Origin of the sequence: Treponema lecithinolyticum ATCC 700332 (assembly GCA_000468055.1) — a bacterium.
In the GTDB taxonomy this organism is placed as follows: domain Bacteria; phylum Spirochaetota; class Spirochaetia; order Treponematales; family Treponemataceae; genus Treponema_C; species Treponema_C lecithinolyticum.
On the sequence record KI260561.1, the window covers coordinates 1 to 230,686 of the forward strand.

The 230,686-nt window shown below is 44.1% G+C and carries 206 protein-coding genes, 3 tRNA genes and 3 pseudogenes (1 of these 212 cut by a window edge); 115 read left to right on the plus strand and 97 right to left on the minus strand.

Going from position 1 to position 230,686, the window contains the following annotated elements; all coding sequences use genetic code 11:
• Positions 1–488: 488 nt before the first annotated feature.
• Entirely contained in the window at positions 489–1,352 is an 864-nt protein-coding gene (locus tag HMPREF9193_RS02765; RefSeq protein ID WP_021686538.1) for a leucine-rich repeat domain-containing protein, read from the minus strand.
• A gap of 298 nt (positions 1,353–1,650) precedes the next feature.
• Between HMPREF9193_RS02765 and HMPREF9193_RS02770 the strand changes: the two genes are divergently transcribed.
• From HMPREF9193_RS02770 to HMPREF9193_RS02785, 4 genes are read left to right on the plus strand one after another with little or no spacing between them, the layout of a single operon-like run.
• Positions 1,651–2,115 (plus strand): Fur family transcriptional regulator, encoded by a 465-nt coding sequence (locus HMPREF9193_RS02770; RefSeq protein WP_040847496.1) that lies wholly within the window; start codon positions 1,651–1,653, stop codon positions 2,113–2,115.
• 2 nt (positions 2,116–2,117) lie between these two features.
• Positions 2,118–3,158 carry a metal ABC transporter substrate-binding protein gene (locus HMPREF9193_RS02775; protein ID WP_021686541.1) on the plus strand — a complete coding sequence of 347 codons (1,041 nt, stop codon included), beginning with the start codon at positions 2,118–2,120 and terminating at the stop codon, positions 3,156–3,158.
• A 23-nt stretch (positions 3,159–3,181) separates the two neighbouring features.
• Positions 3,182–3,883, plus strand: a complete 702-nt coding sequence (locus HMPREF9193_RS02780; RefSeq protein WP_021686542.1) for a metal ABC transporter ATP-binding protein — start codon at positions 3,182–3,184, stop codon at positions 3,881–3,883.
• Positions 3,880–4,701, plus strand: a complete 822-nt coding sequence (locus HMPREF9193_RS02785; RefSeq protein WP_021686543.1) for a metal ABC transporter permease — start codon at positions 3,880–3,882, stop codon at positions 4,699–4,701. The genes HMPREF9193_RS02780 and HMPREF9193_RS02785 overlap by 4 nt, the downstream gene beginning before the upstream one ends.
• Here the strand turns inward: HMPREF9193_RS02785 and HMPREF9193_RS02790 are convergent, their stop codons facing one another.
• The gene (locus tag HMPREF9193_RS02790; protein ID WP_021686544.1) at positions 4,702–5,622 is read right to left on the minus strand and encodes a ParB/RepB/Spo0J family partition protein; all 921 of its coding nucleotides are present in this window, start codon (positions 5,620–5,622) and stop codon (positions 4,702–4,704) included.
• Positions 5,615–6,370 (minus strand): ParA family protein, encoded by a 756-nt coding sequence (locus HMPREF9193_RS02795; RefSeq protein WP_021686545.1) that lies wholly within the window; start codon positions 6,368–6,370, stop codon positions 5,615–5,617. Before HMPREF9193_RS02795 ends, HMPREF9193_RS02790 begins: the two co-directional genes overlap by 8 nt.
• A gap of 57 nt (positions 6,371–6,427) precedes the next feature.
• On the opposite strand from HMPREF9193_RS02795, the gene HMPREF9193_RS02800 reads away from it, so the two are divergent.
• Both HMPREF9193_RS02800 and HMPREF9193_RS02805 read left to right on the plus strand, forming a co-directional pair.
• On the plus strand, positions 6,428–6,970 hold the full coding sequence (locus tag HMPREF9193_RS02800; protein WP_021686546.1) for a gamma carbonic anhydrase family protein: 543 nt from the start codon (positions 6,428–6,430) through the stop codon (positions 6,968–6,970).
• The gene (locus tag HMPREF9193_RS02805; protein ID WP_021686547.1) at positions 6,967–8,292 is read left to right on the plus strand and encodes a class I SAM-dependent methyltransferase; all 1,326 of its coding nucleotides are present in this window, start codon (positions 6,967–6,969) and stop codon (positions 8,290–8,292) included. Before HMPREF9193_RS02800 ends, HMPREF9193_RS02805 begins: the two co-directional genes overlap by 4 nt.
• 14 nt (positions 8,293–8,306) lie before the next feature.
• Here the strand turns inward: HMPREF9193_RS02805 and HMPREF9193_RS02810 are convergent, their stop codons facing one another.
• The 5 genes from HMPREF9193_RS02810 to HMPREF9193_RS02835 all read right to left on the minus strand — a co-directional run bounded on the left by HMPREF9193_RS02810 (position 8,307) and on the right by HMPREF9193_RS02835 (position 12,622).
• Entirely contained in the window at positions 8,307–9,443 is a 1,137-nt protein-coding gene (locus tag HMPREF9193_RS02810) for a bifunctional biotin--[acetyl-CoA-carboxylase] ligase/biotin operon repressor (protein ID WP_021686548.1), read from the minus strand.
• Between the two features lie 8 nt (positions 9,444–9,451).
• Positions 9,452–10,063, minus strand: a complete 612-nt coding sequence (locus HMPREF9193_RS10685; RefSeq protein WP_021686549.1) for a P-II family nitrogen regulator — start codon at positions 10,061–10,063, stop codon at positions 9,452–9,454.
• Positions 10,064–10,065: 2 nt separating this feature from the next.
• A complete protein-coding gene (locus HMPREF9193_RS02820; protein ID WP_051305983.1) occupies positions 10,066–10,614 on the minus strand; it encodes an S-ribosylhomocysteine lyase in 549 nt (182 codons plus the stop codon).
• A gap of 16 nt (positions 10,615–10,630) precedes the next feature.
• The gene (locus HMPREF9193_RS02825; protein WP_021686551.1) at positions 10,631–11,332 is read right to left on the minus strand and encodes a 5'-methylthioadenosine/adenosylhomocysteine nucleosidase; all 702 of its coding nucleotides are present in this window, start codon (positions 11,330–11,332) and stop codon (positions 10,631–10,633) included.
• A gap of 240 nt (positions 11,333–11,572) precedes the next feature.
• Positions 11,573–12,622 carry an alpha/beta hydrolase gene (locus tag HMPREF9193_RS02835; protein ID WP_021686553.1) on the minus strand — a complete coding sequence of 350 codons (1,050 nt, stop codon included), beginning with the start codon at positions 12,620–12,622 and terminating at the stop codon, positions 11,573–11,575.
• A 125-nt stretch (positions 12,623–12,747) separates the two neighbouring features.
• On the opposite strand from HMPREF9193_RS02835, the gene HMPREF9193_RS02840 reads away from it, so the two are divergent.
• Together HMPREF9193_RS02840 and HMPREF9193_RS02845 are read left to right on the plus strand one after the other, a co-directional pair.
• A complete protein-coding gene (locus tag HMPREF9193_RS02840) occupies positions 12,748–13,929 on the plus strand; it encodes a THUMP domain-containing class I SAM-dependent RNA methyltransferase (protein ID WP_021686554.1) in 1,182 nt (393 codons plus the stop codon).
• Positions 13,907–14,506: a TetR/AcrR family transcriptional regulator gene (locus tag HMPREF9193_RS02845; protein ID WP_021686555.1), complete on the plus strand. Its 600-nt coding sequence runs from the start codon at positions 13,907–13,909 to the stop codon at positions 14,504–14,506. Before HMPREF9193_RS02840 ends, HMPREF9193_RS02845 begins: the two co-directional genes overlap by 23 nt.
• 7 nt (positions 14,507–14,513) lie before the next feature.
• Here the strand turns inward: HMPREF9193_RS02845 and HMPREF9193_RS02850 are convergent, their stop codons facing one another.
• From HMPREF9193_RS02850 to glgX, 5 genes are all read right to left on the minus strand, one after another.
• Entirely contained in the window at positions 14,514–15,089 is a 576-nt protein-coding gene (locus HMPREF9193_RS02850; protein WP_021686556.1) for a hypothetical protein, read from the minus strand.
• Positions 15,079–15,720 (minus strand): hypothetical protein, encoded by a 642-nt coding sequence (locus HMPREF9193_RS02855; RefSeq protein ID WP_021686557.1) that lies wholly within the window; start codon positions 15,718–15,720, stop codon positions 15,079–15,081. The genes HMPREF9193_RS02850 and HMPREF9193_RS02855 overlap by 11 nt, the downstream gene beginning before the upstream one ends.
• A gap of 1 nt (position 15,721) precedes the next feature.
• Positions 15,722–17,569 carry a S1C family serine protease gene (locus tag HMPREF9193_RS10690; RefSeq protein WP_021686558.1) on the minus strand — a complete coding sequence of 616 codons (1,848 nt, stop codon included), beginning with the start codon at positions 17,567–17,569 and terminating at the stop codon, positions 15,722–15,724.
• 74 nt (positions 17,570–17,643) lie between these two features.
• Positions 17,644–20,085 (minus strand): glycogen/starch/alpha-glucan phosphorylase, encoded by a 2,442-nt coding sequence (locus HMPREF9193_RS02865; RefSeq protein ID WP_040847505.1) that lies wholly within the window; start codon positions 20,083–20,085, stop codon positions 17,644–17,646.
• 181 nt (positions 20,086–20,266) lie between these two features.
• Positions 20,267–22,306, minus strand: coding sequence for a glycogen debranching protein GlgX (glgX, locus tag HMPREF9193_RS02870; protein WP_051305994.1), 2,040 nt, complete (start codon positions 22,304–22,306; stop codon positions 20,267–20,269).
• Between the two features lie 87 nt (positions 22,307–22,393).
• On the opposite strand from glgX, the gene glpK reads away from it, so the two are divergent.
• Positions 22,394–23,902: a glycerol kinase GlpK gene (gene glpK / locus HMPREF9193_RS02875; RefSeq protein WP_021686561.1), complete on the plus strand. Its 1,509-nt coding sequence runs from the start codon at positions 22,394–22,396 to the stop codon at positions 23,900–23,902.
• 20 nt (positions 23,903–23,922) lie between these two features.
• On the opposite strand, the gene pheS is transcribed toward glpK, so the two are convergent.
• From pheS to HMPREF9193_RS02905, 6 genes are all read right to left on the minus strand, one after another.
• Entirely contained in the window at positions 23,923–25,536 is a 1,614-nt protein-coding gene (gene pheS, locus HMPREF9193_RS02880; protein ID WP_021686562.1) for a phenylalanine--tRNA ligase subunit alpha, read from the minus strand.
• Between the two features lie 7 nt (positions 25,537–25,543).
• Positions 25,544–25,939, minus strand: a complete 396-nt coding sequence (locus tag HMPREF9193_RS02885) for a hypothetical protein (RefSeq protein ID WP_021686563.1) — start codon at positions 25,937–25,939, stop codon at positions 25,544–25,546.
• Positions 25,940–26,020: 81 nt separating this feature from the next.
• Positions 26,021–26,731: a hypothetical protein gene (locus tag HMPREF9193_RS02890; protein ID WP_051305984.1), complete on the minus strand. Its 711-nt coding sequence runs from the start codon at positions 26,729–26,731 to the stop codon at positions 26,021–26,023.
• 7 nt (positions 26,732–26,738) lie between these two features.
• Positions 26,739–28,325 (minus strand): DUF5312 family protein, encoded by a 1,587-nt coding sequence (locus HMPREF9193_RS02895; protein WP_021686565.1) that lies wholly within the window; start codon positions 28,323–28,325, stop codon positions 26,739–26,741.
• A 66-nt stretch (positions 28,326–28,391) separates the two neighbouring features.
• Positions 28,392–29,381: a tRNA dihydrouridine synthase DusB gene (dusB, locus tag HMPREF9193_RS02900; protein WP_021686566.1), complete on the minus strand. Its 990-nt coding sequence runs from the start codon at positions 29,379–29,381 to the stop codon at positions 28,392–28,394.
• Positions 29,382–29,393: 12 nt separating this feature from the next.
• Positions 29,394–30,167 carry a TatD family hydrolase gene (locus tag HMPREF9193_RS02905; protein WP_021686567.1) on the minus strand — a complete coding sequence of 258 codons (774 nt, stop codon included), beginning with the start codon at positions 30,165–30,167 and terminating at the stop codon, positions 29,394–29,396.
• Positions 30,168–30,366: 199 nt separating this feature from the next.
• On the opposite strand from HMPREF9193_RS02905, the gene HMPREF9193_RS02910 reads away from it, so the two are divergent.
• The 4 genes from HMPREF9193_RS02910 to HMPREF9193_RS02925 are packed head-to-tail and all read left to right on the plus strand — an operon-like array spanning position 30,367 to position 33,313.
• Positions 30,367–31,386, plus strand: a complete 1,020-nt coding sequence (locus tag HMPREF9193_RS02910) for a M23 family metallopeptidase (protein ID WP_040847421.1) — start codon at positions 30,367–30,369, stop codon at positions 31,384–31,386.
• Between the two features lie 23 nt (positions 31,387–31,409).
• Positions 31,410–31,838: a bactofilin family protein gene (locus tag HMPREF9193_RS02915; protein ID WP_021686569.1), complete on the plus strand. Its 429-nt coding sequence runs from the start codon at positions 31,410–31,412 to the stop codon at positions 31,836–31,838.
• Positions 31,838–32,368: a YaaR family protein gene (locus HMPREF9193_RS02920; protein WP_021686570.1), complete on the plus strand. Its 531-nt coding sequence runs from the start codon at positions 31,838–31,840 to the stop codon at positions 32,366–32,368. The genes HMPREF9193_RS02915 and HMPREF9193_RS02920 overlap by 1 nt, the downstream gene beginning before the upstream one ends.
• A 12-nt stretch (positions 32,369–32,380) precedes the next feature.
• The gene (locus HMPREF9193_RS02925) at positions 32,381–33,313 is read left to right on the plus strand and encodes a PSP1 domain-containing protein (protein WP_021686571.1); all 933 of its coding nucleotides are present in this window, start codon (positions 32,381–32,383) and stop codon (positions 33,311–33,313) included.
• 101 nt (positions 33,314–33,414) lie between these two features.
• Here the strand turns inward: HMPREF9193_RS02925 and HMPREF9193_RS02930 are convergent, their stop codons facing one another.
• Both HMPREF9193_RS02930 and gdhA read right to left on the minus strand, forming a co-directional pair.
• Positions 33,415–34,362, minus strand: a complete 948-nt coding sequence (locus HMPREF9193_RS02930) for a 1-acyl-sn-glycerol-3-phosphate acyltransferase (protein ID WP_021686572.1) — start codon at positions 34,360–34,362, stop codon at positions 33,415–33,417.
• 15 nt (positions 34,363–34,377) lie between these two features.
• Positions 34,378–35,724, minus strand: a complete 1,347-nt coding sequence (gene gdhA, locus HMPREF9193_RS02935) for an NADP-specific glutamate dehydrogenase (RefSeq protein ID WP_084604359.1) — start codon at positions 35,722–35,724, stop codon at positions 34,378–34,380.
• Positions 35,725–35,974: 250 nt separating this feature from the next.
• Here gdhA and adhE point away from each other — a divergent pair, with 250 nt between their 5' ends.
• From adhE to HMPREF9193_RS02960, 5 genes are all read left to right on the plus strand, one after another.
• On the plus strand, positions 35,975–38,626 hold the full coding sequence (gene adhE, locus HMPREF9193_RS02940; protein WP_021686574.1) for a bifunctional acetaldehyde-CoA/alcohol dehydrogenase: 2,652 nt from the start codon (positions 35,975–35,977) through the stop codon (positions 38,624–38,626).
• Between the two features lie 104 nt (positions 38,627–38,730).
• A complete protein-coding gene (ptsP, locus tag HMPREF9193_RS02945; protein ID WP_021686575.1) occupies positions 38,731–40,482 on the plus strand; it encodes a phosphoenolpyruvate--protein phosphotransferase in 1,752 nt (583 codons plus the stop codon).
• A 27-nt stretch (positions 40,483–40,509) separates the two neighbouring features.
• Positions 40,510–41,901 carry a ribosome biogenesis GTPase Der gene (gene der / locus HMPREF9193_RS02950; RefSeq protein WP_021686576.1) on the plus strand — a complete coding sequence of 464 codons (1,392 nt, stop codon included), beginning with the start codon at positions 40,510–40,512 and terminating at the stop codon, positions 41,899–41,901.
• Positions 41,877–42,254, plus strand: a complete 378-nt coding sequence (locus HMPREF9193_RS02955) for a MerR family transcriptional regulator (protein ID WP_245565488.1) — start codon at positions 41,877–41,879, stop codon at positions 42,252–42,254. Before der ends, HMPREF9193_RS02955 begins: the two co-directional genes overlap by 25 nt.
• Positions 42,251–43,564 (plus strand): small ribosomal subunit Rsm22 family protein, encoded by a 1,314-nt coding sequence (locus tag HMPREF9193_RS02960; RefSeq protein ID WP_021686578.1) that lies wholly within the window; start codon positions 42,251–42,253, stop codon positions 43,562–43,564. The genes HMPREF9193_RS02955 and HMPREF9193_RS02960 overlap by 4 nt, the downstream gene beginning before the upstream one ends.
• A 26-nt stretch (positions 43,565–43,590) precedes the next feature.
• On the opposite strand, the gene HMPREF9193_RS02965 is transcribed toward HMPREF9193_RS02960, so the two are convergent.
• From HMPREF9193_RS02965 to HMPREF9193_RS03035, 15 genes are all read right to left on the minus strand, one after another.
• Positions 43,591–44,025: a hypothetical protein gene (locus HMPREF9193_RS02965; protein WP_021686579.1), complete on the minus strand. Its 435-nt coding sequence runs from the start codon at positions 44,023–44,025 to the stop codon at positions 43,591–43,593.
• A gap of 136 nt (positions 44,026–44,161) precedes the next feature.
• On the minus strand, positions 44,162–44,803 hold the full coding sequence (locus HMPREF9193_RS02970) for a hypothetical protein (protein WP_021686580.1): 642 nt from the start codon (positions 44,801–44,803) through the stop codon (positions 44,162–44,164).
• Between the two features lie 17 nt (positions 44,804–44,820).
• Positions 44,821–45,822 carry a calycin-like domain-containing protein gene (locus HMPREF9193_RS02975; protein WP_021686581.1) on the minus strand — a complete coding sequence of 334 codons (1,002 nt, stop codon included), beginning with the start codon at positions 45,820–45,822 and terminating at the stop codon, positions 44,821–44,823.
• 8 nt (positions 45,823–45,830) lie between these two features.
• Complete coding sequence (locus tag HMPREF9193_RS02980; protein WP_245565489.1) at positions 45,831–47,873, minus strand: TonB-dependent receptor plug domain-containing protein; 2,043 nt, start codon at positions 47,871–47,873, stop codon at positions 45,831–45,833.
• Between the two features lie 123 nt (positions 47,874–47,996).
• Complete coding sequence (locus HMPREF9193_RS02985) at positions 47,997–48,662, minus strand: energy transducer TonB (RefSeq protein ID WP_021686583.1); 666 nt, start codon at positions 48,660–48,662, stop codon at positions 47,997–47,999.
• The gene (locus tag HMPREF9193_RS02990; protein WP_021686584.1) at positions 48,646–49,050 is read right to left on the minus strand and encodes an ExbD/TolR family protein; all 405 of its coding nucleotides are present in this window, start codon (positions 49,048–49,050) and stop codon (positions 48,646–48,648) included. The genes HMPREF9193_RS02985 and HMPREF9193_RS02990 overlap by 17 nt, the downstream gene beginning before the upstream one ends.
• A complete protein-coding gene (locus HMPREF9193_RS10695) occupies positions 49,050–49,598 on the minus strand; it encodes a MotA/TolQ/ExbB proton channel family protein (RefSeq protein WP_051305986.1) in 549 nt (182 codons plus the stop codon). Before HMPREF9193_RS10695 ends, HMPREF9193_RS02990 begins: the two co-directional genes overlap by 1 nt.
• Before the next feature lie 101 nt (positions 49,599–49,699).
• On the minus strand, positions 49,700–51,607 hold the full coding sequence (locus HMPREF9193_RS03000; RefSeq protein ID WP_021686586.1) for an AMP-dependent synthetase/ligase: 1,908 nt from the start codon (positions 51,605–51,607) through the stop codon (positions 49,700–49,702).
• Positions 51,608–51,691: 84 nt separating this feature from the next.
• Positions 51,692–52,195 carry a hypothetical protein gene (locus HMPREF9193_RS03005; protein ID WP_021686587.1) on the minus strand — a complete coding sequence of 168 codons (504 nt, stop codon included), beginning with the start codon at positions 52,193–52,195 and terminating at the stop codon, positions 51,692–51,694.
• 20 nt (positions 52,196–52,215) lie between these two features.
• A complete protein-coding gene (locus HMPREF9193_RS03010) occupies positions 52,216–54,216 on the minus strand; it encodes an MFS transporter (protein ID WP_021686588.1) in 2,001 nt (666 codons plus the stop codon).
• A gap of 109 nt (positions 54,217–54,325) precedes the next feature.
• Positions 54,326–55,363 (minus strand): LacI family DNA-binding transcriptional regulator, encoded by a 1,038-nt coding sequence (locus HMPREF9193_RS03015; RefSeq protein ID WP_021686589.1) that lies wholly within the window; start codon positions 55,361–55,363, stop codon positions 54,326–54,328.
• A gap of 58 nt (positions 55,364–55,421) precedes the next feature.
• Positions 55,422–56,603: a multiple monosaccharide ABC transporter permease gene (gene mmsB / locus HMPREF9193_RS03020; RefSeq protein WP_021686590.1), complete on the minus strand. Its 1,182-nt coding sequence runs from the start codon at positions 56,601–56,603 to the stop codon at positions 55,422–55,424.
• Complete coding sequence (mmsA, locus tag HMPREF9193_RS03025) at positions 56,596–58,146, minus strand: multiple monosaccharide ABC transporter ATP-binding protein (RefSeq protein ID WP_051305987.1); 1,551 nt, start codon at positions 58,144–58,146, stop codon at positions 56,596–56,598. The genes mmsB and mmsA overlap by 8 nt, the downstream gene beginning before the upstream one ends.
• Before the next feature lie 127 nt (positions 58,147–58,273).
• On the minus strand, positions 58,274–59,350 hold the full coding sequence (chvE, locus tag HMPREF9193_RS03030; RefSeq protein ID WP_040847426.1) for a multiple monosaccharide ABC transporter substrate-binding protein: 1,077 nt from the start codon (positions 59,348–59,350) through the stop codon (positions 58,274–58,276).
• A gap of 160 nt (positions 59,351–59,510) precedes the next feature.
• Positions 59,511–61,154: a transglutaminase domain-containing protein gene (locus HMPREF9193_RS03035; RefSeq protein WP_021686593.1), complete on the minus strand. Its 1,644-nt coding sequence runs from the start codon at positions 61,152–61,154 to the stop codon at positions 59,511–59,513.
• A gap of 152 nt (positions 61,155–61,306) precedes the next feature.
• On the opposite strand from HMPREF9193_RS03035, the gene HMPREF9193_RS03040 reads away from it, so the two are divergent.
• The 13 genes from HMPREF9193_RS03040 to rpsG all read left to right on the plus strand — a co-directional run bounded on the left by HMPREF9193_RS03040 (position 61,307) and on the right by rpsG (position 73,724).
• Positions 61,307–61,379, plus strand: a tRNA-Thr gene (locus HMPREF9193_RS03040).
• A 33-nt stretch (positions 61,380–61,412) separates the two neighbouring features.
• Positions 61,413–61,589, plus strand: coding sequence for a 50S ribosomal protein L33 (rpmG, locus tag HMPREF9193_RS03045; protein WP_021686594.1), 177 nt, complete (start codon positions 61,413–61,415; stop codon positions 61,587–61,589).
• A 35-nt stretch (positions 61,590–61,624) separates the two neighbouring features.
• Positions 61,625–61,697, plus strand: a tRNA-Trp gene (locus HMPREF9193_RS03050).
• A 27-nt stretch (positions 61,698–61,724) separates the two neighbouring features.
• Positions 61,725–61,901: a preprotein translocase subunit SecE gene (secE, locus tag HMPREF9193_RS03055; protein WP_021686595.1), complete on the plus strand. Its 177-nt coding sequence runs from the start codon at positions 61,725–61,727 to the stop codon at positions 61,899–61,901.
• An 8-nt stretch (positions 61,902–61,909) separates the two neighbouring features.
• Positions 61,910–62,467 carry a transcription termination/antitermination protein NusG gene (gene nusG / locus HMPREF9193_RS03060; protein WP_021686596.1) on the plus strand — a complete coding sequence of 186 codons (558 nt, stop codon included), beginning with the start codon at positions 61,910–61,912 and terminating at the stop codon, positions 62,465–62,467.
• Positions 62,468–62,593: 126 nt separating this feature from the next.
• Positions 62,594–63,025: a 50S ribosomal protein L11 gene (rplK, locus tag HMPREF9193_RS03065; protein WP_021686597.1), complete on the plus strand. Its 432-nt coding sequence runs from the start codon at positions 62,594–62,596 to the stop codon at positions 63,023–63,025.
• A gap of 1 nt (position 63,026) precedes the next feature.
• Complete coding sequence (gene rplA, locus HMPREF9193_RS03070) at positions 63,027–63,707, plus strand: 50S ribosomal protein L1 (RefSeq protein WP_021686598.1); 681 nt, start codon at positions 63,027–63,029, stop codon at positions 63,705–63,707.
• The gene (gene rplJ, locus HMPREF9193_RS03075; protein WP_021686599.1) at positions 63,707–64,375 is read left to right on the plus strand and encodes a 50S ribosomal protein L10; all 669 of its coding nucleotides are present in this window, start codon (positions 63,707–63,709) and stop codon (positions 64,373–64,375) included. Before rplA ends, rplJ begins: the two co-directional genes overlap by 1 nt.
• A gap of 77 nt (positions 64,376–64,452) precedes the next feature.
• Positions 64,453–64,842, plus strand: a complete 390-nt coding sequence (gene rplL, locus HMPREF9193_RS03080; protein WP_040847428.1) for a 50S ribosomal protein L7/L12 — start codon at positions 64,453–64,455, stop codon at positions 64,840–64,842.
• A gap of 126 nt (positions 64,843–64,968) precedes the next feature.
• On the plus strand, positions 64,969–68,478 hold the full coding sequence (gene rpoB / locus HMPREF9193_RS03085) for a DNA-directed RNA polymerase subunit beta (protein WP_021686602.1): 3,510 nt from the start codon (positions 64,969–64,971) through the stop codon (positions 68,476–68,478).
• A 14-nt stretch (positions 68,479–68,492) separates the two neighbouring features.
• Positions 68,493–72,737: a DNA-directed RNA polymerase subunit beta' gene (rpoC, locus tag HMPREF9193_RS03090; RefSeq protein ID WP_021686603.1), complete on the plus strand. Its 4,245-nt coding sequence runs from the start codon at positions 68,493–68,495 to the stop codon at positions 72,735–72,737.
• 130 nt (positions 72,738–72,867) lie between these two features.
• Positions 72,868–73,242: a 30S ribosomal protein S12 gene (gene rpsL, locus HMPREF9193_RS03095; RefSeq protein WP_021686604.1), complete on the plus strand. Its 375-nt coding sequence runs from the start codon at positions 72,868–72,870 to the stop codon at positions 73,240–73,242.
• Positions 73,243–73,253: 11 nt separating this feature from the next.
• Entirely contained in the window at positions 73,254–73,724 is a 471-nt protein-coding gene (gene rpsG, locus HMPREF9193_RS03100; RefSeq protein ID WP_040847430.1) for a 30S ribosomal protein S7, read from the plus strand.
• Positions 73,725–73,801: 77 nt separating this feature from the next.
• Here rpsG and HMPREF9193_RS03105 read toward each other — a convergent pair whose 3' ends face one another.
• The 3 genes from HMPREF9193_RS03105 to HMPREF9193_RS03115 all read right to left on the minus strand — a co-directional run bounded on the left by HMPREF9193_RS03105 (position 73,802) and on the right by HMPREF9193_RS03115 (position 79,144).
• Positions 73,802–74,728, minus strand: coding sequence for an META domain-containing protein (locus HMPREF9193_RS03105; RefSeq protein WP_021686606.1), 927 nt, complete (start codon positions 74,726–74,728; stop codon positions 73,802–73,804).
• A gap of 76 nt (positions 74,729–74,804) precedes the next feature.
• Positions 74,805–77,933 carry a glycoside hydrolase family 2 TIM barrel-domain containing protein gene (locus HMPREF9193_RS03110; protein WP_021686607.1) on the minus strand — a complete coding sequence of 1,043 codons (3,129 nt, stop codon included), beginning with the start codon at positions 77,931–77,933 and terminating at the stop codon, positions 74,805–74,807.
• 140 nt (positions 77,934–78,073) lie between these two features.
• Complete coding sequence (locus HMPREF9193_RS03115; protein ID WP_021686608.1) at positions 78,074–79,144, minus strand: phospho-N-acetylmuramoyl-pentapeptide-transferase; 1,071 nt, start codon at positions 79,142–79,144, stop codon at positions 78,074–78,076.
• 124 nt (positions 79,145–79,268) lie between these two features.
• On the opposite strand from HMPREF9193_RS03115, the gene HMPREF9193_RS03120 reads away from it, so the two are divergent.
• From HMPREF9193_RS03120 to ispF, 6 genes and pseudogenes are all read left to right on the plus strand, one after another.
• The gene (locus HMPREF9193_RS03120; RefSeq protein WP_169720446.1) at positions 79,269–80,009 is read left to right on the plus strand and encodes a tetratricopeptide repeat protein; all 741 of its coding nucleotides are present in this window, start codon (positions 79,269–79,271) and stop codon (positions 80,007–80,009) included.
• Between the two features lie 26 nt (positions 80,010–80,035).
• Complete coding sequence (locus HMPREF9193_RS03125; RefSeq protein WP_245565490.1) at positions 80,036–81,178, plus strand: glycosyltransferase family 2 protein; 1,143 nt, start codon at positions 80,036–80,038, stop codon at positions 81,176–81,178.
• Complete coding sequence (locus tag HMPREF9193_RS03130) at positions 81,178–81,933, plus strand: lysophospholipid acyltransferase family protein (RefSeq protein ID WP_021686611.1); 756 nt, start codon at positions 81,178–81,180, stop codon at positions 81,931–81,933. The genes HMPREF9193_RS03125 and HMPREF9193_RS03130 overlap by 1 nt, the downstream gene beginning before the upstream one ends.
• A 100-nt stretch (positions 81,934–82,033) precedes the next feature.
• On the plus strand, positions 82,034–82,666 hold the full coding sequence (locus tag HMPREF9193_RS03135; protein WP_021686612.1) for a CarD family transcriptional regulator: 633 nt from the start codon (positions 82,034–82,036) through the stop codon (positions 82,664–82,666).
• A gap of 9 nt (positions 82,667–82,675) precedes the next feature.
• Positions 82,676–83,458 (plus strand): annotated as a pseudogene (locus HMPREF9193_RS11455) (IspD/TarI family cytidylyltransferase); the annotation flags it as partial.
• A gap of 63 nt (positions 83,459–83,521) precedes the next feature.
• Positions 83,522–83,983 carry a 2-C-methyl-D-erythritol 2,4-cyclodiphosphate synthase gene (gene ispF, locus HMPREF9193_RS11460; RefSeq protein ID WP_306698967.1) on the plus strand — a complete coding sequence of 154 codons (462 nt, stop codon included), beginning with the start codon at positions 83,522–83,524 and terminating at the stop codon, positions 83,981–83,983.
• Between the two features lie 53 nt (positions 83,984–84,036).
• Here the strand turns inward: ispF and HMPREF9193_RS03145 are convergent, their stop codons facing one another.
• Positions 84,037–84,876 (minus strand): sigma-70 family RNA polymerase sigma factor, encoded by an 840-nt coding sequence (locus HMPREF9193_RS03145; protein ID WP_021686614.1) that lies wholly within the window; start codon positions 84,874–84,876, stop codon positions 84,037–84,039.
• Positions 84,877–85,258: 382 nt separating this feature from the next.
• Between HMPREF9193_RS03145 and HMPREF9193_RS03155 the strand changes: the two genes are divergently transcribed.
• From HMPREF9193_RS03155 to HMPREF9193_RS03165, 3 genes are all read left to right on the plus strand, one after another.
• Positions 85,259–85,483: a YdbC family protein gene (locus tag HMPREF9193_RS03155; protein WP_021686616.1), complete on the plus strand. Its 225-nt coding sequence runs from the start codon at positions 85,259–85,261 to the stop codon at positions 85,481–85,483.
• A gap of 247 nt (positions 85,484–85,730) precedes the next feature.
• Entirely contained in the window at positions 85,731–86,432 is a 702-nt protein-coding gene (locus HMPREF9193_RS03160; RefSeq protein WP_021686618.1) for a queuosine precursor transporter, read from the plus strand.
• 46 nt (positions 86,433–86,478) lie between these two features.
• Positions 86,479–87,384 (plus strand): Mrp/NBP35 family ATP-binding protein, encoded by a 906-nt coding sequence (locus tag HMPREF9193_RS03165; protein ID WP_021686619.1) that lies wholly within the window; start codon positions 86,479–86,481, stop codon positions 87,382–87,384.
• On the opposite strand, the gene HMPREF9193_RS03170 is transcribed toward HMPREF9193_RS03165, so the two are convergent.
• Both HMPREF9193_RS03170 and HMPREF9193_RS03175 read right to left on the minus strand, forming a co-directional pair.
• The gene (locus HMPREF9193_RS03170; protein WP_021686620.1) at positions 87,365–88,006 is read right to left on the minus strand and encodes a DUF1007 family protein; all 642 of its coding nucleotides are present in this window, start codon (positions 88,004–88,006) and stop codon (positions 87,365–87,367) included. The two genes, HMPREF9193_RS03165 and HMPREF9193_RS03170, sit on opposite strands and share 20 nt — an antisense overlap.
• Positions 88,007–88,079: 73 nt before the next feature.
• Positions 88,080–88,796 carry a YoaK family protein gene (locus HMPREF9193_RS03175; protein ID WP_021686621.1) on the minus strand — a complete coding sequence of 239 codons (717 nt, stop codon included), beginning with the start codon at positions 88,794–88,796 and terminating at the stop codon, positions 88,080–88,082.
• 170 nt (positions 88,797–88,966) lie between these two features.
• On the opposite strand from HMPREF9193_RS03175, the gene HMPREF9193_RS03180 reads away from it, so the two are divergent.
• The 21 genes from HMPREF9193_RS03180 (at position 88,967) to rpsD (ending at position 108,910) form a co-directional block, all read left to right on the plus strand.
• Positions 88,967–90,571 (plus strand): BglG family transcription antiterminator, encoded by a 1,605-nt coding sequence (locus tag HMPREF9193_RS03180; RefSeq protein WP_040847432.1) that lies wholly within the window; start codon positions 88,967–88,969, stop codon positions 90,569–90,571.
• Positions 90,564–91,016: a PTS sugar transporter subunit IIA gene (locus tag HMPREF9193_RS03185; RefSeq protein ID WP_040847521.1), complete on the plus strand. Its 453-nt coding sequence runs from the start codon at positions 90,564–90,566 to the stop codon at positions 91,014–91,016. The genes HMPREF9193_RS03180 and HMPREF9193_RS03185 overlap by 8 nt, the downstream gene beginning before the upstream one ends.
• A complete protein-coding gene (locus tag HMPREF9193_RS03190; RefSeq protein WP_021686624.1) occupies positions 91,016–91,276 on the plus strand; it encodes an HPr family phosphocarrier protein in 261 nt (86 codons plus the stop codon). Before HMPREF9193_RS03185 ends, HMPREF9193_RS03190 begins: the two co-directional genes overlap by 1 nt.
• Before the next feature lie 8 nt (positions 91,277–91,284).
• A complete protein-coding gene (ptsP, locus tag HMPREF9193_RS03195; protein ID WP_021686625.1) occupies positions 91,285–93,003 on the plus strand; it encodes a phosphoenolpyruvate--protein phosphotransferase in 1,719 nt (572 codons plus the stop codon).
• Positions 92,996–93,358 (plus strand): PRD domain-containing protein, encoded by a 363-nt coding sequence (locus HMPREF9193_RS03200; RefSeq protein WP_021686626.1) that lies wholly within the window; start codon positions 92,996–92,998, stop codon positions 93,356–93,358. Before ptsP (HMPREF9193_RS03195) ends, HMPREF9193_RS03200 begins: the two co-directional genes overlap by 8 nt.
• A 46-nt stretch (positions 93,359–93,404) precedes the next feature.
• Positions 93,405–93,782 carry a DUF2620 family protein gene (locus HMPREF9193_RS03205; protein ID WP_021686627.1) on the plus strand — a complete coding sequence of 126 codons (378 nt, stop codon included), beginning with the start codon at positions 93,405–93,407 and terminating at the stop codon, positions 93,780–93,782.
• The gene (locus HMPREF9193_RS03210) at positions 93,779–95,101 is read left to right on the plus strand and encodes a YhfT family protein (protein WP_021686628.1); all 1,323 of its coding nucleotides are present in this window, start codon (positions 93,779–93,781) and stop codon (positions 95,099–95,101) included. Before HMPREF9193_RS03205 ends, HMPREF9193_RS03210 begins: the two co-directional genes overlap by 4 nt.
• 13 nt (positions 95,102–95,114) lie before the next feature.
• Positions 95,115–95,993: a phosphotriesterase family protein gene (locus tag HMPREF9193_RS03215; RefSeq protein WP_021686629.1), complete on the plus strand. Its 879-nt coding sequence runs from the start codon at positions 95,115–95,117 to the stop codon at positions 95,991–95,993.
• Between the two features lie 5 nt (positions 95,994–95,998).
• Positions 95,999–97,114: an aminotransferase class V-fold PLP-dependent enzyme gene (locus HMPREF9193_RS03220; RefSeq protein ID WP_021686630.1), complete on the plus strand. Its 1,116-nt coding sequence runs from the start codon at positions 95,999–96,001 to the stop codon at positions 97,112–97,114.
• A 2-nt stretch (positions 97,115–97,116) separates the two neighbouring features.
• Positions 97,117–98,280, plus strand: coding sequence for an alanine racemase (locus tag HMPREF9193_RS03225; RefSeq protein ID WP_021686631.1), 1,164 nt, complete (start codon positions 97,117–97,119; stop codon positions 98,278–98,280).
• Between the two features lies 1 nt (position 98,281).
• Positions 98,282–99,490 (plus strand): phosphopentomutase, encoded by a 1,209-nt coding sequence (locus tag HMPREF9193_RS03230; protein ID WP_021686632.1) that lies wholly within the window; start codon positions 98,282–98,284, stop codon positions 99,488–99,490.
• Between the two features lie 74 nt (positions 99,491–99,564).
• Complete coding sequence (locus tag HMPREF9193_RS03235; RefSeq protein ID WP_021686633.1) at positions 99,565–99,849, plus strand: PTS sugar transporter subunit IIB; 285 nt, start codon at positions 99,565–99,567, stop codon at positions 99,847–99,849.
• 64 nt (positions 99,850–99,913) lie between these two features.
• The gene (ulaA, locus tag HMPREF9193_RS03240) at positions 99,914–101,182 is read left to right on the plus strand and encodes a PTS ascorbate transporter subunit IIC (RefSeq protein WP_021686634.1); all 1,269 of its coding nucleotides are present in this window, start codon (positions 99,914–99,916) and stop codon (positions 101,180–101,182) included.
• Between the two features lie 92 nt (positions 101,183–101,274).
• Positions 101,275–102,111 (plus strand): transketolase, encoded by an 837-nt coding sequence (locus HMPREF9193_RS03245; protein ID WP_040847433.1) that lies wholly within the window; start codon positions 101,275–101,277, stop codon positions 102,109–102,111.
• Positions 102,108–103,040: a transketolase family protein gene (locus HMPREF9193_RS03250; RefSeq protein ID WP_021686636.1), complete on the plus strand. Its 933-nt coding sequence runs from the start codon at positions 102,108–102,110 to the stop codon at positions 103,038–103,040. Before HMPREF9193_RS03245 ends, HMPREF9193_RS03250 begins: the two co-directional genes overlap by 4 nt.
• 63 nt (positions 103,041–103,103) lie before the next feature.
• Positions 103,104–103,949 (plus strand): SAM hydrolase/SAM-dependent halogenase family protein, encoded by an 846-nt coding sequence (locus tag HMPREF9193_RS03255; protein WP_021686637.1) that lies wholly within the window; start codon positions 103,104–103,106, stop codon positions 103,947–103,949.
• 4 nt (positions 103,950–103,953) lie between these two features.
• A complete protein-coding gene (locus tag HMPREF9193_RS03260; RefSeq protein ID WP_021686638.1) occupies positions 103,954–105,702 on the plus strand; it encodes an ABC transporter ATP-binding protein in 1,749 nt (582 codons plus the stop codon).
• Positions 105,683–106,516 (plus strand): energy-coupling factor transporter transmembrane component T family protein, encoded by an 834-nt coding sequence (locus HMPREF9193_RS03265; RefSeq protein WP_021686639.1) that lies wholly within the window; start codon positions 105,683–105,685, stop codon positions 106,514–106,516. Before HMPREF9193_RS03260 ends, HMPREF9193_RS03265 begins: the two co-directional genes overlap by 20 nt.
• 37 nt (positions 106,517–106,553) lie before the next feature.
• Positions 106,554–107,405, plus strand: coding sequence for an SAM hydrolase/SAM-dependent halogenase family protein (locus HMPREF9193_RS03270; protein ID WP_021686640.1), 852 nt, complete (start codon positions 106,554–106,556; stop codon positions 107,403–107,405).
• Between the two features lie 130 nt (positions 107,406–107,535).
• Entirely contained in the window at positions 107,536–108,096 is a 561-nt protein-coding gene (locus HMPREF9193_RS03275) for an ECF-type riboflavin transporter substrate-binding protein (RefSeq protein ID WP_021686642.1), read from the plus strand.
• A 199-nt stretch (positions 108,097–108,295) separates the two neighbouring features.
• Complete coding sequence (rpsD, locus tag HMPREF9193_RS03280) at positions 108,296–108,910, plus strand: 30S ribosomal protein S4 (protein ID WP_021686643.1); 615 nt, start codon at positions 108,296–108,298, stop codon at positions 108,908–108,910.
• 79 nt (positions 108,911–108,989) lie between these two features.
• On the opposite strand, the gene gpmA is transcribed toward rpsD, so the two are convergent.
• Positions 108,990–109,736: a 2,3-diphosphoglycerate-dependent phosphoglycerate mutase gene (gpmA, locus tag HMPREF9193_RS03285; RefSeq protein WP_021686644.1), complete on the minus strand. Its 747-nt coding sequence runs from the start codon at positions 109,734–109,736 to the stop codon at positions 108,990–108,992.
• Positions 109,737–109,957: 221 nt separating this feature from the next.
• On the opposite strand from gpmA, the gene HMPREF9193_RS03290 reads away from it, so the two are divergent.
• From HMPREF9193_RS03290 to HMPREF9193_RS03305, 4 genes are all read left to right on the plus strand, one after another.
• Positions 109,958–110,029 (plus strand) — tRNA-Val (locus HMPREF9193_RS03290).
• Between the two features lie 124 nt (positions 110,030–110,153).
• The gene (locus HMPREF9193_RS03295) at positions 110,154–111,179 is read left to right on the plus strand and encodes a thiamine ABC transporter substrate-binding protein (RefSeq protein ID WP_040847434.1); all 1,026 of its coding nucleotides are present in this window, start codon (positions 110,154–110,156) and stop codon (positions 111,177–111,179) included.
• A 2-nt stretch (positions 111,180–111,181) separates the two neighbouring features.
• Entirely contained in the window at positions 111,182–112,795 is a 1,614-nt protein-coding gene (locus tag HMPREF9193_RS03300) for an ABC transporter permease (RefSeq protein ID WP_021686646.1), read from the plus strand.
• Positions 112,792–113,499: an ABC transporter ATP-binding protein gene (locus HMPREF9193_RS03305; RefSeq protein ID WP_021686647.1), complete on the plus strand. Its 708-nt coding sequence runs from the start codon at positions 112,792–112,794 to the stop codon at positions 113,497–113,499. Before HMPREF9193_RS03300 ends, HMPREF9193_RS03305 begins: the two co-directional genes overlap by 4 nt.
• A gap of 19 nt (positions 113,500–113,518) precedes the next feature.
• On the opposite strand, the gene HMPREF9193_RS03310 is transcribed toward HMPREF9193_RS03305, so the two are convergent.
• Positions 113,519–114,307 carry an AraC family transcriptional regulator gene (locus tag HMPREF9193_RS03310; RefSeq protein WP_021686648.1) on the minus strand — a complete coding sequence of 263 codons (789 nt, stop codon included), beginning with the start codon at positions 114,305–114,307 and terminating at the stop codon, positions 113,519–113,521.
• A gap of 155 nt (positions 114,308–114,462) precedes the next feature.
• Between HMPREF9193_RS03310 and HMPREF9193_RS03315 the strand changes: the two genes are divergently transcribed.
• Genes HMPREF9193_RS03315 through HMPREF9193_RS03330 form a run of 4 tightly spaced genes read left to right on the plus strand, consistent with a single transcriptional unit; the run spans position 114,463 to position 118,892 of the window.
• Positions 114,463–115,785 (plus strand): alpha-glucosidase/alpha-galactosidase, encoded by a 1,323-nt coding sequence (locus HMPREF9193_RS03315; RefSeq protein ID WP_021686649.1) that lies wholly within the window; start codon positions 114,463–114,465, stop codon positions 115,783–115,785.
• A 58-nt stretch (positions 115,786–115,843) separates the two neighbouring features.
• The gene (locus HMPREF9193_RS03320) at positions 115,844–117,115 is read left to right on the plus strand and encodes an ABC transporter substrate-binding protein (RefSeq protein ID WP_040847435.1); all 1,272 of its coding nucleotides are present in this window, start codon (positions 115,844–115,846) and stop codon (positions 117,113–117,115) included.
• Between the two features lie 47 nt (positions 117,116–117,162).
• Complete coding sequence (locus HMPREF9193_RS03325) at positions 117,163–118,065, plus strand: carbohydrate ABC transporter permease (RefSeq protein WP_021686651.1); 903 nt, start codon at positions 117,163–117,165, stop codon at positions 118,063–118,065.
• Positions 118,062–118,892, plus strand: a complete 831-nt coding sequence (locus HMPREF9193_RS03330; protein ID WP_016524512.1) for a carbohydrate ABC transporter permease — start codon at positions 118,062–118,064, stop codon at positions 118,890–118,892. Before HMPREF9193_RS03325 ends, HMPREF9193_RS03330 begins: the two co-directional genes overlap by 4 nt.
• 32 nt (positions 118,893–118,924) lie before the next feature.
• On the opposite strand, the gene HMPREF9193_RS03335 is transcribed toward HMPREF9193_RS03330, so the two are convergent.
• A complete protein-coding gene (locus tag HMPREF9193_RS03335) occupies positions 118,925–120,397 on the minus strand; it encodes a DNA repair protein RadA (protein WP_040847437.1) in 1,473 nt (490 codons plus the stop codon).
• A gap of 307 nt (positions 120,398–120,704) precedes the next feature.
• Between HMPREF9193_RS03335 and HMPREF9193_RS03340 the strand changes: the two genes are divergently transcribed.
• Positions 120,705–121,385: a TDE1717 family outer membrane beta-barrel protein gene (locus tag HMPREF9193_RS03340; protein WP_040847439.1), complete on the plus strand. Its 681-nt coding sequence runs from the start codon at positions 120,705–120,707 to the stop codon at positions 121,383–121,385.
• Between the two features lie 149 nt (positions 121,386–121,534).
• Here HMPREF9193_RS03340 and deoC read toward each other — a convergent pair whose 3' ends face one another.
• The 3 genes from deoC to HMPREF9193_RS03355 form a co-directional block, all read right to left on the minus strand.
• Positions 121,535–122,176: a deoxyribose-phosphate aldolase gene (deoC, locus tag HMPREF9193_RS03345; protein WP_040847525.1), complete on the minus strand. Its 642-nt coding sequence runs from the start codon at positions 122,174–122,176 to the stop codon at positions 121,535–121,537.
• Positions 122,173–123,024 carry a 5'-nucleotidase, lipoprotein e(P4) family gene (locus HMPREF9193_RS03350; RefSeq protein ID WP_021686657.1) on the minus strand — a complete coding sequence of 284 codons (852 nt, stop codon included), beginning with the start codon at positions 123,022–123,024 and terminating at the stop codon, positions 122,173–122,175. The genes deoC and HMPREF9193_RS03350 overlap by 4 nt, the downstream gene beginning before the upstream one ends.
• A 151-nt stretch (positions 123,025–123,175) precedes the next feature.
• The gene (locus HMPREF9193_RS03355) at positions 123,176–124,303 is read right to left on the minus strand and encodes a hypothetical protein (RefSeq protein WP_021686658.1); all 1,128 of its coding nucleotides are present in this window, start codon (positions 124,301–124,303) and stop codon (positions 123,176–123,178) included.
• Positions 124,304–124,460: 157 nt separating this feature from the next.
• Between HMPREF9193_RS03355 and HMPREF9193_RS03360 the strand changes: the two genes are divergently transcribed.
• From HMPREF9193_RS03360 to HMPREF9193_RS03370, 3 genes are read left to right on the plus strand one after another with little or no spacing between them, the layout of a single operon-like run.
• Positions 124,461–125,519: a methionine ABC transporter ATP-binding protein gene (locus HMPREF9193_RS03360; RefSeq protein WP_021686659.1), complete on the plus strand. Its 1,059-nt coding sequence runs from the start codon at positions 124,461–124,463 to the stop codon at positions 125,517–125,519.
• Positions 125,516–126,181 (plus strand): methionine ABC transporter permease, encoded by a 666-nt coding sequence (locus tag HMPREF9193_RS03365; protein WP_021686660.1) that lies wholly within the window; start codon positions 125,516–125,518, stop codon positions 126,179–126,181. The genes HMPREF9193_RS03360 and HMPREF9193_RS03365 overlap by 4 nt, the downstream gene beginning before the upstream one ends.
• Before the next feature lie 13 nt (positions 126,182–126,194).
• A complete protein-coding gene (locus HMPREF9193_RS03370; RefSeq protein WP_021686661.1) occupies positions 126,195–127,055 on the plus strand; it encodes a MetQ/NlpA family ABC transporter substrate-binding protein in 861 nt (286 codons plus the stop codon).
• A gap of 86 nt (positions 127,056–127,141) precedes the next feature.
• Here HMPREF9193_RS03370 and HMPREF9193_RS03375 read toward each other — a convergent pair whose 3' ends face one another.
• The gene (locus tag HMPREF9193_RS03375; RefSeq protein ID WP_040847527.1) at positions 127,142–128,866 is read right to left on the minus strand and encodes a cation:proton antiporter domain-containing protein; all 1,725 of its coding nucleotides are present in this window, start codon (positions 128,864–128,866) and stop codon (positions 127,142–127,144) included.
• 205 nt (positions 128,867–129,071) lie between these two features.
• Here HMPREF9193_RS03375 and fucU point away from each other — a divergent pair, with 205 nt between their 5' ends.
• From fucU to HMPREF9193_RS03405, 6 genes are all read left to right on the plus strand, one after another.
• Positions 129,072–129,518 carry an L-fucose mutarotase gene (fucU, locus tag HMPREF9193_RS03380; protein ID WP_040847441.1) on the plus strand — a complete coding sequence of 149 codons (447 nt, stop codon included), beginning with the start codon at positions 129,072–129,074 and terminating at the stop codon, positions 129,516–129,518.
• Positions 129,519–129,541: 23 nt separating this feature from the next.
• Entirely contained in the window at positions 129,542–130,624 is a 1,083-nt protein-coding gene (locus HMPREF9193_RS03385; RefSeq protein WP_021686664.1) for a substrate-binding domain-containing protein, read from the plus strand.
• Between the two features lie 79 nt (positions 130,625–130,703).
• A complete protein-coding gene (locus HMPREF9193_RS03390) occupies positions 130,704–132,230 on the plus strand; it encodes a sugar ABC transporter ATP-binding protein (protein WP_021686665.1) in 1,527 nt (508 codons plus the stop codon).
• 16 nt (positions 132,231–132,246) lie between these two features.
• Entirely contained in the window at positions 132,247–133,242 is a 996-nt protein-coding gene (locus HMPREF9193_RS03395; protein WP_021686666.1) for an ABC transporter permease, read from the plus strand.
• Positions 133,243–133,348: 106 nt separating this feature from the next.
• Positions 133,349–134,329: a LacI family DNA-binding transcriptional regulator gene (locus HMPREF9193_RS03400; RefSeq protein ID WP_169720447.1), complete on the plus strand. Its 981-nt coding sequence runs from the start codon at positions 133,349–133,351 to the stop codon at positions 134,327–134,329.
• 49 nt (positions 134,330–134,378) lie between these two features.
• The gene (locus HMPREF9193_RS03405) at positions 134,379–136,178 is read left to right on the plus strand and encodes an L-fucose isomerase (protein WP_021686668.1); all 1,800 of its coding nucleotides are present in this window, start codon (positions 134,379–134,381) and stop codon (positions 136,176–136,178) included.
• A gap of 130 nt (positions 136,179–136,308) precedes the next feature.
• Here HMPREF9193_RS03405 and HMPREF9193_RS03410 read toward each other — a convergent pair whose 3' ends face one another.
• Positions 136,309–137,472 carry an anaerobic sulfatase maturase gene (locus HMPREF9193_RS03410; protein WP_051305989.1) on the minus strand — a complete coding sequence of 388 codons (1,164 nt, stop codon included), beginning with the start codon at positions 137,470–137,472 and terminating at the stop codon, positions 136,309–136,311.
• Positions 137,473–137,540: 68 nt separating this feature from the next.
• Between HMPREF9193_RS03410 and HMPREF9193_RS03415 the strand changes: the two genes are divergently transcribed.
• Positions 137,541–138,308 carry a TrmH family RNA methyltransferase gene (locus HMPREF9193_RS03415; RefSeq protein ID WP_021686670.1) on the plus strand — a complete coding sequence of 256 codons (768 nt, stop codon included), beginning with the start codon at positions 137,541–137,543 and terminating at the stop codon, positions 138,306–138,308.
• On the opposite strand, the gene HMPREF9193_RS10700 is transcribed toward HMPREF9193_RS03415, so the two are convergent.
• Positions 138,271–139,203 (minus strand): aldose epimerase family protein, encoded by a 933-nt coding sequence (locus HMPREF9193_RS10700; RefSeq protein WP_051305990.1) that lies wholly within the window; start codon positions 139,201–139,203, stop codon positions 138,271–138,273. The genes HMPREF9193_RS03415 and HMPREF9193_RS10700 overlap by 38 nt on opposite strands.
• A gap of 23 nt (positions 139,204–139,226) precedes the next feature.
• Complete coding sequence (gene dnaE / locus HMPREF9193_RS03425; protein WP_084604353.1) at positions 139,227–142,742, minus strand: DNA polymerase III subunit alpha; 3,516 nt, start codon at positions 142,740–142,742, stop codon at positions 139,227–139,229.
• An 84-nt stretch (positions 142,743–142,826) separates the two neighbouring features.
• On the opposite strand from dnaE, the gene HMPREF9193_RS03430 reads away from it, so the two are divergent.
• Positions 142,827–143,249 (plus strand): acyl-CoA thioesterase, encoded by a 423-nt coding sequence (locus HMPREF9193_RS03430; RefSeq protein ID WP_021686673.1) that lies wholly within the window; start codon positions 142,827–142,829, stop codon positions 143,247–143,249.
• Entirely contained in the window at positions 143,246–143,638 is a 393-nt protein-coding gene (locus tag HMPREF9193_RS03435) for a DUF1622 domain-containing protein (RefSeq protein ID WP_021686674.1), read from the plus strand. The genes HMPREF9193_RS03430 and HMPREF9193_RS03435 overlap by 4 nt, the downstream gene beginning before the upstream one ends.
• A 12-nt stretch (positions 143,639–143,650) precedes the next feature.
• Here HMPREF9193_RS03435 and HMPREF9193_RS03440 read toward each other — a convergent pair whose 3' ends face one another.
• The 11 genes from HMPREF9193_RS03440 to HMPREF9193_RS11005 all read right to left on the minus strand — a co-directional run bounded on the left by HMPREF9193_RS03440 (position 143,651) and on the right by HMPREF9193_RS11005 (position 156,521).
• Positions 143,651–144,334 (minus strand): HAD family hydrolase, encoded by a 684-nt coding sequence (locus HMPREF9193_RS03440; RefSeq protein WP_021686675.1) that lies wholly within the window; start codon positions 144,332–144,334, stop codon positions 143,651–143,653.
• Positions 144,335–144,349: 15 nt separating this feature from the next.
• Entirely contained in the window at positions 144,350–146,548 is a 2,199-nt protein-coding gene (locus HMPREF9193_RS03445; protein WP_021686676.1) for a hypothetical protein, read from the minus strand.
• Positions 146,545–148,353, minus strand: a complete 1,809-nt coding sequence (locus HMPREF9193_RS03450; RefSeq protein WP_021686677.1) for a DNA repair helicase XPB — start codon at positions 148,351–148,353, stop codon at positions 146,545–146,547. Before HMPREF9193_RS03450 ends, HMPREF9193_RS03445 begins: the two co-directional genes overlap by 4 nt.
• A gap of 11 nt (positions 148,354–148,364) precedes the next feature.
• The gene (locus HMPREF9193_RS03455) at positions 148,365–149,072 is read right to left on the minus strand and encodes an MgtC/SapB family protein (RefSeq protein ID WP_021686678.1); all 708 of its coding nucleotides are present in this window, start codon (positions 149,070–149,072) and stop codon (positions 148,365–148,367) included.
• Positions 149,073–149,082: 10 nt separating this feature from the next.
• Positions 149,083–149,796 carry a hypothetical protein gene (locus tag HMPREF9193_RS03460; protein ID WP_021686679.1) on the minus strand — a complete coding sequence of 238 codons (714 nt, stop codon included), beginning with the start codon at positions 149,794–149,796 and terminating at the stop codon, positions 149,083–149,085.
• 89 nt (positions 149,797–149,885) lie between these two features.
• Positions 149,886–150,398: a ferritin gene (locus HMPREF9193_RS03465; protein ID WP_021686680.1), complete on the minus strand. Its 513-nt coding sequence runs from the start codon at positions 150,396–150,398 to the stop codon at positions 149,886–149,888.
• A 54-nt stretch (positions 150,399–150,452) separates the two neighbouring features.
• Positions 150,453–151,664 (minus strand): MFS transporter, encoded by a 1,212-nt coding sequence (locus HMPREF9193_RS03470; RefSeq protein WP_021686681.1) that lies wholly within the window; start codon positions 151,662–151,664, stop codon positions 150,453–150,455.
• A gap of 6 nt (positions 151,665–151,670) precedes the next feature.
• On the minus strand, positions 151,671–152,393 hold the full coding sequence (pflA, locus tag HMPREF9193_RS03475; protein WP_021686682.1) for a pyruvate formate-lyase-activating protein: 723 nt from the start codon (positions 152,391–152,393) through the stop codon (positions 151,671–151,673).
• 10 nt (positions 152,394–152,403) lie between these two features.
• Complete coding sequence (gene pflB, locus HMPREF9193_RS03480; RefSeq protein ID WP_040847445.1) at positions 152,404–154,644, minus strand: formate C-acetyltransferase; 2,241 nt, start codon at positions 154,642–154,644, stop codon at positions 152,404–152,406.
• A gap of 360 nt (positions 154,645–155,004) precedes the next feature.
• Positions 155,005–155,637 carry a leucine-rich repeat domain-containing protein gene (locus HMPREF9193_RS03485; RefSeq protein WP_021686685.1) on the minus strand — a complete coding sequence of 211 codons (633 nt, stop codon included), beginning with the start codon at positions 155,635–155,637 and terminating at the stop codon, positions 155,005–155,007.
• 11 nt (positions 155,638–155,648) lie between these two features.
• Entirely contained in the window at positions 155,649–156,521 is an 873-nt protein-coding gene (locus tag HMPREF9193_RS11005) for a phage tail protein (protein WP_021686686.1), read from the minus strand.
• A 215-nt stretch (positions 156,522–156,736) separates the two neighbouring features.
• Here HMPREF9193_RS11005 and rpmB point away from each other — a divergent pair, with 215 nt between their 5' ends.
• Positions 156,737–156,928 (plus strand): 50S ribosomal protein L28, encoded by a 192-nt coding sequence (rpmB, locus tag HMPREF9193_RS03495; RefSeq protein WP_021686687.1) that lies wholly within the window; start codon positions 156,737–156,739, stop codon positions 156,926–156,928.
• A gap of 6 nt (positions 156,929–156,934) precedes the next feature.
• On the opposite strand, the gene HMPREF9193_RS03500 is transcribed toward rpmB, so the two are convergent.
• The 11 genes from HMPREF9193_RS03500 to rpoN all read right to left on the minus strand — a co-directional run bounded on the left by HMPREF9193_RS03500 (position 156,935) and on the right by rpoN (position 167,291).
• Complete coding sequence (locus HMPREF9193_RS03500; protein WP_245565491.1) at positions 156,935–157,414, minus strand: Fur family transcriptional regulator; 480 nt, start codon at positions 157,412–157,414, stop codon at positions 156,935–156,937.
• A 112-nt stretch (positions 157,415–157,526) separates the two neighbouring features.
• Positions 157,527–158,654, minus strand: coding sequence for an MBL fold metallo-hydrolase (locus tag HMPREF9193_RS03505; protein ID WP_021686689.1), 1,128 nt, complete (start codon positions 158,652–158,654; stop codon positions 157,527–157,529).
• Positions 158,655–158,665: 11 nt separating this feature from the next.
• Positions 158,666–159,166: a deoxycytidylate deaminase gene (locus HMPREF9193_RS03510; RefSeq protein ID WP_021686690.1), complete on the minus strand. Its 501-nt coding sequence runs from the start codon at positions 159,164–159,166 to the stop codon at positions 158,666–158,668.
• 13 nt (positions 159,167–159,179) lie between these two features.
• Complete coding sequence (uvrB, locus tag HMPREF9193_RS03515) at positions 159,180–161,168, minus strand: excinuclease ABC subunit UvrB (protein WP_021686691.1); 1,989 nt, start codon at positions 161,166–161,168, stop codon at positions 159,180–159,182.
• Entirely contained in the window at positions 161,168–162,457 is a 1,290-nt protein-coding gene (locus HMPREF9193_RS03520; RefSeq protein WP_021686692.1) for a S1C family serine protease, read from the minus strand. Before HMPREF9193_RS03520 ends, uvrB begins: the two co-directional genes overlap by 1 nt.
• A 53-nt stretch (positions 162,458–162,510) precedes the next feature.
• Entirely contained in the window at positions 162,511–163,530 is a 1,020-nt protein-coding gene (gene holA, locus HMPREF9193_RS03525; RefSeq protein ID WP_021686693.1) for a DNA polymerase III subunit delta, read from the minus strand.
• The gene (lexA, locus tag HMPREF9193_RS03530) at positions 163,527–164,138 is read right to left on the minus strand and encodes a transcriptional repressor LexA (protein ID WP_021686694.1); all 612 of its coding nucleotides are present in this window, start codon (positions 164,136–164,138) and stop codon (positions 163,527–163,529) included. The genes holA and lexA overlap by 4 nt, the downstream gene beginning before the upstream one ends.
• A gap of 8 nt (positions 164,139–164,146) precedes the next feature.
• Positions 164,147–164,413 carry an HPr family phosphocarrier protein gene (locus HMPREF9193_RS03535; RefSeq protein WP_021686695.1) on the minus strand — a complete coding sequence of 89 codons (267 nt, stop codon included), beginning with the start codon at positions 164,411–164,413 and terminating at the stop codon, positions 164,147–164,149.
• Between the two features lie 59 nt (positions 164,414–164,472).
• Positions 164,473–165,462, minus strand: a complete 990-nt coding sequence (gene hprK, locus HMPREF9193_RS03540; protein WP_021686696.1) for an HPr(Ser) kinase/phosphatase — start codon at positions 165,460–165,462, stop codon at positions 164,473–164,475.
• Positions 165,463–165,511: 49 nt separating this feature from the next.
• Positions 165,512–165,802 (minus strand): HPF/RaiA family ribosome-associated protein, encoded by a 291-nt coding sequence (locus HMPREF9193_RS03545; RefSeq protein WP_021686697.1) that lies wholly within the window; start codon positions 165,800–165,802, stop codon positions 165,512–165,514.
• A gap of 34 nt (positions 165,803–165,836) precedes the next feature.
• Positions 165,837–167,291, minus strand: coding sequence for an RNA polymerase factor sigma-54 (rpoN, locus tag HMPREF9193_RS03550; protein WP_040847447.1), 1,455 nt, complete (start codon positions 167,289–167,291; stop codon positions 165,837–165,839).
• 57 nt (positions 167,292–167,348) lie between these two features.
• Between rpoN and HMPREF9193_RS03555 the strand changes: the two genes are divergently transcribed.
• Positions 167,349–168,803, plus strand: a complete 1,455-nt coding sequence (locus tag HMPREF9193_RS03555) for a DUF1015 domain-containing protein (RefSeq protein ID WP_021686699.1) — start codon at positions 167,349–167,351, stop codon at positions 168,801–168,803.
• 21 nt (positions 168,804–168,824) lie between these two features.
• On the opposite strand, the gene HMPREF9193_RS03560 is transcribed toward HMPREF9193_RS03555, so the two are convergent.
• Positions 168,825–169,868: an NAD(P)-dependent alcohol dehydrogenase gene (locus tag HMPREF9193_RS03560; RefSeq protein ID WP_021686700.1), complete on the minus strand. Its 1,044-nt coding sequence runs from the start codon at positions 169,866–169,868 to the stop codon at positions 168,825–168,827.
• Positions 169,869–170,123: 255 nt separating this feature from the next.
• Between HMPREF9193_RS03560 and HMPREF9193_RS03570 the strand changes: the two genes are divergently transcribed.
• The 6 genes from HMPREF9193_RS03570 to rfbB all read left to right on the plus strand — a co-directional run bounded on the left by HMPREF9193_RS03570 (position 170,124) and on the right by rfbB (position 176,838).
• On the plus strand, positions 170,124–171,086 hold the full coding sequence (locus HMPREF9193_RS03570; RefSeq protein ID WP_021686701.1) for a sugar ABC transporter substrate-binding protein: 963 nt from the start codon (positions 170,124–170,126) through the stop codon (positions 171,084–171,086).
• A 97-nt stretch (positions 171,087–171,183) separates the two neighbouring features.
• Positions 171,184–172,680 (plus strand): sugar ABC transporter ATP-binding protein, encoded by a 1,497-nt coding sequence (locus tag HMPREF9193_RS03575; protein WP_021686702.1) that lies wholly within the window; start codon positions 171,184–171,186, stop codon positions 172,678–172,680.
• A 6-nt stretch (positions 172,681–172,686) separates the two neighbouring features.
• Positions 172,687–173,670 (plus strand): ABC transporter permease, encoded by a 984-nt coding sequence (locus HMPREF9193_RS03580; protein WP_021686703.1) that lies wholly within the window; start codon positions 172,687–172,689, stop codon positions 173,668–173,670.
• 42 nt (positions 173,671–173,712) lie between these two features.
• The gene (locus HMPREF9193_RS03585) at positions 173,713–174,696 is read left to right on the plus strand and encodes a LacI family DNA-binding transcriptional regulator (RefSeq protein ID WP_040847451.1); all 984 of its coding nucleotides are present in this window, start codon (positions 173,713–173,715) and stop codon (positions 174,694–174,696) included.
• A gap of 1 nt (position 174,697) precedes the next feature.
• Positions 174,698–175,558 carry an AraC family transcriptional regulator gene (locus HMPREF9193_RS10705; protein WP_021686705.1) on the plus strand — a complete coding sequence of 287 codons (861 nt, stop codon included), beginning with the start codon at positions 174,698–174,700 and terminating at the stop codon, positions 175,556–175,558.
• 155 nt (positions 175,559–175,713) lie between these two features.
• Positions 175,714–176,838, plus strand: coding sequence for a dTDP-glucose 4,6-dehydratase (gene rfbB, locus HMPREF9193_RS03595; RefSeq protein WP_021686706.1), 1,125 nt, complete (start codon positions 175,714–175,716; stop codon positions 176,836–176,838).
• A 7-nt stretch (positions 176,839–176,845) separates the two neighbouring features.
• On the opposite strand, the gene HMPREF9193_RS03600 is transcribed toward rfbB, so the two are convergent.
• Entirely contained in the window at positions 176,846–177,292 is a 447-nt protein-coding gene (locus HMPREF9193_RS03600; protein ID WP_021686707.1) for a GNAT family N-acetyltransferase, read from the minus strand.
• Between the two features lie 223 nt (positions 177,293–177,515).
• Here HMPREF9193_RS03600 and HMPREF9193_RS03605 point away from each other — a divergent pair, with 223 nt between their 5' ends.
• Positions 177,516–178,019: a hypothetical protein gene (locus tag HMPREF9193_RS03605; protein WP_021686709.1), complete on the plus strand. Its 504-nt coding sequence runs from the start codon at positions 177,516–177,518 to the stop codon at positions 178,017–178,019.
• A 101-nt stretch (positions 178,020–178,120) separates the two neighbouring features.
• Here HMPREF9193_RS03605 and HMPREF9193_RS03610 read toward each other — a convergent pair whose 3' ends face one another.
• Positions 178,121–180,151, minus strand: coding sequence for a S1 family peptidase (locus tag HMPREF9193_RS03610; protein WP_021686710.1), 2,031 nt, complete (start codon positions 180,149–180,151; stop codon positions 178,121–178,123).
• Between the two features lie 89 nt (positions 180,152–180,240).
• Here HMPREF9193_RS03610 and HMPREF9193_RS03615 point away from each other — a divergent pair, with 89 nt between their 5' ends.
• The 4 genes from HMPREF9193_RS03615 (at position 180,241) to HMPREF9193_RS10710 (ending at position 184,642) form a co-directional block, all read left to right on the plus strand.
• A complete protein-coding gene (locus HMPREF9193_RS03615) occupies positions 180,241–181,761 on the plus strand; it encodes a S41 family peptidase (RefSeq protein WP_021686711.1) in 1,521 nt (506 codons plus the stop codon).
• 72 nt (positions 181,762–181,833) lie between these two features.
• Positions 181,834–182,784 (plus strand): RsmE family RNA methyltransferase, encoded by a 951-nt coding sequence (locus HMPREF9193_RS03620; RefSeq protein ID WP_021686712.1) that lies wholly within the window; start codon positions 181,834–181,836, stop codon positions 182,782–182,784.
• Positions 182,766–183,509 (plus strand): WecB/TagA/CpsF family glycosyltransferase, encoded by a 744-nt coding sequence (locus HMPREF9193_RS03625; RefSeq protein WP_021686713.1) that lies wholly within the window; start codon positions 182,766–182,768, stop codon positions 183,507–183,509. The genes HMPREF9193_RS03620 and HMPREF9193_RS03625 overlap by 19 nt, the downstream gene beginning before the upstream one ends.
• A complete protein-coding gene (locus HMPREF9193_RS10710; RefSeq protein WP_021686714.1) occupies positions 183,506–184,642 on the plus strand; it encodes a sigma 54-interacting transcriptional regulator in 1,137 nt (378 codons plus the stop codon). Before HMPREF9193_RS03625 ends, HMPREF9193_RS10710 begins: the two co-directional genes overlap by 4 nt.
• On the opposite strand, the gene HMPREF9193_RS03635 is transcribed toward HMPREF9193_RS10710, so the two are convergent.
• Complete coding sequence (locus tag HMPREF9193_RS03635; RefSeq protein ID WP_040847452.1) at positions 184,613–185,353, minus strand: RNA methyltransferase; 741 nt, start codon at positions 185,351–185,353, stop codon at positions 184,613–184,615. The two genes, HMPREF9193_RS10710 and HMPREF9193_RS03635, sit on opposite strands and share 30 nt — an antisense overlap.
• Positions 185,354–185,556: 203 nt before the next feature.
• Between HMPREF9193_RS03635 and HMPREF9193_RS03640 the strand changes: the two genes are divergently transcribed.
• The 4 genes from HMPREF9193_RS03640 to HMPREF9193_RS03655 all read left to right on the plus strand — a co-directional run bounded on the left by HMPREF9193_RS03640 (position 185,557) and on the right by HMPREF9193_RS03655 (position 189,947).
• Positions 185,557–186,297, plus strand: coding sequence for an SDR family NAD(P)-dependent oxidoreductase (locus HMPREF9193_RS03640; protein ID WP_021686716.1), 741 nt, complete (start codon positions 185,557–185,559; stop codon positions 186,295–186,297).
• 91 nt (positions 186,298–186,388) lie between these two features.
• The gene (locus tag HMPREF9193_RS03645; RefSeq protein WP_021686717.1) at positions 186,389–186,940 is read left to right on the plus strand and encodes an STAS domain-containing protein; all 552 of its coding nucleotides are present in this window, start codon (positions 186,389–186,391) and stop codon (positions 186,938–186,940) included.
• Between the two features lie 401 nt (positions 186,941–187,341).
• Complete coding sequence (locus tag HMPREF9193_RS03650) at positions 187,342–188,133, plus strand: hypothetical protein (protein WP_021686718.1); 792 nt, start codon at positions 187,342–187,344, stop codon at positions 188,131–188,133.
• Complete coding sequence (locus tag HMPREF9193_RS03655; RefSeq protein WP_021686719.1) at positions 188,130–189,947, plus strand: hypothetical protein; 1,818 nt, start codon at positions 188,130–188,132, stop codon at positions 189,945–189,947. Before HMPREF9193_RS03650 ends, HMPREF9193_RS03655 begins: the two co-directional genes overlap by 4 nt.
• Positions 189,948–190,081: 134 nt before the next feature.
• Here the strand turns inward: HMPREF9193_RS03655 and murA are convergent, their stop codons facing one another.
• The 4 genes from murA to HMPREF9193_RS03675 all read right to left on the minus strand — a co-directional run bounded on the left by murA (position 190,082) and on the right by HMPREF9193_RS03675 (position 196,652).
• Positions 190,082–191,365, minus strand: coding sequence for a UDP-N-acetylglucosamine 1-carboxyvinyltransferase (gene murA, locus HMPREF9193_RS03660; protein ID WP_040847456.1), 1,284 nt, complete (start codon positions 191,363–191,365; stop codon positions 190,082–190,084).
• Positions 191,362–192,621, minus strand: coding sequence for a peptidase T (pepT, locus tag HMPREF9193_RS03665; protein WP_040847544.1), 1,260 nt, complete (start codon positions 192,619–192,621; stop codon positions 191,362–191,364). Before pepT ends, murA begins: the two co-directional genes overlap by 4 nt.
• Before the next feature lie 141 nt (positions 192,622–192,762).
• Positions 192,763–194,490 carry an SUMF1/EgtB/PvdO family nonheme iron enzyme gene (locus HMPREF9193_RS10715; RefSeq protein ID WP_021686722.1) on the minus strand — a complete coding sequence of 576 codons (1,728 nt, stop codon included), beginning with the start codon at positions 194,488–194,490 and terminating at the stop codon, positions 192,763–192,765.
• A gap of 14 nt (positions 194,491–194,504) precedes the next feature.
• On the minus strand, positions 194,505–196,652 hold the full coding sequence (locus HMPREF9193_RS03675; RefSeq protein ID WP_021686723.1) for a hypothetical protein: 2,148 nt from the start codon (positions 196,650–196,652) through the stop codon (positions 194,505–194,507).
• A 173-nt stretch (positions 196,653–196,825) separates the two neighbouring features.
• Here HMPREF9193_RS03675 and HMPREF9193_RS03680 point away from each other — a divergent pair, with 173 nt between their 5' ends.
• Together HMPREF9193_RS03680 and HMPREF9193_RS03685 are read left to right on the plus strand one after the other, a co-directional pair.
• Positions 196,826–197,353, plus strand: a complete 528-nt coding sequence (locus HMPREF9193_RS03680; RefSeq protein WP_040847458.1) for an OmpA family protein — start codon at positions 196,826–196,828, stop codon at positions 197,351–197,353.
• A gap of 30 nt (positions 197,354–197,383) precedes the next feature.
• Positions 197,384–198,562 carry an OmpL47-type beta-barrel domain-containing protein gene (locus HMPREF9193_RS03685; protein ID WP_021686726.1) on the plus strand — a complete coding sequence of 393 codons (1,179 nt, stop codon included), beginning with the start codon at positions 197,384–197,386 and terminating at the stop codon, positions 198,560–198,562.
• 106 nt (positions 198,563–198,668) lie between these two features.
• On the opposite strand, the gene HMPREF9193_RS03690 is transcribed toward HMPREF9193_RS03685, so the two are convergent.
• The 5 genes and pseudogenes from HMPREF9193_RS03690 to HMPREF9193_RS11540 all read right to left on the minus strand — a co-directional run.
• Positions 198,669–200,789 (minus strand): methyl-accepting chemotaxis protein, encoded by a 2,121-nt coding sequence (locus tag HMPREF9193_RS03690; protein ID WP_021686727.1) that lies wholly within the window; start codon positions 200,787–200,789, stop codon positions 198,669–198,671.
• Positions 200,790–200,807: 18 nt separating this feature from the next.
• Positions 200,808–202,124, minus strand: a complete 1,317-nt coding sequence (locus HMPREF9193_RS03695; protein WP_021686728.1) for an ABC transporter substrate-binding protein — start codon at positions 202,122–202,124, stop codon at positions 200,808–200,810.
• 139 nt (positions 202,125–202,263) lie between these two features.
• On the minus strand, positions 202,264–204,534 hold the full coding sequence (locus HMPREF9193_RS03700; protein WP_021686729.1) for a flagellar assembly lytic transglycosylase: 2,271 nt from the start codon (positions 204,532–204,534) through the stop codon (positions 202,264–202,266).
• Positions 204,535–204,540: 6 nt separating this feature from the next.
• Positions 204,541–204,699, minus strand: a pseudogene (locus tag HMPREF9193_RS11535) (LysM peptidoglycan-binding domain-containing protein); the annotation flags it as partial.
• Positions 204,700–205,776: 1,077 nt separating this feature from the next.
• Positions 205,777–206,094, minus strand: a pseudogene (locus HMPREF9193_RS11540) (Hsp70 family protein); the annotation flags it as partial.
• A 153-nt stretch (positions 206,095–206,247) separates the two neighbouring features.
• On the opposite strand from HMPREF9193_RS11540, the gene HMPREF9193_RS03710 reads away from it, so the two are divergent.
• Entirely contained in the window at positions 206,248–207,597 is a 1,350-nt protein-coding gene (locus tag HMPREF9193_RS03710; RefSeq protein ID WP_040847459.1) for a tetratricopeptide repeat protein, read from the plus strand.
• Between the two features lie 31 nt (positions 207,598–207,628).
• Here HMPREF9193_RS03710 and rsmG read toward each other — a convergent pair whose 3' ends face one another.
• The 4 genes from rsmG to HMPREF9193_RS03730 all read right to left on the minus strand — a co-directional run bounded on the left by rsmG (position 207,629) and on the right by HMPREF9193_RS03730 (position 210,903).
• A complete protein-coding gene (gene rsmG, locus HMPREF9193_RS03715; protein ID WP_021686732.1) occupies positions 207,629–208,378 on the minus strand; it encodes a 16S rRNA (guanine(527)-N(7))-methyltransferase RsmG in 750 nt (249 codons plus the stop codon).
• A complete protein-coding gene (locus HMPREF9193_RS03720; protein WP_211227769.1) occupies positions 208,375–209,235 on the minus strand; it encodes a hypothetical protein in 861 nt (286 codons plus the stop codon). Before HMPREF9193_RS03720 ends, rsmG begins: the two co-directional genes overlap by 4 nt.
• 64 nt (positions 209,236–209,299) lie before the next feature.
• Positions 209,300–210,109, minus strand: a complete 810-nt coding sequence (locus HMPREF9193_RS03725) for a hypothetical protein (protein WP_021686734.1) — start codon at positions 210,107–210,109, stop codon at positions 209,300–209,302.
• Positions 210,106–210,903: a 16S rRNA (uracil(1498)-N(3))-methyltransferase gene (locus HMPREF9193_RS03730; protein ID WP_021686735.1), complete on the minus strand. Its 798-nt coding sequence runs from the start codon at positions 210,901–210,903 to the stop codon at positions 210,106–210,108. Before HMPREF9193_RS03730 ends, HMPREF9193_RS03725 begins: the two co-directional genes overlap by 4 nt.
• A 151-nt stretch (positions 210,904–211,054) precedes the next feature.
• Between HMPREF9193_RS03730 and HMPREF9193_RS03735 the strand changes: the two genes are divergently transcribed.
• From HMPREF9193_RS03735 to nagB, 4 genes are read left to right on the plus strand one after another with little or no spacing between them, the layout of a single operon-like run.
• Positions 211,055–211,507, plus strand: a complete 453-nt coding sequence (locus HMPREF9193_RS03735; protein ID WP_021686736.1) for a magnesium transporter — start codon at positions 211,055–211,057, stop codon at positions 211,505–211,507.
• 24 nt (positions 211,508–211,531) lie between these two features.
• Positions 211,532–212,002 carry a hypothetical protein gene (locus HMPREF9193_RS03740; protein ID WP_021686737.1) on the plus strand — a complete coding sequence of 157 codons (471 nt, stop codon included), beginning with the start codon at positions 211,532–211,534 and terminating at the stop codon, positions 212,000–212,002.
• Between the two features lie 59 nt (positions 212,003–212,061).
• The gene (gene nagA / locus HMPREF9193_RS03745; protein ID WP_040847460.1) at positions 212,062–213,234 is read left to right on the plus strand and encodes an N-acetylglucosamine-6-phosphate deacetylase; all 1,173 of its coding nucleotides are present in this window, start codon (positions 212,062–212,064) and stop codon (positions 213,232–213,234) included.
• A 23-nt stretch (positions 213,235–213,257) separates the two neighbouring features.
• On the plus strand, positions 213,258–214,058 hold the full coding sequence (gene nagB / locus HMPREF9193_RS03750; protein WP_021686739.1) for a glucosamine-6-phosphate deaminase: 801 nt from the start codon (positions 213,258–213,260) through the stop codon (positions 214,056–214,058).
• A 94-nt stretch (positions 214,059–214,152) separates the two neighbouring features.
• Here the strand turns inward: nagB and HMPREF9193_RS10720 are convergent, their stop codons facing one another.
• From HMPREF9193_RS10720 to HMPREF9193_RS03765, 3 genes are all read right to left on the minus strand, one after another.
• A complete protein-coding gene (locus HMPREF9193_RS10720; RefSeq protein WP_021686740.1) occupies positions 214,153–214,863 on the minus strand; it encodes a FecR domain-containing protein in 711 nt (236 codons plus the stop codon).
• Between the two features lie 115 nt (positions 214,864–214,978).
• Entirely contained in the window at positions 214,979–216,139 is a 1,161-nt protein-coding gene (locus HMPREF9193_RS03760; RefSeq protein WP_021686741.1) for a hypothetical protein, read from the minus strand.
• Positions 216,136–216,606: a hypothetical protein gene (locus HMPREF9193_RS03765; protein ID WP_021686742.1), complete on the minus strand. Its 471-nt coding sequence runs from the start codon at positions 216,604–216,606 to the stop codon at positions 216,136–216,138. The genes HMPREF9193_RS03760 and HMPREF9193_RS03765 overlap by 4 nt, the downstream gene beginning before the upstream one ends.
• Before the next feature lie 44 nt (positions 216,607–216,650).
• Here HMPREF9193_RS03765 and HMPREF9193_RS03770 point away from each other — a divergent pair, with 44 nt between their 5' ends.
• Positions 216,651–219,446, plus strand: a complete 2,796-nt coding sequence (locus HMPREF9193_RS03770; RefSeq protein WP_021686743.1) for a CHASE2 domain-containing protein — start codon at positions 216,651–216,653, stop codon at positions 219,444–219,446.
• An 88-nt stretch (positions 219,447–219,534) separates the two neighbouring features.
• Here HMPREF9193_RS03770 and HMPREF9193_RS03775 read toward each other — a convergent pair whose 3' ends face one another.
• Positions 219,535–220,002 (minus strand): arginine repressor, encoded by a 468-nt coding sequence (locus tag HMPREF9193_RS03775; protein WP_021686744.1) that lies wholly within the window; start codon positions 220,000–220,002, stop codon positions 219,535–219,537.
• A gap of 123 nt (positions 220,003–220,125) precedes the next feature.
• Here HMPREF9193_RS03775 and HMPREF9193_RS03780 point away from each other — a divergent pair, with 123 nt between their 5' ends.
• From HMPREF9193_RS03780 to HMPREF9193_RS03815, 8 genes are all read left to right on the plus strand, one after another.
• Positions 220,126–220,389 (plus strand): hypothetical protein, encoded by a 264-nt coding sequence (locus HMPREF9193_RS03780; RefSeq protein WP_021686745.1) that lies wholly within the window; start codon positions 220,126–220,128, stop codon positions 220,387–220,389.
• Positions 220,390–220,508: 119 nt separating this feature from the next.
• Positions 220,509–221,417: an ROK family transcriptional regulator gene (locus HMPREF9193_RS03785; protein ID WP_021686746.1), complete on the plus strand. Its 909-nt coding sequence runs from the start codon at positions 220,509–220,511 to the stop codon at positions 221,415–221,417.
• Between the two features lie 80 nt (positions 221,418–221,497).
• The gene (locus tag HMPREF9193_RS03790; protein WP_021686747.1) at positions 221,498–222,787 is read left to right on the plus strand and encodes a citrate transporter; all 1,290 of its coding nucleotides are present in this window, start codon (positions 221,498–221,500) and stop codon (positions 222,785–222,787) included.
• A 2-nt stretch (positions 222,788–222,789) separates the two neighbouring features.
• Entirely contained in the window at positions 222,790–224,967 is a 2,178-nt protein-coding gene (locus HMPREF9193_RS03795; protein WP_021686748.1) for a hydantoinase/oxoprolinase family protein, read from the plus strand.
• Between the two features lie 82 nt (positions 224,968–225,049).
• A complete protein-coding gene (locus tag HMPREF9193_RS03800) occupies positions 225,050–225,739 on the plus strand; it encodes a hypothetical protein (protein ID WP_021686749.1) in 690 nt (229 codons plus the stop codon).
• 4 nt (positions 225,740–225,743) lie between these two features.
• Positions 225,744–227,222, plus strand: coding sequence for a DUF4127 family protein (locus HMPREF9193_RS03805; RefSeq protein WP_021686750.1), 1,479 nt, complete (start codon positions 225,744–225,746; stop codon positions 227,220–227,222).
• Positions 227,219–228,595 carry an FAD-dependent oxidoreductase gene (locus tag HMPREF9193_RS03810; protein ID WP_021686751.1) on the plus strand — a complete coding sequence of 459 codons (1,377 nt, stop codon included), beginning with the start codon at positions 227,219–227,221 and terminating at the stop codon, positions 228,593–228,595. Before HMPREF9193_RS03805 ends, HMPREF9193_RS03810 begins: the two co-directional genes overlap by 4 nt.
• Positions 228,573–229,142, plus strand: coding sequence for a hypothetical protein (locus HMPREF9193_RS03815; protein WP_021686752.1), 570 nt, complete (start codon positions 228,573–228,575; stop codon positions 229,140–229,142). Before HMPREF9193_RS03810 ends, HMPREF9193_RS03815 begins: the two co-directional genes overlap by 23 nt.
• On the opposite strand, the gene HMPREF9193_RS03820 is transcribed toward HMPREF9193_RS03815, so the two are convergent.
• Positions 229,106–230,563, minus strand: a complete 1,458-nt coding sequence (locus tag HMPREF9193_RS03820) for a RecQ family ATP-dependent DNA helicase (protein WP_021686753.1) — start codon at positions 230,561–230,563, stop codon at positions 229,106–229,108. The genes HMPREF9193_RS03815 and HMPREF9193_RS03820 overlap by 37 nt on opposite strands.
• 7 nt (positions 230,564–230,570) lie before the next feature.
• On the minus strand, positions 230,571–230,686 hold the 3' end of the coding sequence (locus HMPREF9193_RS03825; protein WP_021686754.1) for an IMP dehydrogenase. 1,390 nt of this gene lie beyond the right edge of the window; the window shows 116 of its 1,506 coding nt (coding positions 1,391–1,506); its start codon lies beyond the right edge, outside the window; the stop codon is at positions 230,571–230,573.

Consider the following 230,686-nt stretch of genomic DNA (forward strand, 5'->3'; position numbering starts at 1 on the left):
TCTTCAGGCTTTGCCGCCTGCGTGCAGCCGGTAAACAGCAGTGCGACGAGCAGCACAAAAGCCGCTCCCCAAAAGGTTTTTGCCTTAGTTTTTGAATTAGTTGTTTTCATTTTGAAAATCTCCTTACAATATGTTTACTTTTTAATTTTAATCAAATTGTCCAATTACCCAATTAATAATTATCTATTATAATATTACAATTTTAGTATCTTACCCATTAAAAAAGCGTCTTTGAAAACGGAACAAGCGTCCCGTTTTCAAAGCTTTGCCGGCAATTATTGGATTTCTGCCCAACCAGTATTACTGGGGGTAAAATGTTTCATACTCCAGTTTTTTTCATTCTTTGCCTTATTAAAGGCATCTTTGAGAGCCTGAGGGGCACTCGTTGAAGTAAAATCTGTGACGTTACCCTCATTACCGTCAACGGTTCTGTAAAGTTTGATTGTTCCTTTGACATCCGCTGCGCGCATTGGTAAGTCGTTAAAGATTTATATAAACGCAGCGGCGTTAAGCTTGTTGTGGCTGCAGTTCAGATCATTTAACTGGGGGCAGTTTGTTATGGTAAGGCTGGTAAGGCTACTGTCGTTGCAGCCAAGCGTTATCAAATTCGGTGCGTTTTCTACCTTAAGGCTGGTAAGAGTCGACGTTTCCCCACAGTAAAGATTGACCAAAGCTGTGTCTTTTACCTCAAGCTGGGTAAACCCATTGCCGCCGCAGCTAAGGGTTTGCACGTTGTAGCTTTTTAGGTCAAAGTTTGTAAAATTATTGTGACCACAATACAGCTTTTCCAAAGAGGTGCACCCTTTTACATCAAGCTCGGTAAGCTTATTTTTAGCGACATCCAGAGACCACAAGGCGGTGCAGCCTTTTACGTTAAGCTTTGTAATCTCATTTCTATTGGCGTCAACATCCCTCAAAGCGGTCAATCCTTGCACGTTAAGCTCGGTAAGCTTATTTAGCGGGCAGACTAACACCTTTAAAGCGGGGCAGCCCTTTACGTCAATGGCGGTAAGCTGATTGTCCTCGCAGTCAAGCTCGGTGATGTTTCCTTTAAGGATAACTTTTTGCCCTGTAGCAGTCAGTGCTGTTTTTTGACCGTTTTTAAGGGTTTTTTGGTGGCAGCCTTCCACCGCGATGTCAGAACCGTCAGCCGTTTTCGCCTTAACCTGTATGGGGTTTTTGGTGCCTATGGTAAGCACGATATACCTAACCGGTGGTGCAGGCGGCTCCGGTGTTTCCGGCTGTTTGCAGCCTAAAAACATCAGTGCCAGCGTTAAAGTTGCGGCTGTGATGAGCGCCGCGGCTCTCGTCGTTTTTAAGGCTTTTGCCTTAGCTTTTGAATTTGATTTCATGTAATCTCCTTAAAATTATTTTTACATATTTATTATACCGTTTCATCCGCCAAAAAACAGTTTATACGGATAAAAAGAACCAAAGTTACTAAAAAAGAACTTTGGTTACCTGATGAAAACCGTCTGTGTGCTGTTTTGTCAAACACAAACCGCCGGTCTTTCCGAAGCGGAAATTAAAAAGCTGTAAAATACATGCGCCCGGCAGCTTTGCCTATATCAATAAGCAAGAAAAGCTGCAGTGTTAACGGGCGTTCCTCTTGACTTTATATATGAGAATGATTATCATTTTCATATAGATATGGTTATAAAAGATACATACCGCACAAAACAGCGCGAATACATAGTGAAATTTTTAAAAAGCAAAGCGGACGAGCACTTTAGTGCCGATGAGCTTTTTTATGCGCTTGCTTCCGATTTAAAAACAGCGGACCATACGGATACTTGTAAAAAAACGCCGGCACTTGCAACTGTATACCGCACGCTGGATAAATTAGTAAAAGACGGTACGCTGCGGAAATTTACAAGCGAAGCCGGCGAAAAAGCGTGTTATCAATATATAAGCGAAAAATCGAATTGTGCTAAACACTATCATTTAAAATGCACGCAATGCGGAAGCCTTATTCATCTTTCCTGCTCGCAAATTCAAAAACTGGCTTCCCATATACAAAAAAATCATCAGTTCACTTTGGACACAAGCCGGACGGTGCTTTACGGTTTGTGCGCACAGTGCAGTAAAACAACTCATACAACAGGAGAAAAATAAGTATGAAAAAAACTTTGATTGCGCTTATGAGCGCAGTTTTATTGTCCGTTTGTGTATTTGCAAGCGGTTCTAAGGATTCTATGGCTTCCGGCTCAAACGATATGCCCTCGGTTGTAACAACTGTTTTTCCGGTATACGATTTTGCCCGGGCGGTTATGTTCGGTTCGGTGGATATGAATACCGGTAAAACAACGGCAGCCGTTTCCGGCAAAAACTTAAAACTATTGGTAAAACCGGGAATGGAAATCCATTCGTACGATCCTTCTCCCGCAGACATTGCAGCAATACAAAAAGCCGACATATTTATTTACATCGGCGGCGACAGCGATGAATGGGTGCGCGATGTATTAGCTTCTATGGATACTTCGCACAAAACGGTTATACGGCTTATGGACTGTGTGGAAACGGTTGAAGAAGAAATCGTTGAAGGTATGGAGCACAGCCATGAAGGACACGAATTTTGCGACGGCAGCTGCGAGCACGAAGAAGACGAACACATTTGGACGTCTCCCGCTTATGCACAAAAAATTGTAGACCTTATAGCCGATGCTTTAATACAAGCAGATAAAAATGCCGGCGCTGTCAATGCCGTACGTTTTGCCGAAAATGCTCAAGCGTATAAAACCGCCATTCAAAATGTAGACAGCGAAATTCGTACTGTTATAGACGGCGCACAAAACAAATATATTTTAATGGGCGACCGTTTTCCCCTGCGTTATTTTGCGGATTACTACGGTTTAACGTACAGCGCAGCTTTTACCGGATGCAGCACTGCAGTGGAAGCAAATCCTGCAACCATTGCTTTTTTAATAGATAAAGCTGCCGAAAAACAAGTTCCTGCCGTTTTTGCTATAGAGTTAAGCAATCAAAAAATTGCCCGCACGATTGCCGAAGGAGCGATGCAAAAAAATAGTGAAGCTCATCCTGCCGTGCTGGAATTGCATACCGTTCACAACGTAACAAAAGACGATTTTAAAGCAGGCGAAACATGGGTGTCGCTTATGAAACGTAATGTTGAAACTTTAAAAAAAGGAATGCGGTAAATTTAGACTTCCGCGCAAAAAAAATGGTTGTACTTTCCGCCGAAAACATCAGCGTATATTATGGAAATTATAAAGCCGTCGACAACGTATCGGTAAGTCTTGCAAAAGGAGACTACTTATGCGTAGTCGGCGCAAACGGTTCGGGAAAGTCGACTTTAATTAAAACACTGCTGGGCCTTATTCAGCCGAAAAGCGGCACGGTAAAGCACAATGACTGTGCCGTCGGCTATTTAAGCCAGCAAAACACCGTTCAAAGAGATTTTCCGGCTTCGGTACGGGAAATCGTTTTATCCGGATGTTTGCGTACAAAAGGGTATAAGCCGTTTTATTCAAAAAGCGAGCGCCAAGCGGCGGATTTTCAGCTTGAGCGGTTGGGAATAGCGCATTTGGCGCATAGCGCGTACCGCAATTTATCCGGCGGTCAGCAACAGCGCGTACTTTTAGCGCGCTCCCTTTGCGCCGGAAGCGATGTTTTGGTTTTGGACGAACCGGTTGCCGGTTTGGACCCTGAAGTAACCGATGAACTGTACTCGCTTATCCGTACGTTAAACCGCAACGAGAAAACGGCAATTTTAATGGTTTCGCACGATGTGCGCCGCGCCGTTGCAAATGCTTCACATATTTTACATATAAACAAACAGGTTTTGTTTTACGGAAGTGCCGCCGACTACCAAAAAACACAGCTGTATCATAAAATGACTGCAATGGAGATATGCTGCCGATGATTGACTTGCTTAAAACGCTTTTTTCTTACACGTTTATTATACGCGCGGTAGTCGGCGGCACCTTGATTGCGTTATGCGCGGCGCTGCTGGGGGTAAACCTTGTTTTAAAACGTTTTTCTATGATAGGAGATGGTTTATCGCACGTGGGTTTCGGTACGCTTGCCGCCGCTATGGCGCTTAACCTTTCGCCTTTGGCAGTATCCGTTCCCGTAGCAATCGGTGCGGCGTTTTTGCTGCTCCATATCGGGAACCATTCAGACATTAAAGGGGATGCGGCAATCGCGCTTATTTCCAGCAGTGCTTTGGCGCTGGGTATTTTAATTACGTCGATGACATCCGGATTGAATACCGATGTTACCGCCTATATGTTCGGCAGTATTTTAGCGATGAGCAAAAGCGATGTATACATCAGTTTGGGCTTGGGCATTACGGTTTTATCGCTGTACGTATTTTTTTACAATAAAATTTTTGCCGTTACCTTTGACGAAACTTTTGCGCGTGTTGCAGGCATCCGCACCCGCCGATATAATTCGCTCGTTGCGGTTTTAACTGCTCTTACCGTTGTTGCCGGTATGCGTTTAGTCGGCGTTATGATGATTTCCAGTTTGATTATATTTCCCGCACTGAGCGCTATGCGCGTTTTTAAAACATACAAGCCCGTTGTTGTTTGTGCTGCTCTTTTGTCTATTGTTTGCTTTTTTGCCGGTATTATCGCCAGCTTTGTGTGGTCGGCGCCTGCCGGGGCAAGCATTGTTACGGCAAATTTGTGCGCGTTCGGTATATGCGCGCTTATCGGCAGAATTAACGGAATCGGCTAATTAATTACCTGTAAACAAATTATACAACCTGTCCAAATCGTCGCGGGAAAAATATTCTACGGTTATAGTTCCGCGGTCAAAATTTCCTTTAAGTGCCACTTTTGTTCCTAATTTTTCTATTAACTGCTGTTCAAGAAAAATATAATCCGGTTCGCGTTTGTCTTGTTTTTTTGCCGCTTTGTTTTTTACTGCCGGTTCTTTTTCGCCGTTTAAGAAGGACGCTTCTTCTTCGGCTTCACGAACGGAAAGAGAAGCGCTGCGGATTTTTTCAAACAAAGTGCGCCGGTTCAAAGGGTTTATCACCGACAATACGGCGCGCGCGTGCCCTGCTGTAAGACTTCCGTCTTCAAGAGATGCTTGCATATCTTCGGGAAGTTTTAAAAGCCGCAGTGCATTTGCCACTGTGGAACGCTGTTTTCCGACGCGGCGCGCTGCTTCTTCTTGGTTTAAGTTTGCAAGCTCCATAAGTTTATGGTATGCTTTAGCTTCTTCAAGCGGGTTTAAATTTTCGCGCTGGATATTTTCTATAAGCGCTACTTCCAGTTTTTTTGCTTCGGAAAATTTTTGTATGCGCACGGGAACATGCGTAAGACCTGCAAGGCGTGCCGCACGCGTGCGCCGTTCTCCGGCAATAATATAATACGTGCCGTTGCCCGCTTCTTCTGCCAATATGGGCTGAAGAATACCGTTTTCTTTAATGGAGTCGGCAAGTTCTTGCAGCGCTTTTTCATCAAAACTGAGGCGCGGTTGGTGCGGGTTCGGTTTAAGCAAGTCGATTGCTAAATTGATTTCGCCCGTTTCGCCGGCAACTCCGGTTTTGCCGGTTTTACTTCCGCCGGAAAGCGCTTCCGAAGCGGAATGTTCCGCTTCGACTATAAGCGCGTCCAAGCCTCTTCCTAAAGCCCGTTTCGGTTTAGCCACGGAGAATTACCTCTTCTGCAAGTTTTTCATAACTGCGCGCACCCGCACACAAGGGATCGTACAAACAAATAGGCTGCCCGTGCGACGGCGCTTCGGAAAGCCGCACATTGCGCGGAACGATGGTTTTAAATACCGCATCTTTAAAATATGCTTTTACTTGCGATACTACATCGTTGGCAAGGCGGGTGCGTGAATCGTACATTGTAAAAAAAATACCGCCGATTTCCAAACCTGCGTTTATCGACTTTTGCACTTTTTTAACCGTTTGCAGCAAAAGCGAAATACCTTCAAGTGCAAAATATTCGCACTGCATGGGGATTAAAACCGAATTTGCTGCGGCAAGTCCGTTAAGCGTTAAAATTCCCAAAGAGGGCGGACAATCTATTAAAATGTAATCGTAACGGGGCAAAAGCGGTTCCAGTGCTTTTTTAAGAAAAAATTCGCGCTCCGACTGGTCTACCAATTCTATTGCGGCTCCCGATAAATCTATTGAAGCGGCAACGGCATCCAAACCGGTAACTTGGGTATGACGGACGGTTTGTTCGGCGGAAGCGTTCCCTGCTAAAAGTTCGTATACGGTCGGTTTGTCTTTGGAAATCCCGACGCCGGAAGACATATTGCCCTGAGAGTCGAAGTCAACCAAAAGTACTTTTTTGCCCGCCGCCGCCATATATGCACCGATGTTAATTGCGGAAGTTGTTTTTCCGACGCCGCCTTTTTGGTTTACAAAAACATAGACCTTTGCCATAATAGAAGTATATCATTTTCCGTAAAAAAAGTATATATTAAGCGCAGGAGATTTTTTATGATACATTCATGCGGAAAAACAAAGCCTAAAACGGCACATTCCGTTTTTATTGCGTGGAATGCGGAAGTGTGCGGAGATGCCGAATTGGCGGAAAACGCTTCCGTGTGGTTTTCGGCAACGGTACGCGCCGATATAGCACCTATCCGGATCGGAAAAGGCAGCAATATTCAAGATAACGCGGTCGTTCATGTAGACGAAAACCTGCCCTGCACTATCGGAGAAAACGTAACGGTAGGGCACAACGCAATCCTTCATTCCTGTACTGTCAGAGACGGTTGTACTATCGGTATGGGCGCTATCGTATTAAACAACGCCGACATCGGTGAAAATTCGATGGTAGGAGCCGGAGCTTTGGTAACGCAGGGAAAAAGCTTTCCTGCAGGCAGTTTGATTTTAGGCAGCCCTGCAAAATTAATACGCAGTTTAACGGCGGAAGAAATAGAAGCGATGAAAAAAAACTGCGAAAACTATATCCGTCACGCACAAGAAGCGCTGCGCGACGGGGCGCATTGCGGTCCCGGCGAAAAAATCGAACAATGAGTTTACCGACTGCAGCGGATAAAAAAACAAAAAAGCTTTCGCTTTCACACGTAATAGAGTGCGCCGCCGGCGATTTTGTGTGCGCGGTTTTTGCAAAACCTTCAAAAAACAAAAATACTGAAGCAAAAGCTATACAAAATTGCATAAAAATTAAAATTACGCGCGCATCGGAAAACCGTTTTTATGCCGAATATTTTACTGCAACGCAAGCATTTCAGCGTACACTAAATGCCGAACAACTGCTTAGCGTTTTAAAGCAGCTTCCGTACACCCCCGAAGCTTTGTGGCACCATATTTCGGTTACAACGCACAACGAATTGTATAGTGTGCTTACAAATAAAAAAGCGCATACAACGGTAACGCAAAAACGCTTACAGCTGCCGCGGCAAGGCGGAAATGATGCCGAAAGCGTGCACAGTTCAAACTGTACGCCGCCGCCGGTTTTCGACGATGAAAAAAACGTCAGCCCCAACCGGCGAAAAAACTATATTTTGCAAGAAGGTATACCCGTTCCCTTTTTAATAGAGCTGGGAGTTATGAATGAAAGCGGCAAAGTGCTTGCACCTAAATACGATAAATTCCGGCAAATAAACCGTTTTTTGGAATACATTGCCGACGTTTTGGGTACGTTAACGGAAAATGGAGCGGGAACGCAGCATTTTTTGCATATAATCGACTTTGGCTGTGGAAAATCCTATTTAACTTTTGCTCTGTATTATTTTTTAAGCGAAATAAAAAAACTAAAAGTAAAAATTACCGGCTTGGATTTAAAAAAAGAAGTAATACAAAACTGTTCAGCTTTGGCAAAACGCTGGAACTATAAGGATTTGTGTTTTCAAACGGGCAATATACAAGAGTATGCGTACGAAGGCACTCCAATTGATATGGTTATCAGCCTTCACGCGTGCGATACGGCAACCGATTATGCCCTTGCCTTTGCGGTACAGAATCGGGTCCGCATTATTTTATCCGTCCCCTGCTGTCAGCATGAACTGAATTCGGCTTTAAAAAAACACTGTTCAAATAAAGCATTTGACCTTTTTTTAAAATACGGCATTGTAAAAGAGCGTTTTGCTTCTTTGGCGACAGATACTATGCGGGCGGCGCTGTTGGAAAGCAAGGGATACGCGGTACAGCTTTTGGAATTTATCGATATGGCGCATACACCCAAAAACATTCTTATCCGTGCCGTACAAAAAACGTTTGCCGCTACCGGCACCGGCAACACAGAGTTTGCCGGTGCAAACGGTTCAAGTGCATACGAACAGCTGCGTGCCGCACTTGGCTGCGCCCCCGTTTTGGAAAGTCTTTTAGTACAATAAAATAGAGGCTTGTTTTAAATTACTATGCGCACTTCGCCGGAAAGTAATTCTTTTTGTTCTTTGTTTTCGGTTTCGACGATTAAATGAGCTTCATCGGTTATATCGACGGCTAAAGCCGTATATTCGCCCTGCTCGGAAGCGACGCAAATTTTTTTACCCAATATCAAAGAGCGCTTTTTATATTCTTGCATAAGCGTAACAAAGGGTGTATTCCCCGAAAAAGCGCTGAGCAGTTCGCTGATAACGGCGGCTGCAAGTTCGTTTCTGTCGATGACTAAAGCCGCGTTTGCGGCTGCAGCAGGAGCTGACGGCAAAGTTTTTTTATCTTGCTCCGGTATAAGACTTCCGGCAATATGGCGCAACTCTTCGGGAAATCCGTCTTTGCCGGTTTTTACGTTTATGCCGATGCCGACAACAACGGCGTCTACCGTACGCCGTTCCATATTTACAATACCTTCGGTAAGAATGCCGCACACTTTTTTACCGCGCACAAAAATATCGTTTACCCATTTTATTTGACTTTGTACGCCGAAACAATCAAGTGCGCGGCATACGGCACTTGCGGCAAGCGCAGTTAAAAGCGAAGTGTCGGGCGCTTGAGCGCGGGCGCTTTGAGCAGCTCCGGTTGTGCCGTCTTTACCGTTTTCCGGTTCCGGCGGCGGATTTTGCGTGTACGCATCGCTTTTGCCGTCATCCGGCACATAGACGATACTAAGATAAATACCGGAACGTTCGGGCGAATAAAAACTTCTTCCCATGCGCCCGCGCCCTGCGCTTTGGTGTTCGGCAATAAAAACCGCTCCGTGAAGCGCTTGCCGGTCGGCATCGGCACAGGAAAGTTTGCGCTTTGCTTCGGTGTTGGTAGAATCTATTGTTTTAAAAACCTTTATTTTTCCGCTGCACAGAGAAAAAGCAAGGGGGCTGAGTAAAGACGTAATGCGTGCAGCGTTTAAAAAATCGTGACCGTCTTTGAATACATAACCTTTATTGGTGCTTCCGGTAACGGGGTAGCCGTTTTTACGCAAACTTTCTACGGCTTTCCACACGGCTGTGCGCGACACTCCTATTTTTTCGGCGGCTTCGGTTCCCGACAGCGGCAGACCGTTTTGTTCGGCAAAAAGTTCCAGCAGTTTTTCTTTAGTAGAGCTCATCTTTTTTTTTACGCACACGGCGTTCCCAAATGGAAACAATCGGACGCAGGCAGCGTACATATAAAAGTCGAAGCCGGTTTAGTAAAACAAGGTAATTTTTTTACTGCTTCGGTTATAGCCGGAACAAAAGCGTTTTCGGCGACAATCAGCACAATTTCTTTTTCCCGCGCTACCGGTATACCGAAAAAGTTCAAATCCTGTTCGGTTCCGGTTCCTTTAGCGTCGACAATCGTTCCGCCGGGCGCACCGGCTTTACGCGCAGCTTGCATAGCTTGTTCGGCGCAGCCGGCATTTACCACAATACAAATAAGCTCATATTTTGTTTTTTCCGTCATGTTTTTACGCTCCGTTAAAATGCTGCACGCTATACCGATACAGTCTTTGTGCGCCGCCGCCCGGTGTTTCCATAAAACGGCGGTTTCTGCAAATACTTTTTCCGGTGCTAAAAAGCACAGTGCCGTTTTTTTTCCTGCGCCTAATCCTAAACGCTGTAGTAAAACTTTTTCTGCGGTTCCCCTGCCCGAAAAACAAACGATGTTTCCCGAACCGCTTCTTTTTGCATCCTCACAAAAAAAAGCGGCGTATTGTTCGGGGACGACGGCAAACACCAACGTATTCATTATTAACCGCCGTTTGTTTTATTTTCGAGGTTTGAATTTTTGCTTTCATCGTTTGGCGTTTTTTCCGGTTCGCTGCGGCGGCATTGCCATCCTTTTGTCTTTATGCCGTTTACCCAGCGGCTTGCCCAACTGCGTGCAGCATATAAATCGTGTTCGCGGTAATTGGCGCATTCATGCATACCTGTTCCGGGTACGGGTTTATCGACAGGCCATTCCGCTATAGTTTGAAAAATAATAAGCATTTTTTTTGCAATTTCTTCTTCGGTTTTATCTCCAAAAAGGGTTAAATTAAAACCGGTTCTGCAGCCCATGGGAGAAAAATCGATCAAGCCGCTTAAAATATTTTGACCTATTTCCGCCGTTAAATGTTCCAGCGTGTGAATTCCTGCCATCGGTATAAACTCTTCGTTCGGCTGGGTAAACAGGATGTCGAATTTGCTTACGATGTCTCCCGACGGTCCTTCTTTACGCATAGCAAGGCGGACGTAAGGTGCGCAAACTTTACTGTAATCAAAATCGCTGCAAAATGCTTCGTGGTTTTTTTGTTCCATAACACTCCTGTCGATTTTAACTTTGTTTTGCTGCAAGTTCTATCATGTGCGTAACCAAAAAAGCACTTATTTGTGCCGCTTTTTCTTCATGATACACTTCTTGCGCGTTTTCAGCCATATCCGATATGCAGCGTATAATAACAAACGGAACAGCGCTTAAGTAACACACTTGCGCTACGCCGGCGCCTTCCATTTCTACACACGCAGGGTCGCATAAATCTTGAATCGCTTCTTTTTGCTGCGCTGAATTGACAAAGATATCTCCCGAAGCTATACGTCCTTCCGTTAGTTTTGAAGAAAAATTTCCTTTTTCCCACGCACGCCGCGCGCATTCTATAAGAAAGGGGTTCGCAGGGAATTCTATCCGTTTTATACCCGGAAGTTCACAAGGCTTGTAACCGAAAGCGCTGACGTTTACATCATGGTGTACGGCGTCGGTTGAAACGACAACATCAAAAAGGTGTAAATCCTTGCGCACAGCGCCTGCAACGCCGGTGTTTATAACGTGTGTTACACCGAAGTATGAAATTAATAAAGCGGTACACAAAGCAGCGTTTACTTTGCCTACTCCGCATTGCACAACCACAACTTGTGTTCCGTTAAGCATTCCTTCATAAAAAGACAAACCGCTTTTTTTTACCGGTTCAGCTTTTTTAAGAAGCCGTTGTAAATGCTCAACTTCGACAGACATTGCGCCTATAATACCTATTTTTACCATAAACCGCACCCCTTTCGCAGTGTTTGCAAAATATTGCAAAAAACCGCAACAAATACAAAAAAAGTGTTGACATTTTTTTTGTATTTTTGTATATTATGCACAGCAGCAACAATCATAAAAAGGGTCGCTTTTCCTCCTCCTTTAGCGGCCCTTTTTTCATTTTAAAACAAAAAGTTTGTTTACACAAGAGTTTAAAAACTATTGACAGAGTTTAAAAAACTGCGACGTTAAACTGCTACATTAAACGGCGGCACTTTCAAAAGCGCCGAGTATTTCATTCATATATTGGTCTTTTGCAAAAAAATAGCTTTCGGCATGGGCTGCGTTTTCCGTTACTATCAACTTTTTTGGTTCCGGGGCAAAAGCGTACAAACTGTGAGCAGCTTTAAGCGGAACAAAGGTGTCGGCTTTACCGTGAAATAAAAGCAGTGTGCAGTGTCCGGTTTTATGCGTGCCGTCATTTGTGCGGCTAAATCGCTGCAAACAAGTTCCCGGGCAATTTGCAAAAAAAGTAAAACCGTTTATTATAAAGTTAATACACGAAGCCGCCGCTGCAGCACAGCTGAACAAAAGCCGCTGTACAAAAGCTTTCGGCATACATAAAAATAAAAGGTGGCGTACCGATTCGGAAAAGCGGAAAAAACTGCTGTCGGCAACAACCAGTTTTACACTGTTTTTTTCTTTGTTAAAATCCGTGCCTTCAGCTAAAATACCGTATGCGCACTGAATAACGGCAGCCGCCCCTGTAGAAATGCCGTGCAAAACAATGCGTATGTCGGTTCCGAAACGGTCGACCAAACAACGCAGCCACAAACATAAGTCCGCCGCATCCGTTTTTACATAGCCTAAGCCTGCATAAGTTCCGCCGCTTTTACCGTGCGCACGTAAATCTACATTTAAAACGGAAAAGCCTCTTTTATAATAATCTTTTGCAAATGCTTTTGTTTGCACATCGGAATCTGATAATGCATGAACAAGAACGGCAATATTGTGAGGTTTTTGCGCCCGGGTACTGTTGGGGTGGTTGTACAAATCGGCGCATAACACGATTTTTCTTTTCGGAAATAAAAAAAAGCGGCGCCGGCACGTTGCAAAAAGCGTCAGTGTTTCGGCTTTATCGGTGATGCCGGTTTCGATTTTTGCAGTTGAATACAGTTTTTTGCGCGATTGCGCATACTTTTCGTACGCTGTTCGGACGCATAAAAAGCGGAACAGTATAAAACCTGCTGCAAAACAAAAAAATACAAATCCTATACCTAAAAGCAGTACAGTATAAGTTAAAAATATCATTATTTTCTCTATTCTTGCGTATTATAAACTATTTTATCCGAGCGTTCAAGAGCGATTTTGTGTGATTGTATGTAATTATGCAGCCGATAATTGCAGAATTTACAAATATAAGGTATACTGTATAAATGGTAACTCTTGCGGCATTGTGCGCTATCGGAGCGGAAAAAGTACTTGCAAACGAAATAAAAAAACTCGGCTACACGACATGCGGAAACGCTGTCGGCAGGGTTTTGTTTAACTGCCGCGAAACCGAGTTGTTTAAACCCAATTTATGCTTGCGCACAGCAGACCGGGTGTATTTGCAAGCCGCTTCGTTTTATGCAGCCGACTTTGATGCTCTGTTTGACGGATCTTATGCGGTATGCTGGCAGGATTATTTTAAAAAAGACGTAAAGCTGCACATAGATAAAGTGCGCATTAAAAACAGTAAACTTTCATCCGAGCACGGTGTACAAAGTGTGGTTCACAAAGCTTTGTGCAAAAAACTGGGTACCGTTTGGAATATGGAAACGCTTCCGGAAAGCGGCAGCCGTTCGGATATTCGGGTTTATATAGAAAACGATACCGTTTTTTTACTGCTCGATTTATCGGGAGACCCCTTAAACCGCAGAGGCTACCGTACGGACGGCGGACAAGCGCCGCTTCGGGAAACGACGGCTGCTGCGCTTTTACAGCTTATGTGCTGGAAACGCAAAATTCCTTTACACGATCCTTTTTGCGGGTCGGGCACGATTGCAATAGAAGCCGCTTTGTACGCTTATAATATTGCCCCCGGCTTCGGAAGACACTTTGCACTGGAAAACCTTGCTTTTTTTGATGCCGCTCGTGCACTGGAAATCCGCAAACAAGAAGCGGCAAAAATCCGCACCGATGTGCTTGCCCGCATTACGGGAACGGACAAAGATCCTGAAGCGGTAAAGCGCGCGCGTAAAAATGCCGAACATGCGTGCGTTGCGGCAGGCAGAGCTTTGCAGCTTATCGGCAGCGACAATAAAATACCGCGTCCCGATTTTGACTGTGCCGATTTTAAAGAATTAAAAGCTCCTTACGAAACAGGCGTGTTGTTGAGTAACCCGCCTTACGGAGAGCGGCTGGGGAATGAAAAAGAAACTGCGGCTTTGTATGCCGATATGAGCTGTTTGTTTACCGATTTTAACGGCTGGAACATAGGCTTTATAAGCGCGTTTACCGATTTTGAACAAACAATCGGAAAAAAAGCGCAATCAAAAAAGCTTTTAAAAAGCGGTAATTTGGATACTTGTTTTTACATATACGGAGGATACAATGGGCATAGTGGTAGATCATGAAAAACGTAAACAAGGAATTTTAAAAAAAGCGCTTGATGTTTTTGTGGAAGAAGGGTATGAGGACGCTACGTTCCAAAAAATAGCCGACCGCTGCGGCATTACACGCACAACTTTGTATATTTATTTTAATAACAAGCGCGAAATTTTTTTGTGGAGTATAAAGCAGCTTACCGAAAGTTTGGAAAAATCTTTGCAGCTTATCATTACCGATTACAGTAAAAACTGCAAACAAAGGCTTTTAGCTATGCTGGAAAGCATTGTGCACGCTTGTGTAGAAAACCGGCAGCTGTTTCGCGTTATATTGGCATACCTCATTCAAATTCAAAAAGCGGGTAAAAACCCCGGAGATAGAGTGCGCCGGCGCATTGTGCGCTTACGCCATTTGCTTTCCACTATTCTTATTGAAGGCAAAAAAAACGGCGACTTTAAACCGATAAACGTTAAAGCCGCCAACGAAATGTTTTATTCTTTGATTGAGTCGGCAATTTTCCGCCTTGCCATACTCGATCAAACAACTATAGACGAAATGATTTCTTCCTTATATTTGGCGGTGGAAGGAATCAGCGTTTCTTGTTAACTTACGCTTATTCTTTTTGCTCTGTGAGTACGGCGCGTACAAGCTGAACTTTTTTCCCCAATTTGCGGTTAAGCAGCTCTTGCGCTTCGTCAAAGTCGTCGGTTTTAACAACGTCGTCTACCATAAAATTATCCCCGGCAAACGAATATGTGTAATTGCCTAAATACAGGTATTGTGCGTTGTCTTGCTTGTGTACGTCCATTCCGAACGGAAGCAGCAACCAAGCTTTTTTTTCTCCAAATAAACAGACTTTAAAACTGTCTATTGAAAAACGCCCGGATTCCGGTACTGTCAGCAACATAAAAAAATAATCACCTAAAACCGGAGGGGTGCCCTGTGCGCTTTCTTTTCGCATAAAGTCGGCAACCGTCAAATCATATTCATGCTTTTTTGCATTGAGATCGGAAATATTTAAAGTTTGTTTATAAAATTCTGTATCTATATTCTTTGCAAAAGAAACTTTTCCGACAAGCATAATTTGTCTTGAAAGCGAAGGTTCGGTCAATTCTCCGCCTTCGGCACAGGCAAAAGATGCTGCAAACAAAACGATAGCGCATACGGTTAAAAATCTTTTATTTAGCATTTTTTAACTCCTCTCTTCTTGCTTTTAAAAGCGGTTCCCATGCCGTTCCCCGATAATAAGACAGTGCAACTTCTACCGCCGTCAATTCGTCTTTGGGATTTTCTCGTGTTTCTTTTCGTTCTCCCGTATAAAAATCGATTTTATGAGCCCCGCAATAATAGAGTCCGGGAGTTTGAGGAACAATAAAATCATAGTCCGTTGAACCTTGTACGCCGAAATACCAAGTGTATGATATTTGATTATATGCATACGAAGATGCTTGCTGGCTTCGTAATTCCATAGTGTACAATTTATACCGACCTCCGGGCGCAAGCGGCTTGGTAACTTGTACCGGCTTTTTCCCTACACCTTCAAATCCTCTTTGGACTAAAAAAAACGGGTGTACAAAACACGGTGCATACGCCGTATTCGCTTGAAAAAATTTAAGTGTAACGGTGGTATTAAATCCGCCGTCAAAACAACCGTAAACCAAAACGGAATCTTCCGGTGTTCCGAGATTTGGGGTTCCTAAAATACTGTTTCCTCTTGCAGATGTATCGTCCAGCATATACATGGATGCACAGCCGCTGAACAAAACAAAAGACAATAGTAAAAAACTAAAGGTACTTATAACCTGCTTTTTTATCCTCATTTTACAGTTCCTCTAAAACTAAAATTGCAGAAATTGAAATTGCATTCTTTCCTAAATTCTCGCCGATAAGGTTTTTATTCACTTGATTTACATATTTATACGACAAACCGAGCAAAACATTTACCGGCATACCAAAATCGTATCCGAGTTGAAAACCTCCTTCAAAAACCCAGGCAAAACTGGGGAAACCTTTGTCGGTTTTATTTGAAAAAAGATTGACAAATCTTCCCCAATCCATACCGACACCACCTTTTATAAAGGGTGAAATATAAATTTCTTGTATAATAAAGGGTGCTTGTAAAGTTACCTCCGGACCGATAATTATACGCGTAGACGTTTTGCTGTATGTAGGCTTTGAATATCTGTCCCAGCCGTCGGATTTCCATGTCGCCGTTGCCGAATCAATATTAAAAAACAAACCGGCTCCGAAAAATCTTATTTTTTCTCCAAAAAAATATGAAACGTCCGCATTTGCGGCACCGGAAATATTCGGCGTTAAAGAAATATCGTATCCTGCTTGAAAGCTCGCATAGTACGGACTTCCGAAACTAAAAGCTTTTGCCTTTTTCTTTGTATCGTTATCTTCACCGGTTTCGGTTTTACTATTATCTGTATTCTTTATTTTGCTTCTTTTTTTCCTGATCTGTACTTCTTCTTCTTTTATTTTTTCAGTACAGCCTTCCATGCGCCATAATCCGTGCTCTTTTATCCAGCGTGTTTCTTCTTCTTTTTCTCCGGTTAACATAACCGTATAAAGAGAAGTTTCGCTTAGTTCTTCGTTTTCTATCGAAAAAGGTTTTTCATTGTACAAAGATTTCCACAGTTGCCATGCAAGCGCATAACGCATACCCTCCAACGGAGAATAGTTATAAAAATGCGCAACTATAACGGAACGTACGGCGGACGGTGCGCTGTCGAGCGCTTTAACAAAGCTGTTTTTACCCTCGGAAGCAACATAACTATACGAAATGTATTTTACAATATCGGTAAATTCTCCGTTTTTATCGGAAACAGCTTCTATAAATTTTTGCACACGCTTTGTTAATTGTGTTTTTTCGTCCGACATGCTTTCAGGCGAGAGTACTTTTTTTATATAAGCTTGAACCGCTGCTGCTGGAATGGAATAGTTTGTATCCTGACGGCGGGCATGCTTCCACGTATTAACACCGATAACGGCATAGCCTGCTTCGGCACTTTTATCGGTTATTAAAAGCGGACCGCCGGAATTACCGCCGTCGATTTGAGCTGAGTGTTGAATAAGAGAAGTAATTTCCGGGTCTATCAAATCTTTTATGCGTGCATTCGCATTGGTAACGGTACCCTTACCCAATTGCCATAACGGAGTGTTGCCCAAACCGGGAAAACCTGCCGTCCAAACATCAAGTCCGTCGTAGGCTTTGCTTGAACTAAAAGTTAAGCCTTTTTTAAAAGGTTTAACCCCTTTGGGAAAAACCAATAAAGCTAAATCTATCTCTTCGTCTGCATTTAGAACTTTTAAATCGTCGTATTTGGTTATACTGCCGTCCGCATTTTCAAATTCAACCGATACGCTTTCGGCTTGCGACACTACGTGGCGGTTGGTAATTATATAGTTGGTGCCGTCGCCGGTAACATATACAAAGCCCGAACCGAAACCGCCTTCAAGGTAGGCATCAATCGACTTGGCGTACGACGTATAACCTTTGGCATGTAAATTATCACGATATTTTTCCAACATGGAAACACTGTCAGGATAATATTTTTCTCGTACAATGCCGACATAGTTTTTAACTTGAGCAAATGCTACAATCGGCAGTAAAAAAGCAAACACGCATAAAAATCGAGTTTTTTGTAATATAAATTTATGCATATATTCCTCCGGTTGAACATTCTAAATAATTTTTAGATTTTTAGCAAGATAAAAAATTTATGACTTGAGCGGTTTTACCTTATTTTTTTTAGTTTCCAAATGTCGCGCACGTAATCTTCAATTGTGCGGTCGGAAGAAAATTTGCCGCAGCGGGCTATATTCAACAGCGCCTTTTGTGCCCACAGCCTTTGGTCGGCATAAGCGCGTGCAATCCGCTCTTGCGCTTCGCAATATGAATCGAAGTCGGCAAGCACATAGTATACGTCGGGGCGCTGACCTTCAACTCCGAACACCAGCGAATCGTACAATTCGTTAAACAATTGGCGGCTCGGATCAAAGGTTCCGTCGACAAGCCGCTCAAGCGCTTTTGCCAAAGCGCTTGAGCGTTCTATATACGTTTGCGGATTGTAGAGGTGTTCTTTTTCCATTGTAAGGATTTCGGAGCTTTTTAAGCCGAATATAAAAACGTTTTCTTCGCCGGCTTCTTCAACTATTTCAATATTTGCGCCGTCAAGTGTTCCCAGCGTTAACGCTCCGTTTAACATAAACTTCATGTTCCCCGTGCCTGAAGCTTCTTTCCCGGCGGTGGAAATCTGTTCGGATACGTCTGCAGCGGGAAAGATTTTTTCGGCGGCGGTAACGCGGTAGTTTTCAACAAACACAACACGAATTTTGCCCTTTACAAGCTTGTCGTTGTTTACGCGTTCGGCGACGGCGTTTATCAATTTTATAATGCTTTTTGCACGCCGGTAGCCGGAGGCGGCTTTTGCTCCGAAAATAAAAGTCCGTGCGGGAGGGTCAAAATTCGGATCTTCTAAAATCTTATTATACAAATAAATAATATGTAAAATGTTTAAAAGCTGCCGTTTGTATTCGTGCAGCCTTTTTATTTGCACATCAAAAATCGAAGCAGGGTCTAAAAATTCGTTTTGCGTTTTTTCCAGCCAAATAGCCAGATCTTTTTTGTTTTTTTGTTTAATTTCAATAAGCTTATCCAACACAGCGTTGTCGTTTGCGTATTTTTCCAAGTTTTTCAAAACGGACAAATCGGTTTCCCAACCGCTTCCCGCATATTCGCTTATAAAAGCTGCCAAACGCGGATTTGCATGCAAAAGCCAGCGGCGCTGTGTAACGCCGTTTGTTTTATTGTTGAATTTTTCAGGATATAAATCCGCCCAATCTTTTAATTCTTGCGTGCGTAAAATTTCGGTGTGCAACGCGGCAACTCCGTTTACGCTAAAGCACGCATGAATGGCAAGGTATGCCATATAGATAGTTCCGTTTCGAATAAGACTCATGCGGTTTTGCTTGTCGTAATCGTCGGGAAAATGCTTGCGCAATTCCGCTAAAAACCGGCGGTTTATTTCTTCAACTATTTGATAAATACGCGGAAGCAGCGATTGAAAAATATCTATAGACCATTTTTCCAAAGCTTCGGCAAGGATGGTATGGTTTGTATATGCAAAAGTTTTGCACACGATTGCCCATGCTTCATCCCATCCCAAAAGATGTTCGTCCATTAAAAGGCGCATCAGCTCAGGAATTGCGACTACCGGATGCGTATCGTTAAGCTGAATAACGTAAACGTCGGCAAAATGGCTGAAATCATTACCGTGTTCTCTTTGGTACGAGCGGATAAGGTCTTGTAAACTTGCCGAACAAAAAAAGTATTGTTGTTTTAAACGCAGTGCTTTGCCTGACGGTCCGTTGTCGTTCGGGTACAGTACGCGCGATATGTTTTCTGCCGAATTTTGGCGTTCAACCGCCCGGTTGTAGTGCATGTCGTTAAAAAGCTGTAAGTCAAACCCGTTGGGCGAAGAAGCTTGCCACAAGCGCAGGGTGTTAACCGTGTTGGTGTTGTAGCCGATGATGGGAGTGTCAAAGGGGGTTGCCGTTACCAGTTCCGCATTTTCTACGGAAAAATAATCGCGTCCGTCGGCGCCGTGTTTTACTGTTACGTTTCCACCGAAACGCACTTCAACCGCTAAATCGCTGCGTTTGATTTCCCACGGGTCGCGGTGTTTTAGCCAATTGTCGGGGTATTCCACTTGAAAACCGTTTTCGATATGCTGTTCAAACATTCCGTATTCGTAACGGATGCCGTACCCGCATGCAGGGTAGTTGAGCGTTGCAAGCGAATCCAAAAAACACGCGGCAAGGCGTCCCAACCCCCCGTTACCTAAAGCGGCGTCCGGTTCTTCATCTTCTATGGAATTGTAATCAAAACCCATTTCTTCAAGTACTTGTACGACGTGCGGTTTTATAAGGGTGTTTATAATATTGTTGCCCAGCGCGCGTCCCATAAGGAATTCGGCTGAAAAATAGCATACTTGGCGCATGTGTTCTTTTTCGTACAGCTGTCTGGTTTTCATCCAGTTTTCCATAACCGATTCCAATACGGCGGCGGCAAGCGCATCGTACAAATCGTGTTTGTTTGCTTGACTGATATTTTTACCGTACTGTCTTTTTAAGCGGTTTGTTATTGCGGATTTAAATGCTTGCGGATCAAAATGCATATAGTCCAAAACCTCGTATTTGTTTATCCTAAACGCTTCAAAAAAAAACGTCAAGTAAGCAAGCAACAGGTAAGCGGACAAACCGTGAGCAAGCGGTAAGCACAGGTCAAGCAGACGGACCAATCATAGGCAAACGGACAAACCGCAAACAATCGCTCGAGGTGCTAAACTGAAGCTGTCTTTATTTTGCTTGCAGTATAATCATTGAGCGTGCTGACGTGCGGTATACACCGGAACAGGGCTGAAGTGTTTCGTTTTCGTTTGCAAAGTCCTCGGGAAAGGGGAGGGCGGTATCGGCAAGGCGGTACCAGTTTTTTTCTTTGGACGGCGGCGGAAGCCGGGCTTCAATGCCGGTATCGGATGCATTACACATCAGATAAAAAATGCCGTCTATACGGCAGGCAATAAAGTGATTTTGTTTTGCCCAATCGGGTGTGTGAGCGTGTTCATCAAACCAGTTTATGTCGGATATATCATTTGCCGAAAGGTTAACTCCGGAAAAAAAATCGCTTCGGCGGAATTCGCTGTGGCGCAAACGGAATGCTACGGCTTTTTTGGTGAATTCGAAAATTTCTTTGTGTGTTGTTTTAAGATGCCAGTCGATCCACGAAATTTCGTTGTCTTGGCAATATGCGTTGTTGTTGCCGTTTTGAGTTCTGCGAAACTCATCTCCTGCAAGCAGCAGGGGAGTTCCCTGCGACACAAGCAAAGTTAAAAGCATGTTTTTTATGTGACGAGCCCTTAAGCGTTCCGTTTGACTGTCGGCAGGTCCTTCGGTTCCGTAATTACAGCTAAAATTGGCGTCGCTTCCGTCTGCATTGCCTTCGCCGTTGGTTTCGTTGTGTTTGCGTTCGTAGCTTACCTCGTCATTTAAGGTGAAACCGTCGTGACTTGTTATATAGTTTACCGAATGGTAGGGTTTTCGCCCGCTTGCTGCGTACAAATCGGAACTGCCGGCAAGGCGCGTTGCAAAAGCGTTTGCAGTAAAATCATCTGCTTTCCAAAAACGGCGCACATCGTTACGGAAACGGTCGTTCCACTCCGCCCAGCGCCTGCCATAGACGGAAAAACTTCCCACTTGATAGGCGCCTGCACAATCCCACGCTTCTGCAATAATCTTTGTGTTGCGTAAAAGCGCATCTTCTGCTATCCATGCGGGTAAAACGGCGCTTTCGCTGATCTGCCCGTTTTGATCGCGCGTTAAAACGGAAGCTAAATCAAAGCGGAAGCCGTCCACGTGCATTTCGCTTACCCAGTAATGAAGGCAGTCTAAAATAAAGGAAAAAACAATCGGGTGATTGCAGTTAAGCGTGTTGCCGCAGCCTGAAAAATTTGCATACGTACTTTTGTCTTTTCCGTTTGCAAGGTAGTATACCGAATTTTCAAAACCGCGGAAATTCAGCGTGGTGCCGTTTTCGTTTCCTTCGGCGCTATGGTTAAAAACAACATCCAAAATAACTTCCAAACCGTTTTTATGCATTTCCCGTACCATTTTTTTAAATTCAGTAACGCATGCGCCGGGCTTTTTATCGTAAGCATAAGAAGCTTTCGGTGCAAAAAAAGCTAAAGTGCTGTACCCCCAAAAGTTTTTTAAAGTTTCGTTTGTTTTAGGATTACGGTTTTTATTTTCGTTTTCATCGAATTCCTGAAGCGGCAAAAACTCTACGGCAGTTATGCCCAATTCTTTTAAATATGGAATTTTTTCGATAAATGCACGGTAAGTTCCGCCGAAAGCCGTATTTGCACTGTTGTGCCGGGTAAAGCCTTTTAAATGCGTTTCATATATAACTGTGTTTTGAATCGGTCGGTTAAGAGGGCGGTCGCCCTGCCAATCAAAATCATCATCGTCTACGACAACGCATTTAGGCTGCTGCCCTAAAAACACCGAAGCGTTTGTCAGCGCTTTTGCGTACGGGTCAAGCAAACGACGGTTTTTATCAAAACGCTGTCCTTTGTCCGTTTTAAACGGTCCGTCGGCGCGGTATGTGTACAAAGCACCCTTTCCGATTCCTTCAATAAATACATGCCACAAATCTCCGCTTCGGTTGCGCTCACTGTCCAAACAAACGCTAAAGCAAGGCGTTTCGTCGGTTTCGTTTTCAAAAAGTTCAAGCGTTATCGAATAAGCGCTGTGCGAAAACACGCAAAAATTAACACCGTTGTTCCTTATGCTCGCTCCAAGCGGAAAAGCTTTGCCGTCCTGTACCGTATATTTGTGCATAGGCATAACTATAACACAGCGCATTTTCCGGTACAAGGGTAAAATCATACAGCTTGCAAAAGACAGGATATGTGATACAATAAAACTATGGCAGCTTATATTTTAGCTTTCGATCAGGGTACAACCAGTTCCCGCACGATTTTATACGATTCGCATGCCCGAGCGCTTATCAGTTTTAGCAAAGAATTTACGCAATATTATCCCAAACCCGGCTGGGTTGAACACGATGCCGAAGAAATATTCCGTTGTCAGCTGGAAGTTACGCAAACGGTTTTGCAGCGTGCTCAAAAAGAGCTTGGCATACAGCCGTCGGACATTGCAGCGGCAGGTATTACCAACCAAAGAGAAAGCGTAGTATTATGGAAAAAAGACAGCGGAAAACCGGTATACCGGGCTATCGTGTGGCAGTGCCGCAGAACCGCACCTTTGTGCGAAAGGCTGTACGCTCAAGGCTTAAACGATATTATCCGCGAAAAGACAGGCTTATTGCTTGATGCATATTTTTCCGCAACAAAAATAAAGTGGATTTTAGACAATGTTCCCGGAGTGCGCGAGCGCGCGCAAAAAGGTGAAATTCTTGCAGGTACTATTGATTCGTGGCTTATTTGGAAATTCAGCGGCGGAAAGTGTCACGTAACGGATGTTACAAACGCAAGCCGTACTATGCTGTACAATATTTATGCCGGTTTGTGGGATCCCGATCTTTTAAAACTGATGGACATTCCTTTGTGTATGATGCCGCAAGTGCGCAATTCAAGCGAAGTATATTGTGTGTCCGATGCATCCGTGTGCGGTTTTTCCGTACCCATTGCCGCGGCCGTAGGTGATCAGCAAGCCGCACTGTTCGGGCAAGGCTGTTTTCATGAAGGAGACGTTAAAAACACATACGGTACCGGCTGTTTTATGCTTATGAATACCGGCAGTATTCCCGTTGTTTCAAAAAACCGCTTGCTGACGACGATTGCGCTCGGTATAAACGATGAGGTACAGTACGCCTTGGAAGGCAGTATTTTTATGGGCGGAGCGACCATAAAATGGCTGCGCGATGAATTGGAGCTTATTTCTTCGGCTCCCGAAGTTGACCGGCTGGCAGAATCGGTTGAAGATACAAATGGTGTATACCTTGTGCCCGCTTTTACGGGGCTGGGGACGCCGTATTGGGATATGTATGCGCGAGGTACTATTACCGGTCTTACACGCGGAACAAAAAAAGCCCATATTTGCCGCGCCGTTTTGGAAGCGATTTGCTACCAAGTAAAAGATGTTATAGATTGTATGAGCGAGGATGCAGGACAGCCGGTTACTTTGCTTAAAGTGGACGGCGGCGCCAGCGTAAGCAATATTATGCTTCAATTCCAAGCGGACATAATGAATACGAGCGTGTGCCGTCCGCAAAACGTGGAAACGACGGCTTTGGGCGCCGCTTTTTTAGCAGGGCTTGCAGTCGGTTTTTGGAAAGATAAAGACGAAATACTTGAGCATTGGAAATGCGACAAACAATTCGAAGCGCACATGGACGAGGCGAAACGGACATCGTTATACAAAGGCTGGAAACGTGCCGTAGAGCGCGCAAAAGGGTGGATAGAAAAAGATTAAAAAGCTTAAACGGCAAACGGTTACACGCGGGCTTTGCGCAAACGGGTTTGTTCAATATCGGTGCTGAACAATTCGCGTAAATCGTTTAATCCGAGCGCCATAAGCGCCATCCGGTCTATTCCGATTCCCCATGCAAGAACGGGAACGTCAACGCCCATAGCTTTGGTTACTTCGGGGCGGAAAATACCCGACCCGCCCAATTCAAACCAACCCAAAACGGGGTGTTTTATGTGTACTTCTATTGACGGTTCGGTAAACGGAAAGTAACCGGGAACGTATTTTACGTCTGTTGCGCCGGCAATTTCGACTGCAAACATTTCTAAAAAACCCAAAAGTGTTTTTAAGTTTACTTCACTGCCCAGTACAATGCCTTCGGTTTGATAAAAATCCGACAAGTGTGTTGCATCGACTTTATCGTATCGGAAACAGCGGGCTATGCCGAAGTATTTTCCCGGTATTTTAGCTTTTGCGAGCTGATGTGCAGACAAAACGGTTCCCTGACTGCGCAAAATAAGACGGCGGGTAAAATCGCGGTCAAACGTATAGTTCCACCCGCGGCTTCCGGTGTTTCCGCCGTTTTCATGCGCAGACGCTACATTCGACAAAAACGGTTCGTCTATTTTTTTTGCATATTGCGGATTTTTTATATAGTACACGTCGTGGATATCGCGAGCAGCATGGAACTGCGGCATAAACAGCGCATCGCTGTTCCAAAATTCGGTTTCTACAAGAGGTCCGTCGAATTCTTCAAAGCCGAGCGAGCTTAATTTGTCTTTTACGCTTTCCAAAAACGAAACATACGCGTTTTCTCTGCCGGGTATAATGCGTGCAGGCGGGATGGCGATATTGTACGAGCGAAACGTTCCCGTTTTCCATTCGCCGGAAGCAAGCATTTTTGGCGTTAAAACACCGATTTCGTTTCCGGTAATGCCTGCTTTTTCTAAAGCAGTGCGTACTTGCTGCGCATCGGAAGTCAGCTCATACACAACATTTTCTCTTTCCGCTGCACGAAACGGTGCATCGGATGCGCCTCGTTTTTTTGCCATACCGGCTATAGCGGCGGCTTCTTTTTCCGATAAGTTTGCTTGATCCAAAAAAAGTACCGAGCCTTCGGCTGCGCTGCCGGCATCTGCGGTTCCGGCGCCAGCAGCCGCGGCGGAGAAAAAAGAAGCGGCTTTTTTTATTAAAGCGCTTACCAAAGTTACTTCTTCGGGCAGTTCTTTTCCCGTCCAAACGGCATTTTTATCGGCATCCATAGCCAAAACGCCCGCTTTAGAAAGCGCTCCGAACGCGCTGCCGACGTCTTTATTTTCAAGTTTTAAAGCCGCCGCTATAGCCGGCAGCGAATGTGCGCCTTTTTCCCGCACAAAATTAAAAATACGTTCGGCAGGCTGTCCGTTTTTTGCAAAAGAAAAACCAAGCTCTGTTAATTCATAATAGGTATGCATTTCTTTGCGGCGCACTTGTACTAAGTTTTTTCCGGCAAGCCAAGAAAATGCTTGATTTGCATGACCTTCTTTGTAGTGTAAATCCGCTTGCAGCCGGGCGGAAGTCAATTCTTCCCCGGTTTTGTAAGTTAACAAAACTTTAACTTCAAGCGGATGCAGGTTTTTTATAAGAGCTTGTATGTCCATTCAGGTATCAATATGCGGTTACTTGTTTTTCCAAAAAGCGGATACGTGACGTATAGTACACCTTTTTTTTGGCGCCGTCGTATTTTGTAGAATCTGCTCCGCGGTATACGTAGTGGTAGTATTTACGCACGTCGTTTTCTTTTGTTTCTTCAACAAATTTTTGAGCGCGGTCGCGGATAGCAATCATCGCATCGGCTTGATTAAACATACTTTGATTGATGGTAAACGTAAAAAACGCTTCGCCGGTTGCCGGAAGATACTCAATGGTAATAGTATAGGGTAAACCGTTTTCCGTTTTGCCTTCTTCTTCAATTTTGTTTACGTTTAATCCTTCCGGTATTTGCGCACAAAGGATACCGGCAATACAGATAAAAAATGCTAAAATAAATAATGTCTTTTTCATACAATTCCCCCTTAGGAATTCCGGCACGGTACGCAGTTTACAAAAATGCAAGTGCACCATGCGTCATATTGTGTGCTGCGCTTAAAAGCGCGTGTATTCCACTATTTTACTCACAAACAGAAAAAAATCAAGATCGGCGCAGTATTTTCCGCTGTCTACGTAATAACGCGGCAAATCGGTTGCTAAAACGGTTCCGCGTATTTCTTTAGGCTTGTTTTTTATCAATTTGCGCGCATAGTTTCGAATCGCATCTTTTAAAGCGAGGCGGCACGCTTCTTGAATTCCTGCAGAACCGTTCATTATGGAAGAATAGCCCTTGCCGCCGATTTGCGGATATAGAGCTGATTGCCAAAACTGCCGGCGATAGATCATTGCCTCTGTAAGAGGAAATTCCGCCCAGCATTCAAAGCGGTTGTGTTCGATGTCGACCCGTACGTCTTTATATACTAAGCGGTTTTCGTAACCCGTAAACGCAATTGCCGGTTCAATGGAAAAATATTCGTCTACGCCGCGCAATTTGTCCGATGGGGTGTAAGTAAAATTCCAGCCGAATACAAGCGCTTGAACCATAAACGGGGCAAGCGTTTTAATGCTTTGAACGGCATTTTTGTATTCAGCGGAGTTTTGCTTTTGCGCTGCCGTTAATGCGGGCACATCGTCTATGGCAAACCACAAAGGAAAGCGTAACAATTCCGAAGATACCGTGTTTTGGGCATATACACACGTGCAAAAAGCGCATAGCATGCACAAGGGTAAAAGCTTACATAAGCGCAAATTCGCTAAACGCAGCATAGTGCTATCACGATTCCTGTCTGCGCCGCTCAAGAGAACCGATAACGGCATAGTTTTTCATAATCGACAAAAAAAGCGCCCATTTCGGCAAAGATTGTTCAACCAAATCCGCGCGGCTTCTGTTGCGAGACGAAGTAAACAGCAATTTAATATTAGACATAACCGTCGGAGTTGAATTGTGAGAATCTTCAAAAAGCATTACAAGCATGCGGTACAAATCGTACAAATACGATACTTGCGTTTGTACCACTTCTTTTGCATCCGCATTTGCCGTTGCAACCATCGTTGCAAGCTGGCGGGAAAATACGGGGTCTTTATGCCCGTCTTTAACGTGGCTTAAAATCAAAGCGATATCGTTTTTGCTTCCGCGGTTAAAACTTTGTTCAAAATTATTGATAATGCGCGATGCGTCTATGCACGCATATACGGCGGAAGCAAATTCAGTTTTTTGTTCAGGGTTGGTAAAAAAGCCTTCAAGGATAATATCGTTTAAAAATCCGGTTGTTTGTTCTTCAAAAAAGCGATTTAAAAACGTTTTTATAATTTGAACGGGCGTTATCCATAAAAAAGACTCTGCCGATTCGTCTTTTAAAATTTTATTTGTGTCCGCATTATATGCTTGTAATTCCAAAAGCGGCAGGGAATCGAACAGATTTTTTGTTTCGATTTCCAACTGTCTGTCTTGCAGCTCAACCTTTATGCGCTCGGCTTCCGAAGCAAAACGGCTTTTGGTACGTGCGGCAAAATCCGCAAGCGGCGAGCTTTTTGCCTTTGCCGTTTCGGGAGTAAACGAAGCGTCGTTTTTTCCCACTAAAATACAGTTTTTTAGTACTGCCGGTGTCAGCACTTTTGTTAACACGGTCGCAATTTTTTTTATGTGTTTTATTATTTCTTCTTCGGGTATTGCCGCCGAAGCGGAGCCGGAATGCACCGCGCATGCAAGAAGTGCACGGGCTAAAGAAGCGTTGATTTCGAGGGCGGAACAAATATAGTACAAATCGAGTAAGCTTTCCGTTGCATCTCCAATCGGAACGGAAATAAAAGTATTTTGAGGGTCTACGGGGTCAAAATCGGGGTTAAATAAGTTTAAAAGCGAAATATAATTAAACGCACACAAATCGTACAGCAAGCTTAAATTTTTTAATGTTTGTTCTATTTGAATAAACGTATTTGAACGGGTTTTGGCTAAAAGATCTTCGAGCGAGTGATTTTGAGACTCTATTTCGCGCTGAATATTTGAACTTGCTTCCATTTTGCGCTTGCGTTCTTCAAACGATAGCGAAAGCCACTTTTCTTTATCGGCTTGCGAATAGCCGGTGTGAATAAGCATGTCGAATAAGCGCTCTTTTATGTGTACGTTGCCGCCCGGTCCCATAAAAGAAAGCAGTTTAAACAGCACGGAAGTATGCGTGTACAGCAGAAAAATCAATTCGCCGAATGCAGGCAGCAATGTTCCGTTTTTATATATGGAAGGCTGCACTTGTTTTAATTCCGCTTCGCATTTTTTGCACTCGGTTCGCAGCTGTGTGCCGCCGGAAGCTTTTGAGAAAAACAAATTTTTAAAAAAATTAATAATCCGCTGCAGGATAGACATAGGCTCATTGTAAACGGATTATGAAGATTTGACAATAAGCGATTTTTAAAGCGCGTAAAGCGGATTTTAGAGTTTTCCGATAAGCGGCTGAGCAAGGTTTTTGTAATCGCTTACCGTTTGGGCGGCTACCACGGCTTTTCTCAGCGCGGCGCTTCCTTCAAAGCCTTTAATATACGCGCAAAAACGTTTGCGCATTTCCCGGCATGCGGTGTATTCGCCCTTGTCTGCGCATAAAAGTTCTAATTCAAGCAAGCCGGTTTTTAAGCGTTCCGCGCAAGATATGTTTTGGTACGAACCGGTTTGTAAAAAACTGCGCGTTTGGGCGAATACAAAGGGGTTTCCCATAGCGCCGCGCGCAAACATCACCGCATCGCAACGGGTTTGCTCAAAAATAAGGCGCGCATCTTCGGGCGAAAATACATCGCCTGAAGCGAACACGGGAATACGTCCATTTAAAACCTGCACTGCACAAGCGATTATGCTTTTATCGGATTTTCCTTCGTAACCTTGCGCCCGTGTTCGCGCATGTATCGTTACGGCACCTGCCCCCGCGTCGGCGGCAGCTAAAGCGGCTTCTTTCCATGTTAAGTGTTCGCTGTCCCATCCTGAGCGTATTTTTACCGTTACGGGAATCGGCACTGCTTTAGCTGCCGCCTGAACCGCTTTGTATAATTTATCCGGATAGCGGGTTAAAAAAGAACCGGCGCCGCTTTTTATGATTTTAGGCACGGGGCAGCCGGCATTTATGTCGATAAGTTCCGGATGTGCCGTTTCGTATACGATGCGGGCGGCTTCGGCTAGCACGGCAGGATCTCCGCCGAAAATCTGCACTGCATAGCTTTTTTCTTCCGGGGCGCGCAGCATAAATGCCGACGTTTTTTCACTTCCGCGCACCAAAGCTTCGGCAGACACCATTTCCGTGTAAGCAAAATCGGCACCCCATTTTCTGCATATACTGCGGAATGCGCGGTCGGAATACCCGGCTACGGGCGCAAGAAACAAATTGCCGCCCAGCTGCAGCGAGCCGATGTTTACGCTGTGATACAAATTCTGCATGAAAGAAAAAAACTATTCGCTTAAACGGAAAAGCGAGCAGCTGTTTTTCCACAGCTGTGCGGCTAATTTTTCCATATCCATTTCAAGCATTTCCGCTAAAAAACGCACGGTAGACGGCGTATATGCCGGCATATTCCGTTTACCCCGATATTCAGCGGGTACCATAAACGGACTTTCAGATTCGATCAATATGCGCTCAAGCGGTACGTTTAACACGGTTTCATGCAAATTGCGCGCGTTGCGGTAGGTAAGGTTTCCGGCGAACGAAAAATATAAATTCAAATCGAGCGCTTTTTTTGCGTATGCGGCATCTTCGGAATAGCAGTGCAGCACGCCGCCTGCAGACGGAATACGTTCGGATAAAATATCGAGAACGTCTTTTCCCGCATCGCGGTTGTGTATGATAACGGGCACATTCGCTTTTTCGGCAATTTCAAGCTGCGTAATAAACAATTCTATTTGAGAACGCTTATCGCCGAATTTGCGAAAATAATCCAAACCCGTCTCTCCGAGCGCAACTACGTTGGGAAGTTTTAATCCGTCTTCTACGGTTTTTACCCAATCGCGCCCCGGATTGTTTACTTCCGAAGGAGCCACTCCTACGGCGTGGTACACTCCCTGTACGGATTTTAAATTGGCATACACGTGAGAAAAATCGTGCAAACTGTTGCAAATGCTTATGATACGCGTAACTTGAGCTTGCTTTGCTTCTTGAATGACGCGCAGCTGTTCAATGGGATCTTCATAAATAAGCCCGATGTGGGCATGAGTATCAAAAAATTGCATGGCTTTTCTTCCAAAAAAGATAATACGGAACCAACCGAGTTCCGCCGAATTGCAGATATCAAGAATTCATGCATTTCTACCGATAAGGATAGCACAGGAATCAGGTATCGTCAATAAATCTTTTTAAATATTTTGTTTTTATTTGACACAGCCTGTTTTTTGTGGTATAATAATAGAAGTCTTTAAAGTGGAGAAGCGTGTGGCTCGAATCCGGACATATAAAAGATTGGAAAAAAGCCTTGTTCACAACACGGCGGTCTTTATCGGAACAGTGTTCCAAAAGATCGCTTCTTTTTGGGTAGGGGTTTTTAAATTTTGCGATCGTAAAATAACTGTTATGATCGTTCCCCATTCACAAAGCAAGGTTATCAATTTCCGCACAAACCTTTTTTCTCTCGCCTCGGGCGCTTTGCTTGTGTTCGGTATTGTTGTTTCTTTTTTCTATTTTAACGGACGTTCCATTAACGCAAGCGCCGAAATAAGTCGCTTAAAAGAAGAAAACCGTAAAACGCTTGCCAGTTTGGACGAATTGCGCGACGAAAACAACAGCCTTTTACAAACGGCGGAGCAGTTTCAAAATACGCTCAGTCAAGCGCTTGCTCTTATTGGTATAAGCCAGCCCTCGGCGGTAAAAAATTCGGGACAAAACAGCGATTTGGCGTCGCTTTTTAATATGCAGGAAATTGCGCGCGGGTCGGTTAAAGAAAGCGGCGATATACGCAAGCTTACCTCTTACCTTGAAAGTGCGGTACAGCCGATAGAACAAATAGGAAAAATGCTTCAAATTCAAGGAGCTATGTTTTCCGATACGCCGAATATATGGCCTATTAAAGGCGGTATGGGACATTTTTCTATGCCGTTTGGGCAAGCGTTGCACCCGATTACCGGGCAATGGTACATTCACAAAGGTTTGGATATTTCCACATACCGTGCAGGAGATCCGGTTATTTCTACGGCAAACGGTCAAGTGGTAACGGTTACTTACGACGCTTCTTTCGGCAATTATATTATCATTCAGCATAAATACGGATACTACACTCGTTATGCACACTTACAGTCTACCCGTGTAAAAACCGGTCAATTTGTCTCTCAGGGCGAAGTTATCGGTACAATCGGGAACTCAGGTGTTTCTACCGGTCCGCATCTTCACTACGAAGTGCACATCGGTTCGGACGTTGTAGATCCTGCAAAATACGTTAATATTAAGCTAAAAAGCTGAAGCGCTGTTTAGGGAGCAAACAGATGGCTTCGCATTACGACGATATTTCAATAAATACGCTGATCGGCGCAGGTTCTTTTATAAAAGGCGATGTACATATCGACGGGTTTATCCGTTTTGACGGCGATATTGACGGAAATATCGAAACGACGGGGCGTATTATTATCGGCGAAAAAGCCCGCGTAAGAGGCAATATAACCGCTTCGGCAGCCGTTATAAACGGTATTGTGCAAGGCGATCTTATTGCACCGGAAGGCGTGCGACTTTTTTCCACCGCTGCGGTGCGCGGCGATATCGTTACTAAAAAATTATTTGTGGAAGAAAACGTATTTATGCAGGGGCAATGCATCGTTTTGGATAACGAAGTTGATTTTTCCGGCGCAAAAAATTTATGGCGGGATAAAAAAGCTATCAGACAAAAAACGTTTGCGGATGACGGGAGCGACCTGTAATGGCAGCAGTGGATCCGCTCAATATAGCGCCTTTTTTTTCAGCCGCGGACATCCTTACACCTAAAAAAGATGAAAAAAAATCGGCAAAACGTACACACGAACACATGTTTACCGAACAGTTAAAAAAAGCGTCGCAAAGCGAAAACGATGCTGCAGCGGTAAACGGCTTTAATTTTGACGGGCTTGCCGAAGAAATCGACGGAAAGTCGTTTGACGATGCGCTTCGCAGTTTGGTAGACGCAGTGTACACAGCAGGGGATGCGCTTAAAAAGAATCCGTATACAGAGGATTTTTTAACGTATAAAACGGCGTTGTCGCATTTTATACGCTTTGTGGTGCAAAATTCTTACGATATAGAACTGCACGAGCGGCGCAAAGGGAAAAAAAAGCAAATTGTAATGAATGTGCAAGTAATAAATAAAAAACTGGACGATTTGGCGGCTGATATTTTATACAATCAAGCTGATCAATTAAAAATTCTTGCCAAAATAGATGAAATTAACGGCATTGTGGTAAACCTATTGTCCTAAAACGGGGGAATAATGAGCGACGTATTTGAAAGCGATATAGATACATTAAACGGCGACGATATTTTATCGCTGGAAGACAATATCGATACTGTGCAAACGGCGGATACATCGGGTTATGTTTTTCCGCAGCCTTTGTACCGGCTTTTACTGGATTATTCAAAAGAAAGTTTGTATGCAACCGCCCCCGACGGAATTGTTCCTGCAGCCGGCGATTCGGTAATTGTACCGACACGGTACGGCAAAGATTTGGCTTTGGTACTGGGAACGGCAAAAAAACCTTTAGGCATAAAACCGCAAGATGTAGTGCTTATCGAGCGCAAAGCGGGAAAAGACGATTTACAAAAGGCGCAAGAATTAAGACAAAAAGAAACCGAAGCGCTGCGCATTTTTAAAGAAAAAACAAGCGCACATAAATTGGATATGAAAGCCATTGGAGTACATTTTCTTTCCGAAGAGCAAAAAGTGCTGTTTTTTTTCAGCGCCGATTCCAGAGTGGATTTCCGCGAATTGGTAAAAGATTTAGTTTCGGTATTTAAAATCCGCATAGAATTGCGGCAAATCGGCGTGCGCGACGAATCGCGCTTAACCGGCGGTTTGGGCGTGTGCGGCAGACCTTATTGCTGTCATGCAGTGTCGGACAAGCTGCGTCCCGTGTCTATCCGCATGGCAAAGGATCAAAACCTGTCACTTAATTCAATGAAAATATCGGGACAGTGCGGAAGGCTTTTGTGCTGCCTTGCCTATGAATACGATTGGTATGCCGAAGCGCGCAAAAGTATGCCGTTTGAAGGTTTGCATATTTTTTATGATAATACGAATTTCCGCATAAGCGAAGCAAACCCCATTACCAAAATGATTAAAATGGCAGGCGAAGACGGCCGTGTTTTGGAAGTAGCGGCAAGCCGCTTTAAGCATATAGACGGGCGCTGGCGTTTAACCGACTAGAGACAATGTGCCGGTGACGGTTATGCTGCGCTCGCGCCGGCGGTTACGCTTACGCTTAGTGCTTAAAAGCGCCGGCTTTTATACACGCTTAGTTTATATGTTTATACGTAGTAATCGGAATCTTTTCCCGTTTCGTTTTTATAAGCTTGCAAATACGCGCTTTGCTGTGCATCGTGCTGTTCTTTTAACATATCCATAATTTTTTGCACAACGGCAGGTTTTTTGTCTTCCATGCTATCGGGCAAAGAAGACATAATATCGTCGCGGAATTTTTTGCATTCGATTACCGGAGAGGCGCTCATAATAACCGTATCTTGGCATACCAAATCGGCAAGCATATCTTCCGGTGCTTCAGTATTTATGCGCAAACAGCTTCCGTTTATCGAAACCAAAATCATAACGTCGAACAAACGCAAATAAGAATCGATTTCGCGCAAGCCTTGCCGCGTTTCGCTGTGCCCCGGACGGTAGCGCGTGCCGCTGGGAAACACCAGTACGGCTTTGCCTTCTTTTTTGCATTTGTCCAGCGCACGCATAGAAGCCATATTGATGGCACGGCTTTTTGCCGTTTCTTTTTCCAATTCTTCAGGGTCTGTTATTGCCGACAAAGAACGGCTCGGATATACGACAATCCGGGTAAAGGCTTCCGCCCACGCTTTTACCATGGGGTTTGCTTCGTTCAGTTTCATTCCGGCAATCGCTACAATTTTTTCGGATAATTTAGGTCCGAAAGCTTTACCGCAATGTTCCAGTAAATAACACAGTGCCGGTAAGTCCATATTGCTAAAGTGTTCCACCAAAAGCAGCGCCCGTTTTCCTTCACAAACGGCGTTATAAAATGCTTCAAAGTTGTCAAGGTTTTTAAGTGTTGAACCGGGAAGCAAATTATCAGCAAGCATACTGTTGATAAAAGCGCGCGTTTGTTTGTTTGCTTCTTGATACACGTTTGTGTTATCGATTTTATCGGCGGTTTTTGCAAATTTTTTCAAATCTTCAAACATGTGCGCATAACGCACCCGCAGCTGTGTGTGTTCTCTAATTTCAGTCATACCTTTCTCCGTCTTCTATATAACACCTTGAGCAATCATCGCTTCGGCAACTTTTAAAAATCCGGCTATATTGGCGCCGGCAACATAATTGCCTTTTATACCGAAGCGCTCAGCGGCTTCATAGGCATTGTCGTGAATGTCTTTCATAATGGTTTTTAATTTAGCGTCGACTTCTTCCCTTGTCCACGAATACCGCATGGAATTTTGGCTCATTTCAAGTCCCGATACGGCAACCCCGCCGGCGTTTGACGCTTTGCCCGGGGCAAACAGCACCCCTGCTTTTTGAAACGTTTGCACCGCTTCGGGAGTACAGGGCATATTGGCACCTTCGGCAACCAGTTTTACGCCGTTTTGTATCAACGTTTGAGCGTTTGTTTCGTCCATTTCGTTTTGCGTTGCACAGGGAAACGCGCAGTCAACAGGCACCGTCCATGGCCGCGCGTTTTGCGTAAATTCGGCGTTCGGGTATTTTTTTACGTATTCGCTTATTCTTCCCCGTTCGACGTTTTTTAACTGTTTTATATATGAAAGTTTTGTTTCGTCGATACCGTCTTTATCGTATATAAACCCCGAAGAATCGGACAGTGTAAGAACTCGTGCGCCGCAAGCAATCAGTTTTTCGGCGGCAAATTGCGCAACGTTTCCGCTGCCGGATACGGCGCAGGTTTTTCCTTTAAGGTTTTGAGCCTGTACGGCAAGCATGTTTTCGGCAAAGTATACCAAGCCGTAACCGGTTGCTTCGGGGCGGATTAGCGAGCCGCCGTAAGTGCGTCCTTTACCGGTTAAAACGCCTGAAAATTCGTTTCGCAATCTTTTAAACTGTCCGAACAAATATCCTATTTCGCGTGCACCTACGCCGATATCGCCTGCCGGAACGTCCGTATCGGCGCCGATGTGGCGCTGCAATTCGCTCATAAACGCTTGGCAAAAGCGCATAACTTCGCCGTCGCTTTTTCCGTGCGGGTCAAAATCAGAACCGCCCTTTGCACCGCCCATCGGCAGCGTAGTTAAACTGTTTTTAAACACTTGTTCAAAGCCTAAAAACTTTAAAATACTCAGATTAACCGACGGGTGAAAGCGCAAGCCGCCTTTGAACGGTCCTATGGCACCATTAAATTGAACTCGGTAGCCGCGGTTTACTTGAATTTTTCCCTTGTCGTCCGTCCAGCATACGCGGAACATAATAATCCGTTCGGGTTCCACACAGCGCTCTAAAACGGCATGTGCTTCCAACTGCGGCATTTTTTCAACAACGCATTCGAGCGTTTCCAAAACTTCTTTTACCGCTTGCAAAAACTCCGGCTGATCCGGGTTTTGTTTTTGTACGCGTTTCCACACATTTTGCACGTATTCGGTTTTCACAAACATCCTCTTGTTTTATACGCAATTACCGCGTTTGTTTCGGCATGTATTGTAACATGAGCGGGTAAAAATACGCAAGGCAAAATTTTATTTTGTTTTGCACATTATAGCAAGGCTTTTAACAGGATGTTTGTTGAAAATTTAAATCGATGTTTTTTTATTAAAACACTTGAAACTTTTTTTCTTTTTATATAAAATAATATCAATAAACAATTATCGGTTTGTGTTCAAGCCGACAACAGGAGTGCTTATGATTGTTAAAACGACCGAAGACTTAAACGTTTTGGTTGACCGCGTTGAAGCGGCGCAAAAAAAGTTTGCCGAATTCAAACAGGATATGGTAGACTTAATTTTCCGCCATGCGGCGCAAGCTGCAAACGAAAACCGCATAGCTTTAGCGCGAATGGCTGCCGAAGAAAGCGGTATGGGAATTTTCGAAGACAAGGTTATTAAAAACCATTTTGCCGCCGAATACATTTTTAACAAATATGCAGCTGCCCGTACATGCGGCGTTGTAGAACACGACCCTGAAGCCGGTGTGGTAAAAATTGCCGAACCTTTAGGCGTTATTGCCGGTATTGTACCGACAACGAACCCCACTTCTACGGCAATTTTTAAAAGCTTAATTGCCCTTAAAACACGAAACGGCATTATTTTTTCTCCGCACCCGCGCTCAAAAAACAGTACGATTGCCGCCGCAAAAATCATCCGCGATATAGCCATATCGATCGGAGCGCCGCAAGATATTATCGGCTGGATAGACGAACCGAGTGTAGAGCTTTCCGCAGCTTTAATGCGCCATCCCAAAATAGCCCTTATTTTAGCAACCGGCGGACCGGGCATGGTGCACGCCGCTTATTCTTCGGGTACACCGGCAATCGGTGTCGGTTCGGGAAACACACCCGCTGTTATCGACGAAAGCGCGGATATAAAAATGGCGGTTAGTTCCATTTTGCTCAGTAAAACCTTTGACAACGGAATGATTTGTGCAAGCGAACAATCGGTTATCGTCGTCGATTCGGTATACAAAGCGGTAAAAGCGGAATTTTTAAAACGCGGAGCATACTTTTTAACACCGCAGGAAAAAATCAAAGTGGGTAAAACCATTATCAAAGACGGAAAACTGAATCCGGCAATCGTCGGGCAATCGGCACACCGTATTGCCGATATGGCGCACATAAAAGTTCCCGAAGACACAAAAGTGCTTATCGGCGAAAGCGATAAGCTCGAGCGGGAAGAACCTTTTGCCCACGAAAAATTGTCGCCGGTTTTAGGTATGTTTAAAGCAAAAAACTTTGAAAGTGCGTGCGAAAAAGCGCAAAAACAAATTGCGATGGAAGGTATGGGACATACGGCGGTTTTATACACCGACCCGCAAAATCACGATAGAATAAGTTTTTACGGCAATAAAATGACAACCGGTCGTATTTTGGTAAATATGCCGTCTTCGCAGGGAGCTATCGGAGATATTTACAATTTCCGGCTGGAACCGTCTTTAACGCTCGGCTGCGGAAGCTGGGGCGGAAATGCCATAAGCGAAAACGTGGGAGTAAAACATCTTATGAACATAAAAACCGTTGCGGAACGCCGCGAAAACATGCTGTGGTTTCAAGTACCGCGCAAAATTTATTTTAAGCAAAACGCGGTAAGCGAAGGATTGCGCGATTTAAGCGATAAAAAAAGAGCTTTTATCGTTACCGATAAATACTTACACGAAAGCGGTATGGTAAATCAGCTTACAAAAACCTTGGACGGCATGCACATCGAACACGAAATCTTTTCAGATGTTAAACCCGATCCGGATTTAACAACCATTTACAAAGGCGTGGATTTGATGAATTCGTTTAAGCCGGACATGATAATCGCGTTCGGCGGGGGAAGCCCGATGGACGCTGCCAAAATAATGCGTATGCTGTACGAACAGCCTATGGTTAAATTCGGCGAACTTGCCATGCGCTTTATGGATATCCGCAAACGCGTTTTTAAATTTCCCAAACTGGGAACCAAAGCCGTGCTGGTTGCAATTCCTACGACAAGCGGTACGGGTTCGGAAGTAACTCCGTTTGCAATCGTTACCGACGATAAAACGGGTATAAAGTATCCGATTGCCGATTATGAGCTGACACCTGATATGGCGATTATAGATCCGGATTTTATTATGGGCTTACCGAAAACACTTACGGCGTATTCGGGCATCGATGCTATCGTGCATAACCTTGAAGCTTTTGTGTCCGTGCTTGCTACCGATTTTACTAACGGTCTTGCGCTTGAATCGCTGCGTTTGCTGTTTAAGTATTTACCGGCAGCTTATACGGAGGGTGCAAAAAATCCGAAAGCGCGCGAAAAAGTGCACTATGCAGCAACTTTGGCGGGTATGGCTTTTGCAAACGCTTTTCTCGGTGTTTGCCATTCTATGGCGCACAAAATCGGTGCGCAGCACCACACCGCACACGGTTTGGCAAACGCTTTGCTTATCAACGAAGTTATCCGCTACAACGCAACCGAAGCACCGCGCAAACAAGCAACCTTTCCGCAGTACAAGTATCCGGTTGCGCTGGAACGCTACGCTAAAGTTGCCGACCATTTGGGCTTCGGCGGTAGAACCAACGAAGAAAAAATGGAGCATCTTATTGCAAAAATTGAAGAGGTAAAACAAATATGCGAAATACCGGCAGACTTCCGCGCGACCGGCATTCCCGAAAAAGAATTTTTGCAAACCCTTGACGATATGAGCGAAAAAGCCTTTGACGATCAGTGTACAACTGCAAATCCGCGCTATCCTTTGGTGCGCGAAATACGAGAGCTATACTTAAAGTGTTACTACGGAAAGGATTATCGTCCGACAAGCCCTGAATTGGCAAAGTCCATAGGGGTAAAAATACAAAATAAAAACACAAAATAAAAAACGTGCGCTGCCGCTGTGTTGCGGCTGCGCACGCCGCCGTCCACTGTGCTGCCGCCGCGCAACCATTTGACAGCTGTGCCGATGCCTGTTATATTTTACTGATGAAAATACTTCAGGGTATTGCAGCTTCAAACGGTTTGGCACGGGGCAGCGCTTTTGTTTTATCTGCACGCAAACGGCGGCAAAATGCCGATAAAATCGCTGTAGCGCCGGAACAAATCGAAGAAGACTGGCAGCGTTTTGAAAACGCCCGAAAGCAAACCGCAGATTATTTTACATCTCTTATCGATACATCGAATAAACGTCAAGCCGAAATTTTTCAAACATATATTTTAATGCTTTCCGACCCTGATTTTTTATTGCAAATAAAAACGGAACATCAAAAACAATGCGTATGCATAGAATGGGTTGTTCAAAAAAAAGTCGAAGAAGCCTGTCAAATGCTGCGCTCGGCAAACGACCCCTATCTTACCGAACGTGCCGAAGATATTAGTGATGTATACGGCAAGGTTTTAGATATGCTTGCCGGAAGCAGCTGTGAGCACACCGATGAAGTTCCTAAAAACGCAGTGCTGGCGGCAATATCATTGAGTCCTGCAGACGCGGTATGGTTGTCCAAACATAATGTATCCGCCGTTTTACTGCAAGAAGGCAGTAAAAACAGCCATTTGGCAATTTTAGCGCGCTCGTACGGCATACCGCTGATATTCGGTATTTCCGGCATAGAAGATTATATACATAGCGGAGACAGCGTTATAGCCGACGGCGAAACCGGATATGTGTTTGTGCAGCCCGACAAAAAAACGAGCGACGAATACCGCAAAAAAGAAGCGGAATACGAAACACACAAAAAACGCTTGGCGCTGTTTGCCGGTAAGCGGGCGCAAACAAAAGACGGTTTTGAAATAAACTTGTATGCAAACATAGGTTCGGTTGAAGAAGCCCGCATCGCCTTAAAAGAAGGTGCTGACGGCATAGGTTTGTTCCGCACCGAATTTTTATTTATGAATTCGGAAAATACCGGACATGCACAAAGCGCCGAATATACACAAACTGCAGCCGATGAAGAAGCGCAGTTTAATACATATAAAGAAGTTTTAAACATTATGGGAAAACGGCCGGTAGTTATACGCACGCTCGACGCCGGAGCGGATAAAATCGTCAATATACCGGAACTGAAAGAAGAAGCCGAAAAAAATCCTTTATTGGGTAACAGGGCTATCCGGTTGAGCCTCTCGCATCCGGACATATTTAAAACCCAGCTTCGCGCATTGCTGAGAGCCGGCGTGTACGGCAATCTTAAAATTATGCTTCCGCTTATAACCGATATTGGCGAAATCGTTCAAAGCAAGGAGTTAATCGAACAGGCAAAAAAAGAATTAAAAGAACAGGGTATTGTCTTTAACGAAAACATTCCCGTCGGTATTATGGTAGAAACACCGGCTGCCGCCCTTACGGCGGAACGGATGGCAAAACACGCCGCGTTTTTTTCTATAGGTTCAAACGATTTAACGCAATATACTTTGTGTATAGATAGAGAAAGTACAAGCAGTGCAAAGCTGTTCGAGGAATTGCACCCTGCCGTAACCGGTTTAATACGCAAAACGGTTGAAGCCGCCCGTACGCACAACATCCCCGTGTCCGTGTGCGGCGAAATGGCAGGAAAACCTTCTTCTATGCTGTTTTTGCTTGCACTGGGAGTAACGTCGTTTAGTACGGCGGCCCGCAATTTATGCGTTCTAAAAGAAACGCTCGCACGTTTTACTTTGGAACAAATCCGTTCGCTGCAAACGCCCGAAGATTACGGCAGCGCTGCACAATTAAAAAAGCGGCTCGAAAATTTTTTACGTTAAGCGGTTAAGCTGACGGAGAAATTAGTTATGGAAACAACAACAAATACGGCAGAATTCACATATCGCAACGTACCGCTGATAGTTATTGCAGGAAGACCGAATGTGGGAAAGTCGACACTGTTTAACCGCTTGTTGCACAAACGGCGGGTTATAACCGATCCTACCCCCGGCGTTACCCGCGATCCGGTAGAAGAAACCGCATACATTCAAGAAAAACCGGTGCGCATTATGGACACCGGCGGCTTTAAGTTAACCAGAACGGTTAATACGAGCGAAGCGTTTTTGGACGATTTGGTTGTGCAAAAAACGCTTGATGCGTTAAAAAAAGCCGACTTAATACTGCTGCTTTTGGATGCTTCTCTTATTACACCTGAAGACGAAGAGTTTATCGCTTTAATCCGACCGTATTGGGATCGTGTTATAGCGGCAGTAAATAAAACCGAAGGCGGACGCTTTGAACAAGAAGCGTGGAATTTGCAGCGCTTCGGTTTTAAGCACATGCTTTGCATTTCCGCCGAACACGGCGACCGCATTCCCGAATTGCTCGACTTGCTTGTGTCGCATTTGGATTTTTCAAAAATCGAAAAAGAAGAAGAAAAACAATACATAAAAATTGCGGTTATGGGTAAGCCGAATACCGGAAAATCGACTTTATGCAACCGCCTTACCGGAAGCGATGCTTCCATTGTCAGCGATTATGCGGGAACCACACGCGACGTAGTTGAAGGTAAATTCTCCTTTAAAGGCAAAAACTTTGTGGTATTGGATACCGCAGGAATCCGGCGTAAAGCAAAGGTAAAAGAAAATGTTGAATACTATTCGGTAAACCGCGCCATTAAAACGCTCGACAAAGCCGATGTAATGTTGTACCTTATGGACGCTGCGGAAGGTTTAACCGAACAGGATAAAAAAGTGATTGCCCTTGCTCATGAACGCGGACGTGCCATTGTCTTTGTCTTAAATAAATGGGATATGCAAGTACAGGATAAAAAAACGGTGAGGGAAGCCGAAAACAATATACGGATTATGTTTGCTCACATGGCGTATGCACCGATTGTAGAAATTTCGGCAAAAGAAGGAACGGGCATAAAAGATTTGTTGAACACCGTGCTGCAGCTGTACAAACAGCTGAACCGCAAAATAGATACCGGACCTTTAAATACTGCCCTTTCTCAGTGGGTTGCATCCTATCCGCCGCCGGCATCAAAAAGTTCACACTTCAGTATACGCTATGCCGTTCAAACGAGTACCAACCCCGTTTCGTTTTTGCTGTTTGTAACCAAGCCCGAGTCGGTGCCGAGCGCGTACGAAGCTTATTTAAAAAATAAAATACGAAGCGATTTGGGGTTTTCACACATTCCGGTAACGATGGAATTAAAAGCGAGCCGGCGCAAATGGGAGCAAAGAGACAGGGGATGACAGGTTTTTCTATCGGAGAAGTCGAACAGATTACCTCGGTAAAAGCCCATGTATTGCGCTATTGGGAAGAAATCATACCCTCGCTTGCGCCCCATAAAGATATGGGCGGAAGACGTTTGTATTCCAAACGCGATGTACAAACCGTACTGCGCTTAAAATATCTTATTCAAGAAAAAAAATACACAATCGAAGGAGCGCGAAAGCGCTTGATCGAAGAGCAAGCCGCTGCAGGAGAGGCAGGCTCCCAAACAAACGGAGAGCAGGATTTTATTCCGCAGCTCAACCAAATCCGTTCGGAACTGTTGGATTTATACCGCACGGTACACAAAGCGCACAGAGAAGCAAACGAATGAACGTATTTGCTCCGCTTCCCCAAGACGCACGGCGCATTTTAGAAGAATTCGGCAGCATAGTGCAAACAATACAGCCGCTTTCGGCAAAGCAGCTTGAACTTTTGCCGCGCAGCATACGGGAGTTGTCGCATTTACTTACCGACGAGCGTTCCCGCCGCAAGGGCTCTTATATGAACAGCGCCCCGCTTTTGTCCGCATACATCCGCTATTTTATGTGGTGGAATTTGTACCGTTTGGTTTCGTTGTTTACTGCAACGGAGCAAACAGCTTTTGGTTTTTTGTATGACGGTTCCGTTTGCCTCGACATAGGTTCGGGGCCGCTTACCGTTCCCTTAGCGCTGTTCCTTGCCCGAAAAGAGCTGCGCGGCAAAAAACTGATATGGTACTGCATGGATAGCGGTTCAAGCGCACTCGCTTTGGGAGAGCGTTTGTTTTATGCATGCTGCGAGCGCTTAAACGCCGGTACAAGTGCTCCGTGCCCGTGGCGTATTGTGCGCGTAAAAGGACAAGCGGGAACCGCTATAAAAAGCAAAGCAGATTTAATAACTTGCGCAAACGTATTTAATGAAGCGTATTGGAGTTCAAAAATGCCGTTAAAAGCGGAAGCGCAAAAAGATGTGCGTCTTTTGCTTTCTTACGCCGGATTGTCCGATACGGACAGCGGTACATACGCTAACGGTAAAGATAATCGTACTGCGCAGGGTAAAAGATGCTGCGCCGTATTTGTCGCCGAGCCGGGTATTCCGCGTTCAGCCCGCTTTGTCGGTTTGCTGCGCGATGAACTGATACGAAAAAAAATGCATATCGTATCTCCGTGCACACACGAAAACGAATGCCCGATGAACAAACCGTCGTGCAGCAAATGGTGCCACTTTGTGCTAAATACGAAAACGGCACCGCAAGCGCTGCAGCGCTTGTCCGACAAAGCGCTCTTGCCCAAAGACCGTGCTTCGCTAAGCTTTGTGTTTGCTTCAAGTGTAACGCCGGCACCGTGTACCGCAGCTGATTCGGTGGTGCAGCGTGCCGAAACAGACGGCGTACGCAGACGTGCGGCGCACACGGCATCAGCTGCGCCGGCTCTTATGCGTGTGTGTTCCGATACTATAGCGCTTCCGGAAAAAAAAGCCGGCTGTTATGCTTGCGCGCCGTGGGGGCTTACCTTGCTGGCACAAAAAGATTTGAGTGAAACTTCAAACAAAAATATCCGCTCGCTAAAATCGGGAGACAGCGTGCCGGTAAAAGTATGTGTGCAGGATGTAAAAAACATGGCAAAAGATCGCAAAAGCGGCGCAAAGATTTACCTTGTATAAATTAAGAAAATCAATTTTTTGTTTAATTAGTTTGCAAATCTGCCGTCATAATCGATGCCTTTCGGGCAATCGGAAAAACTAGCAAAAGACATGGCTGTTATTTTCGGCTTGCAAAAAACGGGATTTGCCGTAAGATTTACCTCGGCGGTCAAACGCGGAATTGCCAAGCGTTTATTATCTGCCGCATTGTAGCAGGAAACAAGCCATGTGCCGTCTCCGTTATTTGTATACTTTATATTGGGATACGTTCGCCCCATTATATCGCTGTGTATCGAGACGGAATTCTGCCGTATTACAAGACACATATTGTGTGAGCCTAATACGTTTACAGTTCCCCAATACGAACCGAACAGTTGCGGTACGGGAACATCGCCGACATCGTCGCCGGCGGCGCATCCTGCAACTATCATTACCGCTGCGATACATACCGCACACATAAAATGAAACAGCAATTTTTTCATTAAAATCACCTTAAAATATCAATTACCGGTAAATACCTTGATGTTTTGCAGCGCCATATTCCCGGACGTACATGCAATGCGCAGTGTCCGCTTGCCGCCCTTTTTAGCGGCGGCAAACGAGCGCATTGCGTGTATGTTATTTTTTTGTAAGCGTAGACCAGTCTACGGTAAATTTTCCCTCGTATTTTGAGTGCTGATTCGGTGCATTAGGTCCTGCATCCCCTTTGCCGTCGCCGCTTTGTGCGCCCATAACGCTTGAATTGAGGTAAAGCCACAAAAAGTATACCGATTTGTCTTTACTTACCGGAAAGGTCATCGAAGTAACATAGTGAACTTTTTGTCCGGCAGGGTCATCTGCAGTGTCATCGGTACTTAAAGTAAACGGTGCATCCTGTTTCTTTCCGCCCATATCATAGTAGCCGGGGTGAGATTTGCGCGAATCAATAAATGTGTTCGCTTCTATGGTAAAGACTTTTACATATGACTTCCTAAAATTCACGGTGAGCATCATTTTTCCATCTTTGTCAACGGTAACGGAAGCCCCTTCAACCAGCGGTTTGTACTTTTCACCCTTATCCGGTTGTCCCTTAGCTAAATCAAGTTTCATTGCGGGTGCATAAACGCTCAATGTAGCATTAACATTGTATGTTCCGGCAGCTAAAGGATGATTAACAGCAGGAGGAGGATTATCTGCCCCCCCCCCTGCCGCATTTGCGCATCCTGTAAATCCGATACAAACGGCAGCTAAAACGGCTGCTGTAAAGAAAATCTTTTTCATAAAACCTCCTATAAAAATTAATTGCTTTTAAATATTTCAGTAATAGGAAACGGCATAAGCCCCGGTTTAAACGCTACGCGCAGCGTCAATTTGCCATCTTTCAATTCTCCGTGAACCGTCACATCATTTAATGTAATGCTTGAACCGTCCCCTTTAACCGCCGGCACGGAAGCTGCATCGGAGCGAAGATAGTATACCGCTCCGTCTTTGAACACTTTAACATTAGGAACTTCAAAAGCTTCAATGGTCATCATTTGCGTATAAGCAAAACGGTTCGTTTTAACCTTTGCCGTATGCGTACCGGCAGCATCCGGGGTAATACCGATTTGCGGAATAATTTCGTTACCGCCGGAATCTTTGCCGCTCGTTCCGTGTCCTCTTGCCATATTTCCGTCCGGACCGACTAAGTAATCAAACTTTCCGGTATACGAAGTTGCCTGATCCCAATCGGCCGCAGCTGCACTGCCGGGAATTTCAATTTTTACATCTTGAATGCTCGGATCAAACGCTATTGCGGGTGCATCGGTATTGCGCGGAATTGCCGTTTGCTTTGTCATGGGAACTCGTGTGTTTTGCATTTTACCGAGCCCGGTAAGGCCGTCGCCGGTAAGCAAAATAACCACTTCGTTCAAAGAGTTTATACCGAGCTGAACGGTCATTGCAGCCTTTGACTTATCGTGAGTCATTGCCGCACCCTGATCGGCACCGCCGAACCAATAGAGCGTGTAATTGTTTACGGAATTTTTAACGGCATAATAATAGAATTGATTGACATTCATTCCGTTTACGCTCATATTCCAATCCGCCCGCTCCTCGTTGTATAAAATAAGCGAGGGTGTTAACGTGTTGCCGCTTTGAGCAGTGATGGTTCCGTAAAACGTATACCCATAAATTTCGGAAATATCGACAGGTGTAAGTTCAGGTGTAAGTTCATCGGCGTTTTGTTGACAAGAAAACAAAACCAAAGCCAACGCAGCCAAAACTGCCATGCCCCCCCGAAAAATACTATAGTTTTTCATAAAACCTCCTATAAGGTATTAAAATTATATTTTGCGCCTAAGCGCAGCGTAGTGCCGTCGTTCAGTCCGTAATAATATTTTTGCGTTTCGCCGTTTGTTCCTTTTATAAAGTGCAAATTGTTAAGCATATTATCCACGGCTATATATACTTCCAGTTTTTCATCCAAAAATTTTTTTGAAACATCAACGCCTGCTATAAAAAAGTCGGGCGTATAATATGCACTTTTTGCAGTTAAAAGCTGCGGCGAATTCCATTGAATATTTACGGAAGCTTCCGTTTCTATAACGGGAATGCGGTATGAAGCGTGTGCGGTTACTCGGTGGGTAACGCGCAGGGCAAGGTTTTCCCATGTTGATGTAAGCGGCTCAAATGATTTTGCCCCTGTGTAGGCATATCCTGCTTTTGCTTTAAACCGGTCCAATTCTGTGCCGGCTGAAAAATCGCCGCCGTATGTTATTGCTTTATCTATATTTCGGTATTCGCGTATTTGCGGCGAAGAGACGGGGTCGGTAACGACATTGTCGATTAAATCGAGTATGTAATTGAAGTAAGCTCCGGTGGAAACGGTAAACAGATTTTGCACATTTTGTTCGATTCCGATATTAAAGCTGTGCGATTTTTCGGGAACAAGGTTCGGGTTTCCGTACAAAATAAAATTTCCGGCACCGGGGGCATAGTTGTGTTTAAAAATCCAATACTTTTCTTTTAACGAAGGAATTTTATAGCCCATTGCGTAACTTAAGCGCAGCGCCGTTTTTTCCGTGGGGTTATATTTTATGCTCAGTTTCGGCGTTGCCATAAAAAAAGCTTTGCTTTGCTGCACGGACGGTGCAAAGTCGAAACGTACACCGGGAACAAGTGTTAGCTTTGTATCGAAAAATGAAAGGCTGTCTTGTGCAAACAGCGCCGTTTCTACTGCATATTTTCTTTTTTCGAACGATGTACCTTTTATCGATTCCAAATCTGCGTGTATGCCGAGAATAAAATCGTTGATTTTGTTGGGTGTCCAGTGAGCGCGCATGTCGATTTCCGTATCAACGGAATTGGATAGAGTTCCCTTTGAAGACGAATATGCCCCGGCATTTACGTTATAAGCGGTATCCAAAAGATATAATTTACCGGCAGCAAAGCCGTCGATGTAAAACTTGTCGTTAAACAGGTATTTTCCTGTAAGTCCCAGCTCCGCGCGCTGAGAGGTATAGGTCATGTTGGCGCCTTTGTCGTAGCCCGTTTTTGTGTAATTGTTTACTTGGTGCGAACCGGTGTACACGCCGTACAGTCCGGCAGACCCCCACGTATCTTTCCATGTAAGCGTATCGCGGATAAACCCTAATATTTTTTTTTCGCTTTCGTAATAAACAAGTTTTCCGGCAAGCGCGTCGCGGGTAACTTTTTGTTTGCCGGGGTTATAGTCCAAACTGCCGATTAAGGTGTTTGAAAGATGTTTTCCCGCAACGGAAAAGTTGCCCGCCGTATAATTTTTCCAGCCGAGTATCGGCGGCATAAAACCGATCTCTTCGGTAATGCTTCCGGCAATTTTAATTTTTGCTTTTTTGCCGTTTTGCCCGGTTTTTTGTTCGTCGTCGGAAACGCTGTGTTTTGTTACGATATTGATAATGCCGCCCATTGCATCGCTTCCGTACAAAACGGAGTCTGCACCTTTTATAACTTCAATACGTTCAATGTTTTCAACCGGTATTTGAAAAATCGGCGTTGCGCCGGATATGTCCGTTGAAACACTTACCCCATCTATAATGATTTTTACATACCCGTTGCCCATTCCCTGCATGCTTATCGACTCGTTGGCATTGCCGGCAGTTGCCGTGCTTACGGCTATATCGGGCAGGGTTTTTAAAGCATCGCCGACAGTTTTTGCCCCGGATTTTCGTATGTCTTCATTTGTAATCGTCCGCTTTTGCTCAACGGCATCATCAATGGTTTGTTCGATTTTTTCCGCATTAACGCTGATAACATCGTCTTCCGCTTCTTGAGAAAATAAAAGCGTTGCCGTAAACCACAGTATTATATAGAAAAAAATATGCCGTTTCAAAAAATTACCCATTCCTTAGTTAGCAAGAGCTAACTTTGATTTTAAGGAATTTTTTTAGTTTGTGCAAGAGCTTTTTGCTTTCTTTTTTGGTTTTTCTATCGTTTTTCGTTTGGCTTTTGCCGGCTATTTAAGCGAAAAATCCATAACAAACGAAAGCGTCATCGCTTTCATGCCGTTGCTCATTTTTTTAAACGGAGAGGCTTTTTTTACCGCAGCAAGGCATGCGTTGTTTAAAATTTCATATTCGCTCGGCTCCAATATAACGGCTTGTGCAAGCGTTCCGTCCGGATTAATTACGATACGCACGCGGACTTTTCCTTCAAAGCCGTTTGAGCGTGCGGCATAAGGATATGTTTTTTTTGAAGCTATGCGCCCGAGCACATAAGATTTATACGTTGCGTTTGCTTTGGCATCGTTCGTATGCGAAAGCGAATCTTCGCCCGCGTTTTGACTGTCGCTTGAACTGCTTTGAGCCGCACTGTCTGCAAAAACTTCCTCGGACGCTTCTGTTTCTTCCGGTTCGGTTTGCGCTTCGGGGGGGAGCTGTTCAGGTGCGGGAAGCGTTTGCGCTGGTTTTATCGGAATACTTGGGGCATTTTTGTTTTGCACGGCAGGCTGCACTGGCACCGGCTTAGGACTTCGTTTTACAATGCGTACATTCGATACTGCCGTATCGGAGACAATCGATGCTGCCGTTGACGAAGAGCTTCTAACGCCCCACACGGGTAAAAAAAACAGCACGGCAACGAGTGCAAGCGTGCATGCGGCAGAGCTAATCCAGCGGCTCATGAACGATCCCTATGCGGGTAATTCCGGACGCTTGTATTTTTGTCAGCACTTGCACGATGTGTTCAAATTCGACCGTCCGCTCACATTCAAGCGAAAGCGCGAGCTCCGGCTCTTGCTCATACATTTTTGTAAGCGTATCCTGCAGGGTTTCAAGCGTAACCGTACTGCCGTCCAATTCCATTTTATCGGCATTTACGGCAAGTACTTTTGTGGTATTGTGCTCTTGTGTGGTATCTTCGCTTTTCGGTAAATCGAGGGGCAAAGAACTCCTTTTGAATTGAGTCGACACCATAAAAAAAATCAACAAAATAAAAATAACATCGATAAGAGAGGTAATGTTTACTACAAGTTCTTCGTCGCGCCGTGAAAAAAAATCGGGAGCATGCATTATGTGCTTCCTTTTTCGTTTTGTACGCCGTTTTCGTAGTCTTCGCCATACAGCTGCATAAGCATTAACCGTTTTTCGATAATGCGCTTAAACGTGCGGTAGCACAGCAGCGCAGGAATTGAAATTATCATACCGAACGCAGTCGTAAGCATAGCTTCCCAAATACCGCCGGACAAATCCTGGATGTTTACCGCAGCGCCTACTTGCGCCATCGTTGAAAATGAACCGATAAGACCGGTAACGGTACCGAGTAAGCCTATTGAAGGGGCAACTGCACTGATAAAATTGAGCAGCCATAAACCGCGGTTCATTTCATAGTATAAAAGTGTGCTTTCTTTAATAAACTCTTTGCGCCGCTGCGCTTCCGGCAGATGCTCGAAGTTTGCCGCCTTTGTTTGCAGCCGCTTAAGTACATCTTTTTTTGAACCCTTGCGTGTTTGAAAAAAATACATACTGCGTTCAAGGCATTGGCAAAAACAAAAACACAGTATTGCACAAAGCAGCCAATTGATAGGACCGCCTAAATTGATAAACTCAACTAACTTCATAATTGCGCATTTTAACATAAAAAAAAATAAAAAACCATCGCTGAACGTACATTCGGCAATGGTTTTTTTAGCGGGAAATGGAAGCAGGCTTGGAAGCGCGCTTAACGGAACAAAGAGCGCATTTCTTTTGCGTACAGTTCGGGAATTTTATAGCGCATAATTTCTTGTTTTGCCGATAATTCCACACCCGGTTCAAACACTTTGGGCAAAAGCACAAAGCGGTTTATTCTTTCAAACAGCCTAAAGCCGTTTTTCGAGTTAATTAATAACGCCATTTCGCTTTCAAACAATTTTTGCACTTCGCTGTTGTGCAGCAATTTGGCATAGTCGGAACAGTCGATTCCTTTTTCTGCGGCAAACGCTTTTACTTCTTCTTCAACCGGAACGATTAAAGCGGCAAGATATTTTTGATCCTGTCCGACTACAACCGATTGAAATACATAGTGCGATTCGTTTATTTTCATTTCGATGGGAAGCGGCTCCACGTTTTCACCGCCGCGCAATACTATCGTATCTTTAATTCTTCCGCGCAAAATCAATTCGTTGTCGGCAGTAAGCATTCCCAAGTCGCCCGTGTTAAACCAGCCGTCATTGTTTATAACTTTAGCGGTTAATTCGGGTTTTTTGTAATAGCCTTTCATAACAATACCGCCTCGCACGTGCACAACCCCTTTGTGTCCGCATGGAAGCGTTTCGCCGTTTTCGCCGACGATTTTTACTTCAACGCCGCGGATGGGCGAGCCTACCGTACCGAACACGGGGCGATAAAACGGGCGCACCGATACAACCGGCGCGGTTTCGGTTAAGCCGTAGCCTTCTACCAGTTTTATGCCGACTGCCCAAAAAAAGTCGTCCACAACGGGAGGAAGCGCGCCGCCTCCCGATACACCGCCGCGGAATGCGTTCCCCAGTTTTGCGCGTATTTTTTTAAAAATAAGAACGCCGCCCAGCAGTTTTAAAGGATAGAGCAAAAGCCAAGGAATAACCAAAAAAATCCATTTGACGATCGTATTCGATTTTTTAAAGCGCGCCGTTTTATTAAACAACAGCCTGTCTATGCGTGAATGCAGTACGGCAATTGCCGTAAAAAAGCGGAACAGGGCATACACAATACCGCCCGATTTACGCATAGCGCGGTTAACGCCGTCGTACACCGCTTCAAAAACACGAGGTACGGCAGGTATGATTTGCGGATTTAATTTTTGAAAGTCGGGGAGCATTATGCTGCCGATCGGTTTGGAATAGCAAACTGCAGCGCCTTGTACCATTATAACGTACTCGCATGAACGTTCAAACGCATGCCATACCGGTAAAACGCTTAACGCGCGCTCTCCGGGCGACAAATTGATACGCTCGGGAAGCTCATCCAACTGGGCAAGAAAATTGCCGTGGGTTAACATAACACCTTTGGGTTCTCCAGTAGTGCCCGATGTAAAAATAATACAAGCGATGTCTTCCGCTTTACCTTTGTCCAGTTCGGCTTCAATTTTTCCCGGATGTTTTTTTCGGTATGTTTGACCGGCTGCAAGGGTATCGTTAAAGCCGAAAACTTGAATTTTTTCGCTTTTGCATTGCTTTTTAATATTTTCGTCTACATCTTCAAAGCAGATAAAATGCTTTAAATGAGGAAGCGATTTTTTTATGCCGGTAATTTTTAATACTTGCGTTGAGTTTTCGACTACAACCGTTTTACAGTCGGCAAATGATAAAATATATGCCAAGTCGCGCTCGCTTGCGTCGCAGCCGCGCGGAACATCTGCAGCACCCAGCGCCATAATACCCATACTCGCTTGCAACCATTCAAAGCGGTTGTCGGAAATTAAACCGACGTTTTCTTCCCGTTTTACCCCTAAATCAAGCAAACCTGCGGCAAAATCGAGGCTTTTTTCGAATAATTCCGTATAAGAAAACGAACGGAAATCGGCTGTGTCGTCTTTAAAATACTGAGCGGGAATAGCCGGCCACTTAGACGCGGAGCTTTTCAGCATTTTCGGAACGGTTTGTATCATTCCGACCTCCCTTAATAAAACAAAATATCAAACTTTGTCATTTTGACTTGTGTGGTGTTATAATATCCCATTTTAAAGAAAAAATCAAGTCGGCTGCAAAGCGCTCAAACTGTGTAAAGCTTTTTCGGCGTTTATGCGCTCTTGGGCGCTGTTAAAATACAGCGTAATTTCGCTGTCGCGCGCCGAGGCAACGTCGAGCACAAGGACTGTGTTTTGTTCGGTGTTTGTGGGTGCTTGTATGCGGACAATATCGGAAACGGGAAGTATTTTACCGTCGGCAATTAAAAGGTTTTTGTATATGCCGGCATTTTTGCGGCATATATCGTCGCGAACGGCAGCTTCTAACGCTAAAACAGCCGCTGCGCGCAAAACGATGTCTATAAATAAAGAAAAAGAGCGTATCCGTATAAAGACGAGCAAAGCTATTGCTGCACATAATACCACCGGGTACAGTACGTCTTTTTTGCGCGTTAAAACGGCTTTGCACTCTCCCGCTTTTTTTAACAATACGCGCTCGCGCAGCGGTTTACCGATTAAAACGGCGCCCCCCAGCGTATACGAAAGAATTTCAACGGTAAAAGAAAGCATAGCTTTGTATTCCTGTGCGTTTACGCGTATTTTGAACCTATGAGCATTTCGCACACCGCTTTTGTTTCCGGGTCGGCGTCTTCTTTTTTGCCGCCGGCTTTTAGCCTTTCCAGTTCTTTTAATACTATGTTATGGTTTTCCGGCGTTACTTTAAAGTTAAGTGCTGTAATAATGCCGGTTATCAGCATAATCAGCGGTAAAAAAATAAAGGCAAGTTTTACGCCGAACAGTGTCCGCTCTTTTTGCAGCGGTTTTTGTACTTCGCCGATACCCGAATACGGATACTTTATTTTTTCCAAAAGTAGCTTTAAATCGTACAAATCGCTTTTTGTATAAAAATCGGTATTCGGCTCGTATACGTAGGTGTCGCCCGTTTTGCGGTAAAGCGAAGTTAAAAAAAGCTCATAATCGGCGTCATGAAAATCTTTTGTATGTAATGAAGCTATAAGCTTTTCAAAAACCGTTGCAGGAATCGCAGTTTTTTCTGTGGAAAAATCTGAGGGAAAATCCGCTTGCGTTTTTTGCCCTGCCGTCGCAGAGATGTCCTGCATTTCGATGCCCGCGGAACTCGGTGTGCTGCCGGAGTTTGTTTGTGTGCCGAGTTGTTTACCCGCTGCGGCTGTCTCAAGTGACGCTTTTTTTTCGCGTTTGTAAAGCTCTTTTAGTATGCCGTCTATGCTGCGGTTTACGTATTTAAGGTGGTAATTCATATCCGAACATTCGGTATAATATTTTTGTATCTGCAAAAACGGAACGCCGTGTTTTTCGCATAACACCTGCGCTTGATTAAACTGTTCTTGTGTCAGCACCGACGGAACAGGATTTTTATATCCTATGCCGTTTAAGATGGCTCCCAAGCCGGTCATAATAATCAAACCCAAAAATATTTTGCGTGTGAGCGTCATTGCAGCCGAATATGTACCCGCACGGCTTTTGCCGCTCATCAATTTGTCGATGTCGCTTAAAAAGGGTAAAAGCTGGTGGGGTATTAAGTTGTTTGCCGAAATGCCCACTCCCATAAGCACCATGTTTAAAATCAACAGTACCGGAGACGAGCCGGGAGTATGAAAACTCATTAAAATAAGCGAAACGGCGAATATGGACAAACCTGTTATGTATACCGGGCGGTGACCTTTTTTATTTATAAAATAACTGTGGATGGGCAAAGTCAACATCATGGTAATAAGTAAAGAACCTTGTGCGATAACAAAAACGCTGCCGCTGTTTAGATAATCGACCATGTAAAATAAAACCAGCGACATAAAAATATCGAGTGCGCCGTATGAGCATACGTACATCGCTATGTGAATGCGGCACGATTTACTTTTGAATAGCGATAAAAAGTTCTTTATAAACGAATCTTTTTCTGCGACGTTTTCATTGTGCGTTTGTGCCGGCTCCCATGTTCCGAAATACAGCGGTATCCACGGCAAAGAAAAAATAAGCGCAAATATGCAGCTCATAACAAAATAGCCCATTTTTGTTCCGTTAAAAGCGTTTATAATCGGCTGTGCCAAAAGCCCGCCGAGCAGGGTTGCAATAAACGAAAACATTAAGCGCGAACTGTTTAATTTATTTCGCTGCGAAAACGATTGTGTAATTTCCGCACTTAAAGCGGCGTAGGGAATGTATGAAACGGTTGCTACCGTAAAAAAGATGATGTAGGCGAGTGTATAAAAGATGAATTTGCCGGCTTGGCTTTCCCATTGCGCCGGAAACCATATAAGCATAAAAGAAAGAGCGATAGGAACGATTGACGCTAAAAACCATACGCGCCTTTTGCCGAACCTGTTTTGCGGTGTGTGGTCGGCAATATAGCCCATAAGCGGGTCCGATACGGCATCCCAAAATTTTCCGATTGCAGGAATTAAACCTGCCAATAGCGGATGGAGACCGACGACGTTTACCAAATAGTACATTGCAAATGTCGTTACGATAAAAAAGCAGCCTCCGCCGTATAAATCGGCAGCCCCGTATGCCGCATAGGTTTTCCAAGTAATTGTTCGTTTTGTTGTATCCATAATTTTTATTATAAACGGATTTTTACACGGGCGCAAGTAAAATGTGCCGTATGAGCTGTAAACCGTGCCGTTTTTGCAGCGGTAAGTGCGTTGCGCCTACCTGCACGCGTTATATATTTTCGATAATTTTTATGATGGTGGATGTAATGTAATTGTCCGGTTTGTGTTTTTTACCGTTCATCAAATAAGAAAATAATTTTGAAAGTGCCGTGTAGCCTTGCCTTTGCGGTTCTTGGCAAATGGTAAAATCGATAAATCCTTCTTTTAGTAAATTTTCAGTAGCCGGAATGTCATCGAATGCCAGCACATACGGCTTTGGGGTTGTCCCTGTGTGTGCAATGTGTTCTTTTACCGCTTTGCAAATTCCTGCAACGCCTGCAGCTGCAATAAATACGCAATTTGTGTCCGGATGTTTTTTTAAAGCTTCAAGTGTTTTTTTATATGCGTATGGATCGTCGTCGAGCGATTCAAATGTGTCCAGTATTTTGTACGGCAGCGCTTTGCGTTCTAAAGAACCGATAAAACCTTTAATGCGCTCGTTATGTCCCCGTATATGGAACGAACCGGTTGCAATAAGAATGCGTAATTCTTTATGCGTAATCAGCGAAAGTAAACCTGCTGCCGTTTTTCCTGCATTTTCGTAATCGGGACCTACATAACACAAGCGGGCAGTGTCCGGAATATCGGTATTAACGCTTATAACCGGAGTACCTTCTCCGATAACTTGCTGTACGGCAAGTTGTACTTCAGGAACGTCCATAGTGGCAACGCATAATCCTGAAAATTTTCGTTTTTGCAGTTTTTTTATCGCTGTAATATGGGTTGCAATATCAAAGCCTTTTACATGTTCAATATAAACGGAAACGCCGAAATCTGCCAGTTCGCTTTCGGCTTGTCGAAACCCTGCGATAATGCCGTCAAAAAAAGCGTTGCCGATGTCGGGTAAAAGACAGCCGAACACAATGGGTTGTTTCCGTGCGGCTAAAATTTTACCTGCTTTATTAGGAACAAAGCCCATTTTGTCGGCGGTGCGGTGTACTTTTTCGGCAACTTTTGCATTAACACCTGCGCGGTTGTGCAGCACGCGGTCTACCGTGCCGCGCGACACGCCGCACTCGCGGGCGATATCTTTTATGGTAACGGACACTTTTTCTCCTATGCGCAGTAAAGCGGACGGTGCAATTTAGCGGATCCGGTTAACGGGATTAGCCTTGTTTTTCTCTGCGTTTGGATAATACGTCAAAAGCAACCGCTGACAATAAAACAAGACCTTTTACCGCTTTTTGCCAGTTTGAATCTATGCCTAAAATGGACATGCCGTTGTTTAGTACGCCCATAAAGATTGCGCCGACAACTGCACCTCCGACCGTTCCCGTGCCGCCGTATGCGGAAGCGCCGCCGATAAAACACGAACCGATGGCATCCAGTTCATAATTCATGCCGGCTGTGGGAGCCGCCGAATTAAAACGTCCGACGCACACTAAAGCGGCGAGAGCGGAAAGAAAACCCATGTTAACGTATACGGAAAATAAAACTTTATTGGTGTTTACACCAGACAGTTTTGCCGCCCGTTCATTTCCACCCATTGCATACAAGTACCTGCCCGGAACGGTGTATCGGGTAATGTAAGTGTATGCGGCTACCACTACAGCCAACAGTATTAAAATAACGGGAATGCCTTTGTGTTTGCCGAGCAGTACGGCTAAAAACAATACGGCAAAGCAAATGACGCCGATACGAAGCAAAAACAAAGCGATGTTTTCCGTACTGTACTGTTTTCTTTTTTTGTGTATGCGCTGAACCACTTCTTTTAAAATAAAAGCAGCGCAGCATAAAACCGCCGTTCCTACTGTTATAGTAAAAACAAGGTTTTTATCTTTTACAGCTGGAATAAAACCGGTAAAATAGCGTAAGTATTCTTCGGGGAACGGCGATATGGTTAACCCGTCGAGTATTATCAGCGCAACGCCGCGCCACAGCAGCATGCCTGCAAGGGTTACGATAAAAGAGGGAATGCGCACATACGCGATCCAAAAACCGTGCCATGCTCCGATGGCAATTCCGGTAAGCAAACATAAAATCATTACCGCATATATATTCCATTTAAGAATAATAATTAAATATGCTGCCAAAGCTCCTACTAAAGCGACGATAGAACCGATCGATAGATCGATATTTCCGCCGCTTAAGATACACAAAAGCATACCGGCAGCTAAAATAACGACATACGAGTTTTGACTGATAATATTTGAAATATTGGTAGGGGCAAACAAAGAGCCGCTGCCGGCTGCGCTGATAAGTGCGTGGAATAACAGCATAAGCGCTACAAGGGCTATAACCATTGTGTTTTGTTTAAGAATATTTTTTATCGGATATGTATTACACATAGTTTTCGTTCTCCTTTTCCGTTTGAACTATACAAGCCATTATAGCTTCTTGCGAAGCCTTTTCTTTTGGAATTTCTGCGACGATTTTTCCTTCGTTCATTACATATATTCGGTCACACATGCCTAAAACTTCCGGCATTTCCGAAGAAATCATCAAAATGGATTTTCCTTCGGCAACAAGCTGATTTATAATGCAGTAGATTTCATACTTTGCGCCGACATCAATGCCTCGTGTGGGTTCATCCAATATCAAAATTTCCGGCTGTGCAAACATCCATTTGCTTAAAAGCACTTTTTGCTGATTGCCACCCGATAAACTGCTTGCATTTTGTTCGATGCCCGTGCATTTTGTGCGCAGTTTTTGAACGTATTCTTTTGCAGCTATTTGTTCTTCATCGGTGTTTATTATGCCTTTTGAGCTTATCTTCGATATTTTAGCCAGCGTTGTGTTTTCTCTGATAGTGCTGCCTAAAATAAGACCGTTACCTTTGCGGTCTTCCGTTACATAAGCGATACCGTATTTTATTGCGTCTTTTACCGTTTTTAAATGAATTTCTTTGCCGTCCAAAAACACTTGTCCGCTGATATCGGAACCGTAGGATTTTCCGAACAAACTCATGGCAAATTCGGTGCGCCCGGAGCCCATAAGACCGCTTATACCGACAACTTCACCTTTGCGTAAATTGATATGTATGTTTTTGCATATTTTTCGTCCTGCATACAGCGGATGTTCTACCGTCCAGTTTTTTACTTCAAAGTACACATCTCCGACCGGCGTGTGTCGCGAAGGAAAGCGTTCCGACAGTTTTCTTCCGACCATAGCAGCAATTAAAACTTCTTCGGCGCAGTCGTCGTTTTTTTTGTCGAATGTGTTTATAACACAGCCGTCTCTTAAAACCGTTATTTTATCGGCGACAAATGAAACTTCATTTAATTTATGCGAAATAATAATTGAAGTAATTCCCTGTTTTTTAAATTCGAGCAGCAACTGCAATAATTTGCGCGAGTCCGATTCGTTAAGCGAGGCTGTCGGCTCATCAAGAATAAGCAATGTAAGATTTTTAGATAAGGCTTTGGCAATTTCCACTAACTGTTGTTTTCCGATGCCGATGTCTTTTACTGCAGTGCGCGATGATTCGTTAAGTCCCACTTTTTGTAAAAGCGTGTCTGCACGGGCATAAGTTTTGTCCCAATCGATTTTTAAAAAACTTCCTTGTTCGTTGCCCAAGAAAATATTTTCGGCAATGCTTAAATAGGGTACCAGTGCCAACTCTTGGTGGATAATGGCAATGCCTTTGTTTTCGCTGTCTTTTATTGTGTGGAAAGCGCAGGGTTTTCCCTCGTATACGATATTGCCCGTATAGCTTCCGTACGGGTAAATACCGCTTAAAATATTCATAAGTGTTGATTTTCCGGCGCCGTTTTCTCCGACCAAAGCCTGAATTTCGCCTTTAGTTATTTGTAGAGAAACATCGTCGAGCGCTTTTATACCGGAAAATGTTTTGGTAATATGCTTTATTTCAAGCAAGGTGTGAGCCGGCAAAGGTTCCCCCTTTTTGACTTTACGGACTTGATTTTACGGACGAACGGTACGGAACCGGCGGCGCCGTCTGCTTTTAGAGTGTTAAACTATGCCGCCGATTAACCGTACGCGTAACGGAATTTTTCCGTTAATTTTTTAACTGTGCTTCTGTGTAATAACCGCTTTCAACCAACAATTTTTTATAATTGTCGACGGTTGCAAAAACGGGTTCGCACAAATAAGACGGGATAATTCCGGTGCCGTTATCGTATGTTTTGGTATCGTTTATCGGCGGTTCCGTCCCTTTTACCAATGCGTCAATCATTTCGGCTACTTTTCCCGCTAGGGTTCTGGTGTCTTTAAATACCGACATGCTTTGATGTCCCTTAATCATATTTTTAACGGATGTAATATCGCAGTCTTGTCCGGTTAACAGCGGAAAGGTTTCTTTTGTGTATCCGGCTGCAACCAAAGCGTTTGCAATACCTTGAGCGACCGAATCGTTTGACGATAATACCGCGTGTAGTTTTGTACCGTTGGGACCGTAGCCGTATGCGCTTATTAAATTTTCCATACGTTTTTGCGCTTCTTCGGTTGACCAGTTCGGTGTTGCAACTTGCGCTTTTTCGGTTTGACCGGAGCGTACAACTAATTTTCCTTTTTTAATATACGGATTTAATATATCCATAGCTCCGGGGAAAAAGAAATTGACATTGTTGTCGTCTGTAGGTCCGGTAAATAATTCAATGTAAACTTTTTCGGTTGTGCTGTCCAATTTTAACGTATCGCGTAAATACATGCCCTGAAACTGACCGACTTTATAATTATCGAATGTGGCATAGTAGCGCACGGCATCGCTGTTCATAATAAGCCTGTCATAAGCTATAACCGGTATGCCGTTTTCTTTTGCTGTTTTTAAAACTTCCGTCAGTGCCGAACCGTCAATCGAAGCGATAACGATAACTTTGCAGTTTTTAGTCAGCATGTTTTCGATTTGCGATGCTTGTGCCGCAATATCGTTGTTGGCATATTGTAAGTCGACTTTATAGCCGTTTTTTTCAAGCAGCGCTTTTATATTTGCACCGTCTTGACTCCAGCGCTGCAAGTCTTTAGTCGGCATAGAAACCCCTATTCTAATACTTTGTGCCGAATCTTTGCCTCCGTTTGCAAATACCGTACTTGCCGCAAGCAATACGGCTGCAATAATACACCATGTGCGCTTCATTAAAGCCTCCTTTATCTGTGTGTTCCGTGCTCGAGCACGGTTTTTCTTTATTATAAGCCATATTTTTGCACCTGTCAAACAAAAAAACGGCTGGCGACTTTACCGGCAGGGATTGAGGATAGTGTATACGCGTGCAGCGCTCAACTGAACGGTACAAGTTTTATTTGCTGCGTGTTTTTTCCATTAAGCAGTGCATTCTGTAATCTTTTAGCGCTCTATACAGTTCGGCTGCCGTTTGCGTATCTTCGGGTGCGTGCTGTAAAAGTTGTTCGGTTTTTTTTGCAGTAAGCATAAAATTTTTTCTTTCAGTGTTTTCCGCTATAAAATAGTCTTCCGTTCCGTGATAGTACGCATCTTTTATTTTTGATAGTAAAAGCTCTACCCGTAATGCAAAAGTTCCGGGTGCTTCCCGCTCGGGTTTGTCGGTTTCGTCTTTGAGCGGTTCTGACGGCGAGGGTGCTGCACCAACCTTTTGTACGGACGAACCGTCGTAAGTCATTGCATACAGGGTGTCAACATCGGTTCCATGGCTTTCGGCATAGTCTATAAAGTAGATTTTTTCTTTGCCGAATTCGATGCGGTGTAGCTTGGCATAATTGGGCTGATAGACTGCACTGTTGGTGTGATACATTTTTTGATGCAGTCTTCTTTTATCGCTTCCGTCAAAGCGGCTGCGGTAAATGCTCATATCTTCGTACGAAAAATAGTACCAATAACCTTGGTGATAAAACGGGTCGCTTTTTTTATCGCCGTTGCGGAAAATATAATCGGCGTTTTCATAACGGACATCGTTTGCAGCCGGCACCGGTAGGTATTTTTGATATATCAGCGGGTGATTTAACGCATCGGCGCCGTAAAACCGGTTGTCCGATGTTAAAAAATATTTTCCCTCGCTGTGTGATCGCCGGTATTTTTCTGCAAAGGGGTAATCGTCCCATGTTGCATCTGCATTGTACCATTGACCGTCAAGATTAATCCGGTTCCACATATGAGCGACGGTCGGTCCCGTATACACGGCTCGCTCTTTTCCTTCTACGCAAACCGTTTGAATGCCTGCGCCGTTCATCAGTTTTTTATAACTGAGACTGTAGTCCTCACATACGCCTTTGCCGTCCAAAAGCGCTCCTGCCGCCGTCCTTTGGTATTGCGAACTTGAATTTACTTCGTACACGATGTTTTTTTGCAGTTCGCGGTATAACGCATAACTTATTTCCGCTTTCGACATATTTTCGTGTACAGCGCTATAGAAGGTTTCAAAAGCCTGTATAAGCCGTTGATAGTCTACATCGGCTGCAGTGCTTTCGATAAGAAAGGTAAGCTCATATGAAGCTGTTTCATCTTCATTATCGTTTTTATACTTATAAGTAATATCTTTTGACGGCGGCAAATGAAAAAGAAAAAGCGAGTTTTCGTCCAGATAGTCCAAAAAATCGGAATACAGTTTTTTACATTCGCTTTGTCCATTGCTGTCGGTTTTGCAGCTTATGTGCAAATCGCCGACATCGACCGTTTTTTCAAAACGCAGAGCCGCATTTAAAAGGCGTTTAAAAAGTTCTTGTTTTTTTGCTTCGGCGCCGGGTGTGCTTTCGGGCGGCGTATGGTGTTCTTCGCCTATCGGCGGAGTGGAAGGCGGCTGTGGGTTTTGAGGTTGTGGTTTCGGACTTTGCGGCTGTTTTAAAGCCGAGCCTCCGTTTTCGGGTAAAGCAAGCTTTCCGTTTATATTATCCGAACAGGATGCGGCACACAATATAAGCGCGGTTAAAAAAATATAAAATGCGGTTTTTGTATGGTTTTTTGTTGTCATTCGGCATAAAATATACAATAAAAATGACTATTATGCAATAAAAAATGTAATTTTTTAATGTATCTTTATTGACAAAAACATACGGCTTCTATATACTTGCAAGACATCTCTTTTCGGCATCTTTGCCTTGGACGGGATAGCTGTATAAAAATGCCTCTGTAGCTCAGTCGGCAGAGCGCAACCATGGTAAGGTTGAGGTCAGCGGTTCGATCCCGCTCGGAGGCTCGTCCCGGTTGAGGGGATGAAGGAGTATTGCACATGGCAAAAAAAGCAAAAACCGCGGTTGAAATTATTGCATTACAATGTTCGGAATGCAAACGCAAAAATTATACTACCTATAAAAACCGTAAAAATATTCAGGGCAAACTGGAAAAAAACAAGTATTGCCCCTTTTGCCGCAAGCATGTCCTTCATAAAGAAACGAAGGTCAAATAACGCGCAGTAATCGTGTACGGACCGGGTGTTGTTTTAGGTCAGTAACTCCAATGGTAGAGTGTCGGTCTCCAAAACCGAATGTTGAGGGTTCGAGTCCTTCCTGGCCTGTATTTTAATAAATAGCGGGGGCTGGTAATGAAAATCATCCGTTTTTTCAAAGAATGTATTGCGGAATTAAAAAAGGTGGTATGGCCTGCCCGCGATGATGTTTTTTCGTCGGTAAAAGTTGTGCTTATATCTACCGTGGCCGTTGCGCTTTTTCTTGGGCTGCTGGATATGTTGTTTACCACCGGCTTTAATTTTGTGTTTTAGGGATATCGATGGCAAAGGGTTGGTACATCCTGCATACCTATTCGGGGTACGAGGGTAAAATCGAGCGGACTATCCGTTCTATGATAGAAAACGGCGATCTTTCTTCCGATGTTGTGTTGGACGTAAAAGTCCCTGTGGAAGACGTGGTTGAAGTGCGCGACGGCAAACGGCGGACTGTCTCTAAAAAATTTTTGCCCGGCTATATTATGGTAGAGCTTGAGCTGCCTGAAATCGGCTGGAAAAACGTGTGTGCCGCTATACGGCGCATACAGGGGGTAACCGGTTTTGTCGGTACGAACAGCAATGTGCGTCCCCGTCCGATTTCAAACGAAGAAGCGGTTGCGCTCCTTCAAAAATCCGGTGAAATTAAAGGCGAAAAAACGGCGCGTGTAAAACAAACGTTTGCCGTCGGCGAGCAAGTTAAAATTATCGACGGTCCTTTTGTTTCGTTTTCCGGTTCTATTGAAGAAGTTAATTTGGAAAAAAATAAATTGCGTGTTACGGTCGGTATTTTCGGCAGGGCGACTCCCGTTGAAGTTGATCTTACGCAAGTGGAAAAAATATAAAGAGTTTCCGGGAAAAGTCCCGGTGTGTTTGTAAAAAGAGCCGATTTTGGAAGGGAAGGGGCGTTATAGCCGGACTTCCCGCTAGGCGGAAGGGTTTTTCCGCTACACCAATATAAGGAGCAATATATGGCTACAAAAAAGGTAACGGCTGTTATTAAACTGCAGTGTCCTGCAGGAAAAGCAACGCCGGCGCCGCCTATAGGTCCCGCTTTGGGTCCTCACGGGGTGAGTGCGCCGCAGTTTGTACAGCAGTTTAACGACCGTACAAAGTCGATGGAACCGGGTCTTGTGATTCCGGTTGTTATTACCGTTTTTCAGGATAAATCGTTTACGTTTATTTTGAAAACCCCGCCTGCCGCCGTGCTTATAAAAAAAGCCGCCGGTCTTGAAAAGGGGTCGGGCAATCCTTTAAAAGATAAAGTTGCAAAACTTTCGCAAGTTCAGCTTGAAGAAATTGCAAAAACAAAAATGCCCGACATCAATGCAAACGATATCGAAGCTGCAAAAAAAATTATTGCCGGTACTGCGCGCAGTATGGGTGTAGAGGTGGAGCGGTAATATGAAACACGGAAAAAAATATCGCGAATCGCTGAAAAAATATGATCCTACAAAAGCTTACGATGTGGAAAAAGCGTGCGAGCTGGTAAAAGAGCTTAAATATGCAAAGTTCGACGAAACGGTTGAAGCGCATATCAGCTTAAAATTGGATAAAAATCAAACCGTGCGGGACACCTTGGTGTTTCCGTATCAATTCCGCGGCGAAAAAAAAGTGCTGGTTTTTTGCAAAGAAGACCGCATAAAAGAAGCTATGGATGCCGGAGCCGCTTATGCCGGTGCCGACGAATACATCGAAAAGGTAAAAGGCGGCTGGCTTGATTTTGATATAGCCGTTGCAACGCCGGATATGATGAAAGATGTCGGCCGTTTAGGTATGGTACTGGGGCGCAAAGGTTTAATGCCGAACCCTAAAACGGGAACGGTTACCAATGATATAAGCGCGGCTATTGCAGAGTTAAAAAAAGGCCGTGTGGAATTCCGCTCCGATAAAGGCGCGGTTGTGCACATGAGCGTCGGAAAAGTTTCTATGGATTGCGCTCAAGTAGCGGAAAACGTAAAAACCCTTTTAGCCGAAGTGGTGCGCAAAAAACCTGCCGATGCAAAAGGCGGTTATGTGCGTTCCGTGTCCGTTAATTCGACCATGGGGCCGGGTGTATGGGTCGACTACAAGGAGGCAGAATAATGGCTATTTTGGCAAAAAAAATTCAAAACGCAAAACTTGAAGCCGTTGCAGCGGCAAAAGCAGTTTTTGAAGGATACAACGGTTTTATCTTTGCCGATTACCGCGGTTTAACCGTTGAGCAAATTACTTCTTTGCGCCGCCGTTTAAACGAAAAAAATGCAAAGCTGAAAGTTATAAAAAATACCTATGCGCGCGTTGTGTTTGACGAAATGAAAATCGACAACGTAGCCGGATATTTAACCGGTCCGACGGCGATTGCTTTAGCTTCCGAAGATACAAACGAAGTTGCAAAAATATTGTTTGACTTTGCTAAAGATTCGCCTGCGTTGCAGGTAAAAGGTGCCGTTGTAGAAAACGAAATTTACGATGCGGCAAAAATTGAAGCGTTTTCCAAACTGCCCGGCAAAAAACAGCTTATTGCAATGATTGCAAGCACTATCAATGCGCCCGTACAAAAACTGGCGGCTACATTGCTTGCCTATGTGGAAAAAAAGCAAGCCGAGGAAAAGGCCGGCGGTTCGGCGCCTAAAGCCGAAGCTGCGCCGGAAAGCGCAAAAGCGGATGCGCAAGCTTCCGCTGCCGATGCAAAGCCTGCATCCGAAGCAGCAGAAAAGCCTGCAGACGGCGGCGAAGCGGCAAAGAGCGAAGAGCCTGCAAAGGCTGAATAAAACTGGTTACGGTTCAGGCTTCGTAGCTGTCGTCCTGTTCGTATAATAAAAAATGCCTAATGAAGGAGAAGATAATAATGGCAGCAATCACAAAAGATGAAATTCTTGATGCAATCGCGTCAATGACGGTACTGGAAGCTTCCGAATTGGTAAAAGCTATGGAAGAAAAATTCGGTGTAACCGCTGCGGCAACCGTAGTTGCGGCAGCAGGAGCCGGAGCTGCAGGCGGTGCAGCCGGCGGCAGTGAAGAGCAGTCGGAATTTACCGTTACGCTTGAAAGCGCCGATCCTGCAAAGAAAATTGCGGCGATTAAAGCGGTGCGCGAAATTACCGGCTTGGGATTAAAAGAAGCAAAAGACTTGGTCGAAGGCGCTCCCAAGCCTCTTAAAGAAGGCGTATCGAAAGAAGAAGCGGCTAAAATTAAAGAAACCGTTGAAGCGGCCGGCGGTGTTGTTAAGATTGCATAAATTCCGTATTTATACGTTGAATAACATCGTAACCGATTTAAAATCGATTTTTACGCAAACGCTGCCTGAAAAACCTGTGTTTTCGGGCAGCCGTATTTGTCTGTACGCCAAAGCAGGGGGATTCGAATGCTTGCAAACGCCAGGACGGTAAACCGTCAATATATCGGAAAGAATATCCGCAACTTTATGGAGCTACCCAGTCTTATAGACATCCAGCTTCAGTCTTATGAAAGTTTTTTGCAAAAAGAAAAACTGGATAAGCATGAAAAATTAGCGGAACAAGGGCTTGAAGAAGTGTTCCGTTCCACCTTTCCCATCGAAAGCCCTGCAGGCGACATGCTTTTGGAATATGAATACTACGAACTGGACGAAAAAAACATAAAATTCCCCGAGCTGGAATGCAAACAAAAAGGGCTTACGTATTCGGTGCCTTTAAAAGCGCGCGTAAACTTAATTTTTCAGCAAACGGGCGAAATCCGCCAAAAAGACATTTATATGGGCGACATTCCGCTGATGACCGAGCGGGGTACTTTTATTATAAACGGTGCCGAACGCGTTGTTGTATCGCAAATACACCGTTCGCCTGGCGTTATTTTTAACCACGAAAAAGGCGTATACTCAAGCCGCATTATTCCGTACCGCGGAAGCTGGCTTGAATTCGAAATAGATCCTAAAAAAGAGCTTATTTATGCAAAAATAGACCGCAAAAAACGTATTTTGGGTACTATCTTTTTGCGTGCATTGGGCTTTAGTACACGCGAAGAAATTATCCGTATGTTTTACGATACGGAAAAAATAAAAATCAAAGATACTCGCGAATTCCGCGATTCTTTGGTGGGTAAAGTTCTTGCCGATGCGGTTATTGTTACCGACGGTGAGACGGGCGAAAAAAAGAAATTATTCCGCGCAAGCGAAAAACTGCAGCCGCACAATATCGACGAATTGTTTTTGCACCCCGAAGTTAAAACGCTGTCGGTTATAAAATTTGAAGGCGAAAGTTCACTTGACTCTCAAATGATTATCAACTGCTTTGAGCGTGAAGAAATCCGCTTTTTAAAAGAAGGCGTTGAATCGGATGAGCCTACTCTTGAAGACGCGCTTTCGGCGGTGTACCAAGTGCTTATGCCCGGAGAACCCATTACTATAGAAGTGGCGGAAAAAGATTTGAACAGTATGTTTTTTTCGCCGCGCCGCTACGATTTAGGCAGAGTCGGCCGCTATAAATTAAATAAAAAATTCAATGTAAAAGAAGATATCAGCGAGCATACACTGGTAAAACAGGATATTATTGCAACGATGAAGTACCTTATAAAGGTATATATCGGCGATGAAAATATAGACGATATCGATCACTTGGGCAACCGCCGCGTGCGTTCGGTCGGCGAACTTATGACCAATCAGTTAAAAACGGCATTCAGCCGCATGGAGCGCATTGCAAAAGAACGCATGGGCTTAAAAGAAACCGAAACGATGAAGCCGCAAGACCTTATTTCCATAAAGCCGATTGTCGCTTCCATAAAAGAGTTTTTCGGTTCCAGTCAGCTTTCTCAGTTTATGGATCAAGTAAATCCGCTTGCAGAGCTTACGCACAAGCGGCGCTTAAACGCACTGGGTCCCGGCGGTCTTTCGCGCGATAGGGCAGGTTTTGAAGTGCGCGACGTTCACTATACGCACTACGGAAGAATGTGTCCGATTGAAACGCCTGAAGGTCCGAATATCGGTCTTATCGTGTCTCTTGCCATTTATACGAGAGTAAACGAATACGGCTTTTTGGAAGCGCCGTACCGCAAAATAGAAAACGGAAAAGCCGTTGAACATGTTGATTATCTTTCGGCTATGGATGAAGACCGCTATTACATAGGGCAGGTGTCCGTCGATATGAAAGATGACGGTTCTTTTGCAAAAGAACAAATTGCATGCCGGCGCTACGGCGATTATACGTCGCGCAACCCCAAAGACGTGCAGTATATGGACGTGTCGCCCAAGCAAATTATTTCGGTTTCCGCAGCTCTTATTCCCTTTTTGGAACACGACGACGCAAACCGCGCGCTTATGGGCTGTAACATGCAGCGCCAAGCGGTGCCGCTTTTGTTCCCCGAACCGCCGCGTGTCGGAACCGGTATGGAAGCAAAATGCGCTTACGATTCGGGTGTGCTTATTAAAGCAAAACGTCCCGGTACGGTAAGTCATCTTACTTCCGAACACATATACGTAAAGCCGGACAAACAAAAAAATGCCGACGACATAGATATGTACACTATGCTTAAATATCAGCGCACCAATCAGGATACGTGTTACCATCAGCGTCCGGTTGTAAGTCTTGGTCAAAAGGTTAAAAAGGGAGATGTGCTTGCAGACGGACCTGCAACAGTTAACGGAGAGCTCGCCCTTGGCCGCAATATTTTAGTAGGTTTTGTGCCGTGGAACGGATACAACTACGAAGACGCGGTATTGATTTCGCAGCGCGTGGTTAAAGAAGATATGTTTACTTCTATCCACATAAAAGAATTTGCAACCGAAATCCGCGAAACAAAGCTTGGTCCCGAAAAAATAACGCGCGACATTCCCAATACGAGCGAAAAAACGCTTGATAATTTGGATACCGAAGGTATTATCCGCGTCGGAGCGAAAGTCCGTTCCGGCGATATTTTAGTGGGAAAAACAACACCCAAAAGCGAAACGGAAACAACCCCTGAGTTTAAGTTGCTCAATTCAATATTCGGTGAAAAAGCAAAAGAAGTGCGCGATTCTTCGCTGCGCATTCCGCACGGAATTGAAGGTACGGTTATTGACGTTCAGCGTTTGCGCCGTTCCGAGGGCGACGATTTGAACCCCGGTGTGGACGAAGTGGTTAAAGTATTAATTGCAACCAAACGCAAACTGCGCGAAGGCGATAAAATGGCAGGACGTCACGGAAACAAGGGTATTGTCGCCCGCATTTTGCCTGTAGAAGATATGCCTTATTTGGAAGACGGTACACCGCTTGACGTGTGCTTAAACCCCTTGGGCGTTCCTTCCCGTATGAATATCGGACAAATTATGGAATCCGAGCTGGGACTTGCCGGTTTGTATTTGAACGAATGGTACGAATCGCCGGTATTCCAATCGCCGTCAAATGAACAAATCGAACAAAAGCTTAAGGACGCAGGCTTTAAAGTAAATTCAAAAGCGGTTTTGCGCGACGGACGCACCGGAGAACCTTTCCAAAACGAAGTGTTTGTCGGCGTTATTTACTACCTTAAACTGCACCACTTGGTCGACGATAAAATGCATGCGCGTTCTACCGGTCCTTATTCGCTGGTTACGCAACAGCCTTTGGGCGGTAAAGCTCAGTTCGGCGGTCAGCGTTTGGGAGAAATGGAAGTATGGGCGCTTGAAGCATACGGCGCGGCAAATACTCTGCAAGAATTGTTGACGATAAAATCCGACGATATGAACGGACGTTCCAAAATATACGAATCGATAGTAAAAGGAGAGCCTTCTACGGCTGCCGGCGTTCCCGAATCGTTTAACGTTTTGGTACAGGAATTGCGCGGTCTTGCTCTTGATTTTACGATTTACGATGCAAAAGGCAAGCAAATAGCCCTAACCGAACGCGATGAAGAACTGATAGCAAAAGCCGGTTCCAACTTTTAAGGGGAGAGAGCATAATGCGAGATATTCAAGATTTCGACAGCTTAATGATAAAATTGGCTTCGCCGGAAACCATCCGCGCGTGGTCATACGGCGAAGTAAAAAAGCCGGAAACAATCAACTACCGCACTTTGCGCCCCGAAAAAGACGGTTTGTTTTGCGAACGCATTTTCGGTACCACAAAAGAGTGGGAATGCTATTGCGGAAAATTTAAATCGATACGTTATAAAGGCGTTATTTGCGATCGCTGCGGTGTTGAAGTTACTCACTTTAAAGTACGCCGCGAACGCATGGGGCACATTGAACTTGCCGCTCCCGTTTCGCATATTTGGTATTACCGCTCGGTTCCCAGCCGCATGGGCTTGCTGCTCGATTTGCAAGTTGCCGCTCTTCGTTCCGTTTTATATTACGAAAAATATATCGTAATAGATCCGGGTGACACCGACCTTAAAAAAATGAATTTGCTGACCGAAGACGAATACATGGAAGCGCAAGAGCGTTACGGCGGTTCTTTTTCGGCAGGTATGGGCGCGGAAGCTATAAAAACGCTTTTAGAAAACTTAAATCTTGACGAACTCGCCGCCGAATTGCGTGCAAAAATGATAGAAAAAGGCGCAAAAAGCGATAAACGGTTGTTAAAACGCATAGAAATCGTCGAAAATTTCCGCGCTTCGGGCAATAAATGCTCGTGGATGATTTTGGATGCCATTCCGGTTATACCGCCGGAATTGCGTCCGATGGTACAGCTCGACGGCGGCCGCTTTGCAACGTCGGACTTAAACGATTTGTACCGCCGCGTTATAAACCGCAACAACCGTCTTAAACGGCTTATGCAGTTAAACGCTCCCGATATTATTATCCGTAACGAAAAACGTATGCTGCAAGAAGCCGTCGATTCTTTGTTCGACAATTCAAAGCGCAAACGTGTGGTAAAAGGTGCTTCAAACCGCCCGCTTAAATCCATATCCGATATGCTTAAGGGCAAACAGGGACGCTTCCGCCAAAACCTGCTCGGTAAGCGCGTCGATTATTCAGGACGTTCGGTTATTTGTGTCGGTCCCGAATTAAAACTGTGGCAGTGCGGTTTGCCTACCAAAATGGCGCTTGAGTTGTTTAAGCCTTTTATAATGAAAAAACTCGTCGACAAAGACGTAGTGTTTAATATTAAAAAAGCAAAAACGCTTGTTGAAGAAGAGTCGAGCGAAGTATTCGCCATTTTGGACGAAGTAGTTCGAGAACATCCGGTTATGCTTAACCGCGCGCCGACGCTGCACCGCTTGGGTATTCAAGCGTTTGAACCGGTGCTGGTAGAAGGAAAAGCGATTCGTTTGCACCCGCTCGTTTGTCACGCGTTTAACGCGGACTTTGACGGCGACCAAATGGCTGTGCACGTTCCGCTTACTCAAGCGGCGCAAATGGAATGCTGGACGCTGATGCTGTCGGCGCGCAATCTTCTTGACCCGGCAAACGGAAAAACGATCGTGTACCCATCGCAGGATATGGTACTCGGTATTTACTATTTAACTAAAATAAAACCCTCCGGAAAAGGAACGGGTAAACGCTTTAGCAGTGAAAACGAAGCTCTGCTTGCCGCAGAATCAAAGAGTATCGATTGGCAAGCGGAAATAAAAGTTCCGGTGCAAAAAGCACCGTATAACGGTAAAGTTATTTCCACTACTGCCGGTCGTTTGGTGTTTAACGACGAACTTCCTGCAGAAGTTGAATTTGCCAATGAACTTTTGGGCGATAAGGAATTAAAAAAACTTATCGAAAGAGTGTATAAACAGTGCGGTCCCTGGCTGACGGTAAAAATGCTTGACGCTATAAAAGCGGTCGGCTACCGGTATGCGACCTTTTTCGGCGCAACCATTTCTATGGACGATATTTTGGTTCCCGAAGAAAAACCGTCTATGATGGACAAGGCAAACAAAGAAGTCGATTCCATTATGAAACAATACCGCCAAGGTCATATAACGCAAGACGAACGCTATAACCGCGTTGTTGAAGTATGGTCAAAGACAAACGAAGAGCTTACCAATGTGATGATGAAAAAGCTTGAAAACGATAAAGAAGGCTTTAACACCATTTACATGATGGCTTCTTCCGGTGCGCGCGGAAGCCGTAACCAAATACGTCAGCTTGCCGGTATGCGCGGTCTTATGGCAAAGCCGAACGGAGACATTATCGAGCTGCCGATTAGGGCAAACTTTAAAGAAGGTCTATCCGTTATCGAATTCTTTATTTCAACCAACGGTGCGCGCAAAGGTTTGGCGGATACCGCTTTAAAAACTGCCGACGCCGGTTACCTTACCCGACGCTTGGTCGACATTGCGCAAGACGTTGTTATAAATGAAGAAGACTGCGGTACTATAAACGGTATAGAATACAGCGCCGTTAAAGACGGGGATGAAATAATCGAACCGTTAAAAAACCGCATTGCCGGCCGTTATACGCTTGAGCGCGTGCTGCATCCGATTACCGGAGAGCTTTTGTGCGACGTAAACGAATACATCAGCGACGAACTTGCCGAAAAAATAGACAACGCCGGTGTGGAATCGATAAAACTGCGCACCGTGCTTACTTGTGAATCGCAGCACGGCGTGTGCTGCAAATGTTACGGACGCAATTTGGCGCGCAGCAAAGTAGTGGAAATCGGAGAAGCGGTCGGTATTATCGCGGCGCAGTCTATCGGACAGCCCGGTACTCAGCTTACCATGCGTACGTTCCACGTCGGCGGTACGGCTTCGAAAATCAGCGAAGAAAACCGCATTGTGCTTAAGTATTCGGTTTTAATAAAAAATATTTCCGGCACCCACGTTGTTATGAAAGACAAATCGTGGCTGTTTACCCGTAAGGGTATAATGGAAGTAACGCATATTCTTAAAGAATATGCGCTTGCAGGCGTTACGCCGCTTGTTGCTGACGGAGACCGCGTTCTTAAAGGTACACCTCTTTTTGAAACAAAGGGAAAACAAACGCTTGCGATCGAAGCTGCCCGTATTATTATACGCGACAAAAAAATGTATTTGGCAACCAGCGATTTGAAAATCGAAATTAAAAACGGTTCGACCGTAACGGTTGCTCCGGGCGACTTTATTGAAGCAGGTCAAACGCTTGCTACGTTCGACCCCTTTTCAGATCCTATTATTGCCGAAGTTTCCGGTTATGTGCACTACGAAGATATTATTCCCGGTTCAACACTTTCGGAAGATTTGGACGAAGAAACCGGCAACGTAGAAAAACGTATTACCGATTTGCATTTGGATACAAAACAGCCGCGTATTTTAATTACTGATGAAGCCGGTAACGAACTGGGAAGTTATTACCTTCCCGGCGGAGCGGTTGTGCTTGTTGAAGACAAAGTAAAAATCACTGCGGGAACACCTTTGGCAAAAACGCTTAAAGAATCGTCAAAAACAAGTGATATTACCGGCGGTTTGCCGCGCGTTTCCGAGTTGTTTGAAGCGCGCAAGCCTAAAACCCCCGCGGTTTTGGCGCAAATTACCGGCGTGGTGCAGTTTAAAGGTATTGCAAAAGCAAAACGGGTTATCGCCGTTGTAGATAAATACGGTAAAACATTTGAACACTTTGTGCCGATGACCAAGCGCCTTTTGGTGCGCGACGGCGATACTGTGGAAGCCGGTGAACAGCTGTGCGACGGTTCCATAAGCCCGCACGATATTTTGGCAATATCCGGAGAACATGCGCTGCAAACCTATTTGATGGACGAAATTCAGCAAGTGTACCGTATGCAGGGTGTAAGCATAAATGATAAGCACATCGGTATTATCGTACGTCAAATGTTGCGCAAAGTCGAAATCGTGGCGGTAGGAGATACCCGTTTTATTTTCGGTCAACAAGTGGATAAATACAAATTCCATGAAGAAAACAAACGGGTGCTTGCAGAAGGCGGTCAGTGTGCTATTGCACGCCCCATGTTCCAAGGTATTACCAAAGCTTCGCTGAACATAGATTCGTTTATTTCGGCGGCTTCTTTCCAAGAAACAACGAGGGTTTTAACAAACGCTGCCATTGCAGGTTCTGCAGACAATTTGCGCGGCTTAAAAGAAAACGTCATTATCGGTCATCTTATTCCTGCAGGTACGGGTATCCGTAATTACCGCGGCGTTAAACTGTTCGATGAAAATACTGCCGACCTCGACGTTCAAATGAATGAAATTCTTGAACGGCGTAAATTGGAAAAGAGTATGGAAGCCGAAATAGAAGAAACGCTGTACGAAACGGAAAATGAAGAAGACTAGCAGTTGACAGTGCTTTTAGGTTTTTGATATACTAAATTTCCTGTCTAAAGCAGGTAAAACAGCAAAAACCCTTATAGTGTGTATTTTTAACCGGAGTGCTGCCGGTTTAACGAATAGGAGTAAAAGGTTCATGCCTACAATTAATCAGTTGATCCGTCAGGGTCGCAAAACGATAGCGAACAGGACTAAATCGCCTGCGCTTCAGTCTTGCCCGCAAAAACGCGGCGTATGTACACGTGTTATGACGTTTACGCCTAAAAAACCGAATTCGGCACTGCGTAAAGTCGCCCGTGTGCGCTTGAGCAACGGTATTGAAGTTACCGCATATATTCCGGGTATCGGGCACAATTTGCAAGAACACTCGGTTGTTCTTATCCGCGGCGGCCGTGTAAAAGATTTACCCGGTGTACGCTATCACATTATCCGCGGTACAAAAGATACGCTTGGTGTGGAAGACCGCAAACGCGGACGTTCCAAATACGGTGCGAAAAAGCCTAAAGCGTAAGGAGAAAAAGAATGGGAAGAAAAAATAAAAGCGTAAACCGTCCTATTCTGCCGGATTCGCGTTACAACAGCTCCGTCGTTTCTAAATTCGTTACCCGCATGATGCTCGACGGTAAAAAATCGATCAGCGTGCGTATTATGTACGAAGCGATGGATACTTTAAAATCAAAAACGGAAAAAGATCCTTTGGAAGTGTTTTTAAAAGCGCTTGATAACGTAAAACCTTTGGTTGAAGTAAAATCGCGCCGCGTCGGAGGTGCAACCTATCAAGTTCCGATTGAAATCCGCGAAAGCCGCCGTGAAGCGCTTGCTATGCGCTGGGTTATTGCCGCCGCACGTGCAAAAAGCGGACGCGGTATGGGCGAGCGCCTTGCTGCAGAGCTTTTGGACGCATACAATAATACGGGTACGGCTTATAAAAAGAAAGAAGATACCCATAAAATGGCAGAAGCAAACAAAGCTTTTGCCCACTACCGCTGGTAGTTCTTTTAGAACCTCAAAAGCGATTAGAGCGCCGTTCACATTGGTGGACGGCGTTTTTATTTTTATTGCGCTAAAGGTTAAAACTGTGTGTATGTGAGTAACACTTCTCCTGTCCTGTTTTTTAAATTCAAGGTGCCGCCTTCAACCGTAAACAAAACACATTGCTTTAAAAGTTCCATATAGCGCCTTTCAAATTCGGCAGCTTCTCCGTTTGGGGATGCTATACGGGTTACGGCAAGTTCTGCTATGCTTAAAGCGCTGCCGCTTTTAATAAAGCACGCTGCTGAAAAATTGTTTACGCCCGTGCTTCCGTATAACCGGTTGCTGTCCGTAAAGGATAGGGATGCGTAACGAACGCTTTCGGGTGCTTGCAGCATTGTATGCTCTTTATTGTACCGGTTTAGTTTCCAGTTTGTGTTTTCGAGTACGGATTTTTTAAACGTCAATTCGGTTTTTTCGCGCAAATTAAATATAACCAGCTCGGAACCGGCTGCATTTGTTGATACGGAAACGGTTCCGCCTTTTTGTAAAGTACTGCAAAAAAGGCGTTCCAAATTCATTTTGTCTGCAGGTCCTTCGGCTTGAGCGTACTCGTTAAGCTGTACTTTTATCGCAGTACCGCTTAGGGTAAGAGTACCGCTGTAGCGGTTAATACCGCTAAAACCGGCAATATGGTATGTGCGCACTTGTTTTGATTTTGTGTTTTGCACCGGCGCTGTGCTTTGCGACGATATCTGCGGCGCCGTCTGTGCAGGCGGTACCGCCGGCAATGTGTTCGCTTCGTTCGGCATATCGGTATCCGGTACGCCTGTGCTTTGTGCGGCGGCAAATAAAGTTAAAGGAACGGTTAAACTGCCTTTTTCCGCAGAAAATTCCGTGTCGGGGGTAATTAACGAAGTGAGCGTCCAATTGGATTCTATGTTTATTTCATTGTTGCAAGCACAAACGGCACAAAGAAAGACAAAAAGGCAGCACGCTGCGGCAAAAAAAGAGAAAGGCTTCATATACACTCCTGCGCAAGACTTTCTTTTATCATCGTCCGAAAACTATTAAAACAAGAGTGTAAAAGATACAATAAAACTATATTTTTGACGGAATAAGCGTGCAGTCAAAATTAAACTGCGCGGCGTTTACCCGGTATTTTTCGTTTAATTCCGGACCGCAGCTGTTAGACCCTATGCCGCCCATTTGAACGTCTAAACAAAATACCGTATAGCCGCTGTCTTTAAGTTCGTGTTCGTGAGCTTTTCCGCCTAATTCTTCTTGCGTGTAATGCGACGCGTTAAACGAAAAACTTTGAAGCGCGCTTACGTCAAGCCGAGTGTTTTGTCCGGTCACTGTTACGCTGCGGCAGCCCCAGTGCGACGAATTTTCTTGCGGCCGTATGTAAGGTTCGTGTTGCTCGCTTACGGTTGTACGGTGTACGGCAAGGATGCTTGCACGGTGTTTGTCGCAATAGCTTTCGTGCGGACCGTAACCGAAGTATTCGCAGTGTTCAAAGCTGCGCGGCATAAAAAAGCGCAATCCGAAACGCGGTAAGTGCGGCATAGCGGTATTCCGCTTTGCTTTAAGCGAAAGATGTACGCTGCCCGATGCGTCGATTGTCCATTGCGCTTTTATGCGCATAACAGGCGCTATAAACAGGGGCGCGAGGGCAAGCTGTGCTTGGATGCGCGTGCTGCCGTTCGGCAAAACGGAAACGGTAACGTCATGTACTTTTGTTTTTACCCGGTCGTAGCCGAATTTTTCCCATTCTTTGCGAATGTATTGATCGTTATCCGTAGGAGCTCTCCACAGGTTCCACTCGCAGCTTTTTTCTATAAGCGCGCTATTTTTATAGTGCATAGCCGAAAAAAGACCGCTGTATTTATCGAATTCATAAGAAAATAGAGCGGACGACACCGTAATATAGCGGCTGTTTTCGGTATATGACGTTTTGCCCGCCTCACTTGTTTTAACCGCTCGTTCAGCCGTTTGAGCCGAATCTTGTGCGGCATTCGGTCGTCCCGTTCCTTGCGTCGCGCAGTCGTGTAAAATGCATTCATCAAATCCCAATTCAAAGCCTGCGGGGTAAAACGGCGTTGCTTTTTTTGCCGTGTATGTAAACACAACAGAAAGTACGTTTCCGGGGGCAGCCGGAAGTGAAAGGACGGTTTTTGCCGACGCTTGTGCGTTTGCTTTTTGCACAAAAACAATGTCGTTTATACTGCCGCTTTTAAAAGGTTTACCATCTTGAAAAAAAGTATAATCGATGTTTAAAACATCTTGGGTTTTGCTGAAAACCAAATTCGATGTAAACACAAATTCCGCCGTTGTGCCGGCGGCGTTTTTATCATTTGCGCTTTGCCCGCCGCCTTTAACCGCGTATTTTTTTACGCGCACGGGACGGATACAGTTTTTGTATTCTTTTAAACCGGTGTGCGGCGTTCTGTCGGGGTATACCAAACCGTCCATACAAAAGTTTCCGTCGTTGGGAAAATCGCCGAAGTCTCCGCCGTAGCGGTAAATCGGTTTACCGTCTGCCGTTGTGCCGCCGGCTACGGCATGGTCGCACCATTCCCACACAAAGCCGCCGCAAAAGCCGTCGTATTTTAAAATTTGCAAAATATTTTCTTCTATATCGCCCGGACCGTTTCCCATAGCGTGTATAAATTCGCACTGCACAAAGGGTTTGTCGCACTTCGGGTTTGCAAAGTATTCGTCTACCCATTCGGTGGGCGAATACATTCTGCTGAATACGTCGAGCATGGAAAAATCGTTTTTGCGGTTTTTATCCGCCCAAAATGCACCTTCGTAGTGCACCAAACGCGACGGATCATACTGTTTTATCCATCGCCCGGCTTTTTCAAAAGAAGAACCGTAGCCGCTTTCGTTACCCAGCGACCACATAACGGCGGCGGCGCAGTTTTTATCGCGTATAACGCTGCGCTGCACGCGGTCGATAATAGCGTTTTCAAACAGAGGATCTGATGCAAGGACAGAAAAAAGGGCAGCATCGTATTCTCCGTTTTGAGTAACGGTGCCGTGCGATTCTATATCCGCTTCGGCAATAACGTAAAAACCGTATTTTGAACACAGTTGCAAAAAATACGGTGCATTCGGGTAATGGCTGGTACGCACGGCGTTTATATTGTGCCGCTTCATCAGCATTAAGTCTTTTTCGGCTTGTTGCCTACTTATCGTATAGCCGGTAACAGGGTCGCTGTCGTGCCGGTTAACGCCGAAAAACTTTATGCGCTTATTGTTCAAAAAAACGGTTTTGTCTTTTACTTCTATTTTACGTATGCCGATCGGAACGGCTATGTATTCACCTGCGGCGTGCAAAATTAAACGGTATTGGTGCGGCTGTTCGGCGTTCCATAAAACGGGCGCAGCGATTGCAAAATCTATGCGCGAGCTCATGTTCGGCTTTGCCGCTTGCTTTGCAAGGACTTTGCCGTCGGGGGCGTACAAAACGGCATCAATATCGATTGCTTTTGTGCATTCGATATCGGCGCTGAGCGTACAGTGCGTGCAGTCTTCGTTCAGTTTTGTTTTAACAAAAATATCTTTTATGTGCGCGCGCGGACGGCGTATAATATACACGTCGCGGAATATACCGCTCATGCGCAATTTGTCTTGGTCTTCAAAATATGAAAGCGAAGACCATTTGAACACAAGCACTTCGAGCGTGTTTGTGCCTTTGCGCGTAAAAGGCGTAATGTCGAATTCGGATGTACTGTGCGATACGCTGCTGTATCCTACAAAGCGTTTGTTTACCCACACATAAAAACACGAATCCACGCCTTCGAAGTTTAAAAAACTGTCAGTTAACAGCGAATGGGCGTCCATGTCAAAAGTACGCCGGTAAAAACCGCAGGGGTTTTCATCGGGGATGTACGGCGGATCGTAGGGAAAGGGGTAGCGTATGTTGGTGTACATATGCGTGTCGAAGCCGTGATTTTGCCAGCACGAGGGAACGGGGATGGTTTTCATTGCCGCGTCGGGAATATCGGTTATTTTGTTTTTACCGAATTCGGTTGCTTTATCAAAAGAAGAAAAATAAGCAAAGTTCCATACGCCGTTCAGCGGTAAAACGTTTTCGCTGATTCCCGTTTCGACAGCTTTTTCTGCCGTTTTTTCGCTTAAAGCGGGGATATAATAACTTCGCGGCGGGCATGTGCCCTTGTGGGGAGTTTTCGGGTTTTCGTGGAATTTTTCGAATGTCATAGATTCCGCCTTTGTGTTGCCGTTTAGCTTGAACGCGTATTTTGTGCACTAAGTGCACTTGTGCTACTATACCCGCTTCGTTTATGCGCTGTCAATGCGGTAAAATATCGTGTAAACAAATCGATAAACAATGAGTAAGTTCAGCGCACTTTTAAGATAATACCCAAAACGGCTATGGTAACGAGCACTTGCAAAATCATAAATTTTACCAGCACTTGCGTGGGCGACCATCCTCGGTTTTTGCGCATATGGTCGTGCAGGGGAAAGCGTATGGAATCGAATATGCGGATTTTAAAAAAGCGCAGCAAAGCTACTTTAAGCAAACCCATTCCGCCGTTTAAAAATATTATTGAAGATGTTGCAAAAAATAAAAACGGATTGCCGCTTACCATAACGCATACGCCGATAAAAAATCCCAAAGCCCTGCTTCCGGCATCGCCCATAAGCACTTTGCTCGGATACGCATTGTGCCATAAATACCCCATCAATACTCCTGCAAGCGAAAAAACAATAACCGCCCAGCTTGCGCCGTCTGAAAGATGTGGAATAAGTAAATATGCGGCAATATCTTTGTGTCCCAGCACAAAGTAAAACAAAACGCCCATCGTTATAAGCGCTATTAACACCAGCGTGCTAGAAAGCCCGTCTACACCGTCGGTGCAGTTTGTGGTGTTTATCGAAGCCCACAGCAACACCGTTGCAAGGGGAATGTATACCCATGCAGGTACGTTTACCGTTCCTGCAACAAAGGGAAGCCAAAACCGTACTCCCGCACCGTGATTGTGCAGCATAGTTATGTGGTATAGGGCAAAAGAAGCTGCAAGCGAAAGAACTAAATCCAATAAACCTTTTTTATACTCTCCCCAGCCGGTATTGCTGCGGTCGTCCAAATATCCGCTGAGCATAGTGAGCCATGTTAAACCGAGTATAATTGCTTGCAGTACGTCCAAGGGTGCGCAAATAAGCGTTACCGCCGTAAATGCGCTGATAAACACAACGCCGCTTCCGGTGGGTTTCCCTTTTGCGGCTTCGGCATTGATTGTAAATTCCCTGCCCCTGTCTACCGGCAAAAAGCGGTAACAGCGCGGAAGCAAAAAATACATAAGGGTAAAACCCGTATACAAAGCTACGGAAATAAGAACCGCATAAGACTGCAAAAGACGTCCCGGTCCGAAAAAATGCATAATATGAAAAGCAAAATAATACAACATATCGTTTATCCGTTTTAACAGTGTACTGTATTTTATGTATTCGGTTCAATGTGTTTTCGCTTAGATTTAACGTGAGGCAATGCGCGCCCTTGTCTTTTCCGCTGTGAAACTGTATACTGATACTATGAAACAAGTTCGCAATTTTTGTATTTATGTCTTGATATTTACTTTTATTTTACCGATTTTTGCTCTTTCTCCGGCTTCTTTAGCTGATTTTCGAGATGCAATGTATTCCGATCCGCTCAATCATTCCTTTTTGCTCGGCGAATACGAAAAAACAAAAGCCGATATACAAAACAGTTTGCAGGATTATGATTTATACGTTGCGTTGGCTCGTTGCGATTATTATATGGGCAGAAGCTACGGCTATGCAAAAATCAAAACCGAAGCGGCAAAATATTACGACAGCGCTTTGGAACACGTTCAAAAAGCACTGCACATACGCAAAGACGGCGCCGAAGCATTGCTTTTACAGGGAGAAAACATTTCTCAAAACTGTGCCGTTAAGCCGACTTCGTATGCAATGTCCAACGGTTTAAAAGTCGGAAAAATAGCAAAACAAGTAGTCGCCGCCGACAAAAAAAACGGCGCTGCTTTGTATCTTTTATATGCACAGTATATATACGCCCCCGGAGCATTCCGCAATTTGGAGCGCGGCATAAAAGAAATGAAAGCTGTTCTTGCCGACCCTGATGTGTATTTGGAAAAAGACGATGTATTTAATATAAACAGCGCTATCGGCTATGCGTATGTTCATCAGGAAAAATATGATGAAGCGCTACCGTGGATAGAAAAAGCGTTGGAAGTATATCCGACCAATTTCTTTGTGCTTACATTAAAAAATCAAATACAAAATCATACATAATTACCGAGGGTGCTATATTGTTGGTTTTGATTTTTGACTGGATTATCATCGCACTCGGTTTTTATTTTTGTATACTGGCATGTATTAATGCTTTGTGGATGAAGCGCGAAACAAAACCGGCAGAATTGACCAACGGACCTTTTGTTTCGGTATTGGTTCCTGCACGCGACGAAGAACTTCACATAGAACCGTGTATTCAATCTCTTGTGCAACAAAGCTATATGAATTACGAAGTGCTCGTTTTGGACGACAATTCTACGGATAAAACACGGGAATTGCTGGATAAACTGCAAAAGCTGTATCCGGACAAATTGCACGTGTATTCGGGAAAACCTCTGCCTCAAGACTGGCGCGGTAAAGTATTTGCCATGAAGCAATTGTGCGAACGGGCAAAAGGGGAATATCTTTTGTTTACTGACGCCGATACCGTGCACTCTTCCCTTTCCGTATCGCTTGCCGTTACGAATATTTTGTACCATAAAGCGGAATTTTTATCCGGTTATATACGGCAGCAAATGCAAACGTTCAGCGAAAAAATATCGATACCTTTGCTGTACTTGCTCAGCGGTTTTCTTTTACCGCTGTGGGTATGTAAATGGGGTAAGCACCCCATGTTGGCAGTAGCGATAGGACAGTACATTTGCGTAAAAAGAGAGCCGTTTATGCAAAGCGGCGGCTTTGATCAAGTAAAAAACCGTACAACCGAAGACGTGTTTTTAGCCCGCGCTATGAAAAAAAACGGTTATAAAACCGTCTTTTTGGATTTAAAAGATGCGGCAATGTGCCGTATGTATACTTCATGGCAAAGCTGCGTAAACGGCATAAGCAAAAACGTGTTTGATTTTATCGGTAAAAATAATTTTATACTTGTTTTTGCGGCATTGGGTATTTTTATTTTTTTAACGCTGCCGCCCTTTTTAGCTCCTGTTTTAACGATTTATGCGCTTGTTGCCGAACGCGCATTTCCGTTTTCGATTGCCGCATTGTGGATAAATTGGCTTTTAGTCGGCGGTACATGGGCTGTGGTTTTAAAAACACAAAACATGAGTTCAAAACTGGTATTTGTATACCCGCTTATTTTTGTAAATTTATTGTATATAGCGATTGTTTCATGGTACCGCTCGATAACGGGTACCGGTTATGAATGGAAAGGCAGGATTGTGCACTGATGGCATATAAACGCGGCGGACCTCTTATCAATACAAAAACGGTTTTTCGCGCCGCTTCGGCTTTAGTGTTTTACCCGCTTGAAATTCTTGCCTATGCGATATACTTTGCGTTGTACCGTTCGCAGATTATAGGCAGAACAAAACTGAGCGCGTATAAAAAAGCGGTATTGGTTTCCAATCACACCACTTTTTTAGACCCGGTATTGATATCTGCAGCTGTGTTTCCGCGCAGAAGCTACCATACACTTTTGGAATCGGTAGTGCTGGTACCTTTTTTGGGAACCTTGTGCCGGCTTTTGGGCGGAGTTCCCGTTCCTCCCGGAGTGCGTTCCATATACCGTTTGCCCTCGGAATGCGCACATGCTTTAAATTGTTTTCGATTTATACATTTTTATCCTGAAGGCGAATGCTATATACGTAATCAAGACGTGTTTCCTTTTCATACGGGAGCATTTTTTACCGCAGCCGAGCTTGACGCACCGGTTATTCCTTTGGCAACCGTATTTGTACCGGATAAAACGGGAAAAAAGCCGCGCATTCGTTTATACGTGCTCGATGCTGTAGAACCTGCGCGCTTTAACTGTAAAGACCCTAAAACCGGTAAAACGGATATGAAAGCGGTGCGCATTTTTGCAAACCATGTACACGATCTTATACAAAACGAAATAAACCGCCGCGGCGGTACGCGTCAATTTTACAAAGGTGTTATGCCGCGCATTGTCGGAGAAGAAGCTCGCTGTTGCAAAGAAAATTAATACGGCGTTGGCTTTGCATGCCGGATGCTTGCGTGCATAAGTTGTGTTTGCGTTGCGCGTGCTTTGACCATTATTTGATTTTGTGCTATATTTACACGGTATGAGCAAGAAAAAAACCGCTTTTAAGGTTAATCAAAAAATCGTATACCCGAGTCAGGGTGTCGGTAAAATCATTGAAATTAAAGAAAAAGATTTCGGCGGACAAAAGCTGCTGTACTACGTAATGTATTTGGAAGTGTCCGACATGACCATTATGGTACCGGTAGACCGCTGTACGGAGTTGGGCATACGCTCAATCGTATCCGCCGCTGAAGCCGAACAAGCGCTGCAAACCATAGGTGAAGATTTTGAACCCGTTACTTCGGATTGGAAACTGCGCTATCAAATGAACCTTGATTTATTAAAAAAAGGTACGGTAAGCGATATTGCCATGATTGTACGTTCGTTGTACCGGCGCAGTAAAGTAAAAGAACTGCCCATACTTGAGCGCAAATTATACGATTCGGCAAAAAAACTGCTGGAAGACGAAATTTCATTTGCACTCGATAAACCTTTAAAAGAAGTTGAAGCTCTTATTCACGAAAAACTGGAACCGCCGGGAGCGGAAAACGAAATAAAACGCAACAATTCCGTTTTTAACGGTTTAAACGACGACGATGAATTTTTGGATGATGAAGATGAAGATATCGTCAACGATGAGGAAGACGATGACGACGACGGCGAAGAGGAATAAAAACCGCTTATGCTCGTGCATACGACAGCCGTTATTTTAACCGCCGCCGGTACATCAAAACGCTTCGGAACGGGACAAAAAAAAGAATACCGTCCGCTTGCATCGCATTTGTTTCCAAATCAAAAAAATACAACTGTGCTATCCTGCAGCGCCGAAGCTTTTTTAAGCGCTTTAGACGGCAAAAAAAACGGCAGTAAAACGGATGCTTTTGTTTTAACCCGTTTGATTATAACCGTTCCGCCTTGTAATTCAAAAAAGCAAAATGATGCGGCACAAACGGAACAAAGCCTATTGCCGCAAACAGCCCTTTTATCAGGCGATTTTGTGCCGCAAAAGCTTACGCAGTTACACATAAAACCCGAATTCGTTGCAGGCGGCGCCGACCGCCAAACATCGGTTTTGCACGCTTTGGAACATCTTGAGCGCAGCGGAAAAACACCCGATATTGTATTAATCCACGATGCAGCCCGTCCTTTTGTACAACCGCAAACCATACTGGACGTATTACAATTAACTTTACAAAAGGGCGCCGCCTGCCCTGCGCTTAGCGCTGTCGATACGTATAAAGAAACGGATGACGAATGTGTTTCGGTTGTACGCCATTTGGAGCGCTCTCGTTTGGCTGCGGTGCAAACCCCGCAAGGCTTTTTCTTTAAAGAGCTGCTTGGCGCACACCGCAGGGCGCAAAAAGAAGGTTTGCACTGCACCGACGATACGCAAATATGGAGCGCTTATGCCGGTACGGTGTATTTGTGCGAAGGAAAACGGGACAATATAAAAATAACGTATAAAGAAGATTTAAAAGACGAACGGACGGAAAATAAAAACTGCAGTGCCCCTTGTTTTCGTACCGGTTTGGGTTGGGATACGCACCGCTTGGTTTCCGGGCGCTCTTTGATTATCGGCGGCATTACCATACCCTTTGACAAAGGAGAGCTTGCCCACTCGGACGGCGATGTTTTGTTTCATGCAATTACCGATGCCCTGCTCGGCGCCGCCGCTTTAGGCGATATAGGAGAACTTTTTCCCCCGTCGCAAAAACGTTGGAAAAACGCAGACTCTGCGCTTTTGCTCGGCGCCGCATGGGATAGGGTAACGCAAAACGGATGGCAGCTTGAAAACCTTGACTGTGTGCTTATTATCGAGCGCCCGAAACTGCTTGCTTACCGCGAGCGTATACGCGAAAACATTGCTTCGGTTTTAAATTGCGGCGCCGAGCGCATTTTTATAAAAGCAAAAACGGCTGAGGGTATGGGCGACATAGGGCAAGGCAATGCCGTCAGCGCTTTTTGTACTTGCTTGCTGCAAAAAAAATAACCCGCTGCGCCCTGCACTTGCGGTGCATGGCGCTTGCACAAACTTCGCTATCGTTATGCTACGTATGCTTCCAAACAGCTCATGCGCTTGGGGTGGCGCAAACGGCGGATAGCCTTTTTTTCGATTTGGCGGATACGTTCTTTTGTTAAATTAAAAACGTCTCCCACTTCTTTTAAAGACATGGAAGAACTGCCGTTTAAACCAAAACGGTAGCGCAAAACTTCCGCTTCTTTTTCGCTTAGCGTTTTCAATACGTTGTTTATGTCCTGTTTCATAGTTACGGAAATAGCTGCGTCTTCGGGACTTTCGTATTGGTCGTCCGGTAAAAAATCTCCGATGGTAGCCCCGTCTTGTTCGGAAGAACGGGCTGCCGTATCCAAAGACACCATATCGCGTGAAATATGTATGATTTCGCGTACGTGTTCTTTAGAAATATGCAGCATATCGGCAATTTCCGCAAATTCTTCTTCTTCGCTTTTGTTTCCTGTAATCAGTTTGCGCGCTTTTTCTATTTGTACCAATTCGTTGGCACGGTTAAGCGGCAATCGTATGGGGCGGGATTTTTCGCAAATAGCTTTAAGAATTGCTTGGCGTATCCACCACACGGCGTAAGAAATAAAATGATAGCCTTTTGTAACGTCGTAGCGTTCGATTGCGGTAAGCAAACCGATATTGCCTTCGCTGATAAGGTCAGTTAAGTCCAAGCCGCGGTTTTGGTATTTTTTTGCAACGTTGACGACAAAGCGCAAATTTGCATTTACGATTTTATCTTTTGCCGCTTTGTTTCCCTGTGCGGCTTGCACAGCCAAATTATTTTCTTCTTCTCTTGTCAAAAGAGGTATTTTATTTATATCTTTAAGATACAGAGTAAGTACATTATCGTCGTTAGCCATTGTAATCTCCTTAATGCATATCTTTATGCAATATCCGTGCCACCTTTGTCTTTTTTTTAAGAAAAAACGACACTGGTTTTTATTTTGTTGTGTTATATTGAATTAAACGGTCTTAAAACGGGACGGCGTAAAAAATAAAACCGCATTTGGTACACAAAAATACTTTCGCAAGGCTTTTAAAGTGTTAAAATGACACAGGGGACGCGTAAAAGGATATAAGCGGTCTTTTTTGACCCAAAAAATATTGCTTTGCTTATGTGATTGTCGGCGCTTTTTGTGCAAAGGTTTGGATAGGGCGCCGCACGCTCTTATATAAGTTAAAAAAAACTGCTATACTGATTGCGTACGATATTCGTACTTTTTTAAAAAACAGGAGGTTTTTATGGCTGATGATTTTTCTTTTACTATTACCAAACACATCGGTGAGATTTCAAAAAGCAAAAGCGGCTGGACGCTCGAATTGAATATGGTTTCATGGGGCGGACGAGATGCAAAATTCGATATTCGAAGCTGGGCACCCGACCATCAAAAAATGGGAAAAGGCGTTACGCTGACGGCGGAAGAATTGACTTCATTAAAAGAGCTTTTGAATACCGCTTCTTATTAAAAAATATAAACACGGTTTTCCTTTATCCCTTTAGCAACCTGAAGCATTTACCGGCTGTTCAAACTGTACGTTGGTTTGCGTCGGCAGCAGAATTACCTGCCGGCTGCCGGAGACAGCCGAATTATCCGGCGGATGCCGAACAGCAGGGTTCTTGTTTTCTTTATTTTTTTGTGTTATAGTTGTCCCATCTTTCCGGCAGTTCGAAACCGCCCTGCCGTTAAACAAAACTACGGAGAAATCAACTTAAATGAAAAACGAATTGCTTCTTATTGTATCGGTACCGCTGTACTTCGGTGCGGTGTTGCTTATGCTGCGCTTTTTTAAAGAAACAGGACTGTATGTATGGACTGTTATCGCTACAATCGCCGCAAACATCGAAGTGCTTATTTTAATCCGCGCTTTCGGCATGGAACAAACGCTCGGCAACGTGCTGTTTGCTTCAACTTTTTTAGTTACCGACATATTAAGCGAAGTATACGGAAAAAAAACGGCAAACCGTGCGGTTGTATACGGGTGCGCCGCATCGGTGTTGTTTATTGTTTTAAGCCGTTATTGGCTGTTGTATACCCCGTCTCAAAACGATTGGGCTATGACTGCTATGCGCACGGTTTTTTCGAACACACCCCGCGTTATGGGCGCAGGATTGGCAGCTTATGCGATTTCGCAATTTTTTGACGTGTGGCTTTATCATAAGTGGTGGGACTTTACCGCCAAACGCTGTGCAAACAAAAAAAAGTTTTTATGGCTGCGCAATAACGGTTCGACGCTGGTGTCTCAGCTTTTAAATACGGTTTTATTTACAGCAGCGGCTTTTTACGGATTGTATCCGCTGCAAACGCTTGTTTCAATTGCCTGTTCTACCTATGTTATCTATATAATAACCAGTTTTGCGGACACACCCTTTGTGTATGCGGCGCGGAAAATAATGAGTGTTGATAGCGCAAAGTAAACTTGTACAAATTGACTTAAGCGGCATAAAAACGTATCTTTAGTATATGGAAAACACATATTCAAACGAAAACTGCTCGCACGGCTGTTCCGGTTGTTCGGGTAATTGCGCTTCGCATGCTGCGCCGCAAAAATCGGCTGCCCACGACACTGAACGTTCAAATGCCGGACAAACTGCTGGCGGACATCCGATCGCCGACAGCCTCCGTGCGCAAGCGCATCCTAAAAGCCGCATAAAAAAAGTTATTGCCGTAGTAAGCGGTAAAGGCGGTGTGGGAAAATCGCTGGTTACCTCTCTTTTGGCATGCGCGCTGCAGCGCCGGGGTAAACGCGCTGCAATATTGGACGCCGATATAACAGGTCCGTCAATCCCCAAAGCGTTCGGGCTGCACGGCAAAGCCGAAGGATCCGAAGAAGGCATATATCCTGTTGTCAGCGCAACGGGTATTCAAATTATGTCCATTAACTTTTTGCTGGAAAACGAAACCGATCCGGTTTTGTGGCGCGGTCCTATTATCGCCTCTGCGGTAAAACAGTTTTGGACCGATGTGATATGGCAGGATGTAGACTGTTTGTTTGTGGATATGCCTCCGGGAACGGGAGACGTGCCGTTAACGGTGTTTCAGTCTTTGCATGTAGACGGCATAGTGGTAGTGGCAACGCCTCAAGAATTAGTCGGTATGATTGTGGAAAAAGCCGTAAAAATGGCGGGTTTAATGCATATTCCCGTTTTGGCGCTGGCAGAAAATATGAGCTACATCAAATGCCCCGATTGCGGAAAAAAAATTGAAGTTTTCGGCGAAAGCCGCATACAAAAGCTTGCCGAACGCTACGCAATTAAAAAGACAATAGCTTTGCCTTTGGATCCGGCTTTTGCGGCGGCATGCGATGCAGGCAAAGCGGAGCAAGTTACAACAGATATCTTTGACGATTTTATAAACTTTGCCATCTAATGCGTATTTCACGCGGGTAATAGGTTTGAAGTCCCGGTTTCCAACGGTCGTATATGCTGGTATCCGTTGCCGGGCTTAACGGGTCGTAAAACACCGGATAGTCTTTGTTTTCGATAATGTCAAAAGAAGCTTTTACTTGCTTGGGGTCGTAGGTTAATTTAATGCCGCCGTCTTCGTTATAGCGAATATCGCAAAAATACGTATAGTCGTATACGGCAAAATACAGTTCATTTCCTTTGTATGAAGACAAGTCAACATAAAAACGGTAGCTCATAATGCCTTTTTTTTGCGTTGCTTTGAATTCGCTCACTTTGGGCGGGTTGGTGCGAGTCGAACCTTGTCGCATAAACGTATAGTAGTAGTAGTGGCGCAAATTGATAAAAGCGTTGTCGTATACTTGGCGGTTTTCTTCGTCATCGAATTTGCCGTCGTGGTTTACATCGAGCCAATTTATAATTTCGGAACTGAATGCGCTGTCGAATGTCCACTGAACATACGCTCCGCGCAGATCTTTTCCGTTCCATATAAATTCAACCGTATTGTCTATAAATACGTGCGGATGAGCGTGCAAAAAAAATGAGCATACAAACAGTATGCAGGGTATAAAAAAGCGCTTTTTCATACGGTTATACTGTCCGTATATAAGTGTTTAAGTCAAGAGCTTCGTTTATAAAATGCGTGATTATACACTCGTGCTAAACTGTTCGGTTTTTACCGGCTGTTTTTTTTGCATTGCCGAAATAAATGAGCGCATAAGAGGCAAAAAGAAACAGCAAACAAAAATAAATCGAATTGTCTTTAAAAATTTCGGTTAAAAATGCGCCGCCTGCAGCTCCTATACCGAAAAAAACGATAACCGAAATGTATTGTATGCAGCGTTTGAGTGCCCGCTTGTCTTTGTCGCGCAAAAAAGAGTGCAAGTTTTGCATGGAAGATTTTAGATTGCCCGTAATCATTGTGGTAGCAACTGCGGCTCCTTCAAGCTTGTTAAACATACCGACTTGAATTGCAGCTAAAAAAGATACGGTACACGTGGTAAATGCTGCATTTACGTGAACGGACGTTGCGCCGATAAGCACCAGCAAAAGCGCTTCGAACACGAGCATCAATTTGATTTTGCGTACTTCCGACTTTATGCTGCCGTTCAGTTTAATAAATTCGGACAAAAGTATTCCCGCCGAAAAAAACAATATGGGCAAAGCATATTTAGGGATGAGTGCATGCTTGCCGTTAAAAACTGCAATCGACAAAAGTACTAAATTGCCCGTTTGCGCATTTGCGAACACGCCGTTTTTTAATATATAGGTATATGCATCCAAAAAACCGCCCAGCATAGCTAACAGCAGTGCAACCGATGTGCGTTCGTGGACTTTGCATAGAACCGCAGATTGATTTTGTTCTATCGTGCTCATACAGCGTTTTATAGCACACTTTATCGATGGAAGCAACGGGGAGGAGCCGGATGCTCCGGAAAGTGGCGAAAACTGCGGTGCGGACATTGTTTGAGTTGACACTATCTTTTCTTGTCAGCGTAAATTTAGTTTTACTTTACAAGCGGCAAATTCAGCCCCATAATGTATACATGCATATCGATGACACGAGGACGGCAGGTATTATCAATGTGCTCCTCGATGCAAACGATTACGTTTCCTCTGTGGTAATAGCCGAAAAAACGGGCATCAGTGAAAGTACACTGTTTAGGCTATTGCCGAATGCGGAAAAGTGCGTTGCGCCTTACGACTTGTCTTTTTCCAAACGGCGAGGTAAAGGCTTTATGCTTATCGGCGGCGCTAAAGAAAAAAAACGTTTTATTGCCGACTTTGTGCGGCAAAATTATACACAGGAATTTTCGGCGGAGGAAAAAAGTTTTTTAGTGCTTTTGTATCTTTTAAACGAAAAGGATTCGATAAAGCTTGCATCGCTCGGCAAGCGTTTTAAAATTTCTCAAAGCAGTGTTTCCAAAATATTGTCGGATTTGGAACCCAGCTTGGCTCAATCGGGCTGCACCCTTGTGCGTAAACGCGGCGTAGGAACGTGTATTGCCGGAAACGAAGAAGCCGCCCGCTATGCGGCATTAAATACCGCTTGCTTGTATGTGAATTTTAACGAATTTATGAGTTTATTGTATACACATATTTATAAAAGCGCCGCCGCACAAAACAAACTCAAGCTGTATTCATTTACCTGTGCAGTGTTCGATTATTTGAAGGAAACTGCGGACATCGCTTTAATCTTTGATTTTGTAGAAAAAATTGAAAAACTATGTGCCGTTTCTTTTTCCGATATGGATTTTGTATTGCTGTTTTTGTGCGTGTGCATAATGGAAATCCGCTGTATCAACCATTTTTTTATGCCGGTTCAATCCGAACTTGCCGCTAAAAATGCAAAGCTCAAAGCAAGCGTAAACGAACAAAGCGCTATAAAAAAAAGCGCTTTAACCGGCATACAAAAAGCATGCTGCGAGCTTCCGTTTTTACAAATCGAAGAAAATTTTAGAAAAAACGAAACGTACTTTTTTTTAGACGTATTGCAAAACACCGAAGCGCTCAGCGCACGGTCGGCAAATCAAAAGTATTGCGAACAAATAGCGGATAATTTTGTTTCTTTTGTAGAAGCTTCGCTAAACGGACACGTGGAAGAATATAAAAAAGTTGTATATATCGTGTACATGCAAATATTGCAGTTGATAAAAAAACACCGCAGTTTATTTGCGTTTGAGCATGCCGGCGGTTCTTTTGCCGAAAATATTTTAAATAAAAACGGCTCTTTGCGCCAATTTTCAACTCAAGCCGCTGAGTATTTGAATGCGCGCTTACACATTAAAATAAGTGAAAACGAATGTGCGGTTTTGCTTAGTTTTATAGCACCGTTTTTTGAGTACACCGTAAAAAAAATATCAGCCGTTTTAATTTGCGCTTCGGGTGTCGTTATCAGCAGCATATTAAGAGAACGTATCGGGAAACTTTTTCCCGAATTGGACCCTATAGAAACGGTTTCCGTGCGTAAATTAACCGATCGGTATGTTAAAGAAAAAAAGATAGACTTTGTTATTTCATTTATTGAAACAGCAAACGTGCATGTGCCGGTTGCGTATATATCTGCAAACATGGACGATGCGGATATGTTAAAAATCAAACGGGTTATTCAGACTATACAACAGTCAAAAAAGGATGTATGCAATGCTTAGTGAATTTATTTTGGAAAACAAAACGTTTGCGCTGCAAGAAAAAGCACAAACGTGGCAGCAAGCGGTAAAAAAGTCGGTCGATTTGCTTGTTGCTTGCGGCTGTGCAAAAGAATGCTATTGCGATGCTATTTTAAATTCAGTTAAAGAATACGGTCCGTACTTTGTAATCGCTCCGGGTATTGCTATGCCGCATGCCCGCCCGGAACAAGGTGCTTTAAAGATAGGCTTTAGTTTGGTAACCCTCGCACAGCCTTTGAACTTTGGCAATGCGACAAACGATCCGGTCGATTTGATTTTGTGCATTACGGCGCCCGACAAAGAAGCTTTAAATGAAAAAGTTATAGTTGAAGTGATGGATTTATTCGACAACGAAAACGCTTTAAAGCAGCTGCGCAGCGTTCAAAGTGAACGGGAATTAAAAGACATTTTAAACGGAGGAAAGTGATGGTTTTAAAAGAAATAACGGTAAAAAATCCTACGGGTTTGCATACGCGTCCGGCAAACGATTTTGTAACGCTTGCAAACACCTTTCAGTCTGACATCAGCATTCGGAAAAACGAAAAAACAGCAAATGCAAAAAGCATAATCAAATTGCTGCGCGTAGGGATTTCTCAAAACGATACGGTTGTTTTGGAAGCGACCGGACCGGATGAAGAGCAAGCCGTAAAAGCGCTTGCAGAATTTATTGACCAATTGCAAGAGTAAACGCCAGTATGGAAAAAAGGATAACGGGAACTGTGCTGTCGGACGGGCTGTGTATCGGCAGTATCGTTAAATGGACGGACGATTCGGCTTTGCCGTGTAGCGGTATGGAGGGAACTGAAAACGGCAGTCAAATCCCGGAGCCGGATTTTGCCGAACACAAAAAAAGCGTTTTAAACGAAGATGCCGAATGTGAACGTTTTTGTAAAGTAAAAACTGCAGTCGATTCAAAGTTGAATGAGCTTTTATCCTGTGCCGAAAACAACACAATTGCCGCAGGAGACGCGGCTTCAGAAGAAGCCGAAATTATGCGCAGTTACATAGCCATATTAAACGATCCTGAACTTGAAAAAGACATCGTACAGCGCATACGGGAGCAAAAAGTTTTTTTGAGCGAAGCTTTAACTCTTACGGCACAAGAATATGCAGATGATATGAGCGCTCTTGAAGACGAGTATTTAAAACAGCGGGCGCAAGATTTTGAACAGCTGTTTGCTATGCTTTTGTCATATTCGTCGGGTAGTGCTCAAAAAAAAGCATTCATAGAAAAACCGTGTATACTTGCGGCAAAAGCGCTCAGTCCTATAGACATGTCCGAAGTCAACAAAAAATTCTTGCTCGGCATTATTACCGAAGAGGGCAGTAAAACCTCTCATGCCGCCATTATCGCCCGCTCTTACGCTATACCGATGATTGCCGGCATTCCCTATGCAACGATTGTAAAAAACGACACAGCCGTTATTGATACCGAAAAAAAACTGTGCGTGCTTAATCCGGAAAACTCAACCGCAGCCGTTTATACCGAAAAAAGCGCACAGCTGCAAAAAGAAAAAGAATATTTTAACGCTTTGATTACCGAACGCGCCGTAACTAAAGACGGCGTAACTATAGAACTTATGGCAAATATCGGCTCGGTTCAAGAAGCCGCTCAAGCTTACGTACAAAACGCGGACGGCATAGGCTTGTTCCGCACGGAATTTTTATTAAGCGAAGCCGGTGCCGACTTTCCTTCGGAAGAAAATCAATTTAAAACTTACCGCGCCGTACTGCAAGCTATGGACGGAAAAAGTGTAACAATCAGAACCTTTGATATCGGCGGCGACAAACTGTATCCGTGCGTGCATTTACCCAAAGAAGAAAATCCTTTTTTGGGCTGGCGCGGTGTTCGCTATATGTTGGATAATACGGAACTTTTGCATACGCAGCTGCGCGCCCTCTTGCGTGCAAGCGTGTACGGCACACTACACATTATGTTTCCCATGATAAGCTGCGAAGAAGAGGTACAGCGGCTGCGCTCTGCCGTCGAAAGTGTGCAAAGAGATTTACAAAGCAAAGGCATAGCCTACGATAAAAACGTCGGTATCGGCATTATGGTGGAAACGCCTGCCGCAGCTCTTACGACGGACAGCCTTGCGCCTCTTGTCGATTTTTTCAGCATAGGAACGAATGATTTAACCCAGTACACGCTTGCCGTCGATCGGGGGAACCGGAATATAAACACGCTGTATAACGAAGGGCATCCTGCAGTTGTGCGTTTAATACGCGAAGTGTGTGAAGCCGGACAAAAACACAACAAACACGTGAGCGTATGCGGCGAAATGGCGGGAGACACCGCATTTACCGAAACATTGTTAAAAGCCGGAGTGCGTTGTTTAAGCATGGGAAGCGCTCGTATACAAAGAGTAAAAGACCGTATCATAAAAACGACAATGGGAGAACACAATGGATGAGCTGACAAACCGGCTGAACATATTGGCTGAAAGCAAAGTTATTACACATAAAACAAAACATAAAATTATCGATATGATTTATTATTTAAATTCAAAATATGAGATTGTTTTAAATGAAACGAATGCAAGCGCTTTTATTATGCACCTTGCCATGGCGATAACGAGGATTGAAAGAGGGGAGGGCTTTGAACAAGTTGCCGGTGCTATGGCGGACGAAATTCAACGCGAAAAAAACTTTGAAAATGCAAAAGTTATTGCCGATGATATCGAACAAAATATTTTTCATTTGTCATTTCCTTTGCAGGAAAAATATTTTGTAATCACAAACTTGTTGGTTGTAATGGACGACGGGTGATACAAACGCTGCACAACAGAATACAAAGGAGTAGAAGGAGGGTGTAATGCCGAAAAAAATAGCCGTCGGCGGACAAATGGACAAACAATTGCTTGCAAAACTGATTACACAGTACGGAGGCGAAAACGTAACAGTTGATATTAAAAGCGATGTGGAAGCTGCAGTCGGGGTAAAAAGCGGTGCCTACGATTACTACATCGGTGCATGCGCTACCGGAGCGGGGGCGGCGATCGCTATGGCAATCGGTTTGCTTGGAGCGCAATCTTGTGTTTCTCTCAGTGTTCCCGGAAAAATCGTTTCCGATGATGAAATCGCTCAAGCGGTTTCAGACGGTAAAAAGGCGTTCGGTTTTGTAAATACCGATGCGGAAAAAATAATACCGGTTTTAATTCAGTCCATACTAAAAGGAGGAATGGAAAGATGAAATTTGAAATCAATGTATTAACTGTTTTGGTTATGGCGGCTTTAGGTGGGTTGTCGTCGTATTTGGCAAATCAAAGTATTGCCGTATTTCATGACGGTTTGCGCCCGCTTTTGCCGCAATACTTAAACAAATCAATGGATAGAAAAAGCTTGTTTGCAACCAGCTTTGCGCTGTCTTTCGGTCTTGTAATCGGCTTCGGTTTGCCTACGTCTATTACTGGAAAAATAATAATAGTGCATACGGTTTTATTGGCTTGCGATATTATCGGAACGGCTTTTAAAGACGACAAACTCGGTATGATTTTAGCGACACTTGTAGGCTGTGTATACGGTGTGCTTTTAATGTTCGGTATGCAGGCAATTATGAGCATATTCGAAAAAATGCCGATTAACTTTACGAGCAATTTAAGTACGGTCGGAAACTTAATTATTATTTCGTTTTGTGTTTTCCCGGCAGTTGCCATTGCTTATCAAAAGGGAGTGGCGGAAGCGTCTATTGTTTTAGCATTAACTATGCTCATCAAACATTTAACCGGCTTGTACGGTAAATTTACCGTTAACGATATTAAAATTGCTTTAAATGCTGATGGAATGGCGCTGTTATTCGGTATTCTTGCGATGCTGTTTGCCGCTGCCCGCACGAAAAAAAACGATTCGGGTGAAGCCGTAAAAGTTTTTTCTTTATTTGAAGACAATATAGGGCGTATTAAAAAAAATATTGTACTGTTGGCGATAAGCGGCGGCGTTGTTGCTTTGGCGACATCGTTGCTTTTGATTTCGGAAGGTCCTGCTTCTTTAACTTTAACTGCCGAAGGAAAATATACGGAAGCCGCAATGGTTTCTTTAGGAAGAATGCTCGGTTTTATTCCTTTGGTTATGACAACGGCGATTATGTCCGGTGTGTATTCTCCTGCCGGTACAAAAGCCGTGCACGTTCCCGCGCTGCTTTTAATTAACTTCGGAATTTTGGGATTGGTCGGTTCTTTTTTTATTGCCGCGCTTATTATGGTATTGGAAGTGTTGTTGCTGAACGTTATAGCAAAAGGTATGGACAAAGCCCCCGGCTTAAAAGAATTGGGAGACAACACAAGAACCGCTATGTCCAAAGTGTTGGATTTGGCGCTATTGGTCGGCGGTATGCTTGCGGCAAATGCCATTGCCCCATCGATAGGCTATATTTTTGTTATAGGTTTGTATTTTATCAACCAAAATTCAAAAAAGCCCATACCTACTATGGCGGTAGGTCCTGTGGGTGCAATAGCCGTCGGCATTTTGGTAAATATTTTGCACCTTATCGGATTGTTTCCTGTAAACAAATAAACGAAGGTTTTTTATGCTTTTAGACGGTTACACATTAATGCACGAACACGTACACATAGATTTATCCGCACAAAAAAACAATACGGATTGCTTGTTGGATTGTAAAGATCAAACGGTTGCAGAATTCAAAAAACTTTACGCTAAAGGCATAAAAAACATAACTGAAGTTACCAATATCGGCATGGGAAGAGACGTTGCATACGTTTCTTCCGTTGCCGAACAAACCGGTATAAATATACTGTGTGCAACCGGTTTTTACAAAGAACCTTTTTTACCTGCTTATATATATGAAAAAAACGAAAAAGATATTGCAAGTATTATGATTCAAGATATTACCGCCGGCATCGATAATACCGGAATTAAAGCGAGCATTATAGGAGAAATCGGCTCAAGTGAAGAGGCGATAACCGATGCTGAAAAAAAAGTATTTGCAGCTGCAATTATTGCACACAAAGAAACCGGAACCCCAATAACCACACATACGACGCTTGGGAAACTGGGTTTGGAACAAACAGCAATTTTTAAAAAACAAAACGTCGATATGAATAAAATAATAATCGGTCATGTGGATTTAAGCGGAGACATCGATTATATACTTAAAATTATTGATGAAGGTGCATACGTTGAATTCGATACTATCGGTAAAAATAATTATTTGGATGACAGTGTAAGAATTGCAATGCTTAAAGAACTTGAAAAACGAGATTTGACAAGCCGTATTCTTTTTTCTATGGATATTACCCGAAAATCAAATATGGAATATAAAGGCGGTATCGGATATTGTTATTTATTCGATGTGTTTTTTAAAAATTTGCTGGCTGCAGGGTTTTCACAATCTTTACTCGAACGGATTTTAAAAGATAATCCGCGCCATTATTTTACCGGAGCTTAGCAGTTATGAAAACCTTTCCTTTAAAATCAATAAACATTGTACAAGCGCAAAAAAAACAATTTTTATTGGTAGATATTATTACCAAACACTTTCCCGGTGCGGATTTTTTAACGCTCGGAGATTTAGGCATCAATACGCAAGCTCATAAACCGCTTCGCACAGCACAAGTTGAAAAAGTAATTGCGGAATTTTTTCATGCCGAAGCTTGTATGCTTACGCGCGGTGCCGGAACCCAAGCAATCCGCTGGGGGCTGCAAAGCGTACTGCAGCCGGGCGATACGATTTTAGTACACAGCGCTGTCATATATCCGACAACGGAAGTAAGCATTATGTCGATGGGGCTGCATAGTGTACGCGCAAACTTTAACGACGATGATGACATTGTCCGCGCTTTAAACGAAAACGATGTTAAGCTGTGCCTTATTCAACATACGCGCCAAGCTGCGGACGATTCATACGATTTGCAGCACGTAATTGAACTGGTAAAAAAACAAAAAAACGATATCGTCGTTTTAACCGACGATAACTATGCTGTTTTAAAAGTGCCGAATATAGGCTGTGAATGCGGTGCGGATTTGTCCGCTTTTTCTCTGTTTAAGCTGCTGGGACCTGTTGGTATTGGTTGTCTTGTCGGGAAAAAACGGTTTATTGACAAAGCTTGCTCGTATAATTATTCAGGCGGCGGTCAAGTGCAGGGCTTTGAAAGTATGGAGGCTTTGCGCGCTCTTGTGTATGCTCCGGTTGCGCTTGCAATTCAAGCGGAACAAAATGAATTGCTTTTAACGCTGTTAAACGATCGTATAAAATATCCGTATATAAAAAACTGTTTTTTGGCAAATGCACAGTCGAAAGTGCTGCTTGTTGAATTCAATGAACCGGTTGCGCCGGCGGTATTGTGTGAAGCAGAAAAATTGGGAGCGCTCCCGAATCCGGTAGGCGCCGAATCGAAATTTGAGATACCGCCGCTTTTTTATCGCGTGTCGGGAACCTTTTTAAAAAAAGACCCTTCGCTTAAAAATACAATGATAAGGATAAATCCGAACCGCAGCGGTGCTCAAACGGTTATACGGATTTTGGATATGGCATACCGTGCGGTTGTGCAAAAAAATCGGCAGGAGTAGTGATGTTTTTACAAACACTTGCAGCAAAAAACGAACGGCTTATTACAATGGCGCATACACTGCACAAAACAGGCACGATATTACCGGATTCATACGTTATCGATGTCGATATGCTGTTGCAAAATGCACGTGAAATTTTAAACGAAGCAAACCGTTTTGGCGTGCACTTGTATTATATGACAAAACAAATCGGACGGAATCCATATATTGCGCACCAGTTGGAAGATTTGGGGTATGACGGCTGTGTTGCGGTCGATTTTAAAGAAGCTCAGCTTATGATGTCGCACGGTTTAAAAATAGGACATGTAGGACATTTGGTACAAATACCGAAAGCTGTGTTAAAAAAGATTGTGTGTTACGGACCTGAAGTTATTACCGTTTATTCGACTCAAAAAGCAAAAGAAATATCCGATGCCGCATTGGCACAGCACAAAGTCCAAAATATTATGCTGCGGATTATCGGAGAGCATTCGAATATGTACGCCGGACAAGAAGCTGGTATAGGTTTAAACGAACTTGATGACGTGATAAAAAAAATACAAGAATATAAGGGGGTCAAGCTGCACGGATTAACATCTTTTCCTTGTTTTTTGTTCAGCGAGCATACAAAACATATAGAACCCACAAAAAACATAGAAGATTTAACCGAAGCAAAAATATACATAGAAAAAAAATACGGCATACCGATTGTACAAATGAATATGCCTTCAGTTACAAGCGTACAAAACATAGCGTTAATTAAACAAAAAGGCGGAACACACGGAGAACCGGGGCATGCGTTGACAGGAACAACTCCGTTTAATATGGATGTAAATTCCGCCGAAATTCCCGCGTATGTGTATGTATCGGAAATTTCTCATACGTTTAAAAATAAATCGTATTTTTACGGCGGAGGGTTTTATCCGCGCGGACATTTTCAGCATGTATTGGTTGAAGATGAACGAGGCTGTTTAACCGAACAAACCGTGTCTGACTTTTCGGTGGGGAATATCGATTATTATTTGGAAACACCGCTGTCGTGTGCTGTGGGTAATACCGTGCTCGGCTGTTTTAGAACTCAAATGTTTGTTACACGCTCGGATATTGTGCTAGTTAAAGGTATTCAGCACGACGCTCCTTCAATTGTCGGTATTTATACGCCGCAGGGTATAAAAAAGGATTTTTAAAGTGGCACGTTTTATCGTATTGGTGGTGGACAGTTTCGGAGTCGGCTATATGGATGACGTGTTGCAAGTACGTGCGCGCGATTACGGGGCTAATACGTGCAGGCATATACTCGACCGTATTCCGGATTTATATTTGCCCTGCTTTGAAAAACTCGGTTTGATGAATGCGCTCGGTTATGATTATAAAAAAATGAAAATAAACAAAGATGCGGTATTCGGTAAAGCAATGCTGCAGCATTACGGCGGCGACACCTTTTTGGGACATCAGGAAATTATGGGGACGCGTACTCAAAAGCCGCTTATGAAACCGTTTTCTTTTTATATCGACAGGATTGAAAGCGCTTTAAAAAATGCAGGTTATTCGGTCGAGCGGCGCAAACGGAATGCTGTTTATCTGTGGGTAAATGGCTGTGTTGCGGTAGCCGATAACCTTGAAACAGATCCGGGGCAAGTGTATAACGTAACGGCAAGTTTTCAAGATATTTCTTTTGAAAAAGAATTGGAAATTGCAAAAATCGTTCGAAGCATTGTGGAAGTCGAACGGGTAATCGTTTTCGGTGGCACAAAGGCAACCAAATCTACAATCCTCGCAGCTGAAACCGAACGAAACGGCGAATACATAGGTATCGATGCGCCCAAGTCGCTGGTATACGAAGAAGGGTATATGGTGCGTCATTTAGGCTACGGTGTAGATCCCAAAGTGCAATTACCATTTTTATTGAAAAAAAAAGGTATTCCTTGCATCCTTATCGGAAAGGTAGCCGATATTGTTGCCAATTCGTCGGGTACAAGTTTTATGAATCTTGTCGATACAAAAACAATTTTAGAATTATCGCTTAAACAAATCGATTTATGTACGCACGGTTTTGTATGTATAAATGTACAAGAAACCGATCTTGCAGGGCACGCACAAAACCCCGAACGCTATGCACGAGTATTAAGTATAGTAGACGGTTATCTCGATAAAATAACTCGATTGTTGAAAAAAGAAGACGTACTGGTTGTAACCGCCGATCACGGAAACGATCCGACAATCGGGCATTCGCAGCATACGCGGGAAAACGTTCCGCTTTTGATATACAAAAAAGGCGTTCGTTCCGTAAATATAGGAGTTAGAAAAACAATGGCAGATACCGCCGCTACTGCCGCACAATTTTTTTGCACGGATAAACCTGAAGCGGGAGAAAGTTATTTGGATAAACTGAGGTAAAGAATTTTGTTGCGTGATTTGAAATTACGCTGTATCGTAGATATGACCGGACAAGCAAATATAAGGAGGAAAAAATGAAAATTCTTGTAGTGTGCGGCAGCGGCTTAGGCAGCAGTTTTATGATGGAAATCAACATAAAAAATATTTTGAAAGAGCTGGGGCTTTCAAATATTGATGTTGAACATACAGATTTAAGTTCGGCAAAAGGGACGATGGCTGATATCTATATGGGAACCCGCGATATTACCAATCAATTTACCGGATTTAAAGGAGAAATTATTTCTTTGGACAATATGATTGACAAAGAATATATGAAAGCCAAACTCGTTGAAAAATTAACGGAAATGAAGGTTATATAGACCGATATTGGGAAAGTTGCTGGTTGATTCGGCGACAAATATAATCTCTCTGTAGGAGGAAAAGATGGGATTTTTTCGGTTTTTAATGAACGACGTATTGAGCGTTCCCGCCGTTCTGGTCGGTTTGGTAGCTTTAATCGGCTTACTGATCCAAAAAAAGGACGCCTCGGAATGTGTAAAAGGCTTTATTAAAAGCATTTTGGGCTTTTTAGTGCTCGGTGCAGGTGCGTCGGTAATCGTGGGCGCGTTGGGGCATTTTTCCGGAATGTTCCAATACGGATTTAACATTCAGGGAATTGTCCCGAACAACGAAGCTATTGTGTCCATTGCACAAAAGTCGATGGGCTCGGAAATGGCGCTTATTATGTTTTTCGGAATGGTGGTAAATATCCTAATCGCACGTTTTACGCCTTTAAAATACATTTTTTTAACCGGACACCACACTATTTATATGGCTATTTTAATTGCCGTTATTCTTTCGGTCGGCGGATTAACCGGCTGGGTTCTTATTTTAGTAGGGTCTTTGATTTTAGGTTTTGTTATGGCTGTTTTCCCTGCATGGGCGCAGCCGGTTATGCGCAAAATCACCGGAACAAATGATATCGCCTTCGGACATTTCGGTATTTTCGGTTATATGACATCAGCATACATCGGTAAATTGGTGGGCAAAGGCTCAAAATCAACCGAAGAAATTCAATTTCCTAAATGGCTCGGGTTTTTCCGCGATACGCCCGTTGCAATTTCCGTAACAATGGGTTTGATTTTTATTATATCCGCGCTGGTAGCCGGCCCCGAGTATGTGCAAACAAATCAAAGCGGCGGACAAAACTTTATCGTATTTGCAATTTTACAGTCCATTACGTTTGCAGGCGGTGTATACATCGTTTTGTCGGGCGTACGCTTGATACTCGGAGAAATCGTTCCGGCTTTTACCGGCATTTCTCAAAAACTGGTACCGAATGCAAAACCGGCTTTGGACTGTCCGGTTGTATTCCCCTATGCGCCGAACGCCGTACTTATCGGCTTTTTGGCAAGCTTTTTAGGCGGCATTTTGGGAATGCTTTTGTGCATAGTGTTTAAACTGCCGATTATTATACCCGGTGTTGTCCCTCACTTTTTTTGCGGCGCTTCGGCGGGTGTTTTCGGCAATGCTACCGGCGGACGCAGAGGTTGCTTTTTCGGCGCTTTTATACACGGTTTATTGATTACCTTTTTGCCGATTATTTTAATGCCTCTGCTCGGAAACCTAGGCTTTGTCAGCACAACATTCAGCGATGCGGACTTTTGTATAGTCGGTATTGTGCTGGGCGGAATTATTAATATTTTCCATTAATTGATGTACAACTTTAATATATAAACTGCGTACGGCTGCAAGGTTATAAGCGCATGCTTGTAATCCTTGCAGTCCGTGTGCCGGAGAATAAAATGAGCGATTGCAATTTGGTACAAAAAGCACACAATATTCGGTGCAAAACTTTGGAAACCGCGTATTATACCGGCGCGTCTCATATCGGAGGTTCGCTATCCACGGTAGAAATATTGACGGTTTTGTACTATAAAATATTGAATATTAACCCCGATGTTTTTAAAAGCGACGAGCGCGACCGTTTTATTTTAAGTAAAGGTCACGGCGCTTTGGCATTATACGCGATTTTAGCAGATAAAAAATTTTATGATCAAAAAGAACTGCACAGCGTTAAACGTTTTCATCATTTGCTGCAAGGGCATCCGGTAAAAGACATTCCGGGTATTGAAATGAGTTCCGGTTCGCTCGGCCAGGGTATTTCTTTTGCTGTGGGAAAAGCGCTTGCACTGAAGCGTAAAAAAAATCCGGCGCGCGTTGTCGTGCTTGCAGGCGACGGCGAAATGCAGGAAGGGCAAAACTGGGAAGCGCTTATGTTGGGCGCAAAACTCGGCTTGGCAAATCTTACGGTAATAATCGATGTAAATAAATTGCAGTTGGACGGAACGGTTGAACAAGTGCTTTCGTCAAACGATAATCTTGCGGAAAAACTGCGTGCCTTTAATTGGGACACGGTTGAAGTCGACGGACATGATATAAACGCATTGGAAAAAGTTTTTTCAAATATGACTGTTCCCGATCGGCCGCATGCTGTTGTTGCGCATACAGTAAAAGGCAAAGGCGTTTCCTTTATGGAAAATGAAGTTTCCTGGCATTCGGGAAAACTAAGCAAAGAGCAATTGCTGTGTGCGGGAAAAGAATTGAATTATACTTTTAATTTGCCGGAGGAACATATATGAAAGCGCCCCGCGACGTATTCGGAGAAACGCTGGTTGAACTGAACGAAGCATATCCCCAGTTAATGGTTTTGTGTTCGGACTTGGGAGCTGCAACAAAAACCGGCGTGTTTGAAAAAAAATTTCCCGAAAAATATTTGAACACGGGAATTTGCGAACAAAATATGATGTCGGTTGCAGCAGGGCTTGCTTCAGAAGGCTTTACGGTAGTAGCTTCAACCTTTGCCGTGTTTGCAGCCGGCAGAGCCTTTGATCAAGTTCGGCAAAGCATTGCATTCGATTCTTATAACGTAAAAATAGCGGCAACACACCCGGGGTTGGCTGTCGGTGCCGACGGTGCAATCCACCAGTGTTTGGAAGACATTGCGCTTATGCGCTCAATTCCGCATATGAGCGTCTTATGCCCGTCGGATGAAATGAGTACCGCAGAGGCTCTGCGCACGGCATTACAAACGAACGGTCCCTTTTATCTTCGCATAGGGCGTGCGGAATTGCCCAAGCTGTATGATGATTCTTTCCGTTTTGAAATAGGGCGCTCGTACGTGCTGCGCGAAGGGAAGGACGTTACCATTGCCGCATGCGGTATAATGACGTACCGTGCACAGCTGCTCGCCGAACGCTTGGCGCAGCAAAATATTTTTTGTGAAGTTTTGGACTGTTCTTCAATAAAGCCCTTTGATGAAAAAACGCTTATTCAATCCGCTCAAAAAACCGGTTGTGTAATGACGATGGAAGATCATTCGCGCTTCGGCGGGCTCGGATCCTGTGCCGCCGAAACACTTTCGCAACACTTCCCCGTTCCGCTTAAAATAATCGGTACGGATGATTGCTTCGGCGAATCCGGCGACAGAGAAGATTTGTTTAATGCATACGGTTTTGCTTTTGACGATTTAACCTGCGCCGTTAAAGAGCTTATGCGGAAAAAGAAATAGCTTTGTACTTGACCGCCGTTGATTGCTGTAGTACTATCGTCGGTGTGGAGAGGTAAAAAAAACATGGTAAAACCGTTGGTGTTTCAATCGGATTTCGGCTACGGAGACGGTGCAGTCAGCGCTATGTACGGAGTTGCGTACAGCGTGTGCGAAAACATAAAAGTTTTCAATGTTACGCACGATATACCGCAATATAATATTTGGGAAGCGTCTTACCGCTTGATTCAAACCGTCGATTATTGGCCTGCAGGAACCGTGTTTGTATCCGTGGTCGACCCGGGGGTCGGCTCTACCCGGCGTAGTATTGTTGTGCTGACCGGAAACGGACAGTACATCGTTACGCCGGACAACGGTACGCTTACGCATATAAAACGTTTAAGCAGTATAAAAGAAGCCCGTGTTATAGATGAAAAAATAAACCGCTTGCCGAATTCCGGAGAAAGCTATACCTTTCACGGTCGCGATATTTATGCATATACGGGCGCCCGCCTTGCATCCGGTGTAATTAGCTTTGAACAAGTCGGTCCCAAAGTGGATGTATCTTCCATTGTGGAATTACCCGTTATAGAACCGGTGCAAAACAATACATCGATAAAAGGTTCCATAGACGTGCTCGATGTTCGCTTCGGCAGTTTGTGGACAAATATTTCCCGTACTTTGTTTAATTCGCTCGGCATAGACTGCGGAGAGCATGTAGAAGTTATTATCGAAAATTCCACCCGTCTTTTATACCGCAACACGCTGCGCTACGAGCACTCGTTTGACGCTGTGTATGTGGGAGAGGCTCTGGTGTACGTCAACAGTCTCGATTATATGGCGGTTGCAATCAACCAGGGAAGTTTTTCCAAAGCATACGGAATAGGAACAGGACCTGCGTGGACTATTACGCTGCAAAAGGCGCGTAGTTGAATTTATGGCACAGTCTACGGCTGTTAATACCGAAAAAAAACCGGTTATAGAATTCCGCAATTTTTCTTTTCAATATTTTGCACAAGCACAGCCGACGCTGCGTGATATCAACCTTACAATATACGAGGGCGAAAAAATACTGATTGTAGGTGCAAGCGGTAGCGGAAAAAGTACGTTGGGGCATTGCATAAACGGTCTTATTCCTTTTTCTTACAACGGAAATGTAACGGGCAGTTTAAAAGTATGCGCACAAGAAACGGTAGAGCTCGATATTTTTAAGCTTTCAAAAAAAGTCGGTACCGTACTACAAGATTCGGACGGTCAATTTATCGGTTTAACCGTAGGCGAAGACATAGCCTTTGCTTTGGAAAACGACTGCCGTCCGCTTGATGTCATGAAAACAACCGTAAAAAAAACAGCAGCTTTAGTCGGCATGCATTCTTTTTTAACTTCTTCGCCGCACGAACTTTCCGGCGGCCAAAAACAGCGCGTATCGTTTGCAGGTGTTATGGTAAACAATGTGAATGTGCTGCTTTTTGACGAACCGCTTGCCAATTTGGATCCTAAAACCGGACAAACCGCAATCGAATTAATAGATGACATTTATCGTACATACAAAAAAACCGTTATTATTATCGAGCACCGTATAGAAGACGTGCTGCATTGTCCCGTAGACCGCATTATCGTTGTTGACGGAGGCAAAATTGCATGCGACATGAATGCGGATGCTCTTATGGCTTCGGGTAAACTGCCGTCCTTCGGTATACGCGAGCCTTTGTATGTAAGTGCGCTGCGCCGTGCGGGAATTAAACTTACCGAAAAATTGCGTTGCGGAAGATTGGAAACGCTTGATGTTGGTGCCGTCCGCAGTAAGGTTGTACAGTGGGGAACTTCATTACCCGAAAAAAAAGCGTGCGCTCATACAAATGAAATTTTACGTGCGGAAAACGTAAGCTTCCGCTATGCGCCGCGCAGTCCTGCGGTATTAAATGATATAAACTTCAGTATCCGCGAAGGAGAAATGCTCAGCCTTGTGGGGACAAACGGAGCAGGAAAAAGCACGTTGGCAAAAATTATCAGCGGAATTGTTAAAGAAAGCGGCGGCCGTTTGCTTTTGCGCGGCGAAGATATGTCGCGTATGAACATCCGTGAGCGAAGCCGCCACATAGGTTTTGTTATGCAAAACCCCAATCAAATGTTGTGTAAACCGATGATATACGATGAAATAGCTTTGGGTTTACGTTTAAACGGTATAGCAGAAAACGAAATAAAAGAGCGCGTAGAGCACGCATGTAAAATATGCGGAATTTTACCCTTTATAAAGTGGCCGGTTTCGGCATTGAGCTACGGGCAAAAAAAACGCATTACAATCGCTTCCGTTTTGGCTATGCAGCCGAACATAATTATTCTTGATGAACCGACAGCGGGGCAGGATTACCGGCACTACCGCGAAATAATGGAATTTCTTGTGTCGCTTAATAAAAGCGGGGTAACTATTATATTGATTACGCATGATATGCACTTAATGCTTGAGTATACAGAGCGCACTTTAGTGCTTCATGCCGGCAGCTTATTGCTTGATGCCTCTCCCGTGCAAGCATTAACCGACAGCGCCGTTGCCGAAAAAGCCAGTTTAAAGCTGACGTCGCTGTACCGTTTTGCACAAATGGCGGGCATAAAAGACAGCCGGCTTTTTGTGCAAAATTTTATCGATTACGAGCGAAGGAGTATGCATGAAAGCAAAACTGTTTGATTACATCGAACGTGATAATTTTGTGTATAAACTTTCAGGATTTTCCAAGCTGTTCGGTTTTTTATGTATGACTTTTGCCGTTATGTTTTCTTACGATATCCGCTTTATTGCGGCGCTAGTTGTTTTTTCGCTTGTGTTAATACGGATTGCCGATATTGCTTTTTCGCAAATACGGCTTATGCTTATATATGTTGCCGTTTTTTTAGCGATTAATTTTGTATTGACGTTTTTATTCAGTCCGCTATACGGTACGGAAATTTACGGCACGCGCCACGATATTTATAAATTTGCCGGCAGCTATGTGCTTACTCAAGAGCAGCTTTTGTATCAAATTACAAAAACCGTTAAATACGCTGCAGTAGTGCCGCTGGGAATTATTTTCTTTTTGTGCACCAATCCAAGTGAATTTGCCGCTTCGGTAAACCGTATCGGAGTGCCGTACAAAGCTGCATATGCGTTTTCGCTTACGCTGCGCTATTTTCCTGACCTTATTAGGGACTATCAGGATATTGCCGCCGCGCAGCAAACACGCGGACTGGATCTTTCAAAAAAAGAAAAACCGTTTAAGCGCATAAAAAATGCTATGAATATTTTTGTGCCGCTTATTTTTTCTACATTAGACCGTATAGAAACAATCAGCAATACTATGGATTTGCGCGGATTCGGCAAAGAAAAAAAACGCACGTGGTATTCAGAACGCCCTTTAAACCGCTCGGATGCGGCGGCAATTGCTTTTTCGGCTTTTGTTTTTATACTGTCGCTGTGCATCAGTTTTTTTGTAAACCGTTCACGGTTTTTTAATCCGTTTAGATAAACATAAGTTAAAATCAAATCAATGCAAGGACAAGTGTATGCAAAAAGACAAACCGCTTTTAGTGTTTCAAACAGATTTTACGTATAAAGAAGGTGCCGTATCGTCTATGTACGGCGTAGTAAAAAGCGTAGATCGCAGCCTCGAAATTATGGACGGAACTCACGAGCTTCCGCAATTTGATATATGGAGTGCGAGTTACCGGCTGTTTCAAAGCCTTGCATTTTGGCCGCAGGGCACTGTGTACGTATCGGTAGTGGATCCGGGTGTCGGCACAAAGCGGCGCGCGTGCGTTGCAAAAACGGCAAACGGTTATTACGTGGTAAGCCCCGATAACGGCAGTCTTACCCATATTAAACGTTTTATGGGCATAACCGAAGTGCGCGAAATAGACGAAAGACTCAACCGTTTGCACAACGAAAAAACCCAAGGTGTCGCCGTGTTTCACGGACGCGATTTGTTCGGCTATTGTGCTGCCCGCTTTGCATCCGGTATTATTTCATTTGAGCAAATCGGTCCTTCCTATTCCGTTGATGAAATTGTGGAATTACCACTGCATGAAGCCTATGCGGAAAACTCAGTTGTAAAAGGTATAATAGAAATAGACGATCCGAACTTCGGCAATTTGTGGACTAATGTGCCGCTTGCTTTATTTAAAGAACAGGGCTTTGCGTACGGACAGCATATCCGTGTGCGAATATGTTGCAGCGGTAAAACGGTGTTTGAACAAAAAGTACTGTTTCATCAAAGCTTCGGTTTTGCAAATGAAAATGAACCGATTGTGTACACCAACGAACTTTTGCGTATTGCTCTTGCCGTGTGCCGGGGAAGCTTTAAAAAGCAATTTAACTGCGCTTTCGGTTCGCAATGGACGGTAGAATTTTCGCACTGATACCGGCAGTTACGGTCCGTATCGAGCGGTACACGATGAAAGGCGGATGCTTGTGTGTCGATACAGTGCGTGTCGGTACACTTGACAGTTTAGGTGCGGTTTGTTTAAATAAACTTTAGGGGGTGTTGTTATGAAAAAGATGTTTACCGTAACGACTAAAACGATTGTTGCTGTCGGTCTCGGTTCGGCGCTGTTTATGTTGTTTTTTATGTATGTAAAAATTCCTACCGGAATTCCTGAAACGTCTTTTCAAGTGGCATACGGATTGGGAGGTTTTTTTGCGGCTTTGTTCGGACCGATTGCCGGCGGCTTAATTGCGTTTATAGGGCATGCTTTGTCGGATTCCATCCAATACGGATCGGCGTGGTGGAGCTGGGTTATAGCCAGTTTTATTTCCTGCTTTATTATGGGTTTGGTGTATCCGCGTTTGCATGCGGAAGAAGGAATTTTTTCGGTTAAAGATGCGCTGTTGTTTAACCTTGTGCAAGTCGGCGCCAATGTTTTTGCGTGGATTGCCGCAGCTCCGTGTTTGGATATTCTTATCTATAAAGAGCCTGCCAATAAAGTGTTTACGCAGGGAATTACCGCTGCATTGTTGAATGCGGTTTCAACCGGTGTGGTTGCAACGCTGCTTTTAGTTGCTTATGCAAAAAGCCGCCCAAAAAAAGGCAGTTTAGCAAAGGGAGAATAAAAGAAAATCTATGACTGATTGACAAAAACCGGCATTCAGTCCATAATAACAAAATCGATAAAAGGACGCTGTTAAAAAACGCGGCTGTTTTGTACGGCGTCCGAATGTTTTTGTGTAAGTTCGTTCCCTTTAATTGCATAAAAACTATATCTTGCCGACAGCGGCACAAATCAGTATCTGTAATAAAGAGGTATACAGTATGGCGGTAAAACAGCCTAAGGGAAAAATAGTCAGAAGGCTCGGCACCAATATTTTCGGCAACCCTAAATACAGCAAATTGCTGTCTAAAAAGCCGAATGCGCCGGGAAAAGAGCGCGGCGTAAAACAGCGCGGTAAAATGTCCGTTTACGGGGAACAATTGCGGGAAAAACAAAAATTCCGCTTTGCCTACGGTATGTCCGAAAAACAGTTTAGAAACCTGTTTGCCCGCGCACAGCGGATGAAGGGTATTACCAGCGACAATATGCTTTCTTTAATGGAACAGCGTTTTGACAATACCGTTTTTAGAATGGGTTTTGCGGTAAGCCGTGCACAAGCACGTCAAATGGTTTCGCACTCTTATTTTTATGTAAACGGAAAACCGGCAAACATTCCTTCTATGAGGCTTAAAGCAAACGATGTGATTACATCAAAAGAAAAAAAGGGAATTCAAAACCTTATTCGGCACAATTTGGTTACCGCACAAGGAAACAGAGGCAGCTGGCTTGCAGTAGATGAAGAAAATCTTTCGGCAACCGTTACCTCTTTGCCGGCGGCAAGCGATATTCAGCCGGTGGGCAATATTCAGTACGTTATAGAATTCTATTCGCGCTAAGTGTTGCGCATTTTGCGTAAAAAAAGACTGCCTTAAAAGCTTGTGCTTTCGGCAGTCTTTTTTTTGTGTGCGGCATACTTTATTGTTTTTTGCCTTGGTTTGCAACGCCCGCCATTTTTTCTGCTATGGCTTTTTGATCTCCAAGATATTTTTTATTTACTACTTTAAATGAACTATCGAATTCATACACGAGCGGCACGCCGGTGGGTATGTTTATTTCCAGTATTTCTTCTTTGCTTAAGTTTTCAAAGTATTTTACCAATGCGCGCAGCGAGTTTCCGTGAGCAACAATGAGCACCCGTTCTCCTTTTTGCATGCGCGGTTTTATTTCGCTTTCAAAATAGGGTACGGCGCGTTCAATGGTTGTTTCAAGACTTTCGGTTAAAGGTAGTACCGATTTATCGCTTACTGTGCGGTAGGGTTCTTGCGTGCGCGGGCTGCGCTCATCGGTTTCGTTTAACGCTGGCGGCGTTATATCGAACGAGCGGCGCCAAATTTTAACTTGGTCTTCGCCGTATTTTTCTGCCGTTTCCGCTTTATTCATTCCCTGCAATGCTCCGTAGTGGCGTTCGTTCAGTTTCCACGTTTTTATAACGGGCAGCCATTCGCGGTCCATTGAAGCAAGGGCAAAATTGAGAGTGTGTATGGCGCGTTTTAAAAACGACGTATAGCAAACGTCAAAGTCGTAGCCTTCGTTTTTTAATGTTACGCCGGCTTGTTTTGCTTCTTCTTGTCCTTTTTCAGACAAATCCACATCGGTCCAGCCGGTAAAAAGATTTAATTTGTTCCATTCGCTTTCGCCGTGCCGTATAAGTACTAATTTCATTTTATTTACCTCTGTCTTACTATACTATATTTTTACAAACAGAAACAAGGGGAACGTGCTTTTTGTGCCGGCTGCAGTTTTTTGTTTTTGCCGGTTTGTGTTCGTAAAACCTATGTGCTTAAAACAGTTCATAAAACTGCGGTTGTATCGTTTACAAGCGCTGTGTCAATCCCTGTTTACAAAAACAGCGCTTTGTGGTATTGTTCGCATTACAGTCATAAGGACGATTAACTCAGCGGTAGAGTGCTACCTTCACACGGTAGAAGTCACTGGTTCAAATCCAGTATCGTCCATTGACACTTACAATAACCGGGGTGTTAACGAAAGGATTTTATCCTGCCGTTATCTGAGAGCAAACCCGCAAGGCGACCGTACGGCCGTCTGAACCTGATCCGGATAATGCCGGCGGAGGAAGTTATGAAGACTCGTCTTTATATTTCATTTTTTATTTTATTTTGTTCCGTTACCGCACTTCTTCCCGCAAAGGGAAAAGCCGATGTTCCGCAAGAGCGCAGCCGCGAAGTCGTCGTTTATGCGTATGATTCGTTTGCCGCAGACTGGGGACCGGGTGCGGAAATTGTTAAGCGTTTTGAAGAAAAAACGGGCTATAAGTGTACGCTCGTTTCGGCGGGAAACGCCGTTCAAGTGCTTACGCGCGCCGTGCTCGAAAAAAAAGCGCCGAAAGCCGACGTTTTAATCGGCATAGACGGCAACATGGTCGAAGCGGCAAAAGCGCAAGGCGTTTTGGCTCCGTATAAAAGAGAGCTTGCCGAAAAGCTCATTCCTGCCGATTTGGTTGCGGACAAAGAGTGGTTCGTTACGCCCTACGATTGGAGCTATTTTGCTTTTATTTACGATACGGCATCTTCGGTACCGCCGCCGCAATCTTTGTCGGATTTAACGAAAAGCATGTACGCAAAAAAAATCATTTTGATGGATCCGCGTACTTCAACGCCCGGTTTGGGATTTGCCGCGTGGACAAGGGCGGTGTTCGGCGATTCGTATTTGGATTTTTGGAAAGCGCTTAAGCCGAATATCTTAACCATGGCGCCCGGCTGGAGCGAAGGGTACGGCTTGTTCACCAAGGGAGAAGCGCCGCTTGTTATAAGCTATACGACCAGTCCCGCCTACCATGTTGAATACGATAAAACCGACCGCTATCAAGCACTCATTTTTCCCGAAGGGCATATAATGCAGATTGAAGGTGCAGCTTTGGTAAAAGGTGCGCCGAACGAAAAGGGCGGTAAAGCTTTTTTGGATTTTTTAATCGGCGAAAAAGCCCAATCCGTACTGCCGCTTACCCAATGGATGTATCCGGTAAATCCGGCGCTCGTGCTTCCCGATTGCTATAGAGCCGCCCCGAAAGCCGGCAAAGCGCTTTCGGTAAAAGCTTTTGACCTTGAAAAAACGGTACACGAAATTACCGATTTATTGGCAAAATAACTATGTTGTTTAAAGCTTTCCGCCGCATTGTTGCGGCCGGAAGCGTTGCAATCTTTGTTTTGCTTTGCGCGTTTTTTTTGCTTGCCTTGGGCGCAGCTCTCACGCCCTTGGCAAGCGGCGCACAAAGCGTTTCTTCTTTTCCCCTCGTATCCGTTGTGCGGCCCGCTTGGTATACGATAAAGATTGCAGCCGTATCGACCGGCATTGCCGTCATCTTCGGACTTGCAGCCGCTTTTTTTACCGCAAACCGCACCTTTCCCGGCAGGCGCTTTTTGCTTGCCTTATCGGCGGTACCGCTTTCGGTTCCGACCCTTTTGATAGCGCTGGGCTTTGTGTCGGTGTTCGGTATGCAAGGTAGCGCGAACAGGCTTCTTACAGTTGCCGCAAGAGCCGCAGGCGCCGACGTGCAAAACGCGCCGCTTTCTTTTTTGTATTCGTTTTGGGGAATCGTCATCGTACAAGGATTTTATAATTTTCCGCTTGTCATGCGGCTGTGTAGCGACGTATGGCAGCGCCTGCGGTCGGATGAAGCGGATGCCGCCCGTCTCCTCGGTGCATCGGAATGGAAGGTGTTCCGTACAGTTACGCTGTACCAGCTTGCACCGGCTATCGCCTCTTCGGCAATGCTTGTTTTTTTGTATTGCTTTTTTAGTTTTATTATCGTGCTGCTGTTCGGGTCGGCGGGCGGCACTACGCTGGAAGTCGCCGTGTACCGCTCGGTGCGCAGTTCGCTCGATTTAAAACAGGGTGCCGCTTTTGCGCTGTGCGAAACGCTGCTGGCTTTTTTGTTCGTGTCCCTGTACAGCCGTTTTGAACTGTCCGGCAGACGAAGCAGCGGTATTACGGGAAAAACCGAGGCGGCGCCGCGTCGCTCGCTCAAAGCCGACAAAGAAGCCGTATTTTTTGCAGCCGTTTTTATACCGGTTGTTTTATTTTTTTTATGGCCGTTTTTTTCCGTGCTCGGCGGCGCCTTCAAATACAAAAACACTTTTTCGTTCGGCACATTCGGCGTGCTCTTTTCCCGTTTGTCGTTTTGGCTTTCTTTGCGGAACACGCTGATCGCTTCAAGTGCAACCGCAGCTGTTTCGGTCGCGGGGGCTTGTGCGGCATCCTTTTTTATTCATTCGATCGACCCGTTCAAAACGAAAATTGGCTTTCGGCTTGTGCCGATTTTACCCATGGCGGTTTCTTCGGTTGTTTTGAGCTTCGGCATAATAGTCCTTGTCAGGCAGGGCAGTCCGCTTCTTTTAATCGGCGCACAAAGCGCTCTTTTGTGGCCGCTCGCATTCCGCTACATATCTTCGGCACTCGACAGAATTCCGCTTTCAATGCTCAATGCCGCGCGCCTTTTATCGGCCGATCCTTTGGACTGCGTGTTCCGCATACAAGTGCCGCTTTTGCGTCGCACGCTCGTATCGGCATTCGGATTTTGTTTTGCCGCCGCAAGTGCCGAAGCGTCTCTGCCGCTCATGCTGTCGGTTCCTCATTTTGAAACGCTTGCGCTTTTTACGTACCGGCTTGCAGGCGCCTACCGGTTTAACGAAGCGTGCGCTGCAGGATGCATTCTCGGTCTTTTGAGCATCGGCTTTTTTATTTTGGGAGACAGATTAAAATGAGTTATTTCAAAGTTGCCGGCTTACGAAAAACATGGGCCGATATATGCATAGAATTTTCCTGTTCGATAGAAAAAGGATGCATGCTCGGAATTGCCGGACGTTCGGGCAGCGGAAAATCCACCGTATTGCGCCTCATCGCCGGCTTGCTTGAACCGGATAAAACCGGACACGGACAAAATATGGTGCTTACGCTTGACGGCAGGAATTTGCTGTCCGTTAAACCTGCCCGCCGCGGCGTCGGCATGGTGTTCCAAGCAGCAGCGCTTTTCCCTCACATGCGCGTGGACGACAACGTCGCCTACGGCCTGCGCTGCCTTTCCCGTTTACGGGGAGAGCTTTCAAAAAAGCAAAGCAGACTGCGCGCAGCAGAATTTCTTGAACGCTTCGGTTTGGAAGGTTTTGCCGAGCGCTACCCCGATTCGCTTTCGGGCGGCGAAGCCCAGCGTGTAAGCCTTGCGCGCACGCTTATCGTGCAGCCGGATTTAGTGCTGTTCGACGAGCCTTTTTCGAGCCTCGATGCCCCCTTGCGCAAAAAACTTGCAGCCGACATCCGCTCATTGCAAAAAAAAATCGGTTTTACCGGTATTATGGTAACGCACGACATTGAAGAAGCGAAGTCCATGTGTGACCTTATAACCGTTTTGCGATGCGGCAAACAAATTTGGACGGGCAAACCCGAAAACTTCAGCGAAGAACTTTTATAAAGAAAACGATGTTATAATTTTATCTTTTGCAGCGGCGGCGGTACTGCGACGGCGTTTGCTTTTCATACGAACGGAACACTTTGCAAAAACCGGAACTGTCGTGAAAACCGCATGCAAAAGCAATTTCGGTTATGGCATATTCGGAATACCGCAGCATATCTTTTGCAGCCTCAATCCTGCACAGGGTTAAATACACTTTCGGTGAATATGCCGTGTATTTTTTTACTATTTTATACAAATAAGTTCTATCGATACCCAAATACATGCTTATTTGATCTATGTTTATATCATACATATAATTATAACGGATATACGTGAGCGCGGCGGATAAATATCTTTTTTCGCTGCTTTGCACTTCTTTTTCCATTTTTTGCTTAAAACAGGAAAAAAATAAATAGCACCAACCGTTTAATTCCGTTTGCGAGCACAGAGAACCCTGAAATCGCATAAGCGCCGTCTTTAAAAATATTTCCAATTTTTCAGTTTCACATGCCGTTTTTACATAAGTGTCTTCATTGAGGAAAAATAGTTTAATCAGCCGATCCGCTTCTTTTCCATCAAAAGCAAACCATAAGTATTCCCACGGTTGCTCGTTGTCTGCTTCATAAAAACAAACTTCTTGCGGTCGTATTAAAAACATTTGATTTTTACATACGGTATAGATTTGCTCTCCTGCATGCAGTACACCTTTCCCGTTTACAATAAAATGAAGCACATAGTGTACGCGTACGGCAGGTCCAAACGAGTGTCCCGGATCGCATTTTTCATAACCGTAATAATAAAACTGCAAGGGCGCTTTTTCTATCATGGTGTTCTTTTAATTGTATCGGCAAGTTTTTCAACAAAATGACAATTTAAAGGATACAAAAAAACTATTTTTATTTGTAAAACCGTTTTAACCTAAAAAAGGTTGTATTACACGCTTTATTTTTGTTTCGTCAAGTTACGAAAAAAGGATGATATATGCTAAAAATTACATTTATGGGAGCAGGCAGTACGGTTTTTGTCCGCAATGTACTGGGCGATTGTATGCGAACGAGCGCTTTGCAGGATGCTGAAATGGCTTTATACGACATAGACGCTTCACGCCTTAAAGATTCGGAAACAATCCTATCGGCAATAAACGCAAATGTCAATAAAAACCGTGCACGCATAAAATGTTATTTAGGAGAAAAAGAACGCAAAGCAGCTTTAAAAGATGCGGACTTTGTGGTAAATGCCATTCAAGTGGGCGGTTACGAGCCGTGCACGGTTACCGATTTTGAAATACCGAAAAAATACGGGTTGAGACAAACTATTGCCGATACGCTCGGCATAGGCGGCATTATGCGCGCACTGCGCACCATTCCCGTCATGGAAGATTTTGCCCGCGACATGGAAAAAGTATGTCCGAATGCAATTTTATTAAACTATACCAATCCTATGGCAATGCTTACCGGCTATATGCTGCGTTATACCGGTGTGCGCACGGTCGGTTTGTGCCATAGTGTGCAAGTGTGTTCAAGTACTCTTTTAACCGAATTGGATATGAAAGATAAGCTTGAAGGCAGACGGGAATTGATTGCCGGTATAAATCATATGGCGTGGCTTTTGGATATCCGTGATAAAAACGGAACGGATTTGTACCCTGAAATAAAAAAACGTGCACACAAAAAAAATATCGAAGGTAAACATCACGATATGGTACGCTTTGACTATATAAAAAATCTCGGCTATTACTGTACCGAATCGAGCGAACACAATGCCGAATACAATCCTTTTTACATAAAATCACAGTATCCCGAATTGATAGAAAAATTTAACATTCCGCTGGACGAATATCCGCGGCGCTGTATCAAACAAATAAAAGATTGGCAGGAAGAAAAACGCCGTATTTTAAAAAACGGCAAAATAACACACAAACGTTCCAATGAATACGCTTCGCATATTATGGAAGCCGTCGTTGTCAACAAACCGTATAAAATAGGCGGCAATGTCTTAAACGAAAATCTTATTGACAATTTACCGAAAGAAGCGTGTGTTGAAGTTCCCTGCTTGGTCGACGGCAGCGGCATTACCCCTTGTCATGTCGGCGCTTTGCCGGTGCAGCTTGCAGCAATGAATATGACTAATATAAATGTACAGCTCATAACGGTAGAAGCCGCGCGTGCTCGAAAAAAAGAATACATTTACCATGCAGCTATGCTTGAACCTCATACTGCAGCGGAATTAAGTATAGACGACATCCGGCGTTTGTGTGACGAATTAATTGCCGCTCACGGTTCGTATATGGCTATGTACAAATAAAATTCGGCGGCATTTTTAGCCGCTGTATATATTTTTTCGTAAAATGAAGGAGGAAAAAATGAAAACACGCATTTTGACTATTGTTGTTGCCCTTTTGTGCGCGTATGCGCTTTTTGCCGGAGGCAGCCAAGATACCGCTTCAGCGGCAAAGGGTGATGTAACACTGACGGTTGCGATTTGGGACAAAAATCAAGAACCTGGTTTAACGAAAATTGCCGCTGATTTTACCGCGGCAACGGGGATTAAAACGACCATTCAAGTTACGCCGTGGGAGCAGTATTGGACGATGCTTGAAGCCGGAGCAACCGGAGGGTCCTTACCGGACGTTTTTTGGATGCACTCAAATGAATTTTCAAAATACGCCGAATACAATATGTTGTTGGATTTAACAAAACGTATTGCGAACAGCAAAAAACTGGACATAAGCCAATTCCCTTCGGATATTACCGCTTTATATAACTACGGTAAAAAGCAGTTTGCCGTTCCTAAGGACATCGACACCATTGCATTGTGGTACAATAAAACCATGTTCGACAAAGCCGCTTTGGCATATCCTGATGAAAGCTGGACATGGGATACTTTCCGTCAAGCGGCAAAAAAACTGACAAAAAAAGACGGAAGCCAATATGGTTGCGTAATACGACCAGATACCAATCAAGCCGGCTGGTACAATATCGTATTCGACATGGGTGGCGAAATTCTTTCAGCGGATAAAAAGAAGTCGGGTTTCGATAAAGCCGAAACAATAAAGGCGATAACTTTTATAGAACAAGTTATAAAAGACGGTTCAATGCCGCCGTACAATGTTATTGCGGAAAACCGCGGCGAAGCTTTGTTTGAAGCGGGAAAAGTCGCTATGGTTACCGAAGGTTCATGGATGCTGCCGGAACTGTGTAATAATGATTATGTTAAAGCGCACTGCGACATCGCCGTATTACCTAAAGATACGACAAGCGGGAGGCGCTGTTCCATTTACAACGGTTTAGGGTGGGCGGCTTCTTCAAATACAAAGTACCCCGAACAAGCATGGGCGCTTATTGAATATTTCGGATCAAAAGAAGCTCAAACAAAGCAATCGGATTTGGGTATTGTTATTTCCGCATATAAAGGTACTACCAAAAACTGGGTAAACGCATATCCGAAATTCAACCTTAAAGCATACTTGACTATGATGGATGACATGGTCATACGTCCTTATTCAAAATCAACGGTTGCATGGGAAGATATGTCGATTCAAAAACTGATTGATGTATGGACGGGTAAAAAAACGGCTGCCGCACTGTGTCCCGAGATTGCCCGTGAAATGAACAAATTGCTGGCAGAAGAATAAAATTTACAAAGAGCCGGTTTTTTCCCGGCTCTTTTTTAGGAGACAGTGTGAATAAAAGCATAAAAAAGCGGAATATACATACTTTTTTATGGGGTTGGTTGTTTTTATTACCGACTGTATGCGGGCTCCTCATTTTAAATATTATTCCTGTTTTTCAAACCTTATATCAAAGTTTTTTTAAAACGGGGGCTTTCGGTCGCGGCAATAAATTCATTGGTTTCGGCAACTATGTTAAACTATTTCAAGACGTAACGGTATGGCAAGCTTTAATCAATATTTTTAAATATGCGGTTGTAGAGGTTCCTTTTTCCATTGTTTTTGCCGTTATACTGGCAGTATTGCTTAATCGCAATATGCGCGGCAAAAGCATATACCGTACTATTTTCTTTTTACCGATGGTTGCTGCCCCCGCTGCAGTCGCCATGGTGTGGAGATGGCTGTACAATTCAGAATTCGGTTTATTAAATCATTTGCTTCGCTTAATGGGCTTTTCTGCAGCCAATTGGCTTTCCAATCCGTCTACCGCTTTTATCTCGATAGCTGTAGTCGGTATATGGTCGATTACCGGATACAATATGGTATTGTTTTTAGCCGGCTTACAGGAAATTCCTCAAGACTATTATGAAGCAGCCGAAATAGACGGGGCAAGCAAACTACGCCAATTTGTTTTTATAACGCTGCCGCTTTTATCGCCGACTATGTTTTTTATAACCGTAACGCGGGTTATCGGAGCATTGCAAGTATTCGATTCCATTTACGTTATGCTCGATATAACTTCTCCGTCATTTTATAAAACGCAATCGCTGGTATACCTCTTTTACCGGTATTCATTTATGGAATCAAATAAAGGCTATGGGTCGGCTATTGTACTGTTGTTGCTCATCGTTATTTTAGTAATCACGGGCATTCAACTGCGTTTACAAAAAAAATGGGTATTGTATAACACATGAAAAAATCTTCCGTTGTTTATTCCGTTTTAATTCATTGTATTTTAATTGCCGGTGCCGCTGTTATGATCGTTCCGTTTCTATGGATGATTTTAACTTCATTTAAATCGATATCCGAATCCACACAGCTTAATCCTTTTATTATTTTCCCCTCAGTGTGGCGTACCGATGCGTTTTTTTCGGTGCTGACCAAAATGAATTTTGTTCGCTTATACTGGAATACTCTCTTGCTGATTGTCGAAAGAATTATCTGTGCAGTTCTTACGGCAACTACAGCAGGTTATGCGTTGGGTAGACTTCATTTTAAAGGAAAAAACCTCGCTTTTTCGCTCGTGCTATTTCAAATGATGGTGCCTCCGCAAATTTTTATTATTCCGCAGTATTTGATTGTCAGCAAAATGGGTATGCTCAATACATCGTTTGCTCTGCTGTTTCCCGGTTTGGTAACTGCATTTGGTACTTTTTTACTGCGTCAATCGTTTATGACGCTGCCCAAAGACCTTGAACAAGCCGCCGTGCTTGACGGCTGTAATACCGGTAGTATTTTTTTATTTGTTATGGCACCTTTGGTAAAATCTTCTATGACTGCACTCGGCATATTTACCGCATTGTTTGCATTTAAAGAACTGATGTGGCCGCTGGTTGCTAACACGGATCAAAACACTATGCCGCTTTCGGCAGCTCTTGCAAAACTGCAAGGACAGTTTACCGCAAACTATCCCGAATTGATGGCTGCTTCTTTTTTGGCTTGTTTACCGATGATTGTTATTTATATTATTTTTCAAAAGCAGTTTATAGCGGGAATTGCTACATCGGGAAGCAAACTTTAAAGTATAAAAGTGCGCATCAGTGCAAGCGGTATTTACGAGAACAGTGTTTTTATCAGCGATTGAATGTCGCTTACGTTTTGCACGCCCGTTTCTTTTTCCGGAGCAACCAAGTGCGTAAAGCCGAGCGTTTGAGACGCTTTTGCGCGCTGTTTAAGGCGGTTTACGGGGCGGATTTCGCCTGCAAGGCTTAACTCGCCGGTAACGGCGCCTCCCGTTTTCAAGGGAATGCCGGTGCGCGCCGAATACAGTGCTGCCGCCAAAGCCGCATCTACAGCGCTTTCAGTCAGCCGCATACCGCCTGCTACATTTATATAAATATCCTGATCGCTAAAGCGAATGCCTGCCCTTTTTTCCAATACAGCTGCTACGCGGCTTACGCGGGCACTGTCTATTTTATCCGAATATACCCGGCTCAAAGCGGCTTTGGCGGGAACGGTCAGCGCTTGAATTTCTACCATAAAAACGCGGCTTCCTTCAAAAACGGGCGTTACCGCAGCTCCTGCGGGAATGCCGCCGGTGCGACGTATAATAAACAGAGAAGCAGGGTCGGCGAGTGCTTCCAACCCTTTTTCGCTCATCGAAAAAATACCCAATTCGTCTACCGAACCGAAGCGGTTTTTCATTGCCCGTAAAAACCGTACGCGGTCGTCGTTTTGTTCAAACGAAATAACCGTGTCCACCAAATGCTCCAGCGCTTTGGGACCGGCAATGGATCCGTCTTTGGTGACGTGCGCGCTCATAAATAAAACGGAATCCCGTTCTTTAACCCACGCGGTTAACTCTGACGAGCAGTATTTTAATTGATTGACGGTTCCCGGCACTGCACCGGCTTCTGCCGAACAAACCGTTTGTATGGAATCTACAATAACACATACGGGATTAAGCGCATTTAAAGCGGCTTCTATATCGTCTAGGCGGTACGTGCACAGAATTTCTATGCCCTCGCAATTCAAACCGAGGCGGTCTGCACGTGAGCGTATTTGCGAAGCCGACTCTTCGCCGGACACGTATAGTACCCGGGCGCTGCCCATCTTTGCGGCGGCAGTCGGCATTCCCCTTGCATTCGGCGGCATTGCCTTGCCGGTTCTTTTTGCACCGGTTTCTCCTGCGTTTGTTCCTGCCGAGCTTGCTGCTCCGGTGCGGCAAGCGCAAGCAAGAGCCGAAGCGCTTTGCAAAAGCAGCGTAGACTTTCCTATGCCCGGTTCTCCTCCGATAAGGACTGCCGAACGCTTTACCGCACCGCCGCCGAGCACGCGGTCAAATTCGACAATGCCGGTTTCAAGGCGCTTTGTACTTGCACTTTCAACGGAAGAAAGCGGCATCGGTTTTGCCCGTTCGCTCAAGGTCGCTCCAGCAAACGCAGGAGTTTTAGAACCGGCACCCAAAACGCATTCGGTAAAACTGTTCCATTCGCCGCATTCGGGGCAGCGCCCCATCCAGCGTGGCTGCGTATATCCGCATGAGCTGCATTTAAATACTGTAGAAGCCGATTTTTTTTTCGTCATTTTTTACCGCGCCGATTGATCGTTGATGTTTATTGAGTATACTTACTTTCAGCGCTTTTAGTATAAAGTGCGCCGTTAAAATTTGTCAAGAACGCGCGCACATAGGTGTTGTAGCGCGCGCCGGTATTCATGGGGGGGGGTACACGCATGGACACGGCAATATGCCGATAGTGCTGCAAGTATGCCGGCTGTGTATGTTACACATGCATTGACAAAGCAATAAAAGTAGATAAAATGTTTTATAAATACTAAACATCTTTACCGGCAAACAATACTAAGCTTGCCGGATTTTGAAAGGAGTATGTATATGAAAAAACTGATAGGTACACTGCTTATTGCATGTTGTACGCTTACCGGCATTTGGGCAATCGATATAAGCGTCGGAGGTATTGCCGATTATACCCACGGTTTTAGATTTGCAAAAACCGAAAACGGCAGCGACTATGCCACTGTGTTTACAAATCAAAACATGGTTGGTTTTAACGGATTTTTTGATGTTCAATTCGTTCAGCTGCAATTAGGGGTAGATATGATGATCGGTAAACAAAGAACAACGACCATTCAAAAGTCTGCTCTTTCTTTGGCTACCAATTATGAAGATACTGCGGTTTTACTTACTAATTTCAACATCGGTGTTTTGGGTAAATTCCCGTTTTCCGCCGGTTCGATAAAGCTGTATCCTTTGGTCGGTTTTGACTTTGACTTTCCTCTTGCAGGAGAGTACGAAATACCGATTATCGGCGGCACGCACCGCATGACGCGCGAAGAATTAGCAAAGGCAAACCGTTATTGGTTTGATGCGGGATTCGGCGCCGACTTTTTTATAGTAAAAAAACTGTTTTTACGCCCGCAGTTTCTTTTCGGCTGGCAGCTAAACGTACCCGAAGAAGTACAAAAACAAAAAGATTATGCACAAAATTCCGGCTCGCAATTTTCAAGTGAAGGAATGAAGTTTAACTTCGGATTAGGTATTGGGTTTAAATTTTAACCGTTTTGCCGGTTTGCTGTGCCGCTGTGTTTGCATACGCGCCTGACATAAAAATGTATCGGGCGCGTGCACTGCACACCGGTATTAAAACTGACCAAAAACTTCAGTTTTTGGTCAGTTTCCTTGATTTACTATGCCGGTATCTGCGTTTAGCCTTCCATAATTTGAATGCCGTTACTGGTACCCAGTCGCATTACGCCCATTTCAAGATATTTTTTTGCCGTTTGTGCATCGCGCACACCGCCTGAAGCTTTAACTTTTGCCTTGCCTTTTACCGTGTCGAGCATAAGCTGCGCGTCTTCAAACGTAGCCCCGCCTGTTCCAAAACCGGTGGACGTTTTTACAAAATCCGCACCGGCTTCAACGGCAAGATTGCATGCCTTTATTTTTTCTTCGCGGCTTAAATAACAAGTTTCTATAATAACTTTCAGCACACGGCTTCCGATTGCTTTTTTTATTTCGGCGATTTCGTGTTTTACGGCATCGTCACACCCGCTTTTTAAAAGCCCGACATTGATAACCATATCGATTTCATCGGCACCGTTTTCCGCTGCTGTTTTGGCTTCAAAACATTTTGCTTTTTCTGCCATAGCTCCCAACGGAAAACCTACAACGGAGCACACGTGCACGAGCGATCCTTTAAGCTCTTTTACGGCAAGCGGTACCCAGCATGAATTAACGCATACCGAATAAAACTTGTACCGCTTTGCCTCGTCACACAGCTTGCAAATATCCTGTTCGCACGCTGCAGCTTTTAACACCGTATGATCGATGTATTCGTTTATGTTCATTTTATTTTCCATGAACGCAAGTTGTCGTGACGAATTTTTACGCGGCCTTCCGGAGTTGTTTTATAATAATCGCCGGCCAAGCCGCCTTCCCATCCGCCGTATACGGGGTTGGGCAGCATAATATATTTTACGCCGAAGTCGGCTTTGTTTTTATCGACTACCGAACAGCGCACCTCATTTAATTGATGATAGGTTTCGTTTGTAAAGCCGAAATCGTCTAAGTTATCGCCTACAAATAAAACGATTGTGTAGCCTTGTTGTTCAACTTGTTCAAAACGAGCTGTTTTTTTAGACGAATCGCTTTTAAGCAGCAAAGTGTTTTCATCCACACCCGGAAAGCCCAAAGCTTTTAAATTTTTAAGTGTGGGTTCGTATTCTGCTCCCGTTTTACGGTTGGAAACATAAAACATTTTTCCGCCGTGGGAATTAACATAATTTGCAAAGTCTACGGCGCCGGGAATGGCTATAGCTTCTTCGGCTTCGCACCATTTTGTCCATAGTTCGGAATCGAATTCCTTATGCATAAAAATTCTAACTGCACCTTCGGCACTGTTATCTATCATGGTTTCGTCGAGGTCTACAACAACGGCTTTTTTTAATCCGTTGGAAGCTTTTGCATTGTCAAAAGCAGCACGGGCGCTGTTAAAGGCTTGGTATGTTAAAGCGCGATATTCGCCGGAGCGCTGCATCCAGTTTACTGCCATTACGCTTTGTTCCAAAAGCAAAGCTTCTGCCGCCGCTTTTTTTGCTTCTGGCGTTTGCTCGTTCATTGCCATTGAACTTGCACAGGATACGAGATATGGAACTAAAAAAGAAAGAATAAAAATAGTTTTTGCTGCTTTTTTCATAGCAACCTCCTTAATTCAGGGTAGCATGCGGTTTTGCCGCTGTCAAGTATTGCGATGTTTTACAAGTTGTTATCTTTTGTTCTCGATAAAGCTTGTATTTTGTTGTGGTGCAGGTGTTTTCGGGCGCACAGCGCCCGAGTAATGTTTTTATCTAAAACAAAAACTTCCATGCAACGGGAATTTCCCATGCAAACGTATTGGTGCCGTCGCGCCACCACATGGGAATTATATGAACTCCGGCGGAAAACACATTTTTTTTGTCGATAAACCACACAATGTGCGGGTTCAAATCCAACCTGGCGCCGGCAGTGATTTTGTTATCGGGATCGTTTTTTACCAAATCCGAACCCAAGCCCCAGCTTGCTTTTAAGCCGCCGCGTATTTCTTTTGAAAAATATATGTGTGAGTTAACCGCCGCATAAAATGCGGGAGCCCAATCCGTATCGCTCCACAGCGTTACTGCAAATTCGGGTTTAATGTAAAACTTGCGTACCGTAAAGGCGATGGCACCGCCGACCGTGTTTGCTCCGTCATGCCGGGTGGTACCCGAATCGGTTAACATATTCCAATACGCATCGATTATAAAATTCTTTACGGCGGAAATATGGGTTCCCAAATATAAATAGTTTTCTCCTGCATTAAACGGACCGTTGTATGCAAAGCCGATGGTAAATTTGTCTTTTACGTTTGCTTTAATTCCCAATCCTGCGTTAAAATTGTCGGTGTCTTTTAACGAGGGAAGCGAAACGCCGGCTTCCAAAATATTCTTATATTTATAGCGGACGGCAAATGCTTTTTGAGCGTAATAGTTGATAACTTTAAATCCGCCGGTAGGATAATCCCTGTCTGAAGATACTTTCTCTGGGGCATTCTTTAAATTAAGACCGCCGTAGTAAGGCATATTGTATGCACTCCATGCAGGACCGCTCGAGGGTCCGGGGCCGACCGTCCAATCCAAATTGGTACCCAAGCCGATGTCAAGATTTTTTATCGGGGTTATAACGACGTTCAAATTGGGGTCGATAAAACGGGTGTTTATGCCTCGGGATGTGGGAATAAGCTGCCATGCGATGTCTCCTGCAAACACCAATTTGCCTACCGTAACGTTTCCGGTAAAATAATCGGTAAAACCGAAAAATTCAACTTTCGGCTTTTTTTTGGTATAAGATTGACCGAAAGAAGCGTGTACGGTGTTGGAAAAGCCGGGTATTTGCGCTTGAGCGCTGAGCGCGCTTATAGCCAATACCGAAAATACGAGTGAGCCTATGATTTTTTTCATAATTCCTCCTGTAAAAGCCGGTTGCTAACCGCCGAATACGGTAAGTATATGTTATATCGCTATAAAATAAAAGAGTAAATACGGAGTACTGTTGACTTTATAAACAAAAAAAGGCATAAAATACAAAGAGTAACAATACTATTGAGGAGTTCAGTTCATGCGAATTCGGCTGGAATCGCTGACAAAAACGTATAAAGAAAAGAACACGGAAATTCGTGCGGTACAAAATCTTTCTCTTTCCATCCCATCGGATACCGTATACGGAATTATCGGTAAAAGCGGTGCGGGAAAATCGACTTTGGTTCGCCTTATCGGATTGCTTGAAAAACCGGATGCCGGTTCCGTGTTCTACGATGATGTGCGTGTTGACAATGTAAGCGAAAAAGAGCTTATCGCCCGGCGCCGCCGGATTGGTATGATTTTTCAGAATTTTAATTTGTTTTGTTCGCGCAATGCAGGAGAAAATGTTGCCTATCCTTTGGAAATAGCCGGGGTTTCCAAACGGGATATTCGCCATCGTACACACGAGCTGTTGGATTTGGTCGGTCTTGCAGGCAGGGAACGCTCGCCGATAAGCACGCTTTCCGGCGGACAAAAGCAGCGCGTTGCCATTGCCCGGGCTTTGGCAAATAAACCGGATGTTCTTTTGTGCGACGAGGCAACCAGCGCGCTTGACCCGCAAACGACACGCTCCATTTTGCTTTTAATACGTAACCTTCAAAAACAAATGAATTTAACCGTTATTATGATTACGCACCAAATGGAAGTAGTGCGCGATATTTGTACATCTGTTGCCGTTTTGGATGACGGGTGTATTGCAGAACAGGGAAAAACCGCCGATGTTTTTGCACATCCGAAAGCAGCGCTTACAAAAGATTTTTTAGCTCATCTTGCCGTGTATACAAGTTCGCTGTCAGCCGAAACCGTGTCGGATGCGCCGTCTTCAAACGCTGCCTTAGTGCGCTGGTCGAACGAAGGCGGAAAGTATACTTTGCGGTTTATTGGAAACCGTACCGGAGAACCGGTTTTAAGCAGAGCTTCGCGCTTGTTTAATGTAGAATTCAATATCCGTGCCGGCGGTATTCAGCACGTAAGCGACGAAGATATCGGTACGCTTATAACCGATATAAACGGCTCTCCGAAAGAATTGCAAAAAACGCTTGTATGGCTGGAAGAGCAAGGTATAATTGTTGAAACCGAAGGAGAAAAAGCATGATCGATTGGAACGGTCTTTTTACATTGATTGCTCCGGCAGCACTGCAAACATTGGTTATGGTGTTTGCTTCGGCTTTTTTTTCGCTTGCTTTGGGTTTTCCGCTGGGTATATTGTTGTGCGTCAGCGATCCGGTTTCCGGTATTCGCCCGCGCCCTGTGCTGTATCAAATCGTCAGCCGCGTGATAAACGTATTGCGCTCTTTTCCTTTTATTATATTGATGATCCTTTTGTTTCCGCTGTCGCGCTTACTCATAGGAACCAGTATCGGTACGGCAGCTTCCATTGTGCCGCTTTCCATAGCGGCAGCGCCCTTTGCAGCACGGATCGCCGAAAATTCTTTTAAAGAAGTGGACGAGGGAGTGGTGCAAGCCGCCCGCGCAATGGGTTCAACCGATTTTCAAATAATCGTAAAAGTGCTTTTACCCGAAGCATTGCCTTCGCTTACTTCCGGTATTACGCTGACGATTATAAACCTTATCGGATATTCGGCGATGGCAGGAGCTGTCGGCGGCGGCGGTTTGGGCGACTTGGCAATACGTTACGGATATCAGCGTTTTCGCGCCGATGTTATGGTGTGTTCAGTTGCCCTCATTATACTTTTTGTGGAATTGATCCAAACGCTCGGCAGTGCTTTAAGCAGCGCCCAAATAAAGCGAAGATAATAGGATGGTGTGTATGAAAAAAACAACTAAAAAATGCAAAATACGCGGTGTTTTTGCAATCGGTTTGGCAGCTGCCGTTTTTATTTTTAACGGTGCATGTGCAAAAAAAACGGACGGAATGAGCTCAAAGGTTTTAAGCGGCGTTGAAGGCAAACAAGTTTTAAAAGTGGGCGCTACACCCGAACCGCACGCCGAAATGCTTAAACTAATCAGCAAAGATTTACAAAACGAAGGTGTGCGCCTTGAAATTATAGAATTTACCGATTATGTTACGCCGAATGCGGCTTTGGGAAGCGGGCAAATCGATGCAAATTTTTTCCAGCATATTCCTTATTTACAATCTTTTAACGAAGAACAGGGAACTCACTTGGTAAGCGCAGGCGGCGTCCATATTGAACCCCTTGCTTTGTATTCAAAAAAATACAGTGCGCTGGAACAGCTAAGCGACGGCGCCGTTATTGCTATTCCCAACGATCCTACAAACGAAGGTCGCTCTCTTTTGCTTTTGCAATCGGCAAAGTTAATCCGTTTAAAAGAAAATGCGGGTATTACGGCAACTCCTGCCGACATAGCGGAAAACCCTAAAAAACTGAAATTTAGAGAAATCGAAGCCGCTTCTTTGCCGCGCGTACTTGCCGACACTGACGCTGCCGTTATAAACGGTAATTATGCAATTCCTGCCGGATTAAGTGCCGCACAAAACGGTTTGTTTGTTGAAGGCTCTGATTCCCCGTATGTAAACGTGGTAGCCGTTAAAAAAGAAAACGAAAACGACGAGCGGATTGCGGCTTTAATGCAAGCTTTGCGCAGCGAAAAAATTGCCGCTTTTATAGCCGAACGTTATCCTAACGGCGAAGTGGTAAAAGTTTTTTAAGCTTTAATTTGTGTACTGCGCCTGCGTTTTGCATGACTTGCAGGCGGGTACACAACCGTATTGTTTGCAATACAAAGATGTTCCGGTTAACCTAAGCCTGCGATTTTTTTGTGTAAATCTATCAGTTTTTGATGTAAAAAATGGTCGATAGCGCTTCTTTCGATAACGCCGCATGTTTTTTTGTTTTCATCTACAATGGGAAGCGCATCGCAATCGTATTGAGTAAACAATTTGTATACGTCAGGAATACTCGTTTGCGGTGCACAAACAACCTTTGCCGGTTCCATAATATCCATTGCGAGTAAGCCTTCATGCCATTCGGACATAATAAGCGCTTCTTTTAATCGTTCAAGCGTAATAAAGCCTGCAAGTGTTCCGTCCGTGTTTTTTACCGCATAGTTTAAATTGCAATGCCGGCTGAACGAATCGATAAGGTTACGCAAAAGTTCGGTTTCGCTTACGATTGCAGGCGAGCTGTGCGAGCAAAGGGTAAAATCGTTCCATTGAACGTCAGCTACGCAAGCGGAACGCATTAAATCTTCTTCGGTAATATCCAAATTGCACTCGCCGGCTTTTTTTATGCCGTATTTTACGCATACCGGTCCGATAAGTTGTACGATAAAGGTGGTCGCCGTAATAATAAGCAGTATGGTCGGTCCTATAGTCGTCGAAAAACTGTGACCTGCGGATATGGAAAGACCGATGGCAACGCCGGCTTGGCTGAGTAAGCAAAATGGCAAGTACTTACGTACGGATTCGCTTGCCTTTGTTATATACGAGCCGAACGTGGCTCCGATGCTTTTACCTGCGGTGCGTAAAACAACATATAAAACCGCCAATATGCCGACAAAGGCGGTTACGTTCCATATATTCAGTTTTGCGCCAACCAATACAAAAAATAAAACGTAAATGGGCGGGGTAAAATTTTCAACAAGCGTAAAAGTCGGGCGCGTTTTTGCCGGTGCAAAGTTTACCATAAAAAAGCCCAGCGCCATTGCCGCTAAAATCGTGTCCAAGTGCAAAAAGTATGCAATACCGGTAGAAAGAAACAGCGATCCGAGCGAAAAGCCTAAAATTCTTCCTGAATCTGTCATAACGTTGCGGATAAACAAACTTAAAAAAAAGCCGATAACGGCACCCAGCACAACTGAGCCGCAAATATCGTACAGCAAAAGTAAAAGCTGTGATGCGACGCTTGCCGTGCGTACGCCCAAAAGCGTTGCGGCAATGGAAGAAGCGAACGCGTACAAAATAAGGGCGACCGCGTCGTCCAAGGCGACAATACCCAGTACGGTTGTGGTTAAAGGACCTCTGGTGCGGTTTTCCCTTAGTACATCGGTAGTAGCGGCGGGAGCCGTTGCCGAAGATATGGCGCCCAGCACAAGACCGAGCGCTAAAGAGGTTGCAAAGTTTTTTGTTGCCGCATAAGAAACGCCGGTAATGACGATCGATACTACAAAAAAGGGTACGATCGATTCAAAAAGCAAAATTCCTATAAATTGAGTGCCGTACTTTTTAATTACCTGCCATTTAAGCTCTCCGCCGATCATAAAGCCGATAAGGGAAAGCGCAATGCTCGAAAGCGGATCCAGCGCTGTTATAACGGAAGCGGATAATATTTGAAAGCCGGACTGTCCGAGCAATATGCCGATAACGATGTAGCCTACCACTTGCGGTATTTTCAGTTTTTGAAACAAACGTCCGCCCAAAGCGCCTAAAAGCAAAATAAAACCGAGCAGTAAAATAAGGTTTGTGTTTTCCAAACGCGAAATGTGCATAAATGCGGGAAGAAATTCTGCCAATTTATTCATAAATTTCAGTATAGTCTTTTGCACAAAAAAGTAAAGCATCCGCTTTAAAGCAACTGTTTTGAAATTGCCTTTTGCGGCGATTGTTGTGCAGTTTATTTGTCTTTTGCATAACAAAGTTTTCGATTTTTCTTGACAAATTTAAATTTCAGTGAGATGATAGGAATGTAAACGATTACATGAAATAATCAAATACGGGAGACAAATCGTGCTTATTGGAGTATCGCCTGTTATCGGGCCTGAATTGATTTCCGTTTTGCACCGCATGGGGCACGGCGATGAATTAGTGCTGTCCGACGCTTTTTACCCTGCAGATTCGTGCAATCAGCGGGTGTTGCGCGCCGACGGTATACGCATACCGTCTTTGCTTGACGGTATTTTACGCTTGATTAACATAGATCCGTATGTAAAAGATGCGCTGGTTATGATGGCTCCGGTTAAAGGAGATGTTTTGGACGACAGCGTTGAAGCTTCTTACGTAAAAGCAATTAAACGCATATATCCGGATGCTCCGCCTATTACGCGCATAGACCGCTTTGCTTTTTATGAGCGCTCAAAGTCGGCTTTTGCCGTCGTAGTTACCGGAGAAACAGTAAAGTACGGTAATATTATTATTAAAAAAGGCGTCGTACCCGTTTCGGGCGACTGGCTTTAAAAAAATACACAAGGAGTAATCTTATGAAAAGATTAGGTTTGGTGTTGGCTGTTCTCGTTTTTGCGGCGGCAGCGGTTTTTGCAAACGGTTCAAAAGACGGAGCTGCCGGCGGCAAAGTGGTGATGGGAGCTCTTATCCGCAACTTAAACGAAACTTTTTTACGCGACTATGCCGATAACTTAAAAAAAATGGCTGCGGAAAACAAAGTTGAATTAAAATTGCTGGACGGCAACAGCGATGTTGCAACACAGCTTGATCAATTGAACGCGCTTTTAACGCAGGGTGTAAAATACTTTGTTATTATTCCGCAGGATACCGGAGCTACCGAACAAATGGCAAAAGCCATTGAAGCTAAAGGAGGCGCGGCGGCTTTTTCAAATATTCAGCCTTCCGTTGCTGCCTTAAAAGTGGGGAAAAATTTTTTCCTCGCTTCTTCTCCCGAAAGTGTTGCAGGTGATATTCAAGCTCAAATTATCGATGAATATTTTAAAAAATATCCCGATAAAGCTCCCGGTAAAGCTGCCAATGTATTGCTTTTAAACGGACAGCTGGGACATCCGGCTCAAGTAAACCGCCGCAAAGGCGCAGTCGACGGTTTAAAGGCGCGCGGCTATAAAGTTACTATGGTTGCCGAAGATACGGCAAACTGGGGCGCTGCCGAAGCTCAGCAAAAAATGGATGCATGGATTGCCGCTCATAAAAATAAATTCAATGTGGTTATCGCACAAAACGACGATATGGCATTGGGTGCGATCGAATCTATGTTAACCAATAAATATACCGACGATCCGAACGATGTAACTAAGGATACAAACGGTGACGGTACCGTTTTAAAAGTACCCGTTATCGGTGTTGACGGAACCGAAACCGGCGTGCGTTCTATGAACGAAAACAAAATGTATGCAACGGTTTTACAGGATTCCATCGGACAATCGACTACGGCATTTGAATTGGTATACCAAGTCGCTGCAAACGGTTCGGCAATCGGCTATACAACCAAAGCCGGTTTGTCTGCGGCAAAAGCGGTTACCGGCGAAGATCCCGTAACCGACAAAACTATTTTGGATCAGTGCTTTTTGGTTCCCTTTAAACCCATCGTAAAATAACGGAACTGACTGAAAGCGCCGAGGGTGTTTGCTTCGGCGCTTTTGTTTCAGCATTACAAAACAATATACAGGAATTCCAATGAGTGACGAGTACGTTCTCCGTATGGAGGGCATAACCAAACAGTTTCCCGGCGTTCTTGCGCTTAACGATGTGTCCGTAAACGTTAAAGCCGGAACCGTTCACGCGCTTATGGGCGAAAACGGTGCGGGCAAATCCACTTTAATGAAATGTTTGTTCGGAATATATCATCCCGATTCGGGAAGCGTTCTCTTTAAAGGAAAAAAAGTAAAATTTCACGATGCCCGAGATGCTTTGGAAGCCGGTATTTCTATGATACATCAGGAATTATCGAATGTGCCCCATCGTACGGTAGCGCAAAATATTTGGCTTGGGCGAGAGCCGATGCGGGCGGGAAAACTGCCGTTAATAGACCATCAAAAAATGATTGAAAATACGGCACAGCTTTTAAAACAATTGGATATGCCGATTTCTCCGAACGACAAAATGGCAAATCTTTCCATTTCCGCCCAGCAAACATGCGAAATAGCAAAGGCGGTTTCTTACGGGGCTTCGGTAGTGGTTATGGATGAACCGACTTCTTCGCTGTCGGAAAAAGAAGTCGATCACCTTTTTAAAATAGTAAACGATTTACGGTCAAAGGGTGTTGCCGTTATATATATATCGCACCGCATGAATGAAATATTCCGTATTGCCGATGAAGTAACCGTTATGCGCGACGGAACGAAGGTGGGAACTTATCCTGCTTCCGAATTAAACGAAGACAAATTAATTAATTTGATGATCGGGCGCGTTACTACCCAGCGGTTTCCGCAAATAGATACGGTGCCCGGCGAAGTAAAATTGCAAGTGAAACATTTGTCTTCTCCCAATCCGCGTTCGTTTCAAGATATCAGCTTTGATTTACGCAAATCGGAAATTTTAGGGATCGGCGGTTTAGTGGGTGCTCAGCGCTCGGAAATGGTTGAAGCGCTTTTCGGCTTGCGTTCGGTTATTGCAGGAGAAATTATCGTCGGCGGCAAAGTTGTGCGCATACGCACTCCGCGCGATGCGATTAAAAATAAAATAGGTCTTATTACCGAAGACCGTCGCGGTTCCGGTATTTTTCCGCTTTTGTCGATTACAAAAAATACGGCAATTGCCGCAATTACTACGAACACGGAAAATCAATATTTAAATAAACTACGCTTAATTCGGCACAAAGAAGCCGAGAAAATGGCAGCCGGTTTAAGCCTTTTACTGAGGACAAAAACGCCTTCCATGAATACGCAAATACAAAACCTTTCGGGCGGCAATCAGCAAAAGGTTATTGTCAGCCGCTGGCTTATGACGCTGCCGGATATTCTTATTATGGATGAACCGACGCGCGGCATAGATGTCGGTGCAAAATACGAAATCTATACTATTATGGCAGATTTGGTAAAAGAGGGTAAATCGATTATTATGGTATCGTCGGAAATGCCGGAACTTATCGGTATGTCGCACCGCATTATGGTGCTGTGCAACGGGCGGCTGACGGGTATTTTGGATAAAAAAGACGCTACGCAAGAATCGGTTATGCGTTTGGCTACAAAATTTTCGGACTGAGGAGTAAAAAAAAGCTATGAAAAAATTTTCTATAGATTATCGTTCGGTAAAAGATTTCGGCAGCAAGTATACCAACTATATTACCTTTGTTGTGCTGTTTATCGTTTTAGGAATTTTAACGCGCGGCGGTTCGGTAAAAGTTGCGTCTTTACAAAACTTGGTTATAGCCGAATCCATCAGAGCTTTTGCGGCTTTGGGTGTCGGTATGATTATTATAACGCGCGGCATAGATTTGTCTATCGGGTTTATGGTGTGTTTAACAACCAGCATAGCCGCATCCTTTGCACAAAACGCCAATTATAGCGCAGCTATGTATCCGGGGGTAGTGTTTCCGCTGGTGCTGCCGCTTGCCGCTGCCGTTTTAGTGGGAACGCTTTTCGGCGCGTTTAACGGTGTTTTGGTCGCTTATGCAAAACTTCCGCCTTTTATTGCGACGCTGGGCAGTATGTCTTTAGCGCGCGGTATTCAGCTTATCTATACGCAGGCAAAGGTTGTCGGAAGCGTGCGCGACGATTATAAACACATTGCACAAGGCTTTATCGGGCATGTGCCGAATTTGGTAATTTATGTTGCCGTTGCTGCTTTTATCGTGTGGCTTATTTTACGACATACCCGCTTAGGGGCGAATTTTTATGCGATCGGCGGAAACCCGCAAGCGGCGCGTGTTGCCGGTATCAATGTAGAAGCGAATTTGGTTGCCGTTTACGCTTTGGCAGGTTTTTTATACGGTGTTGCCGGAGCTTTGCAAGCTTCACGTTTGGGACTTGCCAATTCGCTTACCGGAAACGGCATGGAGTTGGACGCTATAGCGGCAGTTACCGTCGGAGGTATTTCGCAATCCGGCGGTGTTGGAACGATGGGCGGTATGCTTATCGGTGTATTGACTATGGGCATTATCAATTACGGTATGACCTATTTAAGCATTGATTCTTACTATCAACTTTTGGTAAAAGGAACGATTATTATTATTGCCGTGTATTTTGATATGCGCAAAAACGCACGGAAAGCATAAGGTTTTTCGTTCCCGGCAGCGGTTTGTGCGATCTGCGTTTATTTTGAGCCTACAAAGTTTTAGCGCCGCTTGTATTTAAATGACGGGTACGGGGCGGGTACAAAAAGTGGTTACGATAAAAGACGTTGCACATGATGCAGGAGTTTCAACCGCTACGGTTTCGCGCGTACTGAATGAAAACGTAAAAGTTTCCGTTCAAACGCGCCGTGCCGTAAATACGTCTATTGCCCGTTTAAAATACCGTTTGTATCCGGCGGCGCGCAATTTAAAAATAGGTAAAAGTAAAACAGTCGGCGTAATAGCGCCGCAGCTTTCAAATTATTTTTTTATGTTTTTATTCGAATATTTTGAAAAAATTTTGCACGCCGCCGGATACTCGATGATTTTGTGCTGCTCGGACGATTCGGTTGAAGGAGAAAAAGACCGTCTTGAATACCTTGTGAGTCAGTTTGTAGACGGTATTGTTGCCATTCCCGTAAGCGCTGAATACCGTCACTTTAAGCGCGTACAAACGGACATACCTCTCGTGCTGGTTGACCGCAGTTTCAGCGCGCTGCCTGCGGACTGCGTTTTAGTGGATAATGCCGGAGGCTCTCGTAAAGCGGTTGAAGCGCTTATCCGCGACGGTTTTGTGCGTATCGGTTTTGTCGGCGGCGACAAAGCTTCTATGACCGGCAGAGAGCGTTTTGAAGGTTATGAGCAAGCTTTAGCCGATGCGCATATAAGAATCGACCGCGCACTGGTCGGTGAAACCGGTATGAATATGGAAAGCGGTTATACCGCTATGGATACGTTTTTGCGTAAAAAACAGCCGCCGGACGCTTACTTTTGCGTAAACCTTATGGCAACATTGGGCGCTTCCAAACGGGTAATGGAAGAACCGCAAAACGTACAAAAACGGATAGTGTTTGCCGCCTTTGACGATGTGTATTATTCGTCTTTAATGACGTGGTGCCGCTACTTTGTTTCGCAGCCGCTGCAGGATATCGGTATGCAGGCAGCGCGCTTGATACTGGAGCGGATTGAAAACCCTAAAATGAAAGAATATAAAGAAATAAGGCTGCCTACGACACTTATTAAACGTTAAAAAGTGCCGTAAAACGGAATAAACGAACGATTGCCGCAGGAGGTATAAAATGGCAAAAAACAGACTTATCGGGGAATATCCCATTATCGGTATCCGCCCCACAATTGACGGAAGACAGGGACCGCTGAACGTACGTGCGTCGCTCGAAGAGCAAACGATGAACATGGCAAAAGCGGCGGCAAAACTTTTTAAAAAACACATACGCTATACAAACGGCGAAAGCGTTAAAGTTATTATTGCCGACACGACAATCGGACGCGTTGCCGAAGCTGCCGCTTGCGCCGAAAAGTTTAAAAAAGCCGGTGTAGACATTACGCTCACCGTAACGCCGTGCTGGTGCTACGGTTCGGAAACCATGGATATGGATCCGATGACTATAAAAGCCGTATGGGGTTTTAACGGAACCGAACGACCCGGCGCCGTGTATTTGGCTGCCGTTTTGGCAGCTCACGCGCAAAAAGGCTTGCCCGCTTTCGGCATTTACGGACAAGATGTGCAAGAAGCCGATGCAAAAAACATTCCAGCCGACGTACAGGAAAAACTATTGCGTTTTGCACGCGCTGCGGTTGCCTCCGCCACTATGCGCGGAAAATCCTATTTGCAGATAGGTTCCATTTGTATGGGCATTGCAGGTTCCATCATCGATCCTTCGTTTTTTGAAAGCTATTTGGGTATGCGGGTTGAATCCGTCGACGAAGTTGAAATTATCCGCCGTATGGAAGAAGGCATTTACGACAAAGCCGAATACGAAAAAGCGCTTGCATGGACAAAAAAATACTGCCCTGAAGGCGTGGATATGAATCCTGCTGCAATGAAAAAATCTCCTGCCGAAAAACAAAAAGCGTGGGAATTTGTCGTAAAGATGATGTGCATTATCAAAGATTTGTACAACGGCAACCCGAATCTTCCCAAGGGCTGTTCCGAAGAAAAAGTCGGACACAATGCCATTGCCGGAGGTTTTCAAGGACAGCGCCAGTGGACGGACTTTTATCCGAACTGCGACTTCCCCGAAGCTTTGCTTAATTCTTCGTTCGATTGGGAAGGTGCGCGCGAGCCCTACGTTTTGGCAACGGAAAACGATACGCTTAACGGCGCATCTATGCTGCTCGGCAAATTACTTACCGGCCGTTCTCAAATATTTTCCGACGTGCGCACGTATTGGAGTGCGAGCGCCGTTAAAAAAGCGGCAAATTATACGCTTGAAGGCGCGGCAAAAGAAGCCGGTGGTTTTTTGCACCTTATCAATTCCGGGGCAAGCTGTTTGGATGCAAGCGCCGAAATGAAAGACGAAAAGGGTAACGGCGTTATAAAACCGTTTTGGGAAGTAAGCGAAGCCGACCAAAAAGCATGCCTTAAAGCAACCACCTGGTGCGCGGCGGACTTCGGTTATTTCCGCGGAGGCGGATTTTCTTCACGCTTTGTAACCAATGCCGAAATGCCGGTAACGATGACCCGTTTGAACATTGTAAAAGGCTTGGGTCCGGTTATTCAAATTGCGGAAGGTTGGACGGTGCGCTTGCCCGACGAAGTTACCGATAAGCTGTGGCTGCGCACAAACTATACGTGGCCCTGTACCTGGTTCGCTCCGCGCGTAACGGGAAAGGGCGCATTCAAATCAGCTTATGACGTTATGAACAACTGGGGTGCAAACCACGGTGCGATAAGCTACGGTCACATCGGCGCCGATTTAATAACGCTGTGTTCGATATTACGCATACCGGTTGCCATGCACAATGTTCCCGAAGATAAAATATTCCGTCCTGCAGCATGGAATGCGTTCGGCATGGACAAAGAAGGACAAGATTACCGCGCATGTAAAGCCTACGGTCCCATGTACGGCACCTATTGATTGTACGGTTGGTGATTGATTATGCGGGTTCGGATTGCTCCAAAGCGCGGCGCTCCGAACCCGCTTTTTTATGTGCGGCGTGTACGGCGTCTGTTAGCGGTTTTTGCATTACGGCGTTTTGCTTGAACGGCTACGAAAGGTTTGCCCGCGCAATAATTCCGGCGATTTCCGTAAGCCGTTCATACGCATAATCAAAAAAATCTTTATAAGCAGTGCAAAAATAATTTTTGTGGAGTTTGCCGCCGCTAAAGTCGTCCCTGTCGCGTCTGCAGCCGCCGCGGCATAAGGGTGCCCACCGGCATTTGCTGCACTCGGGATCGACGTACTGCGATTTTTCTATAAAGCCGATTTTTATCCGGACTGCTTCAATATCGGCAAAGCTGTCGGTATTGATGTTTCCCAGTTTGTATGCATCCAGCACATAAAAATCGCAAGGGTATGTACTTCCGTCGGCTTCTACAACATGCTGAAACGTACAATGTCCCAGCATACCGCATGATTCGGGCGGTCGGCCTAAAAGCATAAGGACAAGGTTGTCAAAATAGCGCACGGAAACTTGTTTTCCGCGCTTAAAACTGCGGTACCATAAATCGAACAGTTTTTTTAAAAAAACGCCGTAGCGCTCGGGAGTCAGCGACCATGCGTATTGCCCGCGCGTTTCTCCTATGGGATCAAGGCAAGCTATGTATTGTTGGTATATAAAATTATTGCGTATGTAAAACTCGTAAATATCCTGTATGTGTTCGGCGACAACTGCACTGACGACGGTTAAAATATTGTATGCAACATTGTAATTGTTAAAAAGCTGAGAGGCGCGCAGTACTTTGTTAAAAGTTCCGTTTCCGGTTGAGTCAAAGCGCAATGCGTCGTGAATGCGTTTGCCGCCGTCCATAGAAAGTCCGACTAAAAAACCGTTTTGTGCAAAAAACTGCGCCCATTCGTTATCGATAAGAGTGCCGTTTGTTTGTATGGCAAAGTGAACTTGAGTGTGATGAGTGTTATACTTTTGGGTAAGTTCAACAAAGCTTCGGTAAAAATCCAAGCCGCGCAAAGTCGGCTCTCCGCCTTGGAACGCGTACGTGCATAAAGAAAAACTACCGTCGAGCGTTTTTTTTATGAGGTTTTCCGCCGTTTCAAGTGACATGGAACCGAACGATTGTGTCGTGCGTTTTTGCGTTTCGTCGCAATAAAAACAGTACGAACAGCGCATATTGCAAGAGCCTGAAACGGGCTTGATGAGCATGCTAACGGGGTATCGGTTTTTGCCTGATAAAAAGGGTGCTTGTGTATTCATTGTTTTTAGCTTTTTATTGAAGCCGGATTTACTATACCCTAGCATAAAAATACGCTATACTCAACGGTATGAAAAATAAACAACGCCATGAATTGGCGGTGTGCGGTTTTGCCGCAGTGCAAGCACTGGGTACATACAATCCGCAAAAAATCAAACGTTTATATTATACGGCGGATCGTGCGCGCGCACTGGGAGCGCTGTGCAAGTATCTTGCCGCTCATAAAATTCCGTATAATCAAGTACAAAGCGCCGATGAGTTGAAAAAATTAAGCGCTTCAGTTCACCATCAGGGCGTTACTGCGATGATTGAACAGCCGTCCCTTTTGCCGCTTACCAAAACCGAACTTGAAAACTGGGCGCACGATAAAGCATGTGCACTGCTTTTGGACGGCATCGGCAATGCGGACAATGTGGGCGCACTTATCCGCTCTGCCGCCTTTTTCGGCATAAACCGCATTGTACTGTCAGAGCAAGAAAGCCGTTCGTTTATAACGACTGCAGCGTACCGCAGCGCTCAAGGCGGCATGGAAACGGTTCGTATATACGGCGTTCGCTCGCTGTGCACAGTGCTGCAAGATGCACAGGGAAAACTTTTGCGCTTGGGAACCTCTCCCGGCGGAAAGTACAGCGTGCGCGATACGGCTCAGTTGTGCCGCACGCAAGGTAAAGGTGCTTTGGTTGTGCTCGGTAATGAAGAAAACGGTATGAGCGAAGAGACGGCAAAACTGTGTGATTATATGCTGCAAATTCCCGGCTGCGGCGCTTTGGACAGTTTAAACGTCGCTCAAGCGGCATCGGTTATTTTGTATGAAATGTCAGCAATAGCGTTGAACTAAAGGTTTTGCCGGCGGCTAAATGCAATAAATTTTTCTTTTTTTTCCATTCCGCATCCGCCTCTGCAAAATCGGGCAAAGTGTGCCACGGTTCTATGCATAAAAAACGCATTTTTTCGCTTTTTGCAGTCCATACAAGCAAAAAAGGAAAACCGCTTAAGCCGACTTCGATTGCTTGTAAAGCACTTGAGCAAACTGCGTTTTGCCGTTCTTTAGGCAAGTGAGCGTTTGAGCTCGTTTCGCAAAGTACAACCGAAGCGCTGTCTAAGCCGGTAAGGCATACCGAATTTTCGGAAAAAAACGTATCGGACAGTTGTATACTGTTTTCGCCTGCCATAAAATCATTCAGTTTTTCGGTTGCAAAACCGTCTTGCGTTATTACTACGCATTTTGCATTTTTTTGTACTTTATCAAAAAAAAGCGAATACTCTTTTGCTTCTTTGCCTTTTTCAAACGGGCACAAAAAACCGGGGTGATAGCCTAAGCCGAACGGCATGGTTTCTTTACCTGTGTTTGTTACGCTTACCGTTTGGCGCAGTGTGTTTCCGTTTAATGTAAAATTTTGCGTAAAACAAAAATCATAGGGGAAACGGCGCCGGGTGCTGTCGTCGGAGTTTTTTTGAAAACGTGCCGAAGTTGCGCTTTGTTCGGTGCATACGAATTGTTCGTCTCGTATAAAGCCGTGAATGTCTGCTTTAAACAAAACGCCGTCTTTTGTAAACGTTTTGTTTTTTATACGGCCTGTCCACGGAAACAGCACCGGCGCATGATAATCCCACAGTTCTTTTTCTGCCGTCCACATGCATTCGCGGTTATTTGCGGTTTTTACGGAAATTATTTGTGCGCCTTGTGAAGCGATTGTTACACGCAAGTATTCGTTTGAAAGAACGGTTTGCACTGTATTGTTCCTTTTATGTACGCTTATTCGCGCCACACGCGTTCAACCATATTTTGTTCTTCCAAGCGGCAAATAAAATCATCGCCTGAGGGTACGGTTGTTCTTGTGTGCGCTTTTACCGTATAGTTTTTGCGGCCGCTTTCGATATGAAAAAAAAGCGAGCACGGTCCATCTTCTCCTACGATAAAATCTTGCAGTTTCCCCAGCTGTTGTTTGTTTGCCGGAACCGGAGACAGTTTAATATGAATTTCTTTAATCGATTTTTCTTTAAGCGCACTTTTGTCCAAAACTTCGTCGACTAAAAACGACGGGCTGCCGCGTGAAAAATCCGCTTTGCCGCCGATAGCGATAATGCTGTCTTCGCTTACTTGACTTTTTACTGTTTCCCACAGTTTGGGAAAAAAGGTAATATCCGTAATGCCTTCCATGTCTTCAAGCTTTGCAAAAGCCATAAGACTTCCTTTTTTGGTCGTGATGGTTCTTAATTCTTTTATCGTACCCAGCATTACGTAGTCTTTTCCGCTTTGGGCAAGCTGCATTTTGCCGGCGGTAAGCGTTACCGACCGGGCTATGGTTGTGCGGTACGGGTCGAGCGGGTGACCGGAAATATAAAAACCGATAAGTTCTTTTTCTTTGCGCAGTTTTTCCAAAATGGGGTAGTCTTCGCTTTGATTAAAAGTAAATGTTGCAAACTCTTGAACGCCCGAATTTTCAAACAAACTGACTTGACCGAGCTTGCCGTCGCTTTTTTTATTTTCGCAGTATTCGACTGCGCGTTCCATGTTTTGTAAAAGAGTAGGGCGGTTAATGCCTAAGTTATCAAAACAACCGGTTTGTATCAGAGCTTCCAAAGCCCGTTTGTTTACGGTGTGTAAATCGACACGGTCTAAAAAATCTATAAAACTTTGGTATGCTCCGCCTTTTTTCCGCGATCCGATAATTTCTTCAACGGCAGCTTCTCCCAAACCCTTTATACCCATAAGACCGTATACGATGCGTCCGTCTACCACATCGAACAATTTATCCGAACGGTTAACGTCGGGCGGATCTATTGCAAGTCCCATTGCGCGCCCTTCGGCAATGTATTCGGGCAGTTTGTCGGTGCTGTTGATTTCGTTGGTAAGGTTTGCCGCAATAAATTCTGCCGGAAAGTTTGCTTTTAAATATGCAGTGCGGTATGCTACCACCGAATAAGCTGCGGCATGACTTTTATTAAAACCGTAACCGGCAAAGGGAATCAAAATATCAAAGATTTCTTCGGCGTGCTGTGCGGAAAAGCCTTTTTTTTCGGCTCCGGCGACGAACTTTGACCGCTCTTTTGCCATAACTTCGACTTTTTTCTTTCCCATGGCGCGCCGTAAAATATCGGCTTCGCCGAGCGAATAACCTGCTATACGCTGTGCAACTTGCATAACTTGTTCTTGGTATACGATAACGCCGTATGTTTCTTCCAAAATATCTTTTAAGCACGGGTCGGGATAATGAATGGTGGACGAATCGAATTTGCCGGCTACAAAGTCGTCGATGTATGCCATAGGACCGGGGCGGTACAGCGCGTTTAAAGCGATAAGGTCGTCGATTTTGCGCGGTTTTGCTTGTTTTAAAACCTTTTGCATGCCGGCGCTTTCAAATTGGAATACAGCAGCCGTTTGTCCTGCGCAAAATAAATCGAATGTTTTATCATCCGTTTCGCTTACTTCGTCGGCTTTAAAATGCTCAAATCCCGGTTTTTTGCGGATAAGGTGTTCGGCGTATTTTATTAACGTGAGTGTTTTTAAACCCAAGTAGTCCATTTTTACCAAGCCGCACGGCTCTATAATGTCCATTGTGTACTGCACGGCGACTTTTCCCGTTTTGCCGTCTTTGTACACCGGTGCCCATTCGGGTAGCTCGCTTCTTCCTATAACGATACCGGATGCGTGCAAGCTGGTGTTGCGATTTACATCTTCCAGTTTAAAACACAAATCGAATAGTTCTTTGTAACGCGGATCTTCACGGTATTGGCGCAGCTGACCGAAGTCTCCGTGTTCTTCGGTTGGTTCGGCAAACGCGTCGGCAAGGTGCACTTTTACCCCTTCGGGTATCAGTTTAGTAAGCATGTTTACGTCACTGAGCGGTATATTCAAAACGCGCCCGACATCTTTTATAACCGCTTTAGCTTTGAGCGTACCGAAAGTAACGATGTGCCCTACTTGCGCGTCTCCATATTTTTGCCGCGTGTATTCAATAACATCTTGTCTGCCTTCGAAGCAAATGTCTACGTCGAAGTCGGGCATGCTTATTCTTTCAGGATTTAAAAAACGTTCGAACAGCAGTTTGTAACGAAACGGGTCTATGTCCGTAATAGCCATCGCATAGGCTACCAAAGAGCCTGCACCGGAACCGCGTCCGGGACCGACGGGAATATCGTGTTGTTTTGCCCATGCAATAAAGTCCCATACGATTAAAAAATAACCGGCAAATCCCATTTTAAATATAATGGCAAGTTCGTGTTCCGCCCGCTCTTTTATTTGGTCCGTAATGGTACCGTACCGCTTTTTTAAACCCTCGTATACCAAATGGCGCACATAATCTTCTTGCGTTTTAAATTCGTCCGGTATGCGGTAAACAGGCAGGCAGTTTTTGAGTTCTTCGGTTTTGTATTGCGGAATTTTTAAATCGACCATATCTGCAATGCGTTTGGTGTTGTCGATCATTTCGGGGTAATCGGGAAACAAAGCGCGCATTTGCTCTTCGCTTTTCATGTAAAACTGATGCCCTTCGTACATCATGCGGTTTGTGTCGCTGCGCAATTTTTTTGTACCGATGCATAAAAGCACATCTTGTGCTGCCCAATCGTCCGGATATACGTAGTGGATGTCGTTGGTAACTACCATGGGAACGTTCATTCTTTGCGCTATATCTATTAAAAGCGGGGCAACTTCTTTTTGTTTTTCCAAACCGTGATTTTGCAGTTCTATAAAAAAGTTTTCTTTGCCGAATATACTTTGGTATTGCACAATCATTTGTTCGGCTTCTGCGGTTTTTCCGGCAAGTAAAAGACGCGGCAATTGACCTGCAAGGCATGCCGATGTGCACACTAAACCGGAAGCGTATTTTTGTATCAATTCAAGGTCTATGCGCGGCTTATAGTAAAAGCCTTCGGTAAATGCGCGCGAATTGAGCATACATAGATTTTTATAGCCTTCGATATTTTTTGCAATGAGAATTAAATGGTAGTATTTGTTTCCCTGTTCGGTACCCGTACGCTCAAAGCGGCTTGCTCCGGCAACGTAGAATTCGCAGCCTATCAGCGGTTTAATGCCCGCTTCTCGGCACTGTTGTTCAAAGCGCAGCGAGCCGAACATATTGCCGTGGTCGGTAAGCGCCAGAGCTTGAAAACCCAATTCTTTTGCTCGTTTTACCAGTACGGGAATGCGGGAAGCCGCGTCCAAAAGCGAATAGTCGGAGTGTACGTGTAAGTGTACAAAATCGGATGTTTTTGCCGGCGCCGTTTGTGCCGAACCGTTTTGCAATGCTTGATCCACGTGTACCTCCATTTTGCTAGTATAGACTAAAACACCGAAGCGGACAAGCTCTTGAAACGCATTCAAAAATAACTTACATTGATAGGGAGGTTTACTATGGTACACACAGCCGAATTAACGGTGCGCAGCTATGAATGCGATTCTTACAATCACGTAAACAATGCCGTGTATTTAAATTACTTGGAGTACGCGCGTATGGAATTTTTACATGCATGCGGGTTTGACTACAAACGCGTGTTTGAAGCCGGCTATTATTTATACGTAACGCATATCGACATTTATTACAAAGGATCCGCTTTTCTCGACGATAAACTGTTTATAGAAGTAAAGCCGGTAAAGCTAAAAAAACTTTCCGGTGAATTTTACCAAAAAATTTATAAAAAAGACGGAACCGTGTGCGTGGAAGCATCCGTTACGTGGGCGTGTGTTTCTTCTGCAAACGGGCGTCCTGCAAAGCTTCCGGATGAGTTTTTAGTCCCGGCGTTGTACCCCGAAAAAACTAAAGAGGACAGTAAATGACCGTATTGCAAAACAGCGGCGTTATCATGCGCATTTTAAAAAACATTGAATTCGTTATTTCAGCTGCAAGCGTACTCGTTGTTGTGTACGGTGCTCTTGCCGCCCTTGCCGGTCTTATAAAAACGGAGTTGTTCCGCTTAAACGGTAAATATAATGTGCAGCGCTTGCGAGTTATCAGGGCGGATTTGGGTACTTATTTGCTGTTGGCGCTTGAAATGCTCATTGCTGCGGATATTATAAAATCCATCGTTGAACCGGGTTTAACCGATTTGGGAATCCTTGCCGGCATTGTTGCCATAAGAACCGTGCTTTCGATTTTTTTGAACAAAGAAATACAGGAACTCGACAAAGAGCGTGACGAAAACCCCGATATGTTTACGGGTGTGTAATTTTCCATGTAATCAAGTGTCTACCAAAAACAGTAAATCTCCCGCATGTGAAACAACAATATCGGCGTTTTCGCCAAGCAGTTTTTCGCGGTTTCCCAAACCGCAGGTAACGGCACAGCTTTTACAGCCGAACGCATGTCCGGCTTGAATATCCGAAGCCGAATCGCCGACCATAAGTACTTTGTTGCGTTCCACGCGTATGCGCTGTGCACGTTCAATTTCTTTTACCGCAAGCGCAAGTCCTTCCGGGTCAGGTTTTATGTGGGTGAGCAGCTCCGGACCTATTATTGCAGTAAAAAAAATATCTATTTTAAAATGCTTTAAGATGGTGTAAGTAACGTTTAGCGGTTTATTCGATACAACGGCGGTGTATACGGATTTTTCTTTAAGTTTTTTAAGCAAATCGTATAGGCCCGGATACAAGACGGTTTTATTTACAGGATGATTTTGGTACCAATCGACATACCAATTATAGAATTCTTCAAAATTATGCATGTGTTCAGCGCATATATTTTGGTATTCAAGCGAACGTATTAAAAGTTTTTTTGCGCCGTTTCCCACAAAACTTATAAGTATGTCTTCGGGAAGTGTTTTATAACCGAAATGCTTTAAGGCGGCGTTAACCGAAGCTGCGATATCCGCTCCCGAATTTATAATAACGCCGTCCAAGTCGAACAATACTGCTTGAAAATTCATCTGTTTATTCCTTTTTTATTTTCCGTTTAATACCGATGTACGCATACGCTTTACCGAACGCGCCCGTGCAACCGAAACCGTTTGTTCGGCGCCTGTGTGTTCGAGTTTTAAAACAACTTGTATGTCGCCGCCTTTTTTTTCCGTTGTAATCGGCACGCCGCATACGGTTGTATCCGCGTATGTAAGTTCCACTCTTTCGTAAGATGAAATTGCTTTTTCTATAACATACAGCTTGCCTAAAAGATCCATACCGGATGCTTCGGTTTTTTCGGTTCGCAGCGAGCCGATTTCCAGTTGAGCGGGAGTTAAAATGGTTTTGTGTTTTATGCGCAAAAGCAATTCTTTTTTTTGCTCGTTATCCAAGTTTTTGCAGGAAACGGCTTCTTCCATTTGCTGCAAATGCAGTACTGCTTTTTTTTCGGCATCTTTTTCATCGCGCGTATTTTTTTCGTATTCGGTAAAAGGAATGTTCAGTAAAGCTGCGCTGTCTAAAGGAGAAAAAGGCGGGGCTTGCGGTGTTTGTACTGCTGCAGTGTTTATTGTACCGATAAAAGCAAGGGCACTTTTTTTTATTATACGGGCAGCTTCTTCGTCATTTGAAAAATTCAATACGTACACTCCGTCTGCCAATGTTTCGCTGATGTACGGCGATAAAACGGGGTTGTGTTCTACTTGCAAACGTTTATCTTGTGCTGCGCGCAGTACATAGCCTTTAATCAGTTTTGCCGAATTGTACAGTTTATACCAATCATTCAATGAAAATACCAGATTTTGCGGAAGTTTGTGCGGTACGGTTTTTTCAAAAAGCGCAGTAATATTTTGTACTGTAAAACCTGTTTTAAATGCACGAAAACAAGCATCGCGCGTAATTTCAAAGCGGCTTACGGTATCGCAAAAAACCAAGTCCATGCAGTGCACTGTATCGATAAGAAGTTCAAAAGGCGGTTCGCGCAACAGCGTAACGGTAAACCCCGCATCAATATTTAATGCGCCCAAATATTCGTTTTTTTGATTTTGCTTTGCCGCTTCGGTTTTGAACGGCGTCCTTTGTGCATGTAGGATAATATCGTCGGCGCTGCCTGTACGCGGTGTCCCAGAGCTGCCGGTAGCGGATGCGGCGGTATTGTCTGAGCGCGTGCCGGTTTTTTGTGCGCCGTATACGTGTACAAAGCCGAATGCCGTCAGTGCATCGAGTGCATTTTGGGCGCTAAATGTTTGCCCTTCATAATCGGGACTGTCCGCATCAGCTGATTTTAAAAAGAGCTTTTTTTTCGATGCCGTACTTTGTACCGTTTGCCGGTTTGCCGATAAAAATGCAGTGCGTAAAAACGTCCGACGCGAACAGCCTTCCGGAGGTATTGCATTTATAAGTGCTAATACAAGTTCGGCATTTTTTTGCAAAACGCTGCGTGTAAAGCGTCCGCAAGAAGCGCTGATAATATAAGCGATACGTTCTTGCCGGCTTAAGCATGCAAATGATTGCCATTTTTTATTGTCCGCTTTACATTCGGTTTCGTTTTTATTAAACAAAGATAAATTAATGCATGCCGTATGTAAGCGCTGCAAAAGATCTTGGGGAATGGAGGAAAAACGCGTGTGCAGTAAATCTTCCGTCTTTTTTTTAAAATTGCCGTCGGCGCGGCATAAATCGGGGTATGAACAGACAAAACAATACCAGCAAGCAATGAGGGTATCGGATAGGATATTGTGTGTTGCGGGTAAGCCGTTGTTTGCTCCGGCACAAGCACAGCTGGGCGGTGTATAATCGTTCGGCGGTAAAAGCAAGCGTATAACGGCAAGTTTTTGTACGTCTTGTTGTATGAGCGGATTTACCGCGTAGCATTCATTTTTTTCGCCTTTTTGCATACAGCGGTACAAAACGAGACGTTCTTCAAGGTTTATTAAAATATCGTGTAAAGCGGTAAACGAAAAATCGGAGGCAAAAAACGATAACAGTTTTTCTTCAGTGCACTGCGCGATGTGTATAATTGCGCTGATTACCGTTAACTCATTGGCGGATAACAAAGTCAATAGTATGCTGCGGTTTTCTTTTTTTTGTAAAAAAGCGCTTAATGCTTCTATTAATTTTTGTTTGTTGTACGGGGTTTTTATTTCGCCTAAATAGAGGCGCATAAGATTAAAAAAACGGCTGTCGTCCATGCGGGTTAAGGATTCTTTCCATACCGCAATATCTTGAATGGTATTGTTGCTCATCGATTACCGCCTGATGCCGATTTGTTTTGCATGCAACGAGGATTTTCCGGCAAAGTTTGCACTGAAATTTCATCGACGCTTCGTACCAATTGATAAGAATAACCTTGCTCTGCAAGGAATTTTTGTCTGTTGGCAGCATACAGCTCTTCTTGAGTTCCTGCGCTGACAATGGTTATAAAACGGGCTATGCGGTTTTTGGGGCGCAAGATACGGCCGAGCCGCTGAGCTTCTTCTTGACGGCTGCCGAACGTTCCGGATACTTGAATCGCCATTGAAGCATCGGGTAAATCGATGGCAAAGTTTGCTACTTTCGATACAATCAATACTCGTATTTTACCGCTTTTAAAATCGGCGTATAAAGCATCACGCTCGGTAAAAGGCGTTTTTCCTGTAATAATCGGTACTTTTAAAAGTGCTGCAAGCGCGTACAATTGTTCCAAATACTGTCCGATTATCAAAACTTTGTCATCGGTAAAACGTGTAACCAAATCCTGAACAACCGGAATTTTACGCGGATTTTCTCCGGCAATCCGGTTTTTAAAATGCAGCGATGCGACTGCATAATCTATTGTTTTATCGTCATCCAAATCTACGCGCAATTCCACGCACTCGGCGCGGGCAATCCATCCGCCGCTTTCAAGTTCTTTCCATGGAACATCGTAGCGTTTCGGACCGACCAGTGAAAATACATGACCCTCACAGCCGTCTTCGCGGATAAGCGTTGCGGTTAATCCTGCGCGGCGTACCGCTTGCAGTTCCGCCGTAATGCGGAATACGGGGGCAGGCAAAAGGTGTACTTCATCGTAGATAATCAACCCCCAATTATGTTCGCGGAACAGTCGGAAGTGCGGGTACGCTCCGTCTTTTTCGGGGCGCCATGTAAGCACTTGGTAGGTTGCAACGGTTACCGGTTTTATTTCTTTTTTTTCGCCCGTATACTCGCCGATGTTTTTCTTATCAAGGTCGGTTTTGTCGGCAAGCTCTGCAACCCATTGGTGTACGGCGGAAACGTTTGTTGTAATGATAAGCGTATGTGTACACAGTTTTGCCATTAAAAGCATGCCGACGATTGTTTTTCCCGACCCGCAGGGAAGCACTATGGTGCCGAAACCTGTTCCCGCCCCGCCGTCGCCGAGCAAAGCGTGCACGGCATCTTTTTGATAATCGCGTATAACCAGTTGCGAGCCGGAGCTTGTATAAGCTTTTAAGCTTATGTTGAGCTTTTGTCCTTCGCGCATGGGCACTTCATCTTTTACCGGCCAGCCGTTTTGCAGCAGCTCTTGTTTTATCGTCCCTCTGTTTGTGAGGGGTAAACGGAATGCAAAACCGTTTTTTCTTTCGGCTTTGCCGGTTCCGGCTTCGCTATAATCGGAAAGCGGAACAAGATATTTTTGCAGTTTTTTGTCGGCTTTTATTTCGCAATAAACCGGATAAGAATCCGTGTATAAAAGCAGTGTGTCGGTATTTTCGCTTGCGTCTTTTCCGATACCGTCGTCCGGAATTAAGCGCAGTTTGCCGAAACGTAAAGCGGTTTCCCGTATCCATTCACATACGGATTGAGGGACGGCAAAACGGCTGTATTTTTTTAAAATTTTTTCCGGATAATCGGGTGCAAGTCCCGCGCTTGCGGCATTCCACAAAGAAAGCGCCGTCAATCGGTATGTATGCAAATGTTCCGGGGAGCGTTCCAGTTCGGCAAAGGGAATCAACGCGTGCCGGCACTCTTGCGCCGACGCAGCATGGGTATCCAACAGCAGGGTTCTGTCTCCCTGCACGATAAGAGGGGGAAAATCGGAATTCTGCATAACACGCTATTTTAATCGGTTAAACTGAATTCTTCAAGCTGTCCGAATGTTTTTACCTTGTCTATAAGCAAAAAAATGTCTACGGCAGGCGGCGCACGCACCGAAAAAGTAACGGTTAAATGCTTTTGCTCCAAAACGCGGCTTACGTCGGTATTTTTAACGATAAGACCGTTTGCTTGAATAAGGTTGCGCAGCGCTTCAATATCGATGCGGCTGTTTTGAAAAATCAAAACGAGCTGTTTTGCTTGTTCTGCGGGGAAAAACTTTTCTTCGATTTTTTCAAAATATATGAGGGCAAAGACGCACATAAACAGCGACATTAAAGCCGGTAAAATAAAACCCGCTCCTATAGCCAAGCCGAGAGCTGCGGCAGCCCAAATAATTGCCGAAGATGTTAATCCTTTAATATTTAATCCTTGGCGCAAAATAGTGCCGCCGCCTAAAAAACCTATACCGGATACAACTTGGGCTGCAATGCGCGACGGATCGCCTTTTGTCGGGTTTTGTGACAAACTTGCCGTATATATTGAAAGCAGCATAAGCAGCGTTGCCGAGACCGATATGAGGATAAGAGTCCGAAGCCCGACAAATTGTTGACGCAGCTTTCTTTCTACTCCCAGTACGGCTCCCGCTCCGAAGCTGAATACAATGCGTATTAAACATGTGTGCCAATTTATATCGGTGCTGAAAAATATATTATGCAAATCTGTAAGCGACATAAAAATTCTCCTAGTGTTTAAAAAGCTGCCACGGGGCTGGTGCCTTTGTTCCAAGTTTAATCCAGCGTATGCTTTGCTTATATTTATCCGAAGTATTGTATGCATTTAAATAAGCAAACAAAGTTTCGGCTGTTTGCGTTTGCGCATTTTGCTCTTCGCTTTCGTCATATTCGGCAAGCATGATTTTTATCCGTTCGTATCCGTGCAGTGCTGCCGTATTTTCCGCAAATGCTTTAAATGCCGCACTTGCAGCTGCAACAAGGGCTCTGCCTGTCGGTACGCTGTCTTTGTTTTTTGCAAAAGATTTTATTTCTTTTGCGGCAAAAGAGGGTTGATATAAAAAACACAGCGTTCCGCCCGCTTCTCTTTTAGAAAAAAACTCTATCAGCTCTTTGGTTAAAAACATATAACCGGCAACCGCTTCGTCCGTTACTTCAGATATTGTTTGCGTATCAAAATCGCTAAAGCGTTGTTCGTACTCTTTTGCATCAAAAATAAGCAGCGCATGCGACAGCGATTTTAAAGTGTTAACGGCTTCAAGAATAAAAGTATGAGCGGAAATCGAAGAGTGTCGATTCCAGTTAAAGGAACACAGTGTATCGCCGGGCAGTTTTTCATCTTGCGAAACGGAAACGGCAGCCGCATATCCGGCTTTTACGCCGGCGTTAACAAATGCTGCAGAAGACGGAAAATCCTTTCCTGCAATTAAAACGCTTTTATCCATAAAGGAAAGTATAGCAAAGCTTGAACCTTTTCACAAGTGTGTGTGTATCCTGTGTTTTTGTGTCTGTGTCCGCTTTACAGTGCCGGGCTTTACAATACTAAAGAAGGCGGCGTGTAAACGCGCGCTTTTAGTTCATTGTCGAGCATGTACAATGCTTTTGCATCGGTGCCGAACAATTCATATTTTTTAATTAAATCGTCGGCATTTTTTTCTTCTTCGCCCTGTTCTTTTACAAACCAATCCAAAAACTGCATACTGCGGTAATCTTTAACTTCGCGCGCTGCATCGTAAATCGCATTGATTAAACTTGTTACATATTGCTCGTGCTGCAGCGAAACGGTTAAAGCATCTTTAAACTGTTTGTATGTATGCTCCGGTTTGCCTATCGCTTCGAGCGTTATTTTTTCGCCGTTGTTTTGTAAGTATTGCAATATTAAATCGGCGTGGTCTTGTTCTTCTTTTGCTTGGATTTTATACCAATTGCCGAAGCCGTCCAATCCTTTGTCGTAAAAATAGTTTGAAATATCCAAATACAGGTAAGCGGAAAAGAATTCTTTAGTGATTTGTTCGTTGAGCAGTTTTTTAACCTTTTTATCAAGCATAAGCACTCCTTTTATTGTCAGTTGGCTACAATATACTCAAATTCCGTCGGTATTTCAAGTTTTTTTGCCGTTTTTACCGGCAGCAGCTTTGCGCTGCTTAAAAAACGGATATCCGCCGCGCTCTATAAGTACTGTAAGGGCTAAAAGCGCAAGCAGTGCGGGCACTAAAAAAAAGCTTTTGTTCAACCCCGCTTTATCTCCGATTATGCCCATAATAAAAGATATTAAGCCGAAGCCCGGAATGCCGGCGCACGACATTAAAATAAACGCTGCCGTAGAATCCAAATGTGTAATGCGTATAACGGCGTAAGCTTGTATGGACGGCCAAAAACAAGCGATGCTTACTCCGGCTAAAAAAAGCAAGGGAAAAAATACGTAGGCGCTTGTTACAAACGGAACCGCACAAGCTAACAGTGCTCCGCCTACTGCCGAAAAAAAGATAAGCCGGCGCAGTTTGTTTTGACCGGCTAAAAAACCGCTTGCCAAACGCATGCACATCATACCGGCGGCAAAACACGCCGTTCCTGCACCGCCCATGCGCGGCAGAGCGTTAAAATGCACTTGAATATAGCTTGCGCTCCAAAAAGTAAAAGCACCCTCGCTGCCGCCTGCCAACACCATCATAAAGCAAAACACCCAAAAGCGTTTGGACGACAAGCAGTCCGCATATTGGCGGATAACGGAAGACGTTTTCAGTCCCTTGGGTTTTTGTTCGGTTTTTTTGAGCGCTGCAAAAAAAATACCTACCGCAAGCGAACAGCATGATAAAACCGCCATAATAAGCCGCCACGAAATACCCAGCGTCAAAAGTTCACCCGATACGATTACCGTAGACAAAACACCGACCGACCAAAATGCATTGCTGATATTCAAATAGCGGCCGGCATCATCTTTGTGCAGTTCTTGTACGAGCGGGTTTAGTAAGCCTTCTATAATGCCGCATGAAGCGCCGACTATTATACTTGCACATAAAACCGCAGGGTAGGATGGGGCGTACGCGTATACGGCATAGCCTGCGGCAAGACCGAACAAACCGGCGCACAGCGAGCGTACTTTTCCGATTTTTGCTGCGGCAAAACCGCCGAAAAACAAAGACAGTAAAATAAGCATACTGCGCGATGCTTCGATGCCGCCGCCTGCAGAAAGGGTAAAATTCAATTCTTTGGACATAGTTAAAAGGCAAACAGGAGTTATTGTCGCGCTTGCCGAATACACCAAAAGGGCTGCGAATGACGCGTAGTCAAGTATATGCAGTTTTAATTTCATAAATGGTTAGGTTAAAACCAATCCTTTATCGATAAAAATCTGTTTTGCTTTTTTAAACTCTTTTTGCGAAAGAGCAGGCACGCCTTCAAGCGGGTATTTCATTCCCATTTGCTTCCACTTAAAGACGCCCAAGGTATGATAGGCTAAGATGTCGACTTTTTCAACATTGCTAAGCGTTTTAATAAAATCGGCAAGTTGATTTAAATACTTTTCGTTATAAGTAATGCCGGGAACGACGACATGACGTATCCACAACGGTTTGTTAATTGAACACACGTAATCGAGAAAACGCAAAATCGGCTTTCGCGAAACGCCGGTCAACTCTTTGTGCTGCTCTTCTGTTGCGGATTTTAAGTCGAGCAAAACCAAGTCGGTGTATTCGAGAGCGCTTTTTACTTCATCGTTTAAATAATAGCCTGAAGTGTCGATTGCGGTGTGAAGCGAGTCGCGTTTGCATAATTTAAAAAAATCGCGCACGTAATCGGCTTGTTCAAGCGGTTCACCACCGGTAACGGTTACGCCGCCTGCAAAGAGATAATAATGCTTGTACCGTTTAACGTGCTCGAAAGTTTGCTCTGCTGTTTCGATTATGCGCGCATCTTTTTGCTGCCATGTGTCGCAATTATGGCAGTACTTACAGCGCAGCGGACAGCCCTGCAAAAACACTACATAGCGTAATCCGGGGCCGTCCACCGTGCCGAAGCTTTCATACGAATGAATAAAAGCCATAGCTTTAAGTTTACATTGATTGGTTTATAGTCCTTGACAATACATCCAATTGCTGTTCTTTTGTCAATTTAACGAAGTTTACCGCATAGCCGGAAACGCGTATCGTAAGCTGCGGGTACTTTTCGGGGTTTGCCATAGCATCTTCCAAAAGCTTGCGGTCGAATACGTTGACATTTAAATGCTGTCCGCCGTCCGGTTCAAAGTAGCCTTTTAAAAGATTCGTTAAGTTGTCCACACGGATTTCTTCTTGTTTGCCCAGCGCGTTCGGCGCAATAGCAAAGGTGTATGAAATACCGTCGCCGATGTCTTCAAACGGAAGCTTTGCAACCGATGAAAGAGCTGCGATAGCGCCGTTGGTGTCGCGTCCGTTCATCGGGTTTGCTCCCGGCGAAAACGGTTCGCATGCGCAGCGTCCGCAGGGCGTCGCGCCGGTTTTTTTACCGTATACGACGTTCGATGTAATTGTCAAAACCGATTGCGTTGCTTTTGCGTGGCGGTATGTTTCGTGGCGGCGCAAATAGTTCATAAATTTGCGCGCAACCATAACCGCAAGCTGGTCGGTTTCGTCGTTGTCGTTTCCGTAAGGAACGTATTTGCCTTCGTGTTTAAAGTCTACGGCAAGACCGTCTTCGTTTCTGATAACCTTTACTTTGGCGTTTTTTATAGCCGCAAGAGAGTCGGCAACGATTGCCAAACCGGCAATACCGGTTGCTTGAATGCGCTCAACATCGGCATCGTGCAGTGCCAATTCAAAGGATTCGTATGAATATTTATCGTGCATATAGTGAATGACTTTGAGCGCGTTCATGTACACGCCGGCAAGCCATTTCATCATTTGCTCGAAGCGTTCCATAACTTCGCCGTAGTCAAGGTATTCGGACGTGATCGGCTTAAATGCCGGCGCAACTTGCGCCCCCGATTTTTCGTCGCGTCCGCCGTTGATGGCGTAAAGCAAACACTTGGGCAAGTTGGCTCGTGCGCCGAAAAGCTGCATTTGCTTTCCGATTTTCATCGGCGAAACGCAGCATGCAATGCCGTAGTCATCTCCGAATTCGGGGCGCATCAAATCGTCGTTTTCGTATTGAATTGAAGAAGTTTCGATTGAAACGCGTGCACAGAATTTGTTCCAGTTTTCCGGAGCATGGTTTGACCACAGTACGGTCATATTCGGTTCGGGCGCCGGTCCTAAATTATACAGCGTGTGCAAATAGCGGAACGAGGTTTTGGTAACCAGCGTTCTGCCGTCTACGCCCATACCGCCAAGGGATTCGGTAACCCAGGTGGGATCTCCTGAAAAAAGCTCGTTGTATTCGGGCGTGCGCAAAAAGCGGATAATGCGCAGCTTGATGATGAACTGATCGATTAATTCTTGCGCTTCGCTTTCGGTCAGTTTTCCGTCGGCAATATCTTTTTCGATAAAGATATCCAAGAAAGTGGACGTGCGTCCCAAAGACATCGCCGCTCCGTCTTGGTCTTTTGTCGCCGCAAGAAAGCCGAAGTACAGCCACTGCACTGCTTCGCGCGCATTTTGCGCAGGGCGGCGCACGTCAAAGCCGTAGCTGTCGCACATGCGCACAAAGGCTTCAAGCGATTTTATTTGTTCGCTGATTTCTTCGCGGTAACGGATATCCGATTCGGAAAGTTCGTACACATCCAACTGGTCGAGCGCTTGCTTGCGCTCTTCGATAAGTGCATCAACTCCGTACAGTGCTATTCTGCGGTAATCGCCGATAATGCGGCCGCGTCCGTAGGCGTCCGGAAGTCCGGTAATAATGCCGGATTTTCTAACCGCCCGCATATCTTCGGTATAAGCCGAAAAAACGCCGTCGTTGTGTGTTTTGCGGTATTTGGTAAAAATCTCCTTCGTTACCGGATCGGGCGAAAAACCGTAAGCTTCCAGCGCTTTTTCGACCATGCGCCAGCCGCCTTTGGGGTAAATGCCGCGCTTAAGAGGCGCGTCCGTTTGCAAGCCGACGATAACTTCGTTTTCTTTTGAAATATAGCCGGGCCCGTAAGCGTCTATACCTTGCGGTATTTTTACTTCGGCATCGTACACGCCTTTTTTTGTTTCTTCTTTGAACATTTCTTTAAGCGTGTCCCATACGGCAAGAGTGCGTTTTGTCGGCGGCTGTAAAAATCCGTCGTCTCCCGTGTACGGTGTATAGTTATGTTGAATAAAGTCGCGTACATCGATTCCGGTGCGCCAATAGTCACCTTTAAAGTCTTTAAAATAGTCCGAGTTGTTGTTCACTTCGGTACTCCTTAATATAAGATACACATAATATAGTCAGACTGATAAATTAAGTCAATAAATATTCGATAAAAAAATCATTTTTTCACAAAAAAATCGTGTGCCGATATCGTTTTATTATAAAGTTGACAAGCTAAAATGAAGATAATATACAAGTGCTTTCATTTAACTGGTATGACAGTGCCAGCTCGTTTTATACTTATAAATCGGTAAAAGCTCCGACGGATTTAAAAGGTTTAAGGATCTGTCACCCGATGCTCCGGTATGGGCAGAAAGCATTGCCGTTTTAGGTGCAACGACTGTTGCCATGTCGTGGTAAAATAAGTTTTACAGAAACCATGAATCAATATTTTCTATTTCTTAATAATTAGCATATAATGCTACAATGTCATTTGGTAAATATTTTTTGGCATCATCCGTAATAATATTTTTTTCGTTTATATCATTACCAGCTGCAAAAATCAAAACACCCATATCACGCATTTCTGTTTTTTTGATTTCATTATATGAAACATTTATATATTTTAATTTCCGGTTATTACTGATTACAGGTAATGATTTCAAATAATTATATGATACATCAATATATTCCAAATCGGGATTTTCAGATAAATCGAAAGAAAGATCATATAGAGAACAGCTGTCCAAAATCACGTTTTTCAATTTATGTAATGTTTTTATAAAATCCGGATTGCTGATTTTTATGCCGTAAATAATCAGGTTTTCCAAAGATGCGGCATCTTTTAAAAAGTTAAAATCGGTTATAAATGCAGTATTAATAAAAACAATCGTTTTCAGACTCTTCAATTTTTCAAGCCCTTTAATTTTTTTTACGTAAGACGGTTTTGAAAAGCTTAATTTTTCGGAATCCTCATCGACATACATTTTCTCTGTGCCCTTATGTAAAGCTAATTCGATTTCTAAATATACGTTTTCAGCAAATATATGCATTCCTAAAAAAATGCATAACAAACCGATAATAATTTTTTTCATTTTTTGTCCTTTTATTGTAAATCATTTAACGGAACAAATGTCCGGTTTGGATCATTTCTTGTTCTTTGTTGTTGTTGCGGATTTTGAATCCCATCCGTTCTATATAAAGTATAGCCGTTTCCGTTATTATTTCTGTTGTCATAAAATTCCATATGCTCAGGTATATCATCCGAATCATTTGGGGTATCATAAAAAGCATACCCAGCTGTATTATTCGGCGGAGTTCCGGGAGTTCTGTTATTTTGGTATCTTTCATAAATTTGCTCAACGGTTAATTCGTTACCGTTCCATTCTTGTCCATTTTGGTCCCTTGGATCTAATCCCGCATCTATGGCTTCATTCCAAGATATAATATCACAGTGATAATCGCTTTCATTACTTGCGGTTTGATGCATTGCAACATTATTTGAATTTAACGAAATATTATTTGTTTCCATTTTTTTAGGTATTGTATCATCATCTACTTCAAACCCCTCATGTGTAATTTCAATTCTTTCGACTGCAAAACCTGAATTCAAGACTGCCTCAAGGTTCGGTCCGACCCATCGGCACGGTAAAGCTCTATAAAAATTCCATCGCTTTATTTCGTTACCTTGAATATCTTTTAAGATGACAGATCCGTTTTTCCGTTCAAATTTTCTATCTTCCAATGCTATTTGTTTATACCAATCAAATAATTCATTGTTATCATTAATACCTTTTTCAAGAATGATATTCGGATACCGTGTTCGTCCTGAAAATTTGTGTGTGCCGTATCCCCCTTCTTCAATTTCGATAATTGAAGTTTCAGCTTCCAATCCTTCACATTTTTGAAAGCGTGCAGTTTCTATTCCATCTATTTCTACCGTAAAAAAATAAGGGGACATTTCATTATTATCCGACATTCATCTTACCTTTCTTTCTCTGTTTATATAGACGATCCATTTCTTGCAAATAGTATACTACAAATCTTTGCAATTACAAGAGTGCTTTGTCCGCTCTTTTGTCTATATACTTTCGGCAAGATCTATATAGAACGGGCTATTGACTGTATTTCGATTTTTTGCTAAACTAAATGCTCACGCTTTATGTGAGTGTTTATCGAAACAGGTGGTTTTCTATGTCCAGAAGATGCGATATTTGCGGAAAAGGTTCTTTAAGCGGAAATAAAGTTAGTAAATCATATAACCATGTCAGAAGAACGTGGCGGCCGAATATAGTGGAAGTAAAAACCGAAATAGGTGGGACGACTACAACGCTTAAATTATGCACCCGCTGTTTGCGCAGCGGATACGTTACCAAAAAAGTATAATCAGCTTTATTTTGATTGTGACGGTGAGCAGTGGCTGCACAAGCCCCAAATATGCGTTTGCATTTTATCCGGCACAAATCCTTCCGGCAAAGCTTTAGATGTAGCTTCTTTTATTTTTTGTGCGGTTTCCGAGTATACATCGTATACTTGACCGCATTTTGTGCATTTAAAATGCCAATGGTCGGTTAAGTCGGCGTCGTAGCGTAATTCATCGTTTTCGATGGACACGCTTTGTACCAAATGCCGCTGTTCCAACAGTTTAAGCGTATTGTAAACGGTTGTCCGCGAAAGGGTAGGGATCGTCGGCAGCAAGGCAGCATACATTGTTTCGGCTGTCGGATGCGCGCAGCTGTTTTTTACGTATTGATATATGGCAAGGCGCGGATAAGACGGGCGAACCCCTTTGTCGCTTAAAAGCCGTGCACACATTTGCGTATCTGCAAACGGCCGTTCCGTCACAATTGCGGAATGTTGTTTTGTATTCATTTGTATCCTCTTTTTAATTGTATTTAATACAATTAAAATATAATATGAGTTTTTCTTTTTGTCAATGATAAAGCATCTTGTGTAGCTATCCGCTTGATAACAAGCTGCTTGTTCAGCAGTATAAAACCAAACCGTCGAAGGCACTTGCGATTGTGTTAGCGTTTGCGCCGGTATGTTGTGTACGTTCTGTGCAAATGATTTGAGTGCATCCCGCGCCGTTTGTGCTGCTCAAATCCTGCGGACAGCTAAAACCCGGCGGGCAGTTGCGGCGTATCCAATCGATAATATCCCGATGCGAGCTGTCGTGACTGATATGGGTAAACCATGTGTTATGCGCGCCGATTTTTTGTGCGTAGCGTATGCTTTCGGCAAAGTGCAGGTGGGTGGGGTGTTCTTTTTCGCGCAGTGCGTCTATCACTAGATGCTGTACGCCGCGTACTAAGTTTATGGAACTGTCTTCTATAAAATTGCAATCGGTTAAATAAGCAAAAGAGCTTACGCTTGCTGTATCGGGATTGTTTGCCTTGCAGGATCCGCCTGCTTCGGTTTTGCCGGTACCGGCGGCATCTATTTTAGTATCAGTTTTGCAGGCACCGGCTGTGTTAAATTCGGCCTTTTTTTCCGTGATTTTCCAACCGCATACATTTAAAATGCCGTGCTTTATGGGAACGGGAACTATATTAAGGCAGCCGATGCTAAGCGGAGAAGTTTCGCAAAAATTTTCGGCTTCCATCATGCAAAGCAGGGGTTTGCCGCCGCCTTGCTGGCTTTGCGATGCGCTGTCGGATGTGTCATGTGCCGGCTCTGTTGCACTGTTCGGTGTACTGTCGGGAAAAATATAGGCAAAGCGCTCTTTTATATCGCGTATGGTGTCGCGGTTTGCATATACGGCAAGGGGGTTTTTGCCGGCTCTCTTTGTGTCCAAGAGCGCGCCTTTCCGTCCGCTTTTGTCTTGTGCTTTTGTATGTGCAAAAACGCGTAAATCGTCTATGCCGTGTACGTGATCGGCGTGACTGTGCGTAAGCAGCAGTGCATCGAGCCGGCACAAATTTCTTTTTAAAGCTTGAAAACGAAAATCAGGACCGGCGTCTATAACGATTGATGTGCCGTCAGAACCGGTAATAAAAACACTCGATCGACTGCGCGTGTCTTTTGGGTCTTTGCTGCGGCATACTGCACAATCGCAGCCGATAACGGGAATGCCGTGGCTGGTTCCCGTTCCCGCAAAATAAATTTCCATAATCCTATGTGTTATTGATTTGCGTACTGTTCAACGCTTTCATCTACGTATTCAAGGGGAATGCCCGCCGTTTTAAACAATTGCTCGCTTTCGGCGCCTGCATGGTACTTTTTTTCGCATACGATACGCTTTATGCCGCAGTTTATGAGCATCATGGCGCACGTGCGGCAAGGGGTCATTTTGCAGTAGACGGTGGCGCCGTCTATGGCAACTCCGCGGCGCGCGGCTTGGCAAATGGCGTTTTGTTCGGCGTGAACGGTACGCACGCAGTGCATGCTCACCGACCCGTCGTCGTGCAGCACTTTTTTCAATTCGTGCCCCGCTTCATCGCAATGGGGCAACCCCGAGGGGGAGCCGACGTAGCCGGTTGCAAGAATTTGGTTTTCTTTTGCTATAACGCAGCCGGATTTGCCGCGGTCGCATGTTGCCCGCTTTGCAATTGCGCGGCACACTTCCATAAAATATTCATCCCACGAGGGGCGTCCTGTTTGTTTTTCCATACCCGTATCCATTTTTTATCCTTCATTAGCCGAATTTATTTTTTATTTCTTCGATTTCATCCCGTATTGCCGCAGCTTCTTCAAATTCAAGACGCTCGGCGTGTTCTGTCATTTGACGTTCCATACATTTTAAAAGTTTCTTTCGCTGTGCCGGAATAAACAAATTGGTTGCCGCTTTTATTACCGACAATTCTTGATTTACCGTTTGCTTTTTTTCTTCGTTGCGCCGCACTAAAATATCGTCTATGGCTTTTGCAACTGTCTTCGGTGTTATGCCGTGCTCACTGTTATACGCTTGCTGAATGCTGCGCCGTCGGTTTGTTTCTTCGATCGCTTCTTTCATCGCTTCACTGACGCGGTCGGCATACATAACGACTGTTCCGCTACTGTTGCGCGCCGCCCGTCCGATAATTTGTATTAAACTGGTTGCCGAGCGCAAAAAGCCGATTTTATCGGCATCCAAAATCGCAATAAATGAAACTTCCGGTAAGTCAATCCCTTCGCGCAGCAAATTAATGCCGACCAATACATCGAACTCTCCTGCACGCAAACCTTTTAAGATTTCCACGCGCTCTATGGTTTCCACTTCTGAATGAATGTATTTTACCTTTAAATGCAATTCGTCCAAGTATTCGGTTAAATCTTCAGCCATTTTTTTTGTAAGCGTTAACACCAAACAGCGTTCGTTTTTTGCAATGCGCTGTTTGATTTCACCGTAAATATCCTGCATTTGCCCTTCGCTCGGGCGTACCTCTACGTTCGGATCCAAAAGCCCGGTAGGTCTGATGATTTGTTCAACGATACGGCTGCTGCGCTTAATTTCTTCTTCTCTGGGGGTAGCAGACACAAACAGGGTTTGGTTCAGTTTTTTTTCAAATTCGGCAAATTTGAGCGGGCGATTGTCCAGCGCACTTGGAAGACGGAAGCCGAAATTTATGAGATTTGTTTTGCGGCTGCGGTCTCCTTCGTACATCGCGCCGATTTGCGAAAGCGTTACGTGCGATTCGTCGATCATGCACAAAAAATCGTCGGGAAAATAGTGCAGCAGCGTTGCCGGAGGCTGACCGCGCTGCCTTCCGGTTATAGGACCCGAATAATTTTCTATACCGGGGCAATAGCCCATTTCCGCTATCATTTCAAGATCGTATGTGGTGCGCGTTTTTAAACGCTCAGCTTCGATATTTTTGTCTGAAGAAAGTAAAAACTCAACTTGATTTTCCATTTCGGCTTTTATGCGATCTTGCGCTGCTTGCAGCATTTCCGGCGGAACGATAAAGTGTTTTGCAGGATACAGCATAAGCTCGTCCATGTCTTCACGGATTTCGCCGCTTATGGGGTCAAAGCGCCGTATGCGTACAATTTCTTCCCAGTCGAGTTCTATGCGGTACGCTTCATGCATATAAGCGGGAAAAATTTCCATAACATCACCGCGGATACGGAAATTGCCGCGTTCCAATACCGCGTCGTTGCGTTCATACTGCAAAGAAACCAGTTTTTTTGCAAATTTGTCCGGAGTAAAGCGCTCGCCTTTTTCTATATGAATGCTCATGTCGCGGTAAATTTCGGGCATGCCCAAACCGTAAATGCACGAAACGGTTGCCACGACAATAACGTCGCGCCGCTCTACAAGCGAATAAGTTGCGCTTAAACGCATGCGGTCTATTTCGTCATTTATGGAAGCGTCTTTTTCTATGTATAAATCGCGTGCCGGCACGTACGCTTCGGGCTGGTAGTAGTCGTAGTACGATACAAAATATTCTACAGCGTTGTTCGGAAAAAATCCTTTGAATTCGCGGTACAACTGCGCCGAAAGCGTTTTGTTGTGGCTTATAATCAAAGTGGGGCGCTGCACTTGTTCTATGATTTTTGCCATAGTAAAGGTTTTGCCCGAGCCGGTAACACCTTTGAGTGTTTGAAAGCGCTCTCCGTTTAAAAAACCTCGTGCAAGCGTTTCGATGGCTTGCGGCTGATCGCCGGAAGGTTCAAACGAAGAAATCACTTTAAACGGGCGCACTACTTTGCCTCGCTAAGTACAACTGTTATGCGTTCGCTTTTTTTGCCCCGTTGAACGGTAAGCGTTACCGAATCGCCGGGTTTTTTGCTTTCCAAAAGCGAATAGTAATCGGCATAACCGCTTACGGCAGTTCCGTCTATAGCGGTAATAACATCTCCGCCCAAATAAATGATAACGGCGTTTCTGCTGCTGCCGTAGCGTACGGCTTCAGTTCCCGCGCGAAGACCTGCTTTTTCGGCGTTTCCGCCTTGTGTTAATTCAGATATCAATAAGCCCGAAGATACCGACAGTTTTGCATAAGAAGCTATGGATGAATTAAGCTGTACCAGTTTTGCTTTCGGGTCCAGTACGCCGCGACGCACGGCACCGTATTGAATTAAGTCGGCAACTACCCGCTTTGCCGTGTTTACGGGAACTGCAAAACCTATGCCTGCAGAGCTTCCCGATGTGGAATAAATCATATTGTTTATGCCGACCATCCGCCCTTGTGTGTCCAAAAGCGGACCGCCCGAATTGCCCGGGTTTATAGCCGTATCGGTTTGTATCATATTGCGGATGATATTACCCGACGACGATTGAATCGGGCGTCCTAAGCCGGAAACAATTCCGGTAGTCATCGTACGTTCCAAACCGAAAGGGTTACCTATGGCGATAAGCTTTTGTCCGACTTTTAAAGAATCGGAGTTTCCGAATCCGATGGTTTTAAGTTCGGTGCCGCGCGGCGCTTCAAATTTAAGCACGGCGATATCGCTTGCTTCGTCGGTTCCCACAACGCTGCCTTCGTACTGCGTTCCGTCCGACAGTGATATATAAATTTTGTATGCGTTTTCGATTACGTGTACGTTGGTAACTACATAGCCGCGCTTGTCGATAATGGAGCCGGATCCGGAACCGCCGTTTTGCGGAACGGGTTCTAAAAACCAGTTAACCGCCATAACTTGCGTGTTGATGTTAACGACTGCTTCGTTGCATCGTTCGTATACGGAAATATTTTGCAGCTCGTCTTGTGTATACAAAGTTGATTTGTCGGAAGTGTTGCGCACGGGTTTTTCCGCCGGTTCCGATGTTTGCAAAACAAAACTATCGGTAAGCGTGTCGGTTTGTTCGCTGGACGCCGCATCGTTTTCTGAAAAGCTGTTGTGCATAACATATTCGGCTTCCGTTTTGCCGTGTGCACTTGATTTGCAGTGTATGCCGTAGATAAAAATAAAAATGCCTGCTACTGCAAGACCTAAAAAGGCGGATGCTGCTGCCGCTAAAATAACATGACGTTTTGTATACAGTTTCATAGATAAAATATAGTAAAAAAACAAATAAATATCCACACTCGCAGCGGATTTTATTACGTGTTTGTAGGTATGCTTAGTTTATACAGCATAAGCTGCAGTTCGGTGTCTTCGGTGCCGCTTCCGCTGCGGCGGATATTCATATCGGTGCGTGAAAGCAGGGCAAGACAGGCGAGTGTATCCGTTGAGTTCCACAATTTGCCTGCTTGGGCATATTGGCTTTGTAAGCGTTTGCTTGTAAAGCCGTTTGTTTTTAATTCAAAGTCGCTTATACTGCCGTTTTTTGCCAAGCGCTGATATATGCGCAATTTTCTAAAGCAATAGGTAAGCCCTGCAATAAGCTGCACGGCAGAAGATTCTTTTGAGCGGCGTATGTGCTGCAAAATACTTAAAGCATCGGTTAAACGCTGGGCGGCGTTTTTTGCCGTGTTGCACAAAGCGGCAAAAAGGGTAAAAGGAGACTCTTGCCGGTCGCGCGTTAAAACGGCGTCTACATCGGCAACGCTTATGTGAGGCTTTGTTTCCAAACGGTTTTTATCAAAACACAATAAAAAACGCGAGCATTCGCTTTTAAGCGTTTCCGTATTGTTTTCCACTAAGTCAAGGATAGCGTCGCACGCGTCGCTATCTATAGTAAAACCTTCTTTTGAAAACCAATTTTGAAGCCATGCGTTTTTTTGATTTTCGAACAATTCCCAAAAAATGCGACGGTTTGCTTTGGCAACAATGTTTTCTAGTTTTTTATCTACCGAAATTTCATCGGAATCCAAAATAAGCCATGCGCCGCCTTGCTCCCCTTGTTTTGCCGCTTGTGCCGCCCAATCGGCAAGCATATCGATATCGGCTTTTAATTTTATGTCTTCGCTGTTATGCAAAACGATAAAACGTGCCGAAGCAAATAAAGATTCGTTTTGCAATAGCGATACAATATCGGCAATACGGCTGTCGTTTGCATAAAACCGGTACTCGTCAGTTTGACCGAACAGTTTTTTTGCTTTTTGCCGCAATTGCTCTATGCTGTCGCGGCGCTGTCCCAATTCCGGACCGGTAAAAAGCCATAGGGGAGCCGTGCTCATCGGTAATTCCTTATAATATTTGATAATACGCCTAAGATTTTTATATTTGTGCAATACAGCGGATTATATTTGGGGTTTTCCGGCTGTAAGCGGATGCGCTCCGCTTCTTTAAAAAAACGTTTAAGCGTAACGTCTTCATCAATCAAGGCTACAACAATGCTGCCGTTGCGGGCATGCTCTTGCTGACGTATAACGGCAAGGTCTCCTTCCAAAATACCGGCGTCAATCATGCTGTCGCCTCGCACATACACGGCAAAATACTGCTGGTCTTTTTGCACCATTGAACCGGGAACATACACCGAGCCGCTGTAATTTTCATCGCAAAATATAGGGTGTCCTGCGGCGACGCTTCCCAATACGGGTATGCATTCGCTTCGGCGCATTTGGTTGTCGGTATCGTCTATCAGTATTTTTAATGAGCGCGAGCGTCTTACTGCAGGGGCAAGGTAGCCTTTTTTGCGCAATGCGGCAAAATGGTCTTGCACTGCTTTTACCGAAATGCAAAAATGCATGCCCGTTTCTCTGACGGTCGGCGGACAGGAATTTTCTTCGGTAAAAGAAGTTATAAAGCGGAGCACTTCCTGTTGTCGGCTTGTCAGCTCTTTCATATTAAATTCTACTCTTCTTCAAATTTATTTTCAAATAATGCGCTGAGCGCTTCTATAGCTTGAGCGGCGTCCGGTCCGTCTGCTTTTACTTTAAGCGTTGTGTTGTATCCTGCCGCCATAGTGATAACACCCATGATGGACTTTGCGTTTATAACGGTTCCGTCTTTTTCCATAAGCACTTCCGCAGCAAATTTATTTGCCGTTTGTGCAATCAAAGCTGCAGGTCGCGCGTGTATTCCCGCTCTGTTTCGAACGGTTAATAATTTTTCTGCCAAAACAAACTCCTCTTACGCCGGCTGTTAAAAAACTTTCGGTTTTGCACAGCCGCGCCGTATCAGTATGTATCCTCGCCCGTATAATAGGCGGAACGGGCTTCTCCGCTTTCTATCCATCGCAATACGTTTTGGTTAAACTCACGTGCGGAATAATAGCCCATGCTTTTTAAGCGTTCATTCATAGCCGCCGTTTCCAAAATAATCGGAATATTGCGCCCCGGTTTTACCGGAATTTCCAGTGCGGGAATTTTAACGCCCAGCAGCTCTTCTGTTTTTTGATTGGTGCCGATTCTGTCGTATACTTTGTTTGCGTCCCATTCTTCCAATTTTACAACCAATTGCACTTCTTTTTGTTCCCGGATGGCGCCGACTCCGTACAACTGTTGAATATTGATGATTCCCAAACCGCGTATTTCCATGTGGTGGCTTATCATCTTATTTGCGCCTTGACCTAATAATACGTTCCCGTTAACGCAGCGAATTTCTACGATATCGTCCGCAACAAGCCGGTGTCCGCGGTGTATCAATTCCAAAGCCGTTTCGCTTTTTCCGACTCCCGAATCTCCCAGTATGATAATGCCGATGCCGTATACTTCCACTAAAACACCGTGAATGCTTTTGCGCGGAGCAAAGATATCGGAAAACAAACGCAAAAGGCGCGTAGAAAAATCGGTGGATTCCAAATCGGTTTGTAAAACGGGACAGCCGGATTTATCAGAAATTGCGGCAAATTCCGCAGGGGGTTCAAGGTTGTGGGTAAAAATACAGCAGGGAATATGGTAAGAAAACAAGCGGTTTATTACATCGAGGTTGTTTTCGCGGACGATTTTTTCTAAAAAAGCGGTTTCTCCCCGCCCGAATACTTGTACACGCTGAAAACCGAAAGATTCGTAAAATCCGGACAACGCAAGCCCGGGGCGGTTTAAATCCGGAAGCGTTATTTCTCTTCCCAGTCCGTTTCTTCCGCACACACACCGTAAATTGAGCGAATTATGACCTTTTAAATCCAAATCAAGTAAGTCAAGTACGGTAAAGCTTTTTTCAGCCATAGCCAAACTATACACTTAACGGAAAAAACATTCAACCGCCGCAGCTGTTTTAGTTTTTTTGCTGAATTTTGTCTTTTTCTTTTTTGACTTTTTGATCGAGTATGTCCATAAGCTTGTTTAAGCCGGCTGCAAACTCATAATCATCGGCGGAAACGTGTGCCGAAACGCCCCATCTGAAATTTACGGTAGCATCGAAAATATATTTTTTATTTTCTTTAACGCGGAAAAGCAAATCCACAATTAAATCATCGGCGTATTTAATGCGTTCCAGCTTTTTGCAAATTAAATCGGACTGATCTTTGTCGAGTTCGAATCCTACGGCGTTGATTGTCGTGTCCATATGTCCTCCTAACACCAGTATACACCGGTTTTTGCTAGCGGTCAAACGAAGATTCTATGTGCAGTTCATTCCGGTATTTGGCTACCGTACGCCGTGCAATGTGCACGCCCTGTTTTTCCAAAAGGGTAACAAGTTGAGCGTCGGACAGTTTTTTTGAATTTTCTTTTTCCGCATTTGTAATGATTTTTTGCAGCATGTACTTTACCGCCTCTTTGGAGCCTGCAACAGGTTCTGTGGATGCCGGAATGCTGTCCGATATTGATGAGCGTACAGGTGACATCAGCGGCACTGTATTTGAAGCTGCTGTGCTGCGATTTGCCGTTGCAGCATTTGTAAAAAAATATTTTATTTCGAATATACCCCACTCACACTGTACGTATTTTCCGTTTGCAAGGCGCGAAACCGTTGTTTCGTGCACGCCGATTTTTTCGGCTATATCTTTCATTTTTAGCGGAATTAAATTACCCGGTCCTTTTTCAAAAAAAATGTTTTGGTGTAAAACGATTTGGTATACCGCCGCCGTGAGGGTTTTGGTGCGCATATTCAGCGCATGTATAAACTGGCGGGCGTCTCGGAGTGCTTCAAGGGCAAAACGCTGAGAATTTTTGTCCGTTTTGTTTTGGGCAATGCTTTCGTAAAGCGGCGAAATGCCGATATGCGGTATGTTTTCTTTTAGAAATTCGATAATAAAAGTATTGCCCGTTTCTTCACGTTCTTCATCGGTTGCTTTGCGTACCGATACTTCGGGGACTGCAAAACGTATGCCGTTTTCACTTCCTGCCTTGTCAAAGCGGCTTGCGGGAAAGGGATTGAGCGAGCGGATAAACTCAAGCGCTTGTTCCGTTTGCTCGAGCGTACATTGTACACCTTGTTCTGCCAGCGCTTTTCGAATGCGTATGGCACGTTTTTTTTCCAATACGGTAAAGTGATGTTTTAGAATATCGAGTGCAAGAAAGGGCGCATCCGTGTGCTGTTCTGCTTGAACGGCTAAACTTTCCTGCAAATCGGCACATGCAGTTCCGACCGGATCCAATCGGCGGACAATGCCGAGCATTTTTTTTAACGACTGTGTGCTGTCTTGTTTTCCTAAAAGACTTGCCGGATCTGATGCATTGTACCCGCGGTCATTTAAGTTTTGAATTATCCTTTCGCCCAGCTGTCGCTCATCGTCGCTCAACGGCAGCAGCGCCAATTGCGAAAGCAAATGTTCTTGCAAAGACTCTTGTGCTGCAGGTGTGCTTTCCAAAAAAGCTTGGTGAGCATCGCTTTCGGCAGCGCTTCCGCTTTTTGCGCTTACACGTATCGACGGCGGTTCCCAAATGCCATCGTCGATAATTTCGAGTGCAGGATTTTTTTCGGCTTCTTCGTATAAACGTTCGTGCAAATCTTCCAGCGGCAGCGAAAGTAAATTGATCGACTGAACCATTTGCGGCGATAAACGCATTTGCTGTTGAAAACTTTGATTGTAATTCAGCCGTAGTTCGCTCACGTTTTTCCTCTGCGTTAAAGTATAGCACACATTATTTTTTTTCGGTATACTGCATTTATGGAAATTTTGGGAAAATATGCTTTAAAAATTCCTGATATTTTGCTTCCGAAAAAAGAAATACCGCTTTTACAATGGGCGGTTATAGCCTGCGATCAGTACACGCAGGATAAAGCGTATTGGCAAAAAGTGAGCGCTGCGGTGCATAAAAATCCGTCAACTTTACATATGATTTTGCCCGAAGTATATTTGGATGAATTTTCCGAAACCGAAAAACAAACGTATATAAACAATATTCACCGCACAATGAAAACCTATTTGGCAGACGGCGTATTTGCCCCTCCCGTGCATGCTGCGGTGTATACCGAGCGCACGAGTGCTTACGGCAGAATGCGCAAGGGCTTGGTGTGCTGTATCGATTTGGAACAATATGATTGGAAAACGTGCAGCATGGCAAAAATACGGGCAACCGAAGAAACTATTGAGGAACGTATTCCCGCACGCATCGCAATTAGAAGCGGTGCGCCGCTTGAAACGCCGCATATTATGCTTTTGGTAAACGACCCAAAACATATGTTTGTTGAAGCGGTCGGCAGCATCGCTAAAACCGGAAAAATTCCGGCTCAAGCGGAAAACACCGGTTGCGTAAAAACTCCTGAACACGCGCTGCCGCCTTTATACGACACGGAACTTATGCTGGGTGCGGGGCATATTACAGGCTGGAGCCTGTGTTCAACCGAAGCTCAAAAGACGGCAGCTTGTGCGCTTGAGCGCATCGCCGCTGCCAATACCGCTGCCGATGGCTCGGTGTTTTTATTTGCGGTAGGCGACGGCAACCACTCGCTTGCAACGGCAAAAGCCGTATGGAACGAATACAAAAAGTGTTTCGGCGGTATCGAACAAGCGGACGGAAGTATCGGCATTAACGAAAGTATAAAAGACAGCCCGCTTCGTTACGCGCTTGTGGAAATCGTCAATTTATACGATGAGGGGCTTGTGTTTGAGCCGATACACCGCGTGCTGTTTAATACCGATGCCGATGCTTTAGCCGACTTTGTGCGCCGAAAGCTGGACGGGACGCTTATTCCCTGTTCAGATAAAAACGAGCTTGTCCGGCGCGTTGCTTCATCCGCTTCGGCATTCGGTTTTGTTTCGCAAAAAAGCGGCTTTGTGTGCCTTGAAGCAAAGTTGGAGCGATTGGCAGTGAGCGCTTTGCAAAGCGTTTTGGATGATTTTATAAAACAAGCGCAGTGCGCGCAGTCGATCGGCGCGGCACAAAGCGGCGAATCTTCAGTGCCTCATAAACGGCGCGTTGAAATCGATTACATTCACGGTACGGACGAAGTATTCCGCTTGGCAAAGCAAGCGGATACGGTTTCGATTTTAATGCCGCACATTGCAAAGGAACGCTTTTTTGCAACGGTAGCGCAGTACGGTTCGCTGCCGCGCAAAAGTTTTTCTATGGGCGAAGCGAGCGAAAAACGCTTTTATCTGGAATGCCGCTCTCTTGCGTAGCGTAGAACTATTGTGCAGCGCTCAGTTTACCGTCAGCATAATTTTTACCGCATCTTCGGGCATTGTGCCGGCAAAGGCAAATGCTTTTTCTCCGTCTTCAAACTTAAAACGGTGGGTAATAAGCGGTGCAACGTTTAAAATACCGGAAGATATGAGACGCAGTGTCCTCGGATACATGTTTGCGTAACGAAAGATAGTCGATACCGAAATTTCTTTTACTTGCATTCCTACTATATCCATAGGAATCGGATCGGCGGGCATGCCGATAAAAACCGATCTGCCGCCGGGACGCAGCCAATCCGTAAAGTTCCTGCATGCATGCGGACTGCCGCTTGCTTCAAAAAAAATGTCTGCCCCGTTGATTTTATATTTTTTTAATATGTCCTGAACGGAAGTTTTTGCAGTGTTGACGCATATAATCCGTCCGCTTTTTCCGTATTGATTTGTTATAAAATCAAGTTTGGTTTGTTTTATATCAACAAGAATAACGGTTGAACAACCCGCTGCCAATGCCGCCAATGCGGTTACTATACCGATGGTGCCCGCACCTGTTACAATCGCAATATCGCCCGGTTCTATTTTAGCTTTTTTTGAAGCATATACACCGATTGCCGTCGGTTCTACAAGAGCGCCTTCTTCAAATGATACGTTGTCGGGCAATTTAAAAGTTAGTGCAGCCGGGTGTACTACCGATTCGCGTGCGCAGCCGTGAATGGGAGGGGTAGCCCAAAAAGCCACATCGGGATCCAAATTATACATCCCTTCCAGGGTTTGACTGCTCATAAAATTGGGAATACCGGGTTCCATGCACACCCTGTCGCCCGTTTTAAGCGTACGTACTTTTTTGCCGGTTTCTATAATTATTCCACTGGCTTCGTGTCCTAAAATCATCGGCTGTGTTACGACAAAAGAACCGATTCGTCCGTGCAGGTAATAATGAACATCGCTTCCGCATATACCGATGTTTACCGGTTTAATTCTAACATCGCTGTCACCGAGTTGTTCAGTAATTTCAAAATCACGTACTTTTGCCGTGTTTACTTTTTCAAGAACAAGAGATTTCATTATGATTCCTCCTTAAAGCATAATAAAATGACACTATAAGAGTAGCATAACATAATATATTTGTCAAAAATTTTCCGCAAAAAAATATAAAAATTTACCGAAAAATATCCGGAAAAACAGCTAATAATATTAAATTTGTCCAATAAATTGACAGTGATTTTAGAATTATTAAAAAAAACTTGACAAATCATAAAACTGTGCTATCCTTAAAGTATATATTTTTGCGCAAAAATACGCAATAAAAGGAGGAATAATATGAAACGAAAACACACATGGCTGTGGGTGTGCGTAGTTGTCGTCGTTATGCTTGTATCGGTCGGCTGCAGGCAAAAAACGGATGCGTCAACAAAGAGGGTTGCCTACATAGCACGTGCACAAGCAGATTCGTTTGCCGCATGGCTTGCCAACGCGGTAAAAGAAGAGGCTGCAAAATATCCGAATATAAAACTGGAAGTTTTTGACGGGCAAGCGTCGGACAGCGTGGAAAATGCTTTAATAGAAAACGCGATAACGAATAAATTCGATGCTATTATTGTGCAGCCGAATAACGGTGAATCGCAGCGTCCGTATGCGGAAAAAATCGTCCAAGCCGGAATTATTTGTATTACGACAAACGCACGTATTGCCGGTATTGTTGGGGCTTCGTCGGTCGATGCCGACCCTTATGCTCAAGCTGCTGTAAATGCGCGTGAAGCGGTTACGCAAATACCTCAAAATGCAAAAGTCGTCGTATTAAAAGGACCTCCCGGAAACTTTCATGCCGATGAGCGCAGAAAAAGCTGGCAAAAAGAATTTTTTGACAAACGTCCTGATGTCGTTATTGTAGGCGAGCAAATTGCAAATTGGAACAAAGATGAAGCTATGAACCTTATGGAAGATTGGGTTCAGTCCAATGACAAAATCGATGCGATTATATCTATGAACGACAATATGTGTGCAGGAGCTTTGGAAGTTATAAAAGGAAATTCCAAATATAAAAATACGCTTGCATACGGAGTTGATGGTACGGCTGAAGCGGTTCTTCTTATTAAAGACGGAATTATGACTTCCACGTGTTTGCAAAGTGCATATGACCTTGCAGAATTGCTGCTTTCCACAACGGATAAATTGCTCAAAGGCGAAGAAAAGCAAATCGATATAGATATCGGCAACCCCCTTGTTACAAAAGAAAATGCCGATACGTATATAGAAATGCATAAAAAAGCCGGTGCGCTGTAAGAATGTAAATAAGATTAATAACAAACAGACGAAGACGTTTTGATTTTTTTTAAACGTCTTCGCTTTTATTTTAGTTTTTTTTCGGCAAGAGGTATGCATGGCTGACGTTGTATTGAAAATACAAAACATTACAAAATCTTTTCCCGGAGTAAAAGCGCTTAGTGATGTAAGTTTTGAAGTAAAAAAAGCGTCGGTACACGTGCTGTGTGGAGAAAACGGCGCGGGTAAATCAACCCTCATGAAAATAATTAACGGTGTTTATCAACCCGATTCAGGGACTATATGTATTGGCGGACAAGCTGTTCGTATCAATTCACCTATATATGCGCGGCGTTTAGGTATTTCTATGATTTTTCAGGAGTTAAATTACATTCCTGAAATGAGCGTAGAAGAAAGTTTGGTTGTAGGAAATTGGCCGAGAGGTTTTTTACATAAAATCGACTGGAAAGCTATCCGGGAAAAAACGTTGCAGCTTTTCGCAAAAGAACATCTTTCTTATAAACCTACTGCAAAGTTAAAAGATTTATCAGTTTCCGATATTCAAATGCTGGAGATTCTAAAAGCGATTTCTTATGATGCCCGTGTCATTATTATGGATGAACCGACATCTGCTTTATCGGAGCGGGAAGTCGCAAAGTTGTTTTTAAAAATAAGTGAATTAAAAAAACGCGGGATCGCTATCATTTATATATCGCACAGGATGGATGAGATTTTTAAAATAGCCGATGAAATTACCGTTTTACGTGACGGTAAAGTAATAGAAACTCAAAATGCAAACTGTTTTACGGTTGACAGCCTTATTGCTTCAATGGTAGGACGAAAAATCGAAAATAATTTTCCCAAATTGACTGTTGAGCGCGGTAACCGTCTTTTACAAGTAAGCTCTTTTACCCAAACAGGTGTTTTTAACGATATTTCTTTCGATTTATATCAGGGAGAGATTATCGGTTTTGCAGGACTTATGGGGGCGGGCAGGACGGAAGTTATGCGTTCTTTATTCGGTTTGGATCGGTATACGAGCGGTTCAATTCGTATTAAAAATAAAGATGTTTCCATAAAACGGGTTAAAGACAGCATACAAAACAAGATGGTTATGCTTTCCGAAGACAGGCGCAGGTACGGCATAATACCTGTGCGAAGCGTTTTGGAAAATGCGAGCCTTGCTCATCTAAAGTCATTTTTTTATAACGGCTTTTGTCATAAAAGTAAAGAAATAAATACCGTCAAAAAAATATTTCAGAAATTAAATGTGCGCACTCCTTCGTACACTACATCTGTAGAATCGTTGAGTGGCGGCAATCAGCAAAAGGTTGTGTTTGCAAAATGGATGCTGTGCGACCCCGAAATTTTGATTTTGGATGAACCTACGCGCGGTATTGATGTGGGGGCAAAATATGAAATATACAAACTGATGAATACGCTTGCAGCATCTCAAAAGGGGCTTATTATGGTTTCTTCGGAATTGCCGGAGCTTATCGGTTTGTGCGACCGAATTTATGTTATGGCAGAAGGGCGTATTACCGCAGTTATCGAACGAAAAGATTTTTCGCAAGAACGCATTATGAAATATGCAACAAAAATAAAAGAGGTGTAGGAGAATATGAAAGCACATATAAAGAATATTTGGAACGTAATAACAAAAAAATACAGTATCTATTTTGTACTGCTTTTTTTGATTATTTTGTCGTCGATTATAAACCCGAACTTCTTTTCGCCTGGAAATTTAGGAAACGTTTCCCGGCAAATATCGGTAACAACTATTCTTGCTTTCGGTGAAACCTTGCTTATTATTTGTGGAATGATAGATTTATCCGCCGGTTCCGTTTTGGCATTATCGGGCTTGTTATCCGTTGCTGCATATAAAGCCGGTATGCCGATGATCGCAGCTTTTGTTGTAGCGATTGCCGTCGGTGTTTTTTGCAACGTGCTTAATGCACTTTTGGTTACCGAATTAAAAACACCTCCGTTTATTGCTACGCTGGCTATGCAGACGATGGCGCGCGGAGCTGCTCTTTTATACACAAACGGACAAAATATTTATCAAATAGGAAACTATGTCCGTGTCGGGCAGGGTTCCGTTTTATTTGTACCGACACCCATTATCTTTTTAATTTTTATTCTAATATTTACTTGGTATATTTTAAATCATACCGCTTTCGGTCGTTCTCTTTATGCCATTGGCGGAAACGAAGAAGCTGCCGTTGCTTCCGGTATTAATGTACGTAAAAACAAGATACTCGCATTTGTACTGCACGGTGTTTTTGTCGGTATTGCCGGAGTTTTGTTTATGTCGCGGGTAAACGGCGGATTGCCTAACGGAGCTATAAATTACGAATTTCATGCATTAACTTCATCTATAATAGGCGGAACTAGCTTTTCCGGTGGACTCGGTACGGCAGGCGGAACTCTCGTCGGTGCTTTTATTGTAGGATTTTTAAATAATATAATGAATCTTATGAACGTAAATTCGTACTTGCAGCAAATAACACGCGGAGCGATTATTGCACTTGCCGTTTCGTACGATATATGGGCTAAAAACCGCCGTACAAAAATTATGACGGAAAATACCGCTTTGTCGTCTTGAAATAAACCTGCTGTGCAAGTACAATGCAAGACGGACAATATAGTGAAAGATATAACAATGAGCGATGTCGCCCGAGAAGCGGGTGTTTCCATTACAACGGTATCGCATGTAGTAAATAAAACACGGTATGTAAAATCAGCGACGAGAGAGCATGTTCTCAATATTATCCAAAAAATGGAATATCAAATTGAAAAAGCTCCCTCGGCAAAGATAGAATATATCGGCATTGTAGTACCTAATATTACGGAAGATTATTATATTTCGCTTATAAAATCTATGGAAACCTTTGCATCCGAGGAAGGGTTTTCGCTGTTGATTTGTGATTCAAACTATACAACCGAAAAAGAAATTAAAAATATTGAGCTTCTTTTAGAAAAAAAAATCAGCGGTTTAATATTGTCGCCGGTAGATGCTTTTGCCTATCCGCCCTTACTTTTAAATGCTTCTATTCCGGTGGTACTGGTCGATAGGCAATTCAATAAACATACGCATACGTTTGTAGGTATAAATAATTATGAAAGCGGACGCCTTGCAGCCGAATATTTGATGAAACAAAACTGCAAACGAATGGGATTTATAGGTTATGCGCAAACTGTGTATACAGCGTATCATCGGGCACGAGGCTATAAAGCGTGCATGCGTGAATTTTTTCCTCAATTGGAACCGGCGGTTTTGGAACTCCATTACCATGCCGAAGATTCAAATAAAAAGATTATGGACTTTGTGCGAAGCATGCACTTGGACGCTTTAATTTGCGCAACTTCGGATATCGGTTATCAAGTAGTCAGCACAATAGAAGAACTGGGGTTGCGTATACCCGATGATTTAAAAATTGTTTCATACGATGACAACCGGTGGATGGATTATTTAAAATATCCTATTTCAGTTGTCAGTCAGCCTTCCGTTGAAATAGGAGTACAAGCAATGGAAGAGTTAATTCGGTTAATATCCAAAAACGATATCGGCAACACTGTAAAACGTGAAATTTTTTTGGATGTTGAAATTGTAAACAGGTTAAATCCTTGAAATGAAAATAAAAGATGCCGTATACGTATATCGTTTGTTTGACGGCGAGCGATTGCAATGGCACGGGCGTTACCATGCGCACGGCGTAAGTGAGTTTGAAGTACATATTTTTCTTGAAGGTACCGGTTCTTTTTTACAAAATACGGCACGCTATCCTATTCAGCCGGGTGCGGTTTTTTTAAGCGGTGCACACGACTTTCACTCCATTTTGCCTGAAGCTGTGGTAAAACCGATAACTTATTACGCTTTTTTATTTTCTGTCGAAGATGAAGATCAATTATCGCAAGGTTTGTATACGCTGCTTAGTTCCGTTTTAAAGAAAAAGCAACCGGTAAGCTGTTCCGATGCTAATGTGCGCTTTCAACTTGAAGAAATTTTGGTTTTATCAAAATCACCGGAAAAATATTTAAACCGCGCCGCCGAATATCTTTTGGCAAGTTTTTTATATCGTTGGTATCATAGCTATGGTCAAAAGCGTGCTGAAAAAAAACAGCAAAGCGACAAAAAAAATTCCGTTATTATTGTACGGGCTATACAGTATATGGAAGAATCCGTCAACAAAAACATAAGAATAAAAGATCTTGCTGAAAAACTGAATATTTCCGCCGAACATTTTATACGCTTGTTTCGTCATGATGTGCATACCACGCCGCACCGCTATTTTATGCGTTTAAAAATAAGTGCGGCAACGGGATATTTGACGGCAACAGATAAATCGGTAAAAGAAATTGCCGGCATGCTGGGCTTCGATAATCAGTTTTATTTTTCGGCGGCATTTAAAAAATGTATGGGGCTTTCACCCTCAGAATACCGCAGTTTATACTTTCAAAAAAAAGATTTAACGGTACACCGGCTTGTTTAAGTTTTAACCCGCCTTGTCGGCACTGTATTTGTCGGGTATGTGTCTGCTGGTAATGCGATCTTCACACCGGTTGCGCTCTGTTTGCGTTGCAGCATCGCTACAAGTCTCGCTGTTTTTCTTGCGGTGCTTTAGGCTTTGTGTTATACTTGCAAAGTATGGAACGTGCACTTACCAATATTTTGGTTACCGGTGGAGCCGGTTTTATCGGCAGTAATTTTATTCGTTATGTATTCGATAAAACGCCTTTTAAAGGTACTGTTATCAATTTGGACAATTTGACCTACTGCGGTAATCTCGAAAACCTTACGGACATAGAACGGCGCTTCGGTATAAACGGAACGGAACAAAAAGAGCGCTATATGTTTTGCAAAGGAGATATTTGCGATAGCGCGCTGCTGGATAAATTGTTTAGCGATTTTAATATAGATACGGTAGTTCATTTTGCCGCCGAAAGCCATGTAGACCGTTCCATTGCAGGTCCGCACGCTTTTATCCGCACAAATGTGGAAGGAACTTTTACCCTGCTTGAAAGTGCGCGTAAGCATTGGATGAAAGAAGACGGTTCTTGCGTGCGCTCCGATGTGCTTTTTCATCATATAAGCACGGATGAAGTATTCGGTTCTTTGGGAAAAGACGGTTATTTTACCGAAACAACGCCTTACGCTCCGCGCAGTCCTTATTCGGCAAGTAAAGCCGCTTCCGATCATTTGGTACTCGCATGGCACAGCACGTACGGAATTCCGGTAACGCTTTCAAATTGTTCAAATAATTACGGACCGTATCAGTTCCCTGAAAAATTAATTCCGCTGATGATTTTAAATATAAAAGAAAAAAAAGAATTGCCCGTATACGGCGACGGAAAAAATATCCGCGATTGGCTTTTTGTGGAAGACCACAACAGTGCTGTGTGGCTTATTTTAAATAAGGGTAAAGCGGGACAAAGCTACAATGTCGGCGGCGAAAACGAATGGGAAAACATCTATCTTTTGGAAAAATTGATTGCGCTTACTGCGGAAAAATTAAACGAAACGGGTATGCCGATATGCGTTGACGACATTAAAAAGACAGTCCGTTTTGTTGCCGACCGTCCGGGACACGACCGCCGTTATGCAATCGACTGCTCTAAAATAAAAAACGAATTGGGCTGGAAGCGTTCTGTAGATTTTGCAACAGGGTTAAAACAGACGATAGACTGGTATATCGATAACGGCGAGTGGGTTAACAGCATAAAAACCGGAGCGTACCGTAATTGGTTAAAACAAAACTACGAAAACCGTTAAAGCACGGCTAGTTGTAGTTTAAGCGCAGGTCGAATGCTTTTTTTGTGCTGCTATCAAAGCCGAGTTTTTCGTAAAACGCATGTGCTTGTGTTCGTTTTATACCGCTTTGCAACATTACTTTATAACAGCCGTTTTCTTTTGCTTTGCATATTGCCATTTCAATCAGTTTTTTCCCCAAGCCTCGTTTTCTGTACCGCTCATCTGTTACGACGTTTTCGATAAGGCACAGCGGACGGCACGAGGCGGTAATGTTCGGCAATATAAAAGCGCAGCACGTAGCAACGACTTTTCCGTTGTCAACGGCACCGTAGCAGGTAATTTTTGAATCGTTTTCTATTTGTTGCCAAGCAGCTTTTAATTTTTGCGCTTCGGTGTTTTTGTTGTTTTCATCGAGTTGAGCGTATAGTGCCAGCAAAGACGATACGTCTTCCGCTTTTAATTCCCTAAATTCCATTTTTTATTCCTTTTTATTGCAGAATTTTTAGTCAATTTTATTTCCAATCTTCTATAATATACCTCGTCAAGGGCGGTATGGACAAGCGTTCGTATAAAGCTGTAGCTGCGGTTCCATAAGAGCGGCAATCCGGTACAATACTGCCCGGTTTGACTACAACTGCCCGATTTGACACTTGATTTTCTTTAAAACATACCGGATAATCTGTTTTAGGAGGTCTTTTATGACACGTTTTTTTAAAAAGTTAACAGCGCTTTTCGTTTGTACCGCTGCCTGTGTTTTTGCCGCATTATCTTTGACGAATTGTTATTTATCCGTAAACGGTACGGACTTCGGCATACCGTACACGGGTGCTTTAAAAGGTGTGTGGGAAATAACAAAATTGGGAGAAGAAAGTTTTCCCAAAACTGAAGAAATAGGCGGTGTTCGCTATACAACCCGAAAGTATATGTACGTACAGTCTGCAAGCCGATTGTATTCGGCTTTTTCAAAAACCAACGAAACAACACATGCAATTACCGCCATGCAAAAGATAGGACCGATTTTTTATTATGCATCAAAAAAGCATATAACTATGGATTTTGAAGGATTGGGATCGGGCAAAAAAAAATACACCGTTCTCGGGAATACCATTGTTATAGGAAACTCTGCTGCAAAAGATGCTTTAGTTGCACACCGGGTTTCGCTTCCTTCCGCAGCTGAAATAGAAAGCTGGCCTACGCCTTAAGAGGCTTGGTACAGATGCGTCCGAACGGTTGCCGCACTTTTATCGATCCGATACAGGCGCTCGGCTTATCCGGCGAGCGCGGCTTTCCGTTCGGTTGCGTTTTATTTTGAACTTTTCGGCATTTTAAGCGCTTTTTTTACTGCTGACGCAAACGCTTCGATTTCTTTGAATTTATTGTGCTGTTTTAATTCCGTACTGAGATGATACACAAAGGGTAAGCGCTCCCGCTCTTTTGCCGGCATTCCGTTTAAAAACAATATTTCGTCGTAATAAGTGTATTGATCTTGGTTGTACGGTTGCGCATTAAAGGGAGTGGATTGGGTTATTTTTTGAAGCCATGTGTCAAACATGGTTTGCGGCGCATCTTCGCTCGGGTTAAGCTGTTTGGTGATGGAAATATATTTGTAATCGTCGCTTCTGCTGTTGGTAAACATATCAAAGCCGCGCAGCTCAAAATACGGTTTTTCTTTTTTGGTATAAAAGCCCAAAAAAATGCGCAGCGTGGTATCCTCATCGGCGGCAAAAGTTTTAGAGGGTAAGCTTAGTTCGTATTCGCCGTTTTTTAAGGCTGTGCCGTTTGAACCGAAATCGAATTTCATTGAAGCGAATAGAGGATCGTGCTCGTATACATTCTGCGGCAAACTTAAAAATTCCTTCCAATTTTTAAAAGAAGCTGCATAGCGCGGAATAACGTAATCAGTCATAAAAGCATAGTCGAGGTTATGCCCGTTTCTGATTGCAGCGGTGGAATCGGTTTTGCTCATAATGTATAAACCGCCGGGGACAGGCAGGGCAAAAGAAACCGCTTCGGCGTCTGCAAACGGCAAACTCCAATAATTTACCAGCCAGGTGCGCCCGTATATGTCTTTGTGCGTATGTGAACGCGCCGGTTTTCCGTAAGAAGTTACGGCAACACGTTCGGAGCCGACTGTTCGGTACATCCTGGAAGCGCTTAAAAGATAGTCCATATACAATTTGGGCGACAAAATCAATTCTTTATAATCGACGTTATCAGGTTTTTTTATAAACGCCATCGTTACGTTCAACATGTGACCGTAAGACACGCTTCCGTTTTGCGGCAGCTTGTATTCGCTGATGTCGTTGGGCATGTACGAATTCCACTTTTTGTTGTCCGAACGGACAATGGTAAGCGGAAAACGCGGCAGCCACGGTGTATACATAAGTTCAAGCGAGCCGTCGGCTTTGGTAAAACCCGTTTCGCCTGCAAAATCGAATTTTTTTTGTATATCTTTTATAATATGCGCGGTAAACGTACCGTAATCTTCAATAATTGCACGCCGTGCAGCGGTCAGTTTTTTGGGTAGTTTTTGCTCGTAATCGTATACGTAAAAAAACTTTTCTTCCAAAATATTGGGCATAACGTAGTGCAAGGTTAAATGAACGCTTCCGGTACCGCTTAAAACTTTTTTTGTTTCTTCAAACGGCAGCGCGTAATTCAAATTTTCGTTTGCACTTTTCATGGTAATAATGCCCAGAACTTTGCCGTCGGGGGTAATAAGCGGACCGCCGGAGTTTCCCGGACTTGCCGCCGCCGAAAAACGCAGCCACTTCCATGCGCCGTTTTCCTGTTCAAAGGTTTTGCTGGTTAAAAGCCCGTTGCGTATAATAATGCCTTCGCCGAGTGCATTGCCTACCGAAAATGTTTGCGTATTCAAATCGATGTCTTGTTTTGCTGAAAGACCTTTGCCGATTTTTGTGTAGCCGTCTACGCTGAATACGATAAAGTCTCTATCCGTTGCAAACGAAAGCACGGAATTGACTTTGTATACGCTTCCGTCGTATGAACGCAAATAATAATCGCCGTATTGACTTTCTTCGGTTAAATTAAATACGTGAGCGGCGGAATAAAATAAACCGTCATCCATTAAAAATGCCGTTCCGATGGGCAGATATTTGTCGGTGCGGATTGCAAAGGGAATGCGCTCTAAAGGAAGTTCTTTTTCGTACTCGAGTGAACCTTCATCCGGCTTAAGAACGACGACTTCAAACACGGCATCGTTCAGTTTTGCCAATATTTCGGATCGTAATACCTCTTGTGCGTACACAAGGGGTGCACAAAACATGCACAGTGCGGCAGCAACAAAAAGCTGTATTTTTATCTGTTTTCCCATAGTGCACATAGGATAGCGCATAGCGGACGAACCTGCAAGTAGTGTTTTTATCCCTTGACAATTTCTTTATACACCATACAATAGAGGATATGAAAAGTGAAAAAACATTTGCATTATCCCGTCCTTTTTTTACCGTTTTGTGTCCGCTTATTTTTGCTTTATGTATTATATATGTTCCTTCGGGTTTTGCGCAGGCAGTGCAAAGTTCCGCTGCCGAAAAAGATGCGCGAAATCGCCAATATTTGGAATTGCTTAACAGTGTGTATACCTTTGCCTTGGATAACTATGTAGACGAAATCGATTCGCGCGTACTGTACGAAGGGGCCCTTAAGGGTATGATGGATGCTTTCGGTGATCCGTACACTGTGTATTTGGATATGCCGCAAATGCGTGAATTAAACGATACAACCGCAGGCAGTTTCGGCGGGGTAGGTTTGCATATAACCAAACCTATAGAATCCACCGTTGAAAAACCGGCGTATGTGGAAGTCGTTTCTCCTATGGAAGATACCCCCGGTTGGAAAGCAGGTATACAAGCAGGAGATTTAATTATAAGTATAGACGGAACATCTACCGCCGACATTAGTATGAACGAAGTGCTTAAAATTCTGCGCGGCGAAAAAGGTTCTACGGTTAATTTGGTTATCCGGCGCGGAAAAACGAGCGAGTTTCCCGTTTCTTTAGTGCGTGCACTTATCGAAGTTCCCACCGTAAAATACGGAATGATTACCGATAAAAAACAAAAAACCGGCTATCTTAAAATAATTGAGTTTACGCCTAAAACGGCGGAGCGTGTGCAAAATGCGCTTGATTCTTTTAAAGAAGCGGGTTTTACTTCGCTGATTATAGATTTGCGCAATAACCCCGGCGGTCTTATTACCAGCGCAGCAGATGTTGCCGATAAATTTATAGACAAAGGCGTTATCGTCAGTACCAAAAGCCGCTTAATGTTTGAAAATTCGGTATACCGTGCAAGCGAAAAAGCGACCGTTATGCCCAAAGATATTCCGATTATCGTACTGATTAACCGAGGCTCTGCAAGCGCTTCGGAAATTGTTGCCGGCGCGCTAAAAGACTACCACTTGGCATACCTTGTAGGTGAAAAAACTTACGGCAAGGGGTCCGTTCAACAAGTGGTGCCGCTTCCCAATTCAGACGGCATAAAACTGACTATGGCGCGCTACTATACGCCCAGCGATTCCAATATTGATAAAGTCGGTATTCCTCCCGATACACAAGTGCTTTTTCCTGCTTTAACTGAAGAAGAAGAAAAAACTTTTGCTTCGCTTGTTACCGACGGCGTTATTTCAAAATATGTGGAAGCGCACCCGCACATGAGCGATAATGATATTGTTTTGTACGCGCAGCGTTTGGCAGATACGTATAAATTGGAAGAGCGTGTGCTCCGCCGCTTAGTAAAAATGGAAGTAAACCGCACAAAACCGGCGGATTTGTACGATTTGGATTACGATGTGCAGCTTAAAGCCGCATTAAAAATGTTTAACAATTCGGATTTCGGTTCGCTGGTTAAATCCGCTAAAACGTTAAAAGAATTACAAGCGGTTTCGGTTGCCGGTACCGGTAAAACACCGGCGGCGGCAAAAAATTAATGCTGCACGCGGTTTTTCCAAAGACGGTTATCTCGCTTTGGAAAAACCGCGCAGCGGATCGGAAAAACTGTTATGCGTCAGTTTGTAAGTGCGCGCATGCCGGATAGTCAAGGGCGTATTCCCTTAAGCGATAAAGAAAACCGTTATTTGGTACGCGTTTTGCGTTTGCGTTCCGGCGACAGCATAGATGTGCGGTTAAGCGACGGTACGCTTGTTGCGATGAATTTATGCATTGCCGGAAAGGACGTATACCTTGCTTTACCGGCCGGCATGCGCGCCGATACGGGAACGTACACCGGCATGCGGCAGTGTTCGACTGATGAGCAGCTCTGCACTGCTGCAGAGGAGTCGGCGCATGCAAAAGCATTACCTTGTGCTTCCGGCACTTTTGCTTTGTGGCTGTTTCAGTTTTTGCCCAAAGCGCATAAAATGGATTTAATTGTGCGCCAAGCGGCCGAATGCGGCGTTTTTAAGATTGTGCCGGTTATATCCGAGTATTCGCCGCCGTCTTCGGCGAAAGGCAGAGCCGAGCGCTGGAAGCGAATTATCCGCGAAGCGCGCCAGCAAAGCGGCTCTGCGGTTGCAACCGAAGTAACCGAACCGCTCAAAGCGGAGCAAGCGCTTGCTTTGTGGAATGGAGCTGACGGTGAGCAATCTTGTACCGATGCCGGTACCTACAGCAGTGCCAGCGGCAGAACTTGCGCTGCTTTTATGCTGTCGGAAAAACCTGCGCAAAAAACCGGCGAAAGCGGCAGTGTGTTTTTTCATATCGGTACGGCGGCGCGGGCAAAAAAAAGCGGCAGCGTAAACATGCACAGTGCAGCTTTGTTTAGCCGCATTGCATTGGCAGTCGGCTGCGAAGGCGGTATAAGTCCTGCCGAAAGAACTTTGTTTGAACAAAACGGTTTTATGCCGATACATTTAAAAACGAATATTTTGCGTTCGGAAACGGCGGCGTTGTACGGTCTTGCGGCAATACAAAACGCTGTAACGGAGTATGGGGTATGGATGTTGAAAGAATAAAAGTTGCCGGGGTACCTGTAGATATTGTACGTCCGGAAAACCTTGAAAAAGTGTTGTTTGATTTGTTGGAAAATCCGGGAACAAAACAAATTGTGTTTTTATCCGTATGGAACCTTTTAAAAGCGCGTTCCAATGCCGAGTATAAACTGTGTTTGGAAAACGCTTCTTTAGTACTTCCGGTATCAAAAAGTATTGTAAACGGTGCGGTATTTCTAAAAAAGACAAAACCCGTGCGCTACAATCCGTTTTCGGCGATTATTTCGTTTTTTACGATTTTGGAAACACGTTATAAATCGCTGTATTTACTCGGCGGGCGCGGAAAAATGCTTTCCGAATCGGAGCGGAATTTAAAAGCAACTTTTCCCGGTTTGCACATTGTCGGTCGTTTTCCCGGTTATTTTTCCAAAGAAGTGGAAAAAGACGTGTTGTCCGCTATTTTTAAAGCAAATCCTTCGATGGTACTCCTTTCCGAAGGTATCCCTTCCGGCGTCACTTGGCCGTATGTGAGGCGCAACAGTTTCGGTTCCAGCATATTTGTGTATTACAAAGACGCATGTGCAATTTTTTCCAAACGGAAAAAACGGATTGCAAATAAAACTTTCGATGCCGGACGCGAAATTTGGGTTGAAATAGCTTCCAATCCTTTAAAAGTTTTTTTAGTGTTTCCTTTTATATGGTATATATTGGTTCTTGTATGGAATCGTTTGTTTTGTAAGGGGCAATGATACGTGTTTTATTGATCAGTGCCGATGATCACCTTAAAAACTTATGCCGTTCCCTTAAAACCAAACGAATAGAAGTTGTGTGTGAACATATTGTCCCTGCCGACATGGCGGACAGAGGAAAACGTTTTTCGCTGATATTGTTTGATTTTAATTTATGTGCACACGGTGATATCGTTTTTTTATCGACTATCTTTGCGGCAAAAAATCATTTACCTGTACTTGTATTAGTAAATGAAAAACACGTATTGCTTGCCGCGCAAATGTTAAACCAAAACGAGGCGGATATGATTGTGGTTCCCTGCGGCGCCGATTATCTTGGCGCATGCATTCAACACTATTCGCTTCGAAAACGCAGTTTTTTTTCAACACATCCGGTTAAAAGTATTGAGCTAAGCTCTTTTGTCGGCGTGTCTTCCGCTGCGCTTTTGCTTAAAAGGCAAATCATGCTTGCCTCTCAAAATGATATGCCTTTATTGCTTTTGGGAGAAACGGGAACGGGCAAAAGCCTTGCCGCAAAATTGATACACGAACTTTCTTCGAGAAAACACGCTCCGTTTGTACAAGAAAATACGGCGGCAATACAAGATACACTTATAGAAGGTGAATTGTTCGGCTCAAAAGCAGGAGCGTATACCGGTGCAGTTAACCGTATCGGTTTATTTGAACGAGCCGGAAAAGGCACGTTGTTTTTGGATGAAATAGGCAGTATCAGTTCAAGCATGCAGTCAAAACTACTGCGCGTATTGGAAACCGGAGAATTCCGGCGCGTAGGCGACAGTCAAACTAAAAAAGCTGCGGTTCGTATAATTTGTGCGACCAACAGTCCTTTGGAGCGCTGGAAAGACGAGGGGCTTTTTCGCAAAGATTTATACTACCGCATTACCGGTATGCAATTATACATACCGCCTCTTGCACAGCGCAAAGAAGATATCCTTCCTTTAGCCCGCTTTTTTTTGTCTCGGCTTTCGCTTAAAAGCGGAACGAATAAACGTTTAACTTCGGGTGCGCAACAAAAACTCGGTGAGCATATATGGCCGGGCAATATACGTGAATTACAAAACTGTGTTGAACGCGCTTTTTATTTATCAAAAACATCTTCGATTTTAGACGAAGACATTACCTTTGTTCTTTAAAGCGAGAGCCGAAGCTTTTGTAAAAGTTTTTTCCATGTACTCGGCTTCGCTTGTGCTGAGCGCAGCGCGGCTTAAAACCGAAATCCAAAAATCGTGCATATCGGTTTCACCGTTGAGCGAAAAAAAGCCTATTTTTTTTAAGTTTTCCGTAATGCTATGCACGGTTTTATCAAGCCGCTTTAAAGGAACGGCAGTATAACCGGGAGCCGTGCGCACACTTTTTCGGTACAGTTCGTACGCAATAATTTGAACGGCGTGCGATAAATTAAGCGACGGCGATTTCGGGTGCGACGGAATGGTAACACCTAAAGTACAATCTTGCAGTTCTTCATCGGTAAGTCCCGTGCGCTCATTGCCGAACACAATGGCGGCTTTACAGCTTTTTCCTGCAGGCAGCGACAGCAGTTTATTTGCGCACTCTTCGGGCAGTAAAAGAAAACGTTTGCGTTTTTGTCCCCGCCGCCGGGTAGTTCCGGCGCTGAGGATGCAGTCTGCCGTCGCTTGTTTTAAATTGCCGTAAAAACGCGCGTGTTCCCATATACCGAAGGCGTGCACTGCAAGGGTGCGCACGGCGCTTTCGTCGTAGTTTTCTTTTGTACCTACAATCCGCAGTTTTTTTATACCCATATTCATCATAGCGCGGCACACTGAACCGATGTTTGTGCTGTGTTCAGGTCGGCACAATACGATAACGATTTGCGAAATATCCATAGGAAAAAAGTATACGCTATGTGCCGCTTTTTGGAAAGGACGGTTGCCGACGACAGATGATGGCAGCTGATGGCTGTCGAAACTGAGCTTTTTTTAAACACACGTCAGCCGGTGTGCCGCGCTTATGCTCTCTGTTAGAAGCTTTATACGTACTTGTTTTTTTTTTAGTTTTGGTGTATCTTTTAACTTCGGTACTTGTGCGTATGGAAAGTATTGCGGGCAAAACGGCGCTTATCGTCGGCGGAAGCGGAGGAATCGGAGCGGCGTTGAGCCGACAGCTTGCTTTTTGCGGCGTAAATCTTATAGTTCACGGCGCAACGGACAACAGCGGATTTGCTTTACTTGCCGAAAAATTAGCCGAACGCGTATGTGTTAAAAAAATTGTGCAGCGTTTGGAATGCGGTTTCGGAAAAACGTTCGGCAAAACGGAGCTGGGCAAAGCGCTTGAGCATTGCGATATTGTGTGCGTGTGTTTTGGTCCCTTTGTACAAAAAACGCTGGCGGATACTTCGAACGAAGATTGGCAAAACATTTCGGAATTAAATTATGTGCTTCCGGGAGTATTGGTAAGCCGCGCTTTGCCGGCTATGATTGAGCGGCGCTGGGGTAGGTTTTTATTGATGGGGGGTACGCGTACGGAACGCGTAAATTCCTTTCGTACAAATGCAGCTTATGCCGGTGCAAAAACGGCTCTTTCTTCGCTTGTGCGCTCTACAGCAACTTCTTATGCATCATTCGGGATAACGTGCAATGCGCTTTTTCCCGGCTTTACCCATACCGAATATCTTGCACCTACAGCATTAACGGAGCTTGCAGCAAAGATGCCGCAAAAACGATTGGTTAAACCGGCTGAAATTGCTCAAACGGGTGTTTTTTTATTGCGCCAACCTATGATTAACGGAGCTTTAGTCAGTATTGACGGCGGCTGGCAACCTTTTTTGTAGTATTATGCAGATTTTGTTTGACAGACAGAGTACTAATGGGTATAATAGGTAAGTATGACGATATTCTGGAGCTATTATAAGGAAAAGAGAAATGAGTACGAACAATAATTTAGTTTCCGGTTTTGATGACGATAAAGATGACAGCCTTAAAATTTCTCTTGAAAAATTGGAACAAGTGGAAAAGGGTATTTTATTGTATTTGTACGGATACATAGATACCTATAACTCAAACTTTTTTCAAAAACGTGTAGCACAGGTTATCGCTGCAGGGTATAAGAACTTGGTTTTTAATTGTGCCGCGCTTAATTATGTATCATCTACCGGTATCGGTTCTTTTACGGCATTTTTAAAAATGGTAAAACCCTTAGGCGGCGATATCGTTCTTTTGGAAATTCAGCCGAAAGTATATGAAGTATTCCAATTGTTGGGGTTTTCACAGTTTTTTAATATTAAAAATTCGAGCGAAGAAGCGGTTGCCTTTTTTAAACGAGGTGCCGTTGTTGCAGATTCTTTGTTTCCGAAAATTTTTTCTTGTCCGGTGTGCTCAAAGAAATTAAAGGCAACCCGTTCGGGACGCTTCCGCTGTTCGGAATGTAAAACCATTTTAGCGATAGACGATCAGGGGAAAGTATTTCTCGGTTAAATTTTCGACACAATGCTCAAAAAATAATGCTTCTCCTATAATCAAAAGCGGTGGTGTACTGTTTTAACTGTGGAAAACTTGTGTATAAAAACATTTTTATGATGCTTCAAGCTATTTCCTTAAAATAAAACGAATTGCGTTTGTCAATATTCTTGCCTTAAAGAAATATCTTTTTTATTTTATTGTAATATAAGTAAATGCAGTATTTGTTAAATTTTTTTTCTAAAAAAAAGCATACGCAAAACTTTGCGCGTTCAAATCGCTTATTTTTTTGTATTGTGAGTAAATAGGCGTGCTGTGGAAAAGTTGTTAATAAAGCTCCGCACTTATACCGGTTGCTGCATTTTAAGTTTGCGTTTTAAACCTTGTATTTACTAAAACTTTGTGATATTCTGGATAAAATGAAAAGGTCTTTGGTTCTTATTGCAGTATATTTGGGAACGCTTGTGTTCATTACGGCGTTAATAGCCCTGTCTTTTGTATTGTTTCCGGGTTCTCCTGCCCCTACATCTTATGTGGGAAAAGCGGTGCGCGTTGCCGACATTTTTGTGTATTCTTTTTTTTCTTTGCTTCCGTTTACCGCTGTGTTTTCTTTACTCGCAGTTATACTGCACTGTATTAAAACGGATTCGGTCGGTGCACTGGATTTTCTTACCTACGTTTTTTTGTGCTGCTGCGCGTGGCTTCTTATAATACCCTTTTGTTTTTTATATCACCCCGAACAGCGTTTTTGCTTTTTTATAACCGGACGTGCTGTTTCTCCTGCCGCCGCGTTTTTTAACGAAGGGCTTACCGCTGCATTTTTTAACAGTTTTGAAGCGCGCTATTTTACTCCTCCCGACATACTTATACTTATTTTTAATACACTGTTTTTTGTCGGTAAACTGCTTAAAACGGCGGTTGCTGCAGGGCGTACATCGTATGTGCTGTTTGCATCGGCAGGCTTGGCTATGAGCGCTTTATACGGTTTGCATTCCGTTTCGCACTGGAAACTGATCAGCGCTTTTTTTGTTATAACGCTGTGGTTTGCCCTTGGTGCGCTGAACGTTTATATGTATATGCCGAATTTTCCGTTTATATTTGCGGGGCGTTGGCAGCCGCTTATAATTAACGGAACTCTTTGTTTTTTACTGTGTGTGATATCGCTGGTGTCGGCAGCACGGCGTGCAAAGTATACCGGGGTAGAACAATGAAGTTAGTTATACGTACCGCTGTTTTAACTGCGGTGTATACGCTTTTATTTTGTATTTTTTTTATTGTAAAAGCTTTCCTTATAAAAGAACTTCCGCCGCTTTTATCTTCCGATATTTCAATGTGGCGCATGTATACCGCTTTCGGGAACTTTTTTGAGTGGCTTCCGATAATTCTTTTTTCAGTTTGTTTTGTAGCTTTTTCGTGGTTTTTCGGACTTTCTGCATTTAAAAACCGGGAAGCTTTTTCTCCGGAGCAAATGAAAAACTACAAAAATATCCTTATAGCAGCCGCTGTGTCGGTTGTGCTCAGCTTTGTTTGCGTTGAAATTCTTATTCCGCTAACCGCCGGTGCAAAAAAGCGTTTGGAAACGCGCATAAGCGATTACGAATGGTATATGGAGCACGCGCAAAATGCGTTTGAAAGCGGCAATGTCTATGCGGCGCGCTTTTTTGCGGAAAACGCTTTTTCCGTATGGCAAAGTCCGCAAGCGCAAAAATTAAAAAAAGACTATGAGCTTGCTTTTCCCGAAATGGAAAAAAAAGATGTGCTTTCCGCTGTACAACAATATCCGTCCGATGTTACCGAAACCGATACGGGCAAACCTTATTCGGCTTTTACGCTGTTAAAAAAAGCGCGTGCGGCTTTTGAAACCCAAAACTATTTTGACGCACATTATTATGCGTGGTGGGCTTTAAAACTTGCCGGTACACAGGATGCAAACAGTGCGGAATTGCAGCACATAGCTGCAGAATCGTGGAATACCATAGCGGCGTGGTCGGGTTTTAAAACTGACGAAGCTGCGCTTCTGTTTGCTAAAAAAAGAGAGGGCTATTCGGCTCTTATGGAAGGCAATGTGTTGCATGCATATTACACTTTTTCCGATTTATATGAAGCAAACGGTTTTGACCCCGACATAGTCCGTTTTTACCGCTTGTCTACCGAAGCGCTTTTGCGCCAATACTTTTTTATAGATGAAACGCAAAATTTAGCTTATTTTGAAAGTGCTAAAAATATCCGTTTTAAACTAAAGCGTCCTCAAGGCGGTTCGTATGTCGTTACCATAGGGGGCGTAACTGCCGTTTCGGGTACGGGAAATTTTGTAAAGTATTTGCGTGATTATTCTTGTCTTACTTATGATCAAGCAGGACGCTTTGTTGCTTCTATGAACGTACCCTATGTTAAATTGATTGCGCAGCCGGCTGAAAGTTTCGGCTCCGATTATGCTATGCGTACCGGTGTTGCCGATCCGAAAGCGTATGTGCCGCAATTGCTTTTAACTTCGGTTGACAGAAAAAATAAAAATATTATCAGCTCTCCAGTGTACTTTTCCGCAGAAGGCGGCGAATACGAGCAAAGTATTGTGCAATTACTTCCCTTAAGTTTGCGCGATTTTGATTCGGCGTGCAGCGCGTCTTTTGACGGTCCGGAGTATATGAATTTGGCTAACCTTTTCCGCTTTGTGCCGCTTGCCGAATCTTACGGTTTTCCGTCGCGCATCTATGCATATTTTTTATTGCAGCGTGCATGCCGTCCGCTTGCGCTGTTCGCCTTATTTATTTTTCTTGCCGTAATTGCATGGAATTTCCGCTTGTTGTCTTCCGAAGTGTTCCGCTTTGTATGGATTTTTACTTTTCCGCTTTTTACTCTTGCGCTGCGTTTTTGCACCGAAGCTTTAGGTTACGTAATGAATTTAATGTACTATGCGCTCACTGTTTTTAACAGCAGCATAAGCTTTATTTTTTCTTTTGCTTTTTTGTGCGTTTTGATTATTGCATTTTCGCTTCGCTTTTTGTCCCTGCACGAAAAAAAGTAATCCCCCCCCCCCCAAAAAAAAAATGCGCACCGTTCAGCGTTCAATCGGAACGGTGCATCGCTGAGCGGGGCATTATCCTGCTATCAAGCGGAGCGGGCGCGCTTAGCGGGAACACTGTTCAGCAAGGGCAGTTTTCAGCGGTCGACGCGCTCTATGTGTGCTCCCAAACTTTTAAGTCGTTCGGCTACGTGTTCGTAGCCGCGCTCGACTTGGTATACATTGCGTATAATACTGTTGCCGCGTGCGCATAAAGCTGCAATAACGATTGCCATCCCCGCCCGGACATCCGGCGAAGACAGCTCTTCATCTCCGTGCAAAATGCACGGACCGGATACTACTGCACGGTGCGGGTCGCACAAGGTAATGCGCGCACCCATACCTATCAATTTGTCTACAAAAAACATTCTGGATTCAAACATTTTTTCGTGGATAAGCACGGTACCTTCAACTTGGGTTGCAACTACTGTCATAATACTGGTTAAATCGGGCGGAAAACCCGGCCAAGGCGCGTCATCTATTTTGGGAATCATACCGCCCAAATCGGTATTTACCCGCATTTCTTGCGAGGCAGGTACGTACAATTTGCCGTCGCGCATTTCCCAGTGAATACCCAATTTACCGAAAGACAGCTTTATCGGCCGCAAATCGCAGTTTTCAACGTTTTCGATAGTTATGCTGTCCTTTGCCGCTGCCGCCAAACCGATAAACGAGCCTATTTCCATAAAATCCGCACCGATACGGTACGAACAGCCGCTTAACTGCTTTACGCCTTCTATCGTTAAAATATTTGAGCCGATACCGCTTATTTTTGCCCCCATACTGTTGAGCATGCGGCATAAATCCTGAACATGCGGCTCTCCTGCGGCATTGGTAATAACCGTGGTGCCGTCGGCGACGCTTGCTGCCATAACTGCGTTTTCCGTTGCCGTAACCGAAGCTTCATCCAAAAATAAGTCCGTTCCGGCTAATTTATTTGCACTGAAGGTAAAGCGTCCGTCTACGTGAACGCGGGCGCCCAATTCGGTTAAAGCTAAAAAGTGGGTGTCCAATCTGCGCCTGCCGATAACATCTCCGCCGGGCGGCTGCATAACGGCTTTGCCGCAGCGCGCTATTAAAGAGCCTGCGAACAAAATGGATGCTCGTATTTTTTTTGATAATTCTTCGGGAATATCCGAACGATCTATGTGTTTTGCATGAATTGTCCACGCATTTTTGCCTGCACTTTCTACCGAAGCGCCCAGCGCTTTTACAATGTCCAGCATAACCGCAGTGTCGGCTATATCGGGAATGTTGTGCAAAGTTACCGGTTCGTCGGTTAAAAGGCTTGCGGCAATGCAGGGCAATGCAGCGTTTTTGTTTCCGCTGGCTTTTATGGTTCCCTTTATGGGAAAACCGCCTTCAATATGATATTCAATCACCGTCTTTTTCCCCACAAATCGATTAGTTCAATAATGACGCCTACGGCATAGCTCATTTGGTTTAACGACGCCCACTCTCTTCTGGAGTGAAAATTGTGACCGCCGGTAAAGATGTTGGGAGTAGGGATGCCCATTTCGGTTAAGCGTGAACCGTCTGTTCCTCCGCGTATGGGGCGCGATACCGGTTCTATGCCGGCATTCCGCACAGCTTGAACGAGTACGTTCATAACTTCGGGGTGTTCATCCATGCGTTTTTTCATATTAACATATTGTTTGCTGTGCTTTACTTTTACCGAACTGCCGTTGAATTTGTATTCTATCGCTTTTGCCAGCGCGGTGACTGTTTTTTTTCGTCTTTCCATAGCTTCATCGGTGTAGTCGCGCAAAAAAAGCAAAACTTCAGCTTTTTCCATGTGACCGCTTATTTGCATGGGGGCGTAAAAACCCAAATAGCCGTCGGTGGCTTCGGGGCTTTCGTTTTGCGGGAGCATGGTAACAAAGGCGCTTGCCATCGTTACCGCATTTACCATGTCGGGTCGCGCCGTTCCCGTGTGTTTTGCTTTACCGGTAAAGGTAATTTCGCTTTTCCATGCGGTAAAGCATTCGCTTTCAACTTCTCCGATGTGCCCGCCGTCTATCGTGTAGCACTGTTTTGAGCGTATCCAATCGAGCGGTACTTTGTCCATGCCGTGTCCGGTTTCTTCGTCGGGGCTGAAAATAATTTCAATTTGCCCGTGCGGTTTTTTTTGAATATTTAATACGGTATCCAGCGCGGTCATAATTGAAGCAATACCTGCTTTATCGTCAGAACCCAAAAGGGTAGTGCCGTCCGTAGTGATAATGGTCTCTCCGCGCGCGTGTTCAAGCGCTTCGTCTTCGGCAGGATCGAGTACGATTCCTTCTTTTAAATACAGTACGCTGCCGTCGTAATTTTTTACAATTTGCGGTTTTACGTTTTTTCCCGTTACTTCGCCTGCTGTATCCATGTGGGCTAAAAAACCTACGGACGGCGCTTTTTCACAGCCCTTGGATGCCGGTATGCGTGCGCATACGTATGCGTTGGCGCTAATATGCACATCTTCAATTCCCAAATCGTGCAGTTCTTTTTCCAATATACGAGCAAGGTCCCATTGGCGTTCGGTGGAAGGTATAATGCCTTTGTCGGCTTGTGTTTCATCGCTGGTAGTCCACACTTGTACATAGCGCAAAAAGCGCTGCAAAAGGGATTGGGCTATTGCATTGTCATAATTTTTCATACGCACAGCATACGCTATTTTTGTGCAAGGCGCAAGGGTGTGTAAAAGAATGGGGAAAAATGTGCGTTTCGCTAAACTTTTGCCGACTTGCTGCGCTGCGGTATTTGCAGGCGGCAAACCGGCAAAAGGGAAGTAAGCCGACTAGTTGACAGTACGCACTACGCGGATGCCGTAAGACCAGCCGCCCATATAATAGCGATTATCGGCGCTATCATAAGAGCGTGCGGTTACGGTACAATCATTGGAATTTTGATAATAAGTGCCGCCTCTTAGCACTCTGCGCCCCGCAGATGTTACGGAATCTCCCGTATTCGGATCGGTTTGCTCAGTACCCGAGTAAAGGCCGTATTTGTCCCAGCACCATTCGGCAACGTTACCCGACATATCATACAAACCCCATGCATTAGGCTGCAACATTTTAACCTCGTGGGTTGCATTTGTAAGGTTATCGAATGTCCACGCATATTTGCAAAGCTCGCTGCAAAATTTCACAAAAACGGTTTTGTCGGCGCTGGTGCTGTGTGTTTTGTATATATTTTTTTCAATTTCCGCACCGCCTGCAATAATCATTTTATCGGTAACGGTGTTTCCCGCACGTGCGGCAAATTCCCATTCGGCTTCGGTGGGAAGACGGTACCCATTTGCATCAAAGTTACACTTGATTTTTCCATTAAGAGTATTGCCTTTATTCGGTGTGTAATTCCAGTCCGCAACAAGGTTTTTACCGTCAACGGTGTAACAAGATTCCAGACCTTCGCTTTCGGAACGTTTATTGCAATACATAATTGCATCGTACCATGAACAGTATTCTACAGGCAGTACGCTTTTGTCGGCTAGGGTATCGGGTGTTTTAAATGCGCTTTCGTTTTTACCCATCAAAGCTTCGTATTCACCTTGGGTTATTTCGTGCGCACACATAAAAAAATTTCGTTTAAGCGTTACCTGATGAACGGGAGTTTCCTCGTAAGAACCCGGACTGGAAGAATTACCCATTTTGAACGTTTTATCCTTTGCTTCTATGCGGATAAAATTTGCGTCTCCGCCGATGCTTACGTCATATGGAGGGGACGGAGCCCTTTCGGGAAATACGCTGGGTGCTTTGTAATACTTTGTGTGATCGGTATTGAGTGCGAGTATCGCTTTTCCTTTTTCCGTACCCAATACATCGTACATACCCCATAGGTTATTTCTTCCATAAGATTTACTGTGGGAAGCCCCTTTATCGCCGTTATAACCGCCGTCTTTTACTATCACTTTATCTTGCGGATATATAAGACCGTTTAAGTTTTCATAACTTAAAGTGGTAACCAAATCCGATGTGTCTGCAAAGCGTACGGCTTTTCCTTCGCACCGGATAGACCCTACTGGAGGAGAACCGAATGTTAACACTTTGCGGACTTTATAGTTTCTTTTTATAAACGCATAGCCGGCTGCTTGTTGGGCAATCATGCCTCCGAGGCTGTGTCCTGCAAATATAAGGGTGGAGCCTTTGGAAATATCTGCTCTGATTGTACGCAATACTGACCGTAAATAATTGGTACTTCTGTCCCCGTATGCATTTTTGTCGGTGCTGGTAACGTTTGTATCCTGTCCTTCCACATCTTCGGTCCCGGATAGCCACACAAGGTATATTCGTTCAATTTTACCGTCCGTTTTTAAAAAACCTTCGGTAATCAATATCGGTCCATTTTTGCCGCCGTTATATCCTTTTTCATAAAAAGCGTTGAATACGTCCGGCGCTGTCGAAATTGTCGTGTAATTTTTGGGAATTTCCGGCTGAGTAGGAAGAAAATCGTTGTCAACAGCGTTTTGGCAGCTTATAAGCAGTAAAACCGAAAACACTATAACAATACACCATGTTTTTTTCATACATACCTCTCTTTTTATTTAAATAATGACGTAAGCCATTCTTTTACCGATATTTTAAAGCCGAACCGGAGCATCAAAAACACTAACGCAATCAAGGCGGCAGCGGTTAAAATGCCGATACACCAATACTTGACGCTTTTTTTATCTGCAAAGGGGTCTTTCCCTGCAAGTATGCTTTTCGGCGGGATGACGCCGAGTTTGGTCATAGAAGTACCGAACGGAATATTGATTTTTAATTGTGTGTTTATTGCCCATCCGTTTGCTTCGAGTATGGGACCTATGCTGCGTTTGCGCAATTTTACGGCTGCAAGGATTGTGGAAGGACCTGAAATAAGCAGCATAAGACCGACTATACCGACCGGTACCCACAAACCCAAGCCGAAAAGCGCTTGCAGTATGCCGCTTATAAGGGCGGAAATACCGCCGATTGCCGTACCGATTAAAGCGACGGCTCCCAAATCTATTTTTTTCGGTATGAGGGGAATGTTTTGTGCAGCGGTTTTGTCTGCGGCGGTTACCGCTATGGAGGTTTTTGAAAGTTTTTCTTCGGATTTTTTGTCCGCTTCCGCTGCGCGGCGGGCAATTTGTTCTTCTATCACTGTTGAAAGCTTTCGGTACGGCATAAAAAAGGCTTCTTTTAAACTGATGGGGTTTGTTGTTATTTTGGTTACAGTTGCATCCCAATCGTTTCCGCTGCGGTCGTAAAAAACACCGTTACGCCCGACAACGATTGAACTGCCGCTGCCGTTTGTAAAAACCGCTAAAAGTTTTTTTGTTTCGCCCAAACGTTTTATATCGCAGTACACTAAAAACGAACCGCTCATCGGATCGAGTGCGCTGTGGCGCGTATCGTCCGTAATATAAAAGCACAAGTTTGCCGAACGCGCGTCGAAGTACAGTATACCGGCTTGAAAAAGAGAACCTTTGCCTTCGTAAAAATCCGCAAATGATACGAAATTGTTTAACAGCCGTACTATGTCGCGCCGGTATAAAACCAATTTTTCCAAATCCGAAATTTTTGCGCGTTCGGCTTCAATTGAAATGGTTTTTTTAATAAAGCGCAGCAGTTTTTCTTTTTGGTCGCGTTTTACCGCTGCGCTTATATAAGACGCGTCGATTTTTGAAACGCCGGTTTCCGGTTTTGATTTTTGCCATGCCGCATAAGCGGTTAGTTTTGCTTTGACGGTATTCCAATCGTTTTGCGAAAGCTTGTCGGTTTTTCCGATTAAAGGGATAACCGCGCATTCGGCAAAAATTTTTATTTTATCTTCCCAAGCGGGGTTTATACCCGCATTAAGCGGAAGCGCTTTGTCTTTGTCGATTGAAGCGATGGGCAGCGACAGCAAAAACTCATGCGCACTGCTTAAAGGCTGTGTGAGCAAGCTTTTAAATGCGTCGTCTGCGGCGCATAGCGCTTCTTTTGTATTCGGCTCGTATTGTGCAAGTTTGCAGCGGGTAAAAAAATCGTCTATTTTTTCTTCTACTGTGCGCAGCGCGGCTAAAGCTTTTTCCGTTTGTTCGGCACTGAGCGGCAATATGCCGCTTTGTTCCAAATGATCGTGCCACATTAAAAATGCGTGCGCTTGTTCATAAAACATATTCAGTATGCGTTCGGCTTCGCTGTCGCAATTGCCTGTAATGCATTCCGGCGAATCGGCGATAAGACTTTCAAGCGTTTTGTGCAATTTTTCTTCGTCACTTGCATCGTCGGCAATATCGCCGGAGTTTGAAAGCACGTGTTCGGTAAAGAATTTTTTTTGAATATATACATCTTCTACGGCAATTGCACTTTTATCGCACTTATTGATCCGATTTAAAAGAGCTTGCGCGGAAGCTGCCAAATCTTCTTTTTTTATTTCCGCGACGGGAACGGTTTCTCCTGCAGTTAAAAGCAATTGCGGATTTTTTACGTTTGCACAAATCCAGTCCACGGCATTTAGAATTTCATCGGGCTTAATAAAGCCGTCTGCGTCGGTATCGATCATGCGCAGGGTGTCGGCATTAAAAAAAATACCGTTTACGGGCATCGACAGCGCGCTCCACAATTTTAAATCGAGTTCACGTAAATGAAGTAAATCTTCACCTGTAGTACAACGCACTTGCGTTACGCCGCCGAATTTTGCGAATTTCCATTTATACGCTTGGTTTGCCTGCATACCCATATCTCCATTTTATAGTTTACTTGAAAACACGTGCCGATACAAGCGGGAAGCGGTACGGCGGTACGAATAGCGCTACGGATGCATACTGATACGGCTATTGACTTTTTTTATAATCGGCAATATTTTAAAAAACAAGTTATCCGAATGTATGTAAAATATCTAAGGAGGCTATTTTGCGAAGTATAAAGATATCGCTTTTGACAATTTTTGTATTAAGCTTTTTAACGGCTTGTCAGTCGACTCAACCGCAAGTTGTCGAACAGCCTAAACCTAAAAGCTCTCCCGCTCAAACCGAAAGAGCACCTGCAAAACCGGTCGAAAAAGCGGAAGCAAAACCCGAAGTAAAAGAAACTTCAAGCGAATATGTGAGCACAATTTATTTTGCGCCCAAAATGTATAAAATAGACGCATTTACCGCAGCTAAATTGAATTTGCTTGCCGAAGAAATCCGTGCTCAAAATCCGAAAACGATTAGCGTTACCGGACATTCGGATAAATTAAACAGCGAAAAAGAAGAAAACGATATTGCGTTAAAGCGCGCAATTGCTGTTGCCGAATATTTTGAAAATACGGGGCTTTTTGATAATCCGCTTGTGCCGATTACAGCGGAAGGCGCAGGAGCTGCAAAGCCCGCCGAAAAACACGAGGATATTACCCTAAGGGATAAAAACCGCCGGGTTGAAATTGGAATTGAAAAATAAGGGTCAGCCTTATAAATTTTGGAGGGAAGTATGAAAAAGGTAATTTTCGTTTTGCTTTCGGCGGTTTTATGCGCCGGTCTTTGGGCGCAAGCACCTAAAGCGGTCGGTACCGATTACGAACGAAAAGCGGTTCACTATATTGACGGTGAAACCAATTATGTAAACAGCGATGTTTTTTTTGAACTTAATTCCGTCGACCGTGAAACGGGTTTGGAAAATGTTCAGTTTGCATTGGATAATGCGGACTTTATGTTTTACGAAAACCCCTTTCAAATTTTGACTGAAGGTAAGCACGATATTTCTTACCGCGGGTTTGATAACAGCGCCAACCTTGAAGTTGCAAAAACGTTTTCGGTTATCGTGGATAACACGGCGCCCAAAACCATTCTTGAAACTGATAAACCGGTATATACAAACGGTTTAGTACAATACTGCTCGGCTCAAACCAAATGGTTTGTAACCGCTAAAGACAATGTATTGGGATCCGGAGTAGCGAGCGGTTATATCGGTTCCGATTTGTCGCGTCTTGACGCATACGGAAAATCGATGGATGGCGAAATGGCCTATTATACGCTTTCCGAAGAAGGTCCTGCAAACGTATATTATACGGCAATCGACAATGTCGGAAACCTTGCACCCATCCGCATGTATGCCGTTGTAGTAGACACAACTGCTCCGGTTGTCGCAATAGAAAACAATAACCGCTTAATCAATAAAGAAGGTGATTATACGGTATTCCCCAGCGAAAAACTGGTTGACGAAGAAGGCCGTATTATTGTTTCTACCAACGAAGCGGTTTCGTTTAGCGCAAAAGACGAGCTTTCCGGCGTTGACGCCATTTACATTAAAATCAACGACGGCGAATATACAAAATATGTTGAACCGATTGCTTTTAACACCGATACCGTTTACAACATCGAAGTAAAAGCTATCGATAACGTCGGAAACGTTTCCGAACCCGTACAGTATACTTTCTATGTAGATAAGATTAATCCGTCTTCCACGTTAAAAGTTATTGACCGAGCGGGAAATGCGCTTAAAGCTGTAGGAGCTGCAGACGATGAAGAAGCACAAATGGACAGTATGAGTACAATGAACACTATGAGCGACAGCTCAATGGATGGAACTTCTTCTTCTTCGATGGAGATGGACAATTCTTCCATGTCCGATAATACTGACGATACTGCAGTGCAAAACATTGCCCAATAAATGAAAAAAAACGGCTGAAAACACTTTGTTTTCAGCCGCCCCTATACCGGTTATACTGCAGTACAACCGGTATAACCGGTACAATGCCGGTTAAAACTTTAGGTTTTTATGTTTTAAATTTACCGACTTCCACAACAAGACCGTCTATGCTTTTTTTGTTTTTTACGGCAATTTCAAGCGATTCTTGTGCGGCGTCGTTTATTAAACCTGCTTGAACGGCTATGTCGTCCATGTTTTTTCTAAGCACGCGGGTTAATTCATCGAGCAAAGATGTTTCGGAAATAATTTTTTCGCCGCCGGCAAGCATTTCGTCGGAGCTGTGTTTTACTTCGTCGGTCAAATTGCTGACTTCTTTTATCATATTCCAAATGCTGGTACCGTTGCGCTCTTGGTCTTCCATAGCGTGAACGACGCTTTCGATGGATGTATTAACTTCGCCTAAACTGCCCGAAATAAAATTGAATTTTTCAACGGCGCTTCCTGCAAAGGCGGCAAGGGTTCCAATTTCATCTGTTATGTTTTTAAGCGTTACGGAAATCTTTTTACCTTGATGAGAAGATTCTTCTGCAAGTTTTCTGATTTCTGCAGCAACAACGGCAAAACCTTTGCCCGCTTCTCCTGCATGGGACGCTTCGATAGCGGCGTTCATTGCAAGTAGGTTTGTTTGACTTGCAATGTTTTCTATTACGGCACTCGTTTCGATTAAGTCACCGGAAGCTTCGGAAATCCGCTGAGAGATTTCGTTTGCTTTTGCAAGGGTTTCGCGCCCGTCGTCGGTAGCACTCGACAAATTGCGGATGGCGCTGCGGGTTTCGTTTATATTGCTGCCCACCGTTCCTATGCTAAGCGTCATTGTGTCGAAAGACGATGACGATTGCGCAATCATGGAGATTTGTTCTCCGATACGTTCATTTAAGAGGCGCACGGTGTTAATTATTTGCTCTATAGCCGAAGCTGTGCTCGAAACGCTTTGTTCTTGTTCGGTAAAACGTTCTTTTAATTCTTCGATTGAATTGGTAATTTTGCTTACGAATTCGCTTGCCGAAAGCATATTGCTTTCCAAGTCGGAGCCGACCATTTCCATGCCGCGCGAATCTTGTCCGACTTTTTGAATAGAGTTTCTCAATTTGGAAATCGTTTGATTAAAATAAGAAGACAATAAACTTGTTTCATCTTTGCCGCTTGCGGGAAGTTCAATTGTAAGATCGCCTTCCCCTTGCGCTATGTTTTTAAGCGCTTTTGTTACATGATTAATGGGCTTGGTAATATGTTTTGCTATAAAAAATCCGAAAACGGTAGCTACAATCAATTGTACTAATGCGATAACAATAAAGGTATTTACCAGCTTCGATATGTTTTGGGCGATAAATTCGGAAGCTGGTGCGCTTATAAGCAGCGTCCAGCCTGAGTAATTCATGGAAGCGGATGCTGCAATATGTTTTACCCCGTCTATATCGGCGCTATATACGGAAGGTTTGCGGCTGCCCAATGCTTTTTTTAAGTGAAGTGCAAACGGGGTTTTGTCGTTTCCGAGTATTTCGGTAAAAATACTTTTGTATAAAATTTCGGGGCGGCGGTTTCCCAATACGGTTCCTTCGCTGCTTATTAAATATGCCGTTCCCGTTTCTCCTACAATAATGTCGCTTATTAAATTCGACAAAGAATCGCCCAGCAAGCTAAGGCTTATGGCACCGACGATTTTTCCCTGCAAATCGCGGATGGGAATTGCCGCTGTGCACGTATATTTTGCTCCGGAAGCGGACAGTGCCGGTTCGGTTAGTACGTAGTTTCCTTTGAGCACTGATTTAAACCATTCGGCATTTGCAATATTTTCGGTTTTGTTGTCGGTGCGGTACAATATGCCGTTAAGCGAACAAATGCCGAAGTTAATCCAACCGCGCTGTTTTTGCATTTGAATTTCGTTTTTAAATAAAGCGATTTTATTTTTATATGAGATTTCGTTGTTTTGTATTTCGGGCATATTAGAAAAAGCTTCAAGTTTTCCGAAAATAGCGCCTGCTCGTTCGTTTAAAACTTTTGCCGAACTTGATGCCAATTCTTCAATAAAATATTCGCTGTTGTGCATAAGGGAGCGCGAAGCAAGGTATACCGAAGCTGCGCATAAAACACTTACAATCGTAAGAGCAAACAGGGCAAAGGCGGTTATCATTTTGTTTTTTATGGAAAACAACATAATGCTTTTATTTTCGGATGTTTTTTTGTTCATAATATATCCTTTTCGGTTTTATTCGGCAAAAGAAGTGTTTGCTTTGTTTACAAAGTTGTCAAGCACATCTTGAACATTTTTTCCCGCCAATGCGTCTTTTAAAGCTTGATTCCAATACGTGCGCATTTGCGAAAAACCTGCGATGTTGTTGTAGTATTGCCCGAAAAAGCGCTGCAGTACGGAATTGTACAATATTTCATTGTCTTGCGAATCGATTTTGATTTTTGATGTTGCAGGAAAAGCTCCGGTAGCTGCTACCAGTTTTTCCGCCCACACTTCATCGGTTGCGGCAAAATGCAAAAAACGTTTTGCCGCTTTTATTTTTATGCCGTCTTTGTTTTTAAAAATACAAGCGCCGCCTGCTAAAAACTCAAGGGAAGGAGAGCCCGAATCATTGGGGAACGGCATATAGATAGGGGTAAAATCTTTGCCCTTATACTTTCGCTTGCCGTCGTACATTTTATTAAGCTGCGGCGAATACAAAATAGTGTGAGCGGCTTTTGATTCTGCAAACCACGCTATTGCGTCGTTTGACGTAAGAGAGGTGCCGTCGAAAAGCAAACCGTTTTTTACCGCCCGTACCGTCCATTGCAGATTTTTTACCGCTTGCTCGGAGTTAAAAATATACTTTGAATAATCTTCGTTTATAAGGTTTGCGTTGCCGTATAGGTTTACTAAAAAAGCTCGCGTTCCCTGATCGCCGCCCGTATTTTTGCAGTAAAAAACGCCGGGCGTTTTGTCTTTCGGCAGTTTTTGTTTTAGAGCCGTTAACAGTTTTTCGTATTCGGCAACGCTCCAGCTGCGGTCCGAACGTTTATAGGGTAAAAGGTTTATAAGGTTTAAGTCTTCAAGCATTTCTTTGTTAAACGCCATAGAAAACGGACCTTCGTGCATGGGGTACATGTATGTGCGCCGGTCTTTTCCTGCCGACACCGCTAAAAGTCCGGTTGTTATATAAGGTTTTTCCGTTGCGAGTACGTCATCAAGCGGTTCAAGCAAACCTTGATTTGCCCATAGAATAATACGTCCGGGCGCATCGTAAATTATATCGGGCGTTTTGCCCGAACTTATGGCTTTTTCGATTTGTGCGGGACCGTCGGTAAAATTAAGGAGAGTAAAGTGTACTTTAATTGAAGGGTTTTCTTTTTCAAACGCTTCAATAAGGCTTTTTTCAAAATCGCCCGGTACTCCCGTTTCCGAAGTAAAATTGGGGAAACTCCAAAAATCGATTTGTGCTGAGATTTGATCGGCATTTTTATGTGTACACGCCGTGAATAAAATAAAAAGCATTGCCGTCAAAGACTTTGCAAACAAAGTGCAAAAGGTTTGTTTCATATCTTCATCCTGTTGATTCGATATTTTTCGTTTATTTTAACATATTTGATAAAAAGTGCCAATCGGGTGCACTGTAAAAAACAACCGCACTTGCGCGCTATCGGCGGGTGCGCTGCAGAGGAACAGCTGCGCCTGCGTGCTATTGTAGTATTTCGCGTACAATGTCGTGGCTGTTTTTTTTGTAGTATAAGCTGCCGTACAGCGCAGCTGCGCTCAGTATTTTTTGCCCGTATCCGCGGGTTTCGGGGTAGGGTAAAACTTCCAACAGTAAATCTTTGCTTAATTCGGTATACGAAGCTGTTTGGCGGCGGATTTTACTGATGCCGGTATTGTACGATACGAGGGCGAGCAGTACCGAACCGTTTGAACGGCGTATCAATTCTTGTAAATAAAAGATACCGAATTCCAAATTGGTGTGTGCGTCGAGTAAATCGTATTCGTTTTTTTTAAGCTTGCGGGCAATATCTGAAGCTGTTGAAGGCATTATTTGACTTAAGCCCTGAGCTCCGGCGCGCGAAACAACCGCTTGATCAAAAAAACTTTCGCTTCGTACCAGCGCATATACAAGGTATTCGCTTAATTCGTACTGTGTGCATAATTGTTGTACGCTTTCCCGATAAAAGCGCGGATACAAGTGCTTTAACTGTTCGTCCGAAAGGTTACGGTTTTGTTCGCGCGCAGTTGAAGCGATGCGCAGCGCTTGCGAATAATTGTTTTTATTTGCAAAAACATCGCTTATGCGCATAATTTGTTCGGTTTGAAAACCGTCTTTAAAGCGCATAAAAAAAGCGTATGCTTCTGCTGTATAATCGTTTTCTATGCAGCGCACAATCAGCTTTTCGGCTTCTTTGTAAACTGCTTTTTTGTCTTTTTGTCCTCCTGCGGAGTTTTGTCCTGCGCCGGCGCGTTGCTCGCTGCCATGTTGTCCGCCGCCGGAATCTTTCGGATTGTTTTGCCTGTCCGTGTTTTGCGTTTTCCCGCCTGTTCCTGCCGTATCCGTAAGTGCGCTGCCGCCGTCTGCCGCATCGGCGGAAACAGGCGTTTGACTTTGCCCGTAATCGGTGCTTTTAAAAAGGGCGGTATACATATCGGCAAAGGGTATGTTTAAACGTTCTGCGGCTAAAAAACGGTAATACAAACCGCCTGAAGTATTTTGGTATGCTTTTTTAAAAGCGCTTTCATACGCTGCTTTTGAAAAATTCTTTCCTAATAATCCCGTTTCTCCCAAGCGCCCGGCAATATAAGCGTATTGCGAAAGCGGCACGCCGGACAAATACGGTTGTAAAAACTCGTAAAGCGCATAATAGTTTTTCCAGTTTTTTTCTTTTAAAAGGTCGTGCGATACCGAATTAAGTAAATCGTCAAAATATGAGCCGTCGTGCCATTGCGGGGCGTATTCTTGCAGCGCATTTATAAACGCCCGTGTGGAAATTTTATACATACCGTTAAAATAAAACCACAACGCTTTATCGAATAATTGAGCATCGTTTGTATGTTCCATAGCGCTTTTTAACAATTGCGCAGCTTGTGCGCGGCAATGCTCTCCGCATTGTCCATATAAGCGTGCACTGTATAAACGGCAGTAAAAAGCGTGTTCGCTGTGTGTTTCATATATAGACGCCGCTTCGCTAAAAAGCAGGGCGTATTCTTTTTTTTCTTGAGACGACGCTGTTCCGTACAGCATTGCCGCGCCGATTTCCCGCAGCGCATTCGCAGATGTATTGCGCAAATTAAAAAAGCCGGCGGTGTTTTCACTGCCGTGTATGCTTTTGCCATGCTGTGTAGCGTCTTGCTCCGTAGTGCCGCCGTAAACTTTGCCAAAGCCGCCGCCGTTTACGTCAGTGTTTACGGATAAAGCTTCTTTATATACGTTCAGCGCTTTTGCGTAAGCGCGTTTGTACACGGCTGTGCGGAAACGGGCGATGAGCGCGGCATTTATGCAGTCGGCATTGTTTGTAAGCGGCTTTGTGTTTTTTTGTATAAACGAAGCGAACTCTTGGCTTTCGCAAAAGCGTACGTGCTCGTTTGTAAAATCGTTTTCGCACAGCCATTGCACTACGGCGGCGGCTTTTTGCGTATCGTTTGCGTCCGTGCACAACGAAGCGCCAAGCGTACAGCGGCGCACAAGCTGCGTGCTGCAAAGGGGTAAAGGGTTTAGTTTAAGAATAGCCTCGTATTCTTTGTTTTCGTATAACAGTTCAAATAAGCGTTCTTGAGCAAGAGCTGCGCTTAGCTGGCTGTCTTGGGCGGCGCTTTTATAAAAAAAACTTTGCGCTTTTGCCTTTTGTCCGTTTTTAAGCGCTTGTAAACCGTCAAAGTATGCGTCCGATTTAAAATCCGCTTTACGCGCCGCACAGGATATAACAAAGGCGAACAGCAGCAAAAGCGGAAAAAAAGGTTTTATACGCAACTCAGTTTACCGCGGAGGAATAATAATGTAAGTTCCCGCGATAATCAAATCGGGGTTTTTAATTTTGTTTTCCCGCGCGATTATCGGGTACAGCCACGGGTTGCGGTAGTACGTGTCGGATAAATCCCACAGTGTATCGCCCCATTTTATAAGGTAACGCACGGGTTCTTGTTTTGTTTCGGCTGCGGGAACCGTTTTTTCGGGAACAACTTGCTTTTCTTCTACAACCGTTTTTTCAACCGGCACAATCAAGTTTTCGTCCGGCTCCGCTTCCGTCATGTCTTCTTCTTTTATGCCCGGAGGCGTCATAGCGGGTTTTTCAACCGAAACTACGTTTTCTTCGGTCATCTGATTTTTTTCCGTCCACGGAAAAAAGAAGAAAATTCCAATTACTGCAAGAATGCATAAAATCGCACAAATAATGCATATAACCATAGGAATACGGCATTTTTTCTTTTTGCCGCTATAGTCTATTTTATCGGGTAAGTCTTGATCATACAAAGGTGGAACTTCCTCCTGCATAAATGAGGTATTTTCGTTTGCCGTATTAAAATCGGGAGTGCTCATGTCAAACGTATTTGTTTTGCCGAACGTATCCGTTTTAAAACCGGTATCTGCGGGCTCAGTATTTTTGTCTTGCATACTCATGTCCGAAGCAAGCGTTTGCGCTGCAGATGTGCTTTCCGTTTCGTCATCTTCGGCGTCAAAATCGGGCATATCCATATTCAGATTTTCCGTATCAAGACTGTCGAAATCGTCCAGTTTAAAATCGCCGTGATCGCTGTCTTGCTCCGTATCCGCTTCCGTTGTATCAGTGTTTTCGTGCATATCGGAAAGATCGGCGCCGCCCATCTCTTCGGTTTTATCAACCGCTTCGTCTGCACTGTCGAAGCGGTTTGTTTGTTCGACATCTTCCGGTAAATCCATATCGTCGGTCGAAATATCGGGCAACTCAAAATCGTTTTCGGCGCTTTCGGCAAGCGTTTCGCTATTTTGTTCAAGCGTCGTATCTTCAAATGCCGTATCGGGGGTGCCCAAGTCGTTTAAATCCAAATCGTCCAATTTAAAATCATCATCGTTTAAAGCCGGCATATCAACAGCTTCCGTACCGTTTGAATCGCCGGTTAAGTCGGTGCCCGTATTTTCTAAACTGCCGCCGTCCGTATCCGGCATATCTTGGGCGTCCATAACGGTAAAATCGGAATCCGATAGCAGTTGTGCTTCCGACAGCGTTACCAGCGACACTTGCGTATCGGACTTTTTTCCGGTTTCCGGATCCAGCACTTCGGCGGTCAGCATATCGTTTTCGTCGAGCTTGATGTTAAGCTTTATAGTCGGTTCTTGTTTGGGATGAGGGATGAGGTTTTCGATGAGCAGCGTGTCTACGTATTCCGGTTCTTCTGCGCTGTCGGCTTCTTTTTTGTATAAGTGTACTTTAACGGTTGTTTGATCGTCGCGTACGGTCGTCAGTTCGATTTTTTTATTGTCCGGTTTGCCTTCTTGCAAAAGCGGGTAAAAAGAACCGTCGGCTTGTTTTATTCCGATAATTTTATTGCTCATACAATACCTCTGTTTAATCGTAGTACGCTTGGACAATCTTGTCAATGCTTAAAAGGGCTGCTTTTTGAATAAGACCTATTTTTTTAAAAATAACGCTGAAATCTCAAAAATCAGTTTCTTGACACTTAGCTCAATCACAGTCATAATGATAATATGGATTCGTTATTTTCCATATTAATGGGGATTGCGGCAGCATGCGCCGTTACAACAGTTATACTTATCATCGCTTCCGCAAAAAAAACGGGAAAAGGCGGTAAAAAGCCGCAAAGCCGGAATTCGATTATCCGTACTGCGGAAAGAAAACTGGCTCAAGATCCCCGTGCTCCGTCGGCTCTTTTACCGCTGAGCGATTTATACTTTAAAGAACGCGACTGGGCAAAGGCATACCCCCTATATGCTACTCTTACGGAAATTGCCCCCAAACGTCCGGAAATCGATATATTTCAAGTTACTTTGCGCTGGGGTATATGCGCCGTAAAATTAAAAAAAGTGCAAGAAGCTGCACAAGCGCTTTCTTCTGCGCGCCGTAAAGATCCGGATAATTTTGAAGTGAATTTTTATTTGGGACAGGTTTTTTATCTTAACAAAGAATACGATAAGGCCGTGCCTTTTTTTAAAAAAGCTTTGTCGGTCGGCGGTGAAGTGCCCGAAGTTTTTGAATATATCGGTCTTTCTCTGCACCGCGGTCATTTGTACCGTGAAGCGTTGCCGTACCTTAAACGGGCTTTGGACGTAAATCCCGAAAACCGGGAGCTGTTGTTTTCTTTAGCCGAAGCGATGAATGCGTCAAGCATGTCCGACCGTGCGCTTAAAATTTTTGTGCACTTACGCCCCGATCCGGAATACGGCGCGCGCTCTTGTCTCTTTGCGGGAAGTATACATGCCTTTCAAAATCAAGACGATAAAGCTATACAGGATTACGAAATAGGCTTAAAACACGAAGAAGCCGCGCTCGATGTGCTGACGCAAATACGGTACAACTTAGCACAAATTTATTTGCACGGCGGGGATATGGGTCGGGCTTTGGAATTGCTGCATACGATTCAAGCGACATCACCGGGGTATAAAGACGTTCAAATCCTTATCGGCCGCTATCAAGAATTAAATCAAAACAATACGCTTAGAACATATTTAATGTCTGCCAACAGCGATTTTATTGCGCTGTGCCGGAAAATCGTTTCCGTTTTTTATACACGGGCAAGTGTAAAGATTATTGCCATAGAAGCAAAGCCCGATGTTGCCGAAATTCAAACGGAAATAGAAACGGCAAAATGGGAAGATTCGGTTGTGTTCCGTTTTTACCGCAGCACCGGTTCTGTGGGTGAATTGTATGTGCGGGATTTTCACGGTCGTTTGCGCGATTTAAAAGCCGGGCGCGGTATTTGCATAACGGCAGGCTCTTTTTCAGCCGATGCGACTAAATATGTTGAAGGCAGACCGATCGATTTGGTTGATAAAGCGAATTTGCTTAAGATTTTTACAAAATTGGGAAAGCGGGCGTAAACTATCCGAGAATAATTTTGCGCTTTGGCGTTTAGTTTGGAACTTTTTGGACTTGCGCCGGTACAATCACCAAATGACGTTCGCGGTTTTCTAAAAACGGAACCGAAAGCGGCTGTACGTCGTACGCGTGCGCTGCAGGTAAAACGCCGCACATTTCTTCTTCTATACTTTTCCGCTTTGCTTTATACGCGGCTAAAAAACCGTCGTTTTTTAAAATACGCAGCAAAAAACGCAGCGTTTTTTTGTCCAAAGGACGAAACGCGCGGAAAACGGCTATGTCGAATTGTGCGTTTTCAAGGCGTTCGAGCTGCGTGTTGACGATGCGTACGTTTTTTAAGCCGAGTACGGCGGCGCAGTTTTCCAAAAACACACAGCGCTTGCTCATGCGCTCCACCAGCACAAAGTTGGTGTCGCTCATAGCGAGGGCAAGCGGAATGCCGGGAAGTCCCGCTCCCGATCCGATGTCGGCAACGGTAAAATCGTTTGTTTTAGCTGCGTTTTTATCGACTGTGCGTTCGCATCTTATTTTTTCTTTTAATTCGCGCAGCTTACCGACTGCAGCAAGGCAGTCAAAGATGTGGAGCGCTCGCTCGTGTTCAGTTTTTGCCGCCGTTAAATCGTAGACAGAGTTAAATAGCTGCAGTTCGCCGTCGTAGATTTTTAGTTTTTTTGCAAGCTCTTGAGCATCTTCTTTGCAAAAAAAGCCCAAGCGGATAAGACCGTCGCACAATATGGACGGCTTTGCAGCCGCCGGAGCGTTTGTTTGTATAAGCGTATTCACCTCATTGCCGCCGTTTTAAAATCCACACTCAACAAAAGGTCCACAGCAAAATCTTGCGAGTTTGTATGTAAGCTTACCAAATTTCCCGTGCGCGATGCGGTTAAAAGCGGTATTTGCGAAAGGCGGTACAGCGCAGACTGGCGGTTTTCTTCGTTTTGGCGCACCGTTACGGCGACATTAAAAATACTGCGGTTTACCGCTTTAAACAATATATAAAAAGTTTCGCTGTGCTCTTTACCCATAGTGCGGTACGTTCTGTCGCCGGTAAATAAAAAGCTTCCGTCGTCTTCGGCTTCTGAAACGAATACGGCGGTGCACGTTTGTAAAATATTGTATGTACCGGAGTTAAATCGCAGTACGCGGGCATTTTGTTTGATAGGTGCGGTTTTTGTGTTTGTTCGGCTTGCTTCGGATGTTCCCGTTTGAACATTTTCCGCGTTTGTTTTTTTTACAGCGGCTAAAATTGCATCGAGTTTTTCGATTACGGTATTTAAAAGAACTGCCGTTTGCATTTGTCCGCTTTGACTGTTTTGTCCGTTTTGCACAGAGTTTGTTAAAAGATTGCTGCCGCTTTGTTCCGTTACGGAAGGCAGTATGCCTTGGGGCAGCAAAGAAGAAAGTAAATTTAAATCGGAAGCGGTTAAAGCAGCGGACGTTTGTACTGCCGCACCGCTTTGCACCGCATTTGACGACGCGTTTGTTTTGGATTTTTTTTGAAAACGGCTCGGCTGTGTTCGGTTTGCTTGAGCCGGGTTTACCGTTAATTCCGGCGGTTCAATAAAAGGAGCCGTAGGCGCTTCAGGTGCGCTCGGCGCCGTTATAACAGGAGCACTGACGGGCGTTTGCTGCGCATACAAAAATGAACCCGCATAGGCCGCATATAAGAGAACGGTGCAAAGCGGTGCGGAAAAGCAAAGTTTTTTACAAAGCTGCAAGGTTTTCCTCCACCAGCTTTAAGCGCTCTTCAAGTTTTCCTATCGTTTTTTCAAGCCGGACTTTTTCTTTTTCCAAGCGGGTTTTAACATCCGTGTCGTCCGGCTTTTTTTTCATTAATGCGCGCACCGAATCGGGACTGTGCCCTGCAAGCAAATTTTCCTGCGCTAAAGAACGTTTTTCTTGACTGCCGGCAGCTCCGATTATTTTCATATTTTCATAACCGACTGCAGGATTTATATCAAGCGAGCCGACCCGGGCGATGCTGCGCGCCGCTTGGCGCGGAATTTTGAGGCAGCGGTCTATGTAGTCTTCGTAACGTATATGAGCTGCCGTGCACAATTCGTGCGCTTTTGCCAAAAGTTTTCCGAACTCCTGCATAAGAACGCCGTTTTTTTCCAAATAATTTTTGCGGATATTTTCGGTTAATTCTGCAAGTTCCGGCGAGTTTTCCAAACCGATAACGTACAAGCCTTTTTGTTCGGCAATTTCCAAAAGAGAATGAAACTTTGCCCAAAAAGCGTTTGAATGTGCTTTTGCATAGCAGCCGCCTGTCCGTATGGGACCTGTGCCGGCAATCGATTTTTCGTTTAAAAGGTGGTGCGTGTATTCGTGAATTGCCGTATATATAAGCTGGTTATCCGTCTTAAAATTTCTATTGTGCAAAATAATTTCGCGCTCTTCGATTTTATACAAACCGTTTACCCGTTTGCTTTCTTTTCCGCTAAAAATAACGCTGAATTCCAATTCCGTGTTTTCCAGCGACAACAGCATGTCTTTTACTTGATCTTGGTTCACAATACCCCCAATGCTTGCAATATAATAACCGTTGCCGCCGTGCACGCCGTTTCGGTACGCAGTACGCGCTCTCCCATTGAGCACAGTGTAAATCCCTTTTGCTTAAAAAGGTTGCGCTCTCGTTCGCTCCATCCGCGCTCGCTTCCGATTGCCGCCGTAATACGTATGCCGCTTTGCCGAGCGCTGCAGTTTTGCACAGCCTTTGTTCCGCTCGGTGCGGCATCCTCTCTGTATTTTTTATCTTTAAGCTTTTGCGATAAAAATGTGCTTAGCGACATTTGCGGCTGTGCGTTATCCAAACAAACAAAAATATCTTTGTTTGAGCCGAGTGCACTTAAACATTTTTCCGTACTCGGATACACGGTACAAAAAGGAACATGAGCGCTTTTTGCTTGAACGCTTCCTTCTTTTAATGCCGCGTATACGGCTCCCCGTTCCATAAGTTTTGAGCTCATATACGATTTTTCACCTAATTCCGTACCCGTTAAAAAAATGCGGGACACTCCCAAAGAAGAAACGTCGCGCAGCAGCCGTTTAAGTTGAATGGGACGGGGAAAACCTATAATCAAATCGACAGGAAAGGGTTTTTGCCCCTCGGTTTTTTCGGTAAAAGTAAAGTACAAGCCCGTTTTATCTATAGCGGTAATCAGCGCCGTACCTGCAGTTTTGTTTTCAATTCCCGCTTCAAAACTGTCGCCTGTTTTTTTTTTCAAAATGTCGCAAATATGGCGGGTACGCGTATCCGCTGCAGGTAAAAATCCGTTTTCTTTTTCCGAAAAAAGGACGATATTCATAACCGTGCTCAGTATACCCGCCCGGACACTCTTGTGCAAGAGAAAAAAACGGATGGAAAAGAACGATTACCGGGAAAAAAACGATTGACGAACCGCTAAAAAAAAGTATATCATCAGTAAAAATATTTCGTTACTTTTAGTAGGAGAAAAAGTGAAAAATGTATACAAAACCCGTCTTTACCGGGTTCTTTTAAACGTTGTGTTCGGTTTGGCGGCGGCTTTGCTTATCGGCTTTATCGCTTCAATATGGCTGCATGTTCTTGTACTGCAGGTTTTAATATGTGCGGCAGTTTTTGCCTTTTATGTTTGGACCGTTATTATAGGCAATATGATTGTAATAGAAACCGACGGCACTACGTTAACCGTAAAAAAAGGTAAAAAAACTACCGAATATCCGCTGGAAACTACTGCAATCAGGGCAAAAACGGTTACTTCAAGCGGCGATACCGAGTGTACGCTGTATCTTACCCGGCAGGGAGAAAACGAAGAAATCGTAGATTGCGAGCTTATCGGAATCGGTCAATTTGAACAACTTTTAAGCGATTTAGGAGTCGGCGGTGCCGACAGTGTCACCAAACTGACTACCGAAAATTCAAATAAATAAACAGCTGTAACACAGGGGGTATGTATGGACAGCGCTCTTACCAATGCAAACAATATCGGTCACATTTATTATTTTATTATTATTCCGATCGCAGCAATTCTTTATATTGCATATATGATTTTTAGGCTAAAAGGCGACCGGCAACGCAAAAAAGAATGGCTTGAAAAAAATCCTAATGCATCAAAGATTTATATCGGTACAAAAAACGCAATGCTGAAAACGGTTATAGGCGCAGGCGGCATAACGGTTATATCGATTGACGGCGAAAAACCCATTTTCTTTACCGAAGGTTTAAGAACCGGTTTTTATGCCGCGCCCGGAATGCATACGGTCGAATCTTCTTTTAGCAAAACGCGCCCCGGCTTTTTTTATCGCAGTGTGACCACAACATACCGTCCGAGCAAGCAGGAAATCAGCGTAGACGCGTCAAGAACATATAACTATTTATTCGACACAACAAACGAAACATACCGCTTTGAAGAAACAACCGAATAGTACGGATTTACCTGTACTTTTTTTTAATAAAAGACTATAGTAGTCAAAGCGGAGAAAAAATGTCTATGTCGGTTTGTTTACATAACGGAACATTGCTGACCGGTTTTTCGCAAATGGAAAAATGCGCCGTGTTATTGGAAGACGGTAAAGTAGCCGAAGTGTTTTCCGAGCACCGCTTTTTACAAAAAAAGTTTGCACCTGATGTGCGCGTTATAGATGTACAAGAAGCTTATATTGCGCCGGGTTTTATAGATACGCATATTCACGGTTTTAAAGGACACGGTACCGATAACTGCAGCGCCGAAGCAATGATAGAAATGTCAAAAGATTTGGCGCAATACGGAGTAACGGCTTTTAATCCTACTATGTATCCGTCGTCCGAAGACGATATGATTCACAATATAAAAGAAATCGTTAAAGCGATGGGTAAAGAATCGGGCGCTCACATTATGGGAATCCACATGGAAGGCCCCTTTATTTCCGCCGAAAAGCTGGGCGTTCAGCGCCCAGAAACGGTTAAACCCGTAGACATGGACCTTATGGAACGCTTATGGCAAGCTTCCGAAGGTCATATCGTGAATATGACCGTTGCGCCCGAGTTAAAAGGCATGCGCTATCTTGCACTGTACGGTCTTAAACACGGCATTGTTATGCAAGCCGGGCACACCAATGCGCAGTATCAAAATATGGTTGAAGGTATGCAAGCCGGTATTTTGCATTCGACTCATTTGTTTAACGCAATGAGCCAGCTGCACCACCGCAATCCGGGAGCTGTAGGAGCCATCCTAATTCATTCGGAAATGTCATGCGAAGTTATTGCCGACGGAGTGCACATACACCCCGATTTGTTCAAATTGCTTTTAAAAGATAAACCTTTGGAAAAAATAGTTTTGGTAACGGACAGTTTAACACCTACCGAACAAGACGGTGCGGTTTTAACGGCAAACGGAGAACAAGTGGTGTTTGAAGGCGGTTGTTTTCACCGCGCAGCTGACGGCGTTATTGCAGGTTCTGCGTTGACTATGATCCGCGGAGTAAAAAATCTTGTTAGCTTCGGTTTTTCCGTTTCCGATGCTGTGCGTGCAGCTTCTTCAACACCTGCATCTATTATGCGTTATACAAAAAAAGGTATGATTATTCCCGGCTACGATGCGGATATTATTGTGTTCGACAAACAGTTTAATATTTTGGCTTCGATTGTCGACGGTGTGTTTAAAAAAAATATTATGTAATAAGCTGATATCGGGAGGTAACTATGAATCTTATTATACGGAAAAATTATGACGAATGTTCTTTGTGGGCGGCTGAGTATATTGCAAAACGCATTAACGACTTTGCTCCTACGGCAAAAAAGCCCTTTGTGCTGGGGCTTCCTACCGGCAGTACACCGCTTGGAACATATAAAAGGCTTATTGAATTGAATAAAGCCGGCAAAGTGAGTTTTGAACACGTGGTAACGTTTAATATGGACGAATATGTGGGCTTGCCCGCTGATCATCCGCAAAGTTATCATTATTTTATGTGGGATAACTTTTTTAACCATATAAACATAAAAAAAGAAAATGTTCATATACTCAACGGTATGGCGCGCGACTTACAAGCCGAGTGCGCCGCGTACGAAAAAGCGATTGCCGATATCGGCGGTATAAAGCTGTTTTTAGGCGGAGTAGGAGTTGACGGACACATTGCGTTTAATGAGCCCGGCTCTTCGCTTGCGTCCCGTACGCGCGTAGCCGCTTTAACTCACGATACGGTACTCGTCAATTCACGCTTTTTCGGCGGAGACGTAACCCAAGTGCCGGCAACCGCTTTAACGGTCGGCGTCGGTACGGTAACGTCTGCCGAAGAAGTGCTGGTGCTTATTACCGGTCACAATAAAGCGCGCGCCCTTTCTCACGCAGTGGAAAAAGGCATAAGCCAAATGTGGACTATCAGCGCTTTACAAATGCACCCTAAAGCCGTTATCGTGTGCGACGAAGACGCTACAGATGAACTGAAAGTGGGAACGGTAAAATATTTTAAGGAAATTGAAAACGCCGGCACCGGCGTTTTATAAAGCTTTGCGGTAGCAATAAAAAAAACGGCGCAACTTCGGATGCGCCGCTTTTTTTATCCTAATTCAAGTTTATTAAGTATCAAAGCGAGTGTAATCAATCAAATCCGATTTCAAAAACAATTCTGGATGTATCGGGTGATGTTGTTTTTTCTCCTGCATTTTTCAACGCTTCGGAAACAGATGAGGGCGCAGAAGAGCTTGTTTCCTTTTGACTGGGCGGTGTCGTTAACGGATTGTTTGGCACCGCTACATCGGCATTGCGCTCTTGCGGCTCAATTATCGTTCCGTCCGCTGCCGGCGCAATGCTGCTGCCTTTGGAAACGTGTATCTCCCGTTCTCCGAGCAAGGTGTTTGCCGCCACCGCCCATGTACCGTCGGTGCTTTGCAAAAAGCCTGCCGCATCAAAAATACCTGCAGTACCGCGCACCGAAGCCGTTGTAACAGGACTTTTTACCGTAAAGCCCACACGCTTGTTTTGTGCAGCTTTTATATCGGCTTTTATGGAACCTGCGTCAAGATATACTTTTGATATGTCTTTGTCCGGATTTTCCGTCAGCTCTTGCACCGTTAACCGGCTTAAAGGCCGCACTGTAACAGTCGACCTACCGATTCCCAAAACCGCTTGCGATTTAAAACCGGTTGATATAAGAGTACCTTTTGTAATTTTTTCTCCGGCTTTCATCGGCTGCCAACCCTGTGCCGTTTGCACTTCCGCTTTTCCCACAACCGAAACGACAACCGCTTCAAGGGCAAAGAGGGGAAGCGCTGCTAAAACACAGCATATCAGTGCGTATGCTTTTTTCATTTTAAGCCTCCTTAAGGCTGAGGTTAACGCTAAGTAAATGTTACCGATAGGTTACTATATAGTATAACCCGTTTTATACAAAAAAACAATTTTTTTCAAAATTTTTAAAAAAACTTTAAAACGAATATATGAGTTTTAACGACGCTGAGGTATACGGATTCTTTTTTTGCTCGTCGGAAACGGCAAAAAATTGACTTACCGATGCGGCAATTTGAATATCGCTTACAATTTGCCAGCGCCATGCCATGTGCCATTGTGCGCCTATAAATCCTTTTGCTTGGCGTGCGTTCATTACATTAAAAAAAGTGTCGGCGGAACAAGCAAAAAGCAAACTGTCAATCGGACGGATTGAAGCGGTTAACCCCGTTTTAAAGTTCCCCGCGTATTCAAGTGAAGACGACGTATTTGCAGATGATACGGTAAGCGGTTCAAAGCTTGTCGTATACTTTGTTTTGCCGGTTGCAAAAACGGTATTCCACGAAACAAGTGAAGAGTAAAACGGCAAATAAGCCGAAATTTCCAAGCGCGATAAATTTGAAAAAGCGAATTTGCTGTCGTATGTTTGCCTAAGCGAGCCGGTTGCGGAAAACAAATAAAACAGATTTTTGTATATTGGACCGTTTAAAGCCATGGTTGCATATAAGCGTTTTTCGATTGCATTTACCGCGCCGTACAATTCATATGCATTCGTTTGCTGTGCAAACAAACGCGGAAACGTACAGGTCAATTTACCCAATACCATAGGAGCCGTTTTTGTATACACGGGTGCAGCGTTTGCCGTTGTTGCAATAACGTTCATTTGCTGTGTATGCGCGTTTAACAAACCGGTAAAACCTGCGTAAGCGGATACGGAAACGTTTTTGGTTTTTACCGCCAGCTCCATTCCGTCCGCATTTTGGTTTACGATTAACCCCGATAAATCGCGCAAACCGTAGCGTCCTATATTAAATATGGTTGTCGCATTATTTAATTGATTGCTTAGGCTTAATTTGCATAAGTTTACATCGAATATGTGCGAAATGTCGTTTTTTTTGTTTTCATATTTAAATGTATAAAAAGACTCTGCGGTAAAATACGAATCTTTACTGCCGGGAAGGGGGACTTTTATCCACATAGTTAACTTATCCGATTGCCGTATGTGCATATCGTCGCTTTGCCCTTTGTATGTGCTGTCGTTTGTAACCAAGCCGCCCCATTCAAAAGCCGCTAACGAAGACGATGCAAGTGCACAAAGAGCAAACAAACTGATAATCGATTTTATTTTTATACCGTTCATTGTTCTTTTTCTCCCGTGGTGTTGTTTTCGGCATATTGTGCGCATTTTGTCATAATGTACAATGCGTCACGTCCGCTTATTTTTGTGTACGGATCTGTCGAAGCGGGAATAATTTCAAGAGCTTTTAATTCTCTAAATGCGTAGCGTGGCAGCTTTGTTGTGCGAAGCATAATGCCGCCCCGTATGTCCCATACTTGGCAGCATAAATATGCACAGTCTTTTGCCGACAAAGCGCTTGCGGTATTTTTTATGCGTGAAAAATCGATATGTTCTTTTAAAGCGCTTAAAGCTTCTTCTCCGGTTGCCGTTTCGCCGGCGAGGTTTAAATAATTTGCTGCAAAGTACGAAAGCTGTTCAATCGTTACCGTTTGAGCATTCAACATTTCCGTCAGTTTATCTGCCGACTGAGAAAAAGCGCCGAAGTATAAAAAGGATAAAAACAGCGCTATACATACATTTTTTTTCATAGACCCCTCTGCTTTTTATTTAAAAGTATGGTATAATAAATTATATGAAAAATCAAGGAAAGAAAAAAGCTTCTTTGTTTTTTTCGGCAGCCGAATTGCTTATTTGCGCTACCGTTGTGTGCGTTCTTGCCGTAATGAGCGCTGCCGGTGCGCTGGAAAAGCTTGAACTGAGAATGTACGACGTGCTTTTGTCGGTAAAGCCGGAAATTCCGCAACACAAAGACGTCGTTATTGCGGCAATCGACGATGCGGCAATAGGCGAAATGGGTACATTCCCGTGGACGCGCGATATTCTTGCCGATGTGCTTATCCGCTTAAAAGAGCTGGGCGCTTTTTGTACCGTATTCGATATAGAATACATTTCGCCGTCGCATCGCGGCATAGACCCTGCGGTTGAAAATTCATTACCCGCGCAATTCCGCAAAACGGAAACGGAACTTTCCGGTTTAATGCGCGATTTTGCCGCCGCCCTTGCACAAGGCGATTTACCTGCGCGCTATGCTCCCGATACTGCGGAAGATTTAATAAGTTCTTATCTTGAACCGGAATTGCGCACGCTGCAATTATCCGCTGTAGATAAACTGTCGCGCGACAACGACGAATACTTTGCTCAAGCCATTCATTTTTTTGCCAATACGTGGCTTACGATAAACGCCGGCGATGTGGGTATCGATGTTTCCGAAGAACTTAAAAACTACGTAAGAGAGCGCTTTTTGCTTAAAAATGTAACGGAGCCTGCCGGTTTGATAGCTCGCGAAAACGATTTGTTTTTTTCAAAACAGCATACACAGCATAAAATGACTCCTGCGCTTTTGGTTTTAATGCAGCAAGCGCGCGGCGCAGGTTTTACAAATATTATACTCGATTCGGACGGAACACGGCGGCGTATAGAACTGCTGCACGAAACGGACGGATTGTATATACCGCAGCTTGTTTTTGCGCCGCTTTTGGATGTGCTTCAAACACATACGCTTATCCGCACCCCCCGTGCGCTTATTGTAAAACAAGCCTTGTTTCCCGGCGAAAACGTGCGCCGTAATATTAGCGTTCCGCTTGACAGTAACGGAAGAATGCTTATTAATTGGGTGCCGACGGCTTTCAGAAACAGTTTTAAAAACGAATCGGTGCTGTTTTTGTGCGACTTGGATAAAAAAGAGCGGACGCTCATCGATATTTTACATACGATAGGCAATTTCCGCTTGGGAAAAAACGGTCGTATGTTAAGCTACTACGATGCGGCGCAGTATTTAAGCGCTGTTTACGATGATTTACAAAGCACAAAAACCGCCCTTGTTGAAAACGTTGACTCCGAAATACCTGCCGAAAACTATGCAAATTACTTTGAACGCCGCTCGCTTTTTTTTCAAGAATGTGCGGAATTAACCGATCCCTCTTACGAGCGGGAAATACTTGCAACGCTTGACGAAATCCGCACAGCTGAAAACGCTGCGGAAATTGAAGACATATCTTTATCCGTGTCGGATAAATTTGCCAAATTCGCTTCATATCTTGGCGAATACAATGCTTTGTTTGACGAACTTTCCGCCGTGTACGACAATGCTTTTTGTATTATAGGACACACGGCAAGCAATTCTACCGACTTGGGTACCACTCCGTTTGAAAGACAATACCCGAATATCGGAACGCACGCAAACGTGTTTAACACAATTATAAACGAAAGTTTTATCGTACCGGTTCCGTCTTATTTCGGCTTTATTTTAACCGCTGTTTTGATTTTTATTGTAGTGCTGTTTGCTCGCCGTCTTCCCGTCAGCGCGTTAAACATTATCGGCGCCGCAGGCATTATAGCGGTTCCGCTCGCTTCGTTTATATTAATCCGTTTTAACATATACAGCGCTCCTGTTGCGCCGTTTTTAACGGTTGTTTTATGTTACGTCGGCGCGTCTTTATACCGGTTTGCTTCCGCCGAAAAAGATAAGGCTTTTTTGCGCCGCGCTTTTTCCACTTACCTTTCCGAAGACGTAGTTGCGGAAATCGTCAGCGACCCGTCTAAATTGTCGCTCGGCGGAAAAGAAAAAAACATTACCGCATTGTTTACCGATATAAAAAGCTTTTCTACGCTGTCGGAAAAATTGTCGGCGGAGCGGCTCGTTGCAGTTCTTAACGACTATTTAACCGCACTAAGCAATATAATTTTGGAGCATAAAGGCACAATCGACAAATACATCGGAGATGCCATCGTTTCGTTTTTCGGCGCGCCTGTCGATTTGGAAGACCACGCATATCAAGCTTGCTTAACTGCCGTGCGTATGAAAAAAGCCGAACAAGCGCTGAATGAACAGCTTTCTGAGCAGGGAAAACTGCCCATGCTGCTGCATACCCGTATCGGCATAAACACCGGCACTATGGTTGTCGGCAATATGGGTACGGATATGAAAATGAATTATACGATTATGGGTAACGACGTAAACCTTGCCGCGCGACTTGAAGGTGTAAACAAAGTGTACGGATCGTGGATATTGATATCCGAATCTACATGGAATGCTGCAAACGCCGGAAAAAACGAAGGTAAATTGCTTGCCCGCCGTTTGGATAGAGTACGGGTTGTGGGTATCGAAAAACCGGTGCGCTTGTATAACCTTGTAGGTTTAAAATCCGAATTGGACGGTGCATACATAGAATGCGTAAACGTTTTTCACAACGCTTTGGAATGCTATGAGCAAAAAGATTTTGTACAGGCAAAAGCCTTGTTTCAAAAAGCGCTTGCTTTAATGCCGGATGACGGACCTTCTTCGGTGTTTGCTGCTCGCTGCGATGAGTTTATAAAAAAAGGCGTCGGGCAAAACTGGGACGGCGTTTTAACGATGACGACAAAGTAAAAAAATGCAAACGGAAGTTTCCGGTTTAAGCGCAGTGTAGTGTTTGACGTCTAAACGCCGGACAGACGGTGTGTCTGCTGTGCGTAAACTATATGTTCAATGCGGGAATTTTTTCTTTAAGCTTTCTAAGAAATTCGGCACCGCCGACACCTTCACGAAGGCAAACAAAAATGCAGTTGTCGCCCGCAATTGTGCCGAGCACATTGTCTACAGCAAGGCAATCCAATGCTTCGGCTACGGTGTTTGAATGCCCCGAATGCGTTTTAATAACTGCCATATTGCCGGAGCAATCGATAGAAATACAGCCGCGCATAAAATCTTTTGCATACAATTCGCCGCTGTTTTGTTTTGTGTCAGGCGGAAGTGAATATTTGTAGCCGCCGGCATTGTCCGGAAGTCGTGCCGCTTTTAAAAGTTTTAAGTCCCGCGAAAGCGTTGCTTGCGTAGCATCAAAACCGGCTTTTTGCACGTGTTCAAGCAGCGCCGTTTGCGATTCTATGTTTTGTGAGTGTATTAATTTTCGGATAAGGTTCAAACGTTCCAAACGCTCTTTCAAAACAAGTCCTTAAAAAGTGTATATTTAAATAATGCATAAAGATACGGTTTTGTCAAGTTTTCTTCCATAATTTAGACTTAACTAAACCTATTTGAAAAAACTTTTTGTGCCGATATTCACATTATGGATATATCGCGTATTATGTTTGTTGCCCGAAAAGTACTTTCAGATATACGTCTTATCGGCGCATGCGCTGCGGTTCTTGTATACGTTAATTTTGTTTTTTATGTAGCACGCTACCGCAAAAAAAAGAGCGCTTCGCATAAAAAATCTCTTGTTCACATTCAATCAGATTCTCAAAACGCCGCATCGGATGCCGCAGGTGCAGCACAAAGCGCTGCTTCTGCAGAAGAAAACTCGGATGCCGCAGACGATTTTATCGTGTAAAATCAAACCGTCACCGGCAAAAACCTGACATTTTTTTGTTGACTTTTTGAAAAAGCAGTGTTACGATATTTTATACAAACTTTTTACGAAGCTTGTAAGAAGTTTATTCGGAAAGGACTATGTTGGATCAACTTAAAATCGGGAATTTAACGAATATACTGACGTGTCTTTTTTCTGAAAAACGTTTAACGAAAGCTCAGCTGGTTCGGCTAACCGGTTTAAGCAATTCCACTGTATCTTCGGCGGTAAACAGTTTGCTGAAACTTAAATTGCTGGTCGGCGACGGCTACGGAGAATCCATCGGAGGCAGGCGTTCGGAAATTTACCGCTTAAATAAAGCGTACGGACGCTTTATAGGGGTAGATATGTGTGCAAACGGCTTTTATGTCGTTGTAACAGACTGCGAAAACACCGTTTTAACGCAATTTTTTGAGCTGTATGATAATCGAGTGCCGAAAATTCATTTTTTGTTGGGTGTTTTGGAAAAAGTTATAAAACAATTTCCCGGTGTGTTAGGAATCGGCATAGGGCTTGCGGCACACATTGATTTTTCCGAACAAATCGTTATCGATTGTCCCGATGTATGCTGGAGTCAAGTTCATTTAAAGGAAATCATAGAACGTCATTTTATGATTTTCACGTACATAGACCACCGTGTAAATGCCGCTGCCATACGGGAAGGTTTGGTGGGTTATGCTGCGGACATAAAAAATTACCTTTTTTTTTATGAAAACTCACCAGATAAAGCGGCTCTTGTGTTGAACGGCGGAATTTGCCGCGGACATACAAATTATAATGGTAAATGGGAGGACTCTTATGGATTAACGGGGAAAGTGCGTTTGTTGAGTGAATTGTTCGATGTTGAACGGATTTTTATTGCATATAAAACGCAGGCTTATAAAGCCCAATGGAAAAATGATTTGCCGCAATCGGTCGTTTGTTTTGAAGCAAAGAAAAATATGTGTGCACTCGGTGCGGCTGCGGTTGTGCAAAAAGAATGGTTTCGTTCCATTTATTTTATGCTATAGCGTTTTATTGTTGTTGCGTTTTTGCCGCCGTATTCGTAACTGTATTGTACGCTTAGCGGCGGATATAAAAAGGAGGACGTATGGCGTCTACAATAGGTATTGTAGTTATTTTTATTATTATGTGTGCGTTGATGTACACTAAAAAGCTGTCCGCATTTTTTGCTTTGCCTTTAATGGCTTTTTTTATTGCACTGGTTTCGGGAATTCCGTTTACGGATTCAGCGGATAAAACTCCGGGAATTTTAACGCTTTTGTTTGTCGAAGGTCCGGTTCGGTTGGCTTCGGCAATGATGATTCTAATTTTCGGTGCTATTTTAGCTCAGTTTGTAAAAAATACAGGAATAGCAGAAGAAACGGTACGAAAAGTATCGGAATTGGCGGGAGATCGCCCTTTAGTGTTGGGTATTTCTTTTTTACTGGTGTTAAGTCTTTTGTTTACGACATTAGGCGGTTTGGGTTCGGTGATTATGATAGGAAGTATTGTTTTGCCTATTATGGCTTCCGTTGGAATAAGTCCGCTCACTTGTGCATGTATTTTATTAATCTCGTTAAGTACTGGCGGTATATTTAACTTGGCAAACTGGGGATTGTATATCGACGGTTTTGGTATGACGGCAAATGAAATTAAACTGTTTGCATGGCCGTTGGGAGCGATTTTTTTAGTGTTTGGTATCTTATTTGTAATCGTTCAAACAAAATTAAACGGACACCTTTTTAAGAAAAAACAGATTTCATGGCCGGACCCTGCTCCCGCGACGCAGTGTAAAAAAATAAATCCTTTAGCTTTACTTACACCGATAGTTCCGCTGGTTATGGTTTTTGTGCTTAAAGTAAATATTATCGGTGCTTTTACCGTCGCTATAATATATTGCTTTATTACAACAATAAATAAAGACTCCTTAAAAAACTTGTCGAAGTCGGTTACTCAAGGTATTGCGGATTCCGCCGGAGCAATCTTTTTGATAATAGGTATAGGCATGCTGTTAAAAGTTGTTATGGATCCGCGTGTTACTGCCCATATCGGACAGCCGCTTGCTTCAGTACTGCCTTCTCATGCGCTGAGTTTTATTTTATTTTTCGGTATTCTGGCACCGCTTGCTTTGTACCGCGGTCCTTTAAATATTTGGGGGCTCGGTTTGGGCTTGGGAGCGGTTATGCTTTCAACCGGTAAACTGAGCAGCGCAGCTTTAATGGCGGCTCTTATGGCTACCGGACAAATACAGGGTATTTGCGATCCTACAAATACGCATAATGTATGGACGGCTGCCGCTACCGGTACGGATGTAAACGATATTTTACGCAAAACCTTGCCTTTTGTGTGGGCAGCTTCAGTAATCGGTTTGATTATAGCAGGTTTTATGTTTTTTTAAAAATGGCAGCGGAGGTTGAATGGATGGCGCTTCGGAATTTACGGGTTGGTATTGATGTCGGCGGCACATTTACTCATGCGGTAGCGGTGGAAACACCGAGCAATCGGATAATTGCTTGTGCTGTAACACCGACTACGCACAGCGCCGTCCATTCGGTTTCCGAAGGTATTGTACGGGTTTTTAAGGACGTAATGAAACAAGCCTGTGCTGAACCCGAAGAAATCTGTTTTGTTGCACACAGTACTACACAGGCAACAAATGCATTGCTTGAAGGAGACGTTGCCAAAGTCGGTGTTATAGGCATGGGCTGCGGTTTAAGCGGCTTAAAAGCAAAAGCCGATACCAATGTAAAAGACATTGAACTTACTCAAGGGAAAAAAATTGAAACTGCAGTATGCTATATAAATTCGGTATCTTCCGATTTACAAAAAGAAGCCGCCGTTGCAGTCGAAAAATTAAAAAAAGAAAACTGTGCGGTTATAGCTGTAAGCGAAGCGTTCAGTACGGAAAACCCGGAAAAAGAAAAGGCGGTAGCCGAACAAGCCGTAGAGCAAGGGCTTCTGGCGACTGCCGGTTGCGAAATTTCTCAACTATACGGTTTAAAAATACGCACACGTACGGCGGTAATAAATGCCAGTATTTTACCTAAGATGACTGTAACAGCGCAGCTGACTGCAGAAAGTTTAGTACAAAGCGGCATTACAGCCCCTTTGATGATTATGCGAAGCGACGGCGGAGTAATGGATTTGGCTCAAATGAAAAAACGTCCGATTCTTACTATGCTTTCCGGACCCGCCGCCGGCATTGCCGCCGCTTTAATGTATGTTAAAGTATCCGACGGTATTTTTTTGGAAACGGGCGGAACGAGTACGGATATTTCCGCTATAAAAAACGGTAAAGCTATGATGAAAACAGCCGTTGTCGGAGGGCATTTAACGTACTTAAAAACGCTGGATTCGCGTACGGTCGGTATCGGCGGCGGGTCTATGGTGCGCATGGCACACGGCACAGTTGCCGATGTAGGACCGCGCAGCGCACACATTGCCGGCTTGAGTTACATAGCTTTTTCCGATGAAGCGGAACTTGAACAGGTCCATCCGGAATTAATAAGCCCCGTGAGCTCTGATCCTGCAGATTACGTGGTTGCAGTAAACGAAAAAGGTAAACGTTTTGCACTTACGTTAACCGATGCAGCTATTGCTGCCGGACAAATTAAATCGGGTGATTATGCATATTCAAATGAAAAGACGGTTAAAAATGTATTTTGTCGATTGGCTGAACAAATGGGAACAACAGCCGAAAAGCTTGCCGAAGATATTTTGAGTAAAGCTTCTTCAAAAATTCGAACAACGGTTGAAGACTTGCTGAGCGAATACGATATGGATAAAGATACGGTATCCTTAATCGGCGGAGGGGGAGGAGCCTCATCCGTAGTTCCGCACCTCGCTGAAAAAATGGCAATGAATTATGTTATTGCCGAAAAAGCGGAAGTTATTTCGGCAATCGGCGCGGCTTTAGCAATGCTGCGTGATAGCGTGGAGCGTACAGTTGTTCAGCCGACCGAACGGGATATCGCCGCAATCCGCACGGAAGTGATTGACCGTTTAGAACGTATGGGAGCGGATAGCGCTACTGTTGAAGTTCAAATAGAAACGGACAGCGCAAAAAATATTTTGCGGGCAACAGCTGTCGGTTCTTTGCGCATGGATAAAAGCATTGTTGAAAGAAAAACTATGGACGAAGATGAAATTCTAAAACGGACGGCGTATGCTTTTAAAGTCGATGAACAAGAAATAGAAAAAGTCGGACAAACCTCATCTTTGTATGTATTTTGTCGTACTCGAATAAAACGGCAGATATTCGGTTTAATAAAAACAAAGGTGCTTGATTACCGCGCGACGGATTGCTTCGGTATTATAAAGCTTTCCATACAAGACGGCTTTTATTATCAAACAAAAGCCGAAACAGCCGTTCAAGATATTGCTGCTTATATAGAAGAAAAAGCGGTTTACAACGATATAGGTATGCTTTTGCCGGAAGTATTTATTTTATATAAAAGCCGTATTGCCGATTACACTAAAATACTTGATTTTTCGCAGTTAAAAATTTTAATAAAACTTGAACTTGAAGGTTTGGATAAAAAAGAGCCGGTACTGTGTATACTGCACCGGCGTACTTAGGGGCTGTCAAAAAAGTAACCGACTTTTGAAACAGCACTTAAGAATATGTATTAAAACACATAAACAATAAAGGAGAAAACAAATGAACCATCATTTTGAAACTATGCTTAAAAAAAATAAAATGACTTTAATAATGAGTTTGCCGGCAAACAAACCGGAATTGGCAGATGCCGCATGGGAAAACGGAGCCGATGTAATTAAAGTTCATATTAATGTAAGTCATCGCGCAAGCAAAACCGTATTCGGCAATTTTGATGAAGAAAAAGCAGGCTTGGAAAAAATTTTGGAGCGTTCAAAGGGACCGTGCGGAATCGTTATCGGCGATAACATACAAGCGGCACTGCGCGATTATCCCAAAGCGGTGGCACTGGGATTTGACTTTATATCTTTGTATGTGTCTCATGCTCCGCCGGAAATCCTATATGATAATAAAGTTTTAAAAATGCTTGCGTTAAGCTGCAATGATTCTTTGGAAACAGCAAGTGTTTTAAAAACGGTTGGAGCCGATATACTGGAAGCTTCTATAATGAAAGGGGAAACGTATGGGCAGCCGCTTTCGGCAAAAGAACTTATGCAATACGCTTATTTATGCGCTCAAACGGATCTTCCCGTTGTCGTTCCCACACAGCGCTATATACTTCCCGATCATGTTTATGCTTTACAGCGCTGCGGTATTCGCGCTTTGATGATAGGAGCCGTGGTAACCGGAAAAGAAAAAGAAACGATTTCTCATGCCGTATCGAGCTTTAAGCAAGCAATAAACAGGTTGTAAAAAAATGAACATTTGTTTGCTGCCTTTGGATTCCAGACCGTGCAATTACGTCTTTATCCGTGAGCTTGCCGAAGCCGCTCGTGTAAATATAAGCGTGCCGCCGAAAAAGATAATGGATTATTTTACTGAACCGTCAAAAACGGAAGATTTAAAAGCATGGCTGGAAAAAAATGGCGCTTTTGCCGATTGCATCATTTTATCCGTAGACCAGTTTTTATACGGCGGCTTACTAGCTTCGCGCCGACAGGGAAAAACACAAGAACAAATCGAAGATGACTTTTTGTGGCTGGAACATTTTAAAGCAAAACACCCCCGCATAAAAATACTGGCTTTTTCGGTTTTAATGCGCACGACAATCGGCACTTTACGCGAAGAAAATAAAATATGGTGGGAAGCGGTAGCTGAATATTCCAAAAAAAAATATGCCGAATTGACTTTTCAGCGAAAAGAAGATATTGAAGCGGTTAAAAACTTGGAAAAACGCATTCCTTTTGACGTTTTAAATGAATTTTTATGCGTAAGACAACGCAATCACAATGTTAACTGCCGTTGTATTTTTTTAACCAAAACAGTGTTTGATAAATTAATAATCGTGCAGGAAGACTGTTGTGCCGAAAGTTTACACATTCCTGAAAAACAAATTCTTATGCGTATGGTTTGCGATGAACATTTGGAAAGCAAAGTTTTTTTTCATAACGGAGCCGATGAAGCGGGTATGGAATTGACCTCTTGTGCCGTAGCTGAGAATAAAATCAAAACCACGGATGTGCAATTGTGCTTTTTATTCGATAATCGAAACTTTACGGCAAAATATGAAGATATCCCTTTTTATGAAAATCTAAAAGACCATTTACGTTTGTTAAACATACGGGAAGTAAAAAACTGCGAAAAAATATTGTGTATTTTACCGCCTAAAACACGGCAGGGCGATTATTGTCCGGTAAGAGAAGACAGTGGTAGTTACCGCCGTGACGACTACGAAGTTATGGCAGATATTGTGTGTAAGCACATACGAGCAAAAAAGAAAGTATTCCTTTTGGATTTAGCCTATGCCAACGGCGGCGATTTTTCCTTTATGAGCATATTAATGCAAAAGTGCCGCTGGAGCACTTTGTATGGTTATGCGGCGTGGAATACGGCGGGAAATGCTTTGGGGACTGTTTTAACGCAAATTATATTGTCCGACGGAGTAAACGGGAGACTAAATCGCCGTTTTACAGCCGAGCGGCTGTTGGATGACCTTTTTTATCAAGCAATTGTTAGGGAAAAAGTATCGAAAAAATTGCAGTGTGCAGGTCAGGATGTGTGGGCATTAAAAAATATAAAAGAAGCAGCCATACTTCTAAAGCAAACGGTACGGGAAGAAAAAGAGGTGTTAAAAAGCATTTTCGGTAAAAAAATTCCCGATTTTAAAATCTCTTTCCCTTGGCCGAGAACTTTTGAAGCCGAAATTTTAGTAAATACGGAGAGTAAAAAAAGATGAAAAAAGAATATGATGTAATTATAGCCGGTGCAGGAGCTGCAGGAATTACAGCAACCCTTACGGCAGCTCGGCGCGGCCTTCGGGTTCTTTTAATCGATAAAAACGGATATCCGGGCGGTATGAATACCGCCGCAATGATTTGCCCGTTGATGACCTTTCATGCAGGAAAGCGTCAGATTATAAAGGGTATTGCTCAAGAAATTATAGACAGATTGGCACAAAAAGGAGCAACACTCGGTCATATTCCCGATCCTATCGGTATGGCTTCAACAATTACGCCGATCGATACCGAAGCGTTAAAAATAGTATATTTTGAACTGCTCAGCGAAGAAAAAAATATTACGCTTTTACTGAGCACATGGATTGAAGATGTAACTTGTACAGAACGTTGCTTAAAAAATATTATGATGGTTAATAAAAGCGGAAAAAATACCTATGCGGCAAAAGTGTTTATAGATGCAACAGGAGACGGCGATATCGCTTCAATGTGCCATACAGAATTTGAGTTGGGTAGAGATAAAGACGGTATGGCTCAGCCGATGACTCAAATATTTACGCTTGGCGGGGTTGATTTTTTGCCTGTTATCGATTATATGAAAAAAAATCCGGAACAATTTATTTTGAATATCGACTGTGATTTAAAAAAATATGTAGCGGTTTCTGGTTTTTTTGATTTGGTAACGAGAGCACGTTGTGCCGGCGATTTTTCTTTACCTCGTGACAGAGTATTATTTTTTCAAGGGGTGTATCCGGGAGAAGTTTTGGTTAACATGAGCCGGGTTACCGAGCGCTCGGGAATTAATGCCGAAGATATAACATTTGCACAAATTGAAGCACACCGGCAAATTCAAATGCTTGTTTTTTTCTTTAAGAAATACATACCCGGATTTAAAAACTGCCATATACAAAAGATAGCACCGGCAATCGGTGTTAGGGAAAGCCGGCGAATTGTAGGAATGGAAACGCTTACAACCGAAGCGGTTATTCACAGCAGCGAAAATAAAAACAGTGTGGCGATGTGTGCTTTTCCTATCGATATACACGATCCTGTCGGTAATGAATTGAATTGGATACGAAAAGAAAAAAGTTGTTGTTACGATATTCCTTACGGTGTTATGGTGCCTGAAAGACCGGATAATCTTTTGGTAACCGGCCGTTGTATTTCAGCTACGCATGAAGCGCTTGCTTCCGCCCGGATTACGGCTACCGTTATGGCTTTGGGACAAGCTGCCGGCAATGCCGCCGTTTCGGCAATTCAAAAAGATTGTGCTTTTTCGGCTGTAGATCCTGCCGAAATTCAAAAAAACCTGGTATTGCAAGGCGCAGTCCCGGGTAAGCACTGGCTTAAAAATGATGAAAACGGCATTGTGTAAAAGTGCGGAAAAACTCGATTTTGAGCTATGGTTGTCGCAACCCGTATTTTTGCACTGTGAACCGAAAAAGTTAAAAACATATTATACACAGAGTGTTTTGTACGCCCGGCGTTTGGCATCCAAGTATCCGTTATCGGAAAAAAATGTTTTTAGCTCAATATTTGATTTGGGAGTAACGAATATTACCCCTTATACGGAAACCGAAAAGTGCTTACGAACCGATAAAGCCTATTACGAAATCGATAATGCTTCCATTCACTGGAACGATGATTTTCCGCTTAAAATAAAAAGCGATATTCGAAACGGCGTATTGGACGGTGCTAAAAGAATTCAAGCTGCGCTTTTGTTTCATGAAGCCTTTCATCATATTGAAGAATATAAAGAAAAACCGACGGATGTATATTTGCAGCAGATGTTTGGACTCCGTTTTTTTTCTTTGTTTAGAGAACTTGCGGCTTTTGCTTTTGTAAATGCGCAGATGAAAAATTATTGCTGTCAGTGGATAGACTTTTACTGGCGGGAACAAAAAAATGAAGCAGTGCGGTAAAAATCTTTTTTAGGGTTAATTGTGCCCGTTTTGATAAAAAAGTTAAGCAGCTCCGATACGTCGGGTGCTTCCCATATACGTATTCCCAGTTTTTCGGCGCTTAAGCGGTTTTGTTTTTCGCAAAAAGCTTGAACGGCTTCTTGCTTGCTGTAGCGCTTGCGGTTTTTGTGTATAAAACGGATAAAATCGTCTGCATCACGCGCGCTGTTAACTGCGGTTTTTTCGCATACATCGCATCCTGCGCAAGCAGTTTCTTCGCAGCCGAGTGCTTTTAAAAGTATGTTGCGCCGGCACATACCGGATTGTGCAAAGTCGGCGATTACACGCGCTCTGCTTGACGCATCCGTATCTTTTGCCTTAAAACCGTCTTGCGGCGACCACAGTAATACGGCTTTTGCCGGCGAACCGTCCCGTCCCGCGCGACCGGCTTCTTGCACATAAGCTTCCGCCGTATCAGGCGCATCGTAGTGTATAACAGTACGGATATCTTTTTTATCGACTCCCATGCCGAATGCGCACGTGCTTACCAAAACACCGTCCGTTTTCGGGTAAAACCACTGTTCCGTATTTTCGCGCTCTTCGCGCGTTAAACCTGCGTGATAAAACTTCACCGTATCGCGCTCGTCGCGGCGGTATAAAAAATCGCGCAGCACGTGCGCAAGCTGTGAGCATCGGGTACGGCTTGCGCAAAATACAATTAAGGGTCTTTTTTCAGAAGCGGCGGCTTCAATCAAAGTGTTTTGTTTAAAAGCCGTGTGCATAACGTAATAGCGGATGTTCGGCCGGTCGGTTTCGCCTCGCATAATGTATGCGCTTCCTGCAAACAGTATTTCGTTTATTCTGTTTAATACCGTATCGGAAGCCGTTGCCGTAAAAGCGGTAGTTGTTTTACAGTGCAGTTTTTGTATAATCGTACCCAGTGTCGTATACGCCGGGCGAAAACTGTCGCCCCATTCCGAAACACAGTGAGCTTCGTCTACCGCAACGTGAGCTATACCGCATTCTGCAAGGCGTTCGACTAAAGCGCCGTTTTGCAGCGTTTCGGGGTTGGTTAAAATAAATCGGGTTCCTGTTTTTATACGCTTAAAGCATTCTTCACGCTCTTGTGCGCTTTGTCCGCCGCGCAAAACAACCGCGTCCAAGTCCAGTTTTTTCAGTCGCCCGAGCTGGTCGTTCATTAAAGCTAAAAGCGGATAGATAATAAGCGTTGCGCCCGGCAAAAGTACTGCAGGAATCATAAAGCACAAGGATTTACCCGCTCCGGTCGGAAGCAGTACGATTTGTCCGCCGCGCTCTTCGTTTTGGTAAGCGTCCATAATGTGGGCGATTACCATGCGCTGCCACGGATATAAATAGGGTATGTTAAATACTTTTTGTGCGGTTTCGTGTACGTTGTCGCCTACGGCAAAAGGCGCGCACATAATTCGCTTACTCTGCCCGTATTGTGGTATTTTTTACCACAACGTCGTGAGAAGAGCCTTCTGCAATCGACGCTTGCGATACCAGCGTTATTTTTGCCTTTTGCTGCAATTCGCTTATACTTA

What these genes read in the sequence shown, in the direction of transcription:
- HMPREF9193_RS02840 (WP_021686554.1), top strand. Translation starts at nt 12,748, where the DNA reads ATGGTAACTCTTGCGGCATTGTGCGCTATCGGAGCGGAAAAAGTACTT.
- HMPREF9193_RS03405 (WP_021686668.1), top strand. Translation starts at nt 134,379, where the DNA reads ATGGCAAAAAACAGACTTATCGGGGAATATCCCATTATCGGTATCCGC.
- HMPREF9193_RS03115 (WP_021686608.1), bottom strand. Translation starts at nt 79,144, where the DNA reads ATGTTGTATTATTTTGCTTTTCATATTATGCATTTTTTCGGACCGGGA.
- HMPREF9193_RS03155 (WP_021686616.1), top strand. Translation starts at nt 85,259, where the DNA reads ATGGCTGATGATTTTTCTTTTACTATTACCAAACACATCGGTGAGATT.
- HMPREF9193_RS03170 (WP_021686620.1), bottom strand. Translation starts at nt 88,006, where the DNA reads ATGAAAAAGCGCTTTTTTATACCCTGCATACTGTTTGTATGCTCATTT.
- HMPREF9193_RS03560 (WP_021686700.1), bottom strand. Translation starts at nt 169,868, where the DNA reads ATGAAATCTCTTGTTCTTGAAAAAGTAAACACGGCAAAAGTACGTGAT.
- HMPREF9193_RS03570 (WP_021686701.1), top strand. Translation starts at nt 170,124, where the DNA reads ATGAAACGAAAACACACATGGCTGTGGGTGTGCGTAGTTGTCGTCGTT.
- HMPREF9193_RS02820 (WP_051305983.1), bottom strand. Translation starts at nt 10,614, where the DNA reads ATGGAACAAAAAAACCACGAAGCATTTTGCAGCGATTTTGATTACAGT.
- HMPREF9193_RS03555 (WP_021686699.1), top strand. Translation starts at nt 167,349, where the DNA reads ATGGAAATTTTGGGAAAATATGCTTTAAAAATTCCTGATATTTTGCTT.
- HMPREF9193_RS02845 (WP_021686555.1), top strand. Translation starts at nt 13,907, where the DNA reads ATGGGCATAGTGGTAGATCATGAAAAACGTAAACAAGGAATTTTAAAA.
- glpK (WP_021686561.1), top strand. Translation starts at nt 22,394, where the DNA reads ATGGCAGCTTATATTTTAGCTTTCGATCAGGGTACAACCAGTTCCCGC.
- HMPREF9193_RS03620 (WP_021686712.1), top strand. Translation starts at nt 181,834, where the DNA reads ATGCGTCAGTTTGTAAGTGCGCGCATGCCGGATAGTCAAGGGCGTATT.
- HMPREF9193_RS03185 (WP_040847521.1), top strand. Translation starts at nt 90,564, where the DNA reads ATGCTTAGTGAATTTATTTTGGAAAACAAAACGTTTGCGCTGCAAGAA.
- HMPREF9193_RS03385 (WP_021686664.1), top strand. Translation starts at nt 129,542, where the DNA reads ATGAAAAGATTAGGTTTGGTGTTGGCTGTTCTCGTTTTTGCGGCGGCA.
- deoC (WP_040847525.1), bottom strand. Translation starts at nt 122,176, where the DNA reads ATGAACATAAACGAATACATCGATCATACGGTGTTAAAAGCTGCAGCG.
- HMPREF9193_RS03300 (WP_021686646.1), top strand. Translation starts at nt 111,182, where the DNA reads ATGTTGTTTAAAGCTTTCCGCCGCATTGTTGCGGCCGGAAGCGTTGCA.
- HMPREF9193_RS03690 (WP_021686727.1), bottom strand. Translation starts at nt 200,789, where the DNA reads ATGAACAAAAAAACATCCGAAAATAAAAGCATTATGTTGTTTTCCATA.
- HMPREF9193_RS03445 (WP_021686676.1), bottom strand. Translation starts at nt 146,548, where the DNA reads ATGAGCAACAATACCATTCAAGATATTGCGGTATGGAAAGAATCCTTA.
- ptsP (WP_021686625.1), top strand. Translation starts at nt 91,285, where the DNA reads ATGGAAAAAAGGATAACGGGAACTGTGCTGTCGGACGGGCTGTGTATC.
- HMPREF9193_RS02890 (WP_051305984.1), bottom strand. Translation starts at nt 26,731, where the DNA reads ATGCTGCGTTTAGCGAATTTGCGCTTATGTAAGCTTTTACCCTTGTGC.
- HMPREF9193_RS03675 (WP_021686723.1), bottom strand. Translation starts at nt 196,652, where the DNA reads ATGGGTATGCAGGCAAACCAAGCGTATAAATGGAAATTCGCAAAATTC.
- HMPREF9193_RS03365 (WP_021686660.1), top strand. Translation starts at nt 125,516, where the DNA reads ATGATCGATTGGAACGGTCTTTTTACATTGATTGCTCCGGCAGCACTG.
- HMPREF9193_RS02915 (WP_021686569.1), top strand. Translation starts at nt 31,410, where the DNA reads ATGGCTTCGCATTACGACGATATTTCAATAAATACGCTGATCGGCGCA.
- HMPREF9193_RS02975 (WP_021686581.1), bottom strand. Translation starts at nt 45,822, where the DNA reads ATGAAAAACTATAGTATTTTTCGGGGGGGCATGGCAGTTTTGGCTGCG.
- HMPREF9193_RS02865 (WP_040847505.1), bottom strand. Translation starts at nt 20,085, where the DNA reads ATGCATTTTGATCCGCAAGCATTTAAATCCGCAATAACAAACCGCTTA.
- HMPREF9193_RS03440 (WP_021686675.1), bottom strand. Translation starts at nt 144,334, where the DNA reads ATGAATTTTCAAGCAGTATTGTTCGACTTGGACGGCGTTATTATAAAT.
- HMPREF9193_RS03180 (WP_040847432.1), top strand. Translation starts at nt 88,967, where the DNA reads ATGCATATCGATGACACGAGGACGGCAGGTATTATCAATGTGCTCCTC.
- nagB (WP_021686739.1), top strand. Translation starts at nt 213,258, where the DNA reads ATGAATCTTATTATACGGAAAAATTATGACGAATGTTCTTTGTGGGCG.
- rpsL (WP_021686604.1), top strand. Translation starts at nt 72,868, where the DNA reads ATGCCTACAATTAATCAGTTGATCCGTCAGGGTCGCAAAACGATAGCG.
- HMPREF9193_RS03575 (WP_021686702.1), top strand. Translation starts at nt 171,184, where the DNA reads ATGGCTGACGTTGTATTGAAAATACAAAACATTACAAAATCTTTTCCC.
- HMPREF9193_RS03470 (WP_021686681.1), bottom strand. Translation starts at nt 151,664, where the DNA reads ATGAAATTAAAACTGCATATACTTGACTACGCGTCATTCGCAGCCCTT.
- HMPREF9193_RS02785 (WP_021686543.1), top strand. Translation starts at nt 3,880, where the DNA reads ATGATTGACTTGCTTAAAACGCTTTTTTCTTACACGTTTATTATACGC.
- HMPREF9193_RS03225 (WP_021686631.1), top strand. Translation starts at nt 97,117, where the DNA reads ATGTTTTTACAAACACTTGCAGCAAAAAACGAACGGCTTATTACAATG.
- HMPREF9193_RS03645 (WP_021686717.1), top strand. Translation starts at nt 186,389, where the DNA reads ATGAGTACGAACAATAATTTAGTTTCCGGTTTTGATGACGATAAAGAT.
- HMPREF9193_RS03165 (WP_021686619.1), top strand. Translation starts at nt 86,479, where the DNA reads ATGGAAAACACATATTCAAACGAAAACTGCTCGCACGGCTGTTCCGGT.
- HMPREF9193_RS03205 (WP_021686627.1), top strand. Translation starts at nt 93,405, where the DNA reads ATGCCGAAAAAAATAGCCGTCGGCGGACAAATGGACAAACAATTGCTT.
- HMPREF9193_RS03810 (WP_021686751.1), top strand. Translation starts at nt 227,219, where the DNA reads ATGAAAAAAGAATATGATGTAATTATAGCCGGTGCAGGAGCTGCAGGA.
- HMPREF9193_RS03415 (WP_021686670.1), top strand. Translation starts at nt 137,541, where the DNA reads ATGAAAAATAAACAACGCCATGAATTGGCGGTGTGCGGTTTTGCCGCA.
- HMPREF9193_RS11005 (WP_021686686.1), bottom strand. Translation starts at nt 156,521, where the DNA reads ATGTCGGATAATAATGAAATGTCCCCTTATTTTTTTACGGTAGAAATA.
- HMPREF9193_RS02855 (WP_021686557.1), bottom strand. Translation starts at nt 15,720, where the DNA reads ATGAGGATAAAAAAGCAGGTTATAAGTACCTTTAGTTTTTTACTATTG.
- HMPREF9193_RS10685 (WP_021686549.1), bottom strand. Translation starts at nt 10,063, where the DNA reads ATGAATACGTTGGTGTTTGCCGTCGTCCCCGAACAATACGCCGCTTTT.
- ptsP (WP_021686575.1), top strand. Translation starts at nt 38,731, where the DNA reads ATGAAAATACTTCAGGGTATTGCAGCTTCAAACGGTTTGGCACGGGGC.
- HMPREF9193_RS03130 (WP_021686611.1), top strand. Translation starts at nt 81,178, where the DNA reads ATGGCATATAAACGCGGCGGACCTCTTATCAATACAAAAACGGTTTTT.
- HMPREF9193_RS03110 (WP_021686607.1), bottom strand. Translation starts at nt 77,933, where the DNA reads ATGACATTCGAAAAATTCCACGAAAACCCGAAAACTCCCCACAAGGGC.
- lexA (WP_021686694.1), bottom strand. Translation starts at nt 164,138, where the DNA reads ATGAAAGAGCTGACAAGCCGACAACAGGAAGTGCTCCGCTTTATAACT.
- gpmA (WP_021686644.1), bottom strand. Translation starts at nt 109,736, where the DNA reads ATGAAATTAGTACTTATACGGCACGGCGAAAGCGAATGGAACAAATTA.
- HMPREF9193_RS03005 (WP_021686587.1), bottom strand. Translation starts at nt 52,195, where the DNA reads ATGCTTTCTTTTACCGTTGAAATTCTTTCGTATACGCTGGGGGGCGCC.
- adhE (WP_021686574.1), top strand. Translation starts at nt 35,975, where the DNA reads ATGATTGTTAAAACGACCGAAGACTTAAACGTTTTGGTTGACCGCGTT.
- HMPREF9193_RS03330 (WP_016524512.1), top strand. Translation starts at nt 118,062, where the DNA reads ATGAAAAAATCTTCCGTTGTTTATTCCGTTTTAATTCATTGTATTTTA.
- HMPREF9193_RS03650 (WP_021686718.1), top strand. Translation starts at nt 187,342, where the DNA reads ATGAAAAGGTCTTTGGTTCTTATTGCAGTATATTTGGGAACGCTTGTG.
- HMPREF9193_RS02805 (WP_021686547.1), top strand. Translation starts at nt 6,967, where the DNA reads ATGAGTTTACCGACTGCAGCGGATAAAAAAACAAAAAAGCTTTCGCTT.
- HMPREF9193_RS03210 (WP_021686628.1), top strand. Translation starts at nt 93,779, where the DNA reads ATGAAATTTGAAATCAATGTATTAACTGTTTTGGTTATGGCGGCTTTA.
- HMPREF9193_RS03275 (WP_021686642.1), top strand. Translation starts at nt 107,536, where the DNA reads ATGAAAAAGATGTTTACCGTAACGACTAAAACGATTGTTGCTGTCGGT.
- HMPREF9193_RS03610 (WP_021686710.1), bottom strand. Translation starts at nt 180,151, where the DNA reads ATGGGAAAACAGATAAAAATACAGCTTTTTGTTGCTGCCGCACTGTGC.
- HMPREF9193_RS03500 (WP_245565491.1), bottom strand. Translation starts at nt 157,414, where the DNA reads ATGAATACAAAACAACATTCCGCAATTGTGACGGAACGGCCGTTTGCA.
- HMPREF9193_RS03450 (WP_021686677.1), bottom strand. Translation starts at nt 148,353, where the DNA reads ATGCAGAATTCCGATTTTCCCCCTCTTATCGTGCAGGGAGACAGAACC.
- HMPREF9193_RS03120 (WP_169720446.1), top strand. Translation starts at nt 79,269, where the DNA reads ATGAAACAAGTTCGCAATTTTTGTATTTATGTCTTGATATTTACTTTT.
- HMPREF9193_RS03105 (WP_021686606.1), bottom strand. Translation starts at nt 74,728, where the DNA reads ATGAAGCCTTTCTCTTTTTTTGCCGCAGCGTGCTGCCTTTTTGTCTTT.
- HMPREF9193_RS03035 (WP_021686593.1), bottom strand. Translation starts at nt 61,154, where the DNA reads ATGACAACAAAAAACCATACAAAAACCGCATTTTATATTTTTTTAACC.
- HMPREF9193_RS02850 (WP_021686556.1), bottom strand. Translation starts at nt 15,089, where the DNA reads ATGCTAAATAAAAGATTTTTAACCGTATGCGCTATCGTTTTGTTTGCA.
- HMPREF9193_RS03785 (WP_021686746.1), top strand. Translation starts at nt 220,509, where the DNA reads ATGTTGGATCAACTTAAAATCGGGAATTTAACGAATATACTGACGTGT.
- HMPREF9193_RS03805 (WP_021686750.1), top strand. Translation starts at nt 225,744, where the DNA reads ATGAACATTTGTTTGCTGCCTTTGGATTCCAGACCGTGCAATTACGTC.
- HMPREF9193_RS03510 (WP_021686690.1), bottom strand. Translation starts at nt 159,166, where the DNA reads ATGGATACGGGTATGGAAAAACAAACAGGACGCCCCTCGTGGGATGAA.
- HMPREF9193_RS03360 (WP_021686659.1), top strand. Translation starts at nt 124,461, where the DNA reads ATGCGAATTCGGCTGGAATCGCTGACAAAAACGTATAAAGAAAAGAAC.
- HMPREF9193_RS03320 (WP_040847435.1), top strand. Translation starts at nt 115,844, where the DNA reads ATGAAAACACGCATTTTGACTATTGTTGTTGCCCTTTTGTGCGCGTAT.
- mmsB (WP_021686590.1), bottom strand. Translation starts at nt 56,603, where the DNA reads ATGTGTAATACATATCCGATAAAAAATATTCTTAAACAAAACACAATG.
- HMPREF9193_RS03685 (WP_021686726.1), top strand. Translation starts at nt 197,384, where the DNA reads ATGAAAAAGGTAATTTTCGTTTTGCTTTCGGCGGTTTTATGCGCCGGT.
- HMPREF9193_RS10715 (WP_021686722.1), bottom strand. Translation starts at nt 194,490, where the DNA reads ATGAAAAAAACATGGTGTATTGTTATAGTGTTTTCGGTTTTACTGCTT.
- HMPREF9193_RS02925 (WP_021686571.1), top strand. Translation starts at nt 32,381, where the DNA reads ATGAGCGACGTATTTGAAAGCGATATAGATACATTAAACGGCGACGAT.
- HMPREF9193_RS03770 (WP_021686743.1), top strand. Translation starts at nt 216,651, where the DNA reads ATGAAAAATCAAGGAAAGAAAAAAGCTTCTTTGTTTTTTTCGGCAGCC.
- HMPREF9193_RS03730 (WP_021686735.1), bottom strand. Translation starts at nt 210,903, where the DNA reads ATGAATATCGTCCTTTTTTCGGAAAAAGAAAACGGATTTTTACCTGCA.
- HMPREF9193_RS02825 (WP_021686551.1), bottom strand. Translation starts at nt 11,332, where the DNA reads ATGGTAAAAATAGGTATTATAGGCGCAATGTCTGTCGAAGTTGAGCAT.
- HMPREF9193_RS03435 (WP_021686674.1), top strand. Translation starts at nt 143,246, where the DNA reads ATGACCGTATTGCAAAACAGCGGCGTTATCATGCGCATTTTAAAAAAC.
- HMPREF9193_RS10710 (WP_021686714.1), top strand. Translation starts at nt 183,506, where the DNA reads ATGATACGTGTTTTATTGATCAGTGCCGATGATCACCTTAAAAACTTA.
- dnaE (WP_084604353.1), bottom strand. Translation starts at nt 142,742, where the DNA reads ATGGAGGTACACGTGGATCAAGCATTGCAAAACGGTTCGGCACAAACG.
- HMPREF9193_RS03545 (WP_021686697.1), bottom strand. Translation starts at nt 165,802, where the DNA reads ATGGACACGACAATCAACGCCGTAGGATTCGAACTCGACAAAGATCAG.
- HMPREF9193_RS03135 (WP_021686612.1), top strand. Translation starts at nt 82,034, where the DNA reads ATGAGCAAGAAAAAAACCGCTTTTAAGGTTAATCAAAAAATCGTATAC.
- HMPREF9193_RS03390 (WP_021686665.1), top strand. Translation starts at nt 130,704, where the DNA reads ATGAGTGACGAGTACGTTCTCCGTATGGAGGGCATAACCAAACAGTTT.
- HMPREF9193_RS03710 (WP_040847459.1), top strand. Translation starts at nt 206,248, where the DNA reads ATGGATTCGTTATTTTCCATATTAATGGGGATTGCGGCAGCATGCGCC.
- rpsD (WP_021686643.1), top strand. Translation starts at nt 108,296, where the DNA reads ATGGCGGTAAAACAGCCTAAGGGAAAAATAGTCAGAAGGCTCGGCACC.
- HMPREF9193_RS03315 (WP_021686649.1), top strand. Translation starts at nt 114,463, where the DNA reads ATGCTAAAAATTACATTTATGGGAGCAGGCAGTACGGTTTTTGTCCGC.
- HMPREF9193_RS02970 (WP_021686580.1), bottom strand. Translation starts at nt 44,803, where the DNA reads ATGAAAAAGATTTTCTTTACAGCAGCCGTTTTAGCTGCCGTTTGTATC.
- HMPREF9193_RS03375 (WP_040847527.1), bottom strand. Translation starts at nt 128,866, where the DNA reads ATGAATAAATTGGCAGAATTTCTTCCCGCATTTATGCACATTTCGCGT.
- HMPREF9193_RS02990 (WP_021686584.1), bottom strand. Translation starts at nt 49,050, where the DNA reads ATGCATGCTCCCGATTTTTTTTCACGGCGCGACGAAGAACTTGTAGTA.
- HMPREF9193_RS03295 (WP_040847434.1), top strand. Translation starts at nt 110,154, where the DNA reads ATGAAGACTCGTCTTTATATTTCATTTTTTATTTTATTTTGTTCCGTT.
- rplK (WP_021686597.1), top strand. Translation starts at nt 62,594, where the DNA reads ATGGCTACAAAAAAGGTAACGGCTGTTATTAAACTGCAGTGTCCTGCA.
- rpmG (WP_021686594.1), top strand. Translation starts at nt 61,413, where the DNA reads ATGGCAAAAAAAGCAAAAACCGCGGTTGAAATTATTGCATTACAATGT.
- HMPREF9193_RS03270 (WP_021686640.1), top strand. Translation starts at nt 106,554, where the DNA reads ATGCAAAAAGACAAACCGCTTTTAGTGTTTCAAACAGATTTTACGTAT.
- HMPREF9193_RS03310 (WP_021686648.1), bottom strand. Translation starts at nt 114,307, where the DNA reads ATGATAGAAAAAGCGCCCTTGCAGTTTTATTATTACGGTTATGAAAAA.
- HMPREF9193_RS10695 (WP_051305986.1), bottom strand. Translation starts at nt 49,598, where the DNA reads ATGAAGTTAGTTGAGTTTATCAATTTAGGCGGTCCTATCAATTGGCTG.
- HMPREF9193_RS03265 (WP_021686639.1), top strand. Translation starts at nt 105,683, where the DNA reads ATGAAAGCAAAACTGTTTGATTACATCGAACGTGATAATTTTGTGTAT.
- rplL (WP_040847428.1), top strand. Translation starts at nt 64,453, where the DNA reads ATGGCAGCAATCACAAAAGATGAAATTCTTGATGCAATCGCGTCAATG.
- pepT (WP_040847544.1), bottom strand. Translation starts at nt 192,621, where the DNA reads ATGAAAAATTATGACAATGCAATAGCCCAATCCCTTTTGCAGCGCTTT.
- HMPREF9193_RS02835 (WP_021686553.1), bottom strand. Translation starts at nt 12,622, where the DNA reads ATGATATTTTTAACTTATACTGTACTGCTTTTAGGTATAGGATTTGTA.
- HMPREF9193_RS02965 (WP_021686579.1), bottom strand. Translation starts at nt 44,025, where the DNA reads ATGAAAAAATTGCTGTTTCATTTTATGTGTGCGGTATGTATCGCAGCG.
- HMPREF9193_RS03695 (WP_021686728.1), bottom strand. Translation starts at nt 202,124, where the DNA reads ATGAAACAAACCTTTTGCACTTTGTTTGCAAAGTCTTTGACGGCAATG.
- HMPREF9193_RS02930 (WP_021686572.1), bottom strand. Translation starts at nt 34,362, where the DNA reads ATGACTGAAATTAGAGAACACACACAGCTGCGGGTGCGTTATGCGCAC.
- HMPREF9193_RS03410 (WP_051305989.1), bottom strand. Translation starts at nt 137,472, where the DNA reads ATGAATACACAAGCACCCTTTTTATCAGGCAAAAACCGATACCCCGTT.
- HMPREF9193_RS02800 (WP_021686546.1), top strand. Translation starts at nt 6,428, where the DNA reads ATGATACATTCATGCGGAAAAACAAAGCCTAAAACGGCACATTCCGTT.
- HMPREF9193_RS03245 (WP_040847433.1), top strand. Translation starts at nt 101,275, where the DNA reads ATGAGCGATTGCAATTTGGTACAAAAAGCACACAATATTCGGTGCAAA.
- rpmB (WP_021686687.1), top strand. Translation starts at nt 156,737, where the DNA reads ATGTCCAGAAGATGCGATATTTGCGGAAAAGGTTCTTTAAGCGGAAAT.
- HMPREF9193_RS10690 (WP_021686558.1), bottom strand. Translation starts at nt 17,569, where the DNA reads ATGCATAAATTTATATTACAAAAAACTCGATTTTTATGCGTGTTTGCT.
- secE (WP_021686595.1), top strand. Translation starts at nt 61,725, where the DNA reads ATGAAAATCATCCGTTTTTTCAAAGAATGTATTGCGGAATTAAAAAAG.
- pheS (WP_021686562.1), bottom strand. Translation starts at nt 25,536, where the DNA reads ATGGACATACAAGCTCTTATAAAAAACCTGCATCCGCTTGAAGTTAAA.
- HMPREF9193_RS03765 (WP_021686742.1), bottom strand. Translation starts at nt 216,606, where the DNA reads ATGAAAAAAAATGTATGTATAGCGCTGTTTTTATCCTTTTTATACTTC.
- rpoC (WP_021686603.1), top strand. Translation starts at nt 68,493, where the DNA reads ATGCGAGATATTCAAGATTTCGACAGCTTAATGATAAAATTGGCTTCG.
- rplJ (WP_021686599.1), top strand. Translation starts at nt 63,707, where the DNA reads ATGGCTATTTTGGCAAAAAAAATTCAAAACGCAAAACTTGAAGCCGTT.
- ulaA (WP_021686634.1), top strand. Translation starts at nt 99,914, where the DNA reads ATGGGATTTTTTCGGTTTTTAATGAACGACGTATTGAGCGTTCCCGCC.
- HMPREF9193_RS03505 (WP_021686689.1), bottom strand. Translation starts at nt 158,654, where the DNA reads ATGGAAATTTATTTTGCGGGAACGGGAACCAGCCACGGCATTCCCGTT.
- HMPREF9193_RS03460 (WP_021686679.1), bottom strand. Translation starts at nt 149,796, where the DNA reads ATGGATAAAAGCGTTTTAATTGCAGGAAAGGATTTTCCGTCTTCTGCA.
- HMPREF9193_RS02985 (WP_021686583.1), bottom strand. Translation starts at nt 48,662, where the DNA reads ATGAGCCGCTGGATTAGCTCTGCCGCATGCACGCTTGCACTCGTTGCC.
- HMPREF9193_RS03640 (WP_021686716.1), top strand. Translation starts at nt 185,557, where the DNA reads ATGGAAAGTATTGCGGGCAAAACGGCGCTTATCGTCGGCGGAAGCGGA.
- rpsG (WP_040847430.1), top strand. Translation starts at nt 73,254, where the DNA reads ATGGGAAGAAAAAATAAAAGCGTAAACCGTCCTATTCTGCCGGATTCG.
- HMPREF9193_RS02905 (WP_021686567.1), bottom strand. Translation starts at nt 30,167, where the DNA reads ATGCAATTTTTTGATACTCATGCCCACATCGGGCTTATTTATGAAGAT.
- HMPREF9193_RS03000 (WP_021686586.1), bottom strand. Translation starts at nt 51,607, where the DNA reads ATGATACAAACCGTTCCGAAAATGCTGAAAAGCTCCGCGTCTAAGTGG.
- HMPREF9193_RS03305 (WP_021686647.1), top strand. Translation starts at nt 112,792, where the DNA reads ATGAGTTATTTCAAAGTTGCCGGCTTACGAAAAACATGGGCCGATATA.
- HMPREF9193_RS03220 (WP_021686630.1), top strand. Translation starts at nt 95,999, where the DNA reads ATGAAAACCTTTCCTTTAAAATCAATAAACATTGTACAAGCGCAAAAA.
- HMPREF9193_RS03780 (WP_021686745.1), top strand. Translation starts at nt 220,126, where the DNA reads ATGGATATATCGCGTATTATGTTTGTTGCCCGAAAAGTACTTTCAGAT.
- HMPREF9193_RS03795 (WP_021686748.1), top strand. Translation starts at nt 222,790, where the DNA reads ATGGCAGCGGAGGTTGAATGGATGGCGCTTCGGAATTTACGGGTTGGT.
- HMPREF9193_RS03485 (WP_021686685.1), bottom strand. Translation starts at nt 155,637, where the DNA reads ATGAAAAAAATTATTATCGGTTTGTTATGCATTTTTTTAGGAATGCAT.
- rplA (WP_021686598.1), top strand. Translation starts at nt 63,027, where the DNA reads ATGAAACACGGAAAAAAATATCGCGAATCGCTGAAAAAATATGATCCT.
- rpoB (WP_021686602.1), top strand. Translation starts at nt 64,969, where the DNA reads ATGCTTGCAAACGCCAGGACGGTAAACCGTCAATATATCGGAAAGAAT.
- HMPREF9193_RS03815 (WP_021686752.1), top strand. Translation starts at nt 228,573, where the DNA reads ATGATGAAAACGGCATTGTGTAAAAGTGCGGAAAAACTCGATTTTGAG.
- nusG (WP_021686596.1), top strand. Translation starts at nt 61,910, where the DNA reads ATGGCAAAGGGTTGGTACATCCTGCATACCTATTCGGGGTACGAGGGT.
- HMPREF9193_RS02810 (WP_021686548.1), bottom strand. Translation starts at nt 9,443, where the DNA reads ATGAGCTCTACTAAAGAAAAACTGCTGGAACTTTTTGCCGAACAAAAC.
- holA (WP_021686693.1), bottom strand. Translation starts at nt 163,530, where the DNA reads ATGAGCACGGCTCCCCTATGGCTTTTTACCGGTCCGGAATTGGGACAG.
- HMPREF9193_RS03250 (WP_021686636.1), top strand. Translation starts at nt 102,108, where the DNA reads ATGAAAGCGCCCCGCGACGTATTCGGAGAAACGCTGGTTGAACTGAAC.
- HMPREF9193_RS02960 (WP_021686578.1), top strand. Translation starts at nt 42,251, where the DNA reads ATGAACGTATTTGCTCCGCTTCCCCAAGACGCACGGCGCATTTTAGAA.
- HMPREF9193_RS03600 (WP_021686707.1), bottom strand. Translation starts at nt 177,292, where the DNA reads ATGGAATTTAGGGAATTAAAAGCGGAAGACGTATCGTCTTTGCTGGCA.
- HMPREF9193_RS03335 (WP_040847437.1), bottom strand. Translation starts at nt 120,397, where the DNA reads ATGACGAAAAAAAAATCGGCTTCTACAGTATTTAAATGCAGCTCATGC.
- HMPREF9193_RS03255 (WP_021686637.1), top strand. Translation starts at nt 103,104, where the DNA reads ATGGTAAAACCGTTGGTGTTTCAATCGGATTTCGGCTACGGAGACGGT.
- HMPREF9193_RS03340 (WP_040847439.1), top strand. Translation starts at nt 120,705, where the DNA reads ATGAAAAAACTGATAGGTACACTGCTTATTGCATGTTGTACGCTTACC.
- HMPREF9193_RS10705 (WP_021686705.1), top strand. Translation starts at nt 174,698, where the DNA reads ATGAAAATAAAAGATGCCGTATACGTATATCGTTTGTTTGACGGCGAG.
- nagA (WP_040847460.1), top strand. Translation starts at nt 212,062, where the DNA reads ATGTCTATGTCGGTTTGTTTACATAACGGAACATTGCTGACCGGTTTT.
- HMPREF9193_RS10720 (WP_021686740.1), bottom strand. Translation starts at nt 214,863, where the DNA reads ATGAAAAAAGCATACGCACTGATATGCTGTGTTTTAGCAGCGCTTCCC.
- HMPREF9193_RS03200 (WP_021686626.1), top strand. Translation starts at nt 92,996, where the DNA reads ATGGATGAGCTGACAAACCGGCTGAACATATTGGCTGAAAGCAAAGTT.
- HMPREF9193_RS03235 (WP_021686633.1), top strand. Translation starts at nt 99,565, where the DNA reads ATGAAAATTCTTGTAGTGTGCGGCAGCGGCTTAGGCAGCAGTTTTATG.
- HMPREF9193_RS03145 (WP_021686614.1), bottom strand. Translation starts at nt 84,876, where the DNA reads ATGGCTAACGACGATAATGTACTTACTCTGTATCTTAAAGATATAAAT.
- HMPREF9193_RS02920 (WP_021686570.1), top strand. Translation starts at nt 31,838, where the DNA reads ATGGCAGCAGTGGATCCGCTCAATATAGCGCCTTTTTTTTCAGCCGCG.
- pflA (WP_021686682.1), bottom strand. Translation starts at nt 152,393, where the DNA reads ATGGCTTTTATTCATTCGTATGAAAGCTTCGGCACGGTGGACGGCCCC.
- HMPREF9193_RS03455 (WP_021686678.1), bottom strand. Translation starts at nt 149,072, where the DNA reads ATGTCGCTTACAGATTTGCATAATATATTTTTCAGCACCGATATAAAT.
- HMPREF9193_RS03215 (WP_021686629.1), top strand. Translation starts at nt 95,115, where the DNA reads ATGCTTTTAGACGGTTACACATTAATGCACGAACACGTACACATAGAT.
- HMPREF9193_RS03370 (WP_021686661.1), top strand. Translation starts at nt 126,195, where the DNA reads ATGAAAAAAACAACTAAAAAATGCAAAATACGCGGTGTTTTTGCAATC.
- HMPREF9193_RS02895 (WP_021686565.1), bottom strand. Translation starts at nt 28,325, where the DNA reads ATGTCTATCCTGCAGCGGATTATTAATTTTTTTAAAAATTTGTTTTTC.
- HMPREF9193_RS03355 (WP_021686658.1), bottom strand. Translation starts at nt 124,303, where the DNA reads ATGAAAAAAATCATAGGCTCACTCGTATTTTCGGTATTGGCTATAAGC.
- HMPREF9193_RS03790 (WP_021686747.1), top strand. Translation starts at nt 221,498, where the DNA reads ATGGCGTCTACAATAGGTATTGTAGTTATTTTTATTATTATGTGTGCG.
- HMPREF9193_RS02955 (WP_245565488.1), top strand. Translation starts at nt 41,877, where the DNA reads ATGGGAGCAAAGAGACAGGGGATGACAGGTTTTTCTATCGGAGAAGTC.
- rfbB (WP_021686706.1), top strand. Translation starts at nt 175,714, where the DNA reads ATGGAACGTGCACTTACCAATATTTTGGTTACCGGTGGAGCCGGTTTT.
- glgX (WP_051305994.1), bottom strand. Translation starts at nt 22,306, where the DNA reads ATGCACAAATATACGGTACAGGACGGCAAAGCTTTTCCGCTTGGAGCG.
- HMPREF9193_RS03430 (WP_021686673.1), top strand. Translation starts at nt 142,827, where the DNA reads ATGGTACACACAGCCGAATTAACGGTGCGCAGCTATGAATGCGATTCT.
- HMPREF9193_RS03625 (WP_021686713.1), top strand. Translation starts at nt 182,766, where the DNA reads ATGGATGTTGAAAGAATAAAAGTTGCCGGGGTACCTGTAGATATTGTA.
- HMPREF9193_RS03760 (WP_021686741.1), bottom strand. Translation starts at nt 216,139, where the DNA reads ATGAACGGTATAAAAATAAAATCGATTATCAGTTTGTTTGCTCTTTGT.
- HMPREF9193_RS03740 (WP_021686737.1), top strand. Translation starts at nt 211,532, where the DNA reads ATGGACAGCGCTCTTACCAATGCAAACAATATCGGTCACATTTATTAT.
- HMPREF9193_RS03175 (WP_021686621.1), bottom strand. Translation starts at nt 88,796, where the DNA reads ATGAGCACGATAGAACAAAATCAATCTGCGGTTCTATGCAAAGTCCAC.
- HMPREF9193_RS02765 (WP_021686538.1), bottom strand. Translation starts at nt 1,352, where the DNA reads ATGAAATCAAATTCAAAAGCTAAGGCAAAAGCCTTAAAAACGACGAGA.
- dusB (WP_021686566.1), bottom strand. Translation starts at nt 29,381, where the DNA reads ATGCAGAATTTGTATCACAGCGTAAACATCGGCTCGCTGCAGCTGGGC.
- HMPREF9193_RS03615 (WP_021686711.1), top strand. Translation starts at nt 180,241, where the DNA reads ATGAAAAGTGAAAAAACATTTGCATTATCCCGTCCTTTTTTTACCGTT.
- HMPREF9193_RS02795 (WP_021686545.1), bottom strand. Translation starts at nt 6,370, where the DNA reads ATGGCAAAGGTCTATGTTTTTGTAAACCAAAAAGGCGGCGTCGGAAAA.
- HMPREF9193_RS03350 (WP_021686657.1), bottom strand. Translation starts at nt 123,024, where the DNA reads ATGAAAAAAGCAGCAAAAACTATTTTTATTCTTTCTTTTTTAGTTCCA.
- HMPREF9193_RS03190 (WP_021686624.1), top strand. Translation starts at nt 91,016, where the DNA reads ATGGTTTTAAAAGAAATAACGGTAAAAAATCCTACGGGTTTGCATACG.
- HMPREF9193_RS03820 (WP_021686753.1), bottom strand. Translation starts at nt 230,563, where the DNA reads ATGTGCGCGCCTTTTGCCGTAGGCGACAACGTACACGAAACCGCACAA.
- HMPREF9193_RS03010 (WP_021686588.1), bottom strand. Translation starts at nt 54,216, where the DNA reads ATGGATACAACAAAACGAACAATTACTTGGAAAACCTATGCGGCATAC.
- HMPREF9193_RS03580 (WP_021686703.1), top strand. Translation starts at nt 172,687, where the DNA reads ATGAAAGCACATATAAAGAATATTTGGAACGTAATAACAAAAAAATAC.
- HMPREF9193_RS02775 (WP_021686541.1), top strand. Translation starts at nt 2,118, where the DNA reads ATGAAAAAAACTTTGATTGCGCTTATGAGCGCAGTTTTATTGTCCGTT.
- HMPREF9193_RS03635 (WP_040847452.1), bottom strand. Translation starts at nt 185,353, where the DNA reads ATGGATATTTCGCAAATCGTTATCGTATTGTGCCGACCTGAACACAGC.
- hprK (WP_021686696.1), bottom strand. Translation starts at nt 165,462, where the DNA reads ATGGCTGAAAAAAGCTTTACCGTACTTGACTTACTTGATTTGGATTTA.
- HMPREF9193_RS03465 (WP_021686680.1), bottom strand. Translation starts at nt 150,398, where the DNA reads ATGCTTGATAAAAAGGTTAAAAAACTGCTCAACGAACAAATCACTAAA.
- der (WP_021686576.1), top strand. Translation starts at nt 40,510, where the DNA reads ATGGAAACAACAACAAATACGGCAGAATTCACATATCGCAACGTACCG.
- HMPREF9193_RS02780 (WP_021686542.1), top strand. Translation starts at nt 3,182, where the DNA reads ATGGTTGTACTTTCCGCCGAAAACATCAGCGTATATTATGGAAATTAT.
- HMPREF9193_RS03520 (WP_021686692.1), bottom strand. Translation starts at nt 162,457, where the DNA reads ATGAAACTGTATACAAAACGTCATGTTATTTTAGCGGCAGCAGCATCC.
- HMPREF9193_RS03260 (WP_021686638.1), top strand. Translation starts at nt 103,954, where the DNA reads ATGGCACAGTCTACGGCTGTTAATACCGAAAAAAAACCGGTTATAGAA.
- HMPREF9193_RS03395 (WP_021686666.1), top strand. Translation starts at nt 132,247, where the DNA reads ATGAAAAAATTTTCTATAGATTATCGTTCGGTAAAAGATTTCGGCAGC.
- HMPREF9193_RS03160 (WP_021686618.1), top strand. Translation starts at nt 85,731, where the DNA reads ATGAAAAACGAATTGCTTCTTATTGTATCGGTACCGCTGTACTTCGGT.
- chvE (WP_040847426.1), bottom strand. Translation starts at nt 59,350, where the DNA reads ATGAAGCGCACATGGTGTATTATTGCAGCCGTATTGCTTGCGGCAAGT.
- HMPREF9193_RS03800 (WP_021686749.1), top strand. Translation starts at nt 225,050, where the DNA reads ATGAACCATCATTTTGAAACTATGCTTAAAAAAAATAAAATGACTTTA.
- HMPREF9193_RS02770 (WP_040847496.1), top strand. Translation starts at nt 1,651, where the DNA reads ATGGTTATAAAAGATACATACCGCACAAAACAGCGCGAATACATAGTG.
- HMPREF9193_RS03655 (WP_021686719.1), top strand. Translation starts at nt 188,130, where the DNA reads ATGAAGTTAGTTATACGTACCGCTGTTTTAACTGCGGTGTATACGCTT.
- HMPREF9193_RS03605 (WP_021686709.1), top strand. Translation starts at nt 177,516, where the DNA reads ATGACACGTTTTTTTAAAAAGTTAACAGCGCTTTTCGTTTGTACCGCT.
- HMPREF9193_RS02885 (WP_021686563.1), bottom strand. Translation starts at nt 25,939, where the DNA reads ATGAAAAAGACATTATTTATTTTAGCATTTTTTATCTGTATTGCCGGT.